The sequence below is a fragment of the Pseudaminobacter sp. Soil_N_29 genome, from assembly GCF_057656055.1.
Window position 1 is genome coordinate 616,608 of record NZ_JBDGLC010000001.1, and the last position, 226,137, is coordinate 842,744.

At 64.1% G+C, this 226,137-nt stretch carries 202 protein-coding genes, 4 tRNA genes, 1 pseudogene and 1 riboswitch (2 of these 208 running past the window's edge); of the genes and pseudogenes, 86 read left to right on the forward strand and 121 right to left on the reverse strand.

The features are described from left to right. Positions 1 to 131, reverse strand: the 5' portion of a protein-coding gene (locus AC3A4H_RS02960) for a hypothetical protein (RefSeq protein ID WP_487765345.1). The gene continues 25 nt to the left of window position 1, outside the view; the window shows 131 of its 156 coding nt (coding positions 1-131); the start codon lies at positions 129 to 131; its stop codon lies beyond the left edge, outside the window. A 188-nt stretch (positions 132 to 319) separates the two neighbouring features. On the opposite strand from AC3A4H_RS02960, the gene AC3A4H_RS02965 reads away from it, so the two are divergent. Both AC3A4H_RS02965 and AC3A4H_RS02970 read left to right on the forward strand, forming a co-directional pair. Continuing rightward, positions 320 to 1,042 carry a CBS domain-containing protein gene (locus AC3A4H_RS02965; RefSeq protein WP_487765346.1) on the forward strand — a complete coding sequence of 241 codons (723 nt, stop codon included), beginning with the start codon at positions 320 to 322 and terminating at the stop codon, positions 1,040 to 1,042. Further along, positions 1,027 to 1,992 (forward strand): 1-phosphofructokinase family hexose kinase, encoded by a 966-nt coding sequence (locus tag AC3A4H_RS02970; RefSeq protein ID WP_487765347.1) that lies wholly within the window; start codon positions 1,027 to 1,029, stop codon positions 1,990 to 1,992. Before AC3A4H_RS02965 ends, AC3A4H_RS02970 begins: the two co-directional genes overlap by 16 nt. Before the next feature lie 19 nt (positions 1,993 to 2,011). On the opposite strand, the gene glk is transcribed toward AC3A4H_RS02970, so the two are convergent. Continuing rightward, positions 2,012 to 2,998, reverse strand: coding sequence for a glucokinase (glk, locus tag AC3A4H_RS02975; RefSeq protein ID WP_487765348.1), 987 nt, complete (start codon positions 2,996 to 2,998; stop codon positions 2,012 to 2,014). 165 nt (positions 2,999 to 3,163) lie between these two features. On the opposite strand from glk, the gene ppsA reads away from it, so the two are divergent. Continuing rightward, positions 3,164 to 5,587 carry a phosphoenolpyruvate synthase gene (gene ppsA / locus AC3A4H_RS02980; RefSeq protein ID WP_487765349.1) on the forward strand — a complete coding sequence of 808 codons (2,424 nt, stop codon included), beginning with the start codon at positions 3,164 to 3,166 and terminating at the stop codon, positions 5,585 to 5,587. A gap of 33 nt (positions 5,588 to 5,620) precedes the next feature. On the opposite strand, the gene AC3A4H_RS02985 is transcribed toward ppsA, so the two are convergent. Further along, on the reverse strand, positions 5,621 to 6,061 hold the full coding sequence (locus AC3A4H_RS02985) for a DUF2267 domain-containing protein (RefSeq protein ID WP_348778081.1): 441 nt from the start codon (positions 6,059 to 6,061) through the stop codon (positions 5,621 to 5,623). A 194-nt stretch (positions 6,062 to 6,255) separates the two neighbouring features. Between AC3A4H_RS02985 and polX the strand changes: the two genes are divergently transcribed. Further along, complete coding sequence (polX, locus tag AC3A4H_RS02990) at positions 6,256 to 7,974, forward strand: DNA polymerase/3'-5' exonuclease PolX (RefSeq protein WP_487765350.1); 1,719 nt, start codon at positions 6,256 to 6,258, stop codon at positions 7,972 to 7,974. Positions 7,975 to 7,997: 23 nt separating this feature from the next. On the opposite strand, the gene AC3A4H_RS02995 is transcribed toward polX, so the two are convergent. The 5 genes from AC3A4H_RS02995 to acsA are packed head-to-tail and all read right to left on the reverse strand — an operon-like array spanning position 7,998 to position 13,234. After that, entirely contained in the window at positions 7,998 to 8,234 is a 237-nt protein-coding gene (locus tag AC3A4H_RS02995) for an acyl carrier protein (RefSeq protein WP_487765351.1), read from the reverse strand. Continuing rightward, positions 8,231 to 9,463 (reverse strand): dihydrolipoamide acetyltransferase family protein, encoded by a 1,233-nt coding sequence (locus tag AC3A4H_RS03000; protein ID WP_487765352.1) that lies wholly within the window; start codon positions 9,461 to 9,463, stop codon positions 8,231 to 8,233. The genes AC3A4H_RS02995 and AC3A4H_RS03000 overlap by 4 nt, the downstream gene beginning before the upstream one ends. After that, entirely contained in the window at positions 9,460 to 10,461 is a 1,002-nt protein-coding gene (locus tag AC3A4H_RS03005) for an alpha-ketoacid dehydrogenase subunit beta (RefSeq protein WP_487765353.1), read from the reverse strand. The genes AC3A4H_RS03000 and AC3A4H_RS03005 overlap by 4 nt, the downstream gene beginning before the upstream one ends. Further along, a complete protein-coding gene (gene pdhA / locus AC3A4H_RS03010; RefSeq protein WP_487765354.1) occupies positions 10,458 to 11,444 on the reverse strand; it encodes a pyruvate dehydrogenase (acetyl-transferring) E1 component subunit alpha in 987 nt (328 codons plus the stop codon). Before pdhA ends, AC3A4H_RS03005 begins: the two co-directional genes overlap by 4 nt. Then, positions 11,441 to 13,234: an acetate--CoA ligase gene (acsA, locus tag AC3A4H_RS03015; RefSeq protein ID WP_487765355.1), complete on the reverse strand. Its 1,794-nt coding sequence runs from the start codon at positions 13,232 to 13,234 to the stop codon at positions 11,441 to 11,443. The genes pdhA and acsA overlap by 4 nt, the downstream gene beginning before the upstream one ends. A 305-nt stretch (positions 13,235 to 13,539) precedes the next feature. Between acsA and AC3A4H_RS03020 the strand changes: the two genes are divergently transcribed. The 3 genes from AC3A4H_RS03020 to AC3A4H_RS03030 are packed head-to-tail and all read left to right on the forward strand — an operon-like array spanning position 13,540 to position 18,548. After that, positions 13,540 to 14,676 (forward strand): HlyD family secretion protein, encoded by a 1,137-nt coding sequence (locus tag AC3A4H_RS03020; protein WP_487765356.1) that lies wholly within the window; start codon positions 13,540 to 13,542, stop codon positions 14,674 to 14,676. Next, complete coding sequence (rbbA, locus tag AC3A4H_RS03025) at positions 14,673 to 17,414, forward strand: ribosome-associated ATPase/putative transporter RbbA (RefSeq protein ID WP_487765357.1); 2,742 nt, start codon at positions 14,673 to 14,675, stop codon at positions 17,412 to 17,414. The genes AC3A4H_RS03020 and rbbA overlap by 4 nt, the downstream gene beginning before the upstream one ends. 9 nt (positions 17,415 to 17,423) lie before the next feature. Then, entirely contained in the window at positions 17,424 to 18,548 is a 1,125-nt protein-coding gene (locus AC3A4H_RS03030) for an ABC transporter permease (protein WP_487765358.1), read from the forward strand. An 88-nt stretch (positions 18,549 to 18,636) separates the two neighbouring features. Here AC3A4H_RS03030 and guaA read toward each other — a convergent pair whose 3' ends face one another. The 5 genes from guaA to AC3A4H_RS03055 form a co-directional block, all read right to left on the reverse strand. Beyond that, positions 18,637 to 20,199, reverse strand: a complete 1,563-nt coding sequence (guaA, locus tag AC3A4H_RS03035; protein ID WP_348778581.1) for a glutamine-hydrolyzing GMP synthase — start codon at positions 20,197 to 20,199, stop codon at positions 18,637 to 18,639. A 111-nt stretch (positions 20,200 to 20,310) separates the two neighbouring features. Beyond that, entirely contained in the window at positions 20,311 to 20,943 is a 633-nt protein-coding gene (locus AC3A4H_RS03040; RefSeq protein WP_487765359.1) for a 5'-methylthioadenosine/S-adenosylhomocysteine nucleosidase, read from the reverse strand. Positions 20,944 to 20,946: 3 nt separating this feature from the next. After that, positions 20,947 to 21,405, reverse strand: a complete 459-nt coding sequence (locus tag AC3A4H_RS03045; RefSeq protein WP_348778070.1) for a PaaI family thioesterase — start codon at positions 21,403 to 21,405, stop codon at positions 20,947 to 20,949. Positions 21,406 to 21,498: 93 nt separating this feature from the next. Beyond that, positions 21,499 to 21,951: a TspO/MBR family protein gene (locus AC3A4H_RS03050; RefSeq protein ID WP_487765360.1), complete on the reverse strand. Its 453-nt coding sequence runs from the start codon at positions 21,949 to 21,951 to the stop codon at positions 21,499 to 21,501. A gap of 73 nt (positions 21,952 to 22,024) precedes the next feature. Then, positions 22,025 to 23,311 carry an RsmB/NOP family class I SAM-dependent RNA methyltransferase gene (locus AC3A4H_RS03055; RefSeq protein ID WP_487765361.1) on the reverse strand — a complete coding sequence of 429 codons (1,287 nt, stop codon included), beginning with the start codon at positions 23,309 to 23,311 and terminating at the stop codon, positions 22,025 to 22,027. A 594-nt stretch (positions 23,312 to 23,905) separates the two neighbouring features. Between AC3A4H_RS03055 and AC3A4H_RS03060 the strand changes: the two genes are divergently transcribed. Then, positions 23,906 to 24,097, forward strand: coding sequence for a hypothetical protein (locus AC3A4H_RS03060; RefSeq protein WP_487765362.1), 192 nt, complete (start codon positions 23,906 to 23,908; stop codon positions 24,095 to 24,097). 129 nt (positions 24,098 to 24,226) lie between these two features. Further along, entirely contained in the window at positions 24,227 to 24,451 is a 225-nt protein-coding gene (locus tag AC3A4H_RS03065) for a hypothetical protein (protein WP_487765363.1), read from the forward strand. 77 nt (positions 24,452 to 24,528) lie between these two features. On the opposite strand, the gene AC3A4H_RS03070 is transcribed toward AC3A4H_RS03065, so the two are convergent. Next, positions 24,529 to 25,266 (reverse strand): hypothetical protein, encoded by a 738-nt coding sequence (locus tag AC3A4H_RS03070; RefSeq protein WP_487765364.1) that lies wholly within the window; start codon positions 25,264 to 25,266, stop codon positions 24,529 to 24,531. Positions 25,267 to 25,504: 238 nt separating this feature from the next. Then, positions 25,505 to 27,007 carry a catalase KatA gene (gene katA, locus AC3A4H_RS03075; RefSeq protein WP_487765365.1) on the reverse strand — a complete coding sequence of 501 codons (1,503 nt, stop codon included), beginning with the start codon at positions 27,005 to 27,007 and terminating at the stop codon, positions 25,505 to 25,507. A 150-nt stretch (positions 27,008 to 27,157) separates the two neighbouring features. On the opposite strand from katA, the gene AC3A4H_RS03080 reads away from it, so the two are divergent. After that, a complete protein-coding gene (locus AC3A4H_RS03080) occupies positions 27,158 to 28,072 on the forward strand; it encodes a hydrogen peroxide-inducible genes activator (RefSeq protein ID WP_487765366.1) in 915 nt (304 codons plus the stop codon). Between the two features lie 5 nt (positions 28,073 to 28,077). Here AC3A4H_RS03080 and hisG read toward each other — a convergent pair whose 3' ends face one another. The 4 genes from hisG to AC3A4H_RS03100 form a co-directional block, all read right to left on the reverse strand. Beyond that, complete coding sequence (gene hisG / locus AC3A4H_RS03085) at positions 28,078 to 28,779, reverse strand: ATP phosphoribosyltransferase (RefSeq protein ID WP_348778062.1); 702 nt, start codon at positions 28,777 to 28,779, stop codon at positions 28,078 to 28,080. Next, the gene (locus AC3A4H_RS03090) at positions 28,776 to 29,897 is read right to left on the reverse strand and encodes an ATP phosphoribosyltransferase regulatory subunit (RefSeq protein WP_487765367.1); all 1,122 of its coding nucleotides are present in this window, start codon (positions 29,895 to 29,897) and stop codon (positions 28,776 to 28,778) included. Before AC3A4H_RS03090 ends, hisG begins: the two co-directional genes overlap by 4 nt. 7 nt (positions 29,898 to 29,904) lie before the next feature. After that, positions 29,905 to 31,410, reverse strand: a complete 1,506-nt coding sequence (gene hisS / locus AC3A4H_RS03095) for a histidine--tRNA ligase (RefSeq protein WP_487765368.1) — start codon at positions 31,408 to 31,410, stop codon at positions 29,905 to 29,907. A 139-nt stretch (positions 31,411 to 31,549) separates the two neighbouring features. Further along, positions 31,550 to 32,188, reverse strand: a complete 639-nt coding sequence (locus AC3A4H_RS03100; protein ID WP_487765369.1) for a DNA-3-methyladenine glycosylase I — start codon at positions 32,186 to 32,188, stop codon at positions 31,550 to 31,552. A gap of 207 nt (positions 32,189 to 32,395) precedes the next feature. Between AC3A4H_RS03100 and AC3A4H_RS03105 the strand changes: the two genes are divergently transcribed. Beyond that, complete coding sequence (locus tag AC3A4H_RS03105) at positions 32,396 to 33,193, forward strand: L,D-transpeptidase (protein ID WP_487765370.1); 798 nt, start codon at positions 32,396 to 32,398, stop codon at positions 33,191 to 33,193. A gap of 246 nt (positions 33,194 to 33,439) precedes the next feature. Continuing rightward, complete coding sequence (locus tag AC3A4H_RS03110) at positions 33,440 to 34,357, forward strand: bifunctional 5,10-methylenetetrahydrofolate dehydrogenase/5,10-methenyltetrahydrofolate cyclohydrolase (RefSeq protein WP_487765371.1); 918 nt, start codon at positions 33,440 to 33,442, stop codon at positions 34,355 to 34,357. Between the two features lie 62 nt (positions 34,358 to 34,419). Here AC3A4H_RS03110 and AC3A4H_RS03115 read toward each other — a convergent pair whose 3' ends face one another. The 5 genes from AC3A4H_RS03115 to AC3A4H_RS03135 all read right to left on the reverse strand — a co-directional run bounded on the left by AC3A4H_RS03115 (position 34,420) and on the right by AC3A4H_RS03135 (position 39,404). Then, the gene (locus AC3A4H_RS03115) at positions 34,420 to 34,797 is read right to left on the reverse strand and encodes a nuclear transport factor 2 family protein (protein ID WP_487765372.1); all 378 of its coding nucleotides are present in this window, start codon (positions 34,795 to 34,797) and stop codon (positions 34,420 to 34,422) included. A gap of 94 nt (positions 34,798 to 34,891) precedes the next feature. Continuing rightward, a complete protein-coding gene (glcF, locus tag AC3A4H_RS03120) occupies positions 34,892 to 36,220 on the reverse strand; it encodes a glycolate oxidase subunit GlcF (RefSeq protein WP_487765373.1) in 1,329 nt (442 codons plus the stop codon). Between the two features lie 22 nt (positions 36,221 to 36,242). Beyond that, the gene (locus AC3A4H_RS03125) at positions 36,243 to 36,623 is read right to left on the reverse strand and encodes a DUF4870 family protein (protein WP_487765374.1); all 381 of its coding nucleotides are present in this window, start codon (positions 36,621 to 36,623) and stop codon (positions 36,243 to 36,245) included. A gap of 32 nt (positions 36,624 to 36,655) precedes the next feature. Beyond that, positions 36,656 to 37,906: a glycolate oxidase subunit GlcE gene (glcE, locus tag AC3A4H_RS03130; RefSeq protein WP_487765375.1), complete on the reverse strand. Its 1,251-nt coding sequence runs from the start codon at positions 37,904 to 37,906 to the stop codon at positions 36,656 to 36,658. A 1-nt stretch (position 37,907) separates the two neighbouring features. Further along, positions 37,908 to 39,404: an FAD-linked oxidase C-terminal domain-containing protein gene (locus tag AC3A4H_RS03135; protein WP_348778052.1), complete on the reverse strand. Its 1,497-nt coding sequence runs from the start codon at positions 39,402 to 39,404 to the stop codon at positions 37,908 to 37,910. A gap of 192 nt (positions 39,405 to 39,596) precedes the next feature. On the opposite strand from AC3A4H_RS03135, the gene AC3A4H_RS03140 reads away from it, so the two are divergent. Genes AC3A4H_RS03140 through AC3A4H_RS03155 form a run of 4 tightly spaced genes read left to right on the forward strand, consistent with a single transcriptional unit; the run spans position 39,597 to position 43,193 of the window. After that, positions 39,597 to 40,379 carry a FadR/GntR family transcriptional regulator gene (locus AC3A4H_RS03140; RefSeq protein WP_487765376.1) on the forward strand — a complete coding sequence of 261 codons (783 nt, stop codon included), beginning with the start codon at positions 39,597 to 39,599 and terminating at the stop codon, positions 40,377 to 40,379. 14 nt (positions 40,380 to 40,393) lie between these two features. Further along, positions 40,394 to 41,191, forward strand: coding sequence for a (Fe-S)-binding protein (locus AC3A4H_RS03145; protein ID WP_487765377.1), 798 nt, complete (start codon positions 40,394 to 40,396; stop codon positions 41,189 to 41,191). Between the two features lie 55 nt (positions 41,192 to 41,246). Continuing rightward, entirely contained in the window at positions 41,247 to 42,401 is a 1,155-nt protein-coding gene (locus AC3A4H_RS03150) for an alpha-hydroxy acid oxidase (protein ID WP_487765378.1), read from the forward strand. Positions 42,402 to 42,419: 18 nt separating this feature from the next. Beyond that, positions 42,420 to 43,193, forward strand: a complete 774-nt coding sequence (locus tag AC3A4H_RS03155) for a metallophosphoesterase (RefSeq protein ID WP_487765379.1) — start codon at positions 42,420 to 42,422, stop codon at positions 43,191 to 43,193. On the opposite strand, the gene AC3A4H_RS03160 is transcribed toward AC3A4H_RS03155, so the two are convergent. After that, the gene (locus AC3A4H_RS03160) at positions 43,166 to 43,306 is read right to left on the reverse strand and encodes a hypothetical protein (RefSeq protein WP_348778047.1); all 141 of its coding nucleotides are present in this window, start codon (positions 43,304 to 43,306) and stop codon (positions 43,166 to 43,168) included. The two genes, AC3A4H_RS03155 and AC3A4H_RS03160, sit on opposite strands and share 28 nt — an antisense overlap. 286 nt (positions 43,307 to 43,592) lie before the next feature. After that, on the reverse strand, positions 43,593 to 44,291 hold the full coding sequence (locus AC3A4H_RS03165; protein ID WP_487765380.1) for a type 1 glutamine amidotransferase: 699 nt from the start codon (positions 44,289 to 44,291) through the stop codon (positions 43,593 to 43,595). 77 nt (positions 44,292 to 44,368) lie between these two features. On the opposite strand from AC3A4H_RS03165, the gene AC3A4H_RS03170 reads away from it, so the two are divergent. From AC3A4H_RS03170 to AC3A4H_RS03190, 5 genes are all read left to right on the forward strand, one after another. Continuing rightward, positions 44,369 to 45,016: a hypothetical protein gene (locus AC3A4H_RS03170; RefSeq protein WP_487765381.1), complete on the forward strand. Its 648-nt coding sequence runs from the start codon at positions 44,369 to 44,371 to the stop codon at positions 45,014 to 45,016. 232 nt (positions 45,017 to 45,248) lie between these two features. Then, positions 45,249 to 45,983 carry a 16S rRNA (uracil(1498)-N(3))-methyltransferase gene (locus AC3A4H_RS03175; protein WP_487765382.1) on the forward strand — a complete coding sequence of 245 codons (735 nt, stop codon included), beginning with the start codon at positions 45,249 to 45,251 and terminating at the stop codon, positions 45,981 to 45,983. Positions 45,984 to 46,105: 122 nt separating this feature from the next. After that, positions 46,106 to 47,479 (forward strand): glutamate--cysteine ligase, encoded by a 1,374-nt coding sequence (locus tag AC3A4H_RS03180; protein ID WP_487765383.1) that lies wholly within the window; start codon positions 46,106 to 46,108, stop codon positions 47,477 to 47,479. A gap of 98 nt (positions 47,480 to 47,577) precedes the next feature. Then, positions 47,578 to 48,441 carry a DUF937 domain-containing protein gene (locus tag AC3A4H_RS03185; RefSeq protein WP_487765384.1) on the forward strand — a complete coding sequence of 288 codons (864 nt, stop codon included), beginning with the start codon at positions 47,578 to 47,580 and terminating at the stop codon, positions 48,439 to 48,441. A gap of 235 nt (positions 48,442 to 48,676) precedes the next feature. Then, entirely contained in the window at positions 48,677 to 48,901 is a 225-nt protein-coding gene (locus AC3A4H_RS03190) for a type II toxin-antitoxin system HicB family antitoxin (protein ID WP_487765385.1), read from the forward strand. 82 nt (positions 48,902 to 48,983) lie between these two features. On the opposite strand, the gene AC3A4H_RS03195 is transcribed toward AC3A4H_RS03190, so the two are convergent. Then, positions 48,984 to 49,277 (reverse strand): YjiS-like domain-containing protein, encoded by a 294-nt coding sequence (locus tag AC3A4H_RS03195; protein ID WP_487765386.1) that lies wholly within the window; start codon positions 49,275 to 49,277, stop codon positions 48,984 to 48,986. Between the two features lie 188 nt (positions 49,278 to 49,465). On the opposite strand from AC3A4H_RS03195, the gene AC3A4H_RS03200 reads away from it, so the two are divergent. After that, positions 49,466 to 50,422 (forward strand): LysR substrate-binding domain-containing protein, encoded by a 957-nt coding sequence (locus AC3A4H_RS03200; protein ID WP_487765387.1) that lies wholly within the window; start codon positions 49,466 to 49,468, stop codon positions 50,420 to 50,422. A gap of 15 nt (positions 50,423 to 50,437) precedes the next feature. Here AC3A4H_RS03200 and AC3A4H_RS03205 read toward each other — a convergent pair whose 3' ends face one another. Beyond that, positions 50,438 to 51,475: a zinc-dependent alcohol dehydrogenase family protein gene (locus AC3A4H_RS03205; RefSeq protein ID WP_487765388.1), complete on the reverse strand. Its 1,038-nt coding sequence runs from the start codon at positions 51,473 to 51,475 to the stop codon at positions 50,438 to 50,440. Between the two features lie 42 nt (positions 51,476 to 51,517). Continuing rightward, positions 51,518 to 52,462, reverse strand: coding sequence for a DMT family transporter (locus tag AC3A4H_RS03210; RefSeq protein ID WP_487765389.1), 945 nt, complete (start codon positions 52,460 to 52,462; stop codon positions 51,518 to 51,520). Between the two features lie 123 nt (positions 52,463 to 52,585). Here AC3A4H_RS03210 and xseA point away from each other — a divergent pair, with 123 nt between their 5' ends. Continuing rightward, positions 52,586 to 54,151: an exodeoxyribonuclease VII large subunit gene (xseA, locus tag AC3A4H_RS03215; RefSeq protein ID WP_487765883.1), complete on the forward strand. Its 1,566-nt coding sequence runs from the start codon at positions 52,586 to 52,588 to the stop codon at positions 54,149 to 54,151. 16 nt (positions 54,152 to 54,167) lie between these two features. Here xseA and AC3A4H_RS03220 read toward each other — a convergent pair. Continuing rightward, positions 54,168 to 54,244 (reverse strand) — tRNA-His (locus tag AC3A4H_RS03220). Positions 54,245 to 54,486: 242 nt separating this feature from the next. Next, positions 54,487 to 54,951 carry a phasin gene (locus AC3A4H_RS03225; RefSeq protein ID WP_487765390.1) on the reverse strand — a complete coding sequence of 155 codons (465 nt, stop codon included), beginning with the start codon at positions 54,949 to 54,951 and terminating at the stop codon, positions 54,487 to 54,489. Positions 54,952 to 55,203: 252 nt separating this feature from the next. Between AC3A4H_RS03225 and AC3A4H_RS03230 the strand changes: the two genes are divergently transcribed. From AC3A4H_RS03230 to AC3A4H_RS03240, 3 genes are all read left to right on the forward strand, one after another. Continuing rightward, positions 55,204 to 58,740: a PAS domain S-box protein gene (locus tag AC3A4H_RS03230; protein WP_487765391.1), complete on the forward strand. Its 3,537-nt coding sequence runs from the start codon at positions 55,204 to 55,206 to the stop codon at positions 58,738 to 58,740. Between the two features lie 357 nt (positions 58,741 to 59,097). After that, positions 59,098 to 60,147 carry a Fe(3+) ABC transporter substrate-binding protein gene (locus tag AC3A4H_RS03235; RefSeq protein ID WP_487765392.1) on the forward strand — a complete coding sequence of 350 codons (1,050 nt, stop codon included), beginning with the start codon at positions 59,098 to 59,100 and terminating at the stop codon, positions 60,145 to 60,147. A gap of 363 nt (positions 60,148 to 60,510) precedes the next feature. After that, entirely contained in the window at positions 60,511 to 61,989 is a 1,479-nt protein-coding gene (locus tag AC3A4H_RS03240; RefSeq protein WP_487765884.1) for an ABC transporter permease, read from the forward strand. 272 nt (positions 61,990 to 62,261) lie between these two features. Here AC3A4H_RS03240 and AC3A4H_RS03245 read toward each other — a convergent pair whose 3' ends face one another. Then, complete coding sequence (locus AC3A4H_RS03245; protein ID WP_487765393.1) at positions 62,262 to 64,220, reverse strand: acetoacetate--CoA ligase; 1,959 nt, start codon at positions 64,218 to 64,220, stop codon at positions 62,262 to 62,264. A gap of 225 nt (positions 64,221 to 64,445) precedes the next feature. Between AC3A4H_RS03245 and AC3A4H_RS03250 the strand changes: the two genes are divergently transcribed. Continuing rightward, positions 64,446 to 66,299: an AsmA family protein gene (locus tag AC3A4H_RS03250; RefSeq protein WP_487765394.1), complete on the forward strand. Its 1,854-nt coding sequence runs from the start codon at positions 64,446 to 64,448 to the stop codon at positions 66,297 to 66,299. A gap of 48 nt (positions 66,300 to 66,347) precedes the next feature. Here the strand turns inward: AC3A4H_RS03250 and AC3A4H_RS03255 are convergent, their stop codons facing one another. The 6 genes from AC3A4H_RS03255 to AC3A4H_RS03280 all read right to left on the reverse strand — a co-directional run bounded on the left by AC3A4H_RS03255 (position 66,348) and on the right by AC3A4H_RS03280 (position 73,300). After that, positions 66,348 to 67,166 carry an ABC transporter permease gene (locus AC3A4H_RS03255; protein ID WP_348778031.1) on the reverse strand — a complete coding sequence of 273 codons (819 nt, stop codon included), beginning with the start codon at positions 67,164 to 67,166 and terminating at the stop codon, positions 66,348 to 66,350. Positions 67,167 to 67,173: 7 nt separating this feature from the next. Beyond that, positions 67,174 to 68,142, reverse strand: coding sequence for an ABC transporter permease subunit (locus AC3A4H_RS03260; RefSeq protein ID WP_487765395.1), 969 nt, complete (start codon positions 68,140 to 68,142; stop codon positions 67,174 to 67,176). A gap of 8 nt (positions 68,143 to 68,150) precedes the next feature. Further along, positions 68,151 to 69,290 (reverse strand): ABC transporter ATP-binding protein, encoded by a 1,140-nt coding sequence (locus AC3A4H_RS03265; protein WP_487765396.1) that lies wholly within the window; start codon positions 69,288 to 69,290, stop codon positions 68,151 to 68,153. A 224-nt stretch (positions 69,291 to 69,514) separates the two neighbouring features. Beyond that, positions 69,515 to 70,612, reverse strand: coding sequence for a polyamine ABC transporter substrate-binding protein (locus AC3A4H_RS03270; RefSeq protein WP_487765397.1), 1,098 nt, complete (start codon positions 70,610 to 70,612; stop codon positions 69,515 to 69,517). Between the two features lie 195 nt (positions 70,613 to 70,807). Continuing rightward, on the reverse strand, positions 70,808 to 72,154 hold the full coding sequence (locus AC3A4H_RS03275; RefSeq protein ID WP_487765885.1) for a glutamine synthetase family protein: 1,347 nt from the start codon (positions 72,152 to 72,154) through the stop codon (positions 70,808 to 70,810). 198 nt (positions 72,155 to 72,352) lie between these two features. Continuing rightward, positions 72,353 to 73,300: a DMT family transporter gene (locus tag AC3A4H_RS03280; RefSeq protein WP_487765398.1), complete on the reverse strand. Its 948-nt coding sequence runs from the start codon at positions 73,298 to 73,300 to the stop codon at positions 72,353 to 72,355. Positions 73,301 to 73,496: 196 nt separating this feature from the next. On the opposite strand from AC3A4H_RS03280, the gene AC3A4H_RS03285 reads away from it, so the two are divergent. Then, the gene (locus tag AC3A4H_RS03285; RefSeq protein ID WP_487765399.1) at positions 73,497 to 73,694 is read left to right on the forward strand and encodes a hypothetical protein; all 198 of its coding nucleotides are present in this window, start codon (positions 73,497 to 73,499) and stop codon (positions 73,692 to 73,694) included. Further along, complete coding sequence (locus AC3A4H_RS03290) at positions 73,684 to 73,980, forward strand: type II toxin-antitoxin system RelE/ParE family toxin (protein ID WP_348778025.1); 297 nt, start codon at positions 73,684 to 73,686, stop codon at positions 73,978 to 73,980. Before AC3A4H_RS03285 ends, AC3A4H_RS03290 begins: the two co-directional genes overlap by 11 nt. 9 nt (positions 73,981 to 73,989) lie before the next feature. On the opposite strand, the gene AC3A4H_RS03295 is transcribed toward AC3A4H_RS03290, so the two are convergent. After that, positions 73,990 to 75,426, reverse strand: coding sequence for a helix-turn-helix domain-containing protein (locus tag AC3A4H_RS03295; protein WP_487765400.1), 1,437 nt, complete (start codon positions 75,424 to 75,426; stop codon positions 73,990 to 73,992). A 245-nt stretch (positions 75,427 to 75,671) separates the two neighbouring features. Here AC3A4H_RS03295 and aceA point away from each other — a divergent pair, with 245 nt between their 5' ends. The 5 genes from aceA to AC3A4H_RS03320 all read left to right on the forward strand — a co-directional run bounded on the left by aceA (position 75,672) and on the right by AC3A4H_RS03320 (position 80,811). Continuing rightward, complete coding sequence (aceA, locus tag AC3A4H_RS03300; protein ID WP_487765401.1) at positions 75,672 to 76,961, forward strand: isocitrate lyase; 1,290 nt, start codon at positions 75,672 to 75,674, stop codon at positions 76,959 to 76,961. Positions 76,962 to 77,022: 61 nt separating this feature from the next. After that, positions 77,023 to 77,262 (forward strand): SMc00767 family acetate metabolism repressor, encoded by a 240-nt coding sequence (locus tag AC3A4H_RS03305; RefSeq protein ID WP_348778022.1) that lies wholly within the window; start codon positions 77,023 to 77,025, stop codon positions 77,260 to 77,262. A 253-nt stretch (positions 77,263 to 77,515) separates the two neighbouring features. Further along, positions 77,516 to 77,977, forward strand: coding sequence for a response regulator (locus AC3A4H_RS03310; protein ID WP_487765402.1), 462 nt, complete (start codon positions 77,516 to 77,518; stop codon positions 77,975 to 77,977). Between the two features lie 102 nt (positions 77,978 to 78,079). Further along, complete coding sequence (locus AC3A4H_RS03315; RefSeq protein ID WP_487765403.1) at positions 78,080 to 79,513, forward strand: glutamine synthetase family protein; 1,434 nt, start codon at positions 78,080 to 78,082, stop codon at positions 79,511 to 79,513. Between the two features lie 11 nt (positions 79,514 to 79,524). Continuing rightward, positions 79,525 to 80,811, forward strand: a complete 1,287-nt coding sequence (locus AC3A4H_RS03320; RefSeq protein ID WP_487765404.1) for an NAD(P)/FAD-dependent oxidoreductase — start codon at positions 79,525 to 79,527, stop codon at positions 80,809 to 80,811. A 107-nt stretch (positions 80,812 to 80,918) separates the two neighbouring features. Here the strand turns inward: AC3A4H_RS03320 and AC3A4H_RS03325 are convergent, their stop codons facing one another. The 5 genes from AC3A4H_RS03325 to AC3A4H_RS03345 form a co-directional block, all read right to left on the reverse strand. Continuing rightward, positions 80,919 to 81,284: a hypothetical protein gene (locus AC3A4H_RS03325; protein WP_487765405.1), complete on the reverse strand. Its 366-nt coding sequence runs from the start codon at positions 81,282 to 81,284 to the stop codon at positions 80,919 to 80,921. 690 nt (positions 81,285 to 81,974) lie between these two features. After that, positions 81,975 to 82,826 carry a LuxR C-terminal-related transcriptional regulator gene (locus AC3A4H_RS03330; RefSeq protein ID WP_487765406.1) on the reverse strand — a complete coding sequence of 284 codons (852 nt, stop codon included), beginning with the start codon at positions 82,824 to 82,826 and terminating at the stop codon, positions 81,975 to 81,977. A 559-nt stretch (positions 82,827 to 83,385) separates the two neighbouring features. Continuing rightward, entirely contained in the window at positions 83,386 to 84,051 is a 666-nt protein-coding gene (locus tag AC3A4H_RS03335) for a cell wall hydrolase (protein ID WP_487765407.1), read from the reverse strand. A 336-nt stretch (positions 84,052 to 84,387) separates the two neighbouring features. Then, a complete protein-coding gene (locus AC3A4H_RS03340; protein WP_487765408.1) occupies positions 84,388 to 85,137 on the reverse strand; it encodes an SDR family oxidoreductase in 750 nt (249 codons plus the stop codon). A gap of 36 nt (positions 85,138 to 85,173) precedes the next feature. Next, a complete protein-coding gene (locus AC3A4H_RS03345; protein ID WP_487765409.1) occupies positions 85,174 to 86,649 on the reverse strand; it encodes an aldehyde dehydrogenase family protein in 1,476 nt (491 codons plus the stop codon). 196 nt (positions 86,650 to 86,845) lie between these two features. Here AC3A4H_RS03345 and zwf point away from each other — a divergent pair, with 196 nt between their 5' ends. From zwf to edd, 3 genes are all read left to right on the forward strand, one after another. Further along, on the forward strand, positions 86,846 to 88,315 hold the full coding sequence (zwf, locus tag AC3A4H_RS03350) for a glucose-6-phosphate dehydrogenase (RefSeq protein ID WP_487765410.1): 1,470 nt from the start codon (positions 86,846 to 86,848) through the stop codon (positions 88,313 to 88,315). A 5-nt stretch (positions 88,316 to 88,320) separates the two neighbouring features. Then, complete coding sequence (gene pgl / locus AC3A4H_RS03355; RefSeq protein ID WP_487765411.1) at positions 88,321 to 89,022, forward strand: 6-phosphogluconolactonase; 702 nt, start codon at positions 88,321 to 88,323, stop codon at positions 89,020 to 89,022. Positions 89,023 to 89,090: 68 nt separating this feature from the next. Then, a complete protein-coding gene (gene edd, locus AC3A4H_RS03360; RefSeq protein ID WP_487765412.1) occupies positions 89,091 to 90,914 on the forward strand; it encodes a phosphogluconate dehydratase in 1,824 nt (607 codons plus the stop codon). Between the two features lie 542 nt (positions 90,915 to 91,456). On the opposite strand, the gene AC3A4H_RS03365 is transcribed toward edd, so the two are convergent. From AC3A4H_RS03365 to AC3A4H_RS03375, 3 genes are all read right to left on the reverse strand, one after another. Further along, positions 91,457 to 92,461 (reverse strand): GlxA family transcriptional regulator, encoded by a 1,005-nt coding sequence (locus AC3A4H_RS03365; RefSeq protein WP_487765413.1) that lies wholly within the window; start codon positions 92,459 to 92,461, stop codon positions 91,457 to 91,459. 18 nt (positions 92,462 to 92,479) lie between these two features. Beyond that, positions 92,480 to 93,379 (reverse strand): bifunctional methylenetetrahydrofolate dehydrogenase/methenyltetrahydrofolate cyclohydrolase FolD, encoded by a 900-nt coding sequence (gene folD / locus AC3A4H_RS03370; protein ID WP_487765414.1) that lies wholly within the window; start codon positions 93,377 to 93,379, stop codon positions 92,480 to 92,482. A gap of 115 nt (positions 93,380 to 93,494) precedes the next feature. Next, positions 93,495 to 95,711: a GNVR domain-containing protein gene (locus AC3A4H_RS03375; RefSeq protein WP_487765415.1), complete on the reverse strand. Its 2,217-nt coding sequence runs from the start codon at positions 95,709 to 95,711 to the stop codon at positions 93,495 to 93,497. Positions 95,712 to 95,900: 189 nt separating this feature from the next. Here AC3A4H_RS03375 and AC3A4H_RS03380 point away from each other — a divergent pair, with 189 nt between their 5' ends. Next, positions 95,901 to 97,196: a lipopolysaccharide biosynthesis protein gene (locus tag AC3A4H_RS03380; RefSeq protein ID WP_487765416.1), complete on the forward strand. Its 1,296-nt coding sequence runs from the start codon at positions 95,901 to 95,903 to the stop codon at positions 97,194 to 97,196. A 44-nt stretch (positions 97,197 to 97,240) separates the two neighbouring features. Here the strand turns inward: AC3A4H_RS03380 and AC3A4H_RS03385 are convergent, their stop codons facing one another. The 3 genes from AC3A4H_RS03385 to AC3A4H_RS03395 are packed head-to-tail and all read right to left on the reverse strand — an operon-like array spanning position 97,241 to position 100,100. After that, positions 97,241 to 98,158, reverse strand: a complete 918-nt coding sequence (locus AC3A4H_RS03385; protein WP_487765417.1) for a DUF6492 family protein — start codon at positions 98,156 to 98,158, stop codon at positions 97,241 to 97,243. After that, complete coding sequence (locus AC3A4H_RS03390; RefSeq protein WP_487765418.1) at positions 98,155 to 98,928, reverse strand: WecB/TagA/CpsF family glycosyltransferase; 774 nt, start codon at positions 98,926 to 98,928, stop codon at positions 98,155 to 98,157. The genes AC3A4H_RS03385 and AC3A4H_RS03390 overlap by 4 nt, the downstream gene beginning before the upstream one ends. Beyond that, positions 98,925 to 100,100 carry a glycosyltransferase gene (locus tag AC3A4H_RS03395; protein WP_487765419.1) on the reverse strand — a complete coding sequence of 392 codons (1,176 nt, stop codon included), beginning with the start codon at positions 100,098 to 100,100 and terminating at the stop codon, positions 98,925 to 98,927. Before AC3A4H_RS03395 ends, AC3A4H_RS03390 begins: the two co-directional genes overlap by 4 nt. Before the next feature lie 278 nt (positions 100,101 to 100,378). Between AC3A4H_RS03395 and AC3A4H_RS03400 the strand changes: the two genes are divergently transcribed. From AC3A4H_RS03400 to proC, 5 genes are all read left to right on the forward strand, one after another. Continuing rightward, positions 100,379 to 100,693, forward strand: coding sequence for a hypothetical protein (locus tag AC3A4H_RS03400; protein WP_487765420.1), 315 nt, complete (start codon positions 100,379 to 100,381; stop codon positions 100,691 to 100,693). Between the two features lie 205 nt (positions 100,694 to 100,898). Further along, a complete protein-coding gene (locus AC3A4H_RS03405; protein WP_487765421.1) occupies positions 100,899 to 101,897 on the forward strand; it encodes a glycosyltransferase family 2 protein in 999 nt (332 codons plus the stop codon). Then, positions 101,866 to 103,194, forward strand: a complete 1,329-nt coding sequence (locus AC3A4H_RS03410) for an O-antigen ligase family protein (RefSeq protein WP_487765422.1) — start codon at positions 101,866 to 101,868, stop codon at positions 103,192 to 103,194. Before AC3A4H_RS03405 ends, AC3A4H_RS03410 begins: the two co-directional genes overlap by 32 nt. 58 nt (positions 103,195 to 103,252) lie before the next feature. Continuing rightward, entirely contained in the window at positions 103,253 to 104,377 is a 1,125-nt protein-coding gene (locus tag AC3A4H_RS03415) for a metallophosphoesterase (RefSeq protein ID WP_487765423.1), read from the forward strand. Between the two features lie 85 nt (positions 104,378 to 104,462). Beyond that, positions 104,463 to 105,278 carry a pyrroline-5-carboxylate reductase gene (proC, locus tag AC3A4H_RS03420; RefSeq protein ID WP_487765424.1) on the forward strand — a complete coding sequence of 272 codons (816 nt, stop codon included), beginning with the start codon at positions 104,463 to 104,465 and terminating at the stop codon, positions 105,276 to 105,278. Positions 105,279 to 105,289: 11 nt separating this feature from the next. Here the strand turns inward: proC and AC3A4H_RS03425 are convergent, their stop codons facing one another. The 7 genes from AC3A4H_RS03425 to modA all read right to left on the reverse strand — a co-directional run bounded on the left by AC3A4H_RS03425 (position 105,290) and on the right by modA (position 110,548). Beyond that, complete coding sequence (locus tag AC3A4H_RS03425; protein WP_487765425.1) at positions 105,290 to 105,682, reverse strand: type II toxin-antitoxin system VapC family toxin; 393 nt, start codon at positions 105,680 to 105,682, stop codon at positions 105,290 to 105,292. Further along, positions 105,682 to 105,924: a type II toxin-antitoxin system VapB family antitoxin gene (locus AC3A4H_RS03430; protein WP_487765426.1), complete on the reverse strand. Its 243-nt coding sequence runs from the start codon at positions 105,922 to 105,924 to the stop codon at positions 105,682 to 105,684. Before AC3A4H_RS03430 ends, AC3A4H_RS03425 begins: the two co-directional genes overlap by 1 nt. Positions 105,925 to 105,997: 73 nt before the next feature. Further along, positions 105,998 to 107,329 (reverse strand): NAD(P)H-dependent oxidoreductase, encoded by a 1,332-nt coding sequence (locus tag AC3A4H_RS03435; protein WP_487765427.1) that lies wholly within the window; start codon positions 107,327 to 107,329, stop codon positions 105,998 to 106,000. A gap of 137 nt (positions 107,330 to 107,466) precedes the next feature. Next, positions 107,467 to 107,808 (reverse strand): winged helix-turn-helix domain-containing protein, encoded by a 342-nt coding sequence (locus AC3A4H_RS03440; RefSeq protein WP_348777997.1) that lies wholly within the window; start codon positions 107,806 to 107,808, stop codon positions 107,467 to 107,469. 22 nt (positions 107,809 to 107,830) lie between these two features. After that, positions 107,831 to 108,940, reverse strand: a complete 1,110-nt coding sequence (modC, locus tag AC3A4H_RS03445; RefSeq protein WP_487765428.1) for a molybdenum ABC transporter ATP-binding protein — start codon at positions 108,938 to 108,940, stop codon at positions 107,831 to 107,833. After that, positions 108,937 to 109,638 (reverse strand): molybdate ABC transporter permease subunit, encoded by a 702-nt coding sequence (gene modB, locus AC3A4H_RS03450; RefSeq protein ID WP_487765429.1) that lies wholly within the window; start codon positions 109,636 to 109,638, stop codon positions 108,937 to 108,939. The genes modC and modB overlap by 4 nt, the downstream gene beginning before the upstream one ends. 103 nt (positions 109,639 to 109,741) lie before the next feature. Then, the gene (gene modA, locus AC3A4H_RS03455; RefSeq protein ID WP_487765430.1) at positions 109,742 to 110,548 is read right to left on the reverse strand and encodes a molybdate ABC transporter substrate-binding protein; all 807 of its coding nucleotides are present in this window, start codon (positions 110,546 to 110,548) and stop codon (positions 109,742 to 109,744) included. A gap of 498 nt (positions 110,549 to 111,046) precedes the next feature. Between modA and AC3A4H_RS03460 the strand changes: the two genes are divergently transcribed. Continuing rightward, positions 111,047 to 111,943 (forward strand): UTP--glucose-1-phosphate uridylyltransferase, encoded by an 897-nt coding sequence (locus tag AC3A4H_RS03460; protein ID WP_348777993.1) that lies wholly within the window; start codon positions 111,047 to 111,049, stop codon positions 111,941 to 111,943. A gap of 161 nt (positions 111,944 to 112,104) precedes the next feature. Here AC3A4H_RS03460 and AC3A4H_RS03465 read toward each other — a convergent pair whose 3' ends face one another. Beyond that, on the reverse strand, positions 112,105 to 112,425 hold the full coding sequence (locus AC3A4H_RS03465) for a hypothetical protein (RefSeq protein ID WP_487765431.1): 321 nt from the start codon (positions 112,423 to 112,425) through the stop codon (positions 112,105 to 112,107). 954 nt (positions 112,426 to 113,379) lie between these two features. Here AC3A4H_RS03465 and AC3A4H_RS03470 point away from each other — a divergent pair. Next, positions 113,380 to 115,311, forward strand: a complete 1,932-nt coding sequence (locus AC3A4H_RS03470) for a GmrSD restriction endonuclease domain-containing protein (protein WP_487765432.1) — start codon at positions 113,380 to 113,382, stop codon at positions 115,309 to 115,311. Positions 115,312 to 115,314: 3 nt separating this feature from the next. Further along, positions 115,315 to 116,100, forward strand: coding sequence for an AlbA family DNA-binding domain-containing protein (locus AC3A4H_RS03475; RefSeq protein ID WP_487765433.1), 786 nt, complete (start codon positions 115,315 to 115,317; stop codon positions 116,098 to 116,100). A gap of 108 nt (positions 116,101 to 116,208) precedes the next feature. Here the strand turns inward: AC3A4H_RS03475 and AC3A4H_RS03480 are convergent, their stop codons facing one another. The 5 genes and pseudogenes from AC3A4H_RS03480 to AC3A4H_RS03500 form a co-directional block, all read right to left on the reverse strand. Further along, complete coding sequence (locus tag AC3A4H_RS03480) at positions 116,209 to 116,778, reverse strand: recombinase family protein (RefSeq protein WP_487765434.1); 570 nt, start codon at positions 116,776 to 116,778, stop codon at positions 116,209 to 116,211. 119 nt (positions 116,779 to 116,897) lie between these two features. Further along, positions 116,898 to 117,089, reverse strand: a pseudogene (locus tag AC3A4H_RS03485) (BRO-N domain-containing protein); the annotation flags it as partial. A gap of 650 nt (positions 117,090 to 117,739) precedes the next feature. Beyond that, on the reverse strand, positions 117,740 to 118,123 hold the full coding sequence (locus tag AC3A4H_RS03490; RefSeq protein WP_487765435.1) for a hypothetical protein: 384 nt from the start codon (positions 118,121 to 118,123) through the stop codon (positions 117,740 to 117,742). A gap of 803 nt (positions 118,124 to 118,926) precedes the next feature. Further along, a complete protein-coding gene (locus tag AC3A4H_RS03495; RefSeq protein ID WP_487765436.1) occupies positions 118,927 to 120,489 on the reverse strand; it encodes a DUF6538 domain-containing protein in 1,563 nt (520 codons plus the stop codon). Between the two features lie 74 nt (positions 120,490 to 120,563). After that, positions 120,564 to 120,638: transfer RNA gene (locus AC3A4H_RS03500), tRNA-Thr, on the reverse strand. A 159-nt stretch (positions 120,639 to 120,797) separates the two neighbouring features. On the opposite strand from AC3A4H_RS03500, the gene AC3A4H_RS03505 reads away from it, so the two are divergent. From AC3A4H_RS03505 to AC3A4H_RS03550, 10 genes are all read left to right on the forward strand, one after another. Further along, positions 120,798 to 120,986, forward strand: coding sequence for a hypothetical protein (locus tag AC3A4H_RS03505; RefSeq protein WP_348777991.1), 189 nt, complete (start codon positions 120,798 to 120,800; stop codon positions 120,984 to 120,986). A gap of 118 nt (positions 120,987 to 121,104) precedes the next feature. Continuing rightward, positions 121,105 to 122,394, forward strand: coding sequence for a UDP-N-acetylglucosamine 1-carboxyvinyltransferase (gene murA / locus AC3A4H_RS03510; protein WP_487765437.1), 1,290 nt, complete (start codon positions 121,105 to 121,107; stop codon positions 122,392 to 122,394). 133 nt (positions 122,395 to 122,527) lie between these two features. Further along, the gene (locus AC3A4H_RS03515) at positions 122,528 to 122,962 is read left to right on the forward strand and encodes a DUF2948 family protein (RefSeq protein WP_487765886.1); all 435 of its coding nucleotides are present in this window, start codon (positions 122,528 to 122,530) and stop codon (positions 122,960 to 122,962) included. Positions 122,963 to 122,980: 18 nt separating this feature from the next. Then, positions 122,981 to 124,273 (forward strand): histidinol dehydrogenase, encoded by a 1,293-nt coding sequence (gene hisD / locus AC3A4H_RS03520; RefSeq protein WP_487765438.1) that lies wholly within the window; start codon positions 122,981 to 122,983, stop codon positions 124,271 to 124,273. A 9-nt stretch (positions 124,274 to 124,282) separates the two neighbouring features. After that, complete coding sequence (locus AC3A4H_RS03525) at positions 124,283 to 124,768, forward strand: UPF0262 family protein (protein WP_487765439.1); 486 nt, start codon at positions 124,283 to 124,285, stop codon at positions 124,766 to 124,768. Further along, positions 124,756 to 125,220: an arsenate-mycothiol transferase ArsC gene (locus tag AC3A4H_RS03530; RefSeq protein ID WP_487765887.1), complete on the forward strand. Its 465-nt coding sequence runs from the start codon at positions 124,756 to 124,758 to the stop codon at positions 125,218 to 125,220. The genes AC3A4H_RS03525 and AC3A4H_RS03530 overlap by 13 nt, the downstream gene beginning before the upstream one ends. A gap of 87 nt (positions 125,221 to 125,307) precedes the next feature. Then, positions 125,308 to 125,526: a translation initiation factor IF-1 gene (gene infA / locus AC3A4H_RS03535; protein WP_019172992.1), complete on the forward strand. Its 219-nt coding sequence runs from the start codon at positions 125,308 to 125,310 to the stop codon at positions 125,524 to 125,526. A 35-nt stretch (positions 125,527 to 125,561) separates the two neighbouring features. Continuing rightward, the gene (locus tag AC3A4H_RS03540) at positions 125,562 to 126,191 is read left to right on the forward strand and encodes a Maf-like protein (RefSeq protein WP_487765440.1); all 630 of its coding nucleotides are present in this window, start codon (positions 125,562 to 125,564) and stop codon (positions 126,189 to 126,191) included. Next, complete coding sequence (gene yacG / locus AC3A4H_RS03545) at positions 126,188 to 126,391, forward strand: DNA gyrase inhibitor YacG (RefSeq protein WP_487765441.1); 204 nt, start codon at positions 126,188 to 126,190, stop codon at positions 126,389 to 126,391. The genes AC3A4H_RS03540 and yacG overlap by 4 nt, the downstream gene beginning before the upstream one ends. Positions 126,392 to 126,581: 190 nt before the next feature. Further along, positions 126,582 to 127,502, forward strand: coding sequence for a DMT family transporter (locus AC3A4H_RS03550; protein WP_487765442.1), 921 nt, complete (start codon positions 126,582 to 126,584; stop codon positions 127,500 to 127,502). Between the two features lie 4 nt (positions 127,503 to 127,506). Here AC3A4H_RS03550 and AC3A4H_RS03555 read toward each other — a convergent pair whose 3' ends face one another. Next, positions 127,507 to 129,705, reverse strand: a complete 2,199-nt coding sequence (locus tag AC3A4H_RS03555; protein WP_487765443.1) for a bifunctional diguanylate cyclase/phosphodiesterase — start codon at positions 129,703 to 129,705, stop codon at positions 127,507 to 127,509. A 241-nt stretch (positions 129,706 to 129,946) separates the two neighbouring features. Here AC3A4H_RS03555 and AC3A4H_RS03560 point away from each other — a divergent pair, with 241 nt between their 5' ends. Next, positions 129,947 to 130,702, forward strand: a complete 756-nt coding sequence (locus tag AC3A4H_RS03560; protein ID WP_487765444.1) for a Crp/Fnr family transcriptional regulator — start codon at positions 129,947 to 129,949, stop codon at positions 130,700 to 130,702. A gap of 43 nt (positions 130,703 to 130,745) precedes the next feature. Here the strand turns inward: AC3A4H_RS03560 and AC3A4H_RS03565 are convergent, their stop codons facing one another. The 3 genes from AC3A4H_RS03565 to AC3A4H_RS03575 all read right to left on the reverse strand — a co-directional run bounded on the left by AC3A4H_RS03565 (position 130,746) and on the right by AC3A4H_RS03575 (position 137,279). After that, a complete protein-coding gene (locus tag AC3A4H_RS03565) occupies positions 130,746 to 133,829 on the reverse strand; it encodes an efflux RND transporter permease subunit (protein ID WP_487765445.1) in 3,084 nt (1,027 codons plus the stop codon). A gap of 142 nt (positions 133,830 to 133,971) precedes the next feature. After that, complete coding sequence (locus AC3A4H_RS03570) at positions 133,972 to 135,102, reverse strand: efflux RND transporter periplasmic adaptor subunit (protein WP_487765446.1); 1,131 nt, start codon at positions 135,100 to 135,102, stop codon at positions 133,972 to 133,974. 254 nt (positions 135,103 to 135,356) lie between these two features. Further along, entirely contained in the window at positions 135,357 to 137,279 is a 1,923-nt protein-coding gene (locus AC3A4H_RS03575; protein ID WP_487765447.1) for an LTA synthase family protein, read from the reverse strand. Between the two features lie 305 nt (positions 137,280 to 137,584). Between AC3A4H_RS03575 and AC3A4H_RS03580 the strand changes: the two genes are divergently transcribed. Continuing rightward, positions 137,585 to 137,923 (forward strand): VanZ family protein, encoded by a 339-nt coding sequence (locus AC3A4H_RS03580; RefSeq protein WP_348777979.1) that lies wholly within the window; start codon positions 137,585 to 137,587, stop codon positions 137,921 to 137,923. Between the two features lie 196 nt (positions 137,924 to 138,119). Beyond that, positions 138,120 to 138,416 carry a DUF982 domain-containing protein gene (locus tag AC3A4H_RS03585; RefSeq protein WP_487765448.1) on the forward strand — a complete coding sequence of 99 codons (297 nt, stop codon included), beginning with the start codon at positions 138,120 to 138,122 and terminating at the stop codon, positions 138,414 to 138,416. Positions 138,417 to 138,482: 66 nt separating this feature from the next. Here AC3A4H_RS03585 and AC3A4H_RS03590 read toward each other — a convergent pair whose 3' ends face one another. From AC3A4H_RS03590 to speB, 6 genes are all read right to left on the reverse strand, one after another. Beyond that, positions 138,483 to 139,259: a carbon-nitrogen hydrolase family protein gene (locus AC3A4H_RS03590; protein WP_487765449.1), complete on the reverse strand. Its 777-nt coding sequence runs from the start codon at positions 139,257 to 139,259 to the stop codon at positions 138,483 to 138,485. Continuing rightward, positions 139,256 to 140,059: an ABC transporter permease gene (locus tag AC3A4H_RS03595; protein ID WP_487765450.1), complete on the reverse strand. Its 804-nt coding sequence runs from the start codon at positions 140,057 to 140,059 to the stop codon at positions 139,256 to 139,258. The genes AC3A4H_RS03590 and AC3A4H_RS03595 overlap by 4 nt, the downstream gene beginning before the upstream one ends. Next, positions 140,056 to 140,910, reverse strand: coding sequence for an ABC transporter permease (locus tag AC3A4H_RS03600; RefSeq protein ID WP_487765451.1), 855 nt, complete (start codon positions 140,908 to 140,910; stop codon positions 140,056 to 140,058). The genes AC3A4H_RS03595 and AC3A4H_RS03600 overlap by 4 nt, the downstream gene beginning before the upstream one ends. Then, positions 140,907 to 141,944, reverse strand: a complete 1,038-nt coding sequence (locus AC3A4H_RS03605) for an ABC transporter ATP-binding protein (RefSeq protein ID WP_487765452.1) — start codon at positions 141,942 to 141,944, stop codon at positions 140,907 to 140,909. Before AC3A4H_RS03605 ends, AC3A4H_RS03600 begins: the two co-directional genes overlap by 4 nt. A 238-nt stretch (positions 141,945 to 142,182) precedes the next feature. Next, entirely contained in the window at positions 142,183 to 143,271 is a 1,089-nt protein-coding gene (locus tag AC3A4H_RS03610; RefSeq protein ID WP_487765453.1) for an ABC transporter substrate-binding protein, read from the reverse strand. A 130-nt stretch (positions 143,272 to 143,401) separates the two neighbouring features. Next, complete coding sequence (speB, locus tag AC3A4H_RS03615; protein ID WP_487765454.1) at positions 143,402 to 144,454, reverse strand: agmatinase; 1,053 nt, start codon at positions 144,452 to 144,454, stop codon at positions 143,402 to 143,404. 203 nt (positions 144,455 to 144,657) lie between these two features. Between speB and gcvA the strand changes: the two genes are divergently transcribed. Continuing rightward, the gene (gcvA, locus tag AC3A4H_RS03620; RefSeq protein WP_487765455.1) at positions 144,658 to 145,656 is read left to right on the forward strand and encodes a transcriptional regulator GcvA; all 999 of its coding nucleotides are present in this window, start codon (positions 144,658 to 144,660) and stop codon (positions 145,654 to 145,656) included. Between the two features lie 74 nt (positions 145,657 to 145,730). Here the strand turns inward: gcvA and AC3A4H_RS03625 are convergent, their stop codons facing one another. Then, positions 145,731 to 146,042: a YMGG-like glycine zipper-containing protein gene (locus tag AC3A4H_RS03625; RefSeq protein ID WP_348777970.1), complete on the reverse strand. Its 312-nt coding sequence runs from the start codon at positions 146,040 to 146,042 to the stop codon at positions 145,731 to 145,733. Between the two features lie 193 nt (positions 146,043 to 146,235). Between AC3A4H_RS03625 and AC3A4H_RS03630 the strand changes: the two genes are divergently transcribed. Continuing rightward, positions 146,236 to 146,877 (forward strand): DedA family protein, encoded by a 642-nt coding sequence (locus AC3A4H_RS03630; protein WP_487765456.1) that lies wholly within the window; start codon positions 146,236 to 146,238, stop codon positions 146,875 to 146,877. A 4-nt stretch (positions 146,878 to 146,881) separates the two neighbouring features. Here AC3A4H_RS03630 and mprF read toward each other — a convergent pair whose 3' ends face one another. The 5 genes from mprF to galE all read right to left on the reverse strand — a co-directional run bounded on the left by mprF (position 146,882) and on the right by galE (position 155,753). After that, complete coding sequence (gene mprF / locus AC3A4H_RS03635; protein ID WP_487765457.1) at positions 146,882 to 149,518, reverse strand: bifunctional lysylphosphatidylglycerol flippase/synthetase MprF; 2,637 nt, start codon at positions 149,516 to 149,518, stop codon at positions 146,882 to 146,884. Positions 149,519 to 149,712: 194 nt separating this feature from the next. Further along, positions 149,713 to 151,233, reverse strand: coding sequence for a DegQ family serine endoprotease (locus AC3A4H_RS03640; protein ID WP_487765458.1), 1,521 nt, complete (start codon positions 151,231 to 151,233; stop codon positions 149,713 to 149,715). Positions 151,234 to 151,411: 178 nt separating this feature from the next. Then, entirely contained in the window at positions 151,412 to 152,812 is a 1,401-nt protein-coding gene (locus tag AC3A4H_RS03645) for a virulence factor family protein (protein WP_487765459.1), read from the reverse strand. Positions 152,813 to 153,048: 236 nt separating this feature from the next. Next, a complete protein-coding gene (gene hydA / locus AC3A4H_RS03650) occupies positions 153,049 to 154,506 on the reverse strand; it encodes a dihydropyrimidinase (protein WP_487765460.1) in 1,458 nt (485 codons plus the stop codon). A gap of 248 nt (positions 154,507 to 154,754) precedes the next feature. Next, entirely contained in the window at positions 154,755 to 155,753 is a 999-nt protein-coding gene (gene galE, locus AC3A4H_RS03655) for a UDP-glucose 4-epimerase GalE (RefSeq protein WP_487765461.1), read from the reverse strand. A gap of 233 nt (positions 155,754 to 155,986) precedes the next feature. Here galE and hemA point away from each other — a divergent pair, with 233 nt between their 5' ends. Next, the gene (gene hemA / locus AC3A4H_RS03660; RefSeq protein WP_487765462.1) at positions 155,987 to 157,264 is read left to right on the forward strand and encodes a 5-aminolevulinate synthase; all 1,278 of its coding nucleotides are present in this window, start codon (positions 155,987 to 155,989) and stop codon (positions 157,262 to 157,264) included. Positions 157,265 to 157,285: 21 nt separating this feature from the next. On the opposite strand, the gene AC3A4H_RS03665 is transcribed toward hemA, so the two are convergent. The 3 genes from AC3A4H_RS03665 to AC3A4H_RS03675 form a co-directional block, all read right to left on the reverse strand. After that, the gene (locus AC3A4H_RS03665; protein WP_487765463.1) at positions 157,286 to 158,452 is read right to left on the reverse strand and encodes a pyridoxal phosphate-dependent aminotransferase; all 1,167 of its coding nucleotides are present in this window, start codon (positions 158,450 to 158,452) and stop codon (positions 157,286 to 157,288) included. 110 nt (positions 158,453 to 158,562) lie between these two features. Next, positions 158,563 to 158,982, reverse strand: coding sequence for a large conductance mechanosensitive channel protein MscL (gene mscL, locus AC3A4H_RS03670; RefSeq protein ID WP_487765464.1), 420 nt, complete (start codon positions 158,980 to 158,982; stop codon positions 158,563 to 158,565). A gap of 245 nt (positions 158,983 to 159,227) precedes the next feature. Further along, positions 159,228 to 159,668 carry a hypothetical protein gene (locus AC3A4H_RS03675; RefSeq protein ID WP_487765465.1) on the reverse strand — a complete coding sequence of 147 codons (441 nt, stop codon included), beginning with the start codon at positions 159,666 to 159,668 and terminating at the stop codon, positions 159,228 to 159,230. Positions 159,669 to 159,750: 82 nt separating this feature from the next. Between AC3A4H_RS03675 and AC3A4H_RS03680 the strand changes: the two genes are divergently transcribed. Then, complete coding sequence (locus tag AC3A4H_RS03680; protein ID WP_487765466.1) at positions 159,751 to 160,098, forward strand: DUF952 domain-containing protein; 348 nt, start codon at positions 159,751 to 159,753, stop codon at positions 160,096 to 160,098. Next, a complete protein-coding gene (locus tag AC3A4H_RS03685; RefSeq protein WP_487765467.1) occupies positions 160,098 to 161,186 on the forward strand; it encodes a quinone-dependent dihydroorotate dehydrogenase in 1,089 nt (362 codons plus the stop codon). The genes AC3A4H_RS03680 and AC3A4H_RS03685 overlap by 1 nt, the downstream gene beginning before the upstream one ends. A 21-nt stretch (positions 161,187 to 161,207) precedes the next feature. On the opposite strand, the gene AC3A4H_RS03690 is transcribed toward AC3A4H_RS03685, so the two are convergent. Both AC3A4H_RS03690 and AC3A4H_RS03695 read right to left on the reverse strand, forming a co-directional pair. Beyond that, positions 161,208 to 162,554 (reverse strand): MATE family efflux transporter, encoded by a 1,347-nt coding sequence (locus AC3A4H_RS03690; RefSeq protein WP_487765468.1) that lies wholly within the window; start codon positions 162,552 to 162,554, stop codon positions 161,208 to 161,210. 108 nt (positions 162,555 to 162,662) lie between these two features. Then, entirely contained in the window at positions 162,663 to 162,926 is a 264-nt protein-coding gene (locus AC3A4H_RS03695; RefSeq protein ID WP_487765469.1) for a DUF6460 domain-containing protein, read from the reverse strand. A 147-nt stretch (positions 162,927 to 163,073) separates the two neighbouring features. Here AC3A4H_RS03695 and AC3A4H_RS03700 point away from each other — a divergent pair. Both AC3A4H_RS03700 and AC3A4H_RS03705 read left to right on the forward strand, forming a co-directional pair. Continuing rightward, positions 163,074 to 163,147, forward strand: a tRNA-Gly gene (locus AC3A4H_RS03700). A 184-nt stretch (positions 163,148 to 163,331) separates the two neighbouring features. Further along, entirely contained in the window at positions 163,332 to 163,889 is a 558-nt protein-coding gene (locus AC3A4H_RS03705; RefSeq protein ID WP_487765888.1) for a sugar transferase, read from the forward strand. Here the strand turns inward: AC3A4H_RS03705 and AC3A4H_RS03710 are convergent. After that, the gene (locus tag AC3A4H_RS03710; RefSeq protein WP_487765470.1) at positions 163,886 to 164,845 is read right to left on the reverse strand and encodes an NAD-dependent epimerase/dehydratase family protein; all 960 of its coding nucleotides are present in this window, start codon (positions 164,843 to 164,845) and stop codon (positions 163,886 to 163,888) included. The genes AC3A4H_RS03705 and AC3A4H_RS03710 overlap by 4 nt on opposite strands. Before the next feature lie 209 nt (positions 164,846 to 165,054). Between AC3A4H_RS03710 and AC3A4H_RS03715 the strand changes: the two genes are divergently transcribed. Next, the gene (locus tag AC3A4H_RS03715; protein ID WP_487765471.1) at positions 165,055 to 167,001 is read left to right on the forward strand and encodes a polysaccharide biosynthesis protein; all 1,947 of its coding nucleotides are present in this window, start codon (positions 165,055 to 165,057) and stop codon (positions 166,999 to 167,001) included. Positions 167,002 to 167,039: 38 nt separating this feature from the next. Here the strand turns inward: AC3A4H_RS03715 and AC3A4H_RS03720 are convergent, their stop codons facing one another. Next, positions 167,040 to 168,131, reverse strand: a complete 1,092-nt coding sequence (locus tag AC3A4H_RS03720) for a 2'-deoxycytidine 5'-triphosphate deaminase (protein WP_487765889.1) — start codon at positions 168,129 to 168,131, stop codon at positions 167,040 to 167,042. A gap of 78 nt (positions 168,132 to 168,209) precedes the next feature. Next, positions 168,210 to 168,286, forward strand: a riboswitch (SAM riboswitch). A gap of 44 nt (positions 168,287 to 168,330) precedes the next feature. On the opposite strand from AC3A4H_RS03720, the gene AC3A4H_RS03725 reads away from it, so the two are divergent. Next, complete coding sequence (locus AC3A4H_RS03725; protein WP_487765472.1) at positions 168,331 to 169,521, forward strand: O-succinylhomoserine sulfhydrylase; 1,191 nt, start codon at positions 168,331 to 168,333, stop codon at positions 169,519 to 169,521. 388 nt (positions 169,522 to 169,909) lie between these two features. Here the strand turns inward: AC3A4H_RS03725 and AC3A4H_RS03730 are convergent, their stop codons facing one another. Next, entirely contained in the window at positions 169,910 to 170,515 is a 606-nt protein-coding gene (locus AC3A4H_RS03730) for a DUF922 domain-containing Zn-dependent protease (protein WP_487765473.1), read from the reverse strand. A 75-nt stretch (positions 170,516 to 170,590) separates the two neighbouring features. Then, a complete protein-coding gene (locus tag AC3A4H_RS03735) occupies positions 170,591 to 171,196 on the reverse strand; it encodes a CDP-alcohol phosphatidyltransferase family protein (RefSeq protein WP_487765474.1) in 606 nt (201 codons plus the stop codon). Between the two features lie 145 nt (positions 171,197 to 171,341). Between AC3A4H_RS03735 and apaG the strand changes: the two genes are divergently transcribed. Together apaG and AC3A4H_RS03745 are read left to right on the forward strand one after the other, a co-directional pair. Beyond that, a complete protein-coding gene (apaG, locus tag AC3A4H_RS03740; RefSeq protein ID WP_487765475.1) occupies positions 171,342 to 171,734 on the forward strand; it encodes a Co2+/Mg2+ efflux protein ApaG in 393 nt (130 codons plus the stop codon). Between the two features lie 256 nt (positions 171,735 to 171,990). Beyond that, entirely contained in the window at positions 171,991 to 172,278 is a 288-nt protein-coding gene (locus AC3A4H_RS03745) for a GIY-YIG nuclease family protein (protein WP_348777949.1), read from the forward strand. A 14-nt stretch (positions 172,279 to 172,292) separates the two neighbouring features. On the opposite strand, the gene AC3A4H_RS03750 is transcribed toward AC3A4H_RS03745, so the two are convergent. The 3 genes from AC3A4H_RS03750 to AC3A4H_RS03760 form a co-directional block, all read right to left on the reverse strand. Continuing rightward, positions 172,293 to 173,282, reverse strand: a complete 990-nt coding sequence (locus AC3A4H_RS03750; RefSeq protein ID WP_487765476.1) for an Hsp33 family molecular chaperone — start codon at positions 173,280 to 173,282, stop codon at positions 172,293 to 172,295. A 153-nt stretch (positions 173,283 to 173,435) separates the two neighbouring features. Further along, positions 173,436 to 174,353: an ornithine carbamoyltransferase gene (argF, locus tag AC3A4H_RS03755; protein ID WP_348777947.1), complete on the reverse strand. Its 918-nt coding sequence runs from the start codon at positions 174,351 to 174,353 to the stop codon at positions 173,436 to 173,438. A 32-nt stretch (positions 174,354 to 174,385) separates the two neighbouring features. After that, complete coding sequence (locus AC3A4H_RS03760) at positions 174,386 to 175,570, reverse strand: acetylornithine transaminase (RefSeq protein ID WP_487765477.1); 1,185 nt, start codon at positions 175,568 to 175,570, stop codon at positions 174,386 to 174,388. A gap of 369 nt (positions 175,571 to 175,939) precedes the next feature. Here AC3A4H_RS03760 and AC3A4H_RS03765 point away from each other — a divergent pair, with 369 nt between their 5' ends. Further along, positions 175,940 to 176,473, forward strand: a complete 534-nt coding sequence (locus AC3A4H_RS03765; RefSeq protein ID WP_487765478.1) for a GcrA family cell cycle regulator — start codon at positions 175,940 to 175,942, stop codon at positions 176,471 to 176,473. Between the two features lie 309 nt (positions 176,474 to 176,782). Here the strand turns inward: AC3A4H_RS03765 and phoU are convergent, their stop codons facing one another. The 3 genes from phoU to AC3A4H_RS03780 form a co-directional block, all read right to left on the reverse strand. Beyond that, entirely contained in the window at positions 176,783 to 177,502 is a 720-nt protein-coding gene (gene phoU, locus AC3A4H_RS03770) for a phosphate signaling complex protein PhoU (RefSeq protein ID WP_348777944.1), read from the reverse strand. 133 nt (positions 177,503 to 177,635) lie between these two features. Next, positions 177,636 to 178,466: a class D beta-lactamase gene (blaOXA, locus tag AC3A4H_RS03775; protein ID WP_487765479.1), complete on the reverse strand. Its 831-nt coding sequence runs from the start codon at positions 178,464 to 178,466 to the stop codon at positions 177,636 to 177,638. A gap of 41 nt (positions 178,467 to 178,507) precedes the next feature. Then, positions 178,508 to 179,779: an ATP-binding protein gene (locus tag AC3A4H_RS03780; RefSeq protein ID WP_487765480.1), complete on the reverse strand. Its 1,272-nt coding sequence runs from the start codon at positions 179,777 to 179,779 to the stop codon at positions 178,508 to 178,510. A gap of 91 nt (positions 179,780 to 179,870) precedes the next feature. Between AC3A4H_RS03780 and ppk2 the strand changes: the two genes are divergently transcribed. Then, the gene (ppk2, locus tag AC3A4H_RS03785; RefSeq protein ID WP_487765481.1) at positions 179,871 to 180,803 is read left to right on the forward strand and encodes a polyphosphate kinase 2; all 933 of its coding nucleotides are present in this window, start codon (positions 179,871 to 179,873) and stop codon (positions 180,801 to 180,803) included. A 3-nt stretch (positions 180,804 to 180,806) separates the two neighbouring features. Here the strand turns inward: ppk2 and AC3A4H_RS03790 are convergent, their stop codons facing one another. Next, positions 180,807 to 182,756, reverse strand: coding sequence for a glycosyltransferase (locus AC3A4H_RS03790; protein WP_487765482.1), 1,950 nt, complete (start codon positions 182,754 to 182,756; stop codon positions 180,807 to 180,809). 358 nt (positions 182,757 to 183,114) lie between these two features. Here AC3A4H_RS03790 and AC3A4H_RS03795 point away from each other — a divergent pair, with 358 nt between their 5' ends. Further along, a complete protein-coding gene (locus tag AC3A4H_RS03795; protein WP_487765483.1) occupies positions 183,115 to 183,957 on the forward strand; it encodes an ABC transporter substrate-binding protein in 843 nt (280 codons plus the stop codon). On the opposite strand, the gene AC3A4H_RS03800 is transcribed toward AC3A4H_RS03795, so the two are convergent. Beyond that, positions 183,951 to 184,802: a sterol desaturase family protein gene (locus AC3A4H_RS03800; RefSeq protein WP_487765484.1), complete on the reverse strand. Its 852-nt coding sequence runs from the start codon at positions 184,800 to 184,802 to the stop codon at positions 183,951 to 183,953. The genes AC3A4H_RS03795 and AC3A4H_RS03800 overlap by 7 nt on opposite strands. A 24-nt stretch (positions 184,803 to 184,826) precedes the next feature. Next, positions 184,827 to 185,240, reverse strand: coding sequence for a tellurite resistance TerB family protein (locus AC3A4H_RS03805; protein WP_487765485.1), 414 nt, complete (start codon positions 185,238 to 185,240; stop codon positions 184,827 to 184,829). Between the two features lie 236 nt (positions 185,241 to 185,476). On the opposite strand from AC3A4H_RS03805, the gene AC3A4H_RS03810 reads away from it, so the two are divergent. After that, entirely contained in the window at positions 185,477 to 187,129 is a 1,653-nt protein-coding gene (locus tag AC3A4H_RS03810; protein ID WP_487765486.1) for a lysine--tRNA ligase, read from the forward strand. Between the two features lie 57 nt (positions 187,130 to 187,186). Here AC3A4H_RS03810 and AC3A4H_RS03815 read toward each other — a convergent pair whose 3' ends face one another. The 12 genes from AC3A4H_RS03815 to AC3A4H_RS03870 all read right to left on the reverse strand — a co-directional run bounded on the left by AC3A4H_RS03815 (position 187,187) and on the right by AC3A4H_RS03870 (position 198,307). Next, positions 187,187 to 187,888 (reverse strand): thermonuclease family protein, encoded by a 702-nt coding sequence (locus tag AC3A4H_RS03815; protein ID WP_487765487.1) that lies wholly within the window; start codon positions 187,886 to 187,888, stop codon positions 187,187 to 187,189. Between the two features lie 31 nt (positions 187,889 to 187,919). Continuing rightward, the gene (locus tag AC3A4H_RS03820; protein WP_487765488.1) at positions 187,920 to 188,570 is read right to left on the reverse strand and encodes a S24 family peptidase; all 651 of its coding nucleotides are present in this window, start codon (positions 188,568 to 188,570) and stop codon (positions 187,920 to 187,922) included. Between the two features lie 98 nt (positions 188,571 to 188,668). Further along, positions 188,669 to 188,974 carry a type II toxin-antitoxin system RelE/ParE family toxin gene (locus AC3A4H_RS03825; protein WP_487765489.1) on the reverse strand — a complete coding sequence of 102 codons (306 nt, stop codon included), beginning with the start codon at positions 188,972 to 188,974 and terminating at the stop codon, positions 188,669 to 188,671. Continuing rightward, on the reverse strand, positions 188,964 to 189,170 hold the full coding sequence (locus AC3A4H_RS03830; protein ID WP_487765490.1) for a hypothetical protein: 207 nt from the start codon (positions 189,168 to 189,170) through the stop codon (positions 188,964 to 188,966). The genes AC3A4H_RS03825 and AC3A4H_RS03830 overlap by 11 nt, the downstream gene beginning before the upstream one ends. Positions 189,171 to 189,276: 106 nt before the next feature. Further along, positions 189,277 to 189,576, reverse strand: coding sequence for a DUF3303 family protein (locus tag AC3A4H_RS03835; RefSeq protein ID WP_348777931.1), 300 nt, complete (start codon positions 189,574 to 189,576; stop codon positions 189,277 to 189,279). Positions 189,577 to 189,685: 109 nt separating this feature from the next. After that, the gene (locus tag AC3A4H_RS03840) at positions 189,686 to 190,231 is read right to left on the reverse strand and encodes a thioesterase family protein (protein ID WP_487765491.1); all 546 of its coding nucleotides are present in this window, start codon (positions 190,229 to 190,231) and stop codon (positions 189,686 to 189,688) included. 277 nt (positions 190,232 to 190,508) lie between these two features. Then, complete coding sequence (locus AC3A4H_RS03845; RefSeq protein WP_487765492.1) at positions 190,509 to 192,728, reverse strand: 3-hydroxyacyl-CoA dehydrogenase NAD-binding domain-containing protein; 2,220 nt, start codon at positions 192,726 to 192,728, stop codon at positions 190,509 to 190,511. A 10-nt stretch (positions 192,729 to 192,738) separates the two neighbouring features. Continuing rightward, complete coding sequence (locus AC3A4H_RS03850) at positions 192,739 to 193,323, reverse strand: cysteine hydrolase family protein (RefSeq protein WP_487765493.1); 585 nt, start codon at positions 193,321 to 193,323, stop codon at positions 192,739 to 192,741. A 3-nt stretch (positions 193,324 to 193,326) separates the two neighbouring features. Continuing rightward, positions 193,327 to 194,535, reverse strand: a complete 1,209-nt coding sequence (locus tag AC3A4H_RS03855; RefSeq protein WP_487765494.1) for an acetyl-CoA C-acetyltransferase — start codon at positions 194,533 to 194,535, stop codon at positions 193,327 to 193,329. 56 nt (positions 194,536 to 194,591) lie between these two features. After that, complete coding sequence (locus tag AC3A4H_RS03860) at positions 194,592 to 195,764, reverse strand: acyl-CoA dehydrogenase family protein (RefSeq protein ID WP_487765495.1); 1,173 nt, start codon at positions 195,762 to 195,764, stop codon at positions 194,592 to 194,594. 36 nt (positions 195,765 to 195,800) lie between these two features. Continuing rightward, on the reverse strand, positions 195,801 to 197,597 hold the full coding sequence (locus AC3A4H_RS03865; protein ID WP_487765496.1) for an acyl-CoA dehydrogenase: 1,797 nt from the start codon (positions 197,595 to 197,597) through the stop codon (positions 195,801 to 195,803). A 248-nt stretch (positions 197,598 to 197,845) separates the two neighbouring features. After that, positions 197,846 to 198,307, reverse strand: coding sequence for a MerR family transcriptional regulator (locus AC3A4H_RS03870; RefSeq protein ID WP_487765497.1), 462 nt, complete (start codon positions 198,305 to 198,307; stop codon positions 197,846 to 197,848). Positions 198,308 to 198,743: 436 nt separating this feature from the next. Here AC3A4H_RS03870 and AC3A4H_RS03875 point away from each other — a divergent pair, with 436 nt between their 5' ends. The 5 genes from AC3A4H_RS03875 to AC3A4H_RS03895 all read left to right on the forward strand — a co-directional run bounded on the left by AC3A4H_RS03875 (position 198,744) and on the right by AC3A4H_RS03895 (position 205,911). Further along, on the forward strand, positions 198,744 to 202,400 hold the full coding sequence (locus tag AC3A4H_RS03875; protein ID WP_487765498.1) for a peptidoglycan-binding protein: 3,657 nt from the start codon (positions 198,744 to 198,746) through the stop codon (positions 202,398 to 202,400). 130 nt (positions 202,401 to 202,530) lie between these two features. Further along, the gene (locus AC3A4H_RS03880) at positions 202,531 to 203,319 is read left to right on the forward strand and encodes an AraC family transcriptional regulator (protein WP_487765890.1); all 789 of its coding nucleotides are present in this window, start codon (positions 202,531 to 202,533) and stop codon (positions 203,317 to 203,319) included. A gap of 87 nt (positions 203,320 to 203,406) precedes the next feature. Continuing rightward, a complete protein-coding gene (locus tag AC3A4H_RS03885) occupies positions 203,407 to 204,015 on the forward strand; it encodes a LysE family translocator (RefSeq protein WP_487765499.1) in 609 nt (202 codons plus the stop codon). A gap of 184 nt (positions 204,016 to 204,199) precedes the next feature. Beyond that, the gene (locus AC3A4H_RS03890) at positions 204,200 to 205,129 is read left to right on the forward strand and encodes a sulfite exporter TauE/SafE family protein (RefSeq protein WP_348777920.1); all 930 of its coding nucleotides are present in this window, start codon (positions 204,200 to 204,202) and stop codon (positions 205,127 to 205,129) included. Beyond that, positions 205,126 to 205,911, forward strand: coding sequence for a TIGR02186 family protein (locus tag AC3A4H_RS03895; protein ID WP_487765500.1), 786 nt, complete (start codon positions 205,126 to 205,128; stop codon positions 205,909 to 205,911). Before AC3A4H_RS03890 ends, AC3A4H_RS03895 begins: the two co-directional genes overlap by 4 nt. Positions 205,912 to 205,922: 11 nt before the next feature. Here the strand turns inward: AC3A4H_RS03895 and pdeM are convergent, their stop codons facing one another. Then, the gene (pdeM, locus tag AC3A4H_RS03900; protein WP_487765501.1) at positions 205,923 to 206,636 is read right to left on the reverse strand and encodes a ligase-associated DNA damage response endonuclease PdeM; all 714 of its coding nucleotides are present in this window, start codon (positions 206,634 to 206,636) and stop codon (positions 205,923 to 205,925) included. Next, on the reverse strand, positions 206,633 to 209,359 hold the full coding sequence (locus tag AC3A4H_RS03905; RefSeq protein ID WP_487765502.1) for a ligase-associated DNA damage response DEXH box helicase: 2,727 nt from the start codon (positions 209,357 to 209,359) through the stop codon (positions 206,633 to 206,635). Before AC3A4H_RS03905 ends, pdeM begins: the two co-directional genes overlap by 4 nt. Positions 209,360 to 209,439: 80 nt before the next feature. On the opposite strand from AC3A4H_RS03905, the gene AC3A4H_RS03910 reads away from it, so the two are divergent. Next, a complete protein-coding gene (locus AC3A4H_RS03910) occupies positions 209,440 to 209,685 on the forward strand; it encodes a hypothetical protein (protein WP_487765503.1) in 246 nt (81 codons plus the stop codon). Between the two features lie 16 nt (positions 209,686 to 209,701). On the opposite strand, the gene AC3A4H_RS03915 is transcribed toward AC3A4H_RS03910, so the two are convergent. Further along, on the reverse strand, positions 209,702 to 210,622 hold the full coding sequence (locus AC3A4H_RS03915; RefSeq protein WP_487765504.1) for a class I SAM-dependent DNA methyltransferase: 921 nt from the start codon (positions 210,620 to 210,622) through the stop codon (positions 209,702 to 209,704). 100 nt (positions 210,623 to 210,722) lie between these two features. On the opposite strand from AC3A4H_RS03915, the gene AC3A4H_RS03920 reads away from it, so the two are divergent. Continuing rightward, positions 210,723 to 211,733, forward strand: a complete 1,011-nt coding sequence (locus AC3A4H_RS03920; RefSeq protein ID WP_487765505.1) for a ligase-associated DNA damage response exonuclease — start codon at positions 210,723 to 210,725, stop codon at positions 211,731 to 211,733. Next, positions 211,733 to 213,334 carry a cisplatin damage response ATP-dependent DNA ligase gene (locus AC3A4H_RS03925; RefSeq protein WP_487765506.1) on the forward strand — a complete coding sequence of 534 codons (1,602 nt, stop codon included), beginning with the start codon at positions 211,733 to 211,735 and terminating at the stop codon, positions 213,332 to 213,334. The genes AC3A4H_RS03920 and AC3A4H_RS03925 overlap by 1 nt, the downstream gene beginning before the upstream one ends. Before the next feature lie 17 nt (positions 213,335 to 213,351). Here AC3A4H_RS03925 and AC3A4H_RS03930 read toward each other — a convergent pair whose 3' ends face one another. After that, positions 213,352 to 214,386 carry a hypothetical protein gene (locus AC3A4H_RS03930; protein WP_487765507.1) on the reverse strand — a complete coding sequence of 345 codons (1,035 nt, stop codon included), beginning with the start codon at positions 214,384 to 214,386 and terminating at the stop codon, positions 213,352 to 213,354. 545 nt (positions 214,387 to 214,931) lie between these two features. Here AC3A4H_RS03930 and AC3A4H_RS03935 point away from each other — a divergent pair. From AC3A4H_RS03935 to AC3A4H_RS03945, 3 genes are all read left to right on the forward strand, one after another. After that, positions 214,932 to 215,007: transfer RNA gene (locus AC3A4H_RS03935), tRNA-Thr, on the forward strand. 214 nt (positions 215,008 to 215,221) lie between these two features. Then, positions 215,222 to 215,809 (forward strand): TetR/AcrR family transcriptional regulator, encoded by a 588-nt coding sequence (locus AC3A4H_RS03940; RefSeq protein ID WP_487765508.1) that lies wholly within the window; start codon positions 215,222 to 215,224, stop codon positions 215,807 to 215,809. After that, on the forward strand, positions 215,806 to 216,732 hold the full coding sequence (locus AC3A4H_RS03945; RefSeq protein ID WP_487765509.1) for a DMT family transporter: 927 nt from the start codon (positions 215,806 to 215,808) through the stop codon (positions 216,730 to 216,732). The genes AC3A4H_RS03940 and AC3A4H_RS03945 overlap by 4 nt, the downstream gene beginning before the upstream one ends. On the opposite strand, the gene AC3A4H_RS03950 is transcribed toward AC3A4H_RS03945, so the two are convergent. Together AC3A4H_RS03950 and AC3A4H_RS03955 are read right to left on the reverse strand one after the other, a co-directional pair. Next, the gene (locus tag AC3A4H_RS03950) at positions 216,729 to 217,541 is read right to left on the reverse strand and encodes a sulfite exporter TauE/SafE family protein (RefSeq protein ID WP_487765891.1); all 813 of its coding nucleotides are present in this window, start codon (positions 217,539 to 217,541) and stop codon (positions 216,729 to 216,731) included. The two genes, AC3A4H_RS03945 and AC3A4H_RS03950, sit on opposite strands and share 4 nt — an antisense overlap. Before the next feature lie 134 nt (positions 217,542 to 217,675). Further along, positions 217,676 to 219,907 carry a methyl-accepting chemotaxis protein gene (locus AC3A4H_RS03955; protein ID WP_487765510.1) on the reverse strand — a complete coding sequence of 744 codons (2,232 nt, stop codon included), beginning with the start codon at positions 219,905 to 219,907 and terminating at the stop codon, positions 217,676 to 217,678. A 294-nt stretch (positions 219,908 to 220,201) separates the two neighbouring features. Between AC3A4H_RS03955 and AC3A4H_RS03960 the strand changes: the two genes are divergently transcribed. Beyond that, a complete protein-coding gene (locus AC3A4H_RS03960) occupies positions 220,202 to 221,422 on the forward strand; it encodes an HPP family protein (RefSeq protein ID WP_487765511.1) in 1,221 nt (406 codons plus the stop codon). An 18-nt stretch (positions 221,423 to 221,440) separates the two neighbouring features. Here AC3A4H_RS03960 and AC3A4H_RS03965 read toward each other — a convergent pair whose 3' ends face one another. The 6 genes in view from AC3A4H_RS03965 to denD are tightly spaced (at most 27 nt apart) and all read right to left on the reverse strand, a layout consistent with a single transcriptional unit that may run on beyond the window. Continuing rightward, entirely contained in the window at positions 221,441 to 221,851 is a 411-nt protein-coding gene (locus tag AC3A4H_RS03965) for a RidA family protein (protein ID WP_487765512.1), read from the reverse strand. Positions 221,852 to 221,878: 27 nt separating this feature from the next. Beyond that, positions 221,879 to 222,646 (reverse strand): hydroxypyruvate isomerase family protein, encoded by a 768-nt coding sequence (locus AC3A4H_RS03970; protein ID WP_487765513.1) that lies wholly within the window; start codon positions 222,644 to 222,646, stop codon positions 221,879 to 221,881. A gap of 5 nt (positions 222,647 to 222,651) precedes the next feature. Continuing rightward, the gene (otnC, locus tag AC3A4H_RS03975) at positions 222,652 to 223,302 is read right to left on the reverse strand and encodes a 3-oxo-tetronate 4-phosphate decarboxylase (RefSeq protein WP_487765514.1); all 651 of its coding nucleotides are present in this window, start codon (positions 223,300 to 223,302) and stop codon (positions 222,652 to 222,654) included. Beyond that, the gene (gene otnK / locus AC3A4H_RS03980; protein ID WP_487765515.1) at positions 223,299 to 224,558 is read right to left on the reverse strand and encodes a 3-oxo-tetronate kinase; all 1,260 of its coding nucleotides are present in this window, start codon (positions 224,556 to 224,558) and stop codon (positions 223,299 to 223,301) included. The genes otnC and otnK overlap by 4 nt, the downstream gene beginning before the upstream one ends. 2 nt (positions 224,559 to 224,560) lie before the next feature. Beyond that, a complete protein-coding gene (gene ltnD / locus AC3A4H_RS03985; protein WP_487765516.1) occupies positions 224,561 to 225,493 on the reverse strand; it encodes an L-threonate dehydrogenase in 933 nt (310 codons plus the stop codon). Next, positions 225,490 to 226,137, reverse strand: the 3' portion of a protein-coding gene (gene denD / locus AC3A4H_RS03990; protein WP_487765517.1) for a D-erythronate dehydrogenase. It continues 351 nt past the right edge of the window; the window shows 648 of its 999 coding nt (coding positions 352-999); its start codon lies off the right edge, out of view — the gene reads right to left on this strand; it ends in the stop codon at positions 225,490 to 225,492. The genes ltnD and denD overlap by 4 nt, the downstream gene beginning before the upstream one ends.

A 226,137-nucleotide genomic window follows, 5' to 3' on the forward strand; every position in this document is an offset into this window, starting at 1 on the left:
CCCGGATCGCCGACGCGGACGCCGGACGTTGCAAACGCCTTGTAGACCGGTTCCTGGATTGCAGCGAGCGCGAAAGAACCCGCAACGGCAAGGATGATCAAAGCGATCACGGCTGAGACGAAGGCTTTCATGACGTGTTCCCTTCATGTGCCCGTCGCCAACTATGGCTCAGGCGCGCGGCAAATCAAGAACACGTTTTCTTTCTGACACCCGTCGTTGAGCGCACCAGGCCTTTGCTCAAACATCGCTTGAGCGAGATCAAGGCGCAGCCGGCCCGTCGGTGCCACAAGTTTGGGCTCCCCCTTGTCCGGAGCCATGCATGAAAGCCAAGGACATCATGACGACGCGGATCGTGACCGTTTGTCCGGGCAACAGCATCAGGCACGCCGCGCAGACCATGCTCGACAAAGGGGTGAGCGGGCTGCCGGTGATCGACGACGACGCACGTCTCGTCGGCATCATCAGCGAGGGGGATCTCATGCGCAGGGCTGAGTTCGGCATCCGGCCCGCCTCGGCAGCGACGATCCCCTCCTCGGAACAACGCGCCCGCGCCTATGTGAAAAGCCACGGCATGAATGTCGGCGACGTCATGAGCAGCAATGTCGTGACGGTCGACGAGGAGGCTCCTGTCAACCGCATCGCCGCCCTGATGGAAGAACATCGCATCAAGCGCGTGCCCGTGACGCGGGCGGGAAAGCTTGTCGGCATCGTCAGCCGCAGGGACCTCATGCGTGCAATCGCCACCTCCAGTCTCGATGAAGTCGCGGCAGGCGATGCCGCCCTGCGCCGCAGCGTCATGGCACGGCTCGGGGAAGATGCGGGTCTGGAGACCGCGAGGCTGAACGTCACCGTAGCCAACGGGATTGTCCACTTCTGGGGAAATATCGATTCCGAGAGCCAGCGGGACGCGGCGCGCGTGGTGGCGGAAGGCATGCGGGGGGTGGCGGGCGTGGTAGACCACATGCATCTGCGCCGGCACGAAGGCGCGCATGACGAAACTGGCGGGACAACATCGGCGGCCGAGCCATGGCGGCAATCCTGACACTGACGCTCAACCCGGCGATCGACATTTCCAGCGAGACCCAGGTGGTGCGCCCCACCCGCAAGATCCGGACCTCACGGACCCGATACGATCCCGGCGGCGGCGGCATCAACGTCGCCCGTGTTATCACAGCACTCGGCGGAGATGCCGAAACCCTGTTTCTCGCTGGCGGAGAGTTGGGGGCGCTCTTCGACAGCCTGCTGGAAAAGGAGGGCATCCGGCGCCACCTAGTGCCCATCGCCAATCGAACGCGGATCAGCTTCATGGTGCGGGAACTCGGAACCGGCCTGGAATACCGCTTCGTGCCTGAAGGGCCGGTAGTCCATGCCAGGGAACTCGAGCACTGCCTGGACCTGATTGCGTCCGACAGAAGCGATTATGTCGTGGCCAGCGGCAGCCTGCCTGCCGGGGCACCGCCCGACATCTATGCGCGAATGGCAAGATCAGTAGCCGCGCGTGGCGGCAGGTTCGTGCTTGATACCTCTGGCCCTGCGCTCGGCACCACGCTCGAGCAGTCGCGCGTCTATCTTGTGAAACCAAGCTCCGGCGAATTCGAGCATCTCATCGGCAGGAAGCTGGATGAAAACGAGGTGATGCAGGCCGCAAGCGAGATCGTCGCGCGGGGTTCTGCCGAACTGGTGGCGGTGACGATGGGGGCGGACGGCGCGATCCTGGCAAGCAAGGAGGGGGTGCTGCGCCTGCCGGCCATACACGTTCGCGTCCGCTCTGCCGTCGGCGCAGGCGACAGCTTCCTTAGCGCAATGATCTGGGCGCTTTCGCAGGGCCGGCCGCCTATCGAGGCTTTCCGGCTCGGCATCGCGGCCGGGGCCGCCGCCGTGATGCGACCCGGTACCGAGCTTTGCCGGCGTGAGGATGTGTTCAGGCTCTATCAGGCGGGAAGCGCGATGGCCCCGGAGTCACAGCAGCTTCACGGCGGTATCCTTGCCTGATCACTGCCGGTCGAGTTCGTCAGGAGCCGGGTGGTACGCGCATGGACAAGGCCACCGCCGTGCCGCGCAGGCCAGCATCGATCGACCTGACGACATAGATCGGGATCGGGGCGAGATAGGATGCCAGGCGCCCCTTGTCCTGGAACGCCTGGTTGAATGCTGCGGCGCGAGACGCGTTTCCCGCCTGGTCGGCGAAGATGTTCGGCGCCATGCTGCCGGCGAGATAGACCCCTCCCCGTGCGCCATAGACCAGCGCCATATCTCCTGCAAAGCGGCCGAGCCAGCTGGCGAGATAGCCGACCGCGTCTTCGGCGAGGCGGTCTTCACCACCCGTCGCAGCTTCCATGATCTCGCCGGCCGAAAGCCTGGCATCCACGCCCCTCGTCTCGCCCAGCACGCGGAAGATGGCTTCAAGCCCGGGACCCGAGATCAGGCGCTCGGCGGATACATGGCCCTTGCCCTTCCGGATACCTTCGACGAGCAGCAGTTCCTCGGCATCCTTCACCGCAAACGACACATGCCCGCCTTCTCCCGGCAGCGAAATCCATCCGCCTGGAGATGATGCCAGCGCGGCGAGACCCAAGCCTGCTCCCGGCCCCAGAACAACCTTGGTCGCGCCCTCGACCGGCTCTCCGCCGCCGATCCTGTGAAGGTCGTGCGCGCCCAGATACGGCAAGGAAAGCGCCAGCGCTTCGAAATCGTTGAGGAGATGGACATGCGTCGCACCGGTCGCGGCCCGCAACTCCTCGCGCGTGAAAGACCAGGGAAGATTGGTGAGATTGACCACGCTGTCGGTGACCGGACCAGCCACCGCGAAACCCGCCATCGTCGGGCGGTAGGGAATGGAGGCCAAATAGGCCTCTATCGCGGCCTGCAGCGACGGGAACATGTCGCAACGCAGCGCGACGAAAAGCGTGATCGTCAGCTCCTCGACATCGGTAATGGCGAACCGAACCTCGGTACCGTCGATCTCGCCAACAAGTGCCATGCGCGGATTGACCGTCATGGGTATGACTCTCACTCCAATGCCCTGCAATGCTTCCTCGACCTGACCGACGCTGTCCTTGATTTGAATCAGATCGCAGGATGGCTGCTGGATTTTGACCGGGATCAATGAGGCTCCGCCGCGGAAGCGGCAGGTTGGCAGCTTGGATTCCCCCTGGAGGATGGCATGGGCAACCGGCCCGACAGCGAGGCCGCTCGAAACAGCGCACCCCTTCAGGCTACGTTATGGTTTGATGAGATCCGGCGCGGCGACGTGGCGCGCGTGGGCGGCAAGAACGCCTCTCTCGGCGAGATGACGCAGGCACTGGCGGCCGACGGCATCCGCGTACCTCCGGGCTTTGCCACCAGTGCGGAAGCCTATCGGGACTTCATCGCCTTCAATCGGCTGGAGGAGCGGATCGCCTCCTGCCTCAATGACCTCGCGGCCGGCAAGGCCAGCCTCGCGGAGACCGGCTCGGCGATCCGGCGCCTGGTGCTCCACGGGCAATGGCCGCAAGCCACGGCCACGGCGATCACCACCGCCTATCGGGAACTTTGCAGGCGCACCGGCAAGGCCAACCTGGACACCGCCGTGCGCTCGAGCGCCACGGCCGAAGACCTGCCCGACGCCAGCTTCGCCGGCCAGCAGGAAACTTTCCTCAACGTGCGCGGCGAACAGGCCGTCCTGAATGCATGCCGGCGCTGCTATGCCTCGCTGTTCACCGACCGCGCGATAAGCTACCGCCAGGCCAAGGGCTTCGACCAGACGAGCATCGCTCTGTCGGTGGGGGTGCAGCAGATGGTCCGCTCCGATCTGGGCGGTGCCGGGGTGATGTTCTCGATCGATACCGAAACCGGCTTCAAGGACCTGGTCGTGATCAATGCCGCCTGGGGGTTGGGCGAGAACGTGGTGCAGGGCACCGTCGACCCGGACGAGTATCAGGTCTTCAAGCCGCTCCTTTCGGACACTTCGCTGGTGCCGATCACCGGCAAATCACGCGGCGACAAGGCCTGGAAGGTGATCTACGCCGATGCCGACAGCCCGACGCGCAATGTGCCCACGTCGAAAGCCGAGCGGCGGGCGTTCGTGCTCTCGGATACCGAAATCCTGAACCTCGCCAGATGGGCGGTGCTGATCGAGGCCCATTATGGCTGCCCGATGGACATGGAATGGGCAAAGGATGGCGAGACGGGCGAGATGTTCATCGTCCAGGCCCGGCCGGAAACGGTCCAGTCGCGGCGGGAGGCCAGTTCGTTCAAGTCCTACCGGATCGTCGACAGGGGGCAGCAACTGGCCAAAGGGCTCGCCATCGGCGACGCCATCGTTGCGGGGCGCGTTTGCCTGATCGAGGAACTGAGCGACATCGATCGTTTCGTCGACGGCGCGATCCTCGTCACACCGAACACCGACCCGGACTGGGTGCCGATCATGAAGCGCGCGACGGCAATCGTCACCGACCACGGCGGACGCACCTCGCACGCTGCCATCGTAAGCCGCGAACTCGGTCTGCCGGCAATCGTCGGCACGGCCAACGCCACTGAGGTGCTGCACAACGAGCAGGAAGTGACCGTGTCCTGTGCGGAAGGCGACCAGGGCTTCGTCTACGCCGGCAAGGTAAAGTTCGAAACCGAAACGGTGGACGTGGCCGACCTGCCGCAGACCCGCACCGGGGTGATGCTCAACCTCGCCAATCCCGCCGCCGCGCTGCGCTGGTGGCGGCTGCCCGCCGACGGGGTCGGCCTCGCCCGCATCGAATTCGTGGTCGCCAACCACATCCGCATCCATCCAATGGCGTTGGTGCACCACGCCACGCTGAAGGACGAGGCCGCGCAACGGAAGATCGGCGAGCTGACGGCGGGCTATGCCGACAAGACCGAATATTTCGTGGACCGGCTCTCGCGCGGCCTCGCGCGCATCGCCGCGGCCGCCTATCCCAAGCCGGTCATCGTGCGCATGAGCGACTTCAAGACCAACGAATATGCGAGCCTGATCGGCGGTGCCGAGTTCGAGCCGCGCGAGAGCAATCCGATGATCGGGTTTCGGGGCGCCTCGCGCTACTACTCGCCGCGCTACCGTGACGGCTTTGCCCTTGAATGCCGTTCAATCAGGCGCCTGCGCGAGGAGATGGGATTCAGGAACGTGGTCGTCATGATCCCGTTCTGCCGGTCGGTGTCGGAGGCCGACCGGGTGCTCGAAGTCATGGCCGAGAACGGGCTGAAGCGCGGTGTGGACGGTCTTCAGGTCTTCATCATGTGCGAGATCCCGTCGAACGTGATCCTCGCCAGGGAGTTCGCGCAGCGCTTCGACGGTTTCTCGATCGGCTCCAACGACCTGACGCAGCTGACCCTTGGCGTCGACCGCGATTCACATGAGCTTGCAGACCTGTTCGACGAGCGGGACGCCGCCGTCAAATGGATGATCGCCAGGGTCATCGCCGAGGCCCGCGAAGCGGGCGCGAAGATCGGGTTGTGTGGGCAGGCACCGAGTGACGATCCCGAGTTCGCGGAGTTCCTGGTCGCATGCGGGATCGACACGATTTCCGTGAGTCCCGACAGCTTCATCGCCGTGAAGCGAAAGGTTGCCGCCGCCGAAGCCCGTACCGGGCCTTGACTGCACAGCCACAGCCCCCTTGGATCGCTGCCGCTAGCCACGCCGCGCGGTCTGAGGCCACAAGCTTCTGAGGGCGACGGGCATCTGGTCGATGATCTTCGCCACCTCGCCCGGGTCGACTTCCTCGAAGATAACCTCGAAAATTCCGTGCGCGGCGGTGTGGGCATCGATCGGGAATTTCGGCGGCAAATCCCTCGCGACATGCTCGCAAAACTCATCGAGGGTATGATCCAACTTCGGCTTCTCAGCCATGTGCCATCCTTCGAAGTACAGTCCACGGATCACCATTGGCAATTGCGCGCCGAAGTGGACCGCCATTTCCGGCGTCAGCCTGTCACGCAAGGCATGCAGCGTCGCGCGAAGCGCGCTGTAGGCGTGGCGCCGGTCGTCGAAGTGAAGCTTTTCCGCTGCAGTCTTGAGCCAGATATTGCCCTCCTGCACGGTGTGATCAAAGGTGGGGTGCCCGCTACTCATCGGCCAGCTCCATGACAAAGTATCGTTCGCTGCCTGTCAGGCTCGCGTCTTTGATATGTTAAGGGCCAGAAGCGTGATTTCTCATTGACGTACGTCAATGAAGCCGCACCCAATGCAGCCGGGTTGACGCTCATCAATGCCCAGCCGCAGCCATGGGGCAAAATGCGACGAGCATCTTTCATGGGTGATCGGCCATGCCGGTCCACAATGCCGACATCGCCAGGCTTTTCGATCACCTGGCCGACCTTCTGGAGATCGAGGGGGCGAACCCGTTTCGGATACGTGCCTATCGTCGGGCGGCGCAGACGATCGAGGACCTGCCCGAGAGCATCGCGAAAATGGCAACCGAGGGCCGCGATCTCTCGGAGCTTCCCGGCATCGGCGAGGACCTCGCGGGCAAGATTGCCGAGATCGTCACCACAGGCCATCTGAAGGTTCTGGAGGAGGTCGAGACCCGCACTCCCGACGAGCTTGCGATGCTTGCGACCCTTCCCGGGCTGGGGCCGAAGCGAGTGAAAGCGCTGCATGCAGTGCTCGGCATCAAGTCCATGGACGACCTGGCCAGGGCTGCGGCTGCCGGCCGCATCCGCGACCTGCGAGGGTTCAGCGAGGCGGCAGAATTGAAGCTGCTCGAGGCCATCGGCAAACAACGGGTTGCGGTGCAGCGTTTCAAGATATCGGTGGCGGAAGATTTCGCGCGCGGGCTTGCTGAATATCTCCGGTCCGCGCCGGGCGTGCAGCAGATCGTCGTGGCCGGCAGCTTTCGGCGTCGCCGCGAGACCGTCGGCGATCTCGACATACTGGTGACAGCCGAAGACGGGCCGGCTGTGATCGAACATTTCGTCAGATATGACGAGGTGGACAAGATACTGGCAAAAGGCCCCACCCGCTCAACCGTCGTGCTCAAGGCCGGGGTGCAGGTGGATGTGCGCGTGGTTCCCGAAGAAAGCTATGGTGCGGCGCTGCACTATTTTACCGGCTCCAAGGCCCACAACATCGCAATCCGCAAACTGGCTCAGGACAAGGGCCTCAAGCTCAATGAGTATGGCATCTTTCACGGCGAAAGCCGGGTGGGAGGGAGCACCGAAGAGCAGGTGTTCGCTGCCGTGGGGCTTCCCTATATCGTGCCGGAACTGCGGGAGAACCGCGGCGAGATCGAAGCCGCGCGCGCAGGCCGATTGCCTCGACTGCTCGAAGTCGGCGACATCCGCGGCGAACTGCACGCGCACACGAAGGCGTCGGATGGCAAGAACAGCCTGCTCGAGATGGTCGAGGCCGCCCGGGTGCTGGGCTACGAATACATCGCCATCACCGACCACTCGCGCCATGTCACGGTTGCCCATGGGCTGGACGAGCAGCGCCTGGCGGCGCAGCTCGACGAGATCGACCGGCTGAACGATCTCGTCGATGGCATCCGTATTCTGAAGTCTTCGGAAGTGGACATTCTCGCCACCGGCGAGCTGGATTTTCCCGACCGGATCCTGAAGCGGCTCGATCTCACGGTTTGCGCGGTCCACTACAAGTTCGAGCTCGACATCAAGGCGCAGACGGAACGCATCATTCGCGCCATGGACAACCGCCATTTCAATATCCTGGCGCACCCGACCGGCCGACTGTTGGGTGAGCGGCCGGGCTATGCGCTGGACCTGGAGCGCGTGATGGTCGCCGCCAAGGAACGCGGCTGCTTCCTCGAGGTCAATGCCCACCCCGCGCGGCTCGACATCGACGACGTGCACTGCCGCGCGGCCAAGGAGCTTGGACTGAAGATCGCGATCTCGACGGATGCGCATTCGACCATCGGGCTCGGAGCCATGCGCTTCGGCGTCGATCAGGCCCGCCGCGGCTGGCTGGAGCCGGCCGACGTGCTGAACACTCGGCCATGGGCTGAACTCAAACAGCTTCTGGCTCGGTGACGGGCCACTCCCATGCCTCGTCATCATTGGGCGAGATATCTGGCCACGCCATCGAGGGTGAAGAGCTTGGGATAGTCGGATTCGGGAATCTCGGTCCCGGTGCGCTGGTGCAGGGCGACTACGAAGTTGAGAAAATCCATTGAATCGATGTCGAGCCCTTCGCGGATATCCTGTCCGCCGGCAAGCGTCGAGGGATCGGTGTCGGGCGCGATATCGCTCAGTATGCCGATGGCGATCTTTCGGATTTCGGCTTCGGTCATAGTCTGTCGGGCTCCTGGAGCAGGCGCTCGATGGCGGAGATGAACAGCCCTCCGATGTGCCCGTCGCTGGCCCTGTGGTCGGCTCCCAGCGAGGCGACAAGCAGGGGGCGGACAGTCACCCGGCCGTCGACCACCCACGGGCGCTCGGCGATGCGGCCAAACCCCGCTATCGCCACTTGCGGCGGGTAGATGACGGGCGTGACGGAATCGACGCCACGGTCGCCGAGGCTGGTGACGGTGAAGGAGGGATCGGTCATCTCGGAGCTGCGCAGGCCGCCAGCCCGAGCCCGGCCGACAAGGTCGCGCAGGGCTTCCATGAGCTCGGGCAGTTTCATCCTGTCGACATCGTGGATTGCGGGTGCGATGAGCCCGCCGCCCCGCAATGCGATAGCCCAGCCTATGTGAACCCCGCTGCTCGGTCGGAAATGACCGTCGATCCAGAAACCGTTGAGCTGCGGCGTCTGGTCCAGCGCCAGTGCCGTTGCCTTCAGGAGCAGCACCGCCGGCAGCAGGCGACGCTCGGGCGGCAGTTGGCTGTTAAACTTTTCGAGCCAGGCCAGCGAGGGGCCCATGTCGATGGTGGTGCTGAGATAGTAGTGCGGGATTTCGTGTTTGGAGAGCGACATGGCCGCCGCGATGCCCTCGCGCATCTGCTCGGGGTCGAACCCGCGGCGCGGCTTGGCTGGCGGCGGGGAGACGGCAGGTTTGACTGGCGGCGGTGCCGCTTCGACATCGGCGAGCGTCACCGAACCGTCGATGCCGGTGCCTTCAAGCAACTCGGGATCGATCCCGAGCTCGGCTGCGCGGCGCCTTGCGGCGGGAGTCACTTTGGCGCGCCGGCCTGCAGCAGGTGCGAGTGGCGCTGCAGGCTGCGGCGCCATCCTCGCAACCTCGGGCACGGGAGGCATGGCGAATGCCGGCTCAGGGGCCTTTGCGGCGACGGGCGCGGGTGCACGAGCCGGCTGGGGTGACGGGGCAACAGCAGGCGCTTCGTTCGGCCGCGTGAAGCGGGCCAGAAGCCCGCCGACCGGAACGATATCGCCGGCCGCGGCGCAGAGTTCGGAAATCTCCCCTTCCTCGAATATGTCGACCTCGAAAGCGCCCTTGTGGGTCTCCACGACCGCGATGACGTCGCCCTTCCGGACCCGGCTACCGGGCTTGACGACCCATTCGACGAGCTTGCCGCCCTGCATGTCGGCGCCGAGCGATGGCATGACGAATTCGCTCATCGCGGCCTCACCAGGCTGCGTACGGTCTCAACGATTGCGGGAACCTGCGGCAGCGCCGCCTCTTCCAGGTGGCGGGCATAGGGGATCGGCACTTCGCGGCTGCAGATCCGCCGGATCGGCGCGTCCAGTTCGAAGAAGAGGTCTTCGCAGATGCGCGCCGCGATCTCGGCCGAGATCGAACCGCTCTTCCAGCCCTCGTCGACGATGACGCAGCGCCGGGTGCGCGCGACCGACCCGAAGATCGTGTCGTTGTCCAGCGGGCGAAGGACGCGCAGGTCGACCACTTCCGCCTCGATGCCTTCGCTTGCAAGCGTCTCGGCCGCGGCGAGCGACTTGGGCAGACCGTTGCCATAGGTAAGCACGCTGACGTCGCGCCCGGGGCGCCGGACCTTGGCCGTGCCGATGTCCACCGACTGGATCGTCGGATCGAGGTCGCCTTCGGCATTGTAGAGCACGACATGCTCGAAGATCAGCACCGGGTTCGGGTCGGCCAGCGCCGCCTTGAGCATGTAGCGCGCGTCCTCCACGGTTGCGGGCGTCAACACCCTGAGGCCCGGAACATGCGCATACCAGCCCTCCAGGCTGTGCGAATGCTGGGCGGCAAGCTGCAGCCCGGCGCCCGTCGCCATGCGGACGACCAGCGGCACGGCAAACTGCCCGCCCGACATATGCGCGATCGTGGCGGCATTGTTGAGGATCTGGTCCAGCGCAAGCAGGCTGAAATTGCAGGTCATGATCTCCACGATCGGCCGCATGCCCGCAATTGCCGCCCCGATACCGGCGCCGACAAAGGCGCTCTCGGCCAGCGGCGTGTCCCGGATGCGGCTGGGGCCGAATTCGGCGAGCAGTCCCTTGCTGACGGCGTAGCAGCCACCATAGAGGCCCACGTCCTCGCCCATCAGGAAGGTGCGCGGATCGCTCATCAGCGCCTCCCGGATCGCCTGCCGGTGCGCCTCGCGGTAGGTCATGCGGACAGGCTGGGCACCGGCATCGTTCATTGCGGCACCTCGTCCATCACCACGAAGCGTTCCAGCGCCGCCACTTCTTCCGGATGGCCGGCTTCGGCGAAGGCCACGGCCGCCTCGACCTCAGCATCCACTTCGTGCTCGATGCGTTCGAACTCCGCTTCCGACATCATGTGGGTCTCTTCCAGCCAGAGCCGCATGCGCGGGATGGGATCTTTCTCTTTCCACCGCGCGATCTCTTCCTTGGTGCGGTAGAGCTGGGCGTCGAACATCGAATGGGCGCGGAAGCGATAGGTGTGGCATTCGAGGAAGGCAGGGCCGTTGCCGGCACGGATCTTCTCGATAGCCCGCCGGGCCGCCGCCTCGACGGCGATCGGGTTCATGCCGTCCACGCTTTCGCTGGGCATGCGATAGGCCTGAGCCTTGCGGAAGATGTCCGTCTCGGCCTCCGCCAGTTCCAGCGGCATGCCCATCGCGTAGAGATTGTTCTCGCACACGAACAGCACGGGCAATTGCCAGAGTTCGGCTAGGTTCATGCTTTCGTGAAATTCGCCCTCGCCGGCAGCACCCTCGCCGAAGAAGCAGGCGGTGACGGCGCCGGGGCGAAGCTCCCTGTCGGCCAGCGCAAGGCCAACGGCCAGCGGCAGGCCGCCGCCGACAATAGCGTTGCCGCCATAGAAGCGCCTGGCCTTGTCGAAGAAGTGCATCGAGCCGCCGCGGCCGCGGCAGCAGCCTTCTTCATTCCCGTACATTTCGGCCATCAAAGACCCCATGGCGATTCCCCGGGCGATCGCGTGGCCGTGCTCGCGGTAGGTGGCGACGATGGCATCGCGCTCTTCCAGCACCTGCATGACGCCGACTGCCACCGCCTCCTCGCCATCGTAGAGGTGCAGGAAGCCGCGGATCTTCTGCGCCTGGTAAAGCTCGGCGCACTTGGCCTCGAACACGCGTATGCGCAGCATCTCGCGGAAGAGGTGCTGGCCATGCTGGCGGTCGAGATGCAGCCTTTCGTTCATTTTTCGTCGCTTTCGAGCGTCGACAGGTCTCCCTCCGGCAGGCCGAGTTCGCGCGCTTTCAACAGCCTGCGCATGATCTTGCCCGAGCGGGTCTTGGGCAGGTTGGATCGGAAGTCGATTTCCTTGGGCGCTACGGCGGCGCCGAGACGCTTGCGGCCGTGGCCGAGCAATTGCTTGCGCAACTCCTCGCTCGGCTCGAAGCCGGGCTTTAGCGCGATGAAGGCCTTGACCACTTCGCCCACCGTGGGATCGGGGATGCCGATGACCGCAGCTTCGGCCACCGCAGGGTGCTCCATCAGGGCGCTCTCCACCTCGAAGGGGCCGATGCGATGGCCCGCCGACTTGATGACGTCGTCCGAGCGGCCGACGAACCAGAAATAGCCGTCGGAATCGCGCCGGGCGAGGTCGCCGGTAAGGTACCAGTCGCCAGCAAAGCACTTGCGATAGCGTTCCTCTTCGTGGAGATAGCCGCGCATCATCGAGGGCCAGCCCTTGCGGAGCGCCAGTTCGCCCTCCTGCATTGGCGCCTCGATCACTTCGACGCCGCCGCCTTCAACTCGCCGGACGATGGCGGCCTCGATGCCCGGCAGCGGCACGCCCATCGAACCGGGCTTGATGTCGAGCGCAAGCAGGTTGGCGATCATGATGCCGCCGGTCTCGGTCTGCCACCAGTTGTCGTGGAACGGCATGCCGAAGGCTTCCTGGCCCCAGATCACGGCCTCGGGGTTCAGCGGCTCGCCGACGCTTGCCATGAAGCGCAGGGCCGAAAGGTCGTAGCCCTTCACTGCCTCAGCGCCGAGACGCATCATCATGCGGATGGCGGTCGGCGCGGTATACCAGACGCTGACCCGTTCATTTTGCAGCACCGAGTACCAGCTCTGCGCGTCGAATTCGGCCTCGACGACGACATTGGTCACGCCGTTGGTCAGCGGCGCGAGTATGCCGTAGCTGGTGCCGGTCACCCAGCCGGGATCGGCGGTGCACCAGAAGATGTCGTCCTCGTGCAGGTCGAGCGCATAGATGCCGGTGACGTGGTGGGCGACCACCGCCGCGTGCACATGGACAGCGCCCTTCGGCCTGCCGGTGGTTCCGCTGGTGAAATGAAGAAGCGCCATCTCCTCCGGGTCGGTCGGGGCGATGGTGAAGTCGGCCGAAGCCGTCTCGACCAGCGACAGCCACGAATGCAGCCCGGTGCCTTCGACGACCTCCTCGCCCACGAGGATGACGTGCGAAAGGCCGGGAAGGCTTGCGCGCACGCTCTCCACCTTGCGGCGATAGAGGGCGGGGGTGGTGACGAGCACCCTGCCCTCGCCCATCTCGACGCGCGTGGCGATGGGCTCGGGTCCGAAGGCGGAAAAGAGCGGCGAGACGACACAGCGCGCCTTAAGCGCCCCCAGCACCGCCACGTAGAGTTCAGGCAGGCGTCCCATCAAGACGAAGACGCGCTCGCCGGGACGCACGCCAAGGGAATGCAGCGCATTGGCGAAGCGGTTGGTCGCTTCGGCCAGGTCGCGATAGGTGAGTTCCCGGCGCTCGCCTGCCTTGCCCAGCCAACGTATCGCGACCTTGCCCGCTCTGGGCCCGACGGCATGCCGGTCGACCGCTTCGTGGGCGATGTTGTAGCCCTTGCCGCCCGGTAGCCCGTCGAGCAGCTTCCAGGCCTGCGCCCAGTCGAACCGTGCGTATTCACGCTGATAGTCGATCAGGTTGGGCGTTTTCGGGAACAGGGCGGGCCGTTTCACGATCCGGCTGCCTGACGGTTCGGTCAGATGCGCGGACTTCGTCATCATCAAACTGACGCCTGGGCCAAATGCCATATTTGACATCGCAGTTAGCGCGACATGGGTCGAGGTCAACTCGCCAGACCGGGACGCCTTCCATCACCGAAAAAATTTAGGTGTCTCTGAGCCGGCCAGACGAGCCGCGCACATCGCCGCGAACTGGACGGGGCGGCTGCCAAGGCGCAAAGTTCGCTCTAGATCAACTAAAGCAGGGTCGCGGGTGCCGGTTCGGAACCCCGGCCACTGGCTCGACGAGGCAGCGTTGGCCTCGCCGCGACACTCCTGAAATCAAGGCGGCGTTTTGCGGGATCGAGATGCATCAAGAGGACAAGGCAACCGGCCAGAACAAGCCGGCGGCGCCTGAAACTGAGAAATTCAAGACGTCGGAGACACACGAGCCGACGCCTTCCGCGCTTCCGGCACCGCCCGCCTCCCGTCCCCCGGCAACGATCCAGAAAGCGAGACCACGGCGGCGTTGGCGCAGGATCCTGCTGATCCTGGCGATTCTTGCCGGCGGCGCCGGGGGTGGCTTTTACTGGTGGCAGCACTCCCAATCCCAGTTGCCCGCCGGGATAGCCTGGGGCAACGGCCGGATCGAAGCCGACGAGATCGACATCGACACCAAATTTGCCGGCCGCATCGCCGAAATGCTCGCCGACGAGGGAGACATGGTCAAGGCCGGGCAGGTTGTCGCCCGCATGGACACGCAAGACCTGAAGGCCTCGCTGAAGCGCTCCCAGGCGCTCGTTCAGCAAGCCCAGCGGGCCATTGACGAGGCCAACGCCAACGTAGTTCAGCAGACCACCCAGGTGCGACTGGCCGAGCAGGAACTCGATCGTACGGCGCCGCTGGTGAGGAAAGGTTTTGCCACCAACGAATTGCTCGATCAGCGCCGCCAGCAGCTCGACGGCGCGAAGGCTGCCCTGACTGCCGCGCAGTCGAGGGTCATCCAGGCCCAGAGAGCCCTCGATGCGGCCACGCACGAAGTGGAGCTTTACACCGTCAACATTGCCGACAACACGCTCGTTGCACCGCGCGACGGCCGCATACAATACCGCGTCGCCAATATCGGCGAGGTGCTTCCTGCCGGCGGCAAGGTCTTCACCATGCTGGACATTTCCTATGTCTACATGGACATCTACCTGCCGACCGCCGAGGCTGGCAGGGCGAAAGTGGGCGACGATTCCCGTATCGTGCTCGACGCTTATCCGACCATCGCCATACCGGCCAAGGTATCCTTCGTCGCCACCCAGGCCCAATTCACGCCCAAGACGGTGGAGACGCGGAGCGAGCGCGACAAGCTCATGTTTCGGGTCCGGGTCAAGATCGATCCCGATTTGCTGCGCGCACACGCCGAGCAGGTGCGCAGCGGCCTGCCGGGCCTCGCCTATGTCAAGCTTGATCCGCAACTTGCATGGCCGCCGCAGCTGCAGGGAAATGTTCCGAAATGATCCGGCTCGAACAGCCAGTGGCACGTCTGGAAGCGCTGACGCAGCAATATGGCCGGGTCGTCGCGCTCAACAATGTTACGGTCGATCTTCCAGCCGGATGCATGGCGGGGTTCATCGGCCCGGACGGTGTGGGTAAGTCGACCCTGCTCAGCATCGTGGCAGGCGCCCGCAAGGTGCAGTCCGGAAATGTCTTCGTGCTCGACGGCGACATGACCGACGCCAGGCATCGCGCCGCCGTCTGCCCGCGCATCGCCTACATGCCGCAAGGCCTCGGAAAGAATCTCTACCCCGACCTCAGCGTTCGCGAGAACATCGAGTTCTTCGGACGGCTCTTCGGCCAGTCGCGTTCCGAGCGGGACTGGCGGATAGCCGAGTTGCTGAAAAGTACCGGGCTCGCTCCCTTTTCGGAGCGCGCCGCAAAGAAGCTGTCGGGGGGGATGCGGCAGAAGCTGGGGCTCTGCTGCTCACTGATCCACGATCCGGACCTTCTGATCCTCGACGAACCGACCACCGGCGTCGATCCGCTGTCGCGGCGCCAATTCTGGGAACTGATCGACCGCATGCGCTCTCGTCGTGAGGGCATGAGCGTGCTGGTGGCCACGGCCTACATGGAGGAGGCGGAGCGCTTCGACTGGCTGGCGGCCATGAACGATGGAAGGGTGCTGGCCACCGGCTCTCCGGCCGAACTCAAGGCCGTCACGGGGGTGACCTCCGTCGAGGAGGCGTTCATTGCGCTCCTGCCCGAAGATCAGCGCGCCGGTCACCACGCGCTGCACATCCCGCCGCGCCGGAAGTTCGACGCCGAGCCGGTGATCACCGCGCGCGGCCTCACATGCCGCTTCGGCGATTTCACCGCGGTCGACCATGTCAGCTTCACCATCGAGCGCGGCGAAATCTTCGGATTCGTGGGCTCGAATGGTTGCGGCAAGACCACGACCATGAAGATGCTGACGGGTCTGCTGCCCCCGAGCGAAGGCGAGGCGCTGCTGTTCGGTAAACCGCTCGACGCCAGAGATCTGAGTTCACGCTACCGCGTCGGCTATATGTCGCAGTCGTTTTCGCTCTATGCCGAACTGACGGTTGCCCAAAACCTGACCCTTCACGCGCGGCTCTTCCATCTTCCGGTCCGCCGGGCCAGGGAGCGCATAGCCGATCTGGTCGCGCGTTTCGGCCTCTATGAATATCAGGATCAGCTCGCAGCCGCCCTGCCGCTCGGGATACGGCAGCGCCTGTCGCTCGCCGTCGCGATCGTCCATGAGCCTGAGATGCTTATCCTCGACGAGCCGACCTCCGGCGTCGATCCGCTGGCGCGCGACCGCTTCTGGGAACTGCTCGTGGAGCTTTCACGAAACGAGGGCGTGACCATCTTCGTGTCCACCCACTTCATGAACGAGGCGGAGCGATGCGACCGGATATCGCTCATGGATTCAGGTCGTGTGCTGGCGACGGACACTCCGGCAGGCCTTGTCCGGGCCCGCCACGCGGCAAATCTCGAAGACGCTTTCATCAGCTTCCTCGAGGAGGCGACCGGCACCGTCGCGCCGGCCGGTCGGGAAATCAGCGCCGCGGCCGCGCCGCAGGGCTCCACACCGTCGCCACCACCCGAGCAAACGGGTTTCAGCCTGCGGCGCCTTCTCGCCTACACGATCCGCGAGACGCTGGAACTGCTGCGCGATCCCATCCGGCTCGGCTTCAGCCTGTTCGGCACCGCGCTGCTAATGCTTGTGTTCGGCTTCGGAATTTCGACTGACGTCAACAATCTCACCTTCGCCGTGCTCGACCGGGACCAGAGCCATGAGAGCCGCGCCTATCTCGAGGAACTGAGGGGCTCGACCTATTTCGTCGAAAAGCTGCCCCTGGCCAACTACGCCGAGCTCGACAGGCGTCTCAAGAGCGGGGACATCAAGGCCGCCATCGAAATTCCTCCTGATTTCGGCAAGGACATCAAGCGCGGACGCCCAACCTGGGTCGGTGCTTGGGTGGACGGCGCGATGCCTTATCGCGCGGAAACGATCCGCGGCTACCTGCAAGGCATGCACCAGCTGTATCTGACCGACCCGATAATTAAGACGACCGCTCCGTCCACCGGACCGCCGCCCGACATAGAGATCAGGTTCAAGTACAACCAGGACTTCAACAGCATCTACGCGATGGTGCCCTCCAGCATATCCATGCTCCTGGCCCTTTTCCCCGCGATCCTGATGGCGCTGGCGATCGTTCGCGAAAAGGAGCTGGGGTCCATCACCAACCTCTACGTCACCCCGGTGACGCGCATCGAGTTCCTTGTCGGCAAGCAGCTTCCCTACATCGCCGTCGCTATGGCCAACTTCTGCCTGATGTTCTTGATGGCGCTGTTCGTGTTCCAGGTACCCCTCAAGGGCAGCTTTCCGACACTTCTATTGGGCGTCTTGATCTATGTCAGCGCCACGACCGCCTATGGAATGCTGATTTCCGCCTTCACGCGCACGCAGATCGCGGCGCTTTTCGGCACGGCCATCCTGACCGTCCTGCCGGCCACCCAGTTCGCGGGCATGATGACGCCGGTCTCGTCGCTGTCGGGTCTCGGATATTTCATGGGGCGCATATTCCCCATGACCTATTTCCTGCCGATCAGCGTCGGCACCTTCACCAAGGGGCTCAACTTTTCCGACTTGAAGATGAACATTCTGGTGCTCGCCATCTTCGTGCCGGTGCTCATCTCGCTCAGCCTGCTGCTGCTGCGCAAGCAGGAGCGCTAGGAGGCCGGGATGCGCAAGGTGTCGAACATCTTCTGGCTGGGCCTCAAGGAGTTGCGCAGCTTCTTCCATGACTTCGTGCTCCTGGGGCTCGTCATCTACGCGTTCTCCATAGCCGTCATGAGCCAGGCCCAGAGCTATTCCCAGGAACTGCACAATGCCTCGGTCGGCGTCGTGGACGAGGACCAGTCCCAATTGTCGCGGCGCATCGTCCATGCGTTCCTGCCGCCCTATTTCCAGCCGCCCCAGCCGATCGCCGAGCGCGATGTCGTTCCGCTGATGAACAGCGGCAGGTACACTTTCGTGATCGACATTCCGCCCAATTTCGAGCGGGACGTGCTGGCCCGGCGAAACCCTTCGCTGCAGGTCAATGTCGACGCGACGGCCATGGTGCAGGCGGGGCTCGGCTCCGGCTATGCGCAGCAGATCATCATGAAGGAGATCCAGGATTTCCTCTCGCATTCGGAAGGGGCGCCGCCGTCGCCGGTCAATCTCGATGTGCGGATCGCGTTCAATCCCAATATCAACACCGCATGGTTCACCAGCGTCATGGCGATCATCAACAACGTCACCATGCTGGCCATCGTGCTTTCCGGCGCGGCGATCATCCGCGAGCGCGAGCACGGAACCATGGACCATCTGCTGGTGATGCCGCTGACGCCGTTCGAGATCGCCATGTCGAAAGTCTGGGCAAACGGGCTGGTAATCACCATCGCGGCGGGGCTGTCGCTCACGCTGGTCGTGCGCACGCTGCTCAGGATACCCATCGCCGGCTCGGTGCCGCTATTCATGTCCGGCGTGGCGATCTACCTGTTCTTCGCGACCGCCATCGGCATCTTCCTGGGCACGGTTGCGCGCTCCATGCCGCAACTCGGCCTGCTCTACATGCTGGTCTATATGCCAATGATGATGCTGTCGGGCAGCAATACTCCGCTTGAGAGCATGCCCTATTGGCTGGCGACAATCATGCAGATCTCGCCTTCGACCCATTTCGTGTCGTTCGCGCAGTCGATCCTCTATCGCGGCGCAGGGATCGACGTGGTCTGGCGGGAGTTTCTGGCGGTTGCGTTGATCGGCGGCGTGTTTTTCAGCCTCGCCATCATGCGCTTCCGCTCGATCGCGTCACAGGCGAGCTAAGGACGATCTGCCGATCGTCCTCGAGGTTTATTTCAACCCATTACTCCGTATCCGGGCGCATCTTCGGATACGCCCGGATGGGCCTGAATCATTCCCACTCGATCGTGCCGGGCGGCTTGGAGGTTACGTCGTAGACGACACGGTTGATGCCGCGCACCTCGTTGATGATGCGGGTCGCCGCGCGGCCGAGGAATTCCATGTCGTAGTGGTAGAAGTCTGCGGTCATGCCGTCGATGGAGGTCACGGCGCGTAGTGCGCAGACGAATTCGTAGGTGCGCCCGTCGCCCATCACGCCGACAGTCTGCACCGGCAGCAGCACCGCGAAAGCCTGCCAGATGGCGTCGTAGAGGCCGGCCTTGCGGATCTCGTCGAGATAAATCGCATCGGCCTCACGCAGGATCTCGAGCTTCTCGCGCGTGATGCCGCCGGGGCAGCGGATGGCGAGGCCCGGTCCCGGGAACGGATGCCGGCCGATGAAGTGCTCGGGCAGGCCGAGTTCCTTGCCGAGCACCCGCACCTCGTCCTTGAACAGTTCGCGCAGCGGCTCGACCAGCTTCATGTGCATGCGCTCGGGCAGGCCGCCCACATTGTGGTGCGACTTGATCGTCACCGACGGGCCGCCGGTGAAGGAGACGCTTTCGATGACGTCGGGATAGAGCGTGCCCTGCGCAAGGAAGTCGGCGCCGCCGAGCTTCTTGGCCTCTTCCTCGAAGACCTCGATGAACAGGCGGCCGATGGTCTTGCGCTTCTTCTCCGGGTCGGTCTCGCCCTCGAGGGCCGAGATGAAGCGGTCGGAGGCATCGACGAGGATCAGCGGCAGGTTGTAGTGCTCGCGGAACATGGCAACCACGTCGGCCGCCTCATTCTTGCGCATCAGGCCGTGGTCAACGAGGATGCAGGTGAGCTGCTCGCCGACGGCCTCATGGATGAGAAGGGCCGCGACCGAGGAATCGACGCCGCCCGAAAGTGCGCAGATGACCTTGCCGTCGCCGACCTGCTCCCGGATCGCCTGCACCGCGTGCTCGCGATAGGCGCGCATCGTCCAGTCGCCCGTGATGCCGGCGATCTTGTGGACGAAGTTGGCCAGCAGCTTGGCGCCGTCGGGCGTGTGCACCACCTCGGGGTGGAACTGCACGGCATAGAATTTTCGCGACTCGTCGGCAATTGCCGCAAACGGCGCGCCGGCCGAGGTGCCGACCACGCGGAAGCCCGCCGGGATTTCGGTGACCCGGTCGCCGTGGCTCATCCACACCTGATGGCGGGTACCCTTGGCCCAGACACCATCGAACAGGGCGCACTCGTCCTCGATCTCGAGGAAGGCGCGTCCGAATTCGCGATGATGCCCGGCCTCGACCTTGCCGCCGAGCTGGGCGCACATGGTCTGTTCGCCATAGCAGATGCCCAGCACGGGGATGCCGGCGGTGAAGATCGCCTCCGGCGCGCGCGGGCTGCCGATGTCTATGGTGGAATGCGGGCTGCCGGAAAGGATGACCGCGCGCGGCTTGATCGCGTCGAACGCCGCCGCGGCGGACTGGAACGGAACGACTTCCGAGTAAACGCCAGCTTCTCGGACGCGGCGCGCAATGAGCTGCGTGACCTGGCTGCCGAAGTCGATGATAAGGACGGTGTCGGGGTGGTGGCTGGTTGTCATGGCGAGCATTTAGAGAAAACCGCGAGTCGAAGCAATGGGGCGGCGCCTGTCATCGACAGCAGTGTGGGAAAATCCGGGGCTGTCTGGAGCCTGTTTGTGCCCGATGCGCTCTCAAAACCGCAAAACGCCTTCCGACAGGGCGTCGGAAAGCCTGTTCACCGCCCGCGCCAGGCGCTCGTCGATGACGTGAAGATATTCGGTCCAGTCGCCGACATGCCGAAGCTCGGCAGCCCCATCGGAAATGCCGCGAAGCCCGACCAGTGGCAGGCCGAACAACTGGCAGGCGCGCAGCACCGCAAAGGTCTCCATGTCGACCATGTCGGCCTCGACCGCATCGTAGGCGGCGCCCGAAACGATAGCCGCGCCGGTCGAAAGCGTGGCCTGCGGAATGCCGGGTATGCGCAGCGGCAGCGGCACCGTCACGGGCAGGTCCAGAAACGGCGTCGCGCCCTTGGCGAACCCAAGCGCGGTGGCATCCATGTCGCGATAGGATACCGAAACCGCCTGGTAGATTTCCGCCTGTTCCAGTGTGCGGCTGCCGGCCGAGCCCAGCGACACGACCAGGTCGGGCAGCGCCCCCTCAACCTTCAGCCGGCCCAGTTCCGCGCCCAGCATCACGCCGGCCTCGACCGGTCCCACGCCGGTCATGAGGGGCACAAAGAGCTCTTGCAGGTGCGGGCCGTATTCGGCCTCCGCCGCCATCACGAACAGCACGAGTTTTCCGCCGATGCTGGTGATTGCCATCGCTCAGCCCTCGATACCGTCGCGGCCCAGCACCGCCATCATGGTGCCGGTCATGGTGGCGACGAGCCTGGCTTCACCGTCGGCCGCGAATGCATAGGCCTGGCCATCGGCCACCACGATGGTGCGGCCAGGCTTGGTGACCGAACCGCGGAACAGGAAGCGCTCCCCCTTGCCCGGCGCCAGCAGATTGACCTTGAACTCGATGGTCAGCACCGAGGCCTCTTCCGGCATCACGGAATAGGCGGCATAGCCGCAGGCCGAATCCAGCGCCGCTGAAATGATGCCTGCGTGCAAGAACCCATGCTGCTGGGTCAGAGCGTCGGAATAGGGCATCTCGATTTCCACCGTACCCGGACGCACCAGGGTCAGTGCCGCGCCGATGGTGGCCATGGCTTGCTGGCGGGCGAAGGATGCCCTCACCCGCTCCTCGAAATTCGGTGAGGGTTCAATGCGTTCGACCATCATCCGCGCCTTGCTGCTTGTGCGCAATTTATCGCAAACGCCCGCGCCCTCGGCAATCGGTAATGCTGCGGCGCAACAAAGCCAGGCCCGCAATCAATTGAGCCACCAAATCGCCCCGTTGAGCAAGGCCGCGAAGGCAACCCACAGCGCATATGGCACGAACAGCCAGGCCGCCACCCGGTCGCGCGGCCAGCTCAGCTTGATGAAGGCGAGAATGGAGGCCAGCAGCGCGAGAATGACGACGAACGCAATTCCAATCATGTGGCCGCCGAAGAATATAGGCGACCAAAGAAAATTGAGCGCAAGCTGTACGGCCCAAGCCTGCATGGGCGGCCCAGATGGGGCTCTCATCCAGCTGCGCCAGCCGGCAACGGCGATGAGGACGTAAAGCGTCGACCAGACCGGGGCGAAAACCCAGTTCGGCGGATTGAACGCAGGCTTGGCCAAGCCTGCGTACCACTCGCCCGGCAGTGTGGCGAGGCCGATCGCCGTACCACCGCCCAGGACCACGACAAGAAACAGTGCCAGAGCCAGATAGGCACGCATCCTTCAGCCCTCCGTCTCGTCCGGCGATTGTTCCGGCGATGCGTGCAAGAATCAAGAAGCTCGAAGGCGCCGCCTAGCCGGCCCGGCGAAGTGCCGCGAAAAAGAAGCCGTCCGTATTGCTCCGCGCAGGCGACATCAGGATGCCGCGAGCGCGATCGATGCGAGCGCATTCGGTCTTGCCGGCGAAATGGTGGTCCCACAGCTCGGAATGGTCGACGGGTGCGAATTCCTGCCCCCGCTGCAGAAAAGCATCGATCTGGTCGCGGTTCTCGCTCTCGAAAACGGAACAGGTGACATAGACGAGCAAGCCGCCCGGCTTCACCGCGTGCTTTACCGTGTCGAGGATGGTGGCCTGTTCGGCGCGGCGCACGTCGAGCTGCTTTTGCGTCAGCCGCCATTTGGCGTCGGGCCGCCGGCGCCAGGTGCCGCTGCCGGTGCAAGGCGCATCGATCAGCACGATGTCCATCTTGTCCCGCAACGCGTCGATTTCGGCCGCCTTGGTGACCACCTGCACATTGCGGCAATCCGACCGGCGCAGGCGCTCGTAGATAGGCGCCAGACGCCCCTTTTCGGCATCGTGCGCAAAGATCTGGCCGCGGTTTTCCATGGCCGCCGAGAGGGCAAGCGTCTTGCCGCCGGCACCGGCACAATAATCCAGAACCTGCATGCCTGGCGCTGCGCCGGCCAGCTCGGCGGCGATCTGAGAGCCTTCGTCCTGGACCTCGAACCAACCCTGGTGAAAGGCAGGCTCCGACTGCACGTTGGGATGACGGCCGTTTTCGTTGGGGGAGATGCGTATGCCGTCGGCAGCCAGCGCCGATGGAGCGGCGTCCATTTCGGCCAGTTCCTTGAGCACCTGGTCGCGCCGGGCCTTGAGCGTGTTGACGCGAAGGTCGAGCGGCGGCCGACGTGCCAGAGCAGCGCCTTCCGCAATCCATTCCTCGCCGAAAGCGCCATGCAGCAGAGGCGCGCACCAGTCCGGGCAGTCGGCACGAACCACATCGGGCGCCTGGGCCAGGTCGCGCGTGGCTATTGCAGCCAGTTCGCCCCCATCAAGAAGCGGCGGGGCGAACCTGTCGCCGTCCAGGGTGGCGTTGAGCGCCTCCGGGGTCTGACGCGTTTCCAGAAGAACGGCGCCGAAGGCCACGGCGCGCGCCGTATCCTCGCCGAGCAGCCAGCCGGCCGAACGTTTGCGGCGAAGACCGTCGTAGACAATGTTGCCGATGGCGGCACGATCGCCTGCTCCGGCGAAGCGGTGGGCCAGTCCCCAATCCTTCAGCGCATCCGCAGCCGGCCGCTGCCTCCGCTCTATCTCGTCGAGCACTTCGATGGCCGCGGCCAACCTTCCGCCAAGTCGCATGTCTGGTGATCCCTATTTCGGCTTACCCGAGGAAGGGCCTGACTAGCGCCCGTGAGCGGCCTGCACAAGCGCCGCATCAAAATATTCAGGCGTCCGCTCTGGGCGCAAACCTAAACATTCCGTGAACTCGGAACGGCCCGCCACGCCCGCGAATTGTATCGCTTGTTTAGCCGATCGAGGCGCAAAATGAAAAACCTTGTCCTTGCTTCCATCATTGCCGTAACAGCCGCCCTCCCGTTTGGTACCTCGGCCCAGGCGACGGGCGCAACGATCAGCAACGTGCAATATGTCTATCCCGGATGGCGCCACCGTTACTACGGGCGTTACTATGGGCCCAATCGCTGGCACCGGTATTGCCATTTCGAGACGATACGCCACCACCGTTACGGCAGGTGGTGGGTCGAAAGAGTGCGCGTCTGCCCGTAAACCAAATTCGAACTGCCTCGACCGGTGCCTGCCGGCCGGGGCGCTCCCAACAACGAAGATCTGAGCCGATACTCGGGCACCGCTGGTTCAGCGGCTCCAAGCGCGCGTAGGTGCCCTGAATAAGGGCTTCCGTCGATGTATCGGCCAATTAAAGGCTAGGCCACGAACATGAAGAACCTGCTCGTCGCTGCCATCCTCATCGCTACATCAGCGATGTCGTTTGGGGCTCCCGCTCAAGCCGCAGCAACCATCACCACCTATGGCCGCCACTATCATGCTGGACCGCGCTGCTACACCAAATCGGTCAAGCATTATCGCAACGGCCGTGTCTGGTACGAGAAAACACGGGTTTGCCGTTGAGGCCGCCGCACACCTCGGCTCCCCCGCTGAGACGTAGACTTCTTCAACTGCAACAGGACCGGCTGCCGCCTGCTCCGGCTCTCACGCTTCGCCACGGAGCGAAGTGCAGATCACACAGGAACCACGCACATGAAGACCCTCCTCTTTGCCTCCCTCATCACGGCAGCGGCTGCGCTTTCCTACGGCCTGCCCGCCCACGCCGCCACCGCCACGGAAACCACGACGAGCCGCCCCTTGCCACCCAGCCATCGTATGCACAGCCCGCACCGTATGGACCGCCCGTGCTCCTACCGCACGGTGAGGCGTCATCGGCACGGTCAGGTGGTGATGGAAAGAGTAAAAACCTGCCACTGACTGCTCGGTTCGCAGTGCGCGGCTGAACAGCCAGTTCCGCAGCCGCCCCGAAGCATCTCGTGCCTTACGTCCAGGCCTTAGAATGAGTGCTTGAAGCCGACCGCCAGGTTGATCTTGTCCCCGGAAAGCTCGTCGTAGGGCGGGGTGTTCGTGGCCAGCTTTTTCCAGGCGTAGCCGACATTCATGAACAGCGATTTGGAACTGTTCACCTCGTAGGTGAGGCCGGTGGACACCTTGGGAGTCACCCAGGTTGCATCGAAACCGTTGCGGTAGCGAAGATTGAAGGCGTTCCAGGTCAGCTTGGGCGTCATCTTCAGGTCGCCGGCGAGATAGATGACGTAGTAGCCGATGTCGGCGTTGGTGTCCGCGCCCTGGATGATGCCGGTTTGCTGCCAGGTGTAGCCGGCGCCGCCGCTGGGCGTCAGCGAAAAGTCTTCGGTCAGCTTCCATCTGTAGCCGACCGTCGCCTCCGCGTAATATTGCGAGCCGCCGCTGGCCTTGATCGAATGTTGAAACGAGACACCGCCGAGGAAGCCTTCCTCGAACCGATATGACAGGCCTGCCTTGTAGTAGATATTGTTCAGGCTCCCCGCGTGATTGCTGCCATTGTTGACCGCGTAGATTTCAGGGCTGAGCTCCAGGCTGAACGTCCACGGCTTGGGGGCGGCCGCGGGGGCCTTCTCTTGCGCATGCTGCGACGAAAGCTCGTCAGCGAGTGCGGGGCCGCTGGCAAAGCAGACTACGACTGCCGCCAACAATGCCGTGCGGTTGAAAGCCGCCCTTGCGAACACGTAGCACCTATCAGCAACGTACATGAAAGCCCCGCCGATCTGCTGGTTTGAACCGAATTCCCCCTGGTATTCGCACTATCACTTGGCAAGCTCTTCGCCCTGACGACCTGGAACGAAGCTTTGCGCACAACCGACAATTCAAATTTCAATCGCAATTGATAGCGGCACTCGCCGTCGGCGGCAAATTACATTTTCGGATGAAAAGAAGACAGGCGCGGAATGCTCCGCGCCTGTCCCTTTCCGAAACCGGATTCAGCCTGCCCTATTCGGCGGCTTCCTGCGGTGTCTTGTCGGTCACCGAAATCGCCGGCCGCTCCTTGCCGTCGGCCGCCGACAGCGCGCGGCGGACGCCGTTGCCATAGTCCGGATGGACCTTGTCGAAATGGGCAAGCTGCCGTTCGATGATGAATTCCGGCACGCCGCCCATCGCCGCGGCGATGTTGGAGAACAGCCGGTTCTTCTGGCCCTCGTCGAACAGGTTGAAGAGGGCGCGCGGCTGGCTGTAGTCGTCGTTGCCGATGCGGTGGTTGTAGCGGTCGGCATCGCCGGAGATCTTCAGCGGCGGCTCCTTGGCGGAGGGCTGTTCAACCGGACCGCCAAAGGAATTCGGCTCGTAATAGGCATCCGGATTGCCGGTCTTGATGCCGCCGAACGTGTTCATCTGTCCATCGCGATGGTAGTGATGGACCTCGTTCTTTGGCCGGTTGACCGGGATCGTCTCGTAATGCGTGCCGAGCCGATGGCGGTGGGCATCCGCGTAGGAGAAGATGCGCGCCTGCAGCATCTTGTCGGGCGAGAAGCTGATGCCCGGCACGATGTTCGACGGCGAGAATGCCGCATTCTCGATCTCGGCGAAATAGTTCTCCGGGTTGCGGTTCAGTTCCATGATGCCGATGTCGATCGGCGGATAGTCGGCATGCGGCCACACCTTGGTCAGGTCGAACGGATTATACGGGGTCTTTTCCGCATCCATTTCCGGCATGATCTGGACCTGGACCTTCCACTTCGGGAATTCGCCACGCTCGAGCGCGTTGTACAGGTCTTCCTGCGTCGACTCGCGCGTCTTGCCGATGACCTTCTCGGCTTCCTCGTTGGTCCAGTGCTTGTGGCCCTGCATGGTCTTGAAGTGGAACTTCACCCAGTAGCGCTCGCCGGCATCGTTCCACAGCGAATAGGTGTGGGAGCCGTAGCCGTTGATGTGGCGCACGTCGGTCGGCAGTCCGCGATCCGACATCAGGATCGTCACCTGATGCAGGCTTTCCGGGCTCAGCGACCAGAAGTCCCACATGGCCGTGGGCGAACGCAGATTGGTCTTGGGGTGGCGCTTCTGCGTATGGATGAAGTCCGGGAACTTGACCGGATCACGCACGAAGAAGACCGGCGTGTTGTTGCCGACCAGGTCCCAGTTGCCGTCCTCGGTGTAGAATTTCAGCGCAAAGCCGCGCACGTCGCGCTCGGCATCGGCTGCCCCCTGCTCGCCGGCAACGGTGGAGAAACGCGCGATCATCGGCGTCTCGGCGCCGGGCTGAAGCACCTTGGCCTTGGTGTATTTCGAGATGTCGCCGGTGATCTTGAGGACGCCATGCGCGCCCCAGCCCTTGGCATGAACCGGGCGCTCGGGGATGCGCTCGCGGTTCTGGTGCGCCAGCTTCTCGATGAGCTGGTAGTCCTGCAGCAGCACCGGGCCGCGCTCGCCGGCGGTGATGGAATTCTGGTTGTCCGGAATGGGCGCCCCGGCGGAAGTGGTCATTGTGGGCTTGGTCATCGCGTCAGCCTCCTTATCAAGCAAGGTATGATCGATTTCTTGTCCTTGGGCGGCTCGCCGCGCGAACCACAATCTGGAACACCTCCAGATTAGGCCGCGCGATCCATAAAAACAAATTGCCTTTTCTACTCAGATCGATAACATTTCCCTATGATCACACTTACCGTACGCCAGATGCAGTATTTCGATGCCCTGGCGCAGACGCTGCATTTCGGCCGCGCCGCGGAACTAGCCGGCGTGACGCAGCCTGCGCTTTCGGCCCAGATCGCGGAAATGGAAGAGAAGCTCGGCTGCCAGCTGTTCGAGCGTGGCGGCAAGATGGTGCGCATGACCGAGGAAGCGCACATGCTGCGGCCGCGCATCGAGGCGATCCTCATCGGCATACGCGATGTGGAGAGCATCGCCCGCCGCGGCCGCTCGGCAATGGAAGGCCGGTTCCGGCTCGGCATAATCCCGACGATCGCGCCCTACCTGCTGCCCCATGTGTTGCCCGTCCTGAAGGAACGCTTTCCGGCACTCGTGCTGGAATTGCGCGAGGCGGTGACGGCAACGCTGGCCGAGGAAACGGCAGCGGGACGCCTGGACGGCTTCATCGCAGCTTTGCCGCTTGATTATCCGGGGCTGGTCGCCGACGAATTGTTCCGCGACCGCTTCTTTCTCGCCGTCTCGCAGGACGATCCCGGCTTTGCCGCGCCGCCGGTCGCGCCCGACAGCCCGGCGCTGGAGCGTCTGATGCTGCTGGAGGAAGGCCACTGCATGCGCGAGCAGGCGCTGGCGGTGTGCCACTCCGTCAAGCCTGTGGCCATGGCCAGCTACGGCGCAACCAGCCTGACGACGCTATTGCAGATGGTGGCCCACGGGCTGGGCGTCACGCTCATTCCCGAAATGGCGATGGGCGCGGCTCGGGGCATTCGCGACCTGAAGGTCGTGCCCTTCATGGAGCCGGTGCCCTCGCGCTCCGTGTGCCTAGCCTGGCGGCGCAACAGCCTGCGCCACGACGAGTGCCTGGAACTGGCCAAGATCGTGCGCGGCCTGAGCGACGTGATCCTGCCCCAGCGCGATTGAACGGGTCAGCGCGTAGCTGCCGCTACCGCCTCCGCGATCGATACCAACGCGCCTTCGTCGTTGACGCTGCGCGACTTGCGCGAGGCGACGAGGCACGCCTGCGAGCGCAGGATGACGCCGTCGTTCAGGATCTTCAGGTGGTTGGCGCGCAGCGTCGAGCCGGTCGTGGTGATGTCGACGATCACGTCGGCCGAGCCGGCGGCCGGCGCACCCTCGGTCGCGCCGAGGCTTTCCACGATGCGATAGACCTGGATGCCGTGCTTCTGAGAGAAGAACTGCTGCGTCAGCCGCCAGTACTTTGTCGCGATCCGAAGGCGGCGCCCATGGCGCTGGCGGAAATCCGCCGCGACGTCGTCGAGGTCGGTCATGGTGTCGACGTCGAGCCAGACCTCCGGCACCGCCACCACCACGTCGGCATGGCCGAAGCCGAGCCGCGCCACGATCTCGGCACGGCTTTCCCAATCGGCCAGGTTTTCGCGCAGAAGATCCTCGCCGGTTATGCCAAGATCCACCGATCCCTGCCCGATCTCGCCGGCGATTTCCGAGGCGGAAAGAAACGCCACTTCAATGTCGTCGCGCCCCTCGATGCGGGCGCGATATTTGCGGTCGTCCTCCGGCAGGCTGACGGCAAGCCCAGAACGGGCAAGCACTTCCAGTGCCTGTTCCTTCAGTCGCCCCTTGGAGGGTATGGCCAGCGTGATGGTCATTGCGAGCCCTTCCGCAACTGTTCGATGCGATCGAGCCACACGGAGAAGCCTACGCCGGGGATCGCTTCCTTGGCGCCGAGCAGCGTCAGCAGCCGGTCGTAACGACCGCCGCCGACCAGCGGCCGCCCGTCGTCGCGCACCGCAATCTCGAAGGCCATGCCGGTGTAGTAGTCCAGCGGGCGCCCGAAGGCCGCGTCGTAGCGAACCACATCGGCCGGCAGGCCGTGGCTTTCGAGCGCCTCGGCGCGAGCCGTGAACTTGTCCAGCGCCGCCCCGAGCGTCAGCGAGGCGTCGGCTGCGAATTGGCGCAGGGCATCGGTCGCTTCCGCAATCGGCACATTGATCGCCAGGAACGTCTTCAGCGCGTCGAAAGCCTCGTTGGAGAGGCGCACGCTGCGCAGTTCCGCCTTTTCGATCAGCCGGCGGGCAATGTCGCCCGGCGTGCGCCCGGCCGAAGGCGACAGGCCGGCCTCCTCCATGCCGCGTGCGATATGGGTCGAAAGCCCCTCGAAATCGCCATCCGCCACCAGTGACACGACCGGCTCGGCCAGCGCCCCGTTGCGCGGCGGGGTGGCTAGGTCAGAAAGCGCCGCTGCCAGCATCTCGGCCGAACCGAAGGCGCGGGCGAGGCGCAGGCGCCATCCGCGCGGCAGGCCGAGCGCCGCCAGCACCGCCTCGAATACCGAATGATCGCCCATGACCACCGAAAGCGGGGTCTCGGGCAGCGCCAACTCCAGCAGCGCATAGGCGTCGGCGATCGACCGTGCATCGGCGCGGGCGGTGTCCATGTCGCCCAGATCCTCGATGCCGGCCTGGAAGAATTCGCTGCTGCCGTCGCGGCGCTGGCGGAACACTTCGCCGAGATAGCAATAGCGGCGCGGCGTGCCGGACTGGCTGCGAATGTGGTCGATGCAGACCGGAATGGTGAATTCGGGTCGCAGGCACAGCGACTCGCCGGTTTCGCTTTCGGTCAGGTAGATGCGGCGGCGCAGGTCCTCGCCCGCCATGTCGAGAAAGGGGTCGGCCGGCTGCAGAACCGCCACGTCGACGCGATCGGCCTCCTTGGCCGCAAAAAGCTTCAGTATATCGGGCGCGCTGGTCGGATAGCGGGAGTTCACGTTGGCATCACCCCTTCGCGCGATCCTCGGCCTGCGCCGCCAGAACCTTCTTCACCTCCGACACGAGGTCGGCTTCGGCGACGGTAACCTGAGCCGGCCGCGCGGCGCGCCATTCGGCGTTGTCGGAAATCTCTGCCGACATCCGCGCTCCCTCGATGAGATCCTTGATCTGCACCTCGCCCCTGGCGCGCTCGTCGCCACCCTGGATGATGGCGACGGGACTGCCGCGACGGTCGGCATATTTGAGCTGCGCCTTCATGCCCGCTCCGCCGAGATAGAGTTCGGCGCGGATGCCGGCCTGGCGCAGCGACGAAACCATCTTCTGGTAGCGGCCGAGGCTCTCGGTGTCCTTGTCCATGACCAGCACCACCACCGGCGCGATCACGTCCGACGTGTCGAGCTTGCCGAGGTTCTTCAGCGCCGTCATCAGGCGCGACACGCCGATGGAAAAGCCGGTGGCCGGCACCGGCTCGCCACGGAAGCGCGAGACGAGACCGTCATAACGACCGCCGCCGCCGACCGAGCCGAAGCGCACGATCTGTCCCTCGTCGTTGGGGATCTCGGCCAGCAGTTCGGCCTCGTAGACCGGCCCGGTGTAATATTCGAGGCCGCGCACCACGGAGGGGTCGATCTTCACGCGGCCGTCGTCATAGCCGGCGGCGGCAATGAGCGCCGCGATCTGCGCCAATTCCTCCACGCCTTCGCTGCCGCGCTCATTTCCGGCCACGATCGCGCGCAGGTTGGTAATGGTTTCGGACGCATCGGCGGAGCCCGCCTCGGTGAAGGCGATCACCTTGGCGATGGCTTCTTCGCCCAGCCCCGCGCCCTTGGTGAAGTCGCCGCTTTCATCCTTGCGGCCGGCGCCCAGAAGCTGGCGAACGCCCTCGACGCCGAACTTGTCCAGCTTGTCGATGGCCCGCAGCACCACCAGCCGGCGGCCGGCATTCTCGTCGCCGCCAAGGCCGATCACCTCAAGCACGCCGTCGAGCACCTTGCGGTTGTTGACGCGCACGAGATAGTCGCCGCGCTTGATGCCCAGCGCTTCCATCACGTCGGCCATCATCATGGTGATTTCGGCATCGGCGGCCACACCCGGCGTTCCGACCGTATCGGCGTCGAACTGCATGAACTGGCGGAAGCGGCCCGGTCCCGGCTTCTCGTTGCGGAACACCCAGCCCGAGCGATAGCTGCGATAGGGTTTCGGCAGCTTCTCGAAATTCTCGGCCACGTAGCGCGCCATCGGCGCCGTCAGGTCGTAGCGCAGCGACAGCCACTGCTCGTCATCGTCCTGGAACGAGAACACGCCCTCGTTGGGGCGGTCCTGGTCGGGCAGGAATTTGCCCAGCGCGTCGGTGTATTCGATCATCGGCTGGTCGACCGGCTCGAAACCGTAAAGCTCGTAAACCTCGCGGATCGTCGCCATCATCTTCTCGACGGCGCGGATGTCCTCCGGCGTGCGATCGACAAAGCCACGCGGCAAGCGTGCTTTCATCTTTTCCGATTTTTCAGCCATGTCGTGTCGCTCTTGTCGTTCGTGAAGCGCGGAGCCTGCCGAATGAGACAGGCGCGTTTGCGCCGCCATTTGCAGGAGTCGCGGGTGTCCTAACTTATGTGAAACGGAGCGGCAAGGGTTGCGACGGCGCGATACAGCGTCACCCCGGCCGCCTGAAGGCAGCCCGCTCCTGCTCCACCGTGGCGCGGCAGGCGCAGCCTTCGATATGGTCGTTGACCAGGCCCATGGCCTGCATGAAGGCATAGACCGTGGTCGGGCCCACGAATGTCCAGCCGCGCTTCTTCAGGTCCTTCGAGATCCGCGTCGAGACCGCCGTTGTCGGATTGGCGCGCAGGTGCGCCAGGTCGACTACCTCCGGCCGGTCGCTCTGTCCCGGCTCGAACGACCAGAAATAGGCGGCGAGCGATCCCTTTTCGGCAACCAACTCGCGGGCGCGCCTGGCGTTGTTGATGGTGGAGACGATCTTGCCGCGATGGCGCACGATGCCGGCATTGCCGAGCAGCCTCTCCACATCCGCATCGGTGAATTCGGCAACGCGCTCGAAGTGGAAATCCGCAAACGCCTCGCGAAAAGCCTCGCGCTTGCGCAGGATAGTCAGCCACGACAGGCCGGACTGAAAACCCTCCAGGCAGATCTTCTCGAAAAGACGCCTGTCGTCCGCGACCGGCCGCCCCCACTCATGGTCGTGATAGTGCAGATAGTCTGGCAGGTTGCCATGCCAGGAGCAGCGAACGACGCCGTCTGGCCCCTCGATCAGGCCGGTTTTCTCGACTTCCACAGCGAATTCCAATTCTTAACGGCGACACCAACGGGCTTTACCCGGCTTTTACCAGATTCCTGAACCGGGCGGTAACCACACCGGAATGTTTAAGTGAAGATTCGCATCTTACGCATTCCGATTCATGACTTGGTTTCTTCTGCGCCTCCAGCATGCCGCGCGATGCGGGGATTTGGCCCCGCGACGGTCGAGTTGAGAGTACGTCCGATGAAAAAACTAGTTCTCGTGGGTGCGGCAGCGCTCGCCGCAAGCATGGTTTCGCAGGCTGCGGCGAATGATCGTTACATGGCGCGCCCGCCGGTGGTGATCAGTCCCGATCTTGCCGCGCCCTGGGTCATCCAGCTTGGCTATGCTCCCGGCAAGGTTCTGGGCCGGGAAATCGGCCGCCCGGCAGCGCCGGCCAGCGTTCAGGTTCAGCCCTACTCCTCCGAGCCGCGCTTCGACTATCGCTATGGCGAGCCGGCGCGCACGCTGCGCCAGCCCGCGCCTGACCTCCAGCGCACCGCAGCCATCGTGCCCGCGCCCGCGAAAAAAGCGAAGCGCGAGATCGACCCGATGTATCTGCCGCAGCAGGTTTCCTACGAAGGCTCGCACAAGCCGGGCACCATCGTCATCGATACGAAGCAGAACTTCCTCTATCTCGTCGAGGCGGGAGGCCAGGCGCGCCGCTATGGTGTCGGCACCGGCAAGCCGGGCTTCGAATGGGCAGGCACGCACAAGGTCACCCAGAAGCGGGAGTGGCCGGACTGGCGCCCGCCGTCGCAGATGATCGCCCGCGAGCGCGCCAAGGGACGCAGCTTGCCCTCCTACATGGAGGGCGGCCCGGACAATCCGCTCGGCGCCCGCGCCATGTATCTCGGCTCCACGCTCTATCGCATCCATGGCACCAACCAGCCCTGGACGATTGGCGGGGCGGTTTCCTCGGGCTGCATCCGCATGCGCAACGAAGACGTGATCGACCTCTATGAGCGCGTGAAGGTCGGCGCGACGGTGATCGTCAGCTAGTCCGGCTGGCGACCCCGCATCGGCAAGGAGCGGCGCGGGATGCCTCGCCGCCCTTTCCTTTCTTGAAACTATTATTCTTTACGGTAATTTGGGTGCGTCGCTTTTTCCAATGTCGTCCCAGCGCAAAAGCAAGGACGATATCGGAAATTGTGCTAAGGAGCGCGCGCGCTCGTCGGGTCTTCCGGCGAGCTGCCGCCCTCCGGCGTTTCTTGACCACCTGCCACGCCCTTGGCGAAGGAGAACGCAATGCCCGTCGATGACACCCGCTATCTGAAAGGTGCGCCGGTCGCCGCCCGCATCATGGCCGAAGTGCGCGCCGCAGCCGAAAAGGCAAAGGAGGAAGGCTTTCCCCCGAAGCTGGTGTCTATCACTGTGGGCGACGTTGCGGCAGTGGACGTCTACGTTCGCAACCAGCGCGCCAAGGCACAGCAGGCCGGCATCGACTTCGAGGAGCGGCGCCTGCCTGCCGAAACGACGGCGGGTGAGCTCGAGGCCGCGATCCATGGCATGAACGCCGACCCGCGCGTCACCGGCATCATCATCCAGCGTCCCGTTCCGGCGCACATCCCGATTAAGGCGATCCAAGCGGCCATCCACCCCCTCAAGGACGTGGAAGGCATGCACCCGTCCTCGATCGGCAATATCGTCTACAACCAGCTCGACCTCGCCCCCTGCACGGCCGCGGCTTCGGTGGAACTGCTCAAGGCGACCGGGCTGGACCTGAAGGGGCTGGAAGTCGTCGTCGTCGGCCATTCCGAGATCGTCGGCAAGCCGATCGCCTTCCTGCTGATGAGCGAAGGGGCGACGGTGACGGTCTGCCACCACATGACGCGCTCGGTCGCCGCCCATGCGCGCCGCGCCGACGCCCTGTTCGTGGCGGTCGGCAAGCCGCGCCTGATCAAGGCCGACATGGTCAAGCCCGGCGCGGCCGTGATCGACATCGGCATCAATTCCGAAACGCTGCCGGATGGCTCGACGCGCATAGTGGGCGACGTCGACACCGATAGCGTCAAGGAAGTCGCCTCCTGGATCACGCCGGTTCCCGGCGGCGTCGGACCCGTCACCGTTTCGATCCTGCTGCGCAACACCATGGTGGCGCTGAACCGCCAGCGCGCGCTCTATGAGGCCACCTACGGCGCTGCGGACAGGATCGCGGCGGAGTAGAACACGCACGTCGCACCGAATGTGAGGCTGGCACGACCCTTCGCGGACGTGCCGGCAGGCGTTCAAGCCGGGTCGGCATGCGTGCCCGGTGAGACTTCATGAGGAACCGACCAGCCGAAATAGACCTCGACCGCGACGATCCGGCCGTCCCGGCAGGTCATGACTTCGGTGTTTCTGACGCGCTTCCCGGACCGGAAGCGGCCCACATATGTGACGGCCACCTTGTCCTCTGCGGTCAGCATATGCTCGATATCGTAGCCTTCGATGATCTTGCTGTTGGGCCAGCAAATGCTGAAGTAGCTTGCACGGTCCAGCCGGTTATCCAACGGGCTCGTAAAATGGAAGTCTGCTGCGATCAGCCGCTCCGCCGCGTCTCGATCCGAAGCCGCATAGGCATCCAGCAGGGACCTGACCAAGTCCGTCGTGCGGGTTTCGCTCATCGCCGTCCTCCCAGAACCTAGATCAGGTAGATGGTAGGCGAAGCCTGCCAGCCTGCAAGGCTGAGCCTCCCGTTCATCCCATGTCGAAGAGCGCTTACTCCGCCGCCGCCAGCACTCTGCCCTCCGGGACGCCGGCCGGCTTCGGGCCGCCATAGGCCCAGTCGAGCAGCTTGACCGTGTGCACCACCGGCATCCTAGCCGTGGACGCGATCTGGGTGATACAACCGATATTTCCGGAGGCAACCACGGTCGCACCGGTCGCCTCGATGTTCTTCACCTTGCGGTCGCGCAGTTTTGCCGAAATCTCCGGCTGCATGATGTTGTAGGTGCCGGCCGAACCGCAGCACAGATGCCCCTCGCGCGGCTCCCTCACCACGAAGCCGGCGCGCGCCAGCAGTTCCTTCGGCTCGCGCGTGATCTTCTGGCCGTGCTGCATGGAACAGGCCGAATGGTAGGCGACTGCCAGCCTGGGCGCTATGACCGGCTCCGGCAGGTCCAGCGTTGCCAGATATTCGGTGACGTCCCGGGCCAGCGCCGAAACCCGCGCCGCCTTTTCGGCATAGGCGGGATCGAGGCGCAGCATGAAGCCGTAGTCCTTGATCGTCGTGCCGCAGCCAGAGGCGGTGACGATGATGGCATCGAGGCCGCCCTGATCAGCGAGCTTCGTCCAGGCATCGACATTCTGCCGAGCCGAGGCAAGCGCCTGCTCCTCGCGCCCCATGTGGTGAACCAGCGCGCCGCAGCACCCCTCGCCCTGCGGCACCACAACCTCGACGCCGAGGCGGGTCAGAAGCGAGATGGTGGCCTCGTTGATGCCGGGATCGAGCACCGGCTGCGCGCAGCCGGTTAGGATGGCGACCCGGCCGCGCCTTGCGCCTGCCGGCGCATGGCGGCCGGGCGACGCCATGGGCGAGACCGGCGGAACCGAGGATGGCGCGAGCTTGAGCATGGTCGCCAATGGGCGCAAGGCCGGCGTGGCCTCGAACAGGCCGGAAAACGGCCGGCCGAACTTCGCCAGCTTCAGCGCCGCGCGGAACCGCGACGGATAAGGCAGCACGAAGGCAAGCAACGCGCGGATCGCCCGGTCGGCAAGCGGACGCTTGTAGGTCTGCTCGATATGAGCCCGGGCGTGGTCGACCAGATGCATGTAGTTGACGCCTGACGGGCAGGTCGTCATGCAGGCCAGGCAGGACAGGCAGCGGTCGATATGGGTGACGGTTTCGCGGTCGGCCGGGCGGCCGTTCTCCAGCATGTCCTTGATCAGGTAGATTCTGCCCCGCGGCGAATCCAGCTCGTTGCCGAGCGTCACATAGGTCGGGCAGGTCGCCGTACAGAAGCCGCAATGCACGCATTTGCGCAGGATCTTCTCCGATTCCGCGACATGCGGATCGGCAAGCTGGGCGGGCGTGAAATTGGTCTGCATGGCGACGCTGTTCCTGTAAGTCCTAGATGAACCAGCTTTTCGGGTTCTTGATCGGCTCGCCACGTCCCGCTGCCTGCAGGCCGATGATGCAGCGTGCGATGAACCAGACCGCCACGGCAAACAGCAGGAACACGCCGATCACCATGAAGATGAGCACGCAGGAGATCAGCCCATAGAGCAGCCCGATCCAGAAGGTGCGTATTGCCCAGGTGTAATGTGTCGCCACCCACGGCTCTGCCTTGCCGCGGTTGATATAGGCCAGCACCAGGCCGATCAGGCCGGTGATGCCGACAACTAGGCCGGCGAGATAGAGAATGTAGACGACCTGCGCGTTGGTCGGGCCGGGCTCCAGCCAGCGATCGGTCTGACGCGGTGCGGTCGGTCCATTGTCGATATCGCTCATAAATCCCCTCCGGGTCCTTGTTTCAGAAAGCTTCAGCTTGTCACGCCAAGGTTAGCAGAGCGTTCGACTGACGCCATACGGCCGGGATTGAGAATGCACTTGGGGTCGAATTCCCTCTTCAGCCGCGCCGAAAGCGCTGCGAGCGCCGGCGGCTGCGGCTCGAACACGGGCAGCGCCGCGCGCAGCGCATGGCCCGCGCGCACCAGCGTGGCATGTCCGCCCCCGTGTTTGCGCACCAGATGCCGCACCAATGCCGCTTCCGGGTCGGCTTCAAGCCGCAACCAGACGAGGCCGCCCTGCCAATCGTAGAACGCATCGGCAGCCGCCTCCATGCGCAGGCCCAGCACCATGTGATGCGCCTCGGACGGGGCCATGGAAATGCGCCAGACCGGCCTTTCGGTGCCATCGGCGAAGGGCTCGCAGTCGCGAATGCCGCGCCAGATCGCGCTGGATGCGTCGCCCGCGATCTCATCTATGCGGCCAGCATTGCCGAGAAGCCGCTTCAGATGCTCCACCCGGTACGCGACCGACGGGCCAAACCCCTCGACGCGAAGCAGCGTAGCCGCCTCGCCCGTCAGAACGCCGCCGGCCACGGTGCGCGAGAGGTTTTCCGGCAGGTGCGCGGCACTCGACACTTCGGCGCTTGAGCCCAGCGCCAGGGCCATGGCCGTCGTCGCATCCTCGTCCAGCAGGCCGCGCAGGGCCAGCGTCACCTCGGTTTCTGCCGCCGGCAGAACCTTGAACGTCACGTCCGTCAGCACCGCCAGTGTGCCCCATGAGCCGGCCATGCCTTTCGACAGGTCGTAGCCGGTCACGTTCTTCACCACGCGGCCGCCGGATTTGAACGCCTCGGCGCGGCCGGAAACGGCACTGATGCCGAGGATGTGGTCGCGCGCGGCACCCGCCTTCAGCCGGCGCGGGCCGGACAGGTTGGCTGCCAGTACCCCGCCGATCGTGCCGCGCCCGGCCGCCTGACCCAGCAGCGGGCCGTAATCCATCGGCTCGAAGGCAAGTTGCTGCCCACGCTCGGCAAGCAGCGCTTCGATTTCGGCAAGCGGCGTACCTGCCTTGGCCGACAGCACCAGTTCCTCGGGCTCATAAAGCGTGACGCCGGAGAGGCCGGAGAGATCGAGCGTGTGCGCGGCCTGCACCGGCCTGCCGATGGAACGCTTCGAGCCATTGCCGACGATTTCGAGCGGCGCTTCATGCGACAAAGCCCATTCGACGGCGGAACGGACTTCGTCTGCGGTGGTGGGAGCGAAGCTGTTGGCCAGACCGGACATTTCAGAACCTCGGAATGTCGGGGAACGGCAGCTTGCCGCCATGAATATGCATGCGGCCAAGCTCCGCACAGCGCCGCAATTGCGGAAACACCTTGCCCGGATTGAGCAGATGGTTGGGGTCGAAAGCGCATTTGACCCGCATCTGCTGGTCGAGGTCGATCTGGTTGAACATCTCCGGCATCAGGTCGCGCTTTTCCACGCCCACGCCATGCTCGCCCGTCAGCACCCCGCCGACCCGCACGCACAGCCGCAATATGTCGGCGCCGAACTCTTCGGCCTTTTGCAACTCGCCCGGAACGTTGGCGTCGTAGAGGATCAGCGGGTGCAAATTGCCGTCGCCGGCGTGGAAGACGTTGGCAACGCCCAGCCCGTACTTTTCCGACAATTCGCGCATGCCGGCCAGCACCTTGGGCAGTTCCTTGCGCGGAATGGTGCCATCCATGCAGTAATAGTCCGGCGAAATGCGGCCCACAGCCGGAAACGCCGCTTTGCGGCCGGCCCAAAAGGTCAACCGCTCCTGTTCGGACTGTGAAATACGGCAGGTGGTCGAACCGTTCTGCAGCGCAATGGCTTCCACGCGGTCGATCAGATGGTCGACCTCCACGCCCGGCCCATCCAGTTCCACGATCAGCAACGCCTCGCATTCGAGTGGATAGCCGGCATGAACAAAATCCTCGGCAGCGTGGATCGCCGGCCGGTCCATCATTTCCATGCCGCCCGGAATGATGCCCGCCCCGATGATATCGGCCACGCACTGCCCGGCCTGCTCGCTGGTCGGAAACCCGATCAGCAGCGCGCGCGCTGTCTCCGGCTTCTTCAGGATGCGCACAGTGACCTCGGTGACCACGCCGAGCAGCCCTTCCGAGCCGGTCATGACGCCGAGCAGGTCGTAGCCCTCGGCGTCCAGATGCTTGCCGCCGAGACGAACCACCTCGCCGTCCATCAGCACCATTTCGATGCCCAGAACGTTGTTGGCGGTGAGCCCGTATTTCAGGCAGTGCACGCCGCCCGAGTTCTCGGCGACATTGCCGCCGATCGAGCAGGCGATCTGCGAGGAAGGGTCGGGCGCATAGTAAAAACCTTCCGCCTCGACCGCATTGGTAATGCCGAGATTGGTCACGCCGGGCTGCGCTACCACGGCGCGGTTGGGATAGTCGATCTCGAGAATGCGGTTGAACCGGCTCATCACCAGCAGCACCGCGTCTTCCAGCGGCAGCGCGCCACCGGAAAGCGAGGTACCGGCGCCACGCGGCACGACGCGGATATTGCGCTCATTGCAATATTTCAGCACGCGCGACACCTGCGCGACGGTCTCGGGCAACACCACCACCAGCGGAAGCTGGCGATAGGCGGTCAACCCGTCGCTTTCGAACACCCGCATTTCGTTGACCGTGTCCACCACGCCTTCGCCCGGCACGATGATGCGCATGTCGGCAACGATCTCGGCGCGCCGGCGGATCGTTTCAGCATCTGGCTCAGGCATCACCGGGCCCGACATCCCGTTCCTCCTCATCCCAACTGGTCAAAAGCTTTTACCAGTTTATTCGACAGCGTGTAAACCGGGCTCCATTTCAAAATCGTTTCGTCAGGATTCATGTGCCTTTCTCCGGGAAACTGGATAAAGAAATTGACCAGTTCGCCCCCAAATCGCTATTGTCACGGACACTAGGGGCGCAATGGAACAGGCCGCTTGAGCGAGTTATTCTCCAGAATCGAGCATTCGCGCACCGCCGACGAGGTGGTGCAGCAGATCGAGGGCTTGATACTCGAGGGCATTCTGCGCGTATCCGACCGGCTGCCGGGCGAACGCGAACTGGCGCGGCAGTTCAATGTGTCGCGCCCCATTCTGCGCGAAGCCCTGAAAGCGCTCGAAGCGCGCGGGCTGATCGTCACCCGGCACGGCGGCGGCACCTATGTCGCCGACGTCATTGGCCAGGTTTTCACCAGGCCGATGCTGGAGCTTATCGGCTCGCACCACAAGGCGGTTACCGACTATCTCGAATATCGCCGCGAGATCGAAGGGGTGGCCGCCGAATATGCGGCGCGCCGCGCCACCGCCGACGACCGCGCGCTGCTCGACCAGATCATGGCTCGCATGGAAGCCGCGCATGAGCGGGGCAATTTCGAGGAAGAAGGCGAGATCGATGTGGAGTTTCACCACGTCATCGGCGAGTGCGCGCACAACATCATCCTTTTGCACACGCTTCGCTCCTGCTATCGGCTGCTGTCGGAAGGCGTCTTCCAGAATCGCATGCTGGTGTTCACTCTGCCGGGCGCGCGCGAAGACCTTCTGGCCCAGCACCGCGCCATCCATGCCGCGGTGATGAGCGGCAGTCCTGCGGCGGCACGCAGGGCCGCCATGGACCACATCACCTATGTCGAGCGCTCCATGGCCGAGGCGGAACGCAGCGGCGACTGGCAAAGGGTATCGAGGCTCCGGCTGCGCCTGCGCTCCGACGCAAACGACGAATAGAGACGAGAAGCAACTTGCCCGGCCAAAACCAACCAGCAGCGCCCCGGGTCGGCCTGTTCGTGACCTGCCTGGTCGACCTTTTTCGGCCGTCCATCGGCTTTGCCGCGCTGAAGCTGCTGGAAGAAGCCGGCTGCACGGTGGAGGTGCCGGTGGCGCAGACCTGCTGCGGCCGGTCTGCCTACTCTTCCGGCGACCGGGAGGAAGCGCGCGCGATGGCCCAAACCGCCATCGAGGCTTTCGAGAGCTTCGACCACGTCGTCACCCCTTCCGGCGCCTGCGCGGGCATGCTTGCCATCCACTACCCGGCCCTGTTCGCGGACGACCCGGAATGGCAGGCGCGTGCCACGGCACTCGCTGCCAAGGTGCACGAACTCACCAGCTTCCTTGTCGACGTCCAGGGCATGAGTGCGGTCCAGGCGCGCCTCGACGCCACCGTGACCTACCACGATGCCTGCGCTGGCCTACACGACCTCGGAGTGAGGGTGCAGCCGCGCGCACTGCTCGAATCGGTCGAGGGCATCAGGCTGATCGAAATGCGGGACCCGACCTCCTGCTGCGGTTTCGGTGGCTGCGCCGGCGCGCACCCTGCCCTTTCTGCAAGCAGGGCGACCCGCAAGACGTCCGATATAGAAGCCGCCGGCGCGGACATGCTGCTGGCTGGCGATCTCGGCTGCCTGATGGACATGGCCGGAAGGCTGAGACGCCAAGGCTCGCAGGTCCAAGTGCGCCACATCGCCGAAGTACTGGCCGGCATGATCGATGCTCCGCCGATCGGCGCCCGGCACGCCAATAGACAGCAACAACACTCCTAAACTAGGCTGGCGCCGCAATCGTCGTCGCAGGCCCGAAATCGAGAGAAACAGAAGTATGGCCGAGATAGTCGAAATCAACGACCTGAAGAACCTTGCCCGCCGCCGCGTGCCGAAGATGTTCTTCGATTATGCAGATTCCGGCGCCTGGACCGAAAGCACCTATCGCGCCAACGAGGCGGACTTTTCCAAGATCAAGTTTCGCCAGCGCGTGCTGGTGGACATGACCAACCGCTCGCTCGAAAGCACCATGATCGGCGAGAAGGTGTCCATGCCCGTGGCGCTGTCGCCCACCGGCCTTACCGGCATGCAGCACGCCGACGGCGAGATTCTGGCAGCCCAGGCTGCGGAGGAGTTCGGCGTTCCGTTCACCCTCTCGACAATGAGCATCTGCTCGATCGAGGATATCGCCGCGCACACGAAGAAGCCGTTCTGGTTCCAGCTCTATGTCATGGAAGACCGGGAATTCGTAATTGAACTGATCGATCGGGCCAAGGCGGCGCGCTGCTCGGCGCTGGTGCTGACGCTCGACCTGCAGATCCTCGGCCAGCGCCACAAGGACATTCGCAACCAGCTCTCGGCTCCGCCGAAGTTCACCGCCAAGCACATCTACCAGATGGCGACCCGCCCGCGCTGGTGCCTCGGCATGCTGGGAACCAAGCGCCGCACCTTCGGCAACATCGTCGGCCATGCCAAGGGTGTGGACGACCTCGCCTCGCTTTCGTCCTGGACGACGGAGCAGTTCGACCCGCGCCTGTCATGGAGCGATGTCGAATGGATCAAGGAGCGCTGGGGCGGCAAGCTGATCCTGAAAGGCATCCTCGACAGGGAAGATGCGATCATGGCGGCCAAGACCGGAGCAGATGCCATCATCGTCTCCAACCATGGCGGCCGCCAGCTTGACGGCGCGCCGTCCTCCATCTCGGTCCTGCCGGAGATCGTGGATGCGGTGGGCGACAGAATAGAAGTCCACATCGACGGCGGCATCCGCTCGGGCCAGGACGTGCTGAAGGCGCTCTGCCTCGGCGCCAAGGGCACCTATATCGGCAGGCCGTTCCTCTACGGACTGGGCGCGCTCGGCAAGCCGGGGGTGACGAAGGCGCTGGAAATCATCCGCAAGGAGATGGACATTACCCTGGCGCTTTGCGGCAGGCGCACCTTGAGCAAAGTGGGTCCGGATATGCTCTATCGGCCGACGGCGACCGGAGCATAGGCGAGCAAAGGCGAGGCGATGGTCGGGCAAGGCGTTCATTTTCTGGAAGCGGCTGGCCCGGCCGGCATGCGCATCTACGCGATCGGCGACGTCCATGGCCGGCTCGACCTGCTCGAAGAGATGCATGCGCGCATTGAAGCTGAGCTTGCAGAAGACCCGCCCCGCGACTGGCGGGTCATCCATCTCGGCGACTATGTCGATCGCGGCCCGGATTCAAAAGGCGTGCTCGACAGGCTGATCGAGGCGACCAGCCGCGACCAGCGGATGATCGCGCTGGCAGGCAACCACGAAGCTGGCTTCCTCGATTTCCTGGCCTATCCCACTCCGGACGGGCTGTTCGCCAACAATGGCGGCGAGAATACCGCCCTCTCCTACGGGGTGTCGCTCGACTTTGATGAACCGAGCGAGCTTGCGCGCGGCCACGCCCTGCTGCAACGCGCGGTGCCGGAGAGCCATATCGCCTTCCTGCGGAACCTCGGCACGTCCGTCGCCTTTGGCGACTTCTTCTTCTGCCATGCTGGCGTCCGCCCCGGCGTGCCGCTTGAACGCCAGGACCCGCGCGACCTGCTATGGATACGCGGCGAATTTCTCAATCATCCGGGGCTTTACCCGAAGGTAATCGTGCACGGCCACACGCCGCATACCGAACCGGAAGTGCTCGCCAACCGGGTCAACGTCGACACATTCGCGTGCAGGTCTGGCGTGCTCACCGCGCTCGTCATTGACGGCGCGGACAAGCGGCTCCTGTCGGTCAGCGATAAGGATCAGTGGCTGTCGGCCACAACGCCATAGCCGTCGACCACGGCGTGGTCGCTCGCGGCGTCCGCGGCGTAGATGCCAAGACCACAGATCACGATTGCTGAGAGCATGGAGAACGACAGAAGCGCGGCTTTCAAGGCGGTCATCTCGGTTTCGGCTTCCCGTTAATCTGCGGAAAAATTGTTACGAATGCGTTGCATTCCGCAGGAGTTACCTGCGAATGGTCACGTTGCATTCGATGAAATTTGCGCCCTTCTATGCGCTTTGCGCCCCATGCGCCAGTTGCCCAATCGCCGCTTCGCATGGAAGTTTCGCGGCGTGCCATTTATGCCACTTTGACACATAGCGCCGGCGGGCCGGAGGTCCAGCCTTGTCGCCGGGCAAGCGAATATTGTGAACGGGCGGGGATTCGCACCAGAAGCGAGACGCGCTTCAGATCGTGGCGACCCAGCCGCGCGCCAGCGCCAGCCCCACCTCGTCGGCCTGGATGCCGTGCCTTGCCGCCTCATCCTCGAAGCCCTCGAGCCAGCCGGGCTGGCGTTGGCGCAGCAACTCGGAAAAGCTGGCATTCCAATCGCGCACCAGGGCCTGATCGGCCTCGAAATGGAACTGGAAACCATAGGCCGCGCGGCCGATGCGGAAGGCCTGGTTACGCGTCACCCCGTTGGTGGCCAGATGCACCGCGCCTACCGGCAGCGTGAAGGTGTCGTCATGCCATTGGAAGGTCGAGAAGGTCTTCGGCAGCGCTGCAAACACCGGGTCCGCTGCCGCTTCCTCCGTGACCGCCACCTGCCGCCATCCGAACTCGGTCGCGGTGCCGATCAGGTTTTCTCCGCCGAAGGCGCGCGCCATGAGCTGGCTGCCCAGGCAAATGCCGAGCATCGAGCGATCCCTCGCCTCGAAATCGCGCATGAGATCGAGAAGTGCGGGAATATAAGGATACTCGTCGTCGGCCAGCGCATTCTGCCCACCGCCCAGCACGACGATGGCGTCATGTCCGTCGGCATCCCCCGGCAGGGCTTCGCCCAGATGCGCGTTGCGGATGTCGACCTCGGCGCCGGCCTCGGCCAGGGCGGCGCCGACCTGCCCAAGCCCGGTGTTGTCATAGTTCTGGACGACCAGCACCCGCATGAAAAAGCCCTTTGCAGCATGACAGAACCGCTGCGAGGGTTATCATGTGGGGCATCGGCCTCAAAGAAAGATCGGATATGCCACTGCAGAACCGCGTCGACCCCTTCGGCGACATCCATGCCGTGGCAGCGCGAGGCCTGTTCACCGGCAACCGCGGCGTCATCCACGATCCAGACACCAAGACCCTGCTCAAGCGGCGCTGGACGACCAAGGCATGGCTGATCTGCGACTGCGCATTTGGCGGGCGGCGACGCGACGTCATGGGCCGCAACGGACCGAACGGCCACGCCGGCTGGACCGAACTGTTCTTCCTCGACGAGGTAACCGCGCTGGCCGCCGGCCACCGCCCCTGCTTCTTCTGCCGTCGGGAGCGGGCGAAAGATTTTGGCAGGGGTTTCGGCGAGGCGTTCGGCATCGACGAGCCGAAGGTTCGCGATATCGATGCACGGTTGCACGCAGAGCGGCTGGCATCTGCCGGAAAGCGCATCGGCCTCCACCGCTCCCAACTGCCCACGCTGCCAGACGGCGCCATGGTGGCGCAAGGCAGCAACGCATTTGCGATCAAGGGCGGCAGGATGTTGCGATGGACGTTCGGGGGGTACGAGCCGGGCAGCGACGTGGCGACCTGGCCAGCGGGCGATCTTGCACTTCTCACCCCGCCGACCACGATTGCCGCGCTGCGTGCCGGTTATATTTCGGCATGGCATCCGAGCGCCGGACGGTAAGCGTGGCTGCCCCTGTACCCCCACCCCTAACCCCTCCCCACAAGGGGGAGGGGGACGTTTTCGGCGCCACCGTCGCCAATACAATGAAGGCTAGCCGCAGCAGGTAGTACGGCAGAGTTCCCCTTCCCCCTTGTGGGGAGGGGTTAGGGGTGGGGGTATTTGAAATGCCCAGCTTTCTTCAATTTCCACCAGAGACTTGACCTCCCCCGCCCTCTCCCGCATTCATCCGCCCATGCGCGCCAATTACAAAATGCAGCGGCTATATGTGCCGCAGGATCTCGGCCCGGATGCCGCCTTCGAGGCGAGCCCGGAGCAGAGCCATTATCTCAGCCACGTGCTGCGCCTCAACGAAGGCGCGGAAATCCTGATCTTCAACGGCCGCGACGGCGAATGGCTGGCGCGAATCGAGGCCAGGACGAAGAAGTCCGTGCGGCTGCGCGCGGTCGAGCAAACGCGGCCGCAGCCGGCTCACCCCGACCTCGTCTACTGCTTCGCGCCCTTGAAGCAGGGCCGGCTCGACTATCTGGTGCAGAAGGCCGTCGAGATGGGAGCCGGCGTGCTGCAGCCGGTGGTCACCCAGCATACGCAGATCGCCAAGCCCGGCATCGAGCGCCTGCGCGCAAATGTCGTGGAAGCGGCGGAACAATGCGGTATCCTTGCCTTGCCCGAGGTGCGCGAGGCCCAGAAGTTCTCGGCCCTTCTGGCCGGCTGGGACAAGGAACGGCGGTTGATCTTCTGCGACGAGAGCGCGCAGACCAACAACCCGCTCGCCATGCTACAGGCCATTCCCGAGCGCAAGCTTGGCCTGATCATCGGCCCCGAAGGTGGCTTCTCGGAAGACGAGCGCAGGCAGCTCTACGCCCTGCCCTTCGTCACCGCGATCCCGCTCGGCCCCCGCATCCTGCGTGCCGACACGGCGGCCGTGGCCGCACTTGCGCTGGTGCAGGCCACCATCGGCGATTGGTAGGACGGCGACCGTCCGGCAGGTGCAATTTGTATGATGATGGTGTCAGGATTTTTTGCTTGATCGCGACATCCAATTGCGTCCATCAAGCGCCCACGTTTTTTGGGCCGGCGAGAGGGTAGACTATGGCGCGCGACACCACCGATTTTCGGCCGATCGAAGGCATGGACGAACTCGTCGCCTATCTGGCCGAGGGCAACAAGCCGCGCGAGAAGTGGCGCATCGGCACCGAGCACGAGAAGTTCCCGTTCTATGTCGACGGCAACGCGCCTGTTCCTTACGGCGGCGACCGCGGCATCCGCGCGCTGCTCGAAGGCATGCAACGCACGCTGGGCTGGGAGCCTATCCTCGACGAGGGCCGCATCATCGGGCTGGTGGAGCCGACCGGCCAGGGCGCGATCTCGCTGGAGCCGGGCGGCCAGTTCGAGCTTTCCGGCGCGCCGGTCGAAACCATCCACCAGACCTGCCGCGAGGGCAATGCGCATCTGGCGCAGCTGCGCGAGATCGCCGAACCGCTCGGCATCCGCTTCCTCGGCCTCGGCGGCAGCCCGAAATGGACGCTTGCCGAAACGCCGCGCATGCCCAAGTCGCGCTACGAGATCATGACCGCCTACATGCCGAAGGTCGGCACCAAGGGCCTGGACATGATGTACCGCACCTGCACCATCCAGGTTAATCTCGACTTCTCGTCCGAGACCGACATGCGGCGCAAGATGCAGGTTTCTTTGAAGCTGCAGCCGCTTTCCACGGCCCTGTTCGCCAACTCGCCCTTCACCGACGGCAAGCCGAATGGCCTGCAAAGCTGGCGCGGCGACATCTGGACCGATACCGACAACCAGCGCTCCGGCCTGCTGCCCTTCTGCTTCTCGCCCGAGTTCGGCTTTGCCGATTATGTCGAATGGGCGCTCGACGTGCCGATGTATTTCGTCATCCGCGACGATCGCTACCACGACATGACGCATATGACCTTCCGCCAGTTCATGGGCGGCGCGGCGCGCAACGAGGTGACCGATGGAATGCCGACCATCGGCGACTGGGCCAACCATCTTTCGACGCTTTTCCCCGACGTGCGACTGAAGCGGTTCCTGGAAATGCGCGGCGCCGACGGCGGCCCGTGGCGGCGCATCTGCGCCCTGCCCGCCTTCTGGGTCGGCCTGCTTTACGACGAGGAAGCGCTCGACGCGGCCGAAGCGCTGACCGCAAACTGGACCTATGAGGAAGTGCTGGCGATGCGCAATGCGGTGCCGGCGCAGGGCATTGCCACCCCCTTCCGCGACACCACGCTGCGCGATGTGGCGCGCGAGGTGCTGGCCATTTCCCGCAAGGGCCTGAAGAACCGCAACCGCCTGAACCGCGACGGCTTCGACGAAACCAATTTCCTGTCCACGCTCGACGAGGTCGTGGCGCGCGGCACCACCAGCGCGCAGGAAATGGTCAATGCCTATCACACCCGCTGGGGCGATTCGATCGAGCCGGTGTTTCTGGAATACGCCTACTGAGACCACCGCCGGCCTGGCCGGCTCCAAACAACCCCATATGCGGACCGGGCGGTTTGGTCTACGCTCTCCTCGAAAACGGCTTTCGAGGAGGAACGGCAATGCTTCCCTTGTTCGACATGCTGGCCAATGCCCAGAACGGCAAAGGCATGGAGGCCTTGGCGCGGCAGTTCAATCTGTCGATGCAGCAGACGCAAGCCGCGGTCGAGGCGCTGCTGCCGGCCTTCTCGCAGGGGCTGAAGCAGAACACCTCGGACCCCTATGGCGTGGGCGCCTTCCTCAACGCCATGGCAAGCGGCCAGCACGCCAAATATTTCGACGACCCGTCCAATGCCTTTGCGCCGGCCGGAATGGCCGAGGGCAACGGCATATTGGGGCACCTGTTCGGCTCCAAGGAGCTTTCCCGGGCCGTCGCCGACCATGCAGCGGCTGTCTCCGGCGTCAGCCAGGAAGTGCTGAAGCAGATGCTGCCCGTGCTCGCCTCGATGATCATGGGCGGAATGTTCAGGCAGACCACCGCTCAAGCCCAGCCCGGCGGCACGGCCGGCGCCAATCCGCTTGGGCAGATCATGGAACAGATGATGCGGCAGGGCGGCTTCATGCCGGGAGCCGCGGCGCAACAGCCGCAATCGACCGGGCCTGCCGACAATCCATTCGCGCAAATGCTCCAGGCGATGTTTGGCGGGGCACAGCGACAGGCCGGGCAAGCACCGTTCGCACCGGGCGACAATCCTTGGGGCAAATTCCTCGAACAGATGTTCGCCGGCGCGCAGTCGACCCAACCGCAGCCCGCGCCGGAACCCGAACCGCCAGCCAATCCCAGCGGCCGCCCGCGCAATTCCTATGACGAGTTGTTCGGCCAGATGTTCGAAACCGGCGCCCGGCAGCGCGACGGATACCAGAAGAGCATCGAAACGATCTTCGAGCAGTTCAGCAAGGGAATGGACCGGTATCGGCCTCGGTAATGGGCAAGCGCCTTGAGCACATGCGTCATAATCCGCAGGGTAATTGGTCGATCCAGGATGTCGCAGCCGTTTGCCGTGGGGGGGGGAGTGGAATGCCAACCTCCGCGAGCCGGCGGCTCGCACTATAAAGTGTACCACCCAGCGGTTTCGCGTATTTTGACCATCCCTTTCAGGCGCCCGATCAAAGCCGTATATATTCGGATGTTGGTCGCGTTCATCGATGAGGTACAGGGACATGGCGGCTAGCCTCGAATATCCGATCATCGTTGCGCCCTTGTCTGTCGAAGACGGTGGAGGTTTTTCGGCCGTAGTGCCTGATTTGCCCGGCTGCATGAGCGATGGCGACACGCCCGAGCAGGCGGTTGCAAATGTGCAGGATGCCATAGCGGCGTGGATCGAGGCAGCGCGTGATCTAGGCAGACCCATCCCGGAACCTTCCCGCGATCTAAGGTTGGCCTGAACAAAAAAAGCCCGGCCGCGAGGGCCGGGCAATGTGCAGGCGGCCGGGGGGACACCGGCGGGAGTGGAGGGCCTGCGAAAACTCAGCCGCGGCGGCGGCGCGGCTGTCTGAGCGATGCCTCGGCGCGAGTCACCGCGATGGTGCGAAGGCGCCTCGTGGGGTCGGCGCCGAGGGAGAGGTCGGCCACGATGCGGAGATCGGCGCGGATCAGCCCTATGTCGGCAAGCTCGGCATCCGTCATCTCGCCAAGGCGATAGAATTCGCGTCTGTTCTTCCACACCCGATACGCTTTGGAGATGGTATTCATCGCACGCATGGTGAATGCCGGCAGCGCGGCGACGAGCATCGTCTTGCGGGCGTTTTCGAACGTAGCCATGGCACTTCTCCGCGGAAAGTTCCGAGCATGGAAAGCGCCTGACGCGGCGACACGTTTTCGCGCATCGCCGCGTCTCGCCGGCGTTTTCTTTGCTTGACTTGAAACATTGCTACTGTGCCGTGGCTGTATTGATTAATCCAACGAATGTTTTAAATCTTTGTCATCAAAGTCTATGATGGATGATCGTCATGTCCGCGCCGCTCGACCTCGACCAACTGCAAACCTTCATCATGATTGCCGACACCGGCAGCTTCACCCGCGCGGCGGAAGAGGTGCACCGGACCCAGTCGGCGGTGTCGATGCAGATGCGGCGGCTGGAGGAACGCATCGGCAAGCCGCTGTTCGAGAAGGACGGGCGCAGCAACAGGCTGACCGAGGAAGGCGAGCGACTGCTTACCTATGCGCGGCGGCTGATCCACCTGAACCGCGAAACGCTGGCGGCCTTTGACGATCGGCGGCTGGAAGGCACCATCCGCATCGGCACGCCCGACGATTATGCCGACCGCTTCCTGCCCGAGATCATGGCCCGCTTCGCCCGCTCCAACCCGCGCGTCGAACTGACGGTTATCTGCGAGCCCACCTTCAATCTGGTCGAGCACATCAAGCGCGGCCATCTCGACCTTGCTTTGGTGACGCATGACGATAGCAGGGGCCAGTCGGAGGTGGTGCGACGCGAGCCGCTGCTGTGGGTGAGCTCGGCCAACCATGCCACGCACGAGCAGGAAATCCTGCCCCTGGCTTTCGGCCGCCCGACCTGCATCTGGCGGCGCGCGGCCACGGATGTCCTGGACCGGATGCAGCGCGACTACCGCGTGCTGTTCACCAGTTGGTCGGCGACCGTCATCGCGGCCGCCGTGCTTTCAGGTCTGGCGATTTCGGTGCTGCCGGAATGCGCCTTGCGGCCCGGCATGCGGGTTTTGGGCGAGGCCGACGGGTTTGGCGCGCTGCCTGATTGCAAGATCGGCATCATGCGCGCCGCCACCGCTCGCGCCGACATCGTGGAAGCGCTGGCGCGCCACATTGCCGAAAGCCTCGACAACATCTCGGTGCCGGCGGCGGAGGAAGCCGGGACCTACGATTTCGCCGCAATTGCGTCGCTGCGGGGCAAGCGCCTGCGGCCCAACGCTGTCCTTCCGGGATGGTAAGCGGCGGAGGCTGCCTCAGAACCTGTCGATGACGCTGATGCCGATACCGTCGAAGCGGTCCATCTGCATCAGCGCAACCGGCGCCTCCTCAAGGCTGATGCGCTTGCCGATGAGCTTTTGCGGCGCGAGCTTGCCGGTCTCCAGCATGTCCATCAGCGCCTTGTAGCGGAAGGCCTGCATGCCATGGCTGCCGATGATCTGCAGCTCATGCGCGATCACCTTGTCCATCGGTATCTGCGGTGTGGCATGCTCGCCGAGCATCAGGCCCACCTGCACATGGCGGCCGCGTCGGCGCAGGTTTGCGATGGAGTTGAAGCAGGTGGAAGGATGCCCCAGCGCATCCAGCGAGACATGCGCCCCGCCCCTGGTGATCTCACGCACCGCCGCCACCACGTCCTGCTCTGCGCCGTTGACGGTGGCCACCGCGCCAAGCTCGCGGGCGAAGGCGAGCTTTTCCTCGGTGATGTCGACGGCGATCACATTCGCACCCATCGCCGACGCGATCATGATCGCCGAGAGCCCTACCCCGCCGCAGCCATGCACCGCCACCCATTCGCCCGGCAGCACCCTGGCCTGGTCGACGACGGCCCGGAAGGAGGTGACGAAGCGGCAGCCGAGGCTCGCGGCAGTGGCGAAATCGAGCGCATCGGGCAGGCGCACCAGATTGGTGTCGGGATAGTCGACGGCCACGTATTCGGCAAACGAGCCCCAGGCGGTGAAGCCGGGCTGAAACTGCTGTTCGCAGACCTGGTGGTTGCCTGAATTGCACTCGTGGCAATGGCCGCAGCCGCCGACGAAAGGCACCGTCACGCGGTCGCCCACGCGCCACTGCGTGACCTGCCGGCCGACCGCCTCCACGGTTCCGGCCAGTTCGTGGCCGGGCACATGCGGCAGCACGATATCGGCGTCGTGTCCCATCCAGCCGTGCCAGTCGCTGCGGCAGAGCCCGGTCGCCTCGACCTTGATCACCACCCCGTCGGTCGACGGCGTCGGGTCGGGCACGTTGCGTATGCTCGGCGGCTCGCGGAAATGTTCGAACAGAACGGCCTTCATCGATGATCCTCCCCCGAGATCTCAAATGACATTGGCCGCCAGCTAGCGCTTTCCGCCGCGAATGACCAGAACATTCCCCATGGCGACCAGCACAAGGCCGATGATCGCATAGATGGTCCAGACATAGCCTTCGAGCACAGTGGAAACCAGGAGCGCGAAGATCGGGAACATGACGGTGGCGTAGCCCGCGCGCGCCGGCCCGATGCGTCCGAGCAGGGTCAGATAGGCGGCGAAGGCCAACACCGTCGAAATCACCGCCAGGAAGACCAGCGAGCCGATATAGGGCACGGTCGGCGCGATGATGAAGGGCTTGCCCATCAAGAACGCCAGGAATGCCGCCCACAGCGTGCCATAGAGCATGCCCCAGGCGCTGGTTGGTATCAGCGGCAGGCCGCGGCGCTGGTTGGCCGCCGAGACGAGATTGCCCAGGCAGAAGCTCAGCGTGCCGCACACGCACAGCAACAGGCCCGTCAGCGTGCCGCCCGAAAGGCCATGCGCGGCGATCTCCGGCGAGAACATCAGCGCGATGCCGCCGAAGCCCAGCAGGCCGCCGGCAAGGATTTTCGGCGCCGGGCGCGCGCGCATGACAATGGCGCCGAGCAGCATATTGATGACCGAGGCCAGCGAGAACACCACCGACAGCAGGCCGCTGACCAGGTACAGCGCGCCATAATAGAAGAACAGGAAGTTGGACGAGAAGATCAGCACGCCGAGTAGCGCGAAGCGCAGGTGATCGGCCAGCGGGAAGCGGAACTGTTTGCGGCCGACGACCACCCAGACGAACATCAGCACTGTCGCGATGGCGAAGCGCCAGACGAGGTTGACCTCCGGCGAGACGCCCGTCCCGACCTGCAGCGAGATTGCGAACCACGACACGCTCCAGGAGAGAACGGTAAGCGCATAGAGGCCATAGTCGAGCGGCTGGAACGGCCGGTCGGCGGAAAGCGGTTTCGGGGAGGATGCGAAGGTCGATGTCTGTGCGCTCATGCGCCTGCCGTATGCCCGCCGTATGGCCGGCGTCCATCCAATTCTTCTGATCAACCCATGAGCGCTTGTGATGAAGGCGCCAACGGGCTTGACCCGCGGCGCCGAAAGCGCGCCAATCGCGCGATGAGCGACTTCTTCTCCGAATCGAAAAGCAACGTCATCGAATATTCGGTGAGCGAGATTTCCGGCGCGCTGAAGCGTGCGGTCGAAGACCAGTTCGGCCATGTGCGCGTGCGCGGCGAAATTTCCGGCTATCGCGGCCCCCATTCCTCCGGCCACGCCTATTTCACCCTCAAGGACGATCGCGCCCGGCTGGAGGCCGTGGTGTGGAAGGGCACGATGAGTCGCCTGAAGTTCCGCCCCGAGGAAGGCATGGAGGTGATCGCCACCGGCAAGCTCACCACCTATCCGGGTTCGTCGAAATACCAGATCGTCATCGACAATCTGGAGCCGGCGGGCGCCGGGGCGCTGATGGCCCTGCTGGAAGAGCGCAAGCGCCGGCTGGCCGCCGAGGGCCTGTTCGACAGCGAGCGCAAGCGCCCCCTGCCCTTCATGCCGCTGGTGCTCGGCGTCATCACCTCGCCAACCGGCGCGGTGATCCGCGACATCATCCACCGAATCACCGACCGCTTCCCCCTGCATGTGCTGGTGTGGCCGGTGCGCGTGCAGGGCGAGACTTCCGGCGCGGAGGTCGCGGCGGCGGTGCAGGGCTTCAACGCCCTCCTCCCCGGCGGCCCGGTGGCGCGACCGGATATCCTCATCGTGGCGCGCGGCGGCGGCAGCCTGGAGGACCTTTGGGGCTTCAACGACGAAGCGCTGGCGCGCGCGGTGGCTGCGTCGCAAATACCGGTGATCTCGGCCGTGGGCCACGAGACCGACTGGACGCTGGTGGACTATGCGGCCGACGTGCGCGCGCCGACCCCGACAGGCGCTGCCGAATTTGCGGTTCCGGTGAAGGCCGATCTGGAGGCCAGGCTCGCCACCCTGTCGGCGCGGCTCAAGGGCTGCATGTCGCGCCATTTCGACCGCAAGCGGCAAACGCTGCGGGCGGCTTCGCGCGCGCTGCCGGCCCCCGACCAGCTGCTGGCGCTGCCGCGACGCCATTTCGACGAGCTGACCAGCCGGCTCACGCGCGCGCTTTCGGTCAGCACCGAGCGCAAGCGGGCGCGATTCGCCGCCGTTCGCCTGACGCCTGCCACGCTGGACCGGCGGATCGCCGAAACCCGCCGCATCACCGACCGCGACCTTGCCCGCGCCTTTGCCGCGCTACGCGCCATGGTGCGTGAGCGGCGCGTGCAACTCGACCGCACGGCGCAGCGCATCGGGCCGGCGCCATTGCTGCGCCGCCAGGCGCAGAGCCACGACACGCTGGCCGCCCTGCAGCGGCGGCTCGATCATGCGATCGCCCTCCGCCTTGAACGGCAGCGGGGCCGAATCACCCAGGCCGACCGCCTGCTTTCGACGCTGTCGCATCAATCGATTCTCGAACGCGGATTCGCGCTGGTCACGGATGCGGAAGGCAAGCTGGTGAAGCGCGCGGCAGAGGTGGCGCCGAACGCGGCCCTTTCGCTGCGCTTTGCCGACGGCGCCGTCGGCGTTGTCGCCGGCGAAGGCGGCGCCCGCCCCAAGCAGCAAGCCAAGCCCGCATCCAAGCCGAAGGATCCCGGCGCACAGGGTTCGCTGTTCTGAGTGCATGTGGGAGGAGTGGTACCGTTGGCTGGGCTCGAACCAGCGACCTCCGGATCCACAATCCGGCGCTCTAACCAACTGAGCTACAACGGCACGCCATTTGGTGAAGCGTCCAATAAGGACAAATGACGGACATTTCAAGCCACATGTCGGTGCTTCTCCCGGTCATTTTGGCCGCAGGGGGCCAATGGGCCGGAAAACCGGGAAAAACCCGACAAAAAAGAAAAGACCGGCGGAGTAGCCGGTCTTTTTCAGTCGGGCCAGCGGAGGGCTGGCCGCGGTTTCCGAAGGCTGAGGAGGAGAGAGGAGGTTGCCTTCGGCGAATCTCGGTATTGTCAGGCGACCTTCAGTTCCTTGAACGTGCGCTCGAAGACGTCCTTGAACGGCTTGGCGACATCCTCGGCCGCCTTGGTGGACAAGGTCTGGAAGTCCTTTGCCTGCTGAACGGCCGCTTCGGCTCCGTGGCGCAGGAAGGCGGTCTGCAGTTCGAACAGTTCGGCAAGCGACTTGGCGGCAACCACCGCCTCAAGATGGGCAAAGCCGGCCTCGGTATTCGTGCGCAGCGTGGAGATCGCCTTCAGCGACAGGTCTCCGCCAGCCGCGCGGGCGGCTTCGAAGCTGGTCTCAAGCGCCTTCTGGGTGTCTTCCGCGCCGCTCTTCAGCTTGGCGAAGGTTTCCTTCGACTGCTCCATGCCCTTTTCGGCAAAGGCGCGGAACTGGTCCGTGGCCTTCGAGGCGTCGAAAGCAGCGAACTCGGCATTCTCTGTAAACTCTGCGGTCTTGGCAGCAGTTTTGGACATGATTGCATCCTTTACAGTGGACAGGCTTTACTAGGGGGCTGTCACATTCATGCGTGAATGCTATATAGCATTGCACATGCTGCAGTGCAACATAATTGTGCATCGCACCATGCGAGCTTAGCCCGCGTTAACCAAACCGCGAGTTTCCGCTCGCTATCTGCGCGGATTTCTGGACGTTGGAACCGCCGACTTGTTATTAATAAACGGTTAACTGCAGAGGGATACGCCTTCGCAGCAAGGCCCAGTGAGCACATGCCGTCCGCTTCGTATTCGTTCATCGATGTCGCGATCCTCGACGACGTAAGGCAGCGCTTCGCCGATGGCGACGCGCTGGCGATCCTGACGACGGATCTGGATCAAGTGATCTGGGCCAATGGCCCGGGCGCGGCCTTGCTCGGCTATCCGGACATCGAGGCGACCATCGGCGAGGAGCCCGGCCTTTCGCTCGCCGCAAAGCGCCAGATCATGGCCACGAGCGGCTATCCGGCTATCGGCCGCGACCGCAACCTTCTGGTGCGCATTGCCTCCGGCACCACCAGCCGCGCCGTCAATTTCATCGCGAGCGCGCTGCCGCTGCCCGATGGCGAAGAGGCGATTCTGCTTGCCGTTCCTGCTGAGCGGGGCGGCGGACGCGGCGCCGGCGAGCTTGCCCAGCGCGCCATTGGCGGGCTGGAGGGCCATGGCCAGTTTGCGGCGCTGCTAGGCCCCGAGGGCGGGGTCGAAGCCGGCTCCAGCGGCTTCGCGGCGCTGGGCATCGCACCGCAGACACTTTCCGAGCTTGTCGCCGAGGTCGGCATGGCGCGCGACCGTCTGGTCAAGCGCATGATCCGCAGCGCAAAGGGCCTGCTGCCCGCCGGCATCGCCCGTCTGGCCGATGAGCCTGCGCGCCACCTGCTGCTGGTCGTCGACGAGCAGCAACTGGACGAGACGGCGGAAGCCGAAGCCGCGGCCGAAGTACCGGCCCAGCCTGCCGTAGCCGAGCCACCGGTTACCGAAACCCTGCCGGTGGAACCGGAGGTCGCACCGCCTGCCGCTGAAAGTCAGGACGTCGCCCCGGCTGAGGCGACAGTGGCTTCCACTGCCGTCGAAACAACGCCGACCGAAGTGCCGGCCGTCGAATCGGCGTCCCAAACGCCTCCGTCGGAAGAACCGATCGCCGTTTCACGAGCCGAGGAAGAGGCGGCCCCTCAAGCGCCTGCCGTGGAGGAAGCTGACATCCCTGCGCCCGCGGCAGTGGCGCCGGCGCCCTTGGCGGAAGCATCGGTGCCGAGAACGGATCGCGATGCCGCGCCCACCCGCTTCGTCTGGCGCACCGATGCCGAAGGCAGGTTCACCGCCATTTCCAAGGAGTTTTCGGACGCGGTCGGCGCGGCCGCCGCCGATGTCATCGGCAGGCGTTTCCGCGATGTCGCCAACGCGTTCAACCTCGACCCGTCCGGCGAGATCGCCGGGCTGCTCGAACGCCGCGACACCTGGTCGGGGCGTTCGGTATTCTGGCCGGTCGTGGGCACCGGGCTGAAGATCCCGGTCGATCTCGCCGCCCTGCCCGTCTACAGCCGCGACCGCGTCTTCGAAGGTTTTCGCGGCTTCGGCGTGGCGCGCAGCGGCGAAGCCCTGCCCGACCCCGAAGGCCTCGGCCTGGTGCTGGTGCCCGGCGGGCCGTTGCAGACCGAAACCAATGCGCCCGAAGATGGGGAGCAGGCGGAATTCGACCCGTTCCACGGCGAAGTTCCGGCACTTGTTGTCGAGCCCAAGCCCGACCGACGCGTCAGCGACAAGGTGATCAGGCTGGCGGAGCATCGGCCGGGCCCCGCATCCGACAAGGGTCTTTCGCCTGTCGAGCGCAGTGCCTTCCGCGAAATCGGCGAACGCCTGAAGAAGCAGGGCGACGGGGAAAAGGCGGCCGGAGAAACCGGACAGCCGGCTTTGGAACAAGAAGACGCGCCCGCCGCCCGCATCGACGAGACCGCACTCCAGCCGGAACAGATCGTTGAGGCGCCGCAGCCCGACGAGGTCGAAGCCACCCCGGCAGCTTCGGACGGCGCGGCGGCTGCCGAAGCGGGGGCCCCCGAGCCGGCGGGCGAGGAGCAGCCCGCTGGGGTTGCCGCCGAAGCCGTACCGGCCGCCGAGATCGAGGCAGAACCAGCGGGCACCGCGGCTGCCGATGAAGTCCGAAGCGACGAAATTACCGCCGCGGCGGCGGAGACCGGCGGCGTCCCTATCGAAGTCGCGACCGAGGGCGAGCCCGCCCGGCAGGCCCCGCCGCTCAGGCATGAAGGTTTCCTTCCTTCAGCCTTTGCTCCCGGCGCGGCATCGCGCTTGCCGGCCGACACGGCAATCCTTGAGAAATTGCCGGTGCCGGTGCTGATCCATTCCGGCGACGTGCTGCACTACGCCAATGAGGAGTTCCTCACGCTCACGGGCTACCAGTCGCTCGAACAGTTGGCCGTTGCAGGCGGCCTCGACGCCCTGTTTGCCGAAAGCTACGCCGATGCGGCCGCCGACGCTCCGCACCATGATCTGCGGCTGCGCACCGGCGACGGGCTGGAGTTCCCCATCGAGGCGCTTCTGCGTTCCGTGCCGTGGCAGGGCGGCAAGGCGCTTATGCTGGTGGTGCGCCGCACCGGCGAGGAAGAGCAACCCGCGCCGCAATTGCCCAGCGAAGCCGAGCTTCACGCACGCATCGCCGAAATGCGCACCATCATCGATACGGCCACCGATGGCGTCGTGCTTATCGACAAGGATGGCACCGTCCGCTCCATCAGCCGGCCGGCCGAAGCACTGTTCGGCCTGGACTCCGACGAGGTTGCAGGCAAGCCCTTCGCCTCGCTTTTCGCCATGGAAAGCCAGCGCGCCGTGCGCGACTATCTCAACGGGCTGGCCGAGCATGGCGTGGCAAGCGTGCTCAACGACGGCCGCGAAGTGATCGGGCGCGAGGCCGAAGGCCGCTTCATTCCGATGTTCATGACCATCGGCCGCCTGCCCAACGACAGCGGCTATTGCGCCGTGGTGCGCGACATCACCCAGTGGAAGCGCGCCGAGGAGGAGCTTACCCAGGCACGCGCCTTGGCCGAGCGAGCCTCGTCGCAGAAGACCGACTTCCTCGCCCGCGTCAGCCACGAGATCCGCACTCCGCTCAATGCCATCATCGGCTTCTCCGAACTGATGATCGACGAGAAGTTCGGCCCTGTCGCCAACGACCGCTACCGCGACTATCTGCGCGACATCAACCGTTCCGGCAACCACGTGCTCGACCTAGTCAACGACCTGCTCGACATCTCCAAGATCGAGGCCGGCCAGCAGGAAATGTCCAACGAGGCGGTGTCGCTCAACGACACGCTGGCCGAGACCGTGGCGATGATGCAGCCGCAGGCCAATCGCGAGCGGGTCATCATCCGTTCCAGCTTCGCCTCCAGGCTGCCCGACGTGGTGGCCGACCTGCGCAGCGTGCGCCAGATCGCGCTCAACATTCTTTCCAACGCCGTGCGCTACACCCAGGCAGGCGGGCAGGTCATCGTTTCGACCGCCTACGAGACGAACGGAGACATCGTCATGCGCGTGCGCGACACCGGCATAGGCATGACCCCGGCGGAAATCGAGCAGGCGCTGAAACCGTTCAAGCAGATCAATTCGCTGAAACGCCCGCGCGGCGACGGCACCGGCCTCGGCCTGCCGCTGACCAAGGCGATGGTGGAAGCCAACCGCGCCCGTTTCACCATCAATTCCACGCCTGGCGAGGGCACGCTGGTGGAAATCACCTTCCCGTCGACCCGCGTTCTGGCCGACTGACCCTTAGGAAACGAGCGGAGAACGCGCCCCATGCGGCGCGCTCCGGCTGAAACCGGCGAAAACACCGCGTTTCGACCGCAGTTCCGCCGTCGGGATGGGCTTCGACCCGCCAGGTCGCCGACGTTTTCCACACCCCCATGCGGACAAAATGTCGCGCCTGGCGCCACCCCTCTCTCAGGTTGTTCGGCAAGCCCTTGAAAACCTGCCTGCTTTTGTCCAGTTTAGAATTATTCTAAACTATTGAATTTATTGGCGTTTGCTTGATCCCACCCTATAAATGCTCCAAAAGAGCATCGGCTGCATGCCGCCACCAAACACGTCCCTGGGGCCTTTAACCCCACTGGTCAGGAGAGTGACATGAAATCTGGAAACGCCCGGTCGAAGATTGCCGGAACCGCCGCTTTTGCCTTTGCCGCCTTGTTCGCGGGTACGGCACTCGCGGAAGGCACTGTGAACATCTACACCTATCGCCAGCCGGAGCTGATCCAGCCGGTGCTCGACGCCTTCACGGCCGAGACCGGCATCAAGACCGAAGTCCTCTTCCTCGACAAGGGCCTTGAGGAGCGCATCCTGGCCGAGGGCCAGAACTCGCCGGCCGACGTCATCATGACCGTCGACGTCGCGCGCCTCACCACCGCGAAGGACAAGGGCATCACCCAGCCGCTGGACGATGCCACCATCAATGCCAACATCCGGCCTGAATATCGCGATCCTGAGGGCAACTGGTTCGGCCTCACCAAGCGCGCGCGTGTCATCTACGCTTCGAAGGACCGCGTGAAGGACACCGCCATCACCTATGCCGAACTTGCCGACCCCAAGTGGAAGGGCAGGATCTGCATCCGCTCCGGCCAGCACGACTACAACCTCGCTTTGTTCGGCGCCGCCATTGCGCATTGGGGGCCTGAGAAGACCGAAGAGTGGATGAAGGGCCTGAAGGCCAATCTGGCGCGCAAGCCCGAGGGCGGCGACCGCCCGCAGGCCAAGGCCATCGCGTCCGGCGAATGCGACATCGCCATCGGCAACACCTATTATGTCGGCCTGATGCGGACCAACGAAAAGGAGCCGCAGGAGAAGGAGTGGGGCAATGCCATCAACGTCATCTTCCCGACCTGGGAAAACGGCCTGACGCATGTGAACATCTCGGGTGCCGCGCTCACGAAATATGCGCCGCATCGCGAAAATGCCATCAAGCTCATCCAGTTCCTGTCCAGCCATGAGGCGCAGAAGATCTACGCCGAAAAGAACTTCGAATATCCGGTCGAGCCCGGCCTTGAGCCCTCGCCGGTGGTCAAGGAGTTCGGCGAACTGAACGCCGACACCCTGCCGCTGGTCGAGATCGCCAAGAACCGCAAGGCCGCCTCCGAGATGGTCGACCGCGTCGGCCTCGACGACGGCCCGGCAAACTGAAGCTTTGTGGAGCATGATCTTTTCCGAAAACCGGTTCCCACTTTTCGGGATCATGCTCTGAATTAACCGTCGGGAAAGCCGGGCCGGACGAGTGTCCGGCTTTTCCGTTTTTCACGAAGGTCCCAATTGACCGCAATCGAACGCAACGACCAGGCAATATCGGAGCTGGCATCCCGGCCGGTGCGGCGGCGCGTCAAGCGCACCCGGCATGTCGGCATCCACCTGCTGACGCTTGCGGTGTCGGCCTGCGTGCTGCTGCCGATCCTGTCGCTGGCCTATGTCGCCTTCAGCGGAACCGGCGAGGACTGGCCGCATCTGGTCGCCAATGTGTTGCCCGGCTCCAGCCTGACGACGCTTTACCTGATGGCGCTCGTCTCGACGGCAACCTCCATCGTAGGTGTCGCCAGCGCCTGGCTGATCGTTGGTTTCGACTTTCCGCTGCGCAGGACCCTCTCCTGGGCGCTCGTGCTGCCGCTTGCCGTGCCCACCTATCTCGCCGCCTACGCCTTCGGCGAATTCTTCCACTACACGGGTCCGGTGCAGGGGCTGGTGCGGGCGCTTTTCGGCTTCCGGACCATCCGCGACTACTGGTTCCCCGACATTCGCTCCACGCCAGGTGCTGCCTTCGTGCTGTCCTCGGTGCTCTATCCTTACGTCTATCTCACCGCGCGCATCGTCTTCCTGATGCAGGGCCGCAACATTGCTGACGTGGCCCGCACACTCGGTGCGCGGCCGGGCAAGGTCTTTTGGCGCGTTCTGCTTCCGGTCGCCCGGCCGGCTATCGTCGCCGGTGTCGCGCTGGTGCTGATGGAGACCGTCAACGACATCGGGGCTGCCGAATATCTTGGCGTGCGCACGCTGACTTTCTCCGTCTATGCGACGTGGCTAAACCGCGGCAGCCTTGAGGGCGGCGCGCAGATTGCGCTGGTCATGCTCATGCTGGTGTTCATGCTGCTGGGCACCGAGCAATGGGCGCGGCGACGCCAGCGCTTCCACACCGGCCGTGCCACCCATATGCGCGCTCGCCCTCCCCGCCGGCGGCTGAAGGGCTGGCGCGCGCTGGCCGCCCTGGCGGCAACCGTCCTGCCCGTGCTTGCCGGGTTCGGCATACCGATCTTCGTGTTCGGCCAGTATGCGGCGCGGCGGATGGAACAGTTTTACGCACCGGCGCTCAGCCGCGCCTTCCTGAATAGCCTGGCCACGGCCACGGCCACGGCGCTGATTACGGTGGTTCTGGCGCTGTTCCTCATCAATGCGGTTCGGCTCTGCCGTTCGCACGGCATCTCCGTATTGGTGCGGCTGGCCTCGATAGGCTACGCGCTGCCCGGCGGCATATTGGGGCTGGGTCTGCTTTTCGCACTGGCCCGCTTCGACAATGCGCTCGATGGCTTTGCCCGCGCCGAGTTCGGCTTCAGCACCGGCCTGCTGCTGACCGGTTCGGCCGCCGCGGTGGTGGTAGCTTGCGCCATCCGCTTCCTGGCACTAGCGGAAAGCGCCATTCGGTCGGGCATGGAGAAGCTGCCGCCCAATCTGGACGAAGCCGCCCGCAGCCTCGGCCACACGCCGACCCGCAGCGCCACGCACGTGCTGCTGCCGCTGCTCAAGCCCGCGATCCTCACCGCCGCCGTCCTGGTGTTCGTGGACACCATCAAGGAACTGTCGGCGACGATCCTGCTGCGCCCGTTCGGCTTCAATACGCTGGCGACCTTCGTCTACGAGAACGCCTCACGCGGCGTTCCGGAGGAAGGCGCGGTGGCGGCGATCCTCATCATCCTTACCGCGTTGGTGCCGGTGATGCTTCTGTCGGGCGCATTGGCGCGCGACCGCGAAGCGACCATGTGAGCCTCCGCGAACAACCGCGTTCGGCAACCAAAAAGAAAGGCGCTCCGAAGGGAGCGCCTGAATGAAATGCTGTCACAACGGGACTTGACCGAGATGGCTTCCTCGCGTCAGCGAGGACGGGATCTCTCCCTCAAGTTGGCCCGACTATCGTGCCACACCCCTTAACAAATCCTTACCCGAATCCGACGAAATTTACGAAACTGTATCAGTTGTGAAAACGCCGTAAATTTCGCGTTCAGTTCTCGTTAAGCATGCCTGCGGCGCCCACCGGATCAGCTCTGCAGCGCCGGAATGTCCCGGAAAAGGTCGAGCGCCTCCGGGTTCGCCAGCGCCTCCTTGTTCTTGACCGGGCGGCCGTGGACGATGTCGCGCACCGCAAGCTCGGTGATCTTGCCCGACTTGGTGCGCGGAATATCGGTGACCGCCACGATCCTGGCCGGCACATGGCGCGGGCTGGCGCCGGCGCGGATCTTGGCGCGGATCTCCTTCTCCAGCGCCTCGTCGAGGCTGACGCCCCCTGCCAGGCGCACGAACAGCACCACCCGCACATCGCCGTCCCAGTCCTGTCCGATGCACAGCGCTTCGGCGATCTGCGGCATCTGCTCGACCTGGTTGTAGATTTCGGCCGTGCCGATGCGCACGCCGCCCGGGTTCAGCGTGGCATCCGAACGGCCATGGATGACGATGCCGCCGTGCTCGGTCCATTCGGCGAAGTCGCCATGGCACCAGACATTGTCGAAGCGCTCGAAATAAGCGGCGCGGTACTTCTTTCCGTCCGGATCGTTCCAGAAGCCGATCGGCATGGCGGTGAAAGGCTTGGTGCAGACCAGTTCGCCCTTTTCGCCACGGATCGACTTGCAGGCGTCGTCCCAGACATCGACAGCCATGCCGAGCCCGGCCGCCTGGATTTCGCCGAGCCACACTGGCTCCGTCGGCACGCCAAGCACGAAGCAGGAGACGATGTCGGTGCCGCCCGAGATCGAGGCGAGGTGGATGTCCTTCTTGATGCCGTCATAGACAAAGGCGAACCCTTCCGGCGACAGCGGCGAGCCCGTGGACGACAGCGTGCGCACGCTCGACAGGTCATGCGTCTCGATAGGGCGCAGACCCGCCTTGCGCACGGAGTCGATGAACTTCGCCGAGGTGCCAAAATAGGTCATCTTCTCGGCGTCGGCAAAATCGAACAGCACGTTGCCGTCCGGATGGAAGGGCGAGCCGTCATAGAGCAGCAAGGTCGCGCCCGAGGCGAGGCCCGAGACCAGCCAGTTCCACATCATCCAGCCGCAGGTGGTGAAATAGAAGAAGCGATCGCCCTCCTCTATCCCCGCATGCAGCCGCTGTTCCTTGACATGCTGCAGCAGCGTGCCGCCGGCCGAATGGACGATGCATTTCGGAATGCCGGTCGTGCCGGAGGAAAACAGGATGTAGAGCGGGTGCGAGAATGGCAGCCGCTCGAAGTTCACCTTGGCCGGGGTGAACGGCGCCAGCGCCTCGTCCAGCGCCTGCGCGCCTTCGACGCCTGCTGCCACCTCACGCGCCTTGCCGAGATAGTCGACAACCAGCACCTTGCGCACCGTCGGCAGCTTCTTGGCTACCGCGGCGATCTTGGCCGCAACGTCGATCTGCTTGCCGTTGTAGTAATAGCCATCGGGCGCGATGAACACGACCGGCTCGATCTGGCCGAAACGGTCGAGCACGCCCTGTTCGCCGAAATCGGGCGAGCAGGATGACCACACCGCGCCCATGGAAGCGGCGGCAAGCATCGCCGCCACCGTCTCGGGCATGTTGGGCATCATGGCGGCCACCCGGTCGCCCTGCTTGACGCCGAGCGAACGGAACAGCTGCTGCAGCCGCGACACCAGCGCATGCAGTTCGTCCCATGACAGGCGGCGCGTCACCTTGTCCTCGCCCTTGAAGACGATGGCGTCCGCCGGACCCGTCTTCTTCAGCAGGTTTTCCGCGTAGTTCAGGCTAGCGTCGGGAAAGAATTGCGCGCCCGGCATCCTGTCGCCGTCGACCAGCACGCGCTCGCCCTTGTCGCCGACCACGCCGCAAAAATCCCAGATCAGGTTCCAGAAGGCTTCACGGTCGGCCACCGACCAGGCGTGCAGTTCGGCGTAGTGGGAAAACTTGCGTCCAGCCCTCTGCGACGCTTCGGCCATGAAGGCGGTCAGCGGGGCGACTGCGATCCGTTCTTTAGACGGCGTCCACAGCGGCGCGGAATTCGACATTGCACTCTCCTCCAAAAGCCTTGCCGTTATGCATTTTGCGATGCGGCCAAGCAAGATAATGTACCGGGAGCGGCATGGCGGTGCGCAAATCTCCAAGCGCTTGTGCGCAAACGTCATGTCACGGCCACAAATGCTTGAAATGCCACGCATGTCCGCTACACCGGTCTGCGACGCAACCGGCTGAACGCAGGCGGTCGACAGTTCGATCAGCATGAATGAGGCACAATGCCGTCACCTTTGGTCAGACGCAGCTTATGGGCAATCGCGATAGCAGCGCTGGCTGTGGCGCTGGCCGTCGCCATCTTGCCCTTCCTTGCCTCGACACGCATCGTCCGCGACCGCATCGCCTATGAGCTGGGCTCGTGGAGCGGCTATCGCGTCTCCATCGGCGCCGCGCCCGAGATCGGGGTCTGGCCGAGCCTCCGCGCAAGCGTGAACAATGTAACCATGACGCCGTGGGGCCAAGCCGATCATCCGCCGGTGATCGAGGCCGAACGGATCGACATCAAGCTCTCCGCGCTCGCCGCCCTGCGCGGCGATATTGTTTTCTCGTCCGCGGAACTGGTCCGGCCCACACTGCGGCTGGAGAAGGACGTCGACGGCAGCTACCGGCCCTTGCCGCCGGACGGAGGCCGCATTGCCAACGCGATCCGCGAGACGGCGCAAGCCCTGGCGGACAGCTCCGCCGACACGGAACGCGGTCTTCCCCCGCGCGACTTGGGCGTGATCTCCATACGCGACGGCCGGGTCACGACCTATGTCGACGGCAAGGATTCTGAAATACTGACAGGCGCGACCGGCAGGCTGGATTGGCCCGCCCTGAACAAGTCGGCCAACGCCGCCCTGAGCGTGATCTGGCGCGGCGAAACCGTCAATCTTGAAATCTCATCGGCCAAGCCCCTGCTGCTGCTGGCGGGCGGCGAAGCGCCGCTGTCGCTGAACCTGGCCTCTGCGCCCGCTACTGCTTCCTTCGATGGCACGATAAAGACCTCGCAGAACGCCTATCTCGACGGAAAGCTGAAATTCGCGACCCCTTCGCTGAAGCGCCTGAACGACTGGTCCGGCGCCGAGATGTCCACCACTGCCAGCGCCATCCGCTCGCTGGCAATCGGCGGCCGCCTGGTTGGCAATACGCAGCGTATGAAGCTGGAAAACGCCGAGATCGCGCTGGACAAGAACCCGGGGCGCGGGGCACTCGACCTGATCCTTGGCGAGCGGGTGCCGGTGATCTCCGGCACCCTGGCTTTCGATACGCTCGACCTACGCACATTGCTCGCCGCGTTCACGCCCGCGACTTCCGGAGGTTCGCCCGAAATCGATGCCGATTTCTCGAACCGCATAGGGCTCGATCTGCGCCTGTCCGCCGGCCACGCCAGCGTCGGTTCGGTGGCACTCGCGAACGTGGCGGCCACCGCGCAGATCAAGAACGGACTGGTGGCCTTCGACATCTCCGATGCCTCCGCTTTTGGCGGCAACCTGCAGGCCAGCGCCCGCTTCGACCGCCGGCCGGAGGGAACCCAGGCCGAGATACGCTTTCTGGCCTCCGACATCGAGGGCGGTGCCTTCGGCGCAGCAGCCGGCATGACCCGGCTGGTGCCGATCGGCCGGGGCACCATCTCCGTCATCTTGAAGGGTCCGGGCCGCGCCTGGGACTCGATCGTGGAAAATGGCGAGGGATCGATCTCGGCGAGTTTCGGACCCGGCGCGCTTTCCGAATTCGATCTGGCAAGCTTTCAGAAGCGCTCCAAGGAAGGCGGCTTCTTTGCCCTGGACGAAGTGTCGAAGGGAACGCTCCCCATCGAGGGCGCCGAGCTCAAGGCCAGCATTTTTCGCGGGGTGATCAGGATAGAGAAGGCTGAGGCCCGGGCTCCGCAAGGCCGGCTGTGGCTTACGGGCATCGTGCCCTTCACCAGCCGCGGACTGGCCCTGTCGGGCGGCATGGTACCGCCTGACCAGCCGGCGGAAGGCGATGTCGAACCCTCGCCCACCTTCTTCGTCGGCGGCTCGTGGAACGCCCCGTTCATATCGCCGGTGAAGTCGTCCCCTGCCGGCGCATCGCCGAGCCAGGGTGCAGACTAGACGCAGCCGAGCTCTGTGCTCCGGGGCAGAGATTTCCCCGGGAAAAATCTACGCCCGCTGCGCGGCCTGCTCGTCGCGCAGCCGCTGCACCTCGCGCCGCTTGTTGACCACGGATGCCCCGATGACACCGACGGCCACAACGGCAATCAGGATCGTACAGGCCGCGTTGATTTCCGGCGTCACGCCCAGCCGCACCTGGCTGTAGATCTTCATCGGCAGCGTGGTGGCGCCAGGGCCCGAGGTGAACGAGGCGATCACCAGATCGTCGAGCGACAGCGTGAAGGCCAGCATCCAGCCGGAGATGATCGCCGGCATGATAACCGGCAGGGTGATCTGGAAGAACGTCTTCACCGGCGGCGCGCCGAGGTCCATCGCGGCCTCTTCCAGCGACCTGTCGAAGGTCAGCAGGCGCGACTGCACCACCACCGCCACGAAGCACATGGTGAAGGTCACGTGCGCCAGCGTCACGGTCACGAAGCCGCGGTCCAGCCCGACGGCGACGAACAATAGAAGCAGCGACAGGCCGGTAATCACCTCCGGCATCACCAGCGGCGCAAACACCATGCCCGAGAACAGCACCCGGCCACGGAAGCGCGTATAGCGAGTGAGCGCCAGGGCTGCGAGCGTGCCCAGAACCGTGGAGATGGTGGCTGAGATCAGCCCCACCCGTGCGGTCACCCAGGCAGCGTCCATGAGGCCCTTGTTCTGGAACAGGGACACATACCATTTGGTCGAAAAGCCGCCCCAGACGGTGACGAGCTTCGACGCGTTGAAGGAAAATACGATCAGCAGCACGATCGGCAGGTAGAGGAAGGCAAAGCCCAGCACGATCGAGGTGATGTTGAAGCGGCTCCAGGTCGTATTCATGTTGCCTTCACCGATCCTGTTCCTGGGCCCGGGCCTGCACGTGCTGGAAGATCATGATCGGTATGACCAGCAGCAAGAGCAGGATGATGGCCACGGCCGAGGCGACCGGCCAGTCGCGGTTGCTGAAGAACTCGTTCCATAGAGTGCGGCCGATCATCAGCGTCTGCGACCCGCCCAGCAGGTCGGGGATGACGAACTCGCCCACCGCCGGGATGAACACCAGCAGGCAGCCGGCGACCACGCCGGGAATGGAAAGCGGGAAAGTGATCTTCCAGAACGCCGTGACGGGCGGGCAGCCTAGGTCCTGCGCGGCCTCGATCAGCGAATAGTCCATCTTCTCCAGCGCCGAATAGAGCGGCAGGATCATGAACGGCAGGTAGGAATAGACGATGCCGATGAAGATCGCCGTATGCGTGTTAAGGATAATCAGCGGATCGTTGATAAGCCCGATGCCCTGAAGAAACTGGTTCAGAAGGCCCTCGGGCTTGAGGATGCCGATCCATGCGTAGACGCGGATAAGGAAGCTGGTCCAGAACGGCAGGATCACCAGCATCAGCAGCGTCGGCCGCAAGGTGGCGGGCGCGCGCGCCATTCCGTAGGCGATCGGGTAGCCGACGATCAGGGTCAGCGCCGTTGATATCGCCGCGATGGCAAGGCTCGAAACATAGGCCTTGAAGTAAAGCGCGTCCTCGGTCAGCCACAGATAGTTGTCGAAGCTCAGCTGGCTGAACAGCTTCATGAGGCCGTCGAGCCCTTCGCCGAGCTCGAACACCGGCGCATAGGGCGGCATCGAGATCGCCGACTGCGACAGCGAGATCTTGAAGACGATGGCGAAAGGAACGAGGAAGAAGAACAGGAGCCAGAGATAGGGAACGGCGATGACCAGGCGGCTCTTCACCGCATTGGCGGCACGGCCGAGCGCCGAGCCACCATCGGCGGCGGAGGCCCTGGAAGCAGCGATTGCTGTCTCGGACATGAGGCCCCCTACTTCGTCAGCACCACGCCCGCGTCGGGGCGGAAGGATATCCAGGCGCGGTCGTTCCAGCTCAGCGGGTCTTCCGACACGCGTGCCGCGTTGAGCGAGCTGGCTTTCACCACCTGCCCGTCGTCCAGCTTGACGTGATAGACGGTCATGTCGCCGAGATAGGCGATGTCGTAGATTTCGCCCTGTGCGGCGTTGGCGTCTGCTTCGGCCGGCTTCCTGGATGTAACCTTGATCTTTTCGGGCCGGATCGCGAAGGAAACCGAGGTACCGGCCGTGGCCGCGCCGGCGTTCTCGGTCCTGATCGTCAGGTTGCGGCCTTCGATGCGCGCGCCGCCGGCGTCGCGGCTGGCAACCGTTCCTTCGAACATGTTCACATTGCCGACGAAGTTGGCCACGAAGCGCGAATTTGGCGCCTCGTAGACCTCGGCCGGGGTGGCCACTTGCATCACCTCGCCCTTGTCGAGAATGGCGATGCGGTCGGCCATGGTCATGGCCTCTTCCTGGTCGTGGGTCACCACGATGAAGGTAAGGCCCAGATTCTGCTGCAGGTCCATCAGCTCGAACTGCGTCTCTTCGCGCAGCTTCTTGTCCAGCGCGCCGAGCGGTTCGTCCAGCAGCAGCACCTTTGGCCGCTTGGCGACGGAGCGCGCAAGCGCCACACGTTGGCGCTGGCCGCCGGAAAGCTGATGCGGCTTGCGCTTGGCAAACTGCTCGAGCTTCACCAGCCGCAGCATCTCGGCCACCCGCGTCTCGATTTCGGCCTTGGGCATGCCTTCCTGCTTTAGGCCGAAGGCGATGTTGGCCTCCACCGACATATGCGGGAACAGTGCGTAGGATTGGAACATCATGTTGACCGGCCGCCGATAGGGCGGGATGCCGCGCAGGTCCTGCCCGTCGAGCAGGATGCGGCCGGAAGTCGGCTCGTCGAAGCCGGCAAGCATGCGCAGCAGGGTCGACTTGCCGCAGCCCGAAGCACCGAGCAGCGCGAAGAACTCGCGCTCGAACACGGTCAGCGACAGGTTGTTGACTGCAGTAAAATCGCCGAAACGCTTGGTGACGTTCTCGAACGCAATATAAGGCCTCGCTGCCGGATCACTCCATGGTGCGAAGCTCTTGCGGATGCTCCCGAGCGATTTCATTTCCTTCTCCACCTAATTCGGTCCCCATCGACGGATCCTGGCCCTAGCCAGGGCACATACCGTCTCGTTGTGACAGGCAACACGGCCTTTCCGGGATTATTTTCCCCGGTTCAGGACCGGTGCCTGGCGGAAACCCGTCTGTGGACTCGTGCCAATTGAGTTCACAAAGAGGCTTCCGAAAAAGGCCCCGCGAACGAACTCGCGGGGCCCTTCCTCGTCGGTTCTTATTGTCCGGTTACGACCTTCGTCCACAGGCGCGTGATGTTGCGCTGCGCCTTGGCTTCATAGGGCGAGGCCGTGAACAGCTTGGCTAGCATCTCGTCGTCCGGGTAGACCGCCGGGTCTTCGAGGATCTCCTTGTTCACGAAGGCCTGCGCGGCCTTGTTGCCGCTGGGGAAGTAGACGTAGTTGGTCGCCTTCGCCGCCACTTCTGGCTTCATGATGTAGTTGAGGAACTCGTGCGCTTCCTCGACATGCTGGGCGTCGGCAGGTATCGCCATCTGGTCGAACCACATTTCGGCCCCTTCCGAGGGGATCGTGTAGTTGACCTCGACGCCCTGGTTGGCCTCCTCGGCGCGGTCACGCGCCTGGAACACGTCGCCCGACCAGCCGACGGCAAAGCAAATATCGCCATTGGCCAGCGCATTGATGTATTCGGACGAGTGGAACTTGCGTACATAGGGACGGATCTTGAGCAAGGCCTCCTCGACCTTGGCCAGGTCGTCGGGCGCGGTCGATTCCGGATTGAGACCGAGGTATTTCAGCGTCGTGGGGATCATGTCGCTCGGCGAATCGAGGACATGAATGCCGCAATCGGCGAGCTTCGACAGCTTTTCCGGGTTGTAGAGGAAGTCCCAGCTGTCGAGTTCCTCGACGCCCAGCGCTTCCTTCACCTTCTTGACGTTGTAGCCGAGACCGACCGTGCCCCACATGTAGTTGATCGAGTATTCGTTGCCGGGGTCGTATTTCGCCGTGCGCTCGCTCACCACGTCCCACATGTTGGCTAGGTTCGGCAGCTTCGACTTGTCCAGCTTCTGGAAAACACCGGCGGAAATCTGACGGGTGAGGAAGTTCGCGCTCGGCACGACCACGTCGTAGCCGCTGCCGCCGGCGAGCAATTTTGTTTCCAGGATTTCGTTGGAATCGAAGACGTCGTAGACGACCTTGATGCCCGTCTCCTTGGTGAAATCGGAAATGATCGACTCGTCGATGTAGTCCGACCAGTTGAAGACGTTGACGACACGCTCCTGCGCGAAGGCAGTCACGGTCATGAACGTTGCAACAGCTGATGTGGCCGTGAGCCAGAGCGCCTTGCGAATCATCTAAAATCCTCCGTTCGAGTTCCGTTTTCCCGGGCGCAACAAGCCCTTCGCGGCCGGGTTTGAGATTTAGCCTATTGGCCTTCAGACAGGGCGACAAGCAGGAAATGTGCCTGTCCACCTGAGCGGGAGCTGCCCCGATATTCTGGGGCAGTCCCTGACTTCCGATTGGATCGCGTCTTTCTCGCCGAGCCGCGATCAGAGATAGGTCGTGCGTTCGAGTTGCGTGATCTCTGCCCAGAAGGCGAGTATCTCCGCGCGTTTCAGGTCCTGGTAGACCTTGGCCATCAAGGGGCCAAGCGCGCGCTCGATGAAGGTGCTCTTGGCCATCAGCTGCAGGGCCTCGTCCATGTCGTCGGGCAGGAAGAGCCCGCCCTCGTCATAGGCGTTGCCCACCACCGGCGGCGGCGGAACTTCCTCGTTCTCGATGCCCTCGATCATGCCCTGGAGCAGGGCCGACATCACCAGATAGGGATTGGCGTCCGCGCCGGCGATGCGGTGTTCGAGACGCTTGTTCTCCTCGGACGCCACGGGAATGCGCAGGGCCACCGAGCGGTTGTTCTCACCCCAGACCGCGCGCGTCGGCGCATAGGAGCCGGGCGTGATGCGGCGGAATCCGTTCCAGGTGTTGATGAACAGCAGGAGCGATTCCGGCATGGTCTTCAGCAGCCCCGCGACGGCGGATTCCAGCCGCTTGCGCCCGTCCTCGCCGCCGAAAATGTTGCGGCCCTGTGCGTCGAGGATCGAGGCGTGCACATGCATGCCGTTGCCGGCATATTCCAGGAACGGCTTGGCCATGAAGGTTGCCGTCAGCCCATGCGCGCGCGCGCAGCCGATGACCAGACGCTGCAGCATGATGACGTCGTCAGCCGCGCGCAGAGGGTCGGCACGGTGCTTGAGGTTGACCTCGAACTGGCCGGGCGCGGCCTCCTTGATGATCGTATCGATCGGCAGGCCCTGCGCGTCGGCGGCATCGCGGATCATGTCGAACAGTTCGGCATGCTCGGCCAGGTCGTCGAGCCCATACATGCGCAGACGGTCCGGGCCTGCGGTGGCGCCCACCGGGGCCGGCATGCCGTCGTCCCATTCCACTTCCGGGTCGAGCAGGTAGAATTCGAGCTCGAAGGCGACGACCGGGAAATAGCCCTTGGCGTTGACCTCGGCGACCTTGCGCTTCAACACTAGGCGAGAGTCGGCCATGAACGGCTCGCCTTCCGGCGAGAACGTCTGCAGCAGCACCTGCGCGGTCTTGCGCTTGGCCCATGGCACGATCGACAGCGAGCCGCGCGTGGCACGGCAGTAGCCGTCCTGGTCGCCGGTTTCGATGTGCAGGCCGGTTTCGCTGACCTCGCGGCCCCACACGTCGAGCCCATGCAGCGACATGGGGAAGTTCACGCCTTCCTGGAACGCCTTCTTCAGCGCATCGCCCGGCGCCCACTTGCCGCGCATGACGCCATTGGGATCGACCAGCAGGAACTCGACCGCTTCGAGGTCGGGGTGCTTTTCGACAAAGGCTCGGTATTCGGCCTCGTGCTCAGGGGAGATGAAGCTGGATTTCTGCGCGACGGCCGTAGCCGGAGGATACTCGGGAGGGCGATCTTTTCCGGCAGGAAGGCCGGCAGTGTAGGAAGTTTCGCGAATGGAATTATCGATTCCGGTTTGTGCCCTTCCGGCTATTTCACGCAAGATATACCTGTCTCATTGTTGCAGATGATTTAACCTGCCCACGCCGCGACAGTTCTGTCAATGGGGAGACGATATGCCAGCCATGGCGGGCCTGGCCGCGCGAGCATGGCGCCTGAATTCAAGCCCGACATGGACGAGCAGCGCCGAAAACACCACCGCGCCACCCACGATGGTGCGCGCCGACGGCACCTCGCCGTGAATGAGCCAGACCCAGACGGGCCCCAGAATGGGCTCGAACGTGCCGAGCAGGGCCGCCACTGCCGCGGGCACAAGTCTGGCCCCGGTGGCGAAAAGGGCAAGCCCCAGGCCGAGATTTATGACACCGAAAGCGAACAGGAAGCCCATGTCGCGCGGCGACACTGCAAAATCCGCAACCTGGGTAGCGGCGAACGACGCCGCAAGGATGGCGCCAAGGCAAGTCGCCGGCGTCATGCGCACATGGGCGAAGCGACGGGTGATCACGGTGGCGATGGCGAACATCACCGAGATCAGCAGCGCCAGACTGTCGCCGATCGGCGAAACCTGGCCGTTGAAGGACTCCGACACCATGATGCCCACGCCGCAGATCACGGCGGCAATTGCCGCCCAGGTTGCCAGCGAAACGCGCTCCCGGAACACCGCCCAGGCAATCAGCGCCGCCACCAGCGGCACTCCGGCCTGCATCAGCAGGATGTTGGCAACCGTGGTGTAGGCAAGCGCAACCACGAACGAACTCGACGCCGTGGCAAAACAGACGGCCACGGCAAGGCCCGGCAGGCCCATGCTGCCGAACAGTCGCAGCATGCCGCGCCAGCCATCGCGCCAGACCATGAAGCCGATGAGGAAAGCGGCCGCCCAGCATGAGCGCCAGAACACCACACTCCAGCTGTCGCCGGTTTCGATGAAACGGGCAATCGCCCCGCCGAAGCTCCACATCAGGGCGGACAGGAACACCAGCAGGACGCCGATGCGCTCGTCGCGTCCGGAACTTTGGTGACCTGCGTGCGAAACGGCGGCTTCTGTCATGCCACGACCATCGTCGTTTCCCCCCAGCTGCGCATGCCTGTGGGCGACAGGCGCAGTCCAAGCTGCGTAGACCAAACCTCCCCGAGGTTCGTGGTCCAGCGGCCACGAGCGGTTGTGGCACCCTTTTTGGGGCTCGCGAAGAGGTTTCGTGACGGCTAGCAGAGATGCTATATGTTGGTCAGGCAGGAGTTGTCGGATGAACCAGACGCTGAAAGACGCCATCCGCGCGGCGGAAGCGCTTCCGGAAGCCGATCAGGAAGAACTCGGACAGGCGCTGATGGAAATGGCGCTGCGCAAGAAGATCGACGCGCATCTTGCATCGGCCGAGGCTCGCGGCGGCGCGACGCCGCACGAAGAGGTGGTGGCTGCCCTTCGAGCCAGACATGGGAAATAGACTCGTCTGGCTCCAGCAGGCATACGATGACTTATCCGCGCTTCACGAATACATTTCCGCTGACAACGGACGCGCGGCCGACGCCTATGTAGAGGATATCTTTGCCGCTTGTGAGCGTCTGCGAGAATTTCCTCGATCAGGGCGCCCTTACAACTCTGTCTATCGCGCCCTTGTCGTTCGGAATCATCTCGTCTTCTATCGCTTCGACGAAATTGAGGAGCAGATAGTTATTGTCGCGGTTCTTCATGGCCACAGGAACATCGCCGCTCTGTTTCCGGACGAATAATTCCGGCACTCACTGAAAATCAAACGCGCTCAGGCCCGTCACCATCTCGTCCAGCCCCAGCGGGCGGGTCACCGGCGGCTCGGCACGCGACAGGCAGCCAGTGCGCTCGCACAGCCGACAGGCCGGGCCCACCAGAGTGGCCGTCCCCTGCCCCGACCGGCCCGGCGCGCCCGGCAAGGCAGCGCCATAGACGATCTCGTCCTTGAAGCCGACGTCACAGCCCAGCAGCAGCGCAGTGCGGCGCGGCCGCTCGGTGAAGGCGCCTTGCGGGCCGTCCAGCGTGCGCGCCACGCACAGGAATTCCGCACCGTCCGGCATTTCCACCGCCTCGACCAGGATCTGGCCGGGCTGCGCGAAGGCGGCATGCACAGGCAGCTTCGGGCACCCTCCGCCGAAGCGGCTTTGCGGAAAGCCTTGCGCGCCGGCCTTGCGGAAGCGGTTCCCGGCATTGTCCACCTCCAGCATGAAGAAGGGCACGCCGGCCGCGCCCGGCCGCTGCAGCGTGGTCAGCCGGTTGGCGGCCTGCTCGAAGGAGACGCCGAAGCGCGATTTCAGCACGTCGACATCGTAGCGCGCCCGCAGCGCGGCAGACTGGAAGGCTTGGTAGGGCATCATAAGTGCATGCGCCGCATAGCGGCCAAGCTCGAAGCGAGCCAGCCGCCGCGCCTCGTCGGACGATAGTTTCAGCGCCTGGATTTCGGCCGCGACCGCCACCGACATGCGCATCAGGCATGCCTCCATCGCCACCTCGCGAAGCTGGTCGAAGGGCGAAAGCCGCTCGGAAATGAACAGTCGCTGCGAATGCCGGTCGTAGCGGCGGCGCCAGTTGGGCATGGTGGCCGCCGGCAACACCTTCACCACGATGCCGTGCTCGCGCTTCAGCCAGGCCTTGAGTGCCGCAAATAGATCGTCGCCCGCGTCGAGAACGGAGGTAAACGCCTCGGCCTCCTCTTCCAGCGCGGCAAAATGGTTCGGCCTGCGCTCGAAAACCTCGCGCACCTCGTCCACCGGCAGCCTGGCGCCGGACAGGGCCGTTGCGCGCCCTTCGCGCGCCAGCAGCTCGGAAAGGTCCGACAGACGCTCGGCCTGCTCGCGGTAGGCGCGAAAGAGCTTTATCACCGCGGCGGCCGCATTCGGCGCCCCTTCGGAAAGCTCGATCAATTCCTGGTCCCCCGGCAACTCGCCTGCCAGAAGCGGGTCGGAAAAGACCTCTCTTAACGCCGCTATCGACCCGCGCGCCTCGCCTTGCAGTTCCTCCGGGTCAACCTTGTAGACCGACGCGAGCTTGAGGATCAGCTGCACCGTCAGCGGCCGCTGATTGCGCTCAATGAGGTTGAGATAGGAGGGCGAGATGCCGAGCCCCTCGGCCATCGCCGTCTGGGTGAGGCCCTTGCCGTTGCGGATGCGGCGGATGCGCGGCCCTGCGAAGATTTTCTGCTCGGCCATGGTATTCTTTACATTGGTTTACAGGCAGCTCGCGAATTTCACGGACAGCCGTCCTTTACATATTTTACAAATTTACACGCCACCACAGTCAAACACAATACAGGTTTTCCCGATTTCTGCGCCCGTTTTCGGCTTTCCCCTCGCCTTCCCCGCCACCGAATGTAAATTCCGTCATACGTCGATGGGTACCGTTCCCAGAAATGACGTTGTTCACGATGCCTCTTTTCTTTACCCCGGAGAACGTTATGACCGATTTTTACAACCTCGTTCCGTCTGCCCCCGAAGGCCGCTTCGACGGCATCGAGCGCCCCTACGACGCCGAGACGGTAAAGCGGCTGCGCGGCTCCGTTCAGATCAAGTACAGCCTCGCCGAAATGGGTGCGAACCGGTTGTGGAAGCTCATCCATGAGGAAGATTTCGTCAACGCGCTCGGCGCGCTTTCCGGCAACCAGGCCATGCAGATGGTGCGGGCCGGCCTCAAGGCGATCTATCTCTCCGGCTGGCAGGTGGCGGCAGATGCCAACACCGCGTCCGCCATGTATCCCGACCAGTCGCTCTATCCGGCCAATGCCGCGCCCGAGCTTGCCAAGCGCATCAACCGCACGCTGCAGCGCGCCGACCAGATCGAGGTTTCCGAGGGCAAGGGCCTGTCGGTCGACACCTGGTTCGCCCCGATCGTGGCCGATGCGGAAGCCGGCTTCGGCGGTCCGCTCAACGCCTTCGAGATCATGAAGGCCTTCATCGAAGCCGGTGCCGCCGGCGTCCATTTCGAGGACCAGCTTGCATCCGAAAAGAAGTGCGGCCATCTCGGCGGCAAGGTGCTGATCCCGACCGCGGCCCACATCCGCAACCTCAACGCCGCGCGCCTCGCCGCCGACGTCATGGGTGTGCCGACGCTGATTGTCGCCCGCACCGACGCAGAAGCCGCCAAGCTGCTGACCTCCGACATCGACGAGCGCGACCAGCCCTTCGTCGATCATGACGCGGGCCGCACCACCGAAGGCTTCTACCAGGTCAAGAACGGCATCGAGCCCTGCATCGCGCGCGCTATCGCCTATGCCCCGCATGCGGACCTGATCTGGATGGAGACCTCCAAGCCCGACCTCGCGCAGGCCCGGAAGTTTGCCGAAGCGGTGCACAAGGCGCATCCGGGCAAGATGCTCGCATACAACTGCTCGCCGTCCTTCAACTGGAAGAAAAACCTCGACGACGCCACCATCGCCAAGTTCCAGCGCGAACTGGGCGCCATGGGCTACAAGTTCCAGTTCATCACGCTGGCCGGCTTCCACCAGCTCAACTTCGGCATGTTCGAACTGGCCCGCGGCTACAAGGACCGGCAGATGGCGGCCTATTCCGAGCTGCAGGAAGCCGAGTTCGCAGCAGAGGCCAACGGCTACACCGCCACCAAGCACCAGCGCGAAGTGGGCACCGGCTATTTTGACGCCGTGTCTCTGGCCATCACCGGCGGCCTGTCGTCCACCACGGCCATGAAGGAATCCACCGAACACGACCAGTTCCGCCCGGCGGCGGAATAGTCGAAATCCAGAATCGTCCTGCGCGGGCCCAACCGCGCGGATAAGGCAGGGAAACACCACAATGACAACCAGAACTCGCGTCAAGGAACGGGCCGAGGAGCAGTCTTCGGCCATGAGCCCCGAACAGCAGGCCGCGATCCGCATCGTTGCCAACGATCTCCACCGTCTCAACCAGGCGGTAATGAAGGCGGTGGAAGCGGGCGTGTCGGTCGAGCTGGTGCGCTCGGCCCGGCATCACGATGCCAACGGAAACTGGGGCGACCTGCTCATTCCGGTGATCGTCACCCAGTCTTCGCGCTAGCTTCCGGCGCAACCGCGCCGCGCACGCACTCGCTGAAATGCTCGCGTCACTCGCACGATTTTTTTTCGTGCGGGTGATGCCATTTTCACTGCACTCAATCGCGTCAACTTCCCCCTTCAAATAGTCGTTCAGTATTTTTTATGTTTTCATCAAGCTCGACATTGCGATGAGCTAGGCTTGACGTGTATGAACGCCGGAGACTATTTGCACCGCGTACTCAACTAAAAATTGAAGAGTGAGGGGAGCCGGTTCATTGTCACCTAGCAGATCAGCCCGCGGTGCCGTGTCGACCGACACGGCTGCGCCGCTCGCCGGGCTCGAAAATGGCGGCGTCGATACTGCCAAGGCGCTCGTCGTCGGAAACTCTCCGGTGAACCGTGTGGTCATATCGCGGATCGTGGAAAAGTCAGGTCTTCGGCCCATTTCGGAAGACCCGGAAGCCGCTTTGAAGACGCTGGATACGCAGCTTCCGGGCATCGTCCTTCTGGACGGCGGCGCCGAAAATCGCGATTGCGACGTGCTCATGCCACCTCTGGTGGCGTTGCGCCAGCGGCTCGGCGCGCGTGCCCCGAGGGTGATTCTGCTCTCGGTCCGAATTGTGAGCGGGGAAGGTATTGCCGAGCTGCCGGTGGTCGATGCGGTCGTTGCCAAGCCCATCACGCCCGAAGTGCTGCAACCAGTGCTGAACCGGCTTTTGGACGGCCTGCGCGGCTGAACCTGCGCGCGGCGCAGCGGGTTTGCAAAAGTCTTCATGCCCCTTTTCTTCCGTCGCGACGCGTGGCTATACTCGCGCATCCGAAACAAATCTTGGTGATTGATGCCTGCCCCTAAAAAGGAAGTTCGCCCCTCGAAGGCCGGGGGACGCACTCGTGTGCCCGCATTTGTGAAAAACCTGCGTGGCGTAAAGAATTGGAAGGAAGCTGGCGAATGGCTTGAATGGCGCGGTATCGAAGATATCGAATGTATCACCCCCGACCAGGCGGGTGTCGCGCGCGGCAAGATGATGCCAACCAGCAAATTCACCTCCAACACCTCACTGGCGCTGCCTTCGGCCGTGTTCATGATGACCATCTCCGGTGGCTATCCAGAAGATGGCAACGGTTTTGCCTATCCGGAAGATGACGGCGACCTCAAGCTGGTGCCCGACCTTTCCACCCTCAGTGCCGTTCCCTGGGAAGAGGACCCGACGGCGCAGGTCATCTGCGACCTGGTCCACCAGGACGGCCGCTCGGTCGAGTTCACCCCGCGCAACCTGCTGAAGCGCGTTGTCGCCGCTTATGAAGCGAAAGGGCTGAAGCCGGTCGTGGCGCCGGAAATCGAGTTCTACCTCGTCCGCAAGAATCCCGACCCGGACTATCCGCTGACACCGCCCGTCGGGCGCTCCGGCCGGCCGATCGGCGGCGGCGCGGGCTATTCCATCGCCGGCGTCAACGAGTTCGACGAGCTGATCGACGACATCTATCATTTCTCCGAGAGCCAGGGCCTGGAGATCGACACGCTGATCCACGAGGAAGGTGCGGGCCAGCTCGAGATCAATCTGCGTCACGGCGACCCGGTCGAGCTTGCCGACCAGGTGTTCCTGTTCAAGCGCACCATCCGCGAGGCGGCACTCAAGCACGACACCTACGCCACCTTCATGGCCAAGCCGATCCAGGGCCAGCCGGGCTCGGCCATGCACATCCACCAGTCCGTCATCGACCGCAAAACGGGGCAGAACGTATTCTCGGCTCCGGAAGGCTCAGAGACGGAAACCTTCTTCAACTTCCTTGGCGGCATGCAGCGCCATGTGCCGAATGCGCTGGTGATGTTCGCGCCCTATGTGAACTCCTATCGCCGCCTCACCCAAGCGGCTTCGGCGCCCGTGAACAACAAGTGGGGCTATGACAACCGCACGGTGGCGTTCCGGGTGCCTCGTTCCGATCCGGCGGCGCGGCGCGTGGAGAACCGCATCCCGTCGTCCGACGCCAACCCCTATCTGGCGCTTGCTGCTTCACTTGCCTGCGGGCTCATCGGCATGAACAAGGCCCTGAAGCCGGACGCGCCGATCCTGACCACGGCCAACGAGGACCAGATCGATCTGCCGCGCGGACTGCTGGAGGCGGTTGACCTGTTCGAGCAGGACGAGGACCTTCGCGCCATCCTCGGCGAGCCCTTCGTCACCACTTACGCGGCAATCAAGCGCGCCGAGTTCGAGACCTTCATGGAAGTGATCAGCCCCTGGGAGCGGGAATACCTGCTTCTCAATGTTTGAAGGCCGATCCCATGACCCACAGCAGTCCGATCTCGCCGGGATATTCCTGGTATGAGGAAACGGCCGGCGAACGGCCGGCCTATCCTGCTCTCGACGGCGACCGCAGCGCCGATGTCGTCGTCATCGGCGGCGGCTTCACCGGCCTGTCGGCCGCGGCGCATCTGGCCAAGGCCGGCGTCAATGTCGTCCTGATAGAGGCGCATCGCTTCGGCGACGGTGCCTCGGGCCGCAATGGCGGCCAGCTCGGTACCGGCCAGCGCGCCTGGGCCGAGGAGCTGGAAGCCGAATTCGGCTTCACGCGCGCCAAGGCGCTCTTCGACCTCGCCGAGGAGGCGAAGTCCCATCTGTTCGATTTCGCCCGCACGCATGAAATCGAGATCGACTTCATGCCCGGCCAGTTGTCGGTTGCGCACAAGCCGCGCTTCGTCGATGCCTACAAGGCGCATGCCGAGATCATGGCCACGCGCTTCGGCTACAAGCACATCAGCTTCATGGATGCGAAGGAGACGGCCGAGCGCCTCGGCTCGACCGCCTATTTCGGCGGCACGCGCGACACCGGCACCGGCCATATCCACCCGCTGAAGCTCGTCATCGGCACCGCTCGCGTGGCGGCGGCCGCCGGGGCGCAGCTGTTCGAGAAGACGCCCGCCACCGGCATCACGTCTTCCGGTGGCAAGGTGCGGGTGACCACGCCTTTCGGCACGATCACCGCCGACAAGGGTCTGATCGCGGTCAACGCCTATGGCGGCAAGCTCGAACCGGTGAGTTCGGCCCATGTCATGCCCATCGGCTCCTTCATCGGCGCCACGGTGCCGCTGGGCGCCGACAGCCCGGTGATCCCCGGCGGCGAGTCGGTCGACGATTCACGCTTCGTCGTGCGCTATTTCCGTAAGTCTACGGACGGACGGCTGCTGTTCGGCGGGCGCGAGGTCTATGCGGTGGACGACCCGAAGGACATCCACATCCACATCCGCAAGCAGATCGCCGAGCTCTATCCCGACCTGAAGGAGGTGGAGATCACCCATGGCTGGGGCGGCTATGTCGGCATAACCATGCCCAGAAAGCCGTTCGTGCGCGAAGTGATGCCGAACGTGATTTTCGCCGGCGGCTATTCCGGCCATGGCGTGATGCTGTCCAACTTTGTCGGCAAGCTCTATGCCGAGGCGGTGGCGGGCAACCGCGACCGGCTGAAACTGTTTGAGGAACTGAAGATCCCGCCCTTCCCCGGCGGAAGCCGCCTGCGGGCGCCCTTGCTGTTCCTGGCGCTGAACTGGTTTGCCCTGCGCGACCGGATCTAGGGCCGAAACCTTCGATCCGATCGGAAGCCGCCCGGTCGGGTCGAAGAGAAGAGGGCTTGCAGCCTGCCTCGAAAAAAGGCCCATCAGGCCGTTCGCGTTGCAGGGGTTCAATGGTGCGAATGCCATGTGCCGTTTTTCGCGGACACGGCCTCGAGCGCGACCTCCTCGGCGTAGGAAAGAACGCTTTGCCGCAACATTTCGATGAAGGCTATCTGCCCCTGCAAGGCAGCGATGCGCGCCAGGCAACGGGCCATTGTGCTGGTCGGATCTGCTATCACGGCTATTCCTTCCGGACATTGCGACAGGAGCGCTGCGCTGTCGGAGACCCGCACATATCGGGCCTGCAGGCCCTCCGTTTCGTGCTCCACCTGGGATGATAGCTCGGTCAGGGCTTCCAGAAGCCGCTGAAAGCGCACTTGATCGGCCTGGCGGTCCCTCTCGGGTGAACGCGCCCACAGTTCGAACGGCATCATTACTCCCCCCATGTGCAATTTTTTTCTGTAGCTCGAGGCGCCAAACGACGCCGCGCCAAGACATCGTCGCCCACGAAACGCCGTTTCGTGCCTACGCGATGCCTTTCACCTGGTTTCGTGTTTAAGGAAGTTTGCAGCCGCAGCAGCGACCGTCATGTTGAAATGCCCGCAGCAGGGCGTGCGATCCACCCTCCCGGCGGCGCCTGTCCGGATACTGAATTCGTGTCGACGAGTGGATGGTCTCATTGAAGGCTCCGACTGCACTCACTGCCAGCCACCCGCCCAGCGGCCGTGAGGGAAAATAGCCATGCAACGCCGCCGCCAACAATACAAAACTTACTTGCCAGAACTATTGTTTCATTGGCCGAGCAAAAAGGATTAGCACAGGCGGACTGGGCTACTACTTGCGGATTAGGCCTGCTTGCGCGCCGAATAGTTTCGAGACCGTGCCCGCGCGGCCGCATTATCTTCTCGCGCGAATGTGTCACCACCACGCGGAGGCCGGCAAGCCAGCCGCGCAGACCCTCGTCCTGGATTTGATGACGTGCGGGATGATGGCACCGTTCAAGCGCGATCACTTAGGGCGGCCCCGGAAATCTGCTGGCGTGCGGCCGCTTGGCGCCTAGCAAAGCGCCGGTTGCGGCGGCCTCGCGGCCACCGCAACATCAGCTCGGAAGGCGCCGGGCGGGGCTATCCCTGCCGTTGCCAGCTTGCAGACTTGTTGAACGCCGGCGGCGGGAAATCTGCGGGAAAGAGATCATTGATCTTGTAGGCCACCTCGGTACGGTTGGTGGCCTTCAGCTTCTTCATGATGTTGCGGATGTGGACCTTGACGGTGCTCTCGCGCAGGTTCAGCTCATAGGCGATGATCTTGTTGGCCTTGCCGCGCCGCAGCGCCTCGACGACCTCCGCCTGGCGCACGGTGAACATGCCGCCCATCGGGGGCGTGGTTTCGCCACCGGAAGCCAGGCTTTGCCGCACCGCCAGAACGCTGCTGGCGGGAACGAAGATACCCCCTGCCAAGGCAAGGCTGATCGCCCCGGCACAGACATCGATGCCAACCGAGGACGGAATATACCCTCGCGCCCCGCATTCCAGCGCCTTCAGGATCTGCGAAAGCTCTTCGGTGTCGGCCAGAACAATCACCGGGATCGAGCCGAACTCCGTCTTCAACCGGACGATCTCTCCCGAAACATCCGGGTCGCTGATCTTCCGGCCGCCCACATTCAGCAAAATCGCTGCCAGCGGCGGATGTTTGTGCTGTTTGGAATTCCAGTCCTGGATCGAACCGAAAGCCAGAACCTCCATTCCGTCCTTGTGAGCCGCAAGGCTTTGCGCAAAGCACTCGCGGTCGAGAGCACGATTGTCAATGATCACCAATGAGCGACGCGGTCGCTCCGCGGCCTCGGAAACCCCGGGCTTCTCGCCGGCTGCGCCAGCGGGCGCAACCACCTCCTCCGAGGACGTTGAGGCCAGGCTTATTGCCTGGCGGCTCCCATTCAACACGGCATGACTGCCGGCTGCAGCTGTCGAATTCATCATGTTTCTACCCCACTGGTGCACCCGCAGCAGCGCCACTGCATTTTCATGGCAAACGGCTGGAGATGCACTTTCCAACTCTTGACTAACTCTTGTGGATTTCCCCCTTGGATATGCAGACGCCCATCGCAACCAGAAGTATATTTATAATTATTAGTACAACCATATCGCGAGTGACGCGACAACCTCAAATATACACACCGACCAACATGGGACATTGATCCATGTTAATAGGTCGTTTACTTTATTTAAACGAAAGAAATATTGCTACGTACCTGCATTTTTTTCCATTCGAATTCTCTAAACATGCAAATGCAGATATTATCTTTCAACATCTCCATTATGAACTGATAGATAAAACCAAGTTCCGCTGGAAAACACCGCCAGTAAAAACAATATTCTTGGTCGCGAACCTGAAATAAATCGGCTGCTCGTTGCGCGGGACATTTCACAGTTGCGCCGTCTAGGCGCCGGTAAAAAAACAGCCCGGCAATGCTGCCGGGCGTCTTTGTCGATCCTCAAGTTCAGAATTTCAGCTGCGACAGCGGCAGGTAGGAAATGCCTAGTCGACCTTCACCAGCGGCCGTCCTTCCGCGGCAATCACGGCGCCGATCGCGTCCAACGCCTCTTTGTCCGCCGCATAGGACAGTTCTCTCTGGGCGGTCGCAGGGGAGGAAATCTCGGCGCTCGCGCTCTGCTGCGTCGCGGCGGTTTCGCGCGGAGTTGCCGCCGCAACCGGCTGCGGCTGCGCCGCGCTGGCCACGCCGGTCGCCGCCGGCAGTTCAGGCCTGCGGTGGCGGCTGCGCTTTTCGTAGAAGGCGTTGCCGCCGGCAACCAGCACATAGTGCATGTTCTTGTATGGAAAGCGCAGACCGGCCGTATGGAAGAACATGGCGTTCTTCACGCCCGGGTGGCGCTCCCCTTTCAGGACGGAATCGGCTGCCGCGATCACGTCGGGAAGAGCCTTCGACTCCATCTTTCGCGACAGCACGCCGGGCGCGAACTGCCCCTTCTGGCCGACGACCTCGCAAACGCTGTCGCCATAGGCGCCGGATTGCAGCCGGTTCATCACCACCGTGCCGACGGCGACAAGGCCGTCGCGGCTCGACCGGTTGGATTCGAAAAACATTGCGCGGGCGAGACATTCCTTGTCCTTGGCCGTGTAGCCATACGACGTTTTTGCGGATGATGTCCTGCCGATGGACGAAGTCTTGATGTCGTCCGTCATGCGGCCAGTTCCTTGCGTATTGCAACCGGCAAGAAAACAGGCTGACACGACGGTGCCGAGCGTCAGACACGCCCTCACCCTCTCCAGATATTTCACGCGGGCCCCTTACTCCATGTACGCCCCGGCCCGCGCACAAGAAGCAGCAATTTCCCGGCTGAAAAGTGACTAAAACCGCAACATTTTGCGGCACGGCGCTAACATTGTGACACAGCACGCAAGAAAGCGAGAGTGCGGATGGACGTCTCCATCAAGGTGTCCGCACCCCGGTCCCATGCGTGGAGACGGCCGCAAGGCCCTGAATCCACAGGTGAACTCCCAGGCCACGGAAGCCCCAGGTCAGACGCAGCGGCCGCCGTCGACCTCCAGTGCCACGCCTGTAATAAAGGCAGCCTCGTCGGATGCGAGCCACAGTGCGGCATTGGCTATGTCCAGCGGCGTAGATAATCGTCCGAGCGGTATCGAGGCGCGGAACCTGTCGCGCATTTCCGGCGTATCCTCGCCCATGAACTGGGCCAGCATGCCGGTTTCGCCAGCCACGGGGCACAGGCAATTGACGCGGATGTTCTTGGGCGCCAGTTCCACCGCCATCGACTTGGTGGCGGTGATCGCCCAGCCCTTCGAGGCGTTGTACCAGGTCAGGCCCGGGCGGGGGCGCAGGCCGGCTGTAGACGCGGTGGTGATGATCGAGCCGCCGCCCTGCGCCTCCATGATCGGCACCACGGTGCGCGCGGCATGGTAGATCGCCTTCATGTTGACGGCAGTGATGAGGTCGAACACCTCCTCCTCCACGCCGAGCATGTCGCCGTTGCGGTGGGTGTAGCCGGCATTGTTGACCATGACGTCGATGCGGCCGAAGCGCCCCATCGCCGTGGCGATCAGTTCGTCGAACTCGGCACGCTGCGATACGTCGGTCTGCACGGCGATCGCGGCCTCGCCGATCTCGCCCGCGACGCGCTCGGCGCCTCTCGCGTTGAGGTCCGCCACGACCACGCTGGCGCCCTCCTCGGCAAAGCGTTTTGCCATGCCCTCGCCAAACCCAGATGCCGCCCCGGTGATGACTGCGACCTTGCCCTTCAGACGTGCCATGAGATTTCCTGTTCCTGAACCGCGCGATGGCTGCGTTTAGCCATGGTTGAAGACGATCGTCTTGGTGGCCGACATGTCGTAGAGCGCCTCAAATCCCTTTTCCCGGCCATGGCCCGATTTCTTGAAGCCGCCGAAGGGCAGCTCGATGCCGCCGCCCGCGCCATAGCCGTTCACGAACACCTGGCCGGCGCGCACGCGCTTGGCGACGCGGTGCTGGCGGGCGCCGTCCTTCGTCCAGACGCCCGCGACAAGCCCGAACTCGGTGCTGTTGGCGAGCCGGATCGCTTCCTCCTCGCCCTCGAACGGAAACAGCGTCAGCACCGGCCCGAAGATTTCTTCGCGCGCAATCACGGCTGTCGGATTGACCGGGCCGAACAGCACCGGCTCCTGATAGTAACCGCCAGCAGGCGCATCGGGATGGACCGAACCGCGCGCCAGCACCGGAATGCCAGCCTCTTCCGCGGCGGCGACCATGCCGGAGACCTTCTCCTTCTGCCGTGGGTTGATCAGCGCGCCGAGGTCGAGGTCCGCGTCGTGCGGGCCGGCGACCAGCTTCGAGAACCGCTCGGCCAGCGCCGCCGCCACGCGTTCATAGATCGGCATTTCGATCAGCACGCGGCTGCCGGCCGAGCAGGTCTGGCCGCCATTCTGGATAATGGCATTGACCAGAACCGGCAGCGCCGCTTCGATGTCGGCGTCGGCGAAGACGATCTGCGGCGACTTGCCGCCCAGTTCCATGGTGACGCCGACATTGTTGATCGCCGCAGCCTGCTGGATGGCCGTGCCAGTGAGCGTCGAGCCGGTGAAGGTGACGTAGTCGACCAGTGGGTGGGCGGAAAGCGACGCGCCGGCATCTCGGCCATAGCCGGTGACCACGTTGAACACCCCGGCCGGAAATCCCGCCTCCAGCGCCAGTTCGGCAATGCGAATGGTGGTCAGCGAGGCGTCCTCGGCCGGCTTGACCACCAGCGTGTTGCCCATGGCGAGTGCCGCGCCCACGACGCGGGCGAGGATCTGCAGCGGATAGTTCCAGGGAATGATGCCCGCCACCACGCCATGCGGCTCGCGCAGGGTCAGCGCCGTATAGCCGTCGAGGAACGGGATGGTGTCGCCGTGGATCTTGTCGCAGGCCCCGCCGTAGAATTCGTAATAGCGCATAGCGCCGGCGACATCGGCCTTACCCTGGCGGATCGGCTTGCCGGTGTCGCGCGATTCAAGCGCGGCAAGCTCGTCGCCGTGCTTTTCCACCAGTTGGAACAGCCGCGTCAGGCAGCGCCCGCGCTCCACCGCCGGCATGCGGCTCCACGGGCCCTCATCGAAAGCCTGGCGAGCGGCCCGCACGGCGATATCAACATCGGCCTCGCCGGCCGCGGGAATCGAGGCGAAAACCTTGCCGTCGGATGGGCTCAGCACATCTATGCGCTTGCCGGACAGGGCATCCACCTGGCGGCCATCGATGAGTTGCATGAACGCTTGGCCATCCGCCACCGTTCTAGAAAGATGCGTAGCCATGGCCACCTCCTCTGGATTCCGGCCCCGCTTGTCCTATGCTGTGCAGGTCAGCAGCTCGGGCAACTATCGCCCGAGCACAGGGGTCGAGATTGGACCAGTGTGAAGGCAGGAGCTGTGACAGCCAGGCTCTGGCAATTTTAAATCGATTAGAATACAAGAGGTCGAACTGTCAGCTGCCGCGATTCCGGAATGTAGAATGACCAGCCAGATCATCCCAGTCGAACCTTTCGACCTCATCGTCTTCGGAGGCACCGGCGATCTTGCCGAGCGCAAGCTGTTGCCCGCACTCTACCAGCGCCAGCGCGCCGGCCAGTTTTCCGAACCCACCCGGATCATCGGAGCGTCGCGCGCCAGACTGTCGGACGACGACTACCGTGCCTTCGCCCGCAAGTCGATTTCCACGCATGTGAAGCCAAGTGAGATCGACCAGGGGCAGCTTGAGTCCTTCCTGAAGCGCCTCAGCTATGTCGGGATCGATGCAGTGTCGGGCGATGGCTTCGAACAGCTGAAGAAGGTGGTCGGCAACAGCAGAAGCATCCGCGCCTTCTATCTCGCGGTCGCCCCCGCATTGTTCGGCCACATTTCCCGGCACCTGCAGGAAGTGGGCCTGGTCACGCCGACTTCTCGCATCGTGATGGAGAAGCCCATCGGCCGCGACCTCACCTCCGCCTGCGAGCTGAACGATCAGATCGCCGAGGTCTTTTCCGAACAGCAGATCTTCCGCATCGACCACTATCTCGGCAAGGAGACGGTGCAGAACCTGATGGCGTTGCGTTTCGCCAACGCGCTCTACGAGCCGTTGTGGAACTCGGCCCATATCGACCATGTCCAGATCACGGTCGCCGAAACGGTGGGGCTGGAAGACCGCATCACCTATTACGACAAGGCGGGCGCGCTGCGCGACATGATGCAGAACCACATGCTGCAGCTTCTGTGCCTTGTGGCCATGGAAGCGCCGTCCTCGATGGAGGCGGATGCGCTGCGCGACGAGAAGCTGAAGGTGCTGCGCTCGCTCAAGCGCATCAACGGCAACGAAGCGCCCAAGACCACCGTGCGCGGGCAGTATCGCGCCGGCGCATCGGCCAACGGGCCCGTCAAGGGCTATCTCGAAGAACTCGGCAACAGCGAAAGCAACACCGAGACCTTCGTGGCGATCAAGGCCGAGATCGCCAACTGGCGCTGGGCGGGTGTCCCCTTCTACCTGCGCACCGGCAAGCGGCTGGCCACCCGTGTTTCGGAAATCGTCATCGAGTTCAAGCCGATCCCGCATTCCATCTTCGAGGACAGCGCCGGCAACATCGCCGCCAACCAGCTGGTCATCCGGCTGCAGCCCGACGAGGGCGTCAAGCAATGGATCATGATCAAGGACCCGGGCCCCGGCGGCATGCGCCTGCGCCACGTTCCGCTCGACATGAGCTTTGCCGAGAGCTTCCAGGAGCGCAATCCGGACGCCTACGAGCGGCTGATCATGGACATGATCCGCGGCAACCAGTCGCTGTTCATGCGCCGCGACGAGGTCGAGGCCGCATGGAGCTGGATCGACCCCATCCTCGCCGCCTGGGAAGACAGCCGCCAGGAAGCGCAAGGCTACACCGCCGGCACCTGGGGCCCCTCGGCCTCCATCGCGCTGATCGAGCGCGACGGCCGCACCTGGCACGAGAGCTGAGCGGGATGGACAAGGCCGCCCTCAGCTGGCACGAATTCGCCTCATCGCAGGCGCTGGCCCCGGCCTTCGCCGAAAGGGTAGCCGGCGTGCTGGCCGCAGCCATTGCAGAGCGCGGCAAGGCCACGCTTGCCGTCTCCGGCGGCACCACGCCCGGCCTGTTCTTCCGCACGCTTTCGCGGCAGAAGCTGGATTGGGCCAGAGTGACCGTGACGCTGGTGGACGAGCGCTTCGTGCCGGAGGATTCTCAGCGTTCCAATGCCGGGCTGGTGGCTGCCAACCTGCTGCAGAACGAGGCCGCCGCCGCCAAGTTTATCGGCCTCTATTCGCCGGCCGGCAATGTGGAAGCCGCGGCCCGGCGCGCCGACGAAGCAGTCGCGCGCAATGCCCTGCCGCTCGATGCCGCAATCCTCGGCATGGGCGCGGACGGCCACACAGCCTCCTACTTTCCCGACGCCGACGACCTGCCGGCACTGCTCGACCCGGATGCCCAGGCCAACGTGCTGCCGGTGCATGCACCGAGCGGCATCGAGCCGCGCCTGACCTTGACGCTGCCGCGTATCGCATCGGCCGGCTTCATCGCGCTCCACATCGAAGGCGCCGAAAAGCGCCGCGTGCTGGAAGCCGCCCTCGACGGCCAACCGCATCTGCCGGTGCGCGCCGTCTTCGACCATGCAAAGGTGCCCGTGCAGATCTTCTGGGCGCCGTAATCCATCCAGCTTCCGCAAAGCGCATCCTCCCGGCGCTTTCGGGGCCGCCCCGCAAAGGACCGACCGTCATGACCGCCAGAAGCGACATCGAAGCCATTACAGAGCGGATCCGCGAGCGTTCGCGGGCCTCGCGCCAGCTCTATCTCGAGCGTCTCGCGCAGGCAGCCGGCCGCAGCGCCAACCGCGCCGTTCTGTCTTGCGGCAACCTTGCCCATGGCTTTGCCGCCTGCGCACCGGGCGAGAAGGCGGTCCTCAGCGGCGACACGGTGCCCAATCTCGGCATCATCACCTCCTACAACGACATGCTGTCGGCGCATCAGCCCTTCGAGACCTATCCGCAGCTCATCAAGCAGGCCGCGCATGAAGCCGGCGGCATCGCTCAGGTGGCGGGTGGCGTGCCGGCCATGTGCGACGGCGTCACCCAGGGCCAGCCGGGCATGGAACTGTCGCTGTTTTCGCGCGACGTGATCGCCATGGCGGCGGCCGTGGGGCTCAGCCACAACATGTTCGATGCTGCAGTCTTCCTCGGCGTCTGCGACAAGATCGTGCCGGGACTGCTGATCGCCGCCCTCAGCTTCGGCCACCTGCCGGCGGTGTTCATCCCAGCCGGGCCGATGACCTCGGGCCTGCCCAATGACGAGAAGGCAAAAATCCGCCAGCTCTATGCCGAGGGCAAGGTCGGCCGCGCCGAACTGCTGGAGGCGGAATCAAAATCCTATCACGGCCCCGGCACCTGCACCTTCTACGGCACCGCCAACTCCAACCAGATGCTGATGGAGATCATGGGCCTGCACACGCCGGGCGCCTCCTTCGTCAATCCCGGCACGCCGCTGCGCGACGCGCTGACGAAGGAAGCGGCCAAGCGCGCGCTGGCCATCACCGCGCTGGGCAATGCCTACACTCCTGTCGGCCGCATGATCGACGAGCGCTCCATCGTCAATGGCGTGGTGGGGCTGCACGCCACCGGCGGCTCGACCAACCACACCATCCACCTCATCGCCATGGCGGCGGCGGCCGGCATCCGGCTGACCTGGCAGGACATTTCCGACCTTTCCGACGCCACGCCGCTGCTGGCGCGGGTCTATCCGAACGGCCTTGCCGACGTGAACCATTTCCACGCCGCCGGCGGCATGGGCTTCCTGATCCGCGAGTTGCTCGATGCCGGCCTGCTGCACGAGGACGTGCAGACCGTGTGGGGCGAAGGCCTGCGCCCCTATGCTGTGGAGGCCAGGCTCGGCGCCAACGGCTCGGTGCAACGCGAGGCAGCACCCAAGCAAAGCGGCGATGAGAAGGTGCTGGCGCCATTCGCCAAGGCGTTCCAGCCGAGCGGCGGCCTGAAAATGCTTTCCGGCAATGTCGGCCATGCGGTCATCAAGACCTCGGCCGTGAAGCCGGAGCGGCGCTTCATCGAGGCGCCGGCAGTGGTTCTCGACAGCCAGCAGGCGCTGCACGACGCCTTCAAGGCCGGTCAGCTCGACCGCGACTTCGTCGCCGTCATCCGCTTCCAGGGCCCGCGCGCCAACGGCATGCCGGAGTTGCACAAGCTCACCACCATTCTCGGCATCCTGCAGGATCGCGGGCACAAGGTCGCGCTTGTCACCGACGGCCGCATGTCGGGCGCATCGGGCAAGGTGCCGGCGGCGATCCATGTCACGCCGGAGGCGCTGGAAGGCGGCGTCATCGGCAAGATCCTCGACGGCGACCTCGTGCGCCTCGACGCCGAGAAGGGCACGCTTGACGTGTTCATCCCCGAGACCGAACTGAAGGCTCGAAAAGTGCCGCTGATCGACCTTACAGAAAACGAACACGGCTTCGGGCGCGAATTGTTCGCCGGCTTCCGCCAGATGGCCGGCCGCGCCGACGAAGGCGCCCGTGCGTTCGGACTGGGATAGCCTGCCGCTCTCCTCCACTGGCCGAAAGCGACCGCACGCGGACAGCGTGCCCCATCAAAATTCACGCCCCATGGTTGCATCAGTCGCCAATCTTTGATTGAGTGGCGGCTGGGGATACAATCTGGGGGAAAGACGTGCGGGCGCTTTTGAAGCGGCTGTATGAAGCCTTGCGCGGTCGTCATGCCGATTGGCGACCGGACAGTTCAAATGCTGCGATGCGTCGCTGGAACGGCAAGGCTTGGGAACACCGCGAAATGACAGAGACCGAGAAGGAAGAGGCAAGCTGGTGGTGGGCAACCCGCTGACCAGTGCTGCTCCCGGCCGTCCTATCCCCGTCATCCTCGGGCCGAAGCACGAGCGATAGCGAAGTGCGAAGGTTCCGGGGACCCATGCCGGTCGACCAAAGCCGCCGCAGCGGTGCAGAATGAGCCTGTCGCGTCGTACGGCGTGGATGAATTCAAACTACGGTAGTGCCGGGCATGAACCTACCCTTCCCGGCCGTTCGGGCCGCCCCCTCAAGGGGGAGGGAACGCGCCGCCCCCTCAATACGTCGTGCGTCGCTCTTCCGATGGCGGCCGGCCAAATTGCAGGCGATAGCTTTGCGCGAAATAGGAATGCGAGGTGAAGCCGGTGGCGACCGCCACGTCGAGGATAGGCATATTGGTCTGGCGTAGCAGCTCGCGCGCCCGCTCAAGCCTCAGCCGCATATAGTAACGCCCGGGCGTGACGTTGAGGTGGCGCAGGAACAGCCGCTCTACCTGGCGCACTGAAAGCCCGGCCATCTTGGCAAGCTCGAGCGCCGAAAACGGCTCGTCGAGATTGTCGGCCATGAGCTCGACGATCTTGCGCAGCTTCTCCGACTTGCCGGTCAGGTCGCGCTCAGGCCCTATGCGCTGGCGGTCGGTGGCCGAGCGGATGCGTTCGTGCTGGAACTGGTTGGCGACGCCGTTGGCGATGTGGGGGCCCAGGTCGCCGCGCACGATCTCCAGCATGAGGTCGATCGATGTGGTGCCGCCGGCGCAGGTGTAGCGCTTGCGGTCGATCTCGAAGACATTGCCGGTGCACTGGATTTCGGGAAAGCGCTCGCTGAAGCCGGCGCGGTTTTCCCAATGGATGGTGCAGCGATAGCCGTCGAGCTGGCCGGCTTCGCCCAGCAGGTATGAGCCGGCCGAAAGCGCGCCAAGCGCTCCGCCGCGCCGGCCCCAGCCGCGCAGAGCGGCCAGCACCTTGCTCTTGCCCGGAAATTCGGTCGTGAGCCCGACGCAGACGAACAGAATGTCCACCTGCGGAATGTCGGCCACGCTGTAGCCAACCTTCAGCGCCAGGCCATTGGAGGCGGTCACCGCCTCGCCGTCGGCCGAGACGGTGGTCCAGCCATAAAAATTGTGGCCGAGAAGCCGGTTGGCCGAGCGCACCGTGTCGATCGCCGCAGCCAGCGAAAACATCGGGAACTTGTCGACCAGCAGGAAGGCGAATTGCCGGCCTCCTTGCACGCCGTCGGGCAAGAGCTGCATCTCCACCGGAACGGGCTGCGGCGAGGCCGGCATGGTTGGTGCGGCCAGTGGTCAGAAGGCCGGCGGTTCGACGCCGGCGGCGCGGCTTGCCGAAACCAGCGTGTTGGCCATCAGCATGGCGATGGTCATCGGGCCGACACCGCCGGGAACCGGGGTGATAGCGCCGGCCGCCTTGTGCGCGCTGTCGAACTCGACGTCGCCCACCAGCCGGGACTTGCCCTCACCCTTCTCCGGTGCGGGGATGCGGTTGATGCCCACGTCGATGACCGTGGCGCCGGGCTTGACCCAGTCGCCCTTGATCATTTCCGGACGGCCGACGGCAGCGATGAGGATGTCGGCGGTGCGGGCGAGCGCGGGCAGATCCTTGGTGCGGCTGTGCGCGATGGTGACAGTGCAGTTGGCTGCCAGAAGCAGGTTGGCCATGGGCTTGCCGACGATATTGGAGCGGCCGACGACGACCGCGTTGAGGCCCGAAAGGTCCTTGCCGCGCACGCGCTCGATGAGCAGCATGGAACCGGCCGGGGTGCAGGGCACGAAGGCGCTGTCGACCTCGCCGGTACCGAGCTTGCCGACATTGACGAAGCTGAAGCCGTCGACGTCCTTCTGCGGCGCGATGGCCTGGATCACCTTCCCGGAATCGATGTGGTCGGGCAGCGGCAGCTGCACCAGGATGCCGTGGATGGTCGCATCGGCGTTCAGGTCATCGATGAGCTTGAGCAGATCGGCTTCGCTGGTCTCGGCCGGCAGCGTGTGCTGGACCGAGAGAAAGCCGCATTCCTTGGCTTTCTTGCCCTTGGAGGAGACATAGACCTGGCTTGCCGGATCCTCGCCGACGATGACCACGGCCAACCCGGGCTGGACGCCGTGTTTTTCCGCAAGCTCGGCCGTGAAACGCTTCACCGTTTCCACGACATCTTCGGCTACGATCTTCCCGTCAATAATTTCAGTCATGTCTCTTCCCTGGCGCAAGCACTGTGTGAAAAGGCATAGTCACGAAAAATCCGCGACGCAATCCCGTCGTTGCGCCGTTGAATGGCGCGAAGCCACAATTGGAGTTGCAGATCCCTCAGAAATATCGGCGTCGGGTGCGGGCTTCTGCGAGCCCCTCCACCCGATGGCGGAAATCGCGCAGGCTGGCGCGGATTTCGTCGATCGACGGTTCGGGCGCAGCCGGGGCGGCCAGTCGGGGAACATCGCCATGCGTCGCCGGCGCGGCTGGCCCCGAGGATGCGATCTCTTGCTCGCTTTCTGGTGCATGGTCCGGCGCAAAGGCGTGCGCCGAGGGCTCGATAGGCTGCGGCACGGCCCGCAGCAGCGGCTGGGCACGGTCGGCGCTGCCTGGCTCCGGCGGGCGCGGATGCCCGCCCCCGGGTTCGGTGGGATCGTCTTCAGGCCCGATCGTCGCGGCGACCGGTGTCACAGGTTGGACGGCCGGTCGGCGGCGACGGCGATGCGCGGTTTCGCGCAGGCTTTCATAGGCGCCGCGCATGCCGCCCAGACCCACGCCGCCGAAAAAGCCGAGCGCGGTACCCAGTACCGCGATGGTGGAGCGCGACGGGCCGCTCGCCCTCAGCGGCGGATAGGCGACCGAAATCACGCTCATATTGGCGGTGTTGATGTCGCGCTGCTCGCCGGTTTCGCGGGCGCGTAGCAGGAAGGCCTCGTAGACAGCCCGCTTGGCGGCGGCCTCGCGCTCCAGCTCACGCAAGGCCACCATGTCGCGATTTACGCCGCCCTGACGGACCTTGAGCTGCGCCAGCCGCGACGACAGCTCCTGTTCGAGTTGCTGCGAGCGGGTGAGTTCGGTCTGGGCGGCGGCGGCTATGCGGCGCAGCTCGGCACTGATCTGCTCGCGTGCGCCGGCAAGCTGGGCGTCGATCGCCTGACGCTGCGGATGGAGCGGACCGAGCTTGACGGCCAGGCGGTCGGCCTCGCTCTTCGTCGCCGCGTATTGCGCGCGCAGCTCAGTCATTATCGGAGAGGCCAGCGCCTCCGGCAACTCGCCGCCGACGACAGCCCCGACATTCGCCGACCCGGCCGAGGCGGCCTTGGCCTTCAGCTCCAGCGTGCGGGCGCGCGCAATGGAAAGCTGGTCGTTGAGCCTCACCAGCTCATCGTCGGTGATGAGCCGGCCCTGCGGGTTGATGATGTCGTGCTCGGCCTTGAAGGCTTCGACCTCGCGCTCGGCGGCCTCGACTCCGTCGCGCAGTTCGGACAGGCGTGCGGTAAGCTCTTCGGTGGCCCGGGTGGCGGTGTCGGACTGGAGCTCGCCATAGGTCTTGAGAAACACGTCCGCCATGGTGTTGGCGATGAGGGCCGACTTCTCGCCGTCCAGCGTCTTCACGGCGATTATCACCACGAAGGTCTTGCCGCCGCGCTCGACCGAAAGGCTTTCGGCCAGATTGTCGATCGCGAGTGCGCGACGCGTACCCGCATCGTCCGCGCCCTTGGCACCCGACAGCGCCGAGCGAAGGCCGGAAAGAAGCCCACGGCTGCCACCCTGCCCATTGAATTCGGGGTCTTCATCGAGATGCAGCGTGTCGACGACCCGGCTCATCACCGTGCCCGAGGTGATGACGCGGACCTGGTTCTCCACAATGGCAAGCGTGGCCTCATTGGAGAAGCCGGCCTGTGTAAGATCGCGGTCGACCAGCTTGAGGTCGCGCGGGTCGATCAGCAATTCGGTGACCGCGACATATTTTTTGGGCGTCGAAACGGCGACTGCAACTCCAAGAAGCGCGCCTAGCACGGTGCAGAGTGCGATCAGCTTCCATGAACGGCCGATGCCGCCGATCACCTTCATCGGATCGATCAGCGGCTTCCAATGGCGGTCGTCGTCGGCTTCGACCGTTTCGGAGACATCTTCCGAGCCCATGTGGGAAACGGCATCCGCCGTCCATGCGGATGCCGGCCGGTGATGGGCGTGTTCGTTTGCGGCGGGTTCCAGCCCCGCCCTGCCGCGCCTGAAACGCGACAGCCAGCCAGAAAGCCTGCCGCCCGTGCGGATCGGGGCGCTTGCCACTGGCGACGCCGGCTTTGCTACGGCGTCCCTGGCCACAGCATCCATTGCGGCGGCATCCATGGCCGCCAGAGCCTCGCGTCGAATCCGTTCTTCGCGGCGCGAACGTGCAGCGCGATGGCGCTCGAGCGCGCCTTCGACGTCGTCATTGTCGCGGGCCAGCGCCAGAAGCGAGCCAGTGCCAAGCGGAGCGTGGTCGCCCTCGTCGCGCGCATAGGCAAGAAGCGACCGCTTCAGGTCGGCGCGATTTTCGGTTTCTGACATTCTGGCGCGGCTTTTCGAACGGGGAAACTGCGGACAATGCGCAATGCCACGCTAAGCACTCATGGAAAACAAACCGTTAATGGCCTTCGGCGCCGTGCATTCCTGATGCGGCGAGCCCGCCAGCCCAGCGGCGACCGCACGCCCGGAACCGCGCATTAAGCTTTCGCTGCTAGCGTCGGCACTGACACCATGACCCAGGCCACCAACACCCAAACCGGGCTCCTCGGCGCCCGCCTTTCCGCCTTCATTTCGGAGCGGCGCGGCCTGATACGCGACTATTTCTCGGCCGTAAGCGGCGCGGGCGGGCGGCTGGTGTTTTCGCTCGTCTATTTCGTTGCGCTGGCCAACGCGCTCTCGCTGGCCGATTTCGGCCGCTTTGCCACGGCTTCCGCAGCCGGGGTGATGCTTTCGCGGCTGCTGGCCTTCGGCTTCATCTCGGCGCTCTACCGGACCGCGACGGTGCGGCCGAACCTCATCGGCACCTTCACCGCCGGCTTCCTGCTGCTGGCCATGCTGTCACTGCCTGTTCTGGCCGCCGCCGCCTTTGGCGTCTACCTGCTGTTTTTTGACGGCGAGATGGCGCTGTCGGTCTTTGCCGCCGTGATCCTGGCGGAAGCCCTGCTGTGGCGGCCGGTGGAAGTGGTGCTGATCGTCAATAACGGCCTTGGCCGCTTCGGGCGCGCCTCGGTGATGGCGATCGCCGGTACGCTGATGCGCGCCCTGTTTGCGGCGGCGTTCTTCTTCTGGCCGAGCCCGACGCTGGCTGACTGGTCGCTATTCTACGTCGCTGCCAATGCGGTTTCGGCCGTCATCGCCTTCGCCTTTTTCTACCCGCGCCAGCGCCTGCGGCTGCGGCCGCCGCTCTATCTGCGCCGCATGGCGGATTCGGTCTATGTGGCCGGCGCCGAGGTGTTGTTCTACCTGCAGATGGAGTTCGACAAGCTGCTGGTGCTTTCCATCGGCGGGCCGCAGCTTGCCGGTGTCTATGCAATTGTCATGCGGCTGGTGGACCTGACCGCGATCCCGATCCGCACCTTCTCGATGATGCTGGTGCAACGCATGATGCGCGCGCCGGAAATACTGGCGCGGCTGCGCACGCGCATCGGCATCGAGCTTGGCGTCTTCACCGTCTCGACCCTGGCGCTGCTCGCGCTGGCGGTGATCCTGCACTTCTTCCCGAATATACTGGGCAAGAATGTTTCCACCGCCGCTCCCCTGGTCGGGCTTGGCCTTTGCGTGCCGGGCCTGCGCAACCTTGTCGAGTACCAGTCGGAGCTTCTGTTCGCGCGCGGGCAGACGCTGTTGCGGGCATTCAACCTCGCCATGCTGGCCGGGCTGAAGGCATTGCTTCTGGTCTTCATGCTCAAGCACGGTCCGGACGCGGCGGAACTCATATGGTCGTTGAACGCGCTGTTTGCCGCGCTTTGGGTGGCCTCGGCCACCCTCACCTACCCCGCGCTCAGGCGGCCGGCCAAGGCGGCGTGACCCCACCGACAGGCGCGTCCACAAGCTGCGTGTGAAAAAGGCGCTCAGGCTTCGACCAGGCGGCGGATGCGGCCGAGATCGGTCCCGATGAAGGACTGCATGCCGATGGCCACCTGCTCGGGAGACATGGAGGCGACGAACTCGCCAAAACCTTCGTCCGACAGCGGCTCGCCGACCCAGTGCACGCGGCAGAACTCGTCGGCTCCGTGGAAATGGTGTTGGCCGTGGAGAACCTCGTCGACGAACCGGCCATAAAGCAGGCACTCGGAAAACTGGCGTGCCCTTCCGAGCACTTCGACCCAATCGCGGCCCGTTGTGGCCTCCACGCGCGCGCACATGTCGATAACGCTTAGACGCCGCCAGGCGATCAGGGTGGAGATATAGTCGTGCGGCGACATTTCCGGATGGGCGATGCCGAGCGCCCTTCCGGCGTTCTTCGACCAGATATGGTGACCATATCGCGTGAGCCCGCTCGCCACATCGTCGCGACGGAACAGCCGCACCTTGCCGTCGCGCTGGAACGCGCCGCAATCGAAGGCCTTCAGGAACGCGACGTCGGAATCGACATAGATCAGCACTTCCGGCTCGACATGGGCGGCAATGGCGATGCGGCGCAATTGCTGCACATGCCAGCCGCGCAGTGGCATCGTCCTGAAGCTCCACCACACGCGCCGGCGAAAGAGGCTGAGCGGATCGTCCATGACATGGAGCCAGCCGGGCAGAAGGTCGCGCTCGTCCACCACCGTGCGGCCAGGCCGCTCCAATTGGCGGAAAAGCGGGACATCCCGCCCCTCGACCAGGATGTAGTGATGCTGGGAGCCGATAACGTAGCGATCCAACGTCTCGCAAAGCAGGCGGCAGCGCTCGAAATCGGGCGCATAGCTGGCGGTGACGATGGCAGCGCGCAGCGCAGTCTGCCGCGGCGCCGTGATTTCGAAGGAGGCTGCGGCGTGCTCCATCATGCCCGCCCGAAGAATTTCTGCCGCAGCACGCGCGCCAGGAACAACGGGTTGCCCACGACATAGCGGCGCCACAGGCGGCGGGGCTCGATCAGCAGCCGGAACACCCATTCCAGGCGCAACCGGCGCATCCACAACGGTGCGCGCGGCACCGCGCCGCTGAGAAAATCCAGAAGCGCGCCGACGGCGATTGGCAGCGTGCAATGCCTGTCTGTGATCTTGCGGCTGATCCACAGTTCCTGGCGCGGCACGCCCATGGCCACCAGGAGGATATCCGGGCGCAGCCTGGCGATGCGCTCGAGGATTTCAGGTTCTTCCTGCTCGGTGAAAAAGCCGTCGTGAAGCACGGCGAAACGATGCTGGCGCGACAATGCAGAAAGCCTTTCTGCCGCGGCCTCGGCGTTGGCCCGCGTCGTGCCGATGAGACCGACGGTGAGCGATTGCTTCGAGGCCTTCAGGAAGCCGGGAATGAAGTCGGTTCCGTTGAGATTTGCCGGAAATGCCTCACCGTAGAGAAGCTTGGCAGCAATGTCGACGCCGACACCATCTGGCAGGATGAGGAAATCCTTGAGCGCGGAAGCGAACTCGGCATCGTTGCATGCGATGTTGGCATTGTGCGCATTGAGGAAGCTGACCTTGGTGAAGCGGCGCTCGGACAGCATCCGCTCCAGCATGCCGATCGCCTCGTCGCGGGCGACGCTGGCCACCGATATGCCGAGAATGTCCCTTCGGGAATCGAGCCCGAATGAGGCGTGGTTGGAATGCAAGTTCACGCCGTCACCTCAAGGCTTATATGCCCCAGCGCCTGTAGGCCGCGCCGGATGCCTGCGTCCAGCGCATGGCGCTGACGCCAGTAGAAATCGCAGCCATCGACGTCGCGGCATGCGCCGGAAGCCGCAAGTTGCAATGCGGCAGCAAAGGACGCCGGATCGTCGGCGACAATGCAATTTTCCGGCCGGTGGTCGATGCCGCGCAACGAACTGGCCGTGGCGACAGATGGCAGGCCGAGCTCGAAGGTTTCGATGGTCTTGAGCTGCACGCCGGTTCCGGCCCGGCTGACCAGCGGGATGACAGCGGCACCGCGCACGAAGCTCTCGGCGTCGGGCACCCGGCCCACGAACTTCACGCCTGGATGGCTGGAGGTGACGTCGCCCGGCAGGTGGCCCGCGATCCTGACCGTGAAATCGTGCGGCAGATGCGGCACCACCTCGTGCAGGAACCATTCGAGCCCGATGCGGTTGGGCTGCCAGGTCCAGGTTCCGATCAGCGCGGCGTCGTATTCGACCGTGCGGCCCTCCGGCGGTGGCGGCTCGCTGGCGCGGGTGACCAGCGGCAGCGCGGCCGACCGCGCGGGCGAAGCGACGCCGAGGGCTTCGCGGTCCTCTTCGGCCAGGGTGAAGACGAAACGCGCCTTGCGGCAAAGCCGCTCCTCGAGCTTTTCCAGCAACCGCGCCTCGCGACGATACAGGAAGCGCTGGAAGGTGCTGTGGGCTGCGCGGGCGTTTTCCTGGGCCGAGCGGTGCTCGACATTGTGGGCGATAAAAAGGGTCGGCCGATCGCGGAAAACACCTTCGAAAGCGCCGGCGAACTGCACCGAGTTCAGCACATACGCATCGAAAGGCCCGGCAGCCTCGACGGCGCGACGCACCGTTGCCGGGCCGACCATGCGCAGCTTGACCGAAGAGAAGGTCAGGCCCGACAGCATGGCGTCGCGCAGCCAGGCAAGCTTGCGGCGCAGTGGCGCGCCATTGGTGCGCACGTCGACCTCGCCCAGAACGATGGTGTTTTCGGGATCGGAAGGCGAGCGGCCGGGCCAGACGAAGCCCAGCACCGTGACGCGCACGCCGGCACGGCGCAGGCCGTCTATAATTGCCGCGTTGGCAATCTCATAGCCCGATCCCAGCGCGCCGTCGGGCACGATCGATGTTGCAAACAGAAGATGCATTTCGTCCCTATTCGAGACGGCATCTATCACAACCCTATAAATCGATGATTAAAGGAAGGCAGGGCCAGAGCGTGGTGCGGAGCGCACGCAAACTCTTTTCTGACGGTCTATCTGAAATCGTCTCACCTAAATTGCGGCCACTTCGATTTAGATCGAAGTTTTCCTTTTGAGCCTCGCAGATTTCTTATAGGGACAAAATACTAACCGGAACCTTTTTCACCCCTCCCTGTTTACGGAACGTCTCGGGCGCTGAACCGCAAACCCCAGGAGGAAACGGCATGACCTTCAAGTTACTTCCTATCGCCGCGCTGGCACTGACGCTGGCAACCGGCACAGCCCTTGCGCAAACGACCACGGAGTCCGACACCACGGATTCGAGCGGGGCCGACAGGCAGAGATCCGTCTCCAACCCCGAAATCGTGGGGCCGCTCTATCTGGACAGCGAAATGACCAAGATGCGCACGCCCGAGGAAATAAGGATGGAATGGCACAAGATGCCGGCGGAAAAGCGCAAGCAGGTTCAGGAAGATTGTCGCGACCCCCAGAGCCCTCGCGAGCAGGACCTGTGCGGGATCGTGACCGGGCTGGACTAGTCCAAAAGACGGGTGACGAGATAGCAGGCGGCGCAGCCGGCAAGAAATGCCGGCGCGCCCATCTGAATGGCCGGAACGCAAGCACGCGCGCCTGCAATTTCCATCTAAATGACTGTTAAGCAAAGATATTCGCTGCGGGCGGCTTAACCAATCCTTATCGGCACCAGTGCTACGGCAGGCGACGTTAGAACAGGCGGACCTGCGCATGAACCCTTCGCCATTCCGGGCTTCCGTTTCGATCGCCGGCCGGTCTCCGGCGCTCGAGGGCGATTGCGCGGAGGTCGTGGTCACGGTGCCGACATTCAGGCGGCCGCAGCAACTGCTTGCGACGCTGGACTCACTCGCCGCCCAGCAGACCACGCGACGCTTCGCCGTGATCGTCATGGAAAACGATGCCGAGGCCCGCGAAGGAGCGGCAGCCGCCCTGCCGCTGTTCGAGAGCGCCCGCCTTGCCGGCATGGTCATCATCGCGCATGAGCGCGGCAATTGCTGCGCCTACAATGCCGGCTGGGAGACCGCACTGCGGTATTTTCCGGGCTTACGCTACCTGATGGTCATTGATGACGACGAGATCGCCGATCCGCAATGGCTGGAGCGCATGTGCCGCACCGCCGAAACGCTGGAAGCCGACATCGTCGGCGGGCCGCAGGTGCCCGTCTTCGCCAGGCCCGAGCACAACCGCTGGGCCACTCATCCGGTCTTCGCGCCGCCCTACACCGAGAGCGGGCGCGTGAAGGCACTGTACTCTTCCGGCAACCTGCTGATCCGCCGCCACGTGTTGATGGCGATGGGCGCGCCTTTCCTCGATCTGAAGTTCAACTTTATGGGGGGCGGCGATTCCGACTTCCTGAGCCGGGCCGCGCAACGCGGCTTCAAGCTTGCATGGTGCGCCGAGGCGCCCGTCTACGAAGCTGTACCGGCGCGCCGTGTGGAGCCCGACTGGATCCGCGCACGCGCCTTGCGCAACGGCGTCATCTCAACGCTGGTGGAGAAGAAGAAGCGCGCCGGCACACCGCTGGCGAACACGAAGGTATTCCTGAAAAGCCTGGCGCTGCTTGCTGCCTCGCCGGCAAGGGGCGCACTTGGGCTGGCCCGCACCGGCTCGCCTTCCATCGGGCTCTACCCTGTCTATGTGGCGCTGGGCCGGATCATGGCCGAGTTCGGATATGCCAATGAGCAATACCGCCAGCCTGAGAAGAACTGAGCCGGCCGGCTCTTTGTCATCTCTTGCCGACGCCTTCTCGCGGACCGGCATCGCCACCGCGATCGCTTCGCTGCTGCTGACCATCGTCATGGTTTCGTTTCGGCCCTTCCACGGCGATGCGGAACTGGCGAGCACCGGCGGTGACATCGTCAACCAGGTGGGCTTCGGCGCGCTGGGTGCGATCTCGATCTTCGCCCTGCTGACCATGACCGACCGGCGGGTGCTGATGGCGCTCTTCGCGCCGTCGCTCTTGCTGGTGCTTGCGTTCCTGCTGCTTTCGGTTGCGCATGCCGACGACCCTTCTGCCGCTCTGCGCGCGGCGTCCTTCACGTTCATCGGCATACTGGTCATGGCGACGATCCTGGCCATTGCGCGCGATGCGGACTCCTTTTCCATGGCGATTGCCATTTCCGGGCTCACCGTGGTGATGCTGAGCTATGCCGGACTGGCGCTGTTTACCGACGCGGCCATGCACACATACGCCTCGCCCGAGCCGCAACACGCGGGGCTGTGGCGCGGGGTTTTCACGCACAAGAACATCGCTGGCCCAATCATGGCCTGCCTGAGCTTCGGCGGCCTTTATCTCGCCCGTCGCGGCTGGCGCGGCAGCGGCCTGTTCCTGCTCGCGGCGGCAATGATCTTCATGATCAACACCGGCTCCAAGACCACAGCCGGACTTGTGCCGCTGTCGATCCTGCTGGTGGTCCTGCCCGGCATTGTCGGCATGCGCCTGCTGACACCGATCCTGTTCGGATTGGCGATCGCAGGCACCGCAGTGGGCACGCTTGGTATCGTCTTCATCGATCCGCTGCGCGATTTTGTGCACCACGCCATGCCGGACCTGACCTACACTGGTCGCACCACGCTGTGGGAGTTTGCCGGCGAGATGATCGCGAAGCGCCCCTGGACCGGTTACGGCTTTGAGAGCTTCTGGGGCACGCCTCTGGTGCAGGACTCGGAACAGCCATTCGACCGGGCCTGGGACATCCGCGAGATCGTGCACGGCCACAACGGTTATCTCGACATCGCCCTTGCCATGGGCCTGCCTGCGCTGTGCGCAGCAGCCTACGCTTTTTTCGTCGCGCCTATCCGCGACTACATGCGCATCCCGCTCCTCAAGGAGAACGTCTATCTGGGCGACTTCTTCATGATGATCCTGCTGTTCACCGCGTTGAACGCATTCCTGGAAAGCTTCTTCTTCCGGCGCGCGGACCCGGTGTGGCTGTTCTTCGTGTTCAGCGTCATCGGTCTGCGGCTGGTGGCGCGCTTTCCGGTGACGGCCGGGGTGAAGCGCTGAGCTTGCCAAGCAGGGCTGCCCGCCCCATCCTGACCAAGTCCAACGCCGAGGAACCTAGATGAAAGCCGGCAAGCCGCCTTCTCTCACAAGGCGAGATCTGATTGGCGGCGCCTTGGGAATGGCCGCCCTGCCGCTGCTGGGGCCGCAAAACCGGGCCGAAGCGCAGGCGGCCCGCCCGCCGATCGACGCGACCTTCATCTTCATCAGCGATGTGCATGCCTGCCGCATGGCAGTGGGCCTCAGCCCGAATTGCGAGCAGGAAGGCAAGACCGACGCCAACCTCTTGCGCCACATCGCGGCAATCAACCGGATTGCGGAACGTACATGGCCGCTCGAGATCGGCGGCAAGCCCAGCAGACTCGCCAGCGGTGGACAAGACATTGCCACGCCCCTCGGCATAGTCGTGGGCGGAGACATGACCGACGACGGAGGCGGCCAGGTGACGGCGCCTAGCGAAGGCACGCAGCTGCTGCAGTTCAGTCAGCGCTACCAGCAGGACACCGGGCCGGATCGCGTGCACTTCCCCGTCTATGCCGGGCTCGGCAATCACGACCTTGACCAGGACGGGCCGCCGCCCCATGTCGACTGGTATCGGCGCGAGATGCGCGACTATATCGAGCTCAATCACCGGCCGAGCGTGGTCTTCAAGCCGCCCGTGCCGGCGACCAATTACGATCTCCATTCCGACAACTATTCCTGGGACTGGGGCGGCCTGCATCTGGTGCAGACCCACCGCTTCGCGGGCGATACCGCGAAGGGCGCCGTGAGCAGCCTGCCGTGGCTGAAAGACGACCTTGCCACCTTTGCCGGAGACGGGCGGCCGGTGATCATCTTCCAGCACTATGGTTGGGACCCCTTCTCGCTCGAACGGTGGGACCCTGCGGCGCGACACTTCGACGACGAAGGCTCCGGCGCGCCCCACTGGTGGAGCGATGAGGAGAGACGCGCTCTGCTCTCTGTGCTTTCCGGATACAACGTCGTCGGCGTCTTCCACGGACATCAGCACGACACGGCCATGATCTACCGCCGCGATGGGCTCGACATATTCAAGCCGAAAGCCGCCTTCCTCGGTGGCTTCGCCGTGGTGCATGTGGCGGATGGCTACATGGACGTGGTGATGGCCGAGGCCGTGGGCAGCGAGGGCGAAGTGAGTTTCACAAACGCGTTCAGCAAGCGGCTGTGAAACCCGCGCAGCCGATGAACGCCCGCAACCGCTTCCGCCGCCGCGAAACTCCGTCTATGGGATAGGGACTTTTCAGGAGGAACGAATGACCGTGAAAGTGGTGCTGGCCGGTTGCGGCAACATGGGCTACGCGATGCTGGCCGGCTGGCTGAAATCGGGGCAGCTAGAACCTTCCGAGACTTTCGTGGTCGAGCCCAATGACGAGTTGCGCAACCGCGCAGCGAAGCTAGGTGCCGCCACGAGCGCGGCAGCCTCCGACATTCCCGCCGGCGCGGCGCCCAGGCTGGTGGTTCTGGCGGTGAAGCCGCAGGTGATCCGTGAGGTGACGTCCGACTATGCGCGCTTCGGCAATGGTGCCACCAGCTTCGTCAGCGTCGCGGCCGGAACCCCGATTGCCACTTTCGAGCAGATTCTCGGCAACCAGACGCCAATCATCCGCGTCATGCCCAACACGCCGGCGGCGATCGGCAAGGGTATGATGGTGGTCTGCGCCAATGGTCGCGTGACTGCCGAGACCAAGCAGTTCGTCGACGGCCTGCTGGCGGCGAGCGGCGCGGTGGCGACCATCGACGACGAAAAGCTGATGGACGCGGTGACGGCGGTTTCCGGCTCCGGCCCGGCCTACATCTTCCACTTCATCGAGTGCCTGACAGCAGCAGCCGAAAATGCCGGCCTGCCGACCGACACCGCCAAGCTGCTTTCCATGCAGACCGTGTTCGGCGCCGCCAGCCTTGCCGCCGAGAGCGGCGAGGAGCCTGGCGTTCTGCGCCAGCAGGTGACGAGCCCCAACGGCACCACGGCGGCAGCCCTTGGCGTGCTGATGGGCGGCGACCGGCTGAAGACGCTGGTGACGGAGGCCGTGGACGCCGCGCGACTGAGATCGATCGAGCTGGGGAAGTAGACCAGGCTGAACTAGGCTAGGTCTGTGTGGGAAAAATCATTTCCCTTGTAGAGCAGAGGAATCCCCCTGCCCTTGGCACAGGCGTAGGACAGGCAATCGGCGAGGTTGAGTTGCGCGGGATGGCCGCGCCCTTTGCCGTAGTTTGAGAAAGCCTCGATCGCGAGCGGAGCTTCCTCGGCGTCTATGGGCACGATCTCGATGTCTGCCTCCCGCAAGAAGGCCTCGATCGTCGCTCCCACGATCGAAGGCTCGATTGCGAGCAAGGTCGACAGCCGCATCGTCGCCTCGAGCACGACCAGCGCAGATGTCACTTTTCCTGAAGCTTGCTCAAGTCGATCACTCCATTGCGCCGCGTCATCCTCTGCCGCAAGGATCGCGACGACTACGGAGGTATCGATGAACATCAGGTGTGACCCCACATCTCATCGATTTCCTGCTTGCTCATGTGACGACCGCCCGGGCCGGCCTTTGCCGTGAGTTCATCGGCCAGCAGGGCAAGGCGCTCCGATAAAGGCGTTCGTGCACCCTCGCGTTTCAACTCGGCTTCAAGCGCCTCGATGACGGCTTCCGTCATCGAGACCTTGCGCTTCTCAGCCAGTCTGCGCGCCAGTTCATGGGCACGCGGATCCCTGATCTGTAGATTCATGTCATGCCTCCAAGCGCCATCAGTATAGCGGCGCCGTCATGACAATTCTACACGAGTGCCGCGTGCCTGCAGATTACGCCTCTGCCCTCAATTCCACGCCATAGAGCATCTCGTCCTGCCTGCGGCGCAGTTCGAAAAGGCGGGTTGTGGGGTCGGGCGCGGCGTTTTCAGTGGTAAGCAGTTCGCCCTTCTTCACGGGCTTCAGCACCTTGCCGCCTTCAAGCAGGCCGACCGGAACGGCGCGGCTGGCGCGCGCATCCTCCACCGTCATGGTCCAGGAGCGGTAGCAGGTCTCGCCGATGGCGTCGAAGGTCTCGCCGGCGGCGAGGTCGCGCTTGGCGACCGCGCAGACTTCGGCCACCGGGCGCGGCAGCGGCACCATGTCGGGCCGGCCATAAAGCATGATGCGGGCGGCCGTGAGCGGCACTTCAAGCGAGGTGAGATGATAGGGCCGGAAGAAGCTGTAATAAGGCCCCCGGCCGACATTCAAATCGTCCATGCGCTCGATGATGCGCGGATGGGTTGCCTCCACGATGACGAAGACGCCCGGCGCCACGCCCTTGCCGATGGTGTAGTCGACCACGCCCTTGCGGCTCAGCACACCGCCGTCCTCGCGCGGGATTAGCACCTTGGCGAGATCATCGCGATCGACCTTGGGGCCGTGCATGCCCGGCTTGTCGGGCACAAGGCCGGTGGCGTTGGCGATGGCCGCCATCTCCACCATGGTCTTGGAGCCGTCGATGAACTCCACCAGCATGCGCGGGTTCATGTTGCGGCGCTCCGCCTCCTCACGGTAGTCGTCGGGGACGGCATCATGGTTGAGCGGATTGTTCTTGCCCTTGCCGGCCGAGACGATGGTGTAGCCGAGCGCGGTGGCGAACTCGATGAGTTCCATGCAGCTCGACGGCTCGTCGCCGGCGCCGACAGAATAGACCACGCCGAGCCGGTCGGCCTGCTTCTTGAGATAGGCGCCGATGGTGACATCGGCCTCGACATTCATCATGACGAGGTGCTTGCCGTGCTCCATGGCCATGAGGTCGAAATCGGCGGCAACGCCCGGCTTGCCGGTGGCGTCGATGACCACGTCGATCAGCGGATTGGTAACCAGCATCTCGTTGGAGGTGATGGCGATCTTGCCGGCCTCGATGGCCGCAGAAACCTTGGACGGGGTGTCGGCCTCGCGCGCTTTCGCATCGTCGCCATAGGCGATCTCAATTGCCGCGTGCGCCGTATGCGGACGGCGCGTGGAGATGGCACAGACCTCAACCCCCTTCATCAGCATGGTCTGGGTGACAAGGTCGGTGCCCATCTCGCCCGAGCCGATGACGCCGATGCGCACCGGGCGTCCTTCGTCGGCGCGTTTGGCAAGATCGCGGGCAAGCCCGGTGAGGGCGACATTGGTCATTGGCGGGTCCGATGCAAGTCTGAAGAGGGCTTGGAAACGTGCCCGTCTTGCCAAGGAAACGGCCGCGCGTCCAGTCACACTCTAGCACATCGGACCGGCAAGGTCGTCGCAGGGCTTCGGGTTGCCCTAGCCGCGGCTCAATGCGCCTCGATTTCGGCCTGCAGCGCCGCCATCTGCGGCGCGGCGGCGGCGAGCGCTGCCCGCTCGATGGCGCGGAAGCGGGTGACAACCGTCATGCCCACCGCGGTTAGCTGGGCGCCGCCGCCATGCTTGCCGCCCGTCTGTGCCGCCACCAGCGGCTTGCCGAACAGCTTGTTCATTTCCTCTACGAGGTCCCAGGCACGCTTGTACGACATGTTCATGGCGCGCGCGCCGGCCGAGATGGAGCCGAAAGCCGCTATCTTTTCAAGCAGTTCGATCTTGCCGGGGCCGATCCGGCCCTCGGGGTCGAGATTTATCCGCAACGTAAGAGACGGCATGCCTTCGAATTCCTTTCGGATTCTAGATATCATGCAACACACTGGTACGGGACAAGTTTTCCTGGTCGAAGGCAACCGTCTTGATAACGGCAAAGACGGGACGTCCTACGGCCAGCCCCAGCGCCTTCGCTGACTGGCGGGTGATGCGTGACAGCACGCTTTCTCCATTGCAGTCGAGCCTGATTTCGACCGTGGCGGCATCAACGTCGCCGATCTCCGCGACCTTTCCGGCAAGCACGTTGAGCGCGCTCAGGCCCCGCGGAGGTTCCGTGGCAATCATGACGTCGCGGGCACGAATGCGCACGCGCACCATGCTGCCGGGTCCGGCAGCGATGCGAGGCACGCGAATTTCACCAGCGGCGGAAGCGAGAACCGTCATGTCGAACTCGGCATCGTGCGAGGCAATCCTCATGTCCAGTACCGCGCCGCCCTCGGCCTGCTCCGCCCTTGGCAGGAGGTCCAGCCGCTGCATGATCGCGCCGGTGGGCCCGAAGGCGGCGACCTTGCCGCGCGACAGCACCACCACATCACTGGCCAGCCGCGCAACTTCGGCAACGGAATGGCTGACATAGACGATCGGGATCTTCGTCTCGTCGCGCAGGCGCTCAAGATAGGGCATGATCTCGGCCTTGCGCGCTTCATCCAGCGAGGCCAGCGGCTCGTCCATCAACAGCAGCCGCGGACTGGTGAGCAACGCCCGGCCGATGGCGACGCGCTGCTTCTCGCCGCCGGAAAGCCGGCTCGGACGCCGCTCCAGCAGATTGCCTATACCGAGCATGTCGACAACCCGGTCCAGATCCTCATAGCGTTCGCCTACCGGTGCAAACCAGCGCCCGTAGAGAAGGTTGGCGCGCACGCTCATATGCGGAAACAGCCGCGGTTCCTGAAAGACATAGCCGATGCGGCGCTTGTGCTTGGGCACGAACAGTCTTTCGGACGTATCGACGAAGACGCGCCCTTGCGCGGCGATGCGCCCGCGATCCGGGCGCGCAAGCCCGCCGATCAGATTGACCAGAGAGGTCTTGCCCGAGCCGGACGGCCCGAACAGCGCGGTGAGCCGTCCCGCACTCTCGAAACGGGCCTCCAGCGTGAAGCCGCCAAGCTGGTGGGTGATGTCGACCGCGACCGTCATTCGATCTCGAGCCTCCTGCCGAGCCGGCGCGACACCGCCTCGGAGGCGACCAGCGCCGTCATGGAGATGGCGATGGAGACCAGCGTCAACCTGAGGGCGCCCAGGTCGCCACCCGGCACCTGGGTGAATGTGTAGATGGCCGAGGGTAGCGTCTGCGTCTCGCCTGGAATGTTGGAGACGAAAGTGATGGTGGCGCCAAATTCGCCCATCGCCTTGGCAAACGAGAGGATCATGCCGGCGATGACGCCCGGCAGAATGAGCGGCAACGTCACGGTAAAGAACACCCAGGCCGGACCGGCCCCAAGCGTGCCGGCGGCAGCCTCCAGCTTGCGGTCGACGGCCTCGATGGAAAGGCGGATCGCGCGGACCATGAGCGGAAAGCCCATGATACCGCAGGCAAGTGCCGCACCCGTCCACCGAAAGGAGAAGACGATGCCGAAATTCTCGGCCAGGAAGGCGCCGACCGGCCCGCGCCGGCCGAAAGTGATGAGCAGCAGATAGCCCGTGACCACCGGCGGCAGGATGAGCGGCAGATGCACGATGCCGTTGAGCAGCGACTTGCCCCAGAAACTGCCGCGCGCCAGCAGCAGGGCGACGCCGACGCCGAACGGCAGGCTGACCAGCATCGCCCAGGTCGAAACCTTGAGCGACAGGTGGACAGCCATCCACTCTTCGGGACTAAGCTGGAACCAGCTCATGCCCGCAACCCCTCGCGTTGTTCCACCCCGAGAACCATGGCGCGCTTATAGCCCAAAAGCCCGGTCCGGGGTCGAGTAAAACAGCATCACCCTGCACCGGTCCTCAGTTTGCAGCCGCCGGCACCAATACGGTGAAGCCCTGCTCCTCAAACAGCGACCTGGCCTTGGCCGACTTCAGATAGTCAAGGAACTTCGTCGCGTCCTCACTGTTGGACGAAGCAGTCAGCGCGGCCGGATAAATGATCGGCGCATGCGTGTCTTCCGGGAAGGTAGCGACGATCTTGACCTCGGGGTCGGCCACGGCGTCGGTCTTGTAGACGATGCCGAGCGGCGCCTCGCCGGTAGCGACGAGCTTTAGCGCGGCACGGACGTTCTCGGCCTGCGCTACCTTGCCTTCAACCGAGGACCAGACGCCGAGCTTCTCAAGCGCGGCCTTGCCATATTTACCGGCCGGAACGGCCTTTACGTCGGCCATGGCAAGCCTGCCATCGCCCAGCAGGCCGGCCAGCGGGAAATTGGGCGCGATGGTGGTTTCGGCAGTCGAATCCTTGGCCGCGATCAGCACGATGCGGTTGCCGAGCAACTGCACCTCGGTGTCGGGCCTGGTGAGGTTCTTTTCCGAAAGGTATTTCATCCAGTCGAGGTCGGCCGAGATGAAGACATCGGCCGGCGCGCCGCCCTCAATCTGCTTGGCCAGCGCCGAGCTGGCGGCATAGGAGATGGTGGCGGACTGGTGGCCTTCCTCCTGCCAAGTGGTATTGATGGCGTCGAGCGCGTTCTTCAGGCTGGCGGCGGCGAAAACCACGACGTTGTCGGCGGCCTGCGATGCCGGCACCGCCGTTAGCAGCATGGCCACCATGCAGCCGATGGCAGCGGCGAAACGAATTCCGAAGCTTCTGCGTGTGCGCATGGCGCAATTCCCGTCCTTTGGCGAATCTGGTTCGGGACTCAAGCTATGCGAGTTCTCTCGATATATCCATACGAATACAACCAAATTTCTACCACATGCTCATTTCCCTGCGAATTTGCATCCTTTCTCTAAATTCTGACGCCTCGAACTGTTCACCAAAAGCCATCGGGGTCGTTCTTTGGCGGCGTAGTTTTCCAATCAGTCAAAAATCGCCGTGACCGACGCGTCCCGGCAGCATGTACGGCCTGCCGATTACATCAGAGGGGCTCCGAATGCGGAGTACGCCCCACTGCAACCTTTTTGAGCGGGAGCGCGTTATGGCCTGGGCGCCAATCTAGCGGGTTCGTTCGCGCGTGGGAGACTGACCGGCATGATGGGGCACTTTCAGGCAAACGCAGAAATCAAACCAGAAACAATTCAGCCGCCATCGCATTCGACGGGGGCACACCCGCCCGGGCGAGGCAGGCCAGTTTGTCCACTCAAGACAGGGATGGCGAAATGAGAAAAGTAAGAAAAGCAGTTATACCGGTTGCCGGCCTCGGAACCAGGTTCCTGCCGGCAACAAAGGCAATGCCGAAGGAAATGTTGACGGTGGTGGACCGCCCCGTGGTGCAATATGCCGTCGACGAAGCGCTTGACGCCGGCATCGAGCACATCGTGTTCGTGACCGGCCGCAATAAGCACGTGATCGAGGACTATTTCGATATTCAACCGGAGCTGCTGGACACGTTGAAGCGCACGGGCAAGCTGGAGCAACTCGCCAGCCTGAGCAAGATGCAGCCGGCAGCCGGTGCAATCAGCTTCACCCGTCAGCAGGTTCCGCACGGGCTCGGCCACGCCGTCTGGTGCGCACGCGACATCGTCGGCGACGAGCCCTTCGCGCTGCTGCTGCCCGACATGGTTTCGTTCGGCGAACGAGGCTGCCTGGCCGGTGCCATGGAGCTCTACCAGCAGACGGGCGGCAACGTCATCGCCGTCGAGCAATGCGACCCGACGGAGACCCACAAATACGGCATCGTCGGCAAGGGCGAGGCCGTGCGCGGCGGCTTCGCGGTGACCGAGATGGTGGAAAAGCCGGCGCCGGCGGCGGCTCCCTCGAACTATTACATCAATGGCCGCTATATCCTGCAGCCCGAAGTGTTCGAGCTTCTCGACACCCAGGAGCGCGGCGCCGGCGGCGAGATCCAGCTGACAGACGCCATGAGGCGGCTCTGCGAAAGCCAGCCCTTCCATGCTCATCCCTATCGCGGCCGCACCTTCGATTGCGGCTCGAAGGAGGGCTTCATCCAGGCCAATGTGGCCTTTGCGCTGGCGCGCGCCGACATGCGCGACCTGGTGCTGCAGCCGATCGCGCAGATGATCGCCTCGCAGCAACGCCGCAATGAGGCAGCCTGACAAGACATGAATGGCGGCCGGGGCAAATGCTCCGGCCGATTCTTTTGGAAACAGCCGCGAGCGGGCCGGACACTCCATCAGGGAAACTGGCACAAGAATGCGGAGCGTCTAGGGCTCAGCGCTACGCCATGCACCGGCAGCGCCCGGAGCGACGAACTGCGTCAGTCGTCGTAGTCGTAGTCGTAGTCCAGGTACAGCCCACCAAAGTCGCCGCCTAAGGGCGAGCACCCATCGCTGTTGTTGCCGTTACCGTTACCCTGGTTGGAGCCGCCATTGTTGCCATAGCCGTTGCCGTTGCCCGAGCAGTTGTTGTTGTTGCCGTTATTGTTGCCGCTGCCCCAGCCCCAATTGTTGTTGCCATTGCCATTGCCGTTGAACGAGCCGGCATTGCCATTGCCATTTCCGTTCCCATTCCCGCTGCCGGCGGCAGCAACGGCCGTAATGGCGAAAAGCGCGGTGGCTGCGAGGAAGAGCTTCATCATGCCAGCATCCTTCGATGGCGCAGCCCGAGGGATACGAACCGCCGGGCAGACTTCGCATCCAGCGACCCTAGGCTCCTGCCGGCCTGAACAGAAGTCAGGGAAAACCTGCCAGCCCGCCGCGGATAACCTGACTCGCGGGCGGGTATGTCCGCAAGCAAGCGCATCGCTATCTCTGTTCTGGTTGGTACCGCCGAGCATGAATGGAGGCTGTGGCGGGCGAACCTGATTTCTCGGCGATCTCGAGACGCGATTCGCCGCTTGCGATTCGCAAAAATCGCACACCGGCAGTCGCGGCCCGATGCATGCGATACCGATCGGAAAACCTAGTGCTCCGGCAGCCTGGCTGCGCAGTTGGCAGGCGGGACAAGCCAACCCGAAAAAATTCGAAAAGCTTCGTTGGGAAAAATGGTGCTGCCAGAGAGGATTGAACCCGGACGAAACTAATCAACCACTTGATTTATAATCACCTTTTTCCGAGCAATGCAAGCTCTGTACATAACCCGTGGTCACTACTTGGGCTGGCGCAAAAGGTCCAACGTCATGGTCAGTTAAAGGCCCCCGACCGTGAACCGACGCCGTGCAGATACGACCGGTGGAAACCCGCCAGCCATACCTTCTTCGCCCTTCGGAGATGGAACGCGTACACGTGGATAGAAGGTGTTCCCCGATGAGAAGCGGAGGCGGCACTGCAAGACCCAGGTCCTCTGTGTGCCATCTGGTGGCGCCTAAGTCAGCAAAATCAGATGACCCAAAGAGGGGATGAAGTGGCCGGAACCGATTTGCACATCATTGGCCGAAGCACCGCAGCCCTTTTGCCTCGCATAGTCCCAACCCATTGGGGTCGAATGCCCGACAGGTGTTTACAAGCCGTCTTTGTCGCAGCGTGCAAATTGACAGCAGCGAAATCTTGGGCTCCTTTGCTCGCATTCCACAGATTGGAATCGAGAGACGCAGATGAGCATACGGATTACCGACTATACTATCGCAAACTTGATTGACAGTTTAAGGAACGCTGTATGGCAAGTACCGAAATTCCAACGCGAGTTTGTGTGGGATACATCTGCGATCGCGGGCCTCGCCACTTCGATCATCGACGCGTATCCCATCGGAATGATTACCCTTTGGGAGCAGTCTGACCGGAACCCTTTGGACCTGGAACGGCTCTCGATACAAGACTACGATGGTCAAGCCCGCAAGCAGGTTACCAAATATTTCGGAGATGATGAAGGCACGAGCAAGATCTATGCCATCCTTGATGGAAGGCAGCGCTGCACTGCAGTTGCTATGGCGTTCGCTGGGTTTACGCCAGATTTCAGAGGCAGCAAATATTCAGGAAGGTATTTCCTAAATGCGGCACAGCCCGATCCTTTGGAACGCGTGATTTTCCGCAAAACCTCCGAGCTCGAAAAAGCGGGCCTGACAAGCACAGCAGCATGTATCGGCGCCGGGCTGTTCCCATTGGCAAGCGACGTTCCTCGCGAACCTATATTACGTCAATGGTATCGGTACGCACAGGAAATTAAAAATCCAGATAACTATCCAAATGGCAAGTTGCCCGACGAAGCTGAACTTCAGCGTCGTGATGGAATTGTTCAGAGTGCATTCGATGGGATTACAGAAACTAGGCTTGCTGCTTGTATAGTTCCGGAAAAGTATGATCTTGGACAGATTTGCGAAATATTCGAAACCTTAAACCTTTCGGGAATGAAGGTCTCCACTGTCGATCTTATCAATTCTTGGATTTACCGGGAAACTGAAGGGTTGGAAGACGGCCCGATCCAAATTCGCGAGTGGATCAGAGATCTCGGACAGCTAGATGGAGCAGTCGGGTGGGCGGTACCAGACCGGCGACCCGAGCTGATTGCACAACTTGTAACAGCAGCCTTTGTCGCCCAGGAACGACCTGACAAGCCCGCGCCAAGACAGGTCAGCGGAGCTAAGCGCGTCACCACGATTGATTCAATCAAGTCGCCTGATTTGCTTGCGACGCCATCTGAGCATTGGAATTTGGTTGTTCAGAACGAAGACAAGCTTGCTTGCTTCTTGGGCGACTTCCAGCACTTGGTGGCGGGAGGTTTGTTTAGCTACGACAAGTGCCCCTATCCGATCTCCGCGTCGATTTACACCGGCATCAGATGGCACAAAGAATTCGACCCGCCTAGTCGCCACAGCATGTGGAATGTGGCAGATCTCAATTCCTTGTATCGTGCTTTCTTTTGGAGGAACGCACTCGCCACCCGTTACGACCAAGGTTTTCTCACTACTCTACCCAAAGACATGCTCTTCTTGAAGTCGCTCCTGGTCAAACGGGCGGACTTCAACACCAAATCGGGCTGGCTTCAACACTGCGATGAAATGATTATTGCCTCGCTAATCAAAGATTCCGACATTCCAACGCACGCCCAATTGGTAGACTACTTGACTGACGGGAGGCCTGGTGGTGCGCGACAGGCCTCACTGCTTCTCCCGATGATTGCTGGCACGTCTATTGATATTGATGGCGTGGATATTTCACTTACTTCAGAGGGCCCCCTCGAACTGCATCATATATTCCCGCGTGCGTGGTGCGCCGACAACGCCTCCGGTACACTGAAGGCCTTCCTAGACAAGGAAGAGGCCGGGAGAGATTGGGTAAACTCGATAGCTAACCTCATGCCCCTCGCCCGCCCCACGAACAATGAGTGGAAAACCAAATCACCGCGTACGTTCATAGAAAAATCTCAGATCACATTTGACAGCGGTAGCTCGTTCTTCAAGAGCGTTTTCATAGGAATAGAAGAGTTTGAACTCTTGGTGGGCGAGGCAGAGGGGATGCCCGAGTTCTGGCTAAGCCGCGCAAGCAGAATTGCCGACGATTTGCTTTCTCGAACGAAGCTCATGGTTTGAGCAATGCCTTCGAGCCTACTGGATTTTGTCTCGGCGGCGGTTCGCAATAGCGTCGAGTGTTCAATCACAGAGCTTCGTCAGATTCCTGATTTTCAGAATCTGGGGGCGCTAGAAGTCGTGCGCAAGATTGAAGAAGTTTGCGCTACAGCCGGGATCGAGTGTCATCCAAACTTGAGTCTTGGAGAATTGGACGACGCTCGAGTCTTCAGTGCGCAGAAAAATGAAGACGCGTTCCGCACCGCATTCGAACGGGCCAGAAACGCTGGTGAGGGTCATTGTGTCGAATTTAAGCAAACTTTGGGCCTGAATGTACGGCGTCGCGAGAATGACCCAAATGCTGCTCAAGCTGAATTGTTTGAAGATCAGATTGTCCATGAGGTTGTGAAATCAATCGTCGCATTTTTAAATGCTGACGGCGGAACTTTGCTTATTGGCGTTTGTGATGACGGAAGCATTTATGGAATACAAAATGAATATCTATTTGTTGGCGGAAACAAGAGCAGAGATCAATGGGAACTTAGACTCAACTCAGCCCTGCAGGCATTTATCCCAGATTACAAGCTTCTACTTGGGTACATCAGATATGCTATGATGGAAATTGACGGCTGCTGTATTTGCACCGTCATTGTGGAGCCAAGGCGCGACAGAATTTGTGTCTGCAGAAAATCAAACGCCGCAGGATCGGATGAGATTGTCTACCGCCGGAGTGGCAACCAGTCACCGCGATTGCAAGCACGTGATGTTGAGGCTCTTATCCTGGATCGAGTTCGAAAGGGGCTCATAGGCTAGCCGTACAAATGCTGAACCTTGACCAATTGCCGGACGTTCTATTCGGTCCTGGGGGCAAAAAATCATTATCGCACCTTGCGACCAAGACAGTGAATTAATCTGCCCTGATCAGGATGGGCAAGTAGTCCGCAGCATTCTGAAGACGCTGGACCGGCTCACTCCGAGTTCGGCCACGATAGCATCCACCGTACTACCCTCAGCCTTCATCCTACGAATCTCATCAGCCTTGCGACGTGCAGTCGGGGCGCGTCCCTGATACTTCCCTTCCGCCTTGGCCTTGGCGATGCCCTCCCGCTGTCGTTCCAGCATCAGTTCGCGTTCGAACTCAGCTATGGAACCAAGAAGGTTCAGCATCAGCTTGCCGGTAGGGGTGCCGGTGTCGAGATTGAGAGTCAGTACCCGCAGTTCCACACCCCTGGCCTTCAGCTTGCCGGTGATGTCCACAAGGTTCGCCATTGAACGAGCAAGGCGGTCCAGCTTCGTCACCACCAGCGTGTCACCCTCACGAACATACTCCAGTGCCCGTTCCAGTTCCGGGCGCTTGGTGTCAACAGAGGACACCTGTTCTTGGAACACCTTCACGCAACCGGCTGCGGCCAAGTCGCGGAGCTGGGCTTCAAGTCCCGCGGTCTGGTCGATGGTAGAGGTGCGGGCATAACCGATGATGGCGTATGACATGTTGATCCCTGCAGTTCCAAAAGACTCGTGGACTCAATGACACTCATAGTGCCAAAGGTCAATACCCATTCATGTGGCACTACATCGGAGACATTCGGAGGGAGTCACATGGGCAAGCCCTATTGGCACTGGTGACACCGCCCACACCTCAGCAGCATCATCTCTCCGGTCGCCGCCTTCTCCTCACGGGCCACGTACATGCCATCCTTGCGGATCGCCGGGAGGACTTCGCGGGTGCCCCAGTCTTGGAACTGACGGGCCTCCGGGCGGTCGGAGCGCATGACGAAATAGTAGAGACCACTCTCGGAGATCACGACCTTGCGAGGGTAACCCCGCTTACCCCGGAACAGATCGGGGGTATTCTAGTTCGTGACTACCTGATGCTCATCAGCCCTCAGACCCTTGAGATAGTTGGAGACGCCACGGCGCTCGATGTCGAAGCCGATGGTGCGGCATACATCAGCCGCAACGAACCACGGCTGGCCGTCGATCTAATCACGCGAATGAGGTTGGAGAGATAGTTGAAGGTGGTGAGGTCGGGGCGGCTGCGCTCTCCCAGCCCAGCGCACGGGACGCGACAGGCATGGCCATGGCGGCGCAGACAGTGCCTTGCTCGTTCAAAGTGCGAGGGGGCACCGGGGGAAGTGCCGTTTCCGTATATCTGATCTGGGGTCTCAGATTTTCTGTCCAAACATTCCGCCCCACCCACCAGACCACGCCTCAAGCCCCCATCGCTGCCAGCATGAGAGGCCAAGCCAGCTTGTACTGGTATGGTGAAGGCGAGAACCTGAGAGCCTGATGGGAGGGATCGACGCATCGTGCCGAGGTGTCGACCGTGGAGAGGCGCTTGTGTCTGGATGGATGATGACACCAGCCAGCCTCTAAACGCTCGTCCTTGGTCGGGTGCCGAGAAGAAGGAGCCACGGCCAATCGAACAACAGCCGCTCGACCCGACGGTGGATCATGCAGCCACCGGCTGGCTGTCAGGCTCTGGCTTGCTGTGGTGCTTGTCCGTCGTTCTCAAACGCTGCCGCTGTTCGTCGCTCATGGGATCGTATCGAACAATGCGAGGGCCATGACGTTCTGTCTCGCTGACGGTCAGCCGTGCAGCCTTCTCAATGTCGTGGACGAGCAGCCGTGGATATGGGCGCTCGTTGTCCCACATCTCCATCCGGCCCTGATAACCCAGCTCAACGAGGTAGCGGCAGGCGCTAAATGCTGGATCGCGGGTGTTGGTGATGATGATCTCGCCGTTGAACGAGACGGAGTAGCCTTGCCCTTTGCTGGTGACCTTCACCGGATCGATGAAGACACGCAGGGGCGAGAGTGAATGGTTGTTGTGCATGGAGTTCTCATGTTGTCGTTGTCGTGATGTCGAAGCTGGCATGGCCCAACTGGGGAAAGTGCCGTCTCCTCGCGCTGCTTGTGACCGACAAAAAAAGCCCCCACGTCAGGGAAGACGCAGGGGCCAAGTCGACAGGATCACAAACAACGAACGAGAGAGCTTGCCGGTCAGAAGATCAGCAGTCCGCACGTCCTGATCAGGTCAGGTGTCGATGGTCGACTGTGCGGGTGGATAGATGGGGATGGAACGGGAGGACGATGTATGAGATGTCTCGCTGTCCCTCGATTGGTTCCCTGTTCAGGTCACATCAGGGGATCGTTCAGGAGAACTGTTGTTGAGATAGGATTTCATCATCAACAACATCAGTCATCATCAACCACATAAAGATACATCGGAGAGTAACCTGATTTCATCAGTTCAGCCTCTCCTCCCCTTTATCCCCCTATCCATATGTGTGGGGCAATCGACCTGGTCTCCTCCCTCTCGTCTCTTCTCCTTATGCAGGGGGCAATCGATCGGTCTCCTCTCACCGTATGGTAGGGGCAATCTCGCTTGGTCTTCCCTGTCCATCGCTTCGCGAGGTGCCAAAGCGGGTGCGGCCTTCGAGCTTGGTTTTGAAGAACATTGCTTGCGGCTCAGATTTGAGCTGACATTCCACTGCGCGTGGTCGACAACAAAACACCATCCTTCTCCTCCGGCATTGACCGTAGAGCGGCACGAAGCGGCCAGATAGGGAAACTACCGGGGAGAGGAGAAAGGCGCTGTAGGGTCGATAGGCCGGAAGGAAAATGGGCCGATGCTGATCAGTCCAGCTCATACCGGGGCAGCTTCTGGATTTCCCGATAAAGCGCCTTCATCGTCGTTTCACCGTACTCGGTGGATGCCCTGCCATCGGCATGCCCCTGAATGGCGTCGAGGTAGTGAAGATCGATGCCCACGTCTCGGCCAATCGTCTTGAACCTGTGGCGGAAAGCATGGTTCGGCCATACCCGTGGATCATCGACGCCGGAAACGGTCTTGATCCACCGGCCCACAGCACTACCAGCCCACTTCGCTTGGGTGTTCCGTTCCTTCCGCTTCCTGTCGTTCTGCTCGTAGAAGAGCGGGCCATCAGGGCGGGACCGAACGAAATCCAGAAAGCCCATCTCGATCAGGTGAGAATGGATCGGAACCAGTCGGTAGACACCAGTTTTAACGCTGCCAGCATCGGGGGTGATGGTCATCGTGGCGATGCCGTGTTCTTCGAAAATGTCAGCCTTTGTCATCTGGGTGATTTCAGAGACACGCGCTCCAGTGTAGGCACAAAGCCACGGCACCCACCGGCAAGCAATCTTGTTCGCCACGCTGCGCTTGTCGTTGGCTACTAGTGAGCGATTCGCTGCCGCCAATATCCGCTTGGCCTCTGCGTCGGTGTAGCCCTTCGGACGCCCCTGCGGCAGCTTGACGATGGCGAATTTGACCTCTGCTGCCACGTTCGTTGCCAGGATGAACTTGTCCTTGCCCGTGCGAAACAGCGCCTTGATGAAGGTAAGGTACTTACTGCCCACAGTCTTTGACGACAGACCGACATCATGGCGTAGGTGGTCGCAGTACTCGGCTATCCGCCTCCCCGTGACCGCAAGCGCATTGTCATGCCCAAGCCACTTCACGAAAGCCTTGGTCTTGCTCTCGTACTCCTCCACCGTCGCTGGTGCCCTGCCATTGGCGAGATGGTCACGCTTCCATAGCTCGAATAGGCTGGTGATCGTGACCGGCTCACCATCGACAGATGCTGTAACGACTGTAGCTGGATGGCTAGCCGTGTGCGCCGATGCGGGGGTGGGAAAGCGTTTGAGGTTCTCATCGGGGCTGTAGTCGCCCTCCGCTCTGCGCTGCTGGAATTGGCCAGCCAAGGTGAATGCCTTGTGAAGCTCTTCGACCAGCCTTGCCCGACTGCCCTCATCAGCAGCCAACCCCTCGGCCACCAGCAGTTTGTCAGCGACCTCGCCGTGCCACCTCTCCTTGGCATCCGGCCCCGTTGTAGCCAACCTCTCCATCAAGGAGTTGTAATGCTGCCAAATGTCAGCCTCTCCCGGCTCATCTTCCAAGCTCATGACAAAGTCGCGATAGGCGACACCCGCCAACTCGACCAGCTTCTTATGCGGAATTGGGGAAGGGACAGCACGAAGGACCGCGTGTTCCTTCTCCTTCTGCGTCATCGCATCAAGGAATAGCTGGCGGGCGACCTTGGGGTCTTTCGTACCGAGAGAGAACGAGTACCGTTTTCGGCCCACCTTCCCCACCAGATCGGCAGGGACACGCTGGATGAAGTAGTAGACGCCGTTTTTGGATTTTGTGGGATTGGCCATTGGAAGCACCATGTACATGCCCTCTGTACATAACCGGGGCATCCTCAAGCGCCTGAAAACACTCAACTTCTTGAAATATCAAGGAGAAGGAATGGTGCTGCCAGAGAGGATTGAACTCTCGACCTCTCCCTTACCAAGGGAGTGCTCTACCACTGAGCTACGGCAGCATCCGATTGCGCGGGCCTTCTGCCACATGATTCCCCGAAGCGCAAGCTATGTGTGAAGGGTAATCACGATGTTTTTCGTCGGACACGACGCGGCCACAATGGTATGTATTGCGTTCGTTCCTCATCCTGGAACAGGGGGACTCGTTCGGGCCGGCCGCCATGACCGCAAAAGACACCAAGATGCCTGCCACTAGCCAAGACCAGAAGAAGGCGCGCCTGGCCGAGGAATTGCGTGCAAATCTGCTGAAGCGCAAGGCGCAGGCCCGCGCACGCCGCACCGGTGAGGCAGATAGCAGGCCGGAAGGCATCGCGGCGGCGCGCAAGCCGGACGACGCCAAGGCAAAATAGTGCAAACGGTCCGGCCAGCCGGTCGAATCAGCCGTTCTTGAACGGCATTTCAGCATGGTCTAGACGGGCCGAACGTTAATTCAGACAAAGCCGGGTTTTCCCCGGAGAAATGATTCGCATGGATCGCATTAGAATCATCGGCGGCAATCATTTGAATGGCCGCATTCCCATCTCCGGTGCCAAGAACGCGGCCCTGCCGCTGATGATCGCATCGCTGCTGACCGACGATACGCTGACGCTGGAGAACGTTCCGCACCTGGCCGACGTGGAGCAGCTGATCCGCATCCTCGGCAATCATGGCGTCGACTATTCGGTCAATGGCCGGCGCGAGCGCCAGCACGAAGGCTATTCGCGCACCATCAATTTCACCGCCCGCCAGATCGTCGACACCACGGCACCCTACGAGCTGGTGTCCAAGATGCGGGCGAGCTTCTGGGTGATCGGGCCGCTCCTGGCGCGCATGGGCGAGGCCCGCGTTTCGCTGCCGGGCGGCTGCGCCATCGGCACGCGCCCGGTCGACCTGTTCATCGACGGCCTGCAGGCGCTGGGCGCCGAGATCGACGTCGAGAACGGCTATGTCCTCGCCAGGGCGAAGAACCGGCTCAAGGGCAATCGCTACGTGTTCCCCAAGGTTTCGGTGGGCGCCACCCATGTGCTGATGATGGCGGCCACGCTGGCCCGCGGCGAGACGGTTCTGGAAAACGCCGCGCGCGAGCCTGAGGTGGTGAACCTGGCCGAATGCCTGATCGCCATGGGCGCCAAGATCGAAGGCGCCGGCACGTCCACCGTCACCATCCAGGGCGTGGAGGCGCTGTCGGGCGCGCGCCATCAGGTCATTCCCGACCGTATCGAGACCGGCACCTATGCCATGGCCGTGGCAATGGCCGGCGGCGACGTGGTGCTGGAAGGCGGCCGCATCGACCTGCTCCAGAACGCGCTGGACGTGCTCAGGCAGACGGGCACCGAGGTTACGGCCGTGGAAAACGGCATCCGCGTGCGCCGCAACGGCGTCGCCATCGAGCCCGTCGATGTGATCACCGAGCCGTTCCCCGGCTTCCCCACCGACCTGCAGGCGCAGTTCATGGGGCTGATGACCATGGCCAATGGCCGGGCGAAGATCACCGAGACGATCTTCGAGAACCGCTTCATGCATGTGCAGGAACTGGCCCGTCTGGGCGCGCGCATCACGTTGGCGGGGCAGACCGCGATCGTGGAGGGCGTGGCCCGGCTGAAGGGCGCGCCGGTGATGGCGACCGACCTGCGCGCCTCCGTGTCGCTGGTGATCGCGGGGCTTGCCGCCGAGGGCGAGACCGTGGTCAACCGGGTCTACCACCTGGACCGCGGCTTCGAGCGGCTGGAAGAGAAGCTCTCCGGCTGCGGCGCGATCATCGAGCGCCTCTCGTCCTAGCTCTGCGGTTGGCCGGAGGCCGCTCCGGTCATTTCTGGCGCTTGCACGGCGACAAGCGGGTGTTTTGGTTGCGTGTCCTGCCAAGACCGCATAACACATGGCCAATGCACCTCGCATGGATGCTGACGCGGAAATGGGCCAGTTAAAACTCCTCGCGCTTGACGAACAGGATTTGAAGATAGTTTCGGCGCATGTTCAGGACGCCGTGATGAAGGTGGGCGAGCTGAAATATGAGGCTGCCGCCCGCCGCTTCGTTCTGCCCATGAACCGCTTCGCATGGGAAGCCCGCACCGGCTTCTTCCGCCGCCAGTTCCAGCGCCGCAAGAGCGTTCTGGACTTCGGCCGGGTGCTCTCCGTCAAATCCGCGGGCATCGACCGCGAAAAGCCCGAAACCGTGCTTTCGCTGCTGGCCATACGCTTTCTCCGCAAGGAAGAGCCCGCCGGCACCATCGAACTCGCCTTTTCCGGCGGCGGCACCATCGCGCTGGAGGTCGAGTGCATCGAGGCGCGGCTTGCCGATCTCGTCGGCGCGTGGCAGGCCAGTTCCCGCCCCATTCACCAAGTCTGAGAGTTCTTCGAAATCCAAATGGCCATCACGCTTCGCACCTCCGACCCCGACTTCGAGACGCGCTTCGCGGCATTCCTCACCACCAAGCGCGAAGCCTCGCCCGACGTGGAGGCCGTGGTGCGCGAGATCATCGCAACCGTGCGCGAGCAGGGCGACAAGGCGCTGGTCGACTACACCCGCAAATTCGACAAGGCCGACCTCGACGCGCTGGGCATCGCGGTGTCGCGGCAGGAGATCGAGCAGGCCTACCGTGATGCCGATCCGGCCACGGTCGAGGCGCTGACCTTTGCGCGCGACCGCATCCGCGCCTATCACGAGCGGCAGCGCCCCGCCGACGACCGCTATGTCGATGAGCTCGGCGTGGAGCTCGGCTCGCGCTGGACCGCCATCGAGGCGGTCGGACTCTACGTTCCCGGCGGCACTGCCAGCTACCCGAGCTCGGTGCTGATGAACGCCATGCCCGCGCGGGTGGCGGGCGTGGAGCGCATCGCGATGGTGGTGCCGGCTTCGCAGGGGGTCATCAATCCGCTGGTGCTGGTGGCATCCGACCTTGCCGGCATCGACGAGATCTACCGCGTCGGCGGCGCGCAGGCCGTGGCGGCGCTGGCCTATGGCACCGAGACGATCCGGCCGGTGGCCAAGATCGTCGGCCCCGGCAATGCCTATGTCGCAGCCGCCAAGCGGCAGGTGTTCGGCACGGTCGGCATCGACATGATCGCCGGCCCCTCGGAGGTGCTGGTGATTGCCGACAGCGACAACGACCCCGACTGGATTGCCGCCGACCTTCTGGCGCAGGCCGAGCACGACACGGCGGCGCAATCGATCCTCGTGACCGACGACGCAGCTTTTGCCGCCGCGGTGGAAAAGGCCGTGCACCGCCAGCTTGAATCGCTGTCGCGGGCCGAAACCGCCGCCGCAAGCTGGCGCGATTTCGGCGCGATGATCCTGGTGAACGACCTCGAGGAGGCCGTGCCGCTGGCAAACCGGATCGCCGCCGAGCACCTTGAGCTGGCGATTGCCGATCCGGAGGCGATGCTGCCCAGGATCCGCAACGCCGGTTCCCTGTTCCTCGGGCGCCATACCCCCGAAGTCATCGGCGATTATGTGGGCGGGCCCAACCACGTACTGCCGACTGCGCGCTCGGCGCGTTTCTCGTCCGGCCTCAACGTGCTTGACTTCATGAAGCGCAGCTCGATCTTGAAGCTGGGGCCCGAACAGCTCAGGGCTTTGGCGCCGGCGGCAATTGCACTGGCAAAGGCCGAAGGGCTCGACGCGCATGGCCGCTCGGTCGCGATCCGGCTGAACCTGTAGAGTGGAGGAATGCGCGACGCCGCCCGCCAGCTCTCAAGACTGATCGACGTCGAGCTCGACGAATCGATTGGCCGCTCGACGCCTGACATCGAGCACGAGAGGGCGGTGGCGATCTTCGACCTGATCGAGGAAAACTCCTTCCAGCCGGTGCATGACGAGGGCAAGGGCCCCTATCGGCTGAAGCTTTCATTGATCGATTCGAAGCTGGTCTTCGCGGTGACGCGCGAAGATGGCGAGCCGGTGGTGACCCACATCTTGTCGCTCACGCCGTTCCGGCGGATCGTGAAGGACTATTTCATGGTCTGCGAGAGCTACTACGAAGCAATCCGGACCGCGTCCCCGAGCCAGATCGAGGCGATCGATATGGGCCGCCGGGGATTGCACAACGAAGGCTCGCAGACACTGAAGGATCGCCTGGCCGGCAAGATCGACATCGATTTCGATACGGCGCGGCGGGTCTTCACGCTTGTCTGCGTCTTGCACTGGCGGGGTTAGTCCTGAGCGGTTCCCAGCCACGTTCGATCCTGTTCGTATGCGGCATGAATGTCGTGCGCTCTCCCATGGCCGAGGTTCTGGCGCGCAAGATGCTGCCATCCTCCACCTTCATCGCCTCGGCCGGGGTGCGGGTGGGCGAGCGCGACCCCTTCGTGGACGCCGTGCTTGCAGAAGAAGGCCTGTCGCTTGCCGACCGCGAGCCCCGCAGGATCGAGGACCTGGAAGACGACTATTTCGACCTCATCGTGACGCTCGCGCCCGAGGCGCACCACGCAGCGCTGGAACTGACCCGCTCGATGGCGGTGGAGGTGGAGTACTGGCCGACGGCCGACCCCACGACCGTGACGGGCAGCCGCGACCACATACTGGACGCCTATCGAGACGTGCGCGAACGGCTGAAGGCGCGCATCGCCACACGCTTTACGACATCGCCCCAAAAGGACGTATATTAAGCGTGTTCACAAAGTGGCGATAATCATATAGGTTCCGCCAAAATTCCGGCCCGATGCCGGAAATCCAATCCTAAGCAAAGGAAGAGAATGCCGAAGGAAGAAGTCCTCGAGTTTCCGGGCACCGTGACGGAACTGCTGCCGAATGCGATGTTTCGCGTGAAGCTCGAAAATGAGCACGAGATCATCGCACATACGGCCGGCCGCATGCGCAAGAACCGTATCCGCGTGCTGACGGGCGACAAGGTTCTTGTCGAAATGACGCCCTACGACTTGACCAAGGGCCGCATCACCTATCGTTTCAAATAGGTTTTGGCACTTTTGCTCCTGCCGACGGGATTGCGATGACCGCACTTCAGAAGCTTGTGCTAGCCTCGGCTTCGCCGCGCCGGATCGAGCTTCTGCAGCAGGCAGGCATCGAGCCGGACCGGCTGCTGCCAGCCGATGTGGACGAGACGCCGCAGCGTGCGGAACACCCGCGCTCGATGGCCAAGCGCCTGGCCAAGGCGAAAGCCGACAAGGCCTTCGCCTCGCTGAAGACCGAGCCGGACTTTGCCGGCGGCTTCGTGCTCGCCGCCGATACGGTGGTGGCGGTGGGCCGCCGCATCCTGCCAAAGGCGGAGCATGTCGACGAGGCTTCCAACTGCCTGAAGCTGCTTTCCGGCCGCACGCATCGGGTTTATTCTGGTGTCTGCCTGATTACGCCGGATGGCAAGCAGCGCGAGCGCTTGGTGGAAACGCGGGTGCGTTTCAAGCGGCTGGGCCGCGAAGAACTTGAAAGCTATCTTGCCTCCGGCGAATGGCGCGGCAAGGCTGGCGGCTATGCCGTGCAGGGGCTTGCCGGAAGCTTCGTGGTGAAGCTTGTGGGCTCCTACACCAATGTGGTCGGCCTGCCGCTTTACGAGACCGTGGGCCTTTTGACGGCCGAAGGCTTTCCGGTGCATTTCAACTGGCTGTCCGGCGGGCGCGTATGACCCAGGACAAGGATGGCAAGGTGACTCCGCTTCGCCCGAAGCGGCCCTGCCCCGAATGCGGCAAGCCTTCGTCGCGCGAGTTTTACCCGTTCTGCTCGGAACGCTGCAAGAGCGTCGATCTAAACCGCTGGCTTTCGGGCCGCTACGCTATTCCCGTCCGCGACGACGAGGAAGATTCCGAAGACGGCCGGCAGGACTGACCCGCCCGTCGCGCCTACTGCGCCTATGCGGCTCGTCCGCGGCAGCAAGCCGCATGAATCCGGCCTTCTGTTCCATCGTTATCGCCCGACTGGCTCGGAAAATCGATTTCGGTTGCCGCAATGATGCTGTAGTGCTCGGCGGCCACTGGGGTTGCGCGCCTCGATGCCGTTCGGCCGAAAGATCTGAAGCATGACCTTCCTACAAGCCATTCGCCTGCCCAGGAGCAATCTCGTCCTTGCGGGCATTCTTCTGATCCTGCTCGGCAATTTCATGTTCGCCCTCAACGACGCGATGGGCAAATGGCTGGTCGCCAGCTTTTCCGTGGGTCAGGTGCTGTTCATCCGTTCCATCGGATCGCTCATTGTGCTTGGCCCGATGCTCGTGCGGCAGGGCATCGCCCCGCTGGCGCGGCCGGAAAAGCCGTGGCTTCAGGCATTGCGCGTGCTGACGGCAACCGCCGACACGGCCTTTTTCTATGCAGCGGTGATCTATCTGCCGCTGGCCGACGTTATGACATTCTACATGGCGGGGCCGATCTATGTCGCGGCCCTGTCGCACATCTTTCTCGGCGAGAAGGTGGGCTGGCGGCGCTGGCTGGCAATCGTCATCGGTTTTTGCGGCGTGGTGATTGCGCTGAGGCCCTCGGCCTCGTCGCTATCGCTGTCGTCGCTGTTTGCTCTCGTGGGCAGCGTTTCCTTCGCCATTTCGATGATCCTCAGCCGGCGTCTCCGCGCCACAAGCGACACTACGCTTGTGACCTGGCAGACCCTGGGCGCGCTGGTGATGGGTCTGCTGCTGGCCGTTGGCGACTGGCGCCCGGCAAACGCGCTCGACTGGTCGGCCATGTTGCTCCTGGGCGTGGTGGCCGGCACTGCGCATCTGTTGATCACGCGCTCGCTGAAGCTTGCCCCGGCCTCCACGTTGGCGCCGCTCCACTACACGCTGCTGCTCTGGGCCGTGGTGTTCGGCATCGCCTTCTTCGGCGACGTGCCCGACAAGCAGATGCTCATAGGCTCGGCCATCATCGTGTTTGCCGGCCTGTTCATCTTCCATCGCCAGAAGGTGGTCGACGTCATCGAGCCCGACAACGTGCCGCGAAGCGTGCATTGAAGCTTCAGCGGGTATTCGCCAGATAGGCCTGTACCGACGCCGGCTCGATCGGCCTGCTGATGAGGTAGCCCTGCGCATGGTCGCAGCCATGCGCCTTGAGAAACCTGAACTGCTGCTCGGTTTCGACCCCTTCCGCGACCACGCTCATTTTAAGGTTGTGGGCGAGGCTGATGATGGCGCGCGCGATCACCGCATCGCACACATCGGACTGGATTTCGCGGACGAAGGACTGGTCGATCTTCAACCGGCTGACTGGGTATCGCTTGAGATGCGACAAGGACGCGTAGCCGGTGCCGAAATCGTCCAGCGTGATGATGACGCCGGCACGGTCCAGTTCGCGCAGGGCCTCCGAGATCCGGTCGCTCGAACGATCCAGCAGCACATTCTCGGTCAGCTCGATCTCGAGCGCGGCCGGCTCCAAGCGGAATTTCCGCAGCAGACCCAGCACACCCTTGGCAAAATCGCTCTGCTTGAGCTGCGCTGCCGCCGCGTTGACCGCGACCGGGCCCGGCTCGTAGCCCCGATCCCGCAACTCGCGCGCCATTTCCATGGATTTCTCCAGTACCTGGAGGCCGAGCGGCACGATGAGGCCGCTGTCTTCAGCCACGGGAATGAATTCGGCGGGAGCGATCTGCCGTCCGTTCAACGTCCAGCGCGCGAGGGCCTCGAAGCCGACATGGCTGCGGTTTTCCAGACTGACCTGCGGCTGCAGCGCGATGTCGATCTCATTGGCGGCCAACGCCACCCTGAGCGCATCTCCGGTAGTCTGGCGCTGCTCGACGCTGTCGCGAAGTGCGGGATCGAAGAAGCAGGATACGCCGCGCCCGCGTGCCTTGGCCTGATAGAGCGCGATGTCGGCATGCTTGAGCAATTCCCGGGCCGTACCACCATCGTCCGGGAACATGGCGACGCCGATGCTGCAGCCGGCGATCAGGCTGCGGTGCTCGATATCGATGGGCTGGCGCGCGCAGGCGAGGATCTTCTCGGCAATCTTCACCGCGTCGTCCGCACCTGACAGGTTGGGAACGATAATGGCGAACTCGTCGCCACCAAGCCTTGCGATGGTGTCGGACTTGCGCAGCGTTTCGCGAAATCGCTCTGCGACGGTCAGCAGTAGCATGTCGCCCGCGTCATGCCCGAGAGTATCGTTGACGCCCTTGAAGTCGTCGAGATCGACCAGCATCAGGGCACCCTGCCGGCCGCTACGCTCGTTTGCGGCGACAGCGTCGGCCAACCGCTCAAGCAGCACTGCGCGGTTGAACAAGCCTGTCAGCGGGTCCTGCTCGGCCTGGCGCTTGATCACCAATTCTGCCTGCTTCAGGTCCGTGATGTCGCTGCGAACCCCGACCACATATCCGCTGCGCGACTGCCGTTCGCGCATCTGAAGCCAGCGGCCGTCGCTCAACTGCTGCAGAACCTTCTTGCCGGGATTGTGGTGTTCGCGCATTCGCGCAGCGATCCAGGCTTCCCGGGCCTCGGGCGTGTTCTTGGGGAGATTGAACTGGCCGTTCTCGACGCCGAAGCGCAGAATACTCTCGAATGAAATGCCAAGTTCGATTATCGGTGCCGATTTGTCATAATAGCGCCTGAAGGCCTCGTTGTACAAAGCCAGGCGGTCATCGGCGTCGAAAGCCGCAACCGCGTCGGGAATTGTCTCTAGAATATCGCGCAGCAGCGCTTCTGCCTCTCGGCGCTTCTCGTTCTCTGCGCAAAGGGCTGCCTCGGCTGCCTTGCGCCTTGTTATATCGTATCGAATCGAGACATAGCCGCGACAGTTTCCGGATGGGTCCCGCAGCGGCACGATGGTGGTGTCGACCCAGTAGAGGTCGCCCTCCTTGGTGCGGTTGCAGATTTCCCCATGCCACAATCCCCCGCGCGAGATCGTGCGCCACATGTCGGTGAAGAACTGCCTGGGGTGAAGGCCGGAGTTGACGAGATTGTGCTTGCGCCCGACCAACTCGCTGCGGGAATATCCACTTACCTGGCAAAACAAGTCGTTTAGGTAGAGGATCGTTCCGCCTCGATCCGTCATGGCGACGATGGCATGCTGGTCGATGGCGGCTTTATAGGCGCCGAACTCGGCCTGTATCTGCTTGACCTTGCTGCCCGCCCTGTCAAAATCCTTCCCCGCCGCGGCAGCCGCGGCGCATAGCCCCGCCCGCCCTCCGCCTTCGAAAGACGCAGGTTCTTGATCCAATGACATGCTTTTCCCCCTCTCGGCCGCAGTGTCCCCCTAGCGCGGCCTTTCCCGTTCATTACAGTGCATGTGTGCGCCGAGCTTTGCTCCCCCACTCTCTGCGCAAGTAGACCAGCCCAGCCTAAGCCTGCGGAACACGTATATTGTTCTGCATTTCTGTCCGATCGGACCGTCAACAGCTTCATATGTACGGTAACGAATGAACCATACCGTACATATCGAAAGGTTAACTGGAGTTTAAGCGCACGTGTTCACGCAAAAAACCTTTCCCGCCACGCCAGAGAATGCCAGCCATCTGGCCAGCCAGCCCGAATTCAGCGGCGATATCCGTAACAAGGTCCTGCTTTCGCTGCGGCCGCAGGCGCAGCTTTTCCTGCAGGAACGCCTTGTCACCAGGCCTATTTCGGTGGGCGAAGTGATATTCGCCGATGGCGCCCCCGTTACTCACGCCGTCTTCCCGAACGAGGGCGTGGTATCCTTCATGGCCGAGATGGAAGACGGCCGCAGCGTCGAAAAGGCCTCGATAGGGCTGGAGGGGTTCCTTGGCTTCGCGCTGGTGATGGGCGGCGGCAATGCGGTGGGCCGAAGCGTGGTCCAGGTGGCGGGCAATGCGTCCTGGCTCTCTATCGACGATCTCAATGCCGCGCACGAACGCTTCATATGCGTGCGCGAGGCCATGCTGCGCTACTCCAAGTCCTTGATCGTCCAGTTGATGGAATCGGTGGCCTGCAACAGCCTGCACACCGCCGAGCAGCGCGTGACGCGCTGGCTGCTGCAGGCGCTCGACCGGATGGCCGGCGACACCTTCACCCTGACCCAGGAGGCGATGTCGCGCGTGCTGGGACTTCGCCGCGCAACGGTGAGCGGCATCTGCTCGGAACTGCTTGATGCCGGCATAATCGACTATCATCGCGGCACCGTCACCATCACCGATCGGACCGCGCTGGAGCGGCGCACTTGCGAATGCTACGGGCGGGTTCTGGACGCTTCTCTATTGCGCTGACCGCTGGCCGGGGCGGCCCGCTCCTCCGGAACCAGGCCGCCCGTCACGGTGCCAGTCCTTCTGACTCCATCTCGGCTTCCTCGCTGGCACGCTTGCTGTGGTCGGTTGCGATCAGCATATAGACCGCCGGCACCACGAACAGCGTGAACAGGGTTCCGATCGACAGGCCGCTGGCGATGACCAGCCCCATATTGAACCGGGACACCGCGCCGGCGCCGGTTGCGGTGATGAGTGGAATGACACCCAGCACCATCGCCGCCGTCGTCATGAGGATTGGCCGCAGACGTATGCCGCATGCCTCCTCGATCGCCTCGCGCTTGGGCTTTCCCTCCAGCTGCAGGTTGTTGGCAAATTCGACGATCAGGATGCCGTGCTTGCTGATGAGGCCCATCAGCGTCACCAGCCCCACCTCGGTGTAGATGTTGAGGCTGGCGCCACCAAGGCCGACACTGATGAAGACGAGCGCGCCGGCGATGGACATCGGCACCGACACCAGGATGATGACGGGGTCGCGGAAGCTTTCGAACAGGGCGGCCAGTGCCAGATAGATGATGATGAGGGCGAAGCCGAAGGTGACGATGAAGCCCGCCGCCTCCTGGATATACTGCCGCGACAGCCCGCCGTAATCGACCGAATAGCCCTGGGGAAGAGTTTTGGCGGCAAGGCTTTGCAGGAAGCCGAGAGCATCCGCCTGGGCCACCCCGGGTGCCGCCACGCCCTGGATGGTGGCGCTGTTGAGCTGCTGGAAGTGGTTGATCGATTCCGGCACGGTTTTGGTTTCAATCGTGGCCACTGTCGAGAGTGGAATGGGCACTCCGTTGACCGCGCCCACGTAGTAGCCCAGCAGTTGCTGGACATTGAGGCGGCTGCGCTGCTGCACCTGCGGAATGACCATGTAGGAGCGGTTGTCGAGGCTGAAATAGTTGACATAGCCGCCGCCCAGCATGCCGCTGAGCGCCGCGCCGATGTCGCTCATCCTGAAGCCGAGCTGGGCGGTCTTGTTGCGGTCGATCCGGACGACCGACTGCGGGTTGTCGATCTTGAGATCGCTGTCGAGGAAAATGAACATCCCGCTCTTCACCGCCTCCTGGAGGAAGTTCTGCGCCACCAGGTCCAGCCGCTCGAATGGTTCGGTGGTTTCAAGGACGAATTGCACCGGCAGGCCCTGGCTGCCCGGCAGGGATGGCAGCTGGAATGCCGCCGCCCGCACGCCGGCGACGTCGTCGAGCTGCTTCTGGATAACCGGTTGCAGCTCGTTGGTGGTGCGGCTGCGCTGATCCCATGGGGTAAAGACCATGCCGGCGATCGACCTGCCCGGAGCGTCGATCTGGAAAACGTGGGCGGTCTCCGGATAGGCGGCAAAGATCCGATAGATCTGCCGTGCATAGAGCAGCTTTTGCTCCAGAGTGGCGTTGGGCGCCGGCGTGGACGACGAAATGATGACGCCCTGGTCCTCCTGCGGCGCCAGTTCGCTCTTGGCGCCCGCATAGAGGAAGAAGATGCTGCCCAGCACGATAACCGCGAAGGTGGCTGTTACGGGGATATAGTTCAGGCTGCCGTGCAGCCACCGCTCATATGTGCGGCGAACGCGCTCGAAAGTGCGATCGACGGCATCGGCGAACCACTCGCCCCAACCATATCTGGTCGTATCGCGAGGCTTGAGAAGCCGCGAGCACATCATCGGCGACAGCGTCAGCGCGATGATTGCCGAGACCGTTACCGCCGCGACCAGGGTGAAGGCGAACTCCGTGAACAGCGCGCCGGTGAGCCCGCCCTGGAAGCCGATCGGCACATAGACCGCCACCAGCACCGCTGTCATGGCGATGATGGGGCCGCCAAGTTCCCTCGCCGCGATGATCGCCGCGGGAATTGGCTGCATGCCGTCATCCAGGTGCCGATTGACGTTTTCCACCACGATGATGGCATCGTCGACGACCAGGCCGATGGCCAGAACCAGTGCCAGAAGGGTGAGCAGGTTTATGGAAAAGCCGAGCGCGAGCATGAACGTGAAGGCGCCGATCAGCGAAAGCGGTATGGCAAGCGTGGGGATCAGCACCGAGCGCGGTGAAGCAAGGAAGGCGAAAATGACCAGGGTGACAATGACCAGCGCCTCGACCAGGGTGAAGACCACTTCGCGGATCGAACTGTTCACGAAATCGGTGGAATCGTAGACGATGGCTCCGCGCAGCCCCTGCGGCAACTGCGACTGGATGCCCGGAAACTCCTTGCGCACGCCGGCGATGACATCGAGCAGATTGGCGCCGGGCGCCACCTGAATGCCGATGTAGACGGCCTGCTTGCCGTCAAATGCGACCTGCGACTCGTAGTCGTCCGCCCCGAGCGAGACCTTGGCCACGTCCTTCAGGCGCACCAGCGCGCCATTGGAATGTTTGACGATGAGGTTGCCGAATTCCTCCACGCTGTGCAGGCTCGTGGAGGCGGTAAGGCTCACCTGAACCATCTGGCCCTTGGTGGTGCCCAGCCCGGCAATGTAGTCGTTTTGCTGGAGCGCCGTTGAGATGTCGGCTGCCGTCAGGCCGTAGGCAGCGAGCTTGTCAGGATCGAGCCAGGCCCTGAGCGCAAAATTCTGACCGCCCAGTATTTCCGCCGTCTGCACCCCCGGCACCGCCTGCAGCCTCGGCTGCACCACCCGCACCAGATAGTCGGTGATCTTGTTTCGCGGCAGCACGTCGCTGTCGAAGCCCATATACATGGCGTCGATGGTCTGGCCGACCTTGACGCTCAGCACCGGCTGTTGGGTTCCCGAAGGCAACTGGTTGATGACCGAGGCCACCTTGGTGTTGATCTCGGTCAGCGCCTTGTCGGCCTCATAGTTGAGGCGCAGGTAGATCGTGATGACGCTGACGCCGGTCTGGCTGGTCGAGGTCATGTAGTCGATGCCGTTGGCCTGGGCGATGGCGGTTTCCAGCGGCGTGGTGATGAACCCGGCGATGACGTCGGGGTCGGCACCGTAATAGGTCGTGGTCACGGTGACGACCGTGTTTTCCGTGCGCGGATATTGCAGGATCGGAAGCGAGGCAAGCGCGCGCAGGCCAAGCACGAGGATGGTGAGGCTGACGACGATTGCCAGCACCGGTCGGCGGATGAAGATGTCGGTGAAGTTCATGGCGACCCACCGCATTCCTTTCCAGAAGCCCGCGCGCCTCGCATTGGCGCTACGGGTCTTGCAAACGGCGCGTCGCTAACGAAAGGACCGAGCGTTTCCGTGCGGCGGCGCTGAACAGGTGTCTATCCCGGGGAGCTCCCTGCTATTTGTCGGCCGGCTTGGGGTTGGGTTGATCGGTCGGCTGGACGGTATTGTTGATGCGAACCGGCACACCGTTGCGCAGCTTCAACTGCCCCGCCGTGACCACGACCTCGCCGGGCTTTATGCCTTCGGTGACCGCGACCTGATCGCCCCTCGTGGGGCCCGTTGTGACGAACGCCTGCCGCGCGACGAGTTGCGGCTGGCCATTGGCATCGTTGCCCTCATTGTCCACCAGATAGGCGATGTTGCCATAGGAGTTGTAGGCAATCGCGGTCTGCGGAAGCGTGACGTATTGCTGCGGCGCCGAGATATCGATGTCGACGGTGGCGAACATGCCCGGAAGCAGCAGCTTGTCCTTGTTCTGCACCGTGGCGCGCATCTGGACGTTTCGCGACGTGGTGTCGACCTGGGCATTGATGGCTGAGATCTTGCCGTTGAACTTGCGATCCGGGAAGGTGTCGACCTTGGCCGTCACTGCCTGGCCGACCTTGATCTGCGCCAAGGCCTGCTGCGGCACGTAGAAGTCGATGAAGATTGGATCGAGCTGCTGCAGGTTTACTACGGGGGTGCCGGCGGGCAGGTACTGTCCGATGTCGACCTGGCGGATGCCGAGCCGCCCCGCAAACGGTGCCTTGATGGACTTGTAGTCGACCAGAGCCTCCTGCTGCGCCACCATCGCCTGCGCGTTCAGCATGTTGGCCCGGTCGGTGTCGACCGTCTGCCTGCTGATGGCGCTGGTCTTGACCAGCGTGCTGTCCCGCTCATAGACGAGCTTGTTCAGCGCGGCCGTCGCCTTCAGCGCATCGAGCCGGGCGATGTCGTCATCCGCCATCAGTTGGACCAGCAGGTCCCCCTCCTTGACGTCGGCGCCGGATTCGAAATGGATCGCCGAGACCATCCCGGGCACCTGGCCGCTGATGTTGGCCCCGTTGACCGCGCGCACGCTGCCGACAGCCTCGAACTGGCTTCGCCATTCTTCGGAGCGGGCGACTGTGGTGGAGACGGTCTGTGGCGGATTGGCGAGCGAGGCCATTACCTTGCGGATCATCGACGACCTGAATGCCTCGAAGCCGAAGATGCCGGCCAGGAACACACCGGTCAGGAGCAGCATGATGATCATGCGCTTCACCATCGCGCATATCCTTCCAACCAGAATAGCTGCCGCAGAGCCGGTTCCGCTGGCCCCGGAGCCTCAAGGCTTCAACGGCGGCACAACGGGATCGAGCGCGCGGCTTGCCTGCCATTTGCTCGTCTTCGCCAATACCTAGGAAGGCGGGTGCGCCTGTGCCAGCCCCTTTTCCAGACGGGTGCCGCCCTTGCTGCAAATTCGCTGCCAGGGACTTGGGACTTCGGACAGGAGAAGTTCGCGCCTGCTGGCCGCAGTTTTCAGTTCGATCCGGCATACCAGGGCGCAACCAACTCGCCGGCTTTGAATTGCCTTGACGCGGTCTGGTAGTAGGCGATGGCCTCGTCGCGCAGCTGCGGATCCACGCCCGCCGGCGCCATCTCGAAAGTGTCGGGATCGACGGCAAAGCTCTCGACCACCTTGCCCGGCTTCAGCACGGTCAGCAGGTCGTTCTTGTAGTAGCCGAGGGACTGATAGTTGCTGACGAACACGCCCCGTGGCGCGCCTTGCAGCTCGCGCACCGAACGGCCGAAGAAGAAGCCCTCTCCGGGCTGGCCGAGTATGTCGAGCAGCGTCGGGGGCACGTCTATCTGGCTGATATTGCCGGATATGCGGCCGGGCTTCACGATTTCAGGGCCATAGAAGACCATCGGAATGTGATAGCCGGCAACGGGCAGCTCCACCTTGCCGGCGACCGAAGCGCAATGGTCGGCGACGATAACGAACAGCGTGTCCTTGAACCACTCTCTCTGAGCGGCCTCATCGAGGAAGCGGCCGATCGCGTAGTCGGTGTACTTCACGCCGCCCTCGCGGCCGCCGGGTGACGGGACGTCGATGCGCCCGTCGGGATAGGTGTAGGGACGGTGGTTGGAGGTGGTCATGACCTGCACGAAGTGCGGTTTGTCAGCCGCCCCGGGCTTCGAGAGCAATGCGTCGACATTCGCGAACAGCCCCTCGTCGGCCACGCCCCAGATGTTCTCGGCCGGGATCGTGTGAGCCGGAAAATCGGTGCGATCGAGAACGGCATAGTCGTTGCCCGAATAGTAGGCGGCCATGTTGTCGAAATAGCTGTAGCCGCCATAGACAAAGACCGAAGCGAAGCCCTGGTGGGCGAGTATTCCGCCAATGGTGGTGAGTTGGCCGTTGTTCGGCCGGCGCACGATGGCCTGGCCGGGAATGGGCGGCGTACCGAGCGTTGTGGCCTCAAGGCCGCGCACCGTGCGTGTTCCGGTGGCAAACAGGCGATCGAAGAGCAGGCCCCGGGCGGCGATACGGTCAATGTTGGGCGTCCAGCCCGGCTTGCCGCCGAGCGCGCCGACAAATTCGCCTGACAGGCTCTCGACCGTGATCATGACGACGTGCCTTGGCCGGCGCAGAAGAAAATCCGGCAGCGGACGGGCAGCCGGATCCTCGGCCAGCACGTCCATTGCGCCCTCAACGCGCTTGACACCGAGTTGCCGCAGTATCGCCCTGGCCTGGTCATCGGGAATGGTCGCGTAGAAGCGATCATAGTCGAGTTCGTTGCGCCGGAACGCGGCCGCCAGGCTGTATAGCCCGTTGCCCGAGAGCTCGTCCGCATAGTTGTTCCCCGAACCGTACATCTGGTCGAGATTGGTAAGGCCAAAGGCGGCAAGCGGCCACAGAACCAAAAGCACGGCGAGATAAAGTCTCGTGCGGGCGCTATACGAGCCTGTCTCGATGCTGCGCAGCCATCCTCGCATCGCCCAGACGGCAATTGCTGCCAGCGCGCCGATGACGGCCAGCAGCGTGTTCACGGGATAGGATTCCCGGATATTGCCGATCACCTCCTGTGTGTAGATCAGGTAATCGAGCGCGATGAAGTTGTAGCGGGTGGAGAACTCCAGCCAGAAGAAGAACTCGCCGATCGCGCCGAAAAGCAGCGCTGCGATCAGCAGCCACGCCACGAAACGTCCGAGATAGACATGGAAGCGGGTCTGCCGCCATCTCTCGGGCGTGATCACCGCGACAATCAGGAATGGGATCAGCAAGACGCCTATCGTCGCCAGGTCGAACCACAGCCCGCGCAAAAAGATACCCGGCCAAGTACTGACGGGAGCATTGTCGAGCCCGGTGAATAGGGTGAGGACGATGCGCGTGCCCAGAAAGATCACAAAGGCTGAAGTGCCATAAAGCGCAGGCAACGTGTTCCACAGATCACGCAATCTGTTTCCGGATCGAAGGGCACTCAGTGAAATATCCAAGATGTATCTCTTGCTGAACTTCCAAATCGTGATCGATTGTTGCGCTTGGAAAATGCTTTCGACAATGCAGCACTACAGATATGCAGCCTTTTTTTGAGAACGGCGGCATGTTTCGAGCCAAAGCCGTCACTTGCCCCTGCTTGAACGCACTCGTCGATTGACGCGGGAAGCGCCTCGCAGCATGTTGCCGGGCCGTGGGTGAGCAGGAGCCAAAGCGTGACGCAGTTTCAATTTTCCAGTCTGCTGGTCGGCACCCTTTGCCTGATATGATGGCCCGTTTCGCGCGCCCGGCCGCATGGCTTCTGCTGGCCGCCATATGCTTCGTTACGCTTGCGCCCATCGAGCTGCGCCCCACCACGAGCGAGCCCGCCGACCTCGAGCGCATTTTCGCCTTCGCCGTTCTGGGCCTGATTTTCGCGCTTGGCTATCCCAGGCACTGGGTTCTGGTCGTATGCCTGGTGGCCGGAGCCGCCTTCGCGTTCGAGTTTGCACAGATCTTCGCCTCCACGCGGCATGCCCGCCTGGAAGACGCCACGGTGAAGGCTCTCGGCGGCGGCGGCGGCGTGCTTGCCGGCATGGTCGTGAACCGGATGGCCAGGCGATAGCCGGGGGCAGAGGGCCCAGATTGCCGAGGGCGCAACTGGAAAGTTATGACGCGCAACCTTTCTTCCGCACGATCGTTTTTAGTCGCGGGTAAGAAGGTCCAGGCCCACGCGTGCTGCACTTTACGGGGCCGAACGGAGACGCCAGCAATCACGCCCCGGAAGGCGCAGCTGATCGCGACCCGCACGGAGGCAGGCCATGAACCACCATTTGTTGTTTGGCAACCCGGTGCGGCTCTTCGTGGAGAACCAGTTCAAGGAAATACATGACGTCGATGAAGCGTTGCGCTTTCTCGACCATTGGCCCGTAGCTCGCCGGGGGCCGGTCTACCACTGCGCGGTCAATTGCTGCCATGCAGCCATCGTATCCGGGCTATCGGTGGACGATGTGGAAAAATCGTTTGAGAGCTTTGCCCGCATCACCGGCATATTGGCCGATACCGCAGCGCCCCGCACGACAGTGGGCAAGGGCGAGACGAAACCGCTGACGAAGTAGAAAGAGCCGAGCCGCAATAGCCGGAAAGCCCGCCCTTGGGTCTGCTTTCCGGCCGGGTGTTTTTGGTTAGAGTCTGAGATCGGCCAGATATGAATTGGCGGCCGCCGATTCCGCGTAGGCGGCGGGATCGATTCCGGCGATGAGAAGTGCCTCGTCGCTCCGCCCGCCCTCAGCAAGCAGGGTGCCGTCGGGTGCCGCGACCACGGAGAGGCCTGCGTAGGAAACCAGCGCATCGCTTCCGCAGAGGTTCACATAGGCGACGTGGATCTGGTTCTCGAAGGCGCGCACGGGGATCATCTTGCGCGCAATCAGCTCGTCATGGTCGCTGACCGGCAACGCTGTGGGCGCCACCACCAGTTCCACCCCGGCCTGCGCCAGGCGGCGGACATTCTCGGGAAACTCGACATCATAGCAGATCAGCAGGCCGATGCGCGTGCCGCGATGGTCGATGACATGGGCCGTGGGCTGCTCGGGCACGAACAGGCTGCGCTCGTAAGGGCCGTAGAGATGCGACTTGCGGTAGACGCTGCGCGCGCCGAGCCCATCTACATAGAGCGCGCTGTTGTAGATCACCTCGCCGTCGCGCTCGGCAAAGCCGGTGACGATCGCCACTCCGGTCTCGTCCGAGATTGCGGCCAGCCGCCGGGCAAGCTCGCCGTCGGCAGGCTCCGCCAGCGCGCGGATCACCTCGCCCGCCCCGTATCCGGTGACGGCCAGTTCGGGCGCCGCCAGCAGGCTTGCACCGGCTGCGGCCGCCTCGCGTGCGGCACGTTCGATACGTGCGAGATTGGCCGCGGTGTCCCCCGCGACAGCCTGCATCTGAAGTGCGGCGAACTTCATCACTTACCCTCCGAGCCCAGTGCGCCGAGCAGTTTTCTGATGTCCCCGAACCTGGCGATCAGCCCGAAGACCACAGCCGCGATCGCCACAAAGAACACCGACACCGAAGCCATGGTCGGCGTGTAGCCGTAGCGCAGCGCGTTGAAAATCTTGATCGGAAGCGTTTCCATCGTGAAGCCGATGGTCATGTAGGCCACGATGTATTCGTTGAGCGACAGCACGAAGGCGAAGGCGTAGCCCGACACCAGATAAGGCAGGATAAGCGGCAGCACCACGGTGCGCGCCACCGTGCGATCGTCGGCGCCCATGGTGGATGCTGCCTCGACCAGCGAGGTGTCGATCGAAGCGAAGCCCAGCGACAGCGTGACCAGCGGCAGGGTGACGAAGAAGATCGCGTGGCTGATCGCCGCCGTCCAGGGCTGGCCGTAGAAGCCGGTGGCGGCCCAGAACGTCAGGAAGCCCAGCGCGGTGATGACCGGCGGCAGGATGAAGGGTGCCACGCCGAGCAGCTGGAAGATGCGCGCCCAGGGGGCATTGCGCCGCCACAGGAACCAGCTCAACGGCAGGGCGATGGACACCGCCACAGCGGCGGACGAAAGCGCCAGAAGCACAGAGGCGATAAGCGCACTGCGCCATTCCGCGTCGGTGAAGATCTGCGAGTACCAAGCGAGCGAGAAGCCCTTTGGCGGGAAGGCGAGATCCTGCTTAGCGTTCACCGAAACGCCGAGCACGACGATGAGCGGGGCTGCCAGGAACAGCGCCACGACGACGAAATAGAGCCTGCGAAGCCAGTTCTGGGTCATGCCGCATGCTCCTTCCGGCCAACGAGCAGGGTGAGGCCCACCAGCGCCAGCGAAATCAGCACCAGAAACACCGCCATCGCCGCGGCGAAGGGCATGTTGGACTGGTAGATGGCCTGGTCGGTGATGAGCACCGAAAGCGTCCAGTGGCTGGGCCGGCCGAGGATCTGGGGCAGCAGGTAGGAGCCGAGCGCGAAGACGAAGACCATGATCAGCGTGGCAACTAGCGTGTTGCGCAAGGCAGGCGCCACCACGTTGAAGAAGGCGCGCACCGGCGAGGCGCCGAGCGTGCGGGCAGCCTCGAGCAGCGTCGGATCAAGCCGGACCAGGGCCGGGTAAAGCACCAGGATCGTATAGGGCATTGCCTGGTAGACCATGCCGGTCAGCACCGCGCCGAAGCCCGGCAGCAGCGCCTGCGGCTGGGACATCAGGCCAACCGCGACCAGAAGATTGGTGATGCCGGCGGTGCGCGAGAAAAGCGTCGACCAGCTGAAGCCGATGATGACTTCCGACAGGGAAAGCACCGAAAGCAGGCACACCAGCCACACCGTCTGCACCTTGCGCGAGCACTTGGTGAGCAGGAAGGTGAAGGGGAAGGCGATCGCCACGCAGCAGATGGCCACCATGACCGCCAGCATCAGCGAAAAGCCGAGCACCGAGCCGAAGAACGTCGACAGGAAGCGGGCGTAATTGTCGAACACGAAGTCCGGCGTGTAGAAACCGGCCGGATTGCGCTTGAAGAAGCTGACCGCGATCATGGTGGAGAACGGCACCACGAAGAACACGACCAGCATCACCACCGGATAGAGCAGCGGCCCGTAATCGGCCAAAGATCTGGGCGCTTCGCGTCTCATTTTTCGAGCACCACGCAGCTTTCGGCAGGCAGCACGACACCGACCGGCGAGCCGGCCGCAACGTTCGGCCGTTCGCGCGGCGTGGCGACCGCGATGATGGTCTTGCCGCCCGCTTCCACGAAGGTTTCGATGGTGCCGCCGAGGTCGCGCACGAAGGTGACAGTGCCGGCAATGGCGCCATTGCCGGGCTCGGTCAGGCGCACATCTTCCGGGCGGACGGAAATCTGGGCTTCCTTCACGCCGTTGGAGAGGGAAAGACCGGGAACTGCGCTGCCGAGCACCACCCCGCGGCCGGCGCTATCCGCCTCGACCGGCAGGAGATTGGTCATGCCGATGAAGTCGGCGACGAAGGCGTCGGCCGGCCGACGGTAGATCTCGATCGGCGCGGCGGCCTGCCTGATCCTGCCCTCGCCCATCACCACCACCAGGTCGGCCATGGTCATGGCCTCGCGCTGGTCGTGAGTGACGACGATGGTGGTGATGCCGAGCTTCTGCTGGAGCTGGCGCAACTCGACCTGCATGGCCTCGCGCAGCTTGGCGTCGAGCGCTGAAAGCGGCTCGTCGAGCAGGAACAGGCGCGGCGACAGGGCCAGCGCCCGGGCGATGGCCACGCGCTGGCGCTGGCCGCCGGACAGCTTGGCCACCGGGCGATCGGCAAATCCCGGCAGATGGATGAGCTTGAGCAATTCGTCGACGCGCCTGGCCTGCTCGTCCTTCGGGCGACCGCGGATGCGCAGCGGATAGGCGATGTTTTCGCCCACTGAAAGATGCGGAAACAGCGCCAGCGACTGGAACACCATGCCCAAATTGCGCTTGTGCGTGGGCACGCGCGTAATGTCTTCGTCGTCGATGGCGATGGAGCCGCTCGACGGCTCCTCCAGCCCCGCGATCATGCGCAGGAGCGTGGTCTTGCCGCAGCCGGAAGGGCCGAGCAGGCAGACGAAGCTGCCATGCGGCACGTTCAGCGCGACATTATCAACGGCTTTGAAATCGCCGAATTGCTTGGTGACGTCATTCAATGACAGGCCGGACATTGGGACTAACCTAACCCATTACGCGAAAATGATCTGATTTACCCCGTCATCCGGCCGCAGCGCGGCCACCTTCTCCCCGCCCGGGGAGAAGAGGGAAGCAATACGCCGGCGCCGACCATCCCCGATGGAGAGAGGCAGGCAGAGCGTAGCCGAGGCCGCCCGAGCGGAAAAGCCCGTTCAGCGTGTTTGAGTGGCGCTGGCAGCCCTCCCCGCACCGGGGAGGGCAAGCCGGCCGGACCTAGCCGACGATCAGCTCGGTCCACTTCTGGTTAATCCAGTCGGCCTTGTCGATGTAGAGGTCGTAGCGCGGGATGATCGGGTCGATCTCGGAGGAGACCGCGCCGAACTCTTCCGGCGACAGGTCCAGCACATCCTTCTTCAGCGTCGGCGCCGTGCCGACCTTGCGCGACATCAGGCCCTGGATGGAGGGCTGGCTCATATAGTCGATGAAGATGTGGGCTTCGTCGACCTTCTTGGAGGCGCGCGAGATGGCCCAGTTGCCGGAATCCTGGATGCCGCCTTCCTTCGGGAAGGTCGAGCGCACCGGCTGGCCGTCAGCGGCGGCAAGGCCGGTGACGTCGTGATAGTACTGGCCCATCGGGATTTCGCCCGACTTCAGCGCCTGCTCGAACTGCGCCTCGTCGCGATACCACAGCCGCACGTTCGGCTTGACCTCGGCGAGCTTGTCGAACGCCTTGAGCAGACCTTCCTCAGTGTCGAGCGCATTGGTGCCGCCCATGAAGGTCTTGGCCGTCACTTCCAGCAGGAAGGAGTTGGAGGCCAGGGCCAGCAGGCCGAGCTTGTCGGCATTGGCCGGGTCCCACAGGGCATCCCAGGAGGTCGGCGCTTCCTTGTAGACGTCGGTGTTGGTGACGAGCGTGATGAACCAAGCAACCGCGCCGATGCCGGCGATGCGGCCGTCCGGATATTTGTTGACGAAGTGATCGAGCAGGTCGCCGCCGTGCTTGATCCGGGACATGTCGATGGGCGTCCACAGCTCGGTCGCCTGTCCCTTCAGCGTGGTGGTCTGCGACATCATCGAGACGTCGGCAGGCGCCTGGCCGGCCTTTGCGGCCTGCTCCAGCTGCACCAGCCAGGCTTCCCCGGTCGGCTCGGCGACGGATTCGACAGCAATGCCGGTGGCCTTGGTGAATTCCGGGAAGATGTGCTCGTCAAAGGACTTCTTGAAGTAGCCGCCGTAGACGCCGACCTTCAGCGACTTGTCCTGCGCCCGCAGCACGGCGGGCATGGCCAGCATGCCCGCCGTAGCGACGCCCGCCTTGAGCATGGTGCGGCGGCTGATGCCGCCCTTGAGAAATTCGGTCATGTAGTTCTCCTCCTAGCCGGCTGCCCGGCGTGACCTTGTTCTTTCAATTCGCTTCTATGCCATTCCGGGCGGCCTGTCCTGCCCCCGGCGGCCTTGCCCCGCCGCAAACGGGACAAGGCAATTCGTGGCCTTATGCCTTAACTGCCGGGCTGAACACCAGAAGGCTGAGGATTTCGAACAGCATCTGCGCGCCGGCCTGGGCAGTGTTGGTCGTGCCGTCATACTGCGGCGCCACCTCGACCAGATCGCCGCCGACAAAGTTGAGCCCCTTCAGGCCGCGCAGCAGCTCCAGCGCCTCGCGGGTGGTGAAGCCGCCCACTTCCGGCGTGCCGGTGCCCGGCGCGAAGGCGGGGTCCAGGCTATCGATGTCGAAGGACAGGTAGGTCGGGCCGTCGCCCACGATCTGCCGCGCCTTCTCGATGATCGCCGGGATGCCCATGGCTGACATTTCCTCGGCGTGGATGACCGTCATGCCGGACTCGTAGGAGAACTCCCACAGATATTCCGACGAGCCGCGGATGCCGATCTGGATCGTGCGCGAGGGGTCGAGCACGCCATCGAGCACGGCATTGCGCATCGGGCCGCCGTGATGAAACTTGGTCTGGTCGAACAGGCCGCCAGTGTCGCAATGCGCGTCGATGTGGATAAGGCCGACGGGGCGGTCCTTGCCCATCGCCTTGAGGATCGGATGGGTGATCGAATGGTCGCCGCCGACCGACAGCGGAATGACGCCGGCGGCAACGATCTTGGCGATCGTGGCCTCGATGTCGTCATGGCTCTGCTCCAGCCGGTAGCGGCTGGCGAAGGGCACGTCGCCGACGTCGGCCACGCGCAGGTCGAAGGTGGGCGCGCAGTCCAGAACGTGGTTGTAGGGGCCGATGCGCTCGATGGCGCGCAGCGCGCGCGGGCCGAAGCGCGAGCCCGGACGGTTGGTGACGCCGAGGTCCATCGGCATGCCGATCAGCGCCACCTGCAGGTCGCCGAAATCCGGATCGGCAAAATCGACGGGCAGGTAGGGCGCGCTCACAAGCGTGGGCAGGCCCGCATAAGGCGCGCGGCGCGTTCCGCCCTTGGAGAAGATTTTCTCGGCCACACGCTTGAAGCGCGGATCGAACATCTCTCCGCCATGGCTTTCGCCATATTTGCGACGCAGCGCGTCGAGCTTGCCGCGGTCAAAACCCATCCCGAAACCTCCTTTGCGCCCCGGCGGCGCCGGCGGGAAGCAAGCTTCCATGGCCGTTCGCCGCGTGCTCCTTCCCGAAGCCGCCGGATACGTATTTCACTCCGCGTGGATTGTTGGGTCGGCCCTTTGAAAAATCAATTGATATTGTTATAGGGATGGATGTGAGAATTTCTCACACCCTTTCCTCTGATATCGTTACGACTATGAGCAAGCGCCTGCCTCCGCTGAACCCGCTGCGTGCCTTCGAGGCCACTGCCCGGCTTGGCTCGCTCACCAAGGCGGCAAGCGAGCTTAACGTGACCCACGGAGCCATCAGCCACCAGATCCGCGCCCTCGAGCATTCGCTCAAGGTCCGGCTGTTCGAGCGGGTCGGACAGAGGCTGAACCTCACGCCGCAGGGTGCCGAACTGCTGCCCGCAGTTTCGAACGCATTCGACGGCATTGCAGCGGCCACCGCCCGCATGACGAGGCCGACCAGCTCCGGCTCGCTTTCGATCAGCTGCGTGCCGGCACTCCTGTCGCTTTGGCTGATACCCCGGCTCAGGAATTTCACGGCGCGCTTTCCCGACATCAAGCTTCGGCTCGTTGCCTCCAACGATCCGCAGGACATTCGTTTGCCCAATGTGGATATCTGCGTGCACTACGGCGACGCAAACTGGTCGGACTGCTGGTTCAAGAAGTGGTCCGACCTGGAACTCTTTCCCGTCGTAAGCCCGACCCTGATCAACAACCGGCCGATCCGCACGGTCCGGGACCTCGCCGACCACGTCGTGCTGCATGGGGACGATGGACGCGAATGGCATACCTGGCTGGCGGCGGCCGATGCGCTGGACCTGCAGCGCGGCCAGCAGCACATGTTCAGCGATGCGCGGCTTTCCACGGAGGCGGCGGTGCATGGCCATGGCGTGGCGCTAGGCGATTCGGTGACTGCCAGCGGGCTACTCGCCAAGGGCCAGCTCGTCACGCCTTTTAGCTTGTCGGTGCCTGCAGTGCATTCCTTCTATGTGGCCTGCCGCAACGAGGTGCGCTCCGCCCCCGTGGCTCAGGTCTTCATCGACTGGCTGTTTGCCGAGCGCGACGAAGCGGCAGGACGGACCGAAGCAGCCGTTGCCGGCCAGATCAGCATTCGCCGGAAACGCACCCCGAAGGCCGCCAATGCGACGGAAGAGCAGAAGGAGAAGGTTGCCCGATCGGCGAAATGAAAACGCCCGCCGCTCCGAAGAGCATGGCGGGCGTTCCATGGAAGCCGCAGGCCTCCGGCGATCGAGCAGCCGGATTAGCTGCAGCGCGCCTCGTAGACGCGCGGATTGCCGTAGCGGTCGTAAAGCGGGCGGCCGCGCTTGTCATATTGCTGGTAGCGGCACATGCCCGGGGTCGTCGCCGCGCCGATCAGAGCGCCTGCGGCACCGCCGATAAGCGCGCCGGCCACCGTGCTGCCAGTATTTCCTCCGATGGCCTGCCCGGCCAGCGCGCCCACGCCGGCGCCGATAGCGCCGCCGCCCAGCGCGCGTTCCTGCGGCGTGTTGCAACCCGCCAGCGTAAGCGCCAACAGCGCCACAACCCCAGCCATCGACAAGCGATTCGTCATAAAAGTCCCTCTCCAGTTGGCAAAATAAGCGCGGTGTTACCATATCGCGAAACACCCGTCACGACCCGCAACTGGGGCCCGGCGCAATTGAGATGCAGCCGCTGATCACGCTCTCTCGCGGGGAAATGATTGTAAGAAGGATCGATTTTCGGGTCTCCTAGACTGGCAAGGACCCGATCCCTACGAGCCAACGATGACCCAGATAGTCTCCCCCGCCACGCTACACCACCTGCTGGACAGCTATGGCCTGTGGGTGCTCTTTTTCGTCGTCATGGCAGAGAGCATGGGCGTGCCCATGCCCGGCGAGACGGTTCTTGTGTCGGCCTCGCTTTACGCTGGCGCTACCCATGAGCTGGAGTTGACGCATGTCATTGCCGTGGCTGCCGCGGGCGCCATAATCGGCGACAATATCGGTTACTTCATCGGCCATACGATCGGGCTGAAGCTGCTTGGCAAGTACGGCAGCTATATCGGGCTGGACGAGGCACGGCTGAAGGTCGGCCAGTACCTGTTCATGCGGCATGGCGGGAAGATCGTGTTCTTTGGGCGGTTCGTGGCCTTCCTTCGCGCCTTCGCGGCGGTGCTGGCGGGTGCCAACCGCATGAACTGGTCTCATTTCCTCCTGATGAACGCGGCCGGCGGCATCTGCTGGGCCACGCTTTTCGGCTCCGGCGCCTATTTCTTCGGCGAGCGCATCGAGGCCGTGGCCGGCCCACTCAGCTTCACGCTGCTGGCGGTCGCGGTTGCCGGGATTGTTGCCGGGCTGCTCTTCTTCCGCCGCCACGAAAAGGAACTGGAACTGCGCGCCCGGGCGGCCCTGCCGGATCGCCCGTGATCCGTTAGGCTATCTCCGGCACATTCGAGTTCCTGCGCTTCGGCCGTCGCGTGCTGGAGCCGATCAGCCGGCCGATACCGCCCGAGATCAGCGCGTTCACGTCGAGCAGCACCTGCGGAATGTTGAGCCCGCCCGGACAGGCCAGATATTGCGGCGTCCACACCGGAGAGAACTTATCCTTGAAGGCGCGCAGCCCCTCGAAGTGATAGAAATCGTCGCCGTGGCGGAAGACGAAAGTGGCCATGCGGTTCCAGCGCGAGGCGAGCGCATGGTCGGAAAGGCCCGACAAGGGCGCGGCACCGAGATTGAACCACCGATAGCCCTGTTCCTTGGCGTAGAGAAGCAGCCTGACGAACAGGGCATCCATCAGCACCTTGGACACGCCCGGCAAATAGCGCATCAGGTCGACCGACATCTCGTTCATGCCACCGCTGCGCCAGATATTGGCGAAAGCGACGATGCGGTTGTCGTTGTCTCGCATCACCGCGCAATCGAAATGCGAAAGATAGGCCGGATCGAAGCGACCGAGCGAAAAACCCTTCTCGCTGCCGCCCTTTTCCTGCAGCCAGGCGTCGGAGACATGCTGCAATTCATTCATGATGGCGGGCACGTCGCTGCGCGGAACGACCTCGAAGACCAGCTTTTCCTTGGCGGCGCGGCGGGCGGCGTAGCGGATCTCCTGGTTCTTGGGCCCCTCGAGGGTGAACGTCGAAAGGTCGACGCGCGCCACTTCGCCGAGCTTCAGCAGCGCATAGCCCATGTCGAGATAGAGCGGCAGATTGTCGGGACGCACCGCATAGAACACGGCGCGGGCGGCCTCACGGTCCGCCATGTCGCGAAACTGCCAGACCAGATCCTCGACCTGCTCGGCATCACCCACGGGGTCGCCCATTGAAACCAGCGAGCCTCCTGCCCGGCTATACATCAGGAAGGCGGTGCCATCCGGCGACCACAGGAATTCCTTGTCGCCAAGGAAGGCAACGTTTGCCTGCGTGTCTGGCGAGGTGGCGACGACGGCCGCGATCGCCCCGGGCTCGGTTTCGGCGCGGCGCTTCGTCCTTGCCGGCGGACGATTGATCGCTACCGCCACGCCCAGCGCCAGCGTGGCAGCGACGAGGCCGACAGTGGCGCGCAGGAAGCGCGGCGCCTCGCCGTTCCAGGCGAACTGCCAGAACAGCTCATTGGAATATTCGACGTGGCTGTAGGAGAAGAAACCGAGCCAGATGGTAGCCACCAGCGTCAGCGCCACCAGCCCGAGCCATTCCCACGAAAGGCGGCTGATGCGCTGCGGCGCGCGGCGGTAGAAGGCCTCGCGCGACAGCAACAGGAACACGGCGGCGAAGCTAAGCGTCAGCGCCTCTTCCCAGTCCAGGCCCTTGACGATCGACAGGAACGCGCCGGCAAACAGCATCGCAACCGCGAGCGCCCAGGCCGAGAACAGCCGGCGATGCAGGCCATGCGCCACCACCAGAAGAGCCAGACCGACGAGGCTGCCGAGGAAATGGGAAGACTCCACGACGGAAAGCGGCAGCCATCCCTTCAGCGTCTGGAGACGGTCCGGCACGCCGGGTGTGGCGCCGGAAAGGAGCAGCACGAAGCCCGAAATGAACACCACCGTTGCGGCCACCAATGGCACCAGGGCCTTGATCGCCCGGGAAGGCCCGACAAAGCGGGCCGCAAGCTTGCCGCGGACGATGCCGGCTTCGGCAGCGGCAAGCGCCACCACCGCGATCAGGAACGGCAGGAAATAGTAGATGAGCCGATAGGCCAGCAGCGACGCCAATATGTCCGCCCGGCCCTGCATGCCGAGCCCCGCGATCAGCGTAGCCTCGAAAACGCCGATGCCGCCGGGGACATGGCTGATCGAGCCCAGTATGACCGCGCTCATATACACGGTGAGGAAGAGCACGGTTCCCGGCTGCGCGTCGGCCGGCAGCAGCACGTAAAGCACCGATGCCGAAGCCAGCAGGTCGAGCACTCCGACCAGGAGTTGCAGCAGCAGCATGCTCCGCCGCGGCAGCGGTATGCGCCAGGAAAAGACCCGAGCCTCGCGGCCTTCCGGCCCGGCAAACACGAACAGGCCGACCAGGGCGGCGACCACCGCCAGCCCCACGATGCGATCCGCCGACGCGTGCAGAAGTCGCAGGAGCGGAACGCCCTCGGGGTCGACGACCAGTGCCAAGCCCACAAGCGTCGTGAACGCCAGCCACAGGCCCATCCAGCTCAGCAGCACCACCTGGCCGATCTCGGCGGCGTCGAGCCCGCTGCGCGAATAGGTGCGAAACCGCACCGCACCGCCGGTGAACAGGTGAAAGCCGAGGAAGTTCGAGAAAGCGTAGCCGCTCATGCCGGAAAGCGCGGCATCGCGCCAGGGAACCTTTCCAGGGGCCACGATGTGGCAGGCGAGAATATCGTAAGTGGCAAGCGCGCAATAGCTGGCGGCCGTAGCGACAAGGGCGAGCAGGATGCCAGACCACTGCATCGCCCCGATCGCCGCCTTGATGTCCTGCAGGCGCAGGCCCGCCGTCATCTGGTGAAAGAGCCACAGCGACGCCACCGTGACCAGGACGGCTGCAACCGGCCCGACATATCCGTAGAGGCGCCGTCGCAACCCCATTTCCTCGGCGGTTTGCTCACTCATGAACGAACCTCGCCTCCAAGCGAAGACATTGACAACGTCTCGTATCGGCCCCGGATCCCTCTAGGTCCGATTTCGCCGCAGACGCGAGCGTTAGTCAATTTCCTCACGGCTTTTTGGCGGCAATGCGCCCAAGGCGATGCAAAAAATGTCGCCCGGAAGTGCTTCCGGGCGACATTGGCGCGACAATTCCGTGATCAAGCGTGGGCGAAGGGCACCGCAACGAAGGTTTGGGCTTCGCCGCGCTGGATCAGCAGCAACACCGACTTCTTGCCCGATTTGGCCGCGTCGGCCACGGCGCGGCTCGCCTCCTTGGCGTTCTTGACCGGCACCTGATTGACCGAGACGATCACGTCGCCCTCGCGGATGCCCTGTTCGGCACCCGACTTGTTGGGATCGACATTGGCAACCACCGCGCCCTTCTCGTTTGCCGACAGGTTAAGTGCCTGGCGCACATCGGAGGTGACGTCGCCCAGTCCCAACCCGAGGCTGGGCACGTTGAAGCCGCCGTCGAAGGACTGGTTGGGTGTCTCTTCCGCCAGGACGGGCTTTTGGTCGGTGTCGTTGTTGCCCACGGTGATGGGCACGTTCTCGCTCTTGCCGTTGCGCCACACGGTGAGATCTTCCTTGGTGCCCGGCGTTACATCGGCGACCATGCGCGACAGTTCGCGCGGGTTCTTGACCTCATGGCCGGCAAAGCCGGTAATGATGTCGCCGGTCTTGAGCCCGGCCTCCGCCGCCGGCGAACCCTCGCCTACATGGGCAACGAGCGCGCCCGCCGCCTTGGCCAGACCGATCGCGTTAGCGACGTCCGGGGTCACCGGCTGGATCTGCACGCCGATAAAGCCATGTTCGATCGAACCGCTCTCGATGAGCTTGGCCACCACCGGCGCGGCCTGGTCGGAGGGGATTGCGAAGCCGACGCCGACATTGCCGCCGTTGGGCGAATAGATGGCCGAGTTGATGCCTACGACGGTTCCGTCGATGCCCAGCAACGGACCGCCGGAATTGCCGTGGTTGATGGCGGCATCGACCTGGATGAAGTCGTCATAGGGCCCGCTGTGCAGGTCGCGGCCGCGCGCCGAGACGATACCGGCCGTGACCGTCGTGCCGATGCCGAAGGGATTGCCTATCGCCAGCACCTGATCGCCGGGCATGATCTTGTCGGAATCGCCCCACTTCAACGTAGGCAGCGGCTTGTCTGACTTGATCTTGATGACCGCCAGGTCGCTCTTGGCATCGCGGCCGAGCAGCTTGGCCGTCGTCTCGGTGCCATCGTCCAGTATCACCTTGATCTCGGAAGCGCCGTCGATGACGTGGTTGTTGGTGACGGCGATGCCGCTCGAATCGATGATGAAGCCGGAGCCGATTGCCTCCGCCCGCTCGCTTTTGGGCCCGCGCTGCGGCATCCGCGGCATACCCTGCTCGCCGAAGAACTGGCGAAAATACTCATCAAAGGGCGACCCCTGGCCGAGCGGCGGCATGTTGCCCTCATCGGACGACTGCACTTTCATCTTGGTCATGATGGTCACCACCGCCGGCTTGGCGGCGCTGACAATCGGCGCGAAGGAACTGCCCTGCACTGCAAGCGCAGCAACCGGACTGATGGGGAGCGGGGCGTGAGCATCGGCCCGGAACATCGGCCAGAGCAGCGGAGTGGCGATCAGCGCGGCGCTGAGCAATGCAGCGACGCGGTGTCTGCGGAGAATGGAGGACATTTGCATGGTCCTTGCGAAGGTTGATCCAAGCACCGTGGCGTGTTCCGTCGATGGAACCGTCTGCTAGACGCCGCCCGGACCCGCATTCGGTCTGCGCATCCGCCACGGATCTTTCCCATCATGCTAGTTAGGGCGTCGAACGGCCTCGAATTAGGGTTTTCCGGCACATTACGAAGATTTAATTCCCAGCCGTCGTCTCCGAGACGGGAAGCAGGGCTGGCGCGGCCGGTACCTTCTTGTCCAGCCGGCGGGTCAGGCCGGAGATGATCTTGTCGGCCAGGGCGGCATAGTCGCCGTTGAAATGGTGGCCGCCCGAGGTCTTGACGACCTCGACTTTCCGGCCGGCGAGCTCGGGACAGGCCGTGTCGTCTTCCTCCTCGCCGTAGATGCATTGCACCAGCGCGGGATCGATCCTCTCCAGCTCCGGCATGGTGGGCACGGCATCCGGTCCGGATGTGCCCAGCCAGCCCGCCACCGAAATCTCAAAGGAGGCGCTGTGCGAGAAGCCCAGCAGGGAAAGCTGGCTGACCCGCTCCCGGTCGGCCGAGTCCAGCGCATTGAAGGCCGCAGGCAATATGTCGGCGCCGAAGGAGTAGCCAATCAGCAGAACGTGCCGGACCTTCCACCGCTGGCCAAAACCGGAAATGAGTTCGTGCAGGTCCTGCGCCATCTCCTGGGGCGTGCGCGCGGTCCAGAAATAGCGCAGCGAATCCACCCCGACGGTCGGCACGCCCCTTTGCTGCAGGATGCCGGCGATGGCCTTGTCGAGGTCGCGCCAGCCGCCGTCGCCGGAGAAGACGATGGCCATGGTGTCATGGGCCGGCTTTGCAGGCAGCGTGACGATGGGCATGTCGCCGGCCGCGGGGGGAAGAGAGCCGACAAGCGAGGTGACCGCCGCCTCCAGCGCCGCATGCGGCGACACCGGGGCGTCGCGGACGGTGATGCCGAAGCCTTGGGCTCGCAGGTCGTCGATGTGCCTGCGCCCCTCGGCAGAAGCCTCGGCGGTGAAGCTGACATCGATCGGATTGGGCAGGTCGCCTTCGGCGAGGCCGTAGACGATGCCCTGCGGCGTGGCATTGCGAGGTGCGCCGCTGCACAGCGTCTTGGTCAGCGGCACGCTGGCGGATGGGTCGACCGCGACCGTGTGGCCCACCGTGTCGGCAGGCGTCTGCGCTGCGATTGCCATGACCAGCCCGCCGCCCTGCCCGGTCCCAGCAAGGATGGGCGGGCTGTAGCTGGGCGCGTTGACGGCGCGCTGGATGCGGTGGCTGAGGCTCTCTATGTCCGAGACGAGATAGGCGCAGTCGTCCCGCACGTCGTCTATCGCACGGAGATATTGCGGCAGGTCGATGCCCACGACGATCGCGCCGGACTTGGTGAGGCGCTGCGCGAAATCGTCATCTGCTGCCGACCAACCGGCCGCATCGGAAAAAACGAAGACGGTGCTGCCCGGCGTCTTTTCAGGGAGAAGGATGCGGGGCTCGGCCAGAAGGCCCTCGCCGAAGCGCGCATTGGGAACCGAGCCCTCGATCAAGAGAAGGCAAAGCGAGATGAGCACGAACCCCAGAAAACGCTTCACTTGCAAGATCCCCCCGACGGGTGGGTGGCAATGCGTTCCGGTTTGCCGCAGGCCGGCGAACGGCCGGTCGGCTTCTTAGGGCGAGGCCCGTGCCGGAGCGTGCGGCACCTTGAGCCTGCAAAATGGCCGGCAATATGACGCGGGGCCGCCGGCCGTAAACGATCCACGGATTTGACCGCTGGGGGTCTGCCGCCCGGCAAGCCAATTGCCGGGCGTGGCTCACGGGTTGCGGGCGCTCAAACGCCGATCGGCATGTGCTCGGCCGAGCGGGTGACCGCGCGCGGTGCCGTGATCTCCTTCCACTTCGAAAGCGCCTGGTTGACTGCAGCAAAGGGCCGGCGCTTGACGAACTTGCCGCGGCCGGGCTGCGGCTGGTCGTTCTGCCCGTGCGTCCACACCACGTCGCCGCGCGACAGCGTGTAGCGCGGCAGGCCGTTGACCTTGACGCCCTCGAACACGTTGTAGTCGATGATCGACTTCTGGTTGGCGGCAGAGATCGTCTTGGACAGCTTCGGGTCCCACACCACCAGGTCGGCGTCGGAGCCGGGCAGGATCGCACCCTTCTGCGGATAGATGTTGAGTATCTGGGCGATATTGGTGGAAGTGGCAGCCACGAATTCGTTCATCGTCAGCCGGCCTGTCTCCACGCCCCGCGTCCACAGCACGGGCATGCGGTCCTCGAGCCCGCCGGTGCCGTTGGGGATCTTGCGGAAGTCGTCGAGGCCGAGCGTCTTCTGCTCGCTGGTGAAGGCGGCGTGGTCGGTGGCCACCACCTGCAGCGACCCGGCGGCAAGACCCGCCCAGAGGCTGTCCTGATGGAGCTTGTTGCGGAACGGCGGCGACATCACTCGGCGGGCGGCATGCATCCAGTCGCGGTTCTGGTATTCGCTCTCGTCCAGCGTCAGGTGCTGGATCAGCGGCTCGCCAAAGACGCGCATGCCCTTCTGGCGCGCGCGCCGGATCGCCTCGTGGCTCTGCTCGCAGGAGACATGCACGATATAGACCGGCACGCCGGCGGCGTCGGCGATCATGATGGCGCGGTTGGTGGCCTCGCCCTCAACCTCGGGCGGGCGCGAATAGGCGTGCGCCTCGGGTCCGGGCACGCCGGAGTCGATGTATTTCTGCTGCAGGGCCGCCACGATGTCGCCGTTCTCGGCATGCACCAGCGGCAGCGCGCCAAGGGCTGCGCAGCGCTGGAAGGAGGCGAACATCTCGTCGTCGTTCACCATCAGCGCGCCCTTGTAGGCCATGAAGTGCTTGAAGGTGTTGATGCCGCGGTCCACCACCTTGGCCATGTCGGAGAAGACCTGCTCCGACCAGCCGGTGACGCACATGTGATAGGAATAGTCCGAGGAAGCCTGGCGCGTGGCGCGCGCCTCCCACTCCTCCAGCGCCGCCAGCATGCCATCCGCGCCGGGGATGACGAAGTCGACCACCATGGTGGTGCCGCCCGAGAGCGCCGCGAAGGTGCCGCTCTCCCAGGTTTCGGCGGCAGTGGTGCCCATGAAGGGCATTTCCAGATGGGTGTGCGGATCGATGCCGCCCGGCATGATGTAGGTGCCTTCGGCGTCGATCACGGTGTCGCCGGAAAGCCCCTTGCCGATCGCCGAGATGCGCTCGCCCTCGATCAGGATGTCGGCCTCGTAGGTCCTGTCGGCGGCGACGATCGTGCCGCCCTTGATCACTTTCGACATTGCGGTCTCCTTCCTTTTCCTGTGCCGGCAGTCGCTGCGTGTTCCCCGTGCAGGCTGCCGTTGTCTTCAAGGTGGCGTGTTTCGGCGCGGCTGTAATAGCCGCCGGCACGCTATTTATTGGGCCACCTTAGCGACTTTCCGGCCGCCGCAAAGAGCCTTTTATTGGCGCGGCCAGCCGGCCGCGGAAGCGGAAGGCTCGCGCGGGCAAGTGGAGGAAGAACAGGAGAGTGTGGGTTTTCTCGGCAGTCCTAGCCGGCGTTGGACGAGTTCTTGCCGGCAAGGATTCTTTCCCAGCCAAGGGCATCCGCCACGATTGCGTCGAGATCGTCATGCTTCGGCCGCCAGCCGAGTTCGCGGCGGGCCAGGTCGGAATTGGCGACGACGGCATCGGCATCGCCCGGCCGCCGGCCGCCCATCGTGACTTCGAACGCGGCGCCATGAACCCGGCGCACAGCCTCGATGACCTCCAGTACCGAATAGCCATGGCCGTAGCCGCAATTGGCGACCAGGTTGCCCTCTCCGGCGCGAAGCCGCTGCAAGGCAAGGTAATGAGCATGCGCCAGATCGCTGACATGAATGTAGTCGCGCACGCAGGTGCCGTCCGGCGTCGCGTAGTCGGTACCGAAAACCTGCATGGAAGCGCGCTTGCCCTGCGCAGTCTGGCACGCAACCTTGATCAGATGGGTGGCGCCCGGCGTGGACTGGCCGGTTCGGCCCTTGGGGTCGGCACCTGCGACGTTGAAGTAGCGCAGCGCGGTGTAGCGCAGGTCGTGGGCTGCGGCCGCATCGCGCAGCATCCATTCGCTCATCAGCTTGGACAGGCCATAGGGCGATTCGGGCGCCAGCCGCGCGTCCTCGCGCACGGGTTCCAGCCCTGCAGCGCCATAGACAGCCGCCGTGGAGGAGAAGATGAAGTGCTTCACCCCTTCTCTCACCGCGGTTTCCACCAGGGTGCGGGTCTTGGAAGTGTTGTTCTCGTAATAGGCCAGCGGATCGGCGACCGATTCCGGCACCACGATCGAACCGGCGAAATGGATGATGGCATCCACGCCATGATCGCGGATCACCCCGCGGACGAGGTTGGCATCACCGATGTCCCCGACAATCAGCGTAGCTTCGGGCGCCACCGCCCAGTCAAACCCCGTCGAAAGGCGGTCGACGACGACCACCTTCTCGCCAGCGTCCAGCAGTTCCCACACCATGTGGCTGCCGATATATCCGGCGCCGCCAGTCACCAATACGGTCATCGTCCAGTCCCTCATCGTCGTCCAAGTCCGACCACGGCATATTGGAAATCACGTCTCAACGCCATCGTCCAGATGCGTCCGAGGCGGGGAAGAGCCTCCCTTGATCTGAATCAAGGAAGCAGCGGCTTGCGCCCCTATATCGACCAAAGGCGGCGTGGCATTTTGACCGTCTTCGTGGAATGGACTGAAAAACGCGTCGCGATTATGATCGACGAAAATCCCGGGAAGCCATAATGAACTATCAGCGATTTTTCGAAGAGGCGATCGACCAGCTTCACGCCGAGCGGCGCTATCGCGTGTTCGCCAACCTGGAGAGGATCGCGGGGTCGTTTCCGCGCGCGATCTGGCGCGCCAACGGGCAGACCCAGGAAATCACCGTGTGGTGCTCGAACGACTATCTCGGCATGGGCCAGCACCCCAGCGTGATCGGCGCCTTCCAGCAGACCGCCGGGCAGATGGGCTCCGGCGCCGGCGGCACACGCAACATCTCGGGCACCAACCATCCGCTGGTGGAACTGGAACTCGAGCTCGCCGATCTTCACCGGAAGGAATCGGCGCTGGTGTTCACCTCCGGCTTCGTTTCCAACGAAGCGTCGATCTCGACCATCGGCCGGCTGCTTCCCAACTGCCTGATTCTGTCGGACGAACTGAACCACGCATCCATGATCGAGGGCGTGCGCCGCTCGGGCGCCGAGAAGAAGATCTTCCGCCACAACGACGTTGCGCATCTGGAGAGCCTGCTGCAGGCGGCGGGCCGCGAGCGCGCCAAACTGATCGTGTTCGAGTCGGTCTATTCGATGGACGGCGACATCGCGCGCATCGCCGAGATCGCGGATCTCGCCGAGAAGTACAACGCCATGACCTATATCGACGAGGTCCATGCGGTGGGCATGTACGGCGCGCGCGGCGGCGGCATTACCGAACGCGAAGGGCTGGCGGACCGCATCGACATCATCGAGGGCACGCTGGCCAAGGCCTTCGGCACGCTGGGCGGCTACATCAGCGGCCCCAGCGCCGTTATCGATGCCGTGCGCTCCTATGCGCCCGGCTTCATCTTCACCACCGCGTTGCCGCCCGCGATCGCGGCCGCCTCGGCGACCTCGATCCGTCACCTCAAGACGTCGCAGGCCGAGCGCGACGCACAGCAGCGCCAGGCAGCCCAGACCAAGCGGGTCCTTGCCGAGGCTGGCCTGCCGGTAATGCCGTCCGAAACCCACATCGTCCCGATCCTGGTAGGCGACCCGGAGTTGTGCAAGATGGCGTCCGATCGGCTGCTCGGCGTGCACGGCATCTACATCCAGCCGATCAACTACCCGACCGTGCCGCGCGGCACCGAGCGGCTGCGCATCACGCCGACCCCGCTCCACACCGACGCGCTGATCGATACGCTGAAGGACGCGCTGACCGAGACCTGGGATGCGCTGGGCATTCCCTACCGCAGCTCGGACCAGCCTTCGGTGGCCAAGACCGAGCGGATCATCCCGCTGCTGGTGCCCAAGTCGGGCGGCTGAGCCGCCCCACTTGAATTTGCCTCAGCGCTTGCGGATCCAATCCGCCAGGCGTGTCGCCGCCTCCTCGAGCTGGTCGAGGCGGCGATGGAAGCAGAGCCTGAAAAACGCCTCTCCCCCCTCCCCGAATGCCGTGCCGGGCGCGAGCCCGACATTGGCGTGGTCGATGATGTCGAAGGCCGCACTGCGCGAATCCTCGATGCCGTCGATGGTAAAGAACAAATAGAATGCGCCCTGCGGGGCGATGACCCGCGCGCGCCGGGTTTCCCCTAGGATGCGGCAGACGAGATCGCGCGCCTGCCGCGCCCGCTCTATCTGCGAGGCGAGGAACCCGTCGCCGTGCTCCAGCGCGGCGATACCACCGCGCTGCATGAACTGGGCGACCCCCGAGGTCGAATACTGGATCAGGTTTTCGAAGGTCTGTTGCAGCGACGGATGCACGCGCAGCCAGCCCATGCGCCAGCCGGTCATGGCCCAGTTCTTGGAGAAGGTGTTGACGAAGACGATGCGGTCCTCGTCTTCCATGAAGTCCATGAAGGAGGGCGCGCGCACGGCGCCGTAGTAGAACAAGGCATAGATCTCGTCGGCGATGATCCAGAGGCCATGCCGGCGGGCAAGATCGAGCACTGCCTTCAATTCGTCCATGCTGGCGGTCCAGCCGGTGGGGTTGGACGGGCTGTTGAGGAAGATCGCCCTGGTGCGCGGCGTGATCGCGGCCTCGATCTTGCCCACGTCGCAGGACCATCCGTTGTCCGAGAGGTCGAGCCGCACCGCCACGGGGCGGGCGCCGGCAACGCCCGCAGCACCGGGAAAATTCGGCCAGGCGGGGGTGAGATAAATGACCTCGTCGCCGGCTCCGGCAGTAGCCTGGAGTGCCAGCTGGATGGCCTGCATGCCGCCGCCGGTTACCAGAAACTCCTCGGCCGCGAACTGGCGCCCGAAATGTCGCTGGTGGTAGCGGGCGAGCGCCTCGCGCAGTTCAGGAATACCGCGCTGCCAGGTGTAGAAGGTTTCGCCGTCGCGCAGGCCTTGCGTGGCCGCGTCGGAAATGAAGGCCGGAGTGGGCATGTCGCCCTCGCCGGTCCAGAGCGGGATCAGGCCCTCGCGCCCGCGGCCATAGACGGCAACGGCGGAGATGCCGCTTTCCGGTGCAAGTCGGGCTTCGCGTCGCAGACTTTCAAGCAGGGTCATGTCGCATCCTGACGTCAATAGGAACCAATCAGCGGGGTGGCGTTGCCATCAAACAGAAAACCCCGACCAGAATGGCCGGGGTTTTCCGAATTTCATTGCGCCAGCAACCGCTATTTCTTCGACAACAGGTCGCGGATTTCGGTCAGCAGCACGACTTCGGGCGCCGGCGGGGTCGGCTGGGCGGCCTTCTCGGCCACCAGCCTGCGGCGCAACGTGTTCACGCCCTTGACCATCAGGAAGATTATGAAGGCAAGAATCAGGAAGTTGATCAGCACCGTGATGAAGTTGCCATAGGCGAACACCGCGCCCTGCTTCTTGGCCTCGGCCAGCGTGGTCGCGGTAACCTTGGAGGACAGCGGCAGGAAGTAGTTGGAAAAGTCGAAGCCACCGAAAATCGTGCCTACGACCGGCATGACGATATCGCCGACCAGCGAATTGACGATCAGGGTGAAGGCGCCGCCGATGATGATACCGACCGCCAGGTCGATCACATTGCCCTTCGAAATGAATTCCTGAAATTCCTTGAGCACTGAACCCTCCCAATGATGCGGCCGCGCGCCGTAATGTCCGCCTCTCGGGCGCCGGCTGATGCGCGGCATCATAACAAAAACCCTGAATTGCAAAATGCGAATTATGATTCAACACAGGAGCGCCAGGATCGGACGACGCATTCGCGTCTGGTGACAGGCACTTAGCACGCCCAGCTCGCCTTGCGGGTTGAGCGCGCCCCTATCGGCCGACGGTCGGCAAGAAAGAACCCGCGGTTATGCCCAGTTCAAGTCTTGTTCGGCGTTGGCTGCGGGTTTTCTTCAGGCTCCTCCGAGGGGTTGTCCTCCCTTTCGATATCCTTGACCACGCCCATGAGGCGGCGGAGGAAGCGCTCCATGTAGCCCATGCCCTTCTCGAACTCTTCTTCGGTAGGAAGCGCGGGCGCCGCGGCCTCCCTGTTCTCGAGCGCGGCAACGCGATTTTCGAGCGCCTTCAGTGAATTTTCCAGATGCTCGATCTGGTCCTGATAGGCATCGCGCTCGTCGGCCGCCAGCTTGCAGACGAGTTGGCCACCATAGTCCTCGCAGATCGACATCGCGCCGGTCTTCGTGTCCATCCGCACGTAGCCCTTTTCCGTTTTCTCGAGCCGGTAGCGCTCTTCCTCGGCATGGGCACCGGCTGCCTGCGTGACGAGAATTGCCGTAAGGGCGATGGCAGTGGCACGCATGGGTTCCTCCATTCGCAAGTTGCGCCGGAATTTGCGGCGGGCGGTGCTTTCCCCGCTCCTGCTTTCGGACTATAGGGCGCGCATGCGACAGATCATCTACAAAATTTGCCCAGAGGCGCTTTGGCGCGAGGCCGAGGCATGCGGCACCTTCACCGGCGCGCCGGTGGACGTGGCCGACGGCTTCATCCACTTCTCCACTGCCGAGCAGGTGCGGGAAACCGCGGCCAAGCATTTCGCGGGACAGGACGGCCTGCTGCTGGTCGCCATTGACGAGGCATGGCTTGGTCCCGCGCTGAAATATGAGGTTTCTCGCGGCGGGGCGCTGTTTCCGCATCTTTTTGCGCCGCTGGACCTTGAGGCGGTCGTCTGGGTCAAGCCGCTGCCGCTGGACGCGGGCGGCTCGCATGTATTTCCGGCCCTGGAGGCGTGATGAGCCTTTTCGACACGCTCGGCCGCAACCTGCTCTTCACCTTCGATCCCGAGACGGCGCACGGCCTTTCAATCAGGGCGCTGCGTTGCGGCGTTCCGCTGCCGGGCAAGGCGGTGTCCAGCCCCAGGCTGCGTGTTTCTGTTTGCGGGCTCGATTTTCCCAATCCGCTCGGCATGGCGGCGGGCTACGACAAGAATGGCGAGGTGCCCGACGCGCTGCTGCGGCTGGGCTTCGGCTTCGCCGAAATCGGCACGGTGACGCCGCTTGCCCAGCTAGGCAACCCCAAGCCGCGCATCTTCCGCCTGACCGAGGACGAGGCCGTGATCAACCGCCTCGGCTTCAACAATGAAGGCCACGAGCGCTGCGAGCAACGGCTTGCCGCCCGCGCCGGGCGCCCCGGCATCGTCGGCGTCAATATCGGCGCCAACAAGGACAGCGCCGACCGCACCGGCGACTACGAACTTGGCGTGAAGCGCTTTGCGCGCCACGCCAGCTACCTCACGGTCAACATCTCCTCGCCCAACACGCCGGGCCTGCGCAACATGCAGGCACGCGAAAGCCTGGCCGAGCTGCTTTCCCGCGTGGTGGCCGCACGCGATGCCGAAGCCGAGCGGCTTGGCCGCAAGACGCCGATCTTCCTCAAGATCGCGCCCGATCTGCACGAGGCCGACCTGGAGGATATCGCGGCCGAGGTGACGGAAAAGGCCGTGGAAGGCGTGATCGTTTCCAACACGACCATCTCCCGCCCTCACCTCGCCAGCTCGCAACGCAATGAGACCGGCGGTCTCTCGGGCAAGCCGCTGTTCGCGCGCTCTACCATCGTGCTGGCCAAGATGCGCCGGCTGCTCGGCCCTGACGTCGCGATCATCGGTGTGGGCGGCGTGAACTCGAGCGACAACGCGCTGGAGAAGATCCGCGCCGGCGCCGACCTGGTGCAGCTTTATACCGGGATGATCTATGCCGGGCCGACCATGCCGGCGCGTATCGTTGAAGGCATGGCCCGCTTCGCCGAGGCGGAAGGTATTTACAGCTTGACCGAGCTACGCGGCACGCGCCTGGCCCACTGGGCCGACCGCACGCTCGACTGACCACTTTTCCGGCTGATGTGCTCAGCCGGCAAAGGTGGCGCGCACGTTCCTGGGCACGATCGACAGCAGGCTAAGGCCGCGCGCGATGAGAAACACGTGCAGCGCCGCCCAAAGGCCATGATTGCCGAAAAAGTGGCTGAACACCGCAAGCGATGCGACAAAGGCCGCGAATGACAAGAGCATCATGTTGCGCATGTCGCGCGACCATGTCGCACCGATGAAAACCCCGTCCATCTGGAAGGCCATGACGCCGCTAAGTGCGGTGAAGGCGGCCCACGGCAGGTAGATCGCGGCCTCGGCCTGCACTGCCTCGGCGGTGGTGACCAGGCCGATCAGCCTTTCGCCGAACAGCAGCACCACGACACTCGCCACGCCGGCGAGTGCAAATCCCCACAACGACGTCAGTTTGACCGCGCGGCTGAACGCCGGCAGATAGCGCGCGCCGACCGCCCTGCCGGCCAGTTGCTCGGCGGCGGTGGCGAAGCCGTCGAGGAAATAGCTCGACACCATGAAGAAATGCATCAGCACCGCATTGGCGGCGAGCGTCAGCGTACCAATCTGCGCAGCCTGGCGCGTCAGCAGCGTGAACGCTCCCATCAGCACGAAGGAGCGGATCATGATGTCGCCGTTGAGCGCCAGCATGCGGCGCATCGCAGTTGCTTCGAAAATCTCGCGCCAAGCAATCTTGGGCATCGCCGTAAAGCGGCGGGCGACGATCGCTAGGGCAAGCAGCATCGCGACCGCTTCGCCACAGACCGTGCCCCAGGCGACCCCTTCGATGCCCCAGCCGAAGTGCAGGCCGAACAGGACGGACAGCGCGATGTTCACGCCATTGAGCACGAGTTGCAGGAACAGGCCCATCCCCGCCTCGCCGCGCCCCAGGAAGTAGCCGAGCATGGCGTAGTTCAGAAGCGATGCGGGCGCCGAAAGCAGCCGGATGCGGATATAGGTGCCCATGGCCGCGGTGACGCGCGGCTCGGCCGCCATGAACCACTCGCCCAGCGCGGCAACAAGCGGTGCCAGCAGGATGAGCGCAAGGCCGCAGGCCAGCGCGATGGCTCCGGCTCTCAGCAGCACTGCCCGCTCTTGCCCCGTATCTCCCCGGCCAAAGGCCTGGGCGACGAGACCGGTGGTGCCGGAGCGCAAGAAATTGAAGCTGGTGAACACCACGTCGAAGACGATCGCGCCGGCGGCCAGACCGCCCAGCAAGGCAGCGTCCCCGAATTGCCCCACAACGGCCGTGTCCACCACGCCGAGCATGGGAGTGGTGATGTAGGCAAGCGTCATCGGGATGGCGATGGCGAGCACGCGCCGGTTGCTTACCTCGAATGCGGTGGGGCCGTTCTGCGTCAACCGGTTCTGATCCACGTCGGTTCTTTCAGTGCGAGACGACCCGATGTGCAGTATCCGCCAGGGCGAACGCAAGGGCCGGATGTCAGGAGAGGCTGCATCCTGTCACCCGCCCGTGGCCGAAGCTCAGCGCCGATAGCTCAAAAGCCGCAGGACGACGAAGACCGGCACGACCACGGCGGCACCCAGCAGGAAATAGCCCATGAAGCGGTCGATGGTCTTGAACCCGAGATTCCAGATGTGCACCACGAAATCGCGGACCTGGTAGACGACGTCATAGGGCGACCAGCCGAAATAGCTCATCACGATGCCCACCAGAAACGATATCACGACCAGCTTGAGGAAGATCCGAAGCGGTGTGTCGCCGAGAAAGCGCGTCAATTCGGACATCGTTCGTCCTCCTGCGATTCGCGTTGCCGTCTCGCGCAAATAGGCAAGTTTGGGCGCCCCGTTCAAGCCGTGCCGACCACAGAAATTCAAACCAGCCAAGATTTGCGATTGCCCAGCGGCGCGTGTGCATGATAATCGAAGCGGTATGCGGGTATGATGTAATGGTAGCTTGTCAGCTTCCCAAGCTGAACGCGCGGGTTCGATTCCCGCTACCCGCTCCAGCCTCATTGGCGGTCTACTTTTTTCGAATTCGCGACCGCGCGCGGCACACGCGATACCCACAATTTCCGGCGGCATGCGCTTTGACATCGGCTCGATCCAAAGCCAAATGGGCGGCGGTCTTTCTCGCCCGGGGCTATGGCATTGAACCATTTTGGCAAAAACTCTCTGCAGGCGCCGGCCGTGCTGAAGCGGAGCTTCGACCTTCTAGCCGCGATCGTTGGCATCTGCGGGCTCGCGCCGGTCATCGGCCTCGGGGTGCTGGCGGTCCGCCTGACCTCACCGGGACCGGGCATCTTCTCGCAACGCCGGGTCGGGCGGAACGGCAAGATTTTCTACTGCCACAAGCTCCGGACGATGCACGTGGAGACGCCCGAGGTTCCGTCGCATGAAGGCTCCGTCAGCTTCGTCACGCCGCTGGGGCATTTCCTGCGCCGAACCAAGCTGGACGAACTGCCCCAGCTCTACAACGTGCTGCGCGGCGAAATGAGCTTCGTCGGGCCCCGACCCTGCCTGCCAACGCAGACCGAGCTTGTTCGGGAACGCGACAAATACGGGCTTCTCGCGCTACGACCCGGCATAACCGGCCTTGCGCAGATACGCGGCATCGACATGTCGGACCCGAAGCGCCTAGCCGCGATCGACGCCGAATATGCCGAGACCGCCTCGCTCGCCGTGGACTTGCGAATTTTGTGGGCCACGGTTTTCCGCGGGGCCGGCCGAGGCGACAGGCTGCGCGGCTAGACGCCCCGTCGTTCCAGAAGATAAAGCGCAGCAGAGGCACTTATGGCTTCCCGCGCCGTGAGCGGAGGCGCCCACCGGAACGCCGCGCGGAAGCGGCTGGAATCCACCTCCAGGTCGCCCAGAAGACTGCGCGCGACACGGCCTTGCCCCGCTGCACCCAACAGCGCCTGCAAGCAGCTCTCGGGAAAAGCCCACAGCCGAGGCGGGCGCTTCATGCCCTGCCGGAGCCAGCCGATCAACTCAGCCAGGCTGACGGCCCCGGAATCCGCTACCGCGTAGACACCGCCTCTCTCCTGATCGATGAGCGGAGCGTTCACCACCGTCGCAATGGCATCGGCGAGGTTGTCGACGGCGATCAGGCTTCTGCGGTTGCGAACCGCCGCAAAGGGCAATGGCAGTCCGGAAGCCGCCAGCCGCTGCAGCAGGGCCCAGTTGCCCTTGGCGTTCCAGCCATAGACCAGCGGCGCCCGGATCGAGATGCCGACGCGACCTTGCCGCGAAAAGCCTGCCACGTGGGATTCGGCAGCCAGCTTGGACAGGCCGTAAGGGTTGCCAGGACCGCGCAACGGGGTATCGCCAGACACCGGCGCGTCGCTCGAATTGTCGGCCACCGCAAGCGCGCTGGACAAGTGGACGAACAGCTTCACCCCGGCTTCGAACGCCTGTTCGGTGAGACAGGCGGTGCCGAGATTGTTGACCTTGTCGAAATCGCCCGGCGTGACGCCCCGACCCGGCACTTGCGCCGCCAGATGGATTACCGCGTCGCAGCCGCGCAAGGCGCTGCTCCAATCGGTGTGCGGGCCGAGGCCGCCGACGACGATCGTCTCAGGCCGGCCGGCGGTATTCGCGAGCGGCGATCGTGTCGCAATGGCGATATCGTGCCCATCCTCGGCCAGCCTGCTCAGCAGGTGACCGCCGACGAAGCCGCTCGAACCTGTGACCAGAATCCTGGTCAAGACAGTTCCGCCTCAGCCGGCCCGGCATGCGCTGGTATGGCGCTTGCCAGGTTGGGGCAAGAATGCCTGCCATTGAATACCCGGTGAATTAACGAAGGCATTTCTGTGGCCCTATCGCCAATTTGGGCGCCTTTGTGTTATTGGGAGGTCCGAGGCTTTATATTCAAGGCCTTAATGAGGCGTCAAACGCTTCGGGGACACAAACTGGAATGATTTCGCTTTTCGGCGCGCGCAGAATCAATCTCTGGCGGCTCGGAAGTATCGCGCTTGACCTGGCAATCGCCGCGGGCGCGTTCTTCTCAGCCTATCTGTGCGCGTATGGGCACATCCGTCTGCCCCATGTGCCCGGCATGTGGGAAAAGACGGCCTCGTTCACTGCCGTCTGCGCTGCCTGCTTTTTCATTTTCAATGTGCAGAAAGGCTCCTGGCGCTACGTGTCGCTTTCGGAACTGGGCGCCTTGACGAAGGCGACGGTGGTCGCAGTCGGCGTCTACACGATGGGAGCTTTCCTGCTCTCGCGCGGCGTAAATATGCCGCGCAGCGTTCCCGTGCTGTCGGCTCTTTTCCTGATAGCCGGCATGTCCGCCACGCGAGTCGTTTACCGGCTGGCGATGGAGGGCAACTGGAAGGCGGGCTTCTTCGGATCGAACTGGGCGAACAGGAACCGCAAGGTCGTGCTTCTCGGGCTTTCGAACAGCGCCGAGAGTTTCATCCGCAGCACCAGGCGCAGCAGCGCCAGCAATCTGTCGGTGGTCGCGATCTTCGATGACGACCCGCGCAACCGCTCGCGCATGGTGCACGGCGTCAAGGTCGTCGGGGCGCTGGCCGACATGGAAAATTATGTCAAACGCGTCGAACGCGGCGGCTTGAAGATTTCTGAACTGGTCGTCACGGAGCAGCAGCCGAGCCGGCAGCGACTGAACGAGATCCTCGAAGTGGCCACAGGCTCAGGCCTGAAGGTGACCAGAATTCCCGACATGACGGCGACCTTGTCTGTCACCAGCAGCCTTCTTGCGGAACCTAAGCCTATCGAACTGGAAGACCTGCTTGGACGCCCCGAGGTGGCGCCAGACACGGAAAGCATAGCCCACCTGATCAATGGGCGCGTGGTGCTGGTTACCGGTGCCGGCGGCTCGATCGGCTCGGAACTGTGCCGGCAGATCGCCACCTCCAATCCGGGGCTGCTGATCGTCACCGACAGTTCGGAGTTTCATCTCTACACGATCGACAATCAGCTGCGCAAAACCTATCCGAAGCTGCCGATCGTCACCCGGTTCGTAAATGTGCGCGACGCAACCCGGGTCAACGACATTTTCCGCATCTACCGGCCGGATGTCGTATTTCATGCGGCCGCGCTCAAGCATGTTCCGCTGGTCGAGGACAACCCGATCGAAGGCGTCAAGACGAACATTCTCGGCACCCGCAACGTGGCCGACGCGGCGCTGGCCAACGATGCCAAAGCCTTCATCATGATCTCCACCGACAAGGCGGTGAACCCGACGAGCGTGATGGGAGCGACGAAACGCGCCGCGGAGGCCTATTGCCAGGCCCTGGACGTGAGTTTGGCCTCCACACGTTTCAAGACCGTGCGGTTCGGCAATGTGCTGGGCTCGAATGGCTCTGTCGTGCCCCGCTTCCAGGAGCAGATCGCCGCCGGCGGCCCGGTGACGGTCACGCATCCGAACATCGTGCGCTTCTTCATGACCATTCCCGAGGCGGTGCGCCTGGTCTTGCATGCATCGGCGCACGCGCTACGGCATCGAGGCGAGCGCGGCAGGATCATGGTGCTGGACATGGGCAAGCCCGTCCGCATCGTGGAGTTGGCGGAACGCATGATCCGGCTCGCAGGCTTCAGGCCGCATGCCGACATCGAAATCTCCTTCGTCGGGCTTCGCCCCGGAGAAAAGCTCTACGAGGAACTGTTCGATCCCTCGGAAGTGCGGGACGCCAAGACCGACGAAGGCTATGTGATCGCCTCGCCGCGCGTGATCGACAAGACGCTGCTGCACCGCACTTTTGCCAGCCTGGAGGCTGCGGCGGCGCGCGAAGATGCCGACAGGGTAATCGAGCTCCTGTCGCACCTGGTGCCCGAATACCGGGCAGCCAGGCCCTCCTCGATCGAGGTCCTCGAGGCGGACACCTCGGAACTTAATTGACCCGCCTTCAGCTTCAACGGGCAGCGCGACCGCCCGTTTCAGGCGGTGCGAAAATGCTTGGAAAGCTTCAGGCCCTGCGCCTGATAGTTCGACCCGAGATCCGTTCCGTAGAGCGCGTTCGGCCGCGACAGCATGTGCTCATAGACGAGACGGCCGACAATCTGGCCGTGCTCGAGAATGAACGGCACCTCGTGGCTGCGCACTTCCAGCACCGCACGGCTTCCGGTGCCGCCGGCGGCGGAATGGCCAAAGCCGGGATCAAAGAAGCCGGCATAGTGGACGCGGAATTCGCCGACCAGCGGGTCGAAAGGCGTCATCTCGGCCGCATGGCCTGGCGGCACATGTACCGCCTCGCGGCTGACGAGGATGTAGAACTCGTCAGGGTCGAGTACCAGCTCGCCCGCGCCGCGCCGGTAGAGCGGTTCCCAGAAATCGTGCAGGTCCTGCGCCGCGCGCTTGTCGACGTCGATCAGCCCGGTGTGATGCTTGGCGCGGTAGCCGATCAGGCCGTCCTTGTCGCCCTGGAGATCGATGGACAGCGCGATGCCGCCGCCAGAAATGTTGGGCGTCTCGGAGGCGACCAGCGTTTCCGCCTGATGCAATTCGTGAAGCTCGGCCTCGGTCAGCAACGCGTTGCCAATACGGAAGCGTATCTGCGACAGGCGCGAGCCGGTGCGCGCGATGATCGGGAAGGTGCGCGGGCTGACTTCCAGATAGAGCGGCCCGGAGTAGCCGGCCGCGATCTTGTCGAACTCCTGGCCGTGATCGGTCATGACGCGAGTGAAAATGTCGAGGCGGCCGGTCGAGCTCTTCGGATTGGCCGAAGCCGAGATCGCCTGAGGCAGCGAGAGGCTTTCCAGCAGCGGCACGATGTAGACGCAACCGGTTTCCAGCACGGCGCCCTGCGTCAGGTCGATCTCGTGCAGCTTGATCCGGTCAAGCTTCTCGGCAACCTTGTGGCCGGGGCCCGGCAGGAAGCTCGCACGCACGCGGTAGGCCTTTTCGCCCAGGCGCAGGTCGAGGCTGGCCGGCTGGATCTGGTCGGTGTCGAGCGGGCGAGCGGAAACCAGTGCTCCCGACTGGAAGAGTGCCGAGATCTCCTGATCCGGAAGAATGCCTGCCTTCGCCAATGCCTGCTCCGCTGAAATGATCGAAGGACGTTTAATGATGTAGATCATTGACGCAAGCCGGCACGAGGTCTAAATGGGCTTTATCCCCGTGGTGATTTGCCGGTCGGCTTGCAGCCACGTTAAACAAGTCGCTAAAGGGCCGCTCGTGCACCGGCATGCGACTCTTCGCGGCCGGTTTTTTTGTGTTTGGATCAAGGCTATGACAAAAAACAAGCGCGACTGGAAGCCTGCAACCCAACTCGTCCATTCTGGAGTGCTGCGCTCCGGATTCGGCGAAACCGCCGAGGCGATGTTCCTGACCCAGGGCTATGTCTACGACACCGCCGAGGCGGCGGAGGCGCGCTTCAAGGGCGAGGCGCCGGGCTTCATCTACTCGCGCTACGCCAATCCGACCGTCGACATGTTCGAAAAGCGCATGTGCGCGCTGGAAGGCGCCGAGGACGCCCGCGCGCTGGCCTCGGGCATGGCTGCGGTGACAGCGGCTATCCTGTGCAGCCTCAAGGCCGGCGACCATATCGTGGCTGCGCGCGCGCTGTTCGGCTCCTGTCGCTGGGTGGTGGAGACGCTGGCGCCTCGGTACGGCATCGAGGCGACGCTGGTGGACGGCCGCGAGATCGCCAACTGGGAAAAGGCGGTGCGTCCCAACACAAAGGTGTTCTTCCTCGAAAGCCCGACCAACCCGACGCTGGAGGTGGTGGACATCGCCGCCGTGGCTGCACTGGCCAATTCGATCAACGCCCGCCTCATCGTCGACAACGTCTTCGCCACGCCGCTGATGCAGAAGCCGCTGGAGCTGGGTGCGCATATCGTCGTCTATTCGGCCACCAAGCATATCGACGGCCAGGGCCGCTGCCTGGGCGGCGTCATCCTGTCCGACAAGCAGTGGATCGACGAGAACCTGCAGGACTATTTCCGCCACACCGGCCCGAGCCTGTCGCCGTTCAACGCCTGGACGCTGCTGAAGGGGCTGGAGACGCTGCCGCTGCGCGTGCGCCAGCAGACTGAAAGCGCGGCCAAGATCGCCGATTTCCTGGCCGGGCGGCCGGGGGTGGCGCGCGTGATCTATCCCGGCCGCGCCGACCACCCGCAGGCCGACATCATCAAGAAGCAGATGTCGGGCGGCTCGACGCTGATCTGCTTTGATCTCAAGGGCGGCAAGAAGTCGGCCTTCGCCTTCGAGAACGCGCTCGACATTGTGTTGATCTCCAACAATCTCGGCGACTCCAAGAGCCTGATCACCCATCCGGCCACCACCACGCACAAGAACCTGACCGACGAGGCGCGCGCCGAACTCGGCATCGGCGACGGCACACTGCGCCTTTCGCTGGGGCTGGAGGATATCGACGACCTTCTGAAGGACATCGACGGCGCACTGAAGGCAGCGGCGTAAAGCCCCAAGCGGCGCGGCGCCCTCCCTCCCCTTGAGGGCAGAGCACATTGAGTTCGACCCCCACTCCGGTTTGCTGCGCAAACCACCTCTCCCCCGCTCGACGGGGGAGAGGAAACGCCGTCCGCGACGCTGGCTCCCTTCCTCTCCCCTTTTGAGGGGGAGAGGTGCCGAGCGAAGCGAGGCGGAGTGGGGGTAAGCCGTGACATACGCGATCGCCTTGCGCGTCATCCCACCTCGTGGATCGAGGCTCGCACCTATTCATCGCCACGCCCGCCTTCGCGTCTGGCCGTTGTCGCTCGTGCTCCAGCCCGAGGATAACGAGGGGGGCGACCGGCGCCAATCGCCGGCTCCGGCCCGAAGATGACGGGATTGGGGCCACGCCTGCGGCCTATCCGCCATTCACCAATGCAAGGATGAGCTGGTGGACGTTGCCGCCGTCGCTGAGCTCGACGCGGTCGAAGTCGCGGCTGCGCTGGCGCTGCGCCAGCGAGATTTCCGCCAGGCGCTTCGTCAGCTCTTCGCGGACCTTGCTGCAACCGGCATCGTCGGGAACGGAAAAGCCGATGCTCAGCTGCTCGATTTCTTTCACCATGTCCTTGATGTGGTCGCCATGCACCCGCTCATGCGCCTCAACCCCTGCATAGAACGCTTCCCAGTTCGCGCGGATGGCGGGCGGCAGTTTCCCGTTCGGCCGGGGCAGCAGGTAGGTGATGGTGAGGTTGGGCCCCGCTGAAACCAGCGTGCAGGCGCCGTCCTTCTGCGGCTCGTATTTGCGCGACCAGGTAAGCTTGAAATTGGTGTGGGCGATTGTGCGGACGCCAAGGCTGCCCACCTTCGGGCCACGCTCGCCGATCGAGGCGTAGAGCTCGGCGCCCGTCTTGCCCGACACGGCGTAGGTCTCGACCTTCTCGACCGCCTGCCACTCGGCGTGGGCGACGACGGGCAGCGACAAGGCGAAGGCCGCCAGCAGGCAAATTCGGACTGCCGTGTTCACGCGAATCCCCCGGGAGTTTCGATGCGCGCGGAAGCTAGGCGCGGCAGGTGCGGCTTGCAATGCGGCATGAGGCCTTCATCGAAATGTGCGCGCCGCCAGCACTATCCGCGACAGCGCGGTGTAGAAGCTGAGCGCGGCAAAGGCATAGGCAATGGCCGGAAACCAGCCCGGGAACAGGCAGAAGGCAGTGAAGACCGCCAGCGTCTCGGTGGCTTCGGCGAGGCCCGCCGTGAAGAACAGCGACTTCTCGCCCCGCGGCTTGCCCGGCAGCTTGCGCCGTTCGGCCATGACTGCATAGGCAAGGAAGGTGGACCCGTTGACGTAGAAGGAAAGCAGCAGCACTGCGCCGGCAACCGCATTGGCCGCAGGATCGGCCAGCACGAAACCGAGCGGAATGGCGCCATAGAAGGCGAAGTCGAGCACGATATCGAGATAGCCGCCGCGATCGGTGCGGCCGTTTACACGCGCCACCGCGCCATCCAGCCCGTCGCCCAACCGGCTGGCAAGCAGCAGCGCAAGCCCGGTGAGGAACCAGCCCTTGGCAATCGCCGCAGCAGCCAGGAGCCCGACGCCAAAGGCGACGAACGTCACCGCATCGGCCGATACCCCGGCCCTCGCCAGAAGGACCCCGCCTGCATCCAGCACCGGGTCGATGCGCTTGCGCGCCCAACCGTCCAGCATCCGCCTACCCCCTGCTGCGTCATTGCGCCCAATAGACGCCAATTGCCGCCATGGGGAAATCACAATCACGAGGAAGATGAACCAAAGCCGTTGACCGTCTGCCGCTCAGGGCGGATTCTTTCGGGAACTTAGGAGTGCGACTGCCATGTACCGCGCCGTAACGCGCAACATCGAGGTGAGCGTGGAGCCGTTCTATCTCGAGGAACGCTCAAACCCCGCGGAAAGCCGCTATGTCTGGGGCTATCGGGTGACCATTGCCAACCAGTCGGACGAATTCGTGCAGTTGCTGTCGCGCTACTGGCAGATCACCGACGAGAGCGGCCGGGTGGAGGAAGTGCGCGGCTCGGGCGTCGTCGGCGAACAGCCGGAGCTGAACCCCGGCGACAGCTACCAATACATGTCCGGCTGCCCGCTCACCACGCCCTCGGGCATCATGGTGGGGCGCTACACCATGCGCAACGAACGCGACGAGTTGTTCGACGTGGAGATTCCGGCCTTTTCACTGGATCTGCCTGGAACGGCCCACACGGTGAACTGACGCGGCGGTAATGCGTCGGCGTGCGTGAGCGCTTTCTGACAGCAACGGTGCGTTGCCGCGAGATTACGGCATGGATCCTCGGGTCAAGCCCGAGGATGACGAACCGAAAAATGTCACTGCCAACTTTCGCCGGTAGGTGCCTTGCAGAGACGCCTCTGCCTTCGTCATCCTCGGGCTTGACCCGAGGATCCATGCCGGAACGCATCAATCAAACATGCAGGATTGCGTCCTTGGACCGATCCGCTACCGTGCGGCCATGACGGGCTATGTGTACATGACAGCCAGCCAGAAACGCGGCACGATCTATATTGGCGTGACCAACGACCTTGGCCGCCGCATCCCGGAGCACAAGGAGGGCAAGGGATCGCGCTTCACGGCGCGGTACGGCGTGCATCGGCTGGTGTGGTACGAGGAACATTTCGACATCCGCGACGCGATCCAGCGCGAGAAGTCACTCAAGCGCTGGCTGCGTCAGTGGAAGATCGAATTGATAGAAGCTTCCAACCCCGACTGGAACGAACTCCTGCGGGGTTCCGGCTGGTGAGGCCGGAGGACAGATCAAACCGCTTCGGTGAACTCGTCCGGCTCGAACTCGTATTTCTTCGAGCAGAATTCGCAGTTCACGCGGATGAGGCCGTCTTCCACGCTGTCGGCGATCTCCTCGGCTGAAAAACCGCCGAGAATGCCGCGCACCTTCTCGCGCGAACAGGAGCACTGGTCGAGCACCTCGACGCTGTCGAACACGCGCACGCCGTGCTCGTTGAACAGGCGGTAGAGCAGTCTTTCGGAGCCGACGGTCGGGTCGAGCAGTTCGGTCGGCTCGACAGTGGCCGACAGCGCCAGCAGTTCCTGCCAGGAATTGTCGGCGACCTCGCGCGGCGACAGGTCGGTGTCGCCGTCGCCGCCATGGATGTCGGGCGCGCGCATGCGCTCGGGCGCCTTGGGCAGGAACTGCGCCAGGAGGCCGCCGGCGCGCCAGTATTCGCGGCCACCCGCGCCCGGCACGACCTGCTTGCCCACGGCAAGCCGGACGTCGGTTGGGATCTGCTCGGACTGGCGGAAATAGGTCTTGGCCGCTTCCTCCAGCGTGATGCCGTCGAGCTGGACGATGCCCTGGTAGCGCTGGGTGTGCGGACCCTGGTCGACCGTGAGCGCCAGCACGCCGTTGCCCAGCAGCGTTTCGGGCGAGCTTTCGCCAGCCGCCATCAGCCTTTCCAGCCGCTCATTGTCAAAGCGGGCATAGGCGCGCACCGAATGCGGCGTGGCGAAATCCGCCACCAGCATGTCGACGGGCCCGTCGGTGCGGGTCTGCAGGATGAACTTGCCCTCGAACTTCAGCGAAGTGCCGAGCAGCACGGTCACCACCACCGCCTCGGCCAGAAGGCGCGCGACGGGCTCGGGGTACTCGTGACGGGCGAGAATCTGGTCAAGCAGGGGCCCGAGCTGCACGATGCGGCCGCGCACGTCGAGCGGGCCGACCTCGAAGGGCACGACATTATCGTCGCCGGCCACGCCGAATTCGCCGAGCTTGAGTTCTTTATCAGCCAATGGATCCAATTCCTTGTGGCGGCCTGCCGGCGGGACGAAGCGCCGGAGCCGCTGGTTCAGACATCAAAGCGGGTATGATCCGGGGCAAATAGGCATCGCCACGCGCCGGATCAAGCTTCTGAGCTGCAAAACCGCCCGCGCGGACGGAACGGATCAGGCGCCCAGGCACCAGGCCAGCACCGCCTTCTGGGCGTGCAGGCGGTTTTCGGCCTCGTCGAAGACGACCGAATTCGGCCCGTCGATGACCTCGTCGGTGACTTCCTCGCCGCGATGGGCGGGCAGGCAGTGCATGAACAGCGCGTCGGACTTGGCGCGCTTCATCAGCGCCTCGTTGACCTGATAGGGCAGGAAGACATTGTGCCCGCGGGCGCGATGCTCCTGGCCCATCGAGACCCAGCAGTCGGTGACGACGCAATCGACGCCCTCGACGGCCTCCTCGGCGCTGCGCGTAAACTTCAGCGTGGCGCCGTTCTCGCGCGACCACTCGATGAAGTCCTGCATCGGCTCGCTGCCTTCCGGCACGGCGATGTTGAGATTGAAGCTGAAGCGGGCCGAGGCCTGCATCAGCGAATGCAGCACGTTGTTGCCATCGCCCACCCAGGCGAAGGTCTTGCCGGCGACGGGGCCGCGATGCTCTTCGAAGGTCATCACGTCGGCCATGATCTGGCAGGGGTGGGTGTCGTCGGTGAGGCCGTTGATGACCGGAACGGTGGCGTTCTCGGTGAGCTCGACCAGCCGCTCATGCGAGGTGGTGCGGATCATGATCGCGTCGACATAGCGCGACAGCACCTTGGCGGTGTCGGCGATCGTCTCGGAACGGCCGAGCTGCATCTCGGTGCCGGTGAGCATGATGGTCTCGCCGCCGAGCTGGCGCATGCCGACGTCGAACGACACGCGAGTGCGCGTCGACGGCTTGTCGAAGATCATCGCCAGAACCTTGCCGTCGAGAGGTCGCGAACGCTCGCCGGCTTTCAGGCGCCCCTTGCGCGCGACCGCATCGTCGAGGATGCCGCGCAGCGTGTCTGCGGAGACGGTGGAAAGGTCGGTGAAGTGGCGGATACCACCTGTCATGTCGAACCCCTGAAGGCTGTTTCGTATATGCCCTATGCGGCGGCTGCGGACAGGCCCTTGGCGGCCGCGTGGATGCGGTCCAGGGCGGCGCGGATCTCGTCGTCGGAGACGGTGAGAGGCGGCAGCAGGCGCACGACATTGTCGCCGGCGGGCACCGCCAGCAGCTTTTCGTCGCGCAGGGCGGCGTTGACCTTGGTGTTGGGCAGCTTGCACTTCAGGCCGAGCATGAGGCCGGAGCCGCGCACGCCTTCGATGACGTCCGGGAACTCGTCGGCTATTGCCGCCAGGCCCTGCTTGATCACCAGCGCCTTGCGGCTGACGTCGTCGAGGAAGCCGTCTTCCAGCACCACGTCGAGCACGGCGTTGCCCACCGCCATGGCCAGCGGATTGCCGCCGAAGGTGGTGCCGTGCACGCCGGCGGTCATGCCGGAAGCCGCAGCCTCGGTGGCCAGACAGGCGCCCACGGGGAAGCCGCCGCCGATGCCCTTGGCAATGGCCATGATGTCGGGCGCGACGCCCGACCATTCATAGGCGAACAGCTTGCCGGTGCGCCCGATGCCGCTCTGCACCTCGTCGAAGATCAGGAGCAGGCCATGCTGGTCGCACAGTTCGCGCAGGCGCTTCAAAAGTGCCGCCGGCACCTCGCGGATGCCGCCCTCGCCCTGCACCGGCTCGATCATGATCGCGGCCGTCTCCGGCGTGATCGCCTTTTCAAGCGCTTCCATGTCGCCGAAGGGCACTTGGTCGAAGCCGTCGACCTTGGGGCCGAAGCCTTCCAGATACTTCTGCTGGCCGCCGGCGGCGATGGTCGCCAGGGTGCGGCCGTGGAAGGCGCCCTCGAAGGTGATTGTGCGGAACTTCTCCGGATGGCCGTTCACATACTGGTAGCGGCGCGCGGTCTTGATGGCGCATTCCAGCGCCTCGGCGCCCGAATTGGTGAAGAACACCTTGTCGGCGAAGGTGGCAGCGGCCAGCCGCTCACCCAGCCGCGTCTGGCCGGGGATTTCGTAGAGGTTGGAGGTGTGCCAGAGCTTGCCGGCCTGCTCGGTGAGCGCCGCCACCAGCTTCGGATGGCCATGGCCGAGCGAATTGACGGCGATGCCGCCGGCAAAATCGAGATATCGCTCGCCGTCCTGCGTGATAAGCCAGGAGCCTTCGCCCCTTTCGAATGCCAGGGGTGCGCGTGCGAAAGTCTCGTAAAGCGCCGAACCGCTCATTATTTGCGTCTCCGGGTGCCGAAAAACCAAAAAGCCGCCCAATTGGCGGCCTTTAGGAGGCATATTTCTTTTTAGACCAGGAAGTCAATGAAAACTGCGCACCTCCACGCAAGAGCCCCGAAAATACACTGGGCCAGACCATGGCCGAGACCCGTGTCAGCGGCAGGCAAGTTGGGGAAAACCCAAAAAACCGATTCTTGTGGCAGAACAGACTCTTGTCACCGAGTCTACCGATAAGGTAATTTGCGAGCCAGCAATAACTAGATTTGGTGCGGCAACCCAATCACCCGAGCATATGTGGTGTCGTCCTGACCATGGTCGGGACGCTGATGGATTCCGAGTCGCGCACTGCTGTAGGAGCACGTTCTCATGAACTGGACTGACGAACGGGTCGAAACCCTCCGAAAATTATGGGCCGAAGGTCTCAGTGCCAGCCAGATCGCCGCGCAACTCGGCGGCGTCAGCCGCAACGCGGTGATCGGCAAGGTGCACAGGCTGAAGCTCTCCAGCCGCGGCCGCGCCACCGCCGCCCCTGCGCGCCAGAAGAAGGCTGTCCAGCCGGCCACCACCGTGAAGGCCCCGGCCCGCCCGGCGGCCGCCCCAGCGCCCGCGCAGCCCCGCATCCTGACGCCTTCGATCGGCGCGACCGCGCTGCAGGCCCAGTTCGACGCCGAGCCGGTGGCCCGCCAGTATCTGCGCCCGACCGAGGACGTGGTGGTGCCGATCTCGCGCCGGCTGCAGCTGATCCAGCTTACCGAGCGCACCTGCAAATGGCCGAACGGCGACCCGCTGACGGAAGAATTCCACTTCTGCGGCAACGAGTCCGGCGAAACCGGCCCCTATTGCAAGTACCACGCCAAGATCGCGTTCCAGCCCGCCGCCGAGCGCCGCCGCGCGCGCTAAGGCGCCGGCTTCCAGGCTGCATGCTACGCCGGGCTCAAAGCCCGGCGTTTTTGTTTGGGGCCGGGCTGGGCCGCCGATACAAGACACGGCGACACGGGCGCTTCTCCGGTGAGGCGTGGACAATCCCCGCCTGACTGCCGGCTGCAAGTCCGAGGCCTGGGTCCCCGGAACCTCCGCACTTCGCTTCGCTCGTGCTCCGGCCGGAGGACGACGGGGGTAAGGCACTGCGCCGACGAGCGCCGACGCACGCTAGAGGGGGCAAAAAGCTTTGCGATTACGGCAGCGGCGGATAAGGCGTGCGGTCGAACGCTACCTGTGCTCCACAGGCAGCGTTATGCGATGGCTCTTGTCCTGCTTGGGGCGGTCGGCCGGCATCTGGTCGCCGGTGACCACGTAGTAGATGGTTTCGGCGATATTGGTGGCATGGTCGCCGATGCGCTCGATGTTCTTGGCGCAGAACAGCAGATGCGTGCAGGGCGTGATGTTGCGCGGATCCTCCATCATGTAGGTGAGCAACTCGCGGAACAGCGAGGTGTACATGGCGTCGATCTGGTTGTCGCGGTCGCGGACGAATTCGATGCGCTCGACCGAACGCGAGGCGTAGACGTCGAGCACCTGCTTGAGCTGGGTCAGCGCAAGCTCGGCCAGCGCCTGCAGGCCCCGGAACAGGCTGACGGGCTGGCGCCCTTCAGCCACCGCCACCACGCGCTTGGCCAGGTTCTTGCCGAGGTCCCCCACCCTCTCCAGGTCGGCGGCAATGCGGATGGCGCCGATGATCTCGCGCAGGTCCGCCGCCACCGGCTGGCGCCTGGCGATGATGAGGATCGACTTGTCGTCGATCTCGCGCTGCGCGTCGTCAAGAATGGCGTCGTCGGCGATGACCCTGCGGGCCAGCGCGACGTCGGCATTTACAAGCGCTGCGACCGCCTGGTCGACAAGGCGCTCGGCATGGCCGCCCATCGCCGCGATCTTGCGTGTGAGAAATTTCAGCTCGTCGTCATAGGCGCGGACGGTGTGATGCGACTGCATGAAGGAGTCTCTCTTCAAAAGCCTGCCAGGAAAACGCGATCCTGAATCAAACAATCATAGGCTAGTCGCATGACGGATAAAAGAAAGCTCCGGCAGCTCAAATGGTGAGACGGCGCAATATTCGGGCTGCCGCTCAGGGTCGCTTCATCAACCGCGGCAATTCCTCCAGGAACTGTGCCCGGAGCATGGGCCCCTTGGGAGAGCTGGACTTGCCCATGCCGACCTGCATGCGGGCGAAGACGACGCGGCGACCCTGCCCTTCGGCCCAGCCGACAAACCAGCCCAGCGGGCGGTTCCTGTCTCCCTTGCCGTCCTTGCCGCGAAGCCAGCCGGTTCCCGTCTTGCCGCGCACGACCCAGCCGTCCCCGGCTTCGAACCGGGGGATGATGGCGTCGGTCATCGCGTAGGCCTTGTCCGACACGGCAAGCTCGCGGGCAAGCATGCGCCGGACAAACTCGGCCTGCTCGTCTGGCGAGATCTTCAGCGAGGATAGCAGCCAGGAATCGGTGAGGCCGTTGTTCTTGCCCGGATCGCCCGACACATCGGCGTTGCCGTATCCAAGTTTAGAGATGTAACCGGCGAAACGCTTCTCGCCGAGATGGCGGGTGATCTCGCGTGAGAACCACAGGACGGAATCCCTTTCCCAGATGACGGGGTCCACAGTCTTGTGATCGCGCTTCACCGCGTTGAATTCGGGTCGATAGTCCCAGGCCGGCGTGTGCTCGTCCTCGAGGATGCCGGCATCGTAGCCGATGAGCGCCAGCGGAAGCTTGAAGGTCGAGAACGGATTGAAGCGCTCGCCGCAGTTGCCCTCGCGATGCAGCGTCTTGCCGGACGCGGCATCCAATATGACGGTGCACTCAGGGGCCTTGCCCTTCTGTGCGGCGGTAGCCGGTAGCGAGACGCTGAGCAGGCTCGCGACAGCGAGCAGCCCGAGCACCAGTCTTGGTCTGGGCAGGATCATTGAGTTTTCCTCGTTCGCGCCCCCCCGGCGTCGAAGCGCTATCACGCGGCCGGGAAATGAACGGTAAACGCGGCGCCCTCCCCGGGGCTGGAGCGGATCGTCAGCCGGGCCTCATGGCGGGTGAGGATGTGCTTGACGATGGCAAGCCCGAGCCCGGTGCCCTTCTGCGCGTTGCCGGCGCCGCTGTCGATGCGGTAGAAGCGCTCGGTGACCCGGGGAATGTGCTCTTCGGGGATGCCGGGGCCGAAATCGCGCACGGTGACCGTTATCTCCCCTTCGTCGCTGGCCTCCGGCCCGGCCATGGAGACAACGACGCGACCGCCCGATTGGCCATATTTGCAGGCGTTTTCCAGCAGGTTCTCGAAAACCTGGAACAGTTCGTCGCGCGCGCCCAGCACTTCAAGGTGCTCTTCCGGAAAGGCGCGCTCGATGACCAGGCCGGCATCCTGCGCCACGGGGCTGAGGGAGACGATGACGTTTTCCAGAACCGCGCGCAGGTCTATCCGTTCGCCGGGCTCGAGATGGGGCTTCATTTCGAGGCGCGACAGCGACAGCAGGTCATCGATGAGGCGCGACATGCGCGCGGTCTGCTTCTGCATGATCTGCAGGAACTGGTCCCGTGCCGCCGCATCGTCGCGGGCGGGGCCGCGCAGGGTCTCGACAAAGCCGGCGATGGAAGCCAGCGGCGTGCGCAACTCGTGGCTGGCATTGGCGATGAAGTCGGCGCGCATGCGGTCGATGCGGCGCGCCTCGCTCTGGTCCCTGAATACCAGGACGTAGAGCCCGGTGCCGCGGCCCACCGCCGATGCGGTGACGCGGAAGGCGCGTTCGATGGGCAGGCGCTCGCTGTAGTCAATGACGCGGGAGGCGGCCTGGCCGAACAGCACGGCCTGTATCATCTCCTGCATTTCGGGCGCGCGGAACTTCAGCAGCAGGAGGATGCCCGGCGGCAGCGCGCCGAACGCGACGGTTGCGGCGGCATTGGCGTGGACGACCGCGCCGGCTCCGTCGAAGACGATCAGCGGATCGGCGACGGCGGCGGCGAGATTTTCGCCCGACAGGCCGATCGAGCCGCTGCGGTTGGCCACCTCGGCCGCCTCCACCCGGCGCTGGTCGGCCGTGCGGCTGGGCGCAAGGCCGGCGATGACGAACAGCGCGACGACGGCAGCCATCGCCACGACGCCCCCGCCAACTGCGTGAATGGCAAGCACGGCCGCCACGCCGGCGGCGAGCATCCAGCGGTTCTGGCGAAACCGATGCGCGAAAAGCCGGACCGCGCGGCGGCGCCAATTGTCTTTGACAGCATCGCTCATGCGATTTTCCGCAACAAGGCTCCTGATTGGTTCTGGACCACTCCTACGGCACCCAATAGCATGAGTTGCGGGGCTGAAAAGGTTTGTCGCGATGAAAAATGCCAAGGACGCCGGCGCCGCCCCCGGCGCGCAAGCCGAAGCAGGGCTCGACCGCGGCCCGATGACGATAAGGGTCGATGGCGTGGAGCGCAGCTTCGACATCGACGACCCCAAGCTGCCGGACTGGGTGGCCAAGAAGGCCCTCGGCTCGGGCGATTATCCCTACGATCACAAGTTGCCGCTGGTGGAATATGCGGACACGCTGCAGCGGCTGCAGATCGAGCTGGTGAAGCTGCAGGCCTGGATGCAGGCGAGCGGCGAGCGCGTGCTGGCGCTGTTCGAAGGCCGCGACGCCGCCGGCAAGGGCGGCACGATCAAGGTGCTGCACGAATTCATGAACCCGCGCACCGCCCGCAACGTGGCGCTGACCAAGCCGACCGAGACGGAGCGCGGCCAATGGTACTATCAGCGCTACGTGGCTCACTTCCCCACCGCCGGCGAGTTCGTGACCTTCGACCGCTCCTGGTACAACCGTGCCGGCGTTGAGCCGGTGATGGGCTTCTGCACGGCGCAGCAGCACCGGCACTTTCTGGAAGAGACGCCGCGCTTCGAAAAGCAGATCGTGCGCGAAGGCATCCATCTGTTCAAGTTCTGGCTGAACATCGGCCAGGAGATGCAGCTCAAGCGCTTCCACGACAGGCGCCACAGCCCGCTGACCAACTGGAAGTTCTCGGCCATGGACGTGGCCGGCATGACCAAGTGGGACGATTACACCCAGATGCGCGACCTGATGCTGGAATTCACCCACACCGAGCACGCGCCGTGGACGATCGTGCGCGCGAACGACAAGCGCCGTGCGCGCCTGGCCGTGATACGACATATCCTGGCCAGCCTGCCCTATGAAGGCCGCGACATGGAGGCCATCGGCAAGACCGAGGACATGATCATCGGCAACGGCCCGAAGTTCCTGAAGAAATCACACTGAGCGTCACGTGTCGGCGCCCGTGGGCGAAACCGCCCTTCGGTGCGCCGTCTTTTCCCAGTGATGGGGTCGCAGCCACAATTGCCACAGCGACCGCCATGCGGCGAGCGAGATCATCATCCAGTAGACGGGCGTGAAGAGCACGACCTTCCACAGGCCCTTGCGCTCGTGCTTGCGCAGCGTGCGACGGCCCAGGAGCAGGAAGGACAGATAGGCGCCGGCGATATTGACCACGTCGATCGGCAACAGAACCGACTGCAAGAGGCTGAGCGGATTGCCCACCGCCAGGTCCCAAAGCGTCTCCGCCGCCGCGGTAAGCAGGAATGGATGGGCGGTGGCCGAGATGATCATGCCGGCAAAGAGCGTCTGGGCAACCAGGAAAGATCCGAAGCCGAGATCGCGGCCAAGACGGGCCGGATTGCGCATGTGCACCAGCCAGGTCTGCATCCAGCCCTTGAACCATCGCGTGCGCTGCGGCAGCCAGACGCGAAACTCCTCGGGCGCGTCCTCAAGCGTGGGACACAAGATCGTTTCGGCCCGGTAGCCGAAGCGCGCCAGCCGCAGGCCGAGGTCGGCATCCTCGGTGACGTTGTGCGGGTCCCAGCCGCCGAGTAGCTGCAGCGCTTGCCGACGGAAATGATTGGAGGTGCCGCCGAGCGGCAGGACGAGATGGCGCCGGGCCAGCCATGGCAGCAGGCCGCGAAAGAGCGCGGCGTATTCGAAGAAGAACATTCGCGACAGGAAGGAATTGTCGCGGTTCGAAATCTCGAGCGGCGCCTGCAGGCACACGACCTCCTCGCCCGCGGTGCGGAAGCGCTGCCAGGCCTGCAGAAGCTGATAGGGATGGGGGTGATCCTCGGCGTCGAAGAGCACGACGAAATCGCCGCTGGTGACGGGCAGCGCATAGGCGAGCGCCTTGGGCTTGGTGCGAGGACCGCCCTGCGGCGTTTCGATGACCTCCATGTAGGGCGGCAGCGCGCAGGCGCGGATGACAGACAGCGTGGCGTGATCGTCGGCCTCGCAGACCAGCTTTATCTCCAGCTTGCTTTTCGGCCAGACTATGCGCTCCAGCGCCGCGATCAGGCCCGGTACCATCGCCGCCTCGTCGTAGAGAGCGACGAGCACGGTATAGACCGGCAGCTCGCTGGCGACGGTCGGCTCCAGGCTCTCAGGTTGCGGCGGCGCCGCCGTTGGCAGGGCCGCAAAACGAATACAGATGCAGGCGAGAAAAAACAGCGACAGGATGCCATGAAGCAGGCCGGGAACCATGTCCGGCATCAGGGTAGCGGCCGCCAGCAAACCGGCGATCGCCGCGCCCCAGGCCGCACCTTGCCACGCATTGGCAACGATGCGGGCGGAAAATTCGGGATAGGCCTCGAACAGGCTGAGCGCGGCCTTGCGGACGAGCCGGGGCCGCGCACGCGCAAGCGCCGCCCGGCGCAACGCGCCCCTGCTCGTCATCTTGAGCCGCGTTCGCGCGCCCGGATAGCGCGCCAGCAATTCGCGAAACTCGCCGATGCGGATGCGTTCCGGTGCGATGAGGAACGAGATGCCGCTGGCGTCCTCATACTTGACCGGATGATGCTTGCCCCGACTGCGCAGCAAGGCAATGCAATCCTTCGCACGCATGATCAGCCGCTCGGGATCTACGTAGTCTACGAAGGCCAGGCCGACTTCCTGCGCCATGGCGCGGGAAAAGGCGGTCTCGTCGACCACGCCCGAGGCCAGCAGTTCGGACTGGAAGTCGGTTCCGTTCACCCTGGCCTGAACGGCGATGTGAAGCGCCTTCTCGGCCGACACACCGATGCGGGTGAGCAGGGGCTGCCATTCGGCATGTTCGGAAAAGGACAGCGCCAGGAGCGTCGCGTCCGGCGAACCTCGCCGGGTGTCCTGCCCGCGAACGAGTTGCTGTCCGCTTGAACGATGACTGCTTTCTTCGGCGTCAAGGAAAGCCATGGCAAGCCGCCCGTCGAAAACCCACGAGAACTGCGGAAGCGAGAGGCGACGAAGGGACGGCTTGCGACAGCGGCAAGCCGGCAGGAACAGACACCGACCGAAGCCGGATTGGCATGTGATTACGCTCGCCCACGGCAACACCCCATGTTGCTGGTCATGCTGACAATGCCCCGGCGCAGCTATGCACGGCACGGATGGATAAGCCACCTACCCTTGATGGCATTCACGAATATGGACAACCCAGGATTTAGAATACCGCGATCGCCATTTCAGGCACCGGGGTGGGAATCGCCGCGTATTGGCGCTAATGAATAGCGGACCGTAGCCGCCTTCAGTTCCGTTCAGCCGAGAGTTTTTGGTGAAGTTTCGCGCCTTCCTCATCGTCGTGCTTTGTGGCCTGGCTGCGGCGGTCGCGCAGGCGCGTGCCGAACAACCGCAGGTGCCGCTGCTGTGGGATACCAAGGAACGACTGCCCAAGCCGGATCTTTCCGCGCTGGGCCGCCTGCGCTTCCTGACGACGACCGACTTTCCGCCGTTCAACTTCATCGATTCCGGCGGCAGGCTGTCGGGCCTGCACGTAGACCTTGCGCGCGCCATATGCGCCGAACTGGACATGGCCGCAAAATGCCAGATCCAAGCGCTGCCCTGGGGCGAGCTGGACGGCGCGCTGCAGAAGGGCGACGGCGAGGCGATCATAGCCGGCATTGCGGTGACGCAGGAAACGCGCGCCAAATATGCATTCTCGCGGCCTTACCTGCAGTTCCCCGCACGTTTCGTGATGCCCAAGGCGGGCGTGCTCGGCGAACCGCTCTACAGCAAATTGAAGGGCAAGCAGATCGGCGTTGTGGCCGGGTCGGCACATGAGCGGATGCTGCGCGACTATTTTCCCGACGTGAAGGTTGAGACCTATCCGAAGCAGGAAGCGCTGTATGCCGACCTGAAGCAAGGCAAGATCGCCGGCGCCTTCGGAGATGGCATGCGCCTGGGTTTCTGGCTGGCCGGCTCCGACGCAGCGGACTGCTGCCGTTTCGCCGGCGGGCCCTACCTGGCGCCGGAATATCTCGGCACCGGCCTTGCCATCGCCGTGAAGGCGGACAAGCCGGAGCTGGCCGACGCGCTCAACTATGCGCTGCATGCGATTTCGGTGAAGGGCACCTTCGCCGAGCTCTACCTGCGGTATTTTCCGGTGAGTTTTTACTGAGGCTTGCGGATCTGGCTGCCCACCCATCGCCGCCGGACCGGCCGAAATGGCAGCAGCAGCGACCAGCCGAGCCGGGCGGACTCGCCGCCGCGCCATTCTTCGAGCCCGACGACCATGCCATCATGCCCGAGCTTCGGGGCGAAGATATAGGTGCCGAATAGGCGGTCCCAGAACGGGAAGTTGAAGCCGTAGTTGGAATCCGTCTCCCGGCGTTCGGCCGAGTGGTGCACGCGATGCATGTCTGGCGTGACGATCACCCGCCGCAGCCAGCGGTCGACGCGGGGGGCGATGCGCACATTGGAGTGGTTGAACATCGAGCTGCCGTTCAGCACGATCTCGAACACCAGCACCGCCAGAACGGGCGGCCCCAGCGCCACCACCACCCCCGCCTTCCAGAACATCGACAGAAGGATTTCCAATGGGTGAAAGCGCAGCCCGGTGGTTACGTCGATGCCGGTGTCGGCATGGTGCATGCGATGGATGCGCCACAGGACCGGCACCTTGTGGCTGGCGACGTGCTCCAGCCAGACTGCGAAGTCGAGCACGACGAAGGCGATGACGCCGCCGAGCCACGGATTGATACCCGCAAGGCGCAGCAGGCCCCAGCCTTGGGCCTGCGCCCAGGCGGCAGTCCCGACGGCAGCGGCCGGAAACACCACCCGCAGCACCAGCGAGGAGATGAGCACCATCGACAGGTTGGTGAACCAGCGGCGGGACTTGAGCGCGCCCCTCATTTCTGCACGCTCCAGCCGCGGCGACCAGAGCTCGAACAGGGCCATGCCGAGGAAGATCGCCAGGAAGGCTATCGAGCGGGCGGCAAGCTCTGAAGGGATGAGATCGTTCATGGCGCCACCCTGCTGATCCTCGCCTCAAGTAAGCATGCGGTGGCGTGCTTTGGCCGCGCGCTCGACCGCGGTGACGGTAGGTGTGTCGATTGCGAGGTGGCGGCGCAAGAGTTGCAGCACGCGCACCTCCTCCAGCCGCATCTCCAGGTCGACCGTCGCGACCTCGAGCGCGGCGGCGTAGGCCGTGTCGTGCAGGCGGGGCGGAATGGCCTTGGCCGCGAGCGCCAGCACGCCTTCGAGCCCGGCGGGCTCCTGCAGCAGCTTCTGGCAATCCTGCGCGGTGTTGATCAGCCTGTTCTCGTCGAAATCGGCGAAGACCGGCCAGCTGCGCACCACATCGCCGATGCGGGCAAGCTCCAGGTCGGTCATGTCTCGGTCTGCGGCCGAGGTGATGACCATCAGGTAGATCAGGGCTTCCTGGGCGGTGGGCTTCGACATTTCGGGGCGGTCCTCGGATTGTGATGGGCGGAAGGTAGGAATCCCAGGCTTGCGCCGCAAGGAAAAATGCCGGTTATCGTTGACGCCCTCGACCGTCCCGCTTAGACACCGTGTGCAAACTTCGCTCTCGGACGCCTGATATATAGCCATCCGCCCCGGCGAGCGAGTTGACCAAGCCTCCACACACATGCTGCGCCGGCGAGCAAGCGCCGGCACACCGATGCAGGAACAGCGACATGACGGGATCAGCCACTATAGATCTCAACCCCGAAATCCTCGCGGCGGCCGCCGAAAGCAAAGCCTGGCCGTTCGAGGAGGCGCGCAAGATCATCGCGCGCTATAAAGGTCGCGAGTTCCCCAAAACGGTGCTGTTCGAGACCGGCTACGGCCCGTCCGGCCTGCCGCATATCGGCACCTTCGGCGAGGTGGCGCGCACGACCATGGTGCGCCACGCTTTCCATGTGCTGACCGAGGGCAAGGTCGCCACCAAGCTGCTGTGCTTCTCCGACGACATGGACGGCATGCGCAAGATCCCCGACAGCGTGCCGGACCGGGCCGCGCTCGAGCCCTATCTGCACGTGCCGCTGTCGTCGGTGCCGAACCCGTTCGGCGGCGACTATGCGAGCTTCGCGGACCACAACAATGCAATGCTGTGCCGCTTCCTCGACACCTTCGGCTTCGACTACGAATTCGCCAGCGCGACGCAGTACTACAAGTCGGGCCGCTTCGACGACATGCTGCTGCGCGCGGCCGAACGCTATGACGAGATCATGGCGGTGATGCTGCCGACGCTGGGCGAGGAGCGCCAGGCGACCTACAGCCCCTTCCTGCCGATTTCGCCCAAGAGCGGCCGCGTGCTCTACGTGCCCATGAAGCATGTGGACGCCAAGGCCGGCACCATCACCTTCGAGGATGAGGACGGCACCGAAACCACGCTGTCGGTGAAGGGCGGCAATGTGAAGCTGCAGTGGAAGCCGGATTTCGGCATGCGCTGGGCAGCCCTCGGCGTCGATTTCGAGATGTTCGGCAAGGACCACCAGACCAATGCGGCGATCTACGACCGCATTTGCGAGATCCTGGGAGGGCGCGCGCCGGAGCACTTCGTCTACGAGCTGTTCCTGGATGAGAACGGCCAGAAGATCTCCAAGTCGAAGGGCAACGGCCTGACCATCGACGAGTGGCTGACCTATGCGACGACCGAAAGCTTGGGGCTCTACATGTTCCAGCGGCCGCGGCAGGCCAAGAAGCTCTATTTCGACGTCATCCCCAAGGCGGTTGACGAATATTACAGCTTCCTGTCGGCCTATCCGAAACAGGACTGGAAGAACCGGCTGGGCAACCCGGTCTGGCACATGCATGGCGGCAACCCGCCGGCCATCGACCTGCCGGTGCCGTTCTCGATGCTGCTCAACCTCGTCAGCGCCTCCAACGCGCAGAACAAGGACGTGCTGTGGGGCTTCATCTCGCGCCATGTGCCGGGCGTCACGCCGGCCACGCATCCCGAACTCGACAAGCTGGCGGACTATGCGGTCCGCTACTTCGACGACTTCGTGAAGCCGACGAAATCCCACCGCGCGCCCGACGAAGAGGAGCGCGAGGCGCTGGCGAAGCTTTCGCAAGCACTGGCCGCCCTGCCGGCCGACGCCGACGGCGAGGCGATTCAGAACGCCGCGCTCAACGTCGCCCGCAAGATCGAGCGCTACCAGGATCACACCAAGCAGAGCCCGGAAGGCGGCCCCGGCGTGTCCGTCGCCTTCTTCCAGATGATCTACCAGGTGCTGATCGGCCAGGAGCGCGGCCCGCGCTTCGGCTCGTTTGCCGCCCTCTACGGCATTCCGGAGACGCGCGAGCTGATTGCCAAGGCGCTGGAAGGCCGGTTGGCGGCATAGAGCAGGGAACCCTGCCGGACGGGCTGCGACCCGTCCGGTCCCAAGGCGTCTCGACTTTCAGTCCAATGCGGGCGGCGCGCCGTAAATGCCGAGCTTGTCGGTACGCGCCTTTTCGCCTGCCTTGACGTAGGGCCCGGTCGGAAGGGCGCGGGCCCAGCCATATTTCACCAGCCAGTCGCCGGCGTCCTGGTTGCCGATGCGGCACGACGTCAACACGGCGCGCGCCACCGGCGCAGGCGGCACCCTGCAAGTGAGGGCACGGTCGCGCATCCAGGCACGAAACTCGGTGCGGGCGCGCTGGCCGCAGGGCCAGGACTTGCCGTTGAATTCGCATTTTTCCTCGAGCCGAACGGCCTCGATGCCATCTATGACGATCAGGTAGCCCATGGCCTTGATGGTGCCGGCCCCGGTGGCCAGCGGGCCGTAGAGGACCTTGTCGGTGTCGCCGTCGCGCATGTACATGCTGCCTCCGGTGTCGTCTTCCGGCGCCTTGGCGACACCCCGGCCGGGCGACGTAGGCGATGCAGCCTGTGCATGCTCCCTGCCGGGCTCATCTGCGGCGATTTCAAACGCGCCGTCCAGCGCCTCGGGCTCATAGATGTCGTAGCCGGCGGCTTCCTCGCCGAAATCGGCTGCCACGGCATCTTCGGCGGAAGGGGCGAACGCCTCGCTCGAATTGAGCGCCTTACCGGCCGAAACTATAGCCAGGCAGAGAGCCCCCAACGCTGCGACAGAGGAAAGAAGGACAGCCGTACGCATGGCTTGCTCCTTTCAGTGCTGGCCCATACGTTCATTGGCTGGCCCAGACGATGCGCGCCAGCCACTCGACTTCCCCCAAGGCGAAATTGCGGTTCGGATGTTCCGGATTGATCGAATGCAGTTCGATCTCGCCCGACGTACGTCGCGCCAGCACCTTGGCCATGACCTCGCCCGAGCGTGTCTTGACCACGACGCGGTCGCCCTTGCGCACGTTTGCACCTGGCTCGACGATCAGCACGTCGCCATTGCGGTAGAGCGGCAGCATGGAATCTCCCTGTACCTGCAGGGCGAAGGAGTTCTCGGTGGTGCGGGTAGGCAGTTCGATCAGATCCCACCCCTGCCCGGCCGGGAAGCCGGCATCGTCGAAGAACCCGCCGGCGCCGGCCTGGGCAAACCCGATCAGCGGCACGGCGGATGTGTGCTCCGGCGCGGATCGACCTTTCTCCGCGCGCTGGCCTTCGACGAGGCCCAGAAATTCATCAAGCGTGGAATTGGTCGCCTCGATGATCTTGGCCAGGGACTCGGTGGATGGCCAGCGCGGCCGCCCATCGGCCGAGGCGCGCTTGGACTTGTTGAAGGCGGTGGAGTCGAGGCCCGCGCGCTTGGCCAGCCCGGAGGCCGACAGCGAATGTCGTGCGGCCAGCGCGTCGATAGCGGCCCAGACACGTTCATGCGAGAGCATCGTCGTGGCCCTGAAGCTTAAAACAGGAAAATATACCTTGTTCGTTTGATTTAGAGCGACGGCGGCCCTTTGTCCAGAAAGCTGCGTGATTTCTGGGGTCACCCGGAGAAAAATGTAGGGGTGTCTATGTCGCGCGCTGAATGAAGAATACGGGCGATCTGCAGCCTGTCCCCTTTCAGCCGATAAAAGATGATGTAAGGAGGCAATGACATTTTGCGCAATTCCGCATCACCCAGACCTGATGCCAGCGGCCCTATGTAAGGACGCTCCGCCAGGAGCAGAACGGTTTTTTCCATTCTCCGCGCCATTCTCTGTGCGACCGCTGCGTCATCGACGGCAATAAAGGATAGGAGGTCTTGAAGATCGCGCTGGGCTTGTCGCGCAAAGACGATCTCAAGCGCCATATCGCGACTTCAGGTCAGCGAAGACTGTTGCGCCATCGACCGTATCGCCCGAATTCAGCTGCTCAAGACCGATGGCCAGATCTTCGCGCAAGGCCAGGAGCTTGTGAATGCGGTGCAGGAGATCGTCGCCAAGCTGCTCGCGCACTTCAGCCGGGAGTTGTTGGGCTTCCTGAACGGCGCGTTCGAGCTTGGTCATCGCGTTCCCTTTCGCAGACAACATAGCGCCACCCCATCACTTGCGAAAGGGGCCCGCGTGCCGCGCTGCCGACGCAGCAGAGACCGAGACTTGCCAGCCGAGCGCCTCAAGCCCCCTGCATGATCGCCTCGAGGCCGGCCCGCATGTCGTCGGCGTTCATCACCGGGGTCATGTCGATGGTTGCACCGAAGCCCGAAAAGAACGGCTCGGCGATGCTCGGCATCATCGCCACATCCGTCATGTCGAAGACGATGAAGGCGGTGCGCTTGCCGTTGTCGAGCGTGAAGTAGGCGGCCTCCGGCTTCAGCTGGGCGAGCGCCTTTTCCATGATTTTGGGGAGAGTGCCATCCTTGATGGCCCCGGTGCCTTCGGTGACCGGGATGGAGACTTTCAGCATCATACGCATGGTCAATCCTTTCAGGCCTGACACACGTAAATGGATGATGCCGAGATCCTACCACCGCCATGCAGGCTGAGAAAGCAGGCTTTCGGGCATCTCGCGAGGGGTATTTCCGCTATCCGCCCTTCTTGGCCAGCGTGCGCAGGCCAGCGTGGGAGGCCATGAAGATGCGCTCGGCCTCGGTGGGCGGGCGTGCGGTGGCTTCGCGACCGAGAGCGGCGATGACCTCATCGAAGGGAAGGAAGCGGCGGCCGCGGCGGTCATAGATGCCCGCGGTGGTCAGCACCATTGCCGCGGTCTCGCCGCTGTCGAGCACGAATTCGTGCCGCCCGATGACCTGCGAGCCTTCCCAGGTTTCGACGGTGGAGACCACGTCGAACTTGCGCCACAGCCGGATTTCGCGGACGAAGACCGTCTGCAGGCCGCCAAGCATGGGCGCCCAGCCCCTTTCGCGCGCAAGCGCGATCAGGCCGGTGCGATAAAAGATGTCGATGCGGCCGACATCGGCCAGCATCAGGTAGCGGGCATTGTTGAGATGCAGGTTGGTGTCGATATCGGTCGGCAGGCAGCGGAAGCTCAGCCGGCTCTCGTCGCCCATGCGATAATCGCCACGGCCGCGCGCGGTAAGCGCCATCCTTGCCAGACGTGCCCAGACATACATTTCAATTCACCTGTTCGATTTGCCGGCAGGGTGAGGATGGTCTCGCGCACTGCAGGACAATCCCATAGGGCACGATCTACCCCCACTCCGGTTTGCTTCGCAAACCACCTCTCCCCCTCAAAAGGGGAGAGGAAGGGTGCCAGCCTTGCGGACGCATTTCCTCTCCTCCGCGTCGAGCGGGGTCCGAAGGACGGTCGAGACCCGTGGCTCGCCCAGGAACGGTGGTTTGCGAAACAAACCGGAGTGGGGGTCGAACTCTAGATGCGATCGGCCCCCCTCAAGCCGCCTTCCTGGCCTCTTCCTTAGGATAGGGGTTGAAGCGCTGGTAGAAGGTCTCGCCCTTCTCGGCCATGTCGGCGAGCAGCTTGGGCGCCTTGAACTCGGCGCCGTATTTCTTCTGCAGTGCCTTGGCGCGCTTGACGAATTTTTGCGCACCCATGCCGTCGATGTAGGACAGCGTGCCGCCCGTGTAGGGCGCAAAGCCGAAGGCCAGGATGGAGCCGACGTCGGCCTCGCGCGGATCGGTGACGATGCCCTCCTCCATCACGCGCGCAGCCTCGAGCGCGATCACGACGAGGAAGCGCTGCTTCAACTCCTCGAAGTCGATCTTGTCGGGGTTCTGCTGCTTGTAGAGGTCCTTGAGGCCAGGCCAGAGGTGCTTCTTGGCGGGCTTTTCCGGATAGTCGTAAAAACCCTTGCCATTCTTGCGGCCGAAGCGGCCATGCTTGTCGACCATCGTGTCGATGAGCTTCATCTGCTCTGGGTCAACCGCCTTCTCGCCGAGATCGCGGATGGTCTGCTTCATGATCTTCTGGGCGAGGTCGATGGCCGTTTCGTCGGTGAGCGCCAGCGGGCCGACCGGCATGCCGGCGGCGCGCGCGGCATTCTCGATCATCGGCGCCGGCACGCCCTCGATCAGCATCTTGAAGGCTTCCGACATGTAGCGCAGCACGCAACGATTGACGTAGAAGCCACGCGTGTCGTTGACCACGATCGGCGTCTTCTTGATGGCGCGGACATAGTCGATCGCCACGGCAAGCGCCTTGTCGCCGGTCTTCTTGCCGAGGATGATTTCCACCAGCATCATCTTGTCGACCGGCGAGAAGAAGTGGATGCCGACGAAATTCTTCGGCCGCGCAGAGTTCTTCGCCAGCGAGGTGATGGGGATGGTCGAGGTGTTGGAGGCGAAGACCGCAGAGGACTTCAGCGCGGCTTCCGCCTTCTCAGTGGCCGCCTTCTTGACCTCGGAATCCTCGAACACGGCCTCGATGACGAGATCGCAGCCTTCGAGCGCGGCGTAGTCGTCCGATGGCGTGATGAGGGAGAGCAGCTTTTCCTTGTCCTCCGGCTTGGCGCGGCCCTTCTTGACCTGCTCGGAGATGAGCGCATCGGAATGCGCCTTGCCCTTTTCGGCCGAGGGCATGTCGCGGTCGATGAGCACGACGGGGATGCCGGCCTTGGCGGTGACATAGGCAATGCCCGCGCCCATGAAGCCGGCGCCGATGACGCCGATCTTCTTGAACTTGGTCGGAGCAACGCCCTCGGGGCGGCGCGCGCCCTTGTTGAGTTCCTGCAGCGACACGAACAGCGAGCGGATCATCGCCGCTGCTTCCTTCGACTGCATGATCTGCGTGAAGTAGCGCTGCTCGATCTTCAACGCCGTGTCGAACGGCACCAGAAGGCCCTCATAGACGCATTTCAGGATCGCCGCGGCGGCGGGATAGTTGCCGTGGGTCTCGCGGCGCAGGATGGCGATTGCCGGCGGCCAGAGATTGGCGCCAGCAGCCGAGTAGACGGGGCCGCCGGGAAGCTTAAAACCCTTTTCGTCCCAGGGCTGCACCGGCTTGAGGCCGGCCGCGATCATCGCCTTTGCCGCCTCTACGAGCTTTGCGGGCTCGACCACGGCGTGGATGAGCCCCATGACCTTGGCGCGCTGCGGGGTCAGGTTCTGGCCCGAGGTGAGCATCTGCAGGGCGTCCTGCGGATTGGCGAGACGCGGCACGCGCTGGGTGCCGCCGGCACCCGGGAAGATGCCGACCTTCACTTCCGGCAGTGCCATCTTGACGCCATCGCCCTCAGCAGCGACGCGCCCGTGGCAGGCCAGCGACATTTCGAAGGCGCCGCCCATGCAGGTGCCGTTGATGGCCGACACCCAGGGCTTTCCGCTGGTCTCGAGCTTGCGGAAGAGCTGGCTCATGCGGCCGGCATTGTCGAACAGCAGCTTGATCGCCTTGTCGGGGTCCCTGGCCTTCTCCTTGTGGAACAGGCCGAGCATCTTCTGCAGCATGGTGAGGTCGGCGCCGCCCGAGAAAGAATCCTTGCCGGAGGTGATGACCGCGCCCTTGATTGCCGCGTCGCCGGCGACATGATCGATGATGGCGCCGAGCTCGTCCATCACCTCCTCGGTGAAGACGTTCATCGACCGGTCGGGCATGTCCCAGGTGACGAGAGCGATGCCGTCAGCGTCGGTTTCGACGGTAAAATTCCTGTAGGTCATCGAATCCTCCTTACGCCGCAATGTTTTCGGCGACAGCCGCCACGATGGCGTCGGTTGTTACGATCGAGGCGAACTCGCCGTTGAGATTGGTCAAGGTCATGTCGTGGATCGCTTCAGCGCTGCGCACCTTCCCGTCGAGGCCGACACGATCGAAGGTGTAGCAGGCGTCGGCAACGAGGCGCGCGTCGAACCCAAGGTTGCCAGCCATGCGCGTCGTCGTTTCAACGCAATGGTTCGTGGTGATGCCGGCAATCACCAGCGTGTGGTGGCCGCTTTCGCGCAGGTGCTTTTCAAGGTCGGTTCCTATGAAGGAGGAATTGACGTTCTTGACGAGGACGGCCTCGCCGTCGCGCTCGCGCGCCTGCTCGATCGGCTGATAGCCGCTTCGTTCCGGTCGAAGCGCTGAATCCGGCTCGGTCGAGGCATGCCGGATATGGATCACCGTCATGCCGTTATCTCTGAACGCGCCCAGCAGGCGGGCAATGTTGTCCACCGCCTGCGGATTGTTGCGCCTGAGGCCCGCGCGCTCCCATTCGACGAACGCCATCTGCACGTCGATGAGGATGAGGGCCGTGTCTTTCGGCAAGCTCGTCATGCACTACACCCGCTCGATGATGGTGGCGGTACCCATGCCCGCGCCGATGCAGAGCGTGACCAGCGCGGTGTTGAGGTTGCGCCGCTCCAGTTCGTCCAACACGGTGCCGAAGATCATCGCGCCGGTGGCGCCGAGCGGATGACCCATGGCGATGGCGCCGCCATTGACGTTGATCCTGTCGTGCGGAATGTCGAAGGCTTGGCAGTAGCGCAGCACGACCGAGGCGAAGGCCTCGTTGAGCTCGAACAGGTCGATGTCCGACAGCTTCATCTTCGCGCGCTTGAGCAGCTTTTCGGTGACGTCGACCGGACCGGTGAGCATCAGCACCGGCTCGGAACCGATATTGGCGAAGGCGCGGATGCGGGCGCGGGGTTTTAGCCCCATGGCCTTGCCGGCCTTCTTGGAACCGAGCAGCACGGCGGCCGCGCCATCGACGATGCCCGACGAATTGCCGGCGTGGTGGACATGGTTGACCGCCTCGATCTCGGGATGCTTCTGCACGGCGACGGCGTCGAAGCCGCCCATCTCGCCCGGCATGACGAAGGACGGGTTGAGCGACGCCAGCGCCTGCATGTCGGTGGTAGGGCGCATGTGCTCGTCATGGTCGAGGATGGTGATGCCGTTCTGGTCCTTCACCGGGATGACGGAGTTCTTGAAGTAGCCCTTCTCCCAGGAATGGGCGGCACGCTTCTGGCTCTCAACGGCATAGGCGTCGACGTCGTCGCGCGAAAAGCCGTATTTGGTGGCAATGAGGTCGGCCGAGATGCCCTGCGGCACGAACCAGCCCGGCAGGCCGACTGACGGGTCCATGAACCAGGCGCCGCCGGACATGCCCATGCCGACACGCGACATGGATTCCACGCCGCCGGCGATCACGATCTCATCGGCGCCCTGGGCGATCTTGGCCGCGCCGAGATTGATGGAGTCCAGCCCCGAGGCGCAGAAGCGCGAGATCTGCATGCCCGGCGCCTTGGTGTCGTAGCCGGCTTCGAAGGCGGCTGCGCGCGGAATGACCGAGCCCGCCTCGCCGACCGGATCGACGCAGCCGAAGATGATGTCGTCGACCGCCGAGGTGTCGAGCCCGTTGCGGTCGCGGATGGCCTCCAGCGTGCGCGCCGCCAGCCGCACTGCCGGAACCTCATGCAGCGAGCCGTCCTTCTTGCCGCGCCCGCGCGGGGTGCGCACGGCATCATAGACAAAAGCGTCAGCCATATTTTTTCTCCTCGTTCCGGGCGGCGCTCGGGCAGCCATCAAAGGTTTCATTCAATTCAGAGGCTCCGCGCGATCAGGAGCTTCATGATCTCGTTGGTGCCGCCATAGATGCGCTGCACGCGGGCATCGCGATACATGCGCGCGATTGGGTATTCGTTCATGTAGCCATAGCCGCCGTGCAATTGCAGGCATTCGTCGACGACCTTGCCCTGCAGCTCGCTCAGCCAGTACTTGGCCATGGACGCCGTGACGGGATCGAGCCCGCCATTGACGTGGCGCTGGACGCAGTCGTTGTAGAAGACGCGGCCGATTGTTGCCTCGGTCTTCAGTTCGGCCAGCTTGAACTGGGTGTTCTGGAATTCGAGGATCGGCTTGCCGAAGGCCTGACGCTCCTTGACGTAGTCGATGGTCACGGCAAGCGCGCGCTCGGCCATGGCGATGGCAGTCGCGCCGATCTGCAGGCGCTCCTGCGGCAGCTGCTGCATCAGCTGGACAAAACCCTGCCCTTCCTCGGCCCCGAGCAGATTGGCCGTCGGCACGCGCACATCGTTGAAGAAGAGCTCGGACGTATCGTTGGACTTCAGCCCGATCTTGTCGAGGTTGCGGCCGCGCTCGAAACCCTCGACCTCGTCGGTCTCGACCACGATCAGCGAGGTGCCCTTGGCGCCCTTGGACGGATCGGTCTTGGTGACGAGCACGATGAGATTGGCGAGCTGGCCGTTGGTGATGAAGGTCTTGGAGCCGTTGATGCGGTACTGGTTGCCGTCCCTGACGGCGGAGGTCTTCACGCCCTGCAGGTCGGAGCCGGCGCCTGGCTCGGTCATGGCGATGGCGCCGATCAGCTCGCCGCTCGCCATTTTCGGCAGCCACTTCTTCTTCTGCTCCTCCGAACCATAGTGGAGGATGTAGGGAGCGACGATGGAATTGTGCAGCGCGATGCCGAAGCCGTCGACGCCGACATGGCTGACGGCTTCCATGATGGCGCTTTCATGTGCGAAGGTGCCGCCCGAACCGCCATATTCCTCCGGCATGGAGGCGCAGAGCAGGCCAGCCTCGCCGGCCTTCCGCCAGCTTTCGCGGTCGAAGATCTCGGCCTTCTCGAATTCCTCGTAGCGCGGCGCGATCTCGGTTTCGAGGAATTTTGTCGCCATGTCGTAGAGCATGGCGACGTCTTCGGTGACCCAGGCGGGTTTTGGCAGGGAAAGGACTTCGGCGGGATTGGTCGTCATGCGTTTGCTCCCTCGATAGCGCCCGCGCTCGTCACCCTAGAACGCCTCGGCCGGCAGCGCCATCATGGTGTCGGCACCGGTGGAGAGGCGGGCAAGATGCGCCGCCGTCTCCGGCATTGCGCGTTCCATGAAGTAGCGGCCGGTGACCAGCTTGTGCTCGTAGAAGGCCGCGTTGTCGCCAGCGCCGTTGGCGAGCTTGCCGTGGGCGGCCTTGGCCATACGGCCCCACATGTAGCCGAGCGCGACGAGGCCGAAGAGATGCAGGTAGTCGGTGGAGGCCGCGCCGGCATTGTCGGGCTTTGCCATGCCGTTCTGCATCAGCCACATCGTGGCGGCCTGGAGGTCGTTCAGGCCCTTCTTCAGCGCCTTGGTGTAGGGCGCCATCTTCTCGTCGGCGCGGTTTTCCTCGCAGAAGTCGCCGACTTCCTTGAAGAAGGCCTGCAGCGCGCGGCCGCCATTCTGCGCCAGCTTGCGGCCGACGAGATCGAGCGCCTGGATGCCGTTGGCGCCCTCGTAGATCATGGGGATGCGGGCATCGCGCACGAACTGGCTCATGCCGTGCTCTTCGATATAGCCGTGGCCGCCGAACACCTGTTGCGCCATCACCGCATGTTCAAAGCCCTTGTCGGTGAGCACGCCCTTCACCACCGGCGTCATCAGGCCCATGTGGTCGTCGGCAGCCTGGCGCTCGGCCTCGTCTTCGCCGCGTCGGGCAATGTCGGCGTTGAGCGCAGTCCACAACGCCAACGCGCGGCCGGCCTCGTTGAAGGCCTTCATGGTCATCAGGTTGCGGCGGATGTCAGGGTGGACGATGATCGGATCGGCCTTTTTGTCCGGCGCCTTGGGGCCGGACAGCGAGCGGCCCTGAAGGCGCTCTTTGGCGTATTCCACTGCGCCCTGATAGGCGGCTTCCGACACGGCCAGCCCCTGCAGGCCGACACCGAGGCGCGCCTCGTTCATCATGGTGAACATGGCCTTCAACCCCCCATTCTCGGCCCCGAGCAGATAGCCGGTGGCCTCGTCATAGTTCATGACGCAGGTGGCGTTGCCGTGGATGCCCATCTTCTCCTCGATGGACCCGCAGGAGACGGCATTACGCTCGCCCGGTTCGCCATCGCCGTCGAGCAGGAATTTCGGCACGATGAAGAGCGAGATGCCCTTCACGCCTTCCGGCGCGCCCTCGATGCGGGCCAGCACCAGATGGACGATGTTGTCGGCCATGTCGTGCTCGCCGGCGGAGATGAAGATCTTCTGGCCGGAAATCTTGTAGCTGCCGTCGCCGTTGGGCACGGCGCGGGTTCGCAGCAGGCCGAGATCGGTGCCGCAATGCGGCTCGGTGAGGTTCATGGTGCCGGTCCAACTGCCCTCGACCATCTTCGGCAGCCAGGTGTTCTTCTGCTCGTCGGTGCCATGGGTAAGCAGCGCGGCGATGGCGCCCTGGGTCAGACCCGGATACATCATCAGCGCCATATTGGCCGAGACCATGTATTCCGCGACCGCTGAATGGACTGTGTAAGGCAGCCCCTGCCCGCCATACTCGACCGGAGCCGCCAGCCCCAGCCAGCCGCCCTCGCGATACTGGTCGAAGGCTTCCCTGAACCCCTTGGGCGTGGTGACGGAGCCATCGGCGTGGCGCACACAGCCTTCCATGTCGCCGACGCGGTTGGTGGGCTGGAGCACGTTTTCGGCGAGCTTGGCGCCTTCGGCGAGGATCGCCTCCAGCACATCGGGCGTGGCATCGGAAAATCCGGGAAGATTGCTGTAGCGCTCGTAGCCGAGCACCTCGTTCAGCACGAAAAGCGTATCCGCGACCGGCGCCCTGTATGACGGCATGGTTCGTCCTCCATCACAAACATGCGGCCTCGGCGCCCGCCTGTGAAGCCCCGCAGCCGCTTTCCCAGAATGCCATAGCAATAATTGACGTTTGCGTAAACGTCAATTTTCCGCTGTGATTTTTGAGACGCGGCGGCGACCGTGCTTGCCCGCGCGCGAAAACAATACGCAGATAAACAAAAAAAGGCCACGCGGCGCCTCTTTCAGGCATCGCGCGGCCTTTGCCTGGCCCGTCCTCGGGAGAGAGATCAGCCGTTGGCTGCGATGGGCATCGGGCGCTGTTCGGCCAGCTTGCCGCGCACGACCTCCATCGTGTCGGTGAGTTCGCGGATGGCGTCGTCGATGGCCTGGCGCTGCTTGTTGAGGCGGGCAAGCTGCTTTTCCGACTTGTCGAGCGTCAGCCGCAGCTGCTTCACGTTCGAGCCGGCCGGCTCATAGAGGTCCAGCATCTGCTTGACGTCGCGCAGCGAGAAGCCGACCTTGCGGCCGAGCAGGATGAGCTTGAGGCGCGCTTCCTCGCGGTGGGTGTAGAGGCGCGTGCTGCCCTCGCGCTTGGGCGCCAGCAGGCCCTTGTCTTCATAAAAGCGCAGCGTGCGCAGCGTAACGCCGTATTTCTTGGCGATTTCGCCGATGCGGGCCATCTCGTCGTCGTGCCCGCTCATGTCATCATTGGCCGCGCTTTCGTCGGCTTTAAGAAGTTTCATCGTCATTTGCATTCCCGTTGAGGTGCCTGGCGAGACCGGCACCGGCTTGGAAGCGATGGGGGGCGACCCCGGCCCTGCCAGGGGCCCGAGACCGGCTTCCAGTCATGGTTTCCACAAAACACGTAGCAAGCGGTGCGCGCGGCGCACTGCTTACGTTTACGTAAATGCTATACTCACACGTTCTTCACGTTGCAAGCGCGGGCGACGTGAAACAGTTTTACGGCTTTTTAAAGTAATCCTCGTCCATCGCACGCAATTAACGGCTTGTTTACCACGTTGGGCGAAACGTTGGCGTGTCGGTCTGCCGTGAATGTTCCGTACCGATTTGTTCACGGCCCAGGAGAGCGGAGAGGCAAAGACGGAATTCCAACTGCCGACCTCGCATCCGCCCGACACGGACTTTCACTCTGGCCAGACCAGCAACCGGCGAACGGACGTTTCGATGAACAGCAAGCGGTCCTATCTTGAGTCACTCAACGCCGGCAGGCCGCGCAGGCCTTACGCCACCCTGGAAGACCTGAACCGCTCGCTGGACAATCTGCAGCAGCGGTTGAGCCGACACGCGGAACCCGCCAGCGAATTTGGCAACGAACGCCAGCCCCGGCCTTTCGAGGCGCCGCAAGGCGCATTGCATCGCGACGAAGCGCCCGCCGCGCCGCGCAGGCCGGAGCCCCTTGCGAACGCCTATGAGCGCCAGCCCTACCAGGCCATAGCGCGCGACCTGGACCACATCCGCGCGCAGGAAGACGGCATGGCCGCCTTCGGCAAGATTGCTTCCGAGCTGAATGCGCTGCGCGAAGACCTGCGCCAGCAGGTTTCTTCAGGGATGCGCCGCGAGTTCGAAACGATGCGCCGCGACATGGAACGCATCGGCCAACCGGCCGCCAGCCGCGATGAACAGGAGCTTGCGCTTGAGTTCGAGCGGCTTTCGGGCGCGATACAGGCGCTGTCGGAACGCAGCGACGACAAGAGCCTGAACCTGCTGCGGCTGGAACTGGAGCAGGTGAAGGGCGCGCTGGACGCGCTTGCCCGCGAGGAGACCGTGCGCTCCATCGACCGGCGCTGGGACGAATTCGACCGCCGTTGGACCGACTTCGAGCACCGCGTATCGGCCGCCCCAGGCGAGAACCCGGCGATTGCCGCGCTTGCCGCAAGGCTGGAGCAGATCAGCAACGCTGTCGACAATCTGCCGGAATCGCTGTCGCTGCGCTCGCTGGAGGAAAAGGTGCGCATGCTGGCTTCGGCGGTCGACCATTTCGTGCGTCAGCACGAGCCGCAGGGGAGCGAAACCTTCGCCCAGATCGAGGAACGCCTGGACGAGATCTCGCGCGCGATCGTTGCCTCTGCCGCGGCGGCGAGGATGCCCAATTTCGACCCCGAGCCCTTTGAGCGCATCGAGGCGCGTATTTCGGCGCTGGCGCGACAGATCGAGGAAGTGGCCGAGGACAGACCAGGGCGCGAGGTGATCGAGCGGCTGAACCTGCTGTCGCAGCGCGTGGACGAGATTACCGAGCAGGTGCACCTGCCGCAGGCCGCGGTGGAGCGGCTGGGCCACCAGATCGCCATGATCGCCGAGAAGATGGAACACGCGCCCGCGCCTGACGCCGACCATATCTTCCAGGGTATCGAGCAGCGCTTCGACCTTTTGTCCAGCATGATCGAGCGCCGCCAAGGCGACGTGCTGGAACAGGGCAACCTGCTGTTTCGCGACCTTGAACGGCGGCTCGACGAAGTGGCCGAGCGGCTAGACCAGCGCGTGCATGAACCGGCCTTCGACAGCGCCGGCATCATGGAAGCCATCGACGCGCGATTTGCCTCGCTTGCCGAACGCATCGAAGCAGAAGGTTTCGGCGCTGACGACCACACCATCCGCAGCCTGGAAGCACGGCTGGATGACATTTCGAGCCGGCTGGACACCTCGTCCCGCCAATTCACCGGCATTGACCCCGACCTGATCCGCAACCTGGAGGCGCAGGTGGCCGGGCTTTCCGAACACCTGGCGCGCCCCACCGGTCCGCTGCCGGAATTCGAGGACATCGCGCCGCGCCTCGACGACATCGAACGCTCGATCGCCAGCAGCCACGAGAACCTGATGGAAGCCGCGCGCCAGGCGGCGGAAAGCGCGGTGCGGTCCATGGCGGGCAGCGTCAGCCAGGGCGAGGCCGTGGCCGGCCTGGCCGACGACCTGCGCACGCTGGAAGCGCTGACGCGCCGCTCCGACGAGCGCAACACCAAGACCTTCGAGGCGATCCACGACACGCTTCTGAAGATCGTCGACCGGCTGGGCTCGCTGGAAGGCGGCCACGCCGCCATGCCCGCGGCGGAGCCGGCGGGCGCGCCGAAGATGACGGTGGAGGATGCGCCCTCGCTCGACCTGGACACGCCGCTGCCGCTGATGGAGGCGCTGGAGGCACCGGCGCCGCTCACCCTGGCAGAGCGCGGCGCGCGCAGCCCGGCCCAGGCCGCGGCCGACGCCGCAGTTGCGGCGCTGGGCTCGGACGCGGCCGTCGACGGACAAGCCAGCGAACCGCGCTTGAGGTTCGGCGGGCTTGGCCGCATGTTCGCGGGCAAGAAGCACGCCAGGGCCGAGCAGCCGGTCGAAGCTGCACCGGCTATCGCCGACAGTGCGCCGGCAGTGGACCTCGACGAGCCGCTTGACCCGAAATTCGCCAACCGGCCGCTGGAGCCGGGCTCCGGCGCGCCCGACCTGAACGCGATCATGCGCCGTGTGCGGGACGAGCGCGGCCAGGGCATGAAGCCCGCTGAGGCCGATGCCGCCAAGGCCGACTTCATCGCCGCCGCCCGCCGCGCCGCGCAGGCTGCCGCCGCCGAGGCGGAGGCGCTCAAGCGCGGCTCGGAAGACAAGAGCCCGGTGCGGGCCGGCCGGATCGCGGACCTCTTGAAGGCGCGTCGCAAGCCGATCCTGATGGCCGCGGTGGCGATCATGATGGCGCTGGCAGGCCTGCAGCTCGGCAAGGCGCTGACCGCCGACGACACCCGCCTGGCGGACAGCGCGGCTGTCCCTGCCGCCGAGCAGGCGACGGAAACCGCCGCTGCCGACGAAGCGCGGCCGGCGGAAGAGACGGTCGAGGCCGCTTCGGAGGTGCCGGCCGCCCGCAATGTAGACGCGGCAAGGTCCACCACGCCCGTGGACGAAGCGGAGATCGACGCCGCGGAAGCCTCCGAAACTGCGGGCGCTTCCTCGATGGAAACCTCGCTTGTGCAGGAGGTGGAGACCGCAGCCGAGATCGTGGTGCCGGTGGAAGCCGGCCCGGTGGCGCTGCGCGAAGCTGCCGCTTCCGGCGACGCCATGGCGCTGTTCGAAATCGGCTCGCGCTATGCGGAAGGCCGCGGCGTTGCCGTCGACATGGCCGCGGCAGCAAAGTGGTATGAGGAATCCGCGAAGCTGGGCTTCGCCCCGGCGCAGTACCGCATCGGCAATTTCTACGAGAAGGGCCTTGCCGGAGAGCCCGACGTGGCCAAGGCGAGGAACTGGTACGAGCTCTCGGCCGCCCAGGGCAATGCCAGCGCCATGCACAACTTGGCGGTTCTGTTCGCCATGGGCGCCGACGGGGCGCCGGACAATGAGACGGCGGTGCGCTGGTTCACGCAGGCCGCAGAACTGGGCGTGAAGGACAGCCAGTTCAATCTCGGCATTCTCGCCGCCAAGGGCGTGGGCATGCCGCAGAGCCTGGAGGAATCCTACAGGTGGTTCGCGCTTGTGGCCAAGACCGGCGACAAGGACGCCGCCGCCAAGCGCGACGAGATTGCCAAGGCGTTGCGCCCCGAACAGCTGGAGCGCGCCCGCGCGGCCACCGAACTGTGGAAAGCCAGGCCGCTCGACGCCGCCGCGAACTCGGTGGATGTTCCCGAAGCCTGGCAGGAAAGCCCGGCCCAGACCGCAAGCGTGGACGTGAAGAAGGCGATCAGCAACATCCAGACCATCCTGGCCAGGAACGGCTACGACGCCGGCGGCACGGACGGAGTGATGGGCGAGAAGACCAAGTCCGCCCTTGCCGCCTTCCAGAAGGACAACGGGATGACGCCGACCGGCGAGGTGGACGAAAAGGTGGTTCGCGCGCTTCTGGCGTTGAAATAAGACACCCACGCATCGGAAGTCAGAAGGGTCCCGGGCCGGAAGGCTGGGGCCCTTTCTGGTTTATCGGTGGAAATGACAGCCGCGCGATGCGAGAATGCCATTGGCCAAAGCACGACCGGGCAAGCGCACGATGCAGGGTGGGTTCAAGGTGTTTCGCTGTCACAGCGCCGGTGTGCAGGCGGTGGCTGCATCCTCTCGGCATGTCTTTCCTCGCCATTGGCACGAGCAGTTCGGCGTCGGCGTCATCCGACAGGGCGCGCAAAAGTCGCTCAGCGGGCGCGGCATAGTGGAGGCCGCCGCAGGCGACATCATCACGGTCAATCCAGGCGAGGTGCATGACGGCGCGCCGATCGGCGATGCCGGCCGCTCGTGGCACATGCTCTATTTCGATCCTTCGATGATCCTGGCAGTCGCTGCGGACATGGACCTGCCGACCGAGCCGGAGTTCCAGCGGCCGGCCCTGACGGACCCGGTTGCCGCCCGCCTGTTCGACCGGCTCTATCTGGCCATGACCTCCGCGCGGCGTTGCGAAATGGAGCGGGAGGAAACGCTGCTGGGTCTGATGGCGCGCATCGTGGGCAAGGGCACCGGTCCAGCAAGCGTTCCCGCCGCCATCCGCGGCGCACGGGAACTGATCGACGATGCACCAGCGTCGGCACGGACCCTTGCCGATCTCGCCGAAGCCAGCGGGCTCGGGCGCTTCCAGCTTCTGCGCGGCTTCGCGAAGGCCACGGGCTTCACGCCGCACGCCTATATGGTGCAGCGCCGCATCGACCTTGCGCGCCGGCTGATCGCCTGCGGCGCAAGCCTGGCCGATGCAGCCATGGAAAGCGGCTTTGCCGATCAGGCCCACATGACCCGAACCTTCACCCGCAGATACGGCCTCTCCCCCGGCGCCTATGCGGCCGCAATGGCCTGATCGCGCCCGCTGCAATCTCGTTCAAGACATGCCCATGCTGCCCGGCCTTAATGCCGGACCGACAGCTGCATCCCGAAGGAGAGTTCCATGGGCATCGAATTCCTCATCACTTCGCTCATCATCGTCGCGTCGCCCGGCACCGGCGTGCTCTACACACTTGCAACCGGTCTCTCGCGCGGAGCGCGCGCAAGCGTGGCGGCGGCGTTCGGCTGCACTGTCGGCATCGTGCCGCACATGGCAGCCGCCATCTTCGGATTGGCGGCCATCCTGCACACGAGCGCGCTCGCCTTCGAAATCTTCAAATATGCCGGCGTGGCCTATCTGCTTTACATGGCCTGGAACGCGCTCCGCGAAAAAGGGGCGCTGCACGTCGAGGACGTGCAACCCGGCTCTGCGTTGCGGGTGTCGGTCACCGCCGTGCTCATCAACATCCTTAACCCGAAACTGTCGATATTCTTCCTGGCCTTCCTGCCGCAGTTCATCAGCCTGGACGATCCGCATCCCGTCCGGCGAATGCTCATGCTCAGCACCGTCTTCATGGCCATGACCTTCGTCGTGTTCGTCGGCTATGGGCTGTTTGCCGCATCCATTCGAGACAGGATCGTTTCGCGCCCGCAGGTGATGAACTGGATGCGCCGCAGCTTCGCCGGCGCCTTCGTGCTGCTGGGCGTGCGGCTTGCGCTGGCAGACCGCTGAGCGCGCATTAGCGATGAATGCCCTGAAAGCGACCCTTCACGGCGGGCATTGTTAACCTGTTGACATGCTTTTCGTTTTAGACTGCCACGAAGTTTGACTTCGCCGCAATGTCGGCGCAAGAGCATGCAATCAGCGAAGATGAAAACGGTCTTCGCCGGCCGGGCACGTAGTGTAGAGTTGACGGGTGGGAATTTATCTCCCGATCGCGGAATTATCAGCCAACATCCTGGTGCTGCTCGCCATGGGCGCCGCGGTGGGGTTCCTGTCGGGCATGTTCGGCGTTGGCGGTGGCTTCCTCATCACCCCGCTGCTGATTTTCTATAACATTCCGCCCGCGATAGCGGTTGCCACCGGCGCCAACCAGGTCATCGCCGCTTCGTTCTCCGGCGCGCTGGCCCACTTCAAGCGCGGCACGCTGGACTTCAAGCTCGGAACCATGCTGCTGGTGGGCGGCGTGGTCGGCTCCACCGGCGGCATCTATGTGTTCTCGCTGCTGCGCGCCATCGGCCAGCTCGACCTGTTCATTTCGCTGCTCTACGTGGTGCTGCTGGGCTCGGTAGGCGGGATGATGCTGGTGGAAAGCGTGAATTCGCTGCGCCAGGCAAAGGTCGGCGCGGCGCCGACGCTGAAGAAATCCGGCCAGCACAACTGGATCCACCGCCTGCCGCTGAAGATGCGCTTCCGCGCCTCGAAACTGTTCGTCAGCATCATTCCGGTGCTGGGGCTGGGCGCCGGCATCGGCTTCCTCTCGTCCATCATGGGCGTGGGCGGCGGTTTCATCATGGTGCCGGCGCTGATCTACCTGCTCAAGGTGCCGACCAACGTGGTTATCGGCACCTCGCTGTTCCAGATCATCTTCGTTTCCGCCTACACCACCATTGTGCACGCCACCACCAACCAGACGGTCGATATCGTGCTGGCCTTCGTGCTGATGCTGGGCGGCGTGGCCGGCGCACAATACGGCGCCAAGGCCGGGCAGAAGCTGCGCGGCGAGCAGCTGCGCGCGCTTCTGGCGCTCCTGGTGCTGGCGGTGGCGCTGAGGCTGGCGTTCGACCTCTTCGTGCGGCCGGCCAACATCTATTCGCTGTCGGGCCTGGGCGGAGGCCACCTATGAGGCTGGCGGCGGCACTGGCCGCCCTCGCCTTTGCATGGCTGCAAATGACCCCGGCGCAGGCCCAGGAACAGCCGCAGGAAACGATCCAGATCGGCCTTTCGACCGACCGTATCGCCATCACCTCGGATTTCGCCGGCGCGGACCTGACCATCTTCGGCGCGATCGAGAATTCCGACCCGCTGCTGGCCCGCCAGGGGCGCTACGACATCATCGTGGTGCTGGAAGGCCCCGCACGCCCGGTGGTGGTGCGCCGCAAAGACCGCGTGCTGGGCATGTGGATCAACGTGCAGTCCGAAGCCTTCCAGAACGTGCCGGCCTCCTATTCGGTGGCCACTACGCGGCCGTGGCAGGATATCGCCGACCCGGCCAAGTACCGGCAGCTTTCGCTGGGCGCGAACAACCTGCACATGGCGCCGCTGGACGGCACCGACAACCCGGCGACGCTGGAACAGTTCACCGCAGCCCTGCGCGAGCTGAAAACGAAGACCGGGCTTTACAGCGAACGCATCGGCGGCGTGCAATTCCTGTCCTCCAACCTGTTTCGCGCCCGGCTTTCGCTGGCCCCCAACGTGCCGGTGGGCACGCACCGGGCGCGTGCCTTCCTGTTCCGCAACGGCGTGTTCATCAAGGAAACCTCGGCGCAGCTTGCGATCTACAAGTCCGGCTTCGAGCAGACTGTCTACCGCTTCGCCAACAACCACAGCCTGTGGTTCGGCATCTTCGCGGTGCTGCTGGCCATGCTGACCGGATGGCTGGGCCGGATCATCTTCAGGAAGGACTGAGGGGCGCGAATTCAGCCCGGATGCAGCATCGCGCCAGCAATGGTGAAGATGCGCTGGGAGCCGAGCATGTAGGCCCGGAATCTCTCCCAATCGAACAGCCCCTGATAGGCGCGGTCGAGTACGTTGAGCGAGCCTGTGTAGGCCCCGAAGGCCGGCATGACGATGCGGCTGCCGTCGCTGGCGAAGCAGCGCCGCCGCACCGAGCGGCCGCGCTGGACGATGCGCGCGCAAGGGTGCAGGTGGCCGGCGATCTCGCCCTCCACAGGCGTGGCAGAAGGCTCGTGCCGGAAGCTCAGCCCCCCGATATGGATTTCGCCCACGGTGTCGCCCGGCAGGCCGGCCGGCGCCTGCGGATCATGGTTGCCGGCGACCCAGAACCAGTCGCGGCCCGCCATCAGCGCCTCAAGCGCCTGACGGAAGATTTCGGGCAGGCGGGCGGCACCCTCGCCGTCGTGAAAACTGTCGCCCAGGCTGATCACGCGCCGTGGCTGGTAATGGTGGATGACGGCGGCGAGGTGCTGAAGTGTTGTCGCGGTGTCGTAGGGCGGCAGCAGCGCGCCGCGCCGGGCATAGGACGAACCCTTTTCCAGATGCAGGTCCGACACGACAAGAAGGTCGAGCTCGGGCGCGAACAGCACGCCGCGGCGGTCGCAGACCACGCGTTCGCCGGCGATCAGAATCGCCTCGTCGCGCGGCTGCCGGGCCCTGTGCGCCAGACTGCTCATTGCGGCCCCATGGCCTCCTCGATGATGCCCTCGGCTTCCAGGAGAAGCGTGTCGTCGGCGTCGCCGCGCACCGATTCCTGGCCCACTTCCAGCATGATGGGAACCGCCAGCGGCGAGATGTGCTCGAGAGATTTATGCACGATTCGTCCGCGAATGCGCGAGAGCATCTCGGCGAGCCTCCTGACATCGAGCAAGCCCATTGCGGCGTCCGCGCGTGTAGCCTGCAGGAGAATGTGGTCGGGCTCATGGCTGCGAAGCACGTCATAAATGAGGTCGGCCGAGACATTCACCTGCCGGCCGCTCTTTTCCTGGCCAGGATGGCGCTTTTCGATCAGCCCCGAAATCAGCGCGCAATTGCGGAAGGTGCGCTTCAGCATCCAGCTGTCGGCCAGCCAGGCATCGAGATCGTCGCCCAGCATGTCCTCGTCGAAGAGCTGCCCGAGCGACCACCCGCCACCGCGGCTGAACATCTGCCCCATGTCGCCGAGCGACCAGATCGCCAGCGCGTAATCGGTGGCGACGAAGCCGAGCGGCCGCGCGCCCGCGCGCTCCAGCCGGCGGGTGAGCAGCATGCCGAGCGTCTGGTGCGCGGGGCGCCCCTCGAACGGGTAGGCCACCATGTAGTGGCGCCCGCCGCGCGGAAAGGTTTCGATCAGCAGGTCCGTGCGCTTGGGCAGGATGGATTTTTCCGATTGCAGCCGCAGCCAGTCGGCGACCTGGTCGGGCAGTTGCTTCCAGCGATCGGGGTCGGCCAGCATGCCGCGCACCACCTCGGCCAGATAAGTGGAAAGCGGGAACTTGCCGCCGCCGTAATAGGGCACCTTGGCATCCTTGCCCGGCGCGTTGGAGACGAAGCATTCGTTTTCGCGGATGCCTTCGAAGCGCAGCACCTTGCCGGAAAACAGGAAGGTATCGCCCGGGACCAGCGTTTCCAGAAACGCCTCCTCGATCTTGCCGAGCGCCGGCCCGCCGCGCGCGACGAGCCCCCTGCCCTCACGCACATAGCGCACGGTGAGCGCCGGCACCTCGATGATGGTGCCGACATTGAGCCTGTATTGCTGGGCGACGCGCGGATGGCTGATGCGCCAGGTGCCGTCCTTGGTGAGCTTGATGCGGGCATAGCGCTCATAGCTTTTCAGCGCATAGCCGCCGGTGGCGACGAAATCGACCACGCGGTCGAAGCTGTGGCGGTCGAGCGTGGCATAGGGTGCGGCAGTCCGCACTTCCTCGAAGAGATCATCGGCGCGGAAGGGCGCGCCGCAGGCAACGCCCAGCACATGCTGGCACAGCACGTCGAGCGCGCCTTCGACCAGCGGCGGCGTATCCTGCGCGCCGAGATAATTCGCCTCGAGTGCGGCCCGGCATTCCAGCACCTCGAAGCGGTTGGCGGGAATGAGGATCGCCTGGCTGGGCTCGTCCATGCGGTGGTTGGAGCGGCCGATACGCTGGGCAAGCCGGCTGGCACCCTTGGGCGCGCCGACATGGACGACGAGATCGACATCACCCCAGTCGATGCCGAGGTCGAGCGTGGAGGTGGCGACGATGGCGCGCAGGCTGTTCGTTTCCATCGCCTTTTCCACGCGCCGCCGCTGGCTGACGTCGAGTGAGCCGTGATGCAGCGCGATCGGCAGTGTGTCCTCGTTGGCGCGCCACAGCTCCTGAAACAGGAATTCGGCCTGGCTGCGCGTGTTGACGAACAGCAGCGTGGTCTTGTGGCGCCGGATGGCGTCGTAGATTTCGGGAATGGCATAGCGCGCCGAATGACCGGCCCAGGGCACATGCTCTTCGGAGTCCAGGATGCTGATTTCCGGCTTGGCACCGCCGGCGACCTCGATCAGGTCGGCCATGGGAAGCTCACCGTCGTGAGGAGGGTCGCCTCGACCCCCACTCCGTCGCGCTTCGCGCGCCACCTCTCCCCCGCTCGACGGGGGAGAGGAAACGCCGTCCGCCAGCTTGGCGCCCTTCCTCTCCCCTTTTGAGGGGGAGAAGTGCTGAGCGAAGCGAGGCGGAGTGGGGGTAAGCCGCGCCGTGTTGGATTGCTCCTCACGTAAGGGGGAGGGTGCACCCTGGCTCACCAGCCAGCGGCGCAACTCGTCGGGATCGGAGACGGTGGCCGAAAGGCCGATTGCCTGTAGGTGGGGCACGATGGCGCGTAGCCGCGCCAGGCCGAGCGACAGCAGATGCCCGCGCTTGGAGGTGACCAGCGAATGCAACTCGTCGAGCACGATGTAGCGAAGGTCCTCGAAGAAGCGCGGCGCATCCGGCGACGCGATCAGCAGGGCGAGCTGCTCGGGCGTCGTCATCAAGATGTCCGGCGGCACCAGCTTCTGGCGCTGGCGCTTATGGGCCGGGGTGTCGCCGGTGCGAGTCTCGAGCGTGATCGGCAGGCCGATCTCGGCCACCGGCATGGCGAGGTTGCGCTGGATGTCCACGGCGAGCGCCTTGAGCGGCGAGATGTAGAGCGTGTGGACGCCGCGCCGCGCCTGGCCCGGCCTGCGCTTCTGCCTATTTGCCAGATCGACCAGTGTGGGCAGGAAGCCGGCGAGCGTCTTGCCCGCGCCGGTCGGCGCAATCAGCAGCACAGACTTGCCGGCCTGCGCACGGGCGAGCAGATCGAGCTGGTGCGCGCGCGGCGACCAGCCGCGGCCGGCGAACCATTTCAGGAACGGTTCGGGCAGGATGGCGGAAGGTTCGCTCGGCTCTGGTCGGCTCTGGTCGTTCACGCGCCAGAAGTACCGCGACGCGGACCGGCAGCCAAGCGATTTTGCGAACAAAACGGGATCGCTTATCGCGGCGGACTGACATGCGCCGCCGGATCGATTATTTCCGTCTTCGACAAAGCAGCGAGGCCGCGATTTTGAAAACCACCGACGAGACTTCCGAACAAGGCCGGATTGCCGCGCTGGAAGCGCGCGTCGCCACGCTGGAGAAGCTGGCTGCCAAGCTTCAGGAAACGATTTCGCAATTGCAGGCCGGCACGGCGGCAAAGCCGGCAGAGAAGCAGTTGCGCTCGCGCGGGATGATGGACCGTCCGCGAACGAGCCGGTAGCAGATAGAAAAATCAATCAGCGCGCCGAAGGGTCGTTGCGCGCGACGACCAGCAGGCCATCGATGGGCTGGCCGCGGTCCTGCCTGATGATGTGGGGTTCGAGAGATAGAAGGGTGAGGGCATTCTTGGTCAGGACGCTACGCACATGGGTTTCCGAATGTGCGTAGCGCCGCGAGGGCTGGAGGATGAGATCCCCCTGCCCCCGCCAATGTTCCACCGAGAAGGCGAGCACCCCTCCTTCCCGCAGCATCGAGACCGCTGTGGCCATGACCCTTTCGAGCGCGCCGACATAGATGAACACATCCGCTGCCGTGACCAGATCGACCGGCTCGCCCTCGCGCACAAGCGTCTGCAGGTCGGCCTTGACCAGCCGGTCGTACACGGCCTTTTCGCGCGCGATGCGCAGCATGCCGGCGGAGATGTCATAGCCTTCGAGATGGTCGCAGATGGGCCGCAGCCTCTCGCCCATCAGGCCGGTGCCGCAGCCGAGGTCGACGGCGCTTGCGAAACGCCCGGGGTGCGCGGCGCGGATCGCCGCGTCGAGCGCGGCCGGCACGCTATAGCCCAACCGCCTGACGAGCGAGTCGTCGAATTTCGGCGCATACTGGTCGAACAGCGCCTCGACGAAGGCGCTGGGCGGCGCTCCGCCCGACCCCGCCTCCCCGATGAGCTCCAGCTTCAGCCCGGCGCCGAACGGGTCCACCGGTTCAAGCTCAAGCACGCGGCGCCAGGCCCTTGCGGCGGCGGCCATGTCGCCGGCCGCCTCGTGCATCTCGCCAAGCCGGAACCAGCCCAGCGCCCAGTGTGGCGCAAGCTCCAGCGCACCGAGCATCAGCTCGGCGGCGGCAGCGGGATCGCCCGAACCGGACAGCATTTCTGCGTAGTCGGCGCGGCGGTCCGCCAGAAGGTCACCTGACGAGGTTTGCAGCGGCTTCAAGCAGCGTGGGACCTATGACGATGGGAGCCCGGGCGGGTGCCCGAAGCGGCGCGATTTTTATCAGGCTTTTCCAAGCCGCACAAATACCTATCTTGAGAGCATGCGCGCCAGCGATCTCCTCTGTTCCCGCCCGGAAGGACTCTATTGCCCACCCGGCGATTTCCACATCGACCCCGTGCGGCCGGTGGCGCGCGCGCTGATCACCCACGGCCATTCCGACCACGCGCGTGCTGGCCATGGCGCGGTGCTGGCGACGCGCGAGACGCTGGACATCATGGAACTGCGCTGCGGGCCGGGCTTTGCCGGCACGACGCAGGCAGCAAAGCCGGGCGAAACGATTTCACTGAACGGCGTCAAGGTGACGTTCCAGCCGGCCGGTCATGTGCTGGGCTCGGCCCAGATCTGCGTCGAGCATGGCGGCATGCGCATCGTGGCCTCGGGCGACTACAAGCGCCAGCCGGACCCAACCTGCGCGCCCTTCACTCCGATCCGCTGCGACGTCTTCATCACCGAGGCAACCTTCGGCCTGCCGGTGTTCCGCCATCCTCCCGATGCCGATGAGATCGCGCGGCTGATAAAATCGGTCGAGCAGTTTCCGGAGCGTACGCATATGGTCGGCGCCTATGCGCTGGGCAAGGCGCAACGCGTGATCAAGCTTCTGCGCCAGGCCGGCTATGAGCGCACCATCTATATCCACGGCGCGCTGGCCAAGCTGTGCGACTATTACGAAAGCCGGGGCGTGGAGCTGGGCAGCCTCCAGCCGGCGACGGTGGAGGGCGGCGAAAGACAGGACTTCGCTGGCGAGATAGTGGTCGGCCCGCCCGCCGCCTTTTCGGATCGCTGGTCGCGGCGCTTTCCCGACCCCGTCTCGTGCTTTGCATCAGGCTGGATGCGTATTCGCCAGCGCGCCAAACAGCGCGGCGTGGAGCTGCCGCTGATCATCTCCGACCATTCCGACTGGAACGAGCTGACCGAGACCATCACCGAAACCCGCGCCGGCGAGGTGTGGGTGACGCATGGCCGCGAGGAAGCGCTGGTGCGCTGGTGCGAGCTTGGCGGCATCAAGGCAAAGCCGCTGCATCTGGTGGGCTACGAGGACGAGGGGGATTGATGCACCGCTTCGCCGAACTGCTCGACCGCCTGGTGCTGACGCCCTCGCGCAATGGCAAGCTTACCCTGCTGACCGACTATTTCCGCAGCGTCGAGGACCCCGACCGTGGGCTGGCGCTGGCGGCGATCACCGGCGACCTGTCGATTGCGGCGGTGAAGCCGGCGATGCTGCGCACGCTGGTGACCGAGCGCTTGGACCCGGTGCTGTTCGGCTATTCATACGACTATGTCGGCGACCTCGCCGAGACCGTGTCGCTGGTGTGGCCGGAGCCGCCGGCGCACCAGGCCGCAAATGCCCGCCCGACGCTGGCCGACGTGGTGGGCGCGCTGCAGGCGGCGAGCCGTTCCGACGGGCCGCGCGTGCTGGCACGCCTGCTCGACCGTGCCGACATCTCGGCCCGCTACGCCATCATCAAGCTGGTGACCGGCGGTTTGCGCATCGGCGTTTCGGCGAGGCTCGCCAAGCAGGCGCTGGCCGACCTGGGCGGCGTCGACGTGACCGAGATCGAGGAGCTGTGGCACGGGCTGACGCCACCCTATATCGGCCTCTTCGCTTGGCTGGAGGCCAAGGGCCCGAAGCCGGAAAAAGCTGCCAAGGCGCTGTTCCGCCCGGTCATGCTGGCCAATCCGATCGGCGACGGCGATCTGGATCGGCTCGATCCGGCCGACTATGCCGCCGAATGGAAATGGGACGGCATCCGCGTGCAGGCGGTTTCGGAAGGCAGCATCCGCCGGCTCTATTCGCGCACCGGCGACGACATCTCGCCGGCCTTCCCCGATCTTGTCGAGGCGATGCGCTTCGAGGGCGTGTTGGATGGCGAGCTCTTGGTGGGCGACCCGCAGCGCGAAACCGGAACCTTCTCCGACCTGCAGCAGCGGCTGAACCGCAAGACGGTGTCGGCGAAGATGCGCGAGCGCTATCCGGTGTTCGTGCGTTGCTACGACCTGTTGCAGGAAGGCGCGGAAGACGTGCGCGCCCTGCCCTTTCTGGAGCGTCGCGGCCGGCTGGAAAACTTCGTGCGTCGGCTCGACCCCGATCGCTTCGACCTTTCGCCGCTGGCGCTGTTTTACAGCTGGGATGAGCTGGAGGAAATGCGCAGCAACCCGCCGCATCCGGTGATCGAGGGCGTGATGCTGAAGCGCCGCGACTCGGCCTATCTCGCCGGCCGGCCGAAAGGCCCTTGGTTCAAGTGGAAGCGCGACCCCTTTACCGTGGATGCGGTGCTGATGTATGCCCAGCGCGGCCACGGCAAGCGCTCCAGCTTTTATTCCGACTACACATTCGGCGTGTGGGCCGGTCCGGACGGCGCGGAAGAGCTGGTGCCGGTGGGCAAGGCCTATTTCGGCTTCACTGACGAGGAGTTGCGCCAGATCGACAAGTTCGTGCGCGACAACACGGTCGAGCGATTCGGGCCGGTGCGTTCGGTGCGCGCCGACCGCGGCCACGGGCTGGTGCTGGAGATCGCCTTCGAGGGGCTGAACCGCTCGACGCGGCACAAGTCGGGGGTGGCCATGCGCTTCCCGCGCATCTCGCGCCTGCGCTGGGACAAGCCGGCTGCCGAGGCCGACCGCATCGAAACGCTGCAGGCGCTGCTGGACTGAGCCGGCTACACCCGAGGCTATTGCGACACCGAAACCCTGATCTCGTAGATGTCCACTGACTTGCCCGCTCCACCAACATCCGTGTTGACCGCGATGGTGCCGCCGGAGCCTGGGTCGACGGAGCGGAAGTCGAGTTCGAACAGATAGTCGCCACGGTCCTGGCTGACCGCGTAGCGCTTGCGGCCGCAGTCGCCCAGTTCGCCGAAATTGCAGTCCACCGACATCTGCGTCTGCTTGCCATCGGCGCCGCGGGCGACGATGTCGAAGATGGCCTGCTTGCCGGCGAGCCGTTCCAGAACGCCCTGGCCGACGTCGAACAGGATGGCGGAATCGGAACCGCCGGAGCGCATGCGCAGGAAGCTGCCCGAGCCATCCTGCATCACCTCGGCCGAGGTGCCGGCCGGCGCCGTCACGCCGGTGGGGTCGGCGGGCGAGAACACTTCAATCCAGGCGCGGTTGGGGTCGGCCTGGCCCGACAGGGCCGGTGCGCCCTCGTTTGTCGGCGCGAGGCTCTTGCCGATCTGCGCGATGTCGTCCCTGGTCGGCATCTTCCAGATCCCCGACCGAAGCGCGCCCCAGCCTGCAAGGCCGATGGCTGCCAGCAGCGCCATGCTTACCAGCAGGCGAAGAAATGGGGAGCGGGAACGCCGCGCACGGCGGCGGCCGCCGCGCTCGGCTTTCGCAGCCGCTGCGTCTGCGCGCCTGGTCTTGCCGCGGCCCGCATTCTGGCGGCGCTCGCCGGCGATGTCGGGAGCGGCGAAGGCAGCCTCGCCGCCGCCGGGGCGCACGTCGTCGAGGCTCGGGGCGGCGCCTTCAGAAGACGCCGGATCGATTGCCCGCGCGCCGGCCACGAATTCCGATTCGATTTCGGCGATCTTGGCCTGCAGGGCCTTGCGGCGCTTGATGGCTACCTCGACCGTGAGGCCCGGATTCGCCTTCAGCGCGCGGTCGAGTGCGGCGAACGCTGAGCGATAGACCTTCTCGCGAAAGGCCTGGTCACTGGCGTTTCCCTTTTCGAAGGCGTTGCGGATCGCCTTTTCGATCGGCTCCAAACCGTTTCCCCATGTTGCGGCTCAAACTTTTGACGATGGTTAGACGCAGCCGGGCCGTCAGGCAACCGCCCGGCGCGACCAATAAGGCTGACGGCCGCGCCGAAGGCGGCATTATCCGGGGGAAAATGGCGGGATTGTGCGGGTGCCCCGCACCGGCCTGGCCACACCGCCCTCGCTGCGACGCGTTCTCCGCCACCCCTGCCCCGCGCCGGCCTCGCTGCGGCGGCTGCTTGGCCGCGCCTTGCCCCGCACCCATGCGACGATTCCCCCTGCGGCGCCTTGCCGGCTGCCCGGCAACATTGACGGCGCCCATAGCCGCGACGCCCGGCATCGCAGCGGCGAGCGAATCGCACCCGCTGCAACGTGCCCAAGACACCTTGGCTGCCCGCCCGACCCGGCCGCGGCGGGCACGGGCACCAGCTGTAAACACTGCGCCAAGGCACGCAGATGACGATCCGAATAAATCCGTGCGATGGCCGCTTGAATTTGCCGCACAATGCGGCTATCACGCGCTCACCGTTTCGCGCCGCGGTGCGAAAGCCGGAGCCGCTTTAGCTCAGTTGGTAGAGCACATCATTCGTAATGATGGGGTCGCGTGTTCGAGTCACGCAAGCGGCACCAGCAACTTCAAGCCGTTAGGCTGAATTTTCCTTCCGATATTGATTGCCGCGCGGTCGCACCGTCGTCTATCGCCTCGTCCACCGACCCTTGCGTCGAAGCAGTAGGCGTGGGGGCGATGAGTTCCTAGTCCTGATTGCGGCAGGAGCAGTCGCAGGCCTGCCAGCATTGCGCCTCGGAACTAGGTAGATCGGCCTATCTGTTCTGGAGGCCGACCGTGACCGACAAGATCCCAGCGCGGCAGCGACTGCTGAAAGCCGCGGCCGAACTGTTCTACCGTGATGGCGTCGGGGCGACCGGGATCGATGCGATTACGGCTCACGCAGGCGTTGCGAAGATGAGCCTCTACAACAATTTCGCATCCAAGGCCGACCTGGTGCATGCCTATCTCGAAGGCCGGCGCACGGAGTGGCACGAGCTTCTCGAGGCGCGGCTGAAAACGGCGTCGACGCCTAAAGAGCGCGTGCTTGCCGTGTTCGATTCCTACGTGGACCATGCTGCCTGTGCCTATGAGTGGGGGTTTCGCGGATGCGGGCTGCTCAATGCGGCCGCCGAGCTTCCGATTGGCGACCCGGGCCGGGCAACCGTCGCGGCCCAGAAGGACGAGGCAGAGGAGCTGTTCAAGGAACACCTCCGAGACATGCAGCCCGCCAATGCCGCGATCGATGAGATTGCCGAGCACCTCTCGTTTCTCCTCGAAGGTGCCATGTCTCGCGCAGGGCTCGATGGACACGACGGGCGGCTGAAGTCCGCGCGCAAAATCGCGATTTCCATGCTGGACCAGTTCGAAAGCCAGGCCCAATGACCGACGCCGTAGCTGTCCCGTACCGGCCCAAGAGCGGGGTTGCCGGGCTTGTCGTCCTGGTTCTGCTGGAAGCGGCTTTGGTGGCCTGCTGGAGCGCCGGCTTTATCGGCATACGCTTTGCGAGCGACCACGCGCCGATCTTCCTGATCCTACTCTGGCGCAGCCTGGTTTCCGGGCTGGTGCTGTTGCCATTTGCGCTGGCAATCGGCCCCAGCCTGCGATGGAAGGACGTTGCCCCGCAGGTCCTGTTCGGCGCTCTGGCAATGTCCGCCTATCTTGGCGCATTCGCGCTTGCGATCTCTCATGGCGTGCCGACGGGCCTTGTTGCCCTTATCACCGACATGCTGCCCCTGATGGTGGCCGTGCTGTCCTGGCCGGTTCTCGGGCAAGCACTCACCGGGCGCCAGTGGATCGGTTCGTTCATAGGTTTGGCAGGTGTCCTGATCGCCTCCGGCTGGTCGCTGAAAATGGGCGACGTGCCGCTGTGGGCTTACGGCTTGCCTGTTCTCGGTACGCTGTCCCTGGCAATGGCAACTCTGCTGCAGAAGCGCAGCCCGACGAATTTCATGCCCGTGCATCAAAGCCTGTGCATCCAGTGCCTGTCGGCCGCCGCGATCTTCTCCGTGTTCGCCTGGCATGAGGGAAGCGTGCTGCCGATCCTTGAGGCGGGTTTCGTCGGCGGCATACTGTGGCTCGTCTTCGTCGCCACGCTCGGCGCGTGGAGCCTCTATTATCTGGCGCTGCGCAAGTCGTCTCCGGCGCGCGTGACGGCGGTGCTGTATCTCAGCCCGCCGGTTGTGATGATCTGGGCCTGGCTGATGTTCGACGAACCGCTGTCATGGGCGATGGCGTGCGGCCTGGCCGTGTCGCTCGTCGGCATCGTCATCGTCGCGAGATCGCAGAAGCGGGAAGATCTCGTCTAGGAGAGCAGCATCCTGGCGGATGTGATGGCCAGGAAGAAGGCGAAAGCCAGCTTCAGATAGCGCGGGTTCAGCGCATGCGCGAGCTTGGCGCCCCAGGGCGCGATCAGGTAGCTGATCGGCGCGATGAGCAGCACCGCCGGCAGGCTGACGTAGCCGAGGCTGAGCGGCGGCCGGCTCGCGACGCCAAGTCCGGCCCAGATGAAGCCGGCCACGCCCGGAACGGCGATGAGCAGGCCGAGCGCGGCGGACGTGCCGACCGCGCGGTGGACCGGGAAGGACAGGCTGGTCAGCGTCGGCACCGACAGCGTGCCGCCGCCGATGCCCATCAGCGAGGAGATGAAGCCGATGACGGTGGCGATGGCGCGGTTGACCCAGGCGCTCTTGGGCAGGTGATCGGAAATGACCAGGTGCCGGGGGATCGCCATGTTGACGGCGACCAGCAGGCCCACGACGCCGAACACCAGGCGCAAGCCCCCGCCGGGGATGAACTTCGCCATGATGCCGCCGATCAGCGCGCCGACGAACGCCGCCGGGCCCCACAGGCTGTAGAGCGTGCGATCGACATTGCCGCGCTTGGCATGGGCCCGCATCGAGGAAATCGAGGTCGGGATGATGATCGCCAGCGAGGTGGCGACCGCCAGATGGCTGGTGATCGACGGCGGGAACTGGAACAGCGTCAGCACCCAATAGAGCACCGGCACGATGACGATGCCGCCGCCGACGCCGAGCAGGCCGGCGATGATGCCGGAAATGATGCCGGTGGCCGCGAAGCCCGCGACCAGCGCGATAATTGCCGGGCCGCCGAACATCGACAGATCAAGTGCGGTTTCCAAGATGATGCTCCTTCAAGCCCGCAACCTCTTCTCGACCAACCTCCGGGCCGCTCGAGCAGCGCGTCTGGCGATTGCCTTTCGGTTAATCGCCAGGCTCGTTCAACCGGGCATCACCCTGCTCTCGCCATCAAGCCGACTTTCCCGCCGTGATAAGCTCCGACGGCGCCCGAGGGCCTGTTGCTCATGCGGAATTGAGCCAGGAGATCGTTCAGCGCGGCCACTTCGCTTGCCAGCGCATGGCTGGCCGCCGTCTGCTCCTCGACCATTGCAGCATTTCGCTGGGTGCCCTGGTCGATGGAATTGATGGCGGAGCTGATCTCGTTCAGCGAACTGGACTGCTCGCGGGCGGCGGCCACAATGGCCGCGACGTTCTGATCGATTTCCTGCACCCGCTCGACGATTTCCTGCAGCGCCGCCCCGGTCTCGCTGACCAGCCCGACGCCTGTGTGGACCTGTTCGCCGGACTTGGTGATCAGCATCTTTATTTCCCGCGCGGCGGTCGCCGAGTGCTGGGCGAGTTGCCTGACCTCCTGAGCGACGACCGCAAAGCCCCTGCCGGCATCGCCGGCCCGCGCCGCTTCCACGCCGGCGTTCAGCGCAAGCAGGTTGGTCTGGAACGCGATCTCGTCGATCACGCCGATGATATTCGAGATTTCCTTGGAGGAACTCTCGATGCCGCTCATGGCCGTGACGGCGCGCTTTACCACCTCGCCGGACTTCTCGGCGCTTACGCGTGTGCGTTCAACCAGGCCTCCGACCTGTTCCGCACGCTTCGTGGTGTCTCTCAGCGACGAGCTGATTTCCTCGACCGCCGCCGCTGTTTCTTCGACGGCTGCCGCCTGCTGCTCTGTCCGTGTAGAGAGATCGTCGGAAGCCGACCGTATTTCGCTGGAACCTGCCTGGATGGCCTGCGCATTCTCCCCAACCGAAAGCAGAGCGGTCTGCAGCTTTTCGACCGAAGAGTTGAAATCACGGCGGACCTGATCGAGCGAACCTGCAAACTGGTCATCGATGCGATGGGTGGTGTCGCCGTCGGCAAGCTTCTGCAGGGCTTCGGCCAGGGAGTCGACTGCGAAACGGGTCTGCCGCTCCCTTTCGGCGGCTTCCGCCGCGCGGCGTCGCTCCTCCTCCGCATTGCGGTTTCGGGCTTCCTCCGCCTCCATTTCCAGCCGGTGCTTTTCAATAGTCGCGTCCCGCAGGATCGCCAGCGAGCGAGCCATCTCGCCGATCTCGTCCTGCTTCGCTGCCTCCGAAAGATCCACGTCGGTGTTGCCGTTAGCGATCCCACCTGTCGCGGTCATGACCTTGTCGAGGCGCTTGCGGAAGCGCGTAGCAAGCAGCAAGCCGAGCACGGTCATCAATCCTGCCGCGACCGCGATGATGGCGATGGACGTGATGACGAGCGACGACAGGCTCGCAAACAGCACCGATTTCGGCACCGAAACCACAGTGTACCAGGTGGTGTCGGGCAGCAGTCGCACGGGAACCGCGATGGCAATGCTGGCATCGCCCGATGTTTCGGCAAGATCTGCCGGCGTGCCCGGATTTGCAATCAGACCGCCCCAGGCAGCCGCATCAAGGCCCGAGTCCTTCAGCGCCTTTCCGCGCATGGAGGCTTCGGGGTAGCTCACGACACCGCCGTTGCCGGTGACGAGCGCCACATATCCTTGGCCCAACGGCTTGATCTTGGAAAGGTCATCGGCGAGGCTGTCGAGGGCAATGTCCACTCCCACCGTGCCCTTGAAGGAACCGTTGAAAAGCAGGGGCACCATGAACGATGTCATCACGACGTTCTTGCCGCCAATGGTGTAGGAGTAGGGCTCCATGAGCACTTCCTTGCCCGTCTTCTTGGGGACGAGGTACCAATCGCCGACACCCGGCTTGTCATAGTCGACCAGGGCCTCAAGCCCGACCTTGCCATTGTCCCTTACGAAATAGGGAATGTAGCGGCCGCTGTCGTCGTGCCCGGGCGCATTGCGATACAGCACGTCTTTCCCGTCGAAAGCGTTGGGCTCCCAGCAGGTGCTGAGGCCGAGAGCGAAGGTGTTGTCCTGCATCCAGCGCTGGAACAGGCGGTTCGTGGCCGACCGGTCCGGAATCGCGCCGTCCTTCGCGGCATAGAGGCTGGACCTGGCATTATGCGTCAGTTCTTCAACGCGGCTGAAATAGGTCTCGACGCGCCTTGCGCTTTCCTCGGCGATGTTCGTCATTTCGGAAAAGGTGCGCTCTTCAAGCGCACCATGTGCAAGCCAGACCAGAACCCCGGCCGTGGCCACGGTAGTAAGGACCCCCGTCGCCACGATGGCAAACATGTTGCGGCCAGTTGCCGTCTTTGGAAACATCGAATTCTACCCCTGCCACTTCACCCGGCGGAGCTCCGCCGGGTTCTCTCCGAGAACGAAAACTTCCCGAAAAGGCAATGCCAGGGGCGGATTCATTCGTAAGATAGCGATAGCGTCCGTCTCGTTTCAAAAGAGCTAACGACGATGGCCTTCATTGACGCTGGAAGGCGGGCAAAAGGACAGCGCAGGCGCAGGTCAACATTTCCGTAAATCCGCTGGTCCAGGCAAATTGGTTCCTTGCGATCGTGGTCGCATCCGACATAACTGCGCCTCTGCAACGCCGAACCGATACGCATGCGAAAGTTACTGCCCACTCTCAAACGGCTGCTGCCAGCCCTGCCGCCAGTCGGCCATGTCGAGCGCCTGCGTATCTGCTGCGGTGCGTTGATCGGAATTTTCCTCACCGGCCTCATCACCAAGGCGGCGCTTGGCACAAGCACGGCCTCCCCCCTCCTCATCGCGCCGATGGGAGCTTCGGCCGTGCTGCTTTTTGCCGTGCCGTCGAGCCCGCTGGCGCAGCCCTGGTCGATCGTCGGCGGAAACACGATTGCGGCCCTGATCGGCATCAGCTGTGCCCTGTGGATCGACGATTTGCTGATTGCAGCGGCGCTTGCCGTCTCGCTCTCGATCGGCGCAATGCTGGCTGCGCGTTGCGTGCATCCGCCAAGCGGCGCCGTGGCCCTGACCGCGGTTCTGGGCGGCCCCGCGGTTCATGCGGCTGGCTTCAGCTTTGTCGTGTGGCCGGTGGGCGTCAACTCGCTCTTGCTGCTCTCCGCGGCGCTTGCATTCAACAATCTCACCGGCCGGCGCTACCCGCATCTTGCGCCCCTGCCTGCCGCAAATCCGCACAAGACCACCGACCCATTGCCGACCGAGCGTGTGGGCTTCACCACCGCCGACCTCGAGGCCGCGCTCGAGCGTCGGGGTGAGATACTGGACGTCAGCACCGGCGATCTCGACTCGCTGCTGCACGAGGTGGAGATGCAGGCCTACCACCGCCGTTTCGGCGAAATCCGCTGTGCCGACATCATGTCGCAAGACGTGGCCACGGTGTCGCCGCAGGCCTCGCTGCACGAGGCATGGACGCTGCTTTGCGAGCATCGCATCAAGGCCTTGCCGGTCGTGGGAGAAGACCGCGGCATTGTCGGCATCGTCACTCAGACCGACTTCATGGAAAGCGCAGCCTGGGGGCCGCATGGCGAGTTGCATTTCGGGCTCGGCCGGCGCCTGCGCCACGCCGTGAGGCCGAGACGAAGCCTGAAACGGACAGTAGGCGAGATCATGAGCAGCCCGGTTCGGACCGCGGCACCCGAAACGCCTGTCGCCACGCTCGTCCCCGCCATGGCCGACGCCGGGTTGCACCATCTTCCGGTGGTCGATGCCGACCGCAAGCTGGTCGGAATCGTCACCCAATCCGACCTGATCGCCGCGCTCTATCGCGGCAGGCTGTCGGGGCGGCCCACTGTCATTGCGCCGGCGGCTTTTGCCGAGCGCCGCCGCGCCGCCGGCAGCTGACCACGCCTCACGCCACCGTCAGCGGTTCGCGCGCGCGGCGACGACTTCGACCTCGACCTTGAATTCCTCGCGCGTGAAGCCCGACACGATCATCAGCGTCGAGGCCGGCGCGGGCTGCGGGAAGAGCCGGTCGCGCACGTCCATATAGGGGCGCATATGGGCGCGGTCGGTGACGTAGGCATTGATGCGCACCACGTCGGCAAAGCTCATGCCGCAGGCGGTGAGGATCGAGCGCACATTCTCGAAGCAAAGCTCGGCCTGCGCCTCGGCATCCTCGGGCACATGCGCATTCGGGCCGATGCCGAGCTGGCCGGAACAGAAGACCATGTCCGATCCGGTCCGAACCACCACGCCATGGCTATAGGCGGCGAAGGGCGCCGGCATGGTTTCCGGTACGAGATGGTCGAGGTTCGAAGCGCGATCGGTCATGGCATGCCTCCGGAGAAAAGGATTTGTTCAGCGCCAGGCGGCGAGCCAGCCCAGCCCTTCGTCGGTCGAGCGGCGCGGCTTGTATTCGGCGCCAAAATGCCCGGCATAGCCGCGCGCGGCCAGTTCGGGTAGCAGGCTGGCAAAATCCACCTCGCCCGCATCGGGCTCGCCGCGATCCGGAACGGCCGCAAACTGGACATGGCCGATCCGCTCACGATGCGCATCGAACTCCTCCAGAATGGATTTGCCGGAGCGGCCGACATGATAGCAGTCGAACATGATGCGGATGTTGCCGCGGCCGGCCTCTTCGATGATCGACGACGCCGTGGCGTTGTCGTGCAGGAAGTAGCCCGGCACGTCGTGGAGGTTGAGCGGCTCGAGCAGGATGGTGACACCCGCCGGAGCGGCTTGGTCGGCTGCGTAGCGCAGATTAGCGACGAAGGTTTCTCGCGCTTCCGGCGCGCTCGTCTTGCCGGCCATGACGTGGATAGCAGTGGCGCCGATCGCGGTCGCATAGGCAAGTGCCTGGTCGATTGCCGCGCGCGCGTCGTCCTCGCGTCCCGGCAGGGCGGAAAGCCCAAACTCGCCGGCATCGACATTGCCCTTCAAGGTGTTCAGGCCCAGAACCGGCAGGCCGCTTTCGGACAGCGCCTGCTTCAGAAGCGACGGCTCGACGGCATAGGGCCAGTGCAGTTCCACCGCGTCGAAACCGGCCTTGGCCGCCGCGCGCACGGCGTCGGAGAGCGCCAGCTCGGTCCAGAGGAAGCCGAGATTGGCTGAATACGGAAGGGCCATGATGTTCAATCCCACTCGATGTTGAAATGGTCCACGACATCGCGAACCTGTTCAGGCGTCAGCATTTTGGGTTTCATGCCGCGCGTGAGCAGCGCAAGCCGCGCCGTCTCTTCCAACTCTTCCATGGCATAGACCGCCGCCTCCAGATCCTTGGCCGCGACCACCGGCCCGTGATTGGCCAGCAGCACGGCGCTGCGCTTTCCGGCCAGGCCGCGGATCGCGTCGCCGATTGCCGCATCGCCCGGCCGGAAATACGGCAGCAGCTTCACCTTGCCTAGCCGCATTATGGAATAGGGCGTCAGCGGCGGCAGCACATTGTCCGGGTCGGTTTCCGGCAACATGGACAGCGCCACCGAATGGGTGGAGTGGAGATGGACGATGGCGCCAGACTTGGCGCCGCGCGTGTCGTAGAAAGCGGAATGCAGCGGCATTTCCTTGGTCGGTGCGTCGCCGTCGACCAGTCTGCCCGTCTCGTCGATCAGCGACAGGCGCGCCGGGTCGAGATCGCCGAAGGAGGAGCCGGTGGGCGTCACCAGGAGCCGCCCGTCGGACAGGCGAGCCGAGATATTGCCGGACGCCCCGCCGGTCAGGCCGCGCTCGAAGATCGAACGCGCCATCCGGCAGATCGTCTCGCGCAGCTTCGCTTCCTCGCTCAACTTGCTGTTCCCTTGAGCATCCTCAGCGCCTTGGTGAAAAAGTCCTCGGCGCCGAAATTACCCGACTTCAGCGCCAGGCCGAAATCCTGCCCGTTGACACGCAGCATGGGAACCCCCGGATCGATCTCGGGGCCGACCTGCAACGCCTCGCAGCCAAGCCCCTGCACCACCGCGCCGGAGGTCTCTCCGCCGGCCGACACCAGGCGCCTGACGCCATGACGCCGGGCTTCGGCGGCAAGTTCGGCAAAGAAGGTTTCGATGCGGTGGGCGAGTTCGCCAAGCCCGTATTTCTGCTGCGCCTTGCCGACCACTTCCGGCTCGGCGGAGGAAAACACCAGCGGCTCGGCGGCAAGGTTCTCGGCCAGCCAGGCGGATGCCTTCGCCACCGTCATGTCGCCGACCATCAGCGCGTCAGCCTTGATCTCGAGGGCCGGATGATTGGCGCGATAGTGCGCCACCTGGCCGCGCGTGGCGCGCGAGCAGGAGCCCGAAAGCACGGCGCCCGGTCCGTCGATGCCCTGCCACGCCACTTGGCGATTGCCGATCAGCCCCTTGCGGCGGAAATTTTCCGGCAGGCCGAGCGCCACGCCTGAACCGCCGGTGATCAGCGGCAGGTCGGCCGCCGCCTCGCCGATGGCGAACAGGTCCTCGTTCTGCAGCGCATCCACCACCAGAAGCTTGTGGCCTGCCTCGTCCTGCCGCCGCATCGCCTCGGCGATTGCCCCGGCGCCGCGGCGCACGTCGGAAAACGCCACCAGCCCCACGGAAAGCGCGGTCTGGTATTGCAGCCATCGGTGAATGTCGGGGTCGGTCATTGGCGTCAGCGGATGGGCTTCCATGCCCGACTCGTTCAGCAGCCGGTCGCCGACGAAAAGATGGCCCTGATAGATGGTACGGCCGGCGCCCGGAAATGCCGGGCAGACGATGACTTGGCTGGCGCCCAGCGCCTTGCTGAGCGCCTCGGCCACCGGGCCGATGTTGCCGGTCTTGGTGGAATCGAAGGTCGAGCAATATTTGAAGAAGAACTGGCGGCAGCCCTGCGCCTTCAGCCACTCCAGCGCCTGCAGCGACTGGGCGACGGCTTCTTCCACCGGCACACTGCGCGTCTTCAGTGCGACGACGCCCGCTTCGACGTCCGCGTCGGCCCTGCCCTGCGGAATGCCGCAATATTGCGTCGTCGCCATGCCGCCCTTGACCAGCGTGTTGGCAAGGTCCGACGAGCCGGTGAAATCGTCACCAATACAGCCGAGCAGCATGGTCAGCTCTCCTTGTAGCGTTTCACGGGAAGGCTGATGCCGCTTTCCTCCGCGTAGAGCTTGACCACCGCCACGTCGCCCTCGCGGCCAAGGCCGGCCTCGGACGCGGCCCTGAAGCGGGCGAGTGCGGCCTGCGCGACCGGCAGCTCGAGCGAGGCGTCCTTCGCCGCGCCGGTGACGATACCCAGGTCCTTGACGAAGATTTCGACCGCCGAATGCGGCCGGTAGTCACCATCGGCGATGTAGGGCCCACGGTTTTCGAACATCCAGGACGAGCCGGCGCAATGCGGGATCACCTGCATGATCTGGTCGGCGTCCACGCCTTGCGCCAGCCCGAAAGCGAAGGCCTCGGCGGCGGCGGCGATGTGAATGCCGGCGAGCAGCTGGTTGACGCTCTTCATCGCCGAGCCCGGCCCGGCGCGGTTCCCCAGGCGGAACACGGTCTGGGCCATGGCATCGAGCGCAGGCTGGGAACGCGCGAAGGCATCGGGCGTGCCGGAGGCCATGATGCTGAGCTGGCCCTTGGCGGCGCGTGCCGAACCGCCGGAAATCGGCGCGTCCAGATAGAGTATGCCCTTCTCGGCAAGGCGGGTTTCGAACTCGACTGCCTTCTGCGCGTCGATGGTCGCGCAGCTGATGACCACCGCGCCCGGCTTCAGCCTCTCGGCCAGTCCGCGCGCGCCGAACAGCGCATCTTCCGTCTGAGCCGCGTTGACGACGACCAGAATGGCCCCGTCGGCTTCCGCACTCGCCTGGTCGAGGTCGCGGTCAAGGCCGGCCTCGGCCCGGAAACGCTTCTGGGCGTCGGCATTGAGGTCGAAGCCATCGACGGCAAGACCGGCGCGCAGCAGCGACTGGCCCATGCCGTAGCCCATGGCTCCGAGGCCGATGAGCAGGAAATGCCGGCCGGGCAAGGCAAGATTGTCGGCACTCATGCCGGCTGCTCCGCCTTGGGCGCATAGTCCGCGATATAAGCCTGGATAATCGCCTGGAAGGATTCGTCGGCCTTGAAGCCGAGCTTTTCCGCCCGGCTTGCCTCAAACGCCTTCGGCCAGGTGGAGATGATCGCGACGATCGCGGGGTCGATTTCATGACGGATGAGCTTTACCGCATCGTCGCCCGCGATTGCGCGCAGCGCCTCGATTTCGTCGGCCACGGTTGCCGAAACGCCGGGCATGGTCATGTTGCGGCGCTCCTTCAGCACCGCGCCATCCACCGCCGCGGCGTGCGCGATGAAGCCAATGGCCGCGCGCGGGCTGGCAAACCAGTGCCGCACGGACGGCTCCACCGGCAGCGTGGCCGGCAGGCCCGCCAGCGGCTCGCGCAGGATGTTGGAAAAGAAGCCCGAGGCCGCCGCATTGGGCTTGCCGGGGCGAATGCAGATGGTGGGCAGGCGGATGCCGATGCCGTCGAAAAAGCCGCGGCGGCTGTAATCGGCCAGCAGCAACTCGCCGATCGCCTTCTGCGTGCCGTAGCTTGAGCGCGGCGTGATGATGTAGTCGTCATCGATCACATCGGGCAGCGGCGAGCCGAAGACGGCCAGCGACGAGGTGAAGACGACGCGCGGATAATAGCCGTC

Excerpts from the sequence above, each read along its gene's own strand:
- AC3A4H_RS03150 (WP_487765378.1), top strand. The coding sequence starts at position 41,247 with ATGGCCGAGATAGTCGAAATCAACGACCTGAAGAACCTTGCCCGCCGC.
- pgl (WP_487765411.1), top strand. The coding sequence starts at position 88,321 with ATGGACAAGGCCGCCCTCAGCTGGCACGAATTCGCCTCATCGCAGGCG.
- AC3A4H_RS03065 (WP_487765363.1), top strand. The coding sequence starts at position 24,227 with ATGAAGACCCTCCTCTTTGCCTCCCTCATCACGGCAGCGGCTGCGCTT.
- AC3A4H_RS03005 (WP_487765353.1), bottom strand. The coding sequence starts at position 10,461 with ATGAACGATGCCGGTGCCCAGCCTGTCCGCATGACCTACCGCGAGGCG.
- AC3A4H_RS03110 (WP_487765371.1), top strand. The coding sequence starts at position 33,440 with ATGCCCGTCGATGACACCCGCTATCTGAAAGGTGCGCCGGTCGCCGCC.
- AC3A4H_RS03920 (WP_487765505.1), top strand. The coding sequence starts at position 210,723 with ATGCGCGCCAGCGATCTCCTCTGTTCCCGCCCGGAAGGACTCTATTGC.
- acsA (WP_487765355.1), bottom strand. The coding sequence starts at position 13,234 with ATGATGACGAAGTCCGCGCATCTGACCGAACCGTCAGGCAGCCGGATC.
- otnK (WP_487765515.1), bottom strand. The coding sequence starts at position 224,558 with ATGCTGCTCGGCTGTATTGGTGACGATTTCACCGGCTCGTCGGACCTT.
- AC3A4H_RS03335 (WP_487765407.1), bottom strand. The coding sequence starts at position 84,051 with ATGACGGACGACATCAAGACTTCGTCCATCGGCAGGACATCATCCGCA.
- AC3A4H_RS03365 (WP_487765413.1), bottom strand. The coding sequence starts at position 92,461 with ATGCCGGCCTCGCCGCAGCCCGTTCCGGTGGAGATGCAGCTCTTGCCC.
- katA (WP_487765365.1), bottom strand. The coding sequence starts at position 27,007 with ATGACCAAGCCCACAATGACCACTTCCGCCGGGGCGCCCATTCCGGAC.
- AC3A4H_RS03630 (WP_487765456.1), top strand. The coding sequence starts at position 146,236 with ATGACCCAGATAGTCTCCCCCGCCACGCTACACCACCTGCTGGACAGC.
- glcE (WP_487765375.1), bottom strand. The coding sequence starts at position 37,906 with ATGTCCGGTCTGGCCAACAGCTTCGCTCCCACCACCGCAGACGAAGTC.
- speB (WP_487765454.1), bottom strand. The coding sequence starts at position 144,454 with ATGGGTTTTGACCGCGGCAAGCTCGACGCGCTGCGTCGCAAATATGGC.
- AC3A4H_RS03470 (WP_487765432.1), top strand. The coding sequence starts at position 113,380 with ATGAGCATACGGATTACCGACTATACTATCGCAAACTTGATTGACAGT.
- AC3A4H_RS03800 (WP_487765484.1), bottom strand. The coding sequence starts at position 184,802 with ATGAACGATCTCATCCCTTCAGAGCTTGCCGCCCGCTCGATAGCCTTC.
- AC3A4H_RS02985 (WP_348778081.1), bottom strand. The coding sequence starts at position 6,061 with ATGAGTAGCGGGCACCCCACCTTTGATCACACCGTGCAGGAGGGCAAT.
- pdhA (WP_487765354.1), bottom strand. The coding sequence starts at position 11,444 with ATGAACGAAAGGCTGCATCTCGACCGCCAGCATGGCCAGCACCTCTTC.
- proC (WP_487765424.1), top strand. The coding sequence starts at position 104,463 with ATGACCGTGAAAGTGGTGCTGGCCGGTTGCGGCAACATGGGCTACGCG.
- AC3A4H_RS03860 (WP_487765495.1), bottom strand. The coding sequence starts at position 195,764 with ATGACGACCAATCCCGCCGAAGTCCTTTCCCTGCCAAAACCCGCCTGG.
- AC3A4H_RS03745 (WP_348777949.1), top strand. The coding sequence starts at position 171,991 with ATGACGGGCTATGTGTACATGACAGCCAGCCAGAAACGCGGCACGATC.
- AC3A4H_RS03060 (WP_487765362.1), top strand. The coding sequence starts at position 23,906 with ATGAAGAACCTGCTCGTCGCTGCCATCCTCATCGCTACATCAGCGATG.
- AC3A4H_RS03505 (WP_348777991.1), top strand. The coding sequence starts at position 120,798 with ATGACCGCAAAAGACACCAAGATGCCTGCCACTAGCCAAGACCAGAAG.
- AC3A4H_RS03080 (WP_487765366.1), top strand. The coding sequence starts at position 27,158 with ATGATCACACTTACCGTACGCCAGATGCAGTATTTCGATGCCCTGGCG.
- AC3A4H_RS03565 (WP_487765445.1), bottom strand. The coding sequence starts at position 133,829 with ATGAACTTCACCGACATCTTCATCCGCCGACCGGTGCTGGCAATCGTC.
- AC3A4H_RS03735 (WP_487765474.1), bottom strand. The coding sequence starts at position 171,196 with ATGCTGGACGGTTGGGCGCGCAAGCGCATCGACCCGGTGCTGGATGCA.
- AC3A4H_RS03435 (WP_487765427.1), bottom strand. The coding sequence starts at position 107,329 with ATGACCAATGTCGCCCTCACCGGGCTTGCCCGCGATCTTGCCAAACGC.
- AC3A4H_RS02970 (WP_487765347.1), top strand. The coding sequence starts at position 1,027 with ATGGCGGCAATCCTGACACTGACGCTCAACCCGGCGATCGACATTTCC.
- AC3A4H_RS03580 (WP_348777979.1), top strand. The coding sequence starts at position 137,585 with ATGATGGCCCGTTTCGCGCGCCCGGCCGCATGGCTTCTGCTGGCCGCC.
- pdeM (WP_487765501.1), bottom strand. The coding sequence starts at position 206,636 with ATGAGCAGTCTGGCGCACAGGGCCCGGCAGCCGCGCGACGAGGCGATT.
- AC3A4H_RS03805 (WP_487765485.1), bottom strand. The coding sequence starts at position 185,240 with ATGTCGAAGCCCACCGCCCAGGAAGCCCTGATCTACCTGATGGTCATC.
- AC3A4H_RS03185 (WP_487765384.1), top strand. The coding sequence starts at position 47,578 with ATGCTTCCCTTGTTCGACATGCTGGCCAATGCCCAGAACGGCAAAGGC.
- AC3A4H_RS03135 (WP_348778052.1), bottom strand. The coding sequence starts at position 39,404 with ATGTCGGGCCCGGTGATGCCTGAGCCAGATGCTGAAACGATCCGCCGG.
- AC3A4H_RS03340 (WP_487765408.1), bottom strand. The coding sequence starts at position 85,137 with ATGGCACGTCTGAAGGGCAAGGTCGCAGTCATCACCGGGGCGGCATCT.
- AC3A4H_RS03380 (WP_487765416.1), top strand. The coding sequence starts at position 95,901 with ATGACCCAGGCCACCAACACCCAAACCGGGCTCCTCGGCGCCCGCCTT.
- AC3A4H_RS03285 (WP_487765399.1), top strand. The coding sequence starts at position 73,497 with ATGAACCAGACGCTGAAAGACGCCATCCGCGCGGCGGAAGCGCTTCCG.
- murA (WP_487765437.1), top strand. The coding sequence starts at position 121,105 with ATGGATCGCATTAGAATCATCGGCGGCAATCATTTGAATGGCCGCATT.
- AC3A4H_RS03885 (WP_487765499.1), top strand. The coding sequence starts at position 203,407 with ATGGGCATCGAATTCCTCATCACTTCGCTCATCATCGTCGCGTCGCCC.
- AC3A4H_RS03950 (WP_487765891.1), bottom strand. The coding sequence starts at position 217,541 with ATGTTCGGCGGCCCGGCAATTATCGCGCTGGTCGCGGGCTTCGCGGCC.
- ltnD (WP_487765516.1), bottom strand. The coding sequence starts at position 225,493 with ATGAGTGCCGACAATCTTGCCTTGCCCGGCCGGCATTTCCTGCTCATC.
- guaA (WP_348778581.1), bottom strand. The coding sequence starts at position 20,199 with ATGACAACCAGCCACCACCCCGACACCGTCCTTATCATCGACTTCGGC.
- galE (WP_487765461.1), bottom strand. The coding sequence starts at position 155,753 with ATGACCGTATTGGTGACTGGCGGCGCCGGATATATCGGCAGCCACATG.
- AC3A4H_RS03280 (WP_487765398.1), bottom strand. The coding sequence starts at position 73,300 with ATGACAGAAGCCGCCGTTTCGCACGCAGGTCACCAAAGTTCCGGACGC.
- AC3A4H_RS03225 (WP_487765390.1), bottom strand. The coding sequence starts at position 54,951 with ATGTCCAAAACTGCTGCCAAGACCGCAGAGTTTACAGAGAATGCCGAG.
- folD (WP_487765414.1), bottom strand. The coding sequence starts at position 93,379 with ATGACTGAAATTATTGACGGGAAGATCGTAGCCGAAGATGTCGTGGAA.
- AC3A4H_RS03960 (WP_487765511.1), top strand. The coding sequence starts at position 220,202 with ATGCGAAAGTTACTGCCCACTCTCAAACGGCTGCTGCCAGCCCTGCCG.
- AC3A4H_RS03410 (WP_487765422.1), top strand. The coding sequence starts at position 101,866 with ATGAGCAATACCGCCAGCCTGAGAAGAACTGAGCCGGCCGGCTCTTTG.
- AC3A4H_RS03395 (WP_487765419.1), bottom strand. The coding sequence starts at position 100,100 with ATGCATCTTCTGTTTGCAACATCGATCGTGCCCGACGGCGCGCTGGGA.
- AC3A4H_RS03045 (WP_348778070.1), bottom strand. The coding sequence starts at position 21,405 with ATGGTCGAACGCATTGAACCCTCACCGAATTTCGAGGAGCGGGTGAGG.
- AC3A4H_RS03030 (WP_487765358.1), top strand. The coding sequence starts at position 17,424 with ATGCGCAAGGTGTCGAACATCTTCTGGCTGGGCCTCAAGGAGTTGCGC.
- xseA (WP_487765883.1), top strand. The coding sequence starts at position 52,586 with ATGAGCGACTTCTTCTCCGAATCGAAAAGCAACGTCATCGAATATTCG.
- AC3A4H_RS03400 (WP_487765420.1), top strand. The coding sequence starts at position 100,379 with ATGACCTTCAAGTTACTTCCTATCGCCGCGCTGGCACTGACGCTGGCA.
- argF (WP_348777947.1), bottom strand. The coding sequence starts at position 174,353 with ATGACAGGTGGTATCCGCCACTTCACCGACCTTTCCACCGTCTCCGCA.
- AC3A4H_RS03610 (WP_487765453.1), bottom strand. The coding sequence starts at position 143,271 with ATGACCGAATTTCTCAAGGGCGGCATCAGCCGCCGCACCATGCTCAAG.
- AC3A4H_RS03195 (WP_487765386.1), bottom strand. The coding sequence starts at position 49,277 with ATGGCTACGTTCGAAAACGCCCGCAAGACGATGCTCGTCGCCGCGCTG.
- modB (WP_487765429.1), bottom strand. The coding sequence starts at position 109,638 with ATGAGCTGGTTCCAGCTTAGTCCCGAAGAGTGGATGGCTGTCCACCTG.
- AC3A4H_RS03475 (WP_487765433.1), top strand. The coding sequence starts at position 115,315 with ATGCCTTCGAGCCTACTGGATTTTGTCTCGGCGGCGGTTCGCAATAGC.
- AC3A4H_RS03725 (WP_487765472.1), top strand. The coding sequence starts at position 168,331 with ATGACAAAAAACAAGCGCGACTGGAAGCCTGCAACCCAACTCGTCCAT.
- AC3A4H_RS03895 (WP_487765500.1), top strand. The coding sequence starts at position 205,126 with ATGAGGCTGGCGGCGGCACTGGCCGCCCTCGCCTTTGCATGGCTGCAA.
- AC3A4H_RS03605 (WP_487765452.1), bottom strand. The coding sequence starts at position 141,944 with ATGTCCGGCCTGTCATTGAATGACGTCACCAAGCAATTCGGCGATTTC.
- AC3A4H_RS03855 (WP_487765494.1), bottom strand. The coding sequence starts at position 194,535 with ATGGCTGACGCTTTTGTCTATGATGCCGTGCGCACCCCGCGCGGGCGC.
- AC3A4H_RS03375 (WP_487765415.1), bottom strand. The coding sequence starts at position 95,711 with ATGTCAGAAACCGAAAATCGCGCCGACCTGAAGCGGTCGCTTCTTGCC.
- AC3A4H_RS03835 (WP_348777931.1), bottom strand. The coding sequence starts at position 189,576 with ATGCGTATGATGCTGAAAGTCTCCATCCCGGTCACCGAAGGCACCGGG.
- AC3A4H_RS03180 (WP_487765383.1), top strand. The coding sequence starts at position 46,106 with ATGGCGCGCGACACCACCGATTTTCGGCCGATCGAAGGCATGGACGAA.
- zwf (WP_487765410.1), top strand. The coding sequence starts at position 86,846 with ATGACCAGCCAGATCATCCCAGTCGAACCTTTCGACCTCATCGTCTTC.
- AC3A4H_RS03205 (WP_487765388.1), bottom strand. The coding sequence starts at position 51,475 with ATGAAGGCCGTTCTGTTCGAACATTTCCGCGAGCCGCCGAGCATACGC.
- AC3A4H_RS03190 (WP_487765385.1), top strand. The coding sequence starts at position 48,677 with ATGGCGGCTAGCCTCGAATATCCGATCATCGTTGCGCCCTTGTCTGTC.
- AC3A4H_RS03000 (WP_487765352.1), bottom strand. The coding sequence starts at position 9,463 with ATGAGCGAATTCGTCATGCCATCGCTCGGCGCCGACATGCAGGGCGGC.
- AC3A4H_RS03540 (WP_487765440.1), top strand. The coding sequence starts at position 125,562 with ATGACCGCACTTCAGAAGCTTGTGCTAGCCTCGGCTTCGCCGCGCCGG.
- aceA (WP_487765401.1), top strand. The coding sequence starts at position 75,672 with ATGACCGATTTTTACAACCTCGTTCCGTCTGCCCCCGAAGGCCGCTTC.
- AC3A4H_RS03945 (WP_487765509.1), top strand. The coding sequence starts at position 215,806 with ATGACCGACGCCGTAGCTGTCCCGTACCGGCCCAAGAGCGGGGTTGCC.
- AC3A4H_RS03165 (WP_487765380.1), bottom strand. The coding sequence starts at position 44,291 with ATGCGGGTGCTGGTCGTCCAGAACTATGACAACACCGGGCTTGGGCAG.
- AC3A4H_RS03675 (WP_487765465.1), bottom strand. The coding sequence starts at position 159,668 with ATGCGTGCCACTGCCATCGCCCTTACGGCAATTCTCGTCACGCAGGCA.
- AC3A4H_RS03465 (WP_487765431.1), bottom strand. The coding sequence starts at position 112,425 with ATGATGAAGCTCTTCCTCGCAGCCACCGCGCTTTTCGCCATTACGGCC.
- AC3A4H_RS03600 (WP_487765451.1), bottom strand. The coding sequence starts at position 140,910 with ATGAGACGCGAAGCGCCCAGATCTTTGGCCGATTACGGGCCGCTGCTC.
- AC3A4H_RS03880 (WP_487765890.1), top strand. The coding sequence starts at position 202,531 with ATGCAGGGTGGGTTCAAGGTGTTTCGCTGTCACAGCGCCGGTGTGCAG.
- AC3A4H_RS03970 (WP_487765513.1), bottom strand. The coding sequence starts at position 222,646 with ATGGCCCTTCCGTATTCAGCCAATCTCGGCTTCCTCTGGACCGAGCTG.
- AC3A4H_RS03055 (WP_487765361.1), bottom strand. The coding sequence starts at position 23,311 with ATGCGACTTGGCGGAAGGTTGGCCGCGGCCATCGAAGTGCTCGACGAG.
- AC3A4H_RS03270 (WP_487765397.1), bottom strand. The coding sequence starts at position 70,612 with ATGATTCGCAAGGCGCTCTGGCTCACGGCCACATCAGCTGTTGCAACG.
- rbbA (WP_487765357.1), top strand. The coding sequence starts at position 14,673 with ATGATCCGGCTCGAACAGCCAGTGGCACGTCTGGAAGCGCTGACGCAG.
- AC3A4H_RS03265 (WP_487765396.1), bottom strand. The coding sequence starts at position 69,290 with ATGAAATCGCTCGGGAGCATCCGCAAGAGCTTCGCACCATGGAGTGAT.
- AC3A4H_RS03315 (WP_487765403.1), top strand. The coding sequence starts at position 78,080 with ATGCCTGCCCCTAAAAAGGAAGTTCGCCCCTCGAAGGCCGGGGGACGC.
- hemA (WP_487765462.1), top strand. The coding sequence starts at position 155,987 with ATGAACTATCAGCGATTTTTCGAAGAGGCGATCGACCAGCTTCACGCC.
- AC3A4H_RS03490 (WP_487765435.1), bottom strand. The coding sequence starts at position 118,123 with ATGCACAACAACCATTCACTCTCGCCCCTGCGTGTCTTCATCGATCCG.
- AC3A4H_RS03810 (WP_487765486.1), top strand. The coding sequence starts at position 185,477 with ATGACGGGATCAGCCACTATAGATCTCAACCCCGAAATCCTCGCGGCG.
- AC3A4H_RS03330 (WP_487765406.1), bottom strand. The coding sequence starts at position 82,826 with ATGATGAATTCGACAGCTGCAGCCGGCAGTCATGCCGTGTTGAATGGG.
- AC3A4H_RS03625 (WP_348777970.1), bottom strand. The coding sequence starts at position 146,042 with ATGACGAATCGCTTGTCGATGGCTGGGGTTGTGGCGCTGTTGGCGCTT.
- AC3A4H_RS03305 (WP_348778022.1), top strand. The coding sequence starts at position 77,023 with ATGACAACCAGAACTCGCGTCAAGGAACGGGCCGAGGAGCAGTCTTCG.
- AC3A4H_RS03875 (WP_487765498.1), top strand. The coding sequence starts at position 198,744 with ATGAACAGCAAGCGGTCCTATCTTGAGTCACTCAACGCCGGCAGGCCG.
- AC3A4H_RS03325 (WP_487765405.1), bottom strand. The coding sequence starts at position 81,284 with ATGATGCCGTTCGAACTGTGGGCGCGTTCACCCGAGAGGGACCGCCAG.
- AC3A4H_RS02965 (WP_487765346.1), top strand. The coding sequence starts at position 320 with ATGAAAGCCAAGGACATCATGACGACGCGGATCGTGACCGTTTGTCCG.
- AC3A4H_RS03425 (WP_487765425.1), bottom strand. The coding sequence starts at position 105,682 with ATGTTCATCGATACCTCCGTAGTCGTCGCGATCCTTGCGGCAGAGGAT.
- AC3A4H_RS03820 (WP_487765488.1), bottom strand. The coding sequence starts at position 188,570 with ATGCTCTCGCATGAACGTGTCTGGGCCGCTATCGACGCGCTGGCCGCA.
- AC3A4H_RS03250 (WP_487765394.1), top strand. The coding sequence starts at position 64,446 with ATGCCGTCACCTTTGGTCAGACGCAGCTTATGGGCAATCGCGATAGCA.
- AC3A4H_RS03585 (WP_487765448.1), top strand. The coding sequence starts at position 138,120 with ATGAACCACCATTTGTTGTTTGGCAACCCGGTGCGGCTCTTCGTGGAG.
- AC3A4H_RS03175 (WP_487765382.1), top strand. The coding sequence starts at position 45,249 with ATGCGCGCCAATTACAAAATGCAGCGGCTATATGTGCCGCAGGATCTC.
- apaG (WP_487765475.1), top strand. The coding sequence starts at position 171,342 with ATGTACCGCGCCGTAACGCGCAACATCGAGGTGAGCGTGGAGCCGTTC.
- AC3A4H_RS03525 (WP_487765439.1), top strand. The coding sequence starts at position 124,283 with ATGCGCGACGCCGCCCGCCAGCTCTCAAGACTGATCGACGTCGAGCTC.
- AC3A4H_RS03555 (WP_487765443.1), bottom strand. The coding sequence starts at position 129,705 with ATGTCATTGGATCAAGAACCTGCGTCTTTCGAAGGCGGAGGGCGGGCG.
- AC3A4H_RS03040 (WP_487765359.1), bottom strand. The coding sequence starts at position 20,943 with ATGGCAATCACCAGCATCGGCGGAAAACTCGTGCTGTTCGTGATGGCG.
- infA (WP_019172992.1), top strand. The coding sequence starts at position 125,308 with ATGCCGAAGGAAGAAGTCCTCGAGTTTCCGGGCACCGTGACGGAACTG.
- AC3A4H_RS03515 (WP_487765886.1), top strand. The coding sequence starts at position 122,528 with ATGGGCCAGTTAAAACTCCTCGCGCTTGACGAACAGGATTTGAAGATA.
- yacG (WP_487765441.1), top strand. The coding sequence starts at position 126,188 with ATGACCCAGGACAAGGATGGCAAGGTGACTCCGCTTCGCCCGAAGCGG.
- AC3A4H_RS03790 (WP_487765482.1), bottom strand. The coding sequence starts at position 182,756 with ATGGCTTTCCTTGACGCCGAAGAAAGCAGTCATCGTTCAAGCGGACAG.
- AC3A4H_RS03495 (WP_487765436.1), bottom strand. The coding sequence starts at position 120,489 with ATGTACATGGTGCTTCCAATGGCCAATCCCACAAAATCCAAAAACGGC.
- AC3A4H_RS03210 (WP_487765389.1), bottom strand. The coding sequence starts at position 52,462 with ATGAGCGCACAGACATCGACCTTCGCATCCTCCCCGAAACCGCTTTCC.
- AC3A4H_RS03235 (WP_487765392.1), top strand. The coding sequence starts at position 59,098 with ATGAAATCTGGAAACGCCCGGTCGAAGATTGCCGGAACCGCCGCTTTT.
- AC3A4H_RS03240 (WP_487765884.1), top strand. The coding sequence starts at position 60,511 with ATGGCGCTCGTCTCGACGGCAACCTCCATCGTAGGTGTCGCCAGCGCC.
- AC3A4H_RS03125 (WP_487765374.1), bottom strand. The coding sequence starts at position 36,623 with ATGAGCGATATCGACAATGGACCGACCGCACCGCGTCAGACCGATCGC.
- AC3A4H_RS03815 (WP_487765487.1), bottom strand. The coding sequence starts at position 187,888 with ATGCGTACGGCTGTCCTTCTTTCCTCTGTCGCAGCGTTGGGGGCTCTC.
- AC3A4H_RS03965 (WP_487765512.1), bottom strand. The coding sequence starts at position 221,851 with ATGACCGATCGCGCTTCGAACCTCGACCATCTCGTACCGGAAACCATG.
- glk (WP_487765348.1), bottom strand. The coding sequence starts at position 2,998 with ATGACGGTCAATCCGCGCATGGCACTTGTTGGCGAGATCGACGGTACC.
- AC3A4H_RS03865 (WP_487765496.1), bottom strand. The coding sequence starts at position 197,597 with ATGCCGTCATACAGGGCGCCGGTCGCGGATACGCTTTTCGTGCTGAAC.
- AC3A4H_RS03440 (WP_348777997.1), bottom strand. The coding sequence starts at position 107,808 with ATGCCGTCTCTTACGTTGCGGATAAATCTCGACCCCGAGGGCCGGATC.
- mprF (WP_487765457.1), bottom strand. The coding sequence starts at position 149,518 with ATGAGTGAGCAAACCGCCGAGGAAATGGGGTTGCGACGGCGCCTCTAC.
- AC3A4H_RS03260 (WP_487765395.1), bottom strand. The coding sequence starts at position 68,142 with ATGTCCGAGACAGCAATCGCTGCTTCCAGGGCCTCCGCCGCCGATGGT.
- AC3A4H_RS03230 (WP_487765391.1), top strand. The coding sequence starts at position 55,204 with ATGCCGTCCGCTTCGTATTCGTTCATCGATGTCGCGATCCTCGACGAC.
- AC3A4H_RS03155 (WP_487765379.1), top strand. The coding sequence starts at position 42,420 with ATGGTCGGGCAAGGCGTTCATTTTCTGGAAGCGGCTGGCCCGGCCGGC.
- AC3A4H_RS02995 (WP_487765351.1), bottom strand. The coding sequence starts at position 8,234 with ATGACCGAAGCCGAAATCCGAAAGATCGCCATCGGCATACTGAGCGAT.
- ppk2 (WP_487765481.1), top strand. The coding sequence starts at position 179,871 with ATGAAAAATGCCAAGGACGCCGGCGCCGCCCCCGGCGCGCAAGCCGAA.
- AC3A4H_RS03825 (WP_487765489.1), bottom strand. The coding sequence starts at position 188,974 with ATGGCGCTTGAGATCGTCTTTGCGCGACAAGCCCAGCGCGATCTTCAA.
- hisS (WP_487765368.1), bottom strand. The coding sequence starts at position 31,410 with ATGGCTGAAAAATCGGAAAAGATGAAAGCACGCTTGCCGCGTGGCTTT.
- polX (WP_487765350.1), top strand. The coding sequence starts at position 6,256 with ATGCCGGTCCACAATGCCGACATCGCCAGGCTTTTCGATCACCTGGCC.
- AC3A4H_RS03160 (WP_348778047.1), bottom strand. The coding sequence starts at position 43,306 with ATGACCGCCTTGAAAGCCGCGCTTCTGTCGTTCTCCATGCTCTCAGCA.
- modA (WP_487765430.1), bottom strand. The coding sequence starts at position 110,548 with ATGCGCACACGCAGAAGCTTCGGAATTCGTTTCGCCGCTGCCATCGGC.
- AC3A4H_RS03050 (WP_487765360.1), bottom strand. The coding sequence starts at position 21,951 with ATGCGTGCCTATCTGGCTCTGGCACTGTTTCTTGTCGTGGTCCTGGGC.
- AC3A4H_RS03640 (WP_487765458.1), bottom strand. The coding sequence starts at position 151,233 with ATGTCCTCCATTCTCCGCAGACACCGCGTCGCTGCATTGCTCAGCGCC.
- AC3A4H_RS03925 (WP_487765506.1), top strand. The coding sequence starts at position 211,733 with ATGCACCGCTTCGCCGAACTGCTCGACCGCCTGGTGCTGACGCCCTCG.
- AC3A4H_RS03760 (WP_487765477.1), bottom strand. The coding sequence starts at position 175,570 with ATGAGCGGTTCGGCGCTTTACGAGACTTTCGCACGCGCACCCCTGGCA.
- AC3A4H_RS03680 (WP_487765466.1), top strand. The coding sequence starts at position 159,751 with ATGCGACAGATCATCTACAAAATTTGCCCAGAGGCGCTTTGGCGCGAG.
- AC3A4H_RS03115 (WP_487765372.1), bottom strand. The coding sequence starts at position 34,797 with ATGAGCGAAACCCGCACGACGGACTTGGTCAGGTCCCTGCTGGATGCC.
- AC3A4H_RS03570 (WP_487765446.1), bottom strand. The coding sequence starts at position 135,102 with ATGGTGAAGCGCATGATCATCATGCTGCTCCTGACCGGTGTGTTCCTG.
- AC3A4H_RS03290 (WP_348778025.1), top strand. The coding sequence starts at position 73,684 with ATGGGAAATAGACTCGTCTGGCTCCAGCAGGCATACGATGACTTATCC.
- AC3A4H_RS03840 (WP_487765491.1), bottom strand. The coding sequence starts at position 190,231 with ATGTATGTCTGGGCACGTCTGGCAAGGATGGCGCTTACCGCGCGCGGC.
- AC3A4H_RS03345 (WP_487765409.1), bottom strand. The coding sequence starts at position 86,649 with ATGGCTACGCATCTTTCTAGAACGGTGGCGGATGGCCAAGCGTTCATG.
- hisD (WP_487765438.1), top strand. The coding sequence starts at position 122,981 with ATGGCCATCACGCTTCGCACCTCCGACCCCGACTTCGAGACGCGCTTC.
- phoU (WP_348777944.1), bottom strand. The coding sequence starts at position 177,502 with ATGCAGTCGCATCACACCGTCCGCGCCTATGACGACGAGCTGAAATTT.
- AC3A4H_RS03320 (WP_487765404.1), top strand. The coding sequence starts at position 79,525 with ATGACCCACAGCAGTCCGATCTCGCCGGGATATTCCTGGTATGAGGAA.
- AC3A4H_RS03200 (WP_487765387.1), top strand. The coding sequence starts at position 49,466 with ATGTCCGCGCCGCTCGACCTCGACCAACTGCAAACCTTCATCATGATT.
- modC (WP_487765428.1), bottom strand. The coding sequence starts at position 108,940 with ATGACGGTCGCGGTCGACATCACCCACCAGCTTGGCGGCTTCACGCTG.
- AC3A4H_RS03685 (WP_487765467.1), top strand. The coding sequence starts at position 160,098 with ATGAGCCTTTTCGACACGCTCGGCCGCAACCTGCTCTTCACCTTCGAT.
- AC3A4H_RS03955 (WP_487765510.1), bottom strand. The coding sequence starts at position 219,907 with ATGTTTCCAAAGACGGCAACTGGCCGCAACATGTTTGCCATCGTGGCG.
- AC3A4H_RS03430 (WP_487765426.1), bottom strand. The coding sequence starts at position 105,924 with ATGAATCTACAGATCAGGGATCCGCGTGCCCATGAACTGGCGCGCAGA.
- AC3A4H_RS03105 (WP_487765370.1), top strand. The coding sequence starts at position 32,396 with ATGAAAAAACTAGTTCTCGTGGGTGCGGCAGCGCTCGCCGCAAGCATG.
- AC3A4H_RS03780 (WP_487765480.1), bottom strand. The coding sequence starts at position 179,779 with ATGAGCGATGCTGTCAAAGACAATTGGCGCCGCCGCGCGGTCCGGCTT.
- AC3A4H_RS03460 (WP_348777993.1), top strand. The coding sequence starts at position 111,047 with ATGAGAAAAGTAAGAAAAGCAGTTATACCGGTTGCCGGCCTCGGAACC.
- gcvA (WP_487765455.1), top strand. The coding sequence starts at position 144,658 with ATGAGCAAGCGCCTGCCTCCGCTGAACCCGCTGCGTGCCTTCGAGGCC.
- AC3A4H_RS03870 (WP_487765497.1), bottom strand. The coding sequence starts at position 198,307 with ATGACGATGAAACTTCTTAAAGCCGACGAAAGCGCGGCCAATGATGAC.
- hisG (WP_348778062.1), bottom strand. The coding sequence starts at position 28,779 with ATGACCATCACGCTGGCCATACCCTCCAAGGGGCGACTGAAGGAACAG.
- AC3A4H_RS03295 (WP_487765400.1), bottom strand. The coding sequence starts at position 75,426 with ATGGCCGAGCAGAAAATCTTCGCAGGGCCGCGCATCCGCCGCATCCGC.
- AC3A4H_RS03665 (WP_487765463.1), bottom strand. The coding sequence starts at position 158,452 with ATGACCCTGCTTGAAAGTCTGCGACGCGAAGCCCGACTTGCACCGGAA.
- AC3A4H_RS03480 (WP_487765434.1), bottom strand. The coding sequence starts at position 116,778 with ATGTCATACGCCATCATCGGTTATGCCCGCACCTCTACCATCGACCAG.
- AC3A4H_RS03715 (WP_487765471.1), top strand. The coding sequence starts at position 165,055 with ATGATTTCGCTTTTCGGCGCGCGCAGAATCAATCTCTGGCGGCTCGGA.
- AC3A4H_RS03020 (WP_487765356.1), top strand. The coding sequence starts at position 13,540 with ATGCATCAAGAGGACAAGGCAACCGGCCAGAACAAGCCGGCGGCGCCT.
- AC3A4H_RS03845 (WP_487765492.1), bottom strand. The coding sequence starts at position 192,728 with ATGACCTACAGGAATTTTACCGTCGAAACCGACGCTGACGGCATCGCT.
- AC3A4H_RS03695 (WP_487765469.1), bottom strand. The coding sequence starts at position 162,926 with ATGTCCGAATTGACGCGCTTTCTCGGCGACACACCGCTTCGGATCTTC.
- AC3A4H_RS03415 (WP_487765423.1), top strand. The coding sequence starts at position 103,253 with ATGAAAGCCGGCAAGCCGCCTTCTCTCACAAGGCGAGATCTGATTGGC.
- AC3A4H_RS03070 (WP_487765364.1), bottom strand. The coding sequence starts at position 25,266 with ATGTACGTTGCTGATAGGTGCTACGTGTTCGCAAGGGCGGCTTTCAAC.
- edd (WP_487765412.1), top strand. The coding sequence starts at position 89,091 with ATGACCGCCAGAAGCGACATCGAAGCCATTACAGAGCGGATCCGCGAG.
- AC3A4H_RS03550 (WP_487765442.1), top strand. The coding sequence starts at position 126,582 with ATGACCTTCCTACAAGCCATTCGCCTGCCCAGGAGCAATCTCGTCCTT.
- AC3A4H_RS03255 (WP_348778031.1), bottom strand. The coding sequence starts at position 67,166 with ATGAATACGACCTGGAGCCGCTTCAACATCACCTCGATCGTGCTGGGC.
- ppsA (WP_487765349.1), top strand. The coding sequence starts at position 3,164 with ATGGGCAACCGGCCCGACAGCGAGGCCGCTCGAAACAGCGCACCCCTT.
- AC3A4H_RS03595 (WP_487765450.1), bottom strand. The coding sequence starts at position 140,059 with ATGACCCAGAACTGGCTTCGCAGGCTCTATTTCGTCGTCGTGGCGCTG.
- AC3A4H_RS03385 (WP_487765417.1), bottom strand. The coding sequence starts at position 98,158 with ATGATGGAGCACGCCGCAGCCTCCTTCGAAATCACGGCGCCGCGGCAG.
- AC3A4H_RS03765 (WP_487765478.1), top strand. The coding sequence starts at position 175,940 with ATGAACTGGACTGACGAACGGGTCGAAACCCTCCGAAAATTATGGGCC.
- AC3A4H_RS03170 (WP_487765381.1), top strand. The coding sequence starts at position 44,369 with ATGCCACTGCAGAACCGCGTCGACCCCTTCGGCGACATCCATGCCGTG.
- AC3A4H_RS03245 (WP_487765393.1), bottom strand. The coding sequence starts at position 64,220 with ATGTCGAATTCCGCGCCGCTGTGGACGCCGTCTAAAGAACGGATCGCA.
- AC3A4H_RS03910 (WP_487765503.1), top strand. The coding sequence starts at position 209,440 with ATGCGCCGCCGGATCGATTATTTCCGTCTTCGACAAAGCAGCGAGGCC.
- blaOXA (WP_487765479.1), bottom strand. The coding sequence starts at position 178,466 with ATGATCCTGCCCAGACCAAGACTGGTGCTCGGGCTGCTCGCTGTCGCG.
- hydA (WP_487765460.1), bottom strand. The coding sequence starts at position 154,506 with ATGTCGAAAGTGATCAAGGGCGGCACGATCGTCGCCGCCGACAGGACC.
- AC3A4H_RS03830 (WP_487765490.1), bottom strand. The coding sequence starts at position 189,170 with ATGACCAAGCTCGAACGCGCCGTTCAGGAAGCCCAACAACTCCCGGCT.
- glcF (WP_487765373.1), bottom strand. The coding sequence starts at position 36,220 with ATGCAGACCAATTTCACGCCCGCCCAGCTTGCCGATCCGCATGTCGCG.
- AC3A4H_RS03850 (WP_487765493.1), bottom strand. The coding sequence starts at position 193,323 with ATGACGAGCTTGCCGAAAGACACGGCCCTCATCCTCATCGACGTGCAG.
- AC3A4H_RS03405 (WP_487765421.1), top strand. The coding sequence starts at position 100,899 with ATGAACCCTTCGCCATTCCGGGCTTCCGTTTCGATCGCCGGCCGGTCT.